The organism is Agrobacterium fabrum str. C58, assembly GCF_000092025.1.
In the GTDB taxonomy this organism is placed as follows: Bacteria; Pseudomonadota; Alphaproteobacteria; order Rhizobiales; family Rhizobiaceae; genus Agrobacterium; species Agrobacterium fabrum.
The window spans coordinates 1364881-1595566 of record NC_003063.2 but is presented as its reverse complement, the minus strand read 5'-3'; the positions used below and the strand labels follow the sequence as shown (position 1 = coordinate 1595566).

The 230686-nt window shown below is 60.1% G+C and carries 209 protein-coding genes and 3 pseudogenes (2 of these 212 running past the window's edge); 76 read left to right on the top strand and 136 right to left on the bottom strand.

Going from position 1 to position 230686, the window contains the following annotated elements; genetic code table 11:
* The 22 genes from ATU_RS20870 to ATU_RS20765 all read right to left on the bottom strand — a co-directional run.
* Positions 1-26 carry the beginning of an ABC transporter ATP-binding protein gene (locus ATU_RS20870; protein WP_010973861.1) on the bottom strand. 973 nt of this gene lie to the left of the window's left edge, so 26 of the gene's 999 nt are visible here — the first part of the coding sequence; it begins with the start codon at positions 24-26; its stop codon lies beyond the left edge, outside the window.
* A 12-nt stretch (positions 27-38) separates the two neighbouring features.
* Entirely contained in the window at positions 39-863 is an 825-nt protein-coding gene (locus ATU_RS20865) for a carbohydrate ABC transporter permease (RefSeq protein ID WP_003510506.1), read from the bottom strand.
* Positions 864-875: 12 nt separating this feature from the next.
* A complete protein-coding gene (locus ATU_RS20860; protein WP_035257672.1) occupies positions 876-1748 on the bottom strand; it encodes a carbohydrate ABC transporter permease in 873 nt (290 codons plus the stop codon).
* Between the two features lie 172 nt (positions 1749-1920).
* A complete protein-coding gene (locus tag ATU_RS20855; protein WP_010973859.1) occupies positions 1921-3234 on the bottom strand; it encodes an ABC transporter substrate-binding protein in 1314 nt (437 codons plus the stop codon).
* Between the two features lie 143 nt (positions 3235-3377).
* On the bottom strand, positions 3378-4331 hold the full coding sequence (locus ATU_RS20850; RefSeq protein WP_010973858.1) for a sugar-binding transcriptional regulator: 954 nt from the start codon (positions 4329-4331) through the stop codon (positions 3378-3380).
* A gap of 293 nt (positions 4332-4624) precedes the next feature.
* Positions 4625-6475, bottom strand: a complete 1851-nt coding sequence (locus ATU_RS20845; protein WP_010973857.1) for an ABC transporter ATP-binding protein — start codon at positions 6473-6475, stop codon at positions 4625-4627.
* A gap of 48 nt (positions 6476-6523) precedes the next feature.
* The gene (locus ATU_RS20840; RefSeq protein WP_035257666.1) at positions 6524-7687 is read right to left on the bottom strand and encodes a M20 aminoacylase family protein; all 1164 of its coding nucleotides are present in this window, start codon (positions 7685-7687) and stop codon (positions 6524-6526) included.
* A gap of 174 nt (positions 7688-7861) precedes the next feature.
* On the bottom strand, positions 7862-8212 hold the full coding sequence (locus ATU_RS20835; protein WP_010973855.1) for a ribbon-helix-helix domain-containing protein: 351 nt from the start codon (positions 8210-8212) through the stop codon (positions 7862-7864).
* Between the two features lie 71 nt (positions 8213-8283).
* Positions 8284-8850, bottom strand: a complete 567-nt coding sequence (locus tag ATU_RS20830) for a DJ-1/PfpI family protein (protein WP_035257664.1) — start codon at positions 8848-8850, stop codon at positions 8284-8286.
* 96 nt (positions 8851-8946) lie between these two features.
* Positions 8947-10344 (bottom strand): amidase, encoded by a 1398-nt coding sequence (locus tag ATU_RS20825; RefSeq protein WP_010973853.1) that lies wholly within the window; start codon positions 10342-10344, stop codon positions 8947-8949.
* Positions 10345-10397: 53 nt separating this feature from the next.
* Entirely contained in the window at positions 10398-11219 is an 822-nt protein-coding gene (locus ATU_RS20820) for an ABC transporter permease (protein ID WP_035257661.1), read from the bottom strand.
* Complete coding sequence (locus tag ATU_RS20815; RefSeq protein ID WP_010973851.1) at positions 11216-12166, bottom strand: ABC transporter permease; 951 nt, start codon at positions 12164-12166, stop codon at positions 11216-11218. The genes ATU_RS20820 and ATU_RS20815 overlap by 4 nt, the downstream gene beginning before the upstream one ends.
* A 194-nt stretch (positions 12167-12360) precedes the next feature.
* On the bottom strand, positions 12361-13896 hold the full coding sequence (locus ATU_RS20810; protein ID WP_010973850.1) for an ABC transporter substrate-binding protein: 1536 nt from the start codon (positions 13894-13896) through the stop codon (positions 12361-12363).
* Between the two features lie 209 nt (positions 13897-14105).
* A complete protein-coding gene (locus ATU_RS20805; protein WP_010973849.1) occupies positions 14106-15008 on the bottom strand; it encodes a LysR family transcriptional regulator in 903 nt (300 codons plus the stop codon).
* A 350-nt stretch (positions 15009-15358) separates the two neighbouring features.
* Positions 15359-16411, bottom strand: coding sequence for an IS5-like element ISAtu2 family transposase (locus ATU_RS20800; RefSeq protein ID WP_076611327.1), 1053 nt, complete (start codon positions 16409-16411; stop codon positions 15359-15361).
* An 84-nt stretch (positions 16412-16495) separates the two neighbouring features.
* Positions 16496-17245, bottom strand: a complete 750-nt coding sequence (locus ATU_RS20795; RefSeq protein ID WP_010973847.1) for an ABC transporter ATP-binding protein — start codon at positions 17243-17245, stop codon at positions 16496-16498.
* Entirely contained in the window at positions 17242-18078 is an 837-nt protein-coding gene (locus tag ATU_RS20790) for an ABC transporter ATP-binding protein (protein ID WP_010973846.1), read from the bottom strand. Before ATU_RS20790 ends, ATU_RS20795 begins: the two co-directional genes overlap by 4 nt.
* Entirely contained in the window at positions 18075-19007 is a 933-nt protein-coding gene (locus ATU_RS20785) for an ABC transporter permease (RefSeq protein ID WP_010973845.1), read from the bottom strand. Before ATU_RS20785 ends, ATU_RS20790 begins: the two co-directional genes overlap by 4 nt.
* Positions 19004-20071: an ABC transporter permease gene (locus ATU_RS20780; protein ID WP_010973844.1), complete on the bottom strand. Its 1068-nt coding sequence runs from the start codon at positions 20069-20071 to the stop codon at positions 19004-19006. The genes ATU_RS20785 and ATU_RS20780 overlap by 4 nt, the downstream gene beginning before the upstream one ends.
* A 21-nt stretch (positions 20072-20092) precedes the next feature.
* The gene (locus ATU_RS20775; protein WP_010973843.1) at positions 20093-21730 is read right to left on the bottom strand and encodes an ABC transporter substrate-binding protein; all 1638 of its coding nucleotides are present in this window, start codon (positions 21728-21730) and stop codon (positions 20093-20095) included.
* Positions 21731-21780: 50 nt separating this feature from the next.
* Positions 21781-22836: a dipeptidase gene (locus tag ATU_RS20770; RefSeq protein WP_010973842.1), complete on the bottom strand. Its 1056-nt coding sequence runs from the start codon at positions 22834-22836 to the stop codon at positions 21781-21783.
* Positions 22837-23041: 205 nt separating this feature from the next.
* Positions 23042-23749 carry a phosphoribosyltransferase gene (locus tag ATU_RS20765; protein ID WP_010973841.1) on the bottom strand — a complete coding sequence of 236 codons (708 nt, stop codon included), beginning with the start codon at positions 23747-23749 and terminating at the stop codon, positions 23042-23044.
* 212 nt (positions 23750-23961) lie between these two features.
* Between ATU_RS20765 and ATU_RS20760 the strand changes: the two genes are divergently transcribed.
* Complete coding sequence (locus ATU_RS20760) at positions 23962-25134, top strand: M20 aminoacylase family protein (RefSeq protein WP_035257767.1); 1173 nt, start codon at positions 23962-23964, stop codon at positions 25132-25134.
* Positions 25135-25350: 216 nt separating this feature from the next.
* Complete coding sequence (locus ATU_RS20755; RefSeq protein WP_010973839.1) at positions 25351-26052, top strand: DNA helicase; 702 nt, start codon at positions 25351-25353, stop codon at positions 26050-26052.
* Between the two features lie 51 nt (positions 26053-26103).
* Here ATU_RS20755 and ATU_RS20750 read toward each other — a convergent pair whose 3' ends face one another.
* From ATU_RS20750 to ATU_RS20715, 8 genes are all read right to left on the bottom strand, one after another.
* A complete protein-coding gene (locus ATU_RS20750) occupies positions 26104-27897 on the bottom strand; it encodes an adenine deaminase (RefSeq protein ID WP_010973838.1) in 1794 nt (597 codons plus the stop codon).
* A complete protein-coding gene (locus ATU_RS20745; protein ID WP_010973837.1) occupies positions 27894-28814 on the bottom strand; it encodes a nucleoside hydrolase in 921 nt (306 codons plus the stop codon). Before ATU_RS20745 ends, ATU_RS20750 begins: the two co-directional genes overlap by 4 nt.
* A gap of 2 nt (positions 28815-28816) precedes the next feature.
* Positions 28817-29842, bottom strand: a complete 1026-nt coding sequence (locus tag ATU_RS20740; protein WP_010973836.1) for an ABC transporter ATP-binding protein — start codon at positions 29840-29842, stop codon at positions 28817-28819.
* Positions 29835-30614, bottom strand: a complete 780-nt coding sequence (locus tag ATU_RS20735; protein ID WP_006315562.1) for an ABC transporter permease — start codon at positions 30612-30614, stop codon at positions 29835-29837. The genes ATU_RS20740 and ATU_RS20735 overlap by 8 nt, the downstream gene beginning before the upstream one ends.
* Positions 30611-31438 carry an ABC transporter permease gene (locus ATU_RS20730; protein WP_010973835.1) on the bottom strand — a complete coding sequence of 276 codons (828 nt, stop codon included), beginning with the start codon at positions 31436-31438 and terminating at the stop codon, positions 30611-30613. Before ATU_RS20730 ends, ATU_RS20735 begins: the two co-directional genes overlap by 4 nt.
* Before the next feature lie 166 nt (positions 31439-31604).
* Positions 31605-32627 (bottom strand): ABC transporter substrate-binding protein, encoded by a 1023-nt coding sequence (locus tag ATU_RS20725; RefSeq protein ID WP_010973834.1) that lies wholly within the window; start codon positions 32625-32627, stop codon positions 31605-31607.
* Entirely contained in the window at positions 32624-33685 is a 1062-nt protein-coding gene (locus ATU_RS20720) for a LacI family DNA-binding transcriptional regulator (protein WP_010973833.1), read from the bottom strand. The genes ATU_RS20725 and ATU_RS20720 overlap by 4 nt, the downstream gene beginning before the upstream one ends.
* Before the next feature lie 134 nt (positions 33686-33819).
* Positions 33820-34740 (bottom strand): LysR family transcriptional regulator, encoded by a 921-nt coding sequence (locus ATU_RS20715; RefSeq protein ID WP_010973832.1) that lies wholly within the window; start codon positions 34738-34740, stop codon positions 33820-33822.
* 96 nt (positions 34741-34836) lie between these two features.
* On the opposite strand from ATU_RS20715, the gene ATU_RS20710 reads away from it, so the two are divergent.
* From ATU_RS20710 to ATU_RS20700, 3 genes are all read left to right on the top strand, one after another.
* A complete protein-coding gene (locus ATU_RS20710) occupies positions 34837-36024 on the top strand; it encodes an acyl-CoA dehydrogenase (RefSeq protein WP_010973831.1) in 1188 nt (395 codons plus the stop codon).
* 211 nt (positions 36025-36235) lie between these two features.
* Positions 36236-36952 (top strand): 4'-phosphopantetheinyl transferase family protein, encoded by a 717-nt coding sequence (locus ATU_RS20705; protein WP_010973830.1) that lies wholly within the window; start codon positions 36236-36238, stop codon positions 36950-36952.
* A 129-nt stretch (positions 36953-37081) separates the two neighbouring features.
* Positions 37082-38995 (top strand): PhoX family protein, encoded by a 1914-nt coding sequence (locus tag ATU_RS20700; protein WP_010973829.1) that lies wholly within the window; start codon positions 37082-37084, stop codon positions 38993-38995.
* A 316-nt stretch (positions 38996-39311) separates the two neighbouring features.
* Here ATU_RS20700 and ATU_RS20695 read toward each other — a convergent pair whose 3' ends face one another.
* The 3 genes from ATU_RS20695 to ATU_RS26930 form a co-directional block, all read right to left on the bottom strand.
* Positions 39312-40616 carry an HlyD family type I secretion periplasmic adaptor subunit gene (locus ATU_RS20695; protein WP_010973828.1) on the bottom strand — a complete coding sequence of 435 codons (1305 nt, stop codon included), beginning with the start codon at positions 40614-40616 and terminating at the stop codon, positions 39312-39314.
* Between the two features lie 2 nt (positions 40617-40618).
* Positions 40619-42370, bottom strand: coding sequence for a type I secretion system permease/ATPase (locus ATU_RS20690; RefSeq protein WP_010973827.1), 1752 nt, complete (start codon positions 42368-42370; stop codon positions 40619-40621).
* Positions 42371-42480: 110 nt separating this feature from the next.
* Positions 42481-48411, bottom strand: a complete 5931-nt coding sequence (locus tag ATU_RS26930) for an Ig-like domain-containing protein (RefSeq protein ID WP_035257655.1) — start codon at positions 48409-48411, stop codon at positions 42481-42483.
* A gap of 253 nt (positions 48412-48664) precedes the next feature.
* Here ATU_RS26930 and ATU_RS20680 point away from each other — a divergent pair, with 253 nt between their 5' ends.
* On the top strand, positions 48665-49528 hold the full coding sequence (locus tag ATU_RS20680) for a LysR substrate-binding domain-containing protein (RefSeq protein WP_010973825.1): 864 nt from the start codon (positions 48665-48667) through the stop codon (positions 49526-49528).
* Between the two features lie 43 nt (positions 49529-49571).
* On the opposite strand, the gene ATU_RS20675 is transcribed toward ATU_RS20680, so the two are convergent.
* The 15 genes from ATU_RS20675 to ubiT all read right to left on the bottom strand — a co-directional run bounded on the left by ATU_RS20675 (position 49572) and on the right by ubiT (position 63196).
* Positions 49572-50267 carry a cytochrome c3 family protein gene (locus tag ATU_RS20675; RefSeq protein ID WP_269709029.1) on the bottom strand — a complete coding sequence of 232 codons (696 nt, stop codon included), beginning with the start codon at positions 50265-50267 and terminating at the stop codon, positions 49572-49574.
* 2 nt (positions 50268-50269) lie between these two features.
* A complete protein-coding gene (locus tag ATU_RS20670; protein ID WP_010973823.1) occupies positions 50270-50761 on the bottom strand; it encodes a nitrate reductase cytochrome c-type subunit in 492 nt (163 codons plus the stop codon).
* Positions 50731-53235, bottom strand: a complete 2505-nt coding sequence (napA, locus tag ATU_RS20665; RefSeq protein WP_010973822.1) for a periplasmic nitrate reductase subunit alpha — start codon at positions 53233-53235, stop codon at positions 50731-50733. The genes ATU_RS20670 and napA overlap by 31 nt, the downstream gene beginning before the upstream one ends.
* Complete coding sequence (locus tag ATU_RS20660; RefSeq protein ID WP_010973821.1) at positions 53210-53497, bottom strand: chaperone NapD; 288 nt, start codon at positions 53495-53497, stop codon at positions 53210-53212. The genes napA and ATU_RS20660 overlap by 26 nt, the downstream gene beginning before the upstream one ends.
* On the bottom strand, positions 53490-53990 hold the full coding sequence (napF, locus tag ATU_RS20655) for a ferredoxin-type protein NapF (RefSeq protein ID WP_010973820.1): 501 nt from the start codon (positions 53988-53990) through the stop codon (positions 53490-53492). Before napF ends, ATU_RS20660 begins: the two co-directional genes overlap by 8 nt.
* Positions 53991-53997: 7 nt before the next feature.
* Complete coding sequence (napE, locus tag ATU_RS20650; RefSeq protein WP_010973819.1) at positions 53998-54183, bottom strand: periplasmic nitrate reductase, NapE protein; 186 nt, start codon at positions 54181-54183, stop codon at positions 53998-54000.
* A gap of 210 nt (positions 54184-54393) precedes the next feature.
* Positions 54394-55581 (bottom strand): NnrS family protein, encoded by a 1188-nt coding sequence (locus ATU_RS20645; RefSeq protein WP_010973818.1) that lies wholly within the window; start codon positions 55579-55581, stop codon positions 54394-54396.
* Positions 55578-56330 carry an ATP-binding cassette domain-containing protein gene (locus ATU_RS20640; protein ID WP_010973817.1) on the bottom strand — a complete coding sequence of 251 codons (753 nt, stop codon included), beginning with the start codon at positions 56328-56330 and terminating at the stop codon, positions 55578-55580. Before ATU_RS20640 ends, ATU_RS20645 begins: the two co-directional genes overlap by 4 nt.
* A complete protein-coding gene (locus ATU_RS20635) occupies positions 56327-57136 on the bottom strand; it encodes an ABC transporter permease (RefSeq protein ID WP_010973816.1) in 810 nt (269 codons plus the stop codon). Before ATU_RS20635 ends, ATU_RS20640 begins: the two co-directional genes overlap by 4 nt.
* 5 nt (positions 57137-57141) lie before the next feature.
* Positions 57142-58125, bottom strand: a complete 984-nt coding sequence (locus tag ATU_RS20630) for an ABC transporter substrate-binding protein (protein ID WP_010973815.1) — start codon at positions 58123-58125, stop codon at positions 57142-57144.
* A gap of 18 nt (positions 58126-58143) precedes the next feature.
* Positions 58144-60297 carry a TonB-dependent receptor family protein gene (locus ATU_RS20625; protein WP_010973814.1) on the bottom strand — a complete coding sequence of 718 codons (2154 nt, stop codon included), beginning with the start codon at positions 60295-60297 and terminating at the stop codon, positions 58144-58146.
* A 97-nt stretch (positions 60298-60394) separates the two neighbouring features.
* Complete coding sequence (locus ATU_RS20620) at positions 60395-60772, bottom strand: hypothetical protein (protein WP_010973813.1); 378 nt, start codon at positions 60770-60772, stop codon at positions 60395-60397.
* Entirely contained in the window at positions 60769-61707 is a 939-nt protein-coding gene (gene ubiV, locus ATU_RS20615) for a ubiquinone anaerobic biosynthesis protein UbiV (RefSeq protein ID WP_010973812.1), read from the bottom strand. Before ubiV ends, ATU_RS20620 begins: the two co-directional genes overlap by 4 nt.
* 5 nt (positions 61708-61712) lie before the next feature.
* On the bottom strand, positions 61713-62690 hold the full coding sequence (gene ubiU / locus ATU_RS20610) for a ubiquinone anaerobic biosynthesis protein UbiU (RefSeq protein ID WP_010973811.1): 978 nt from the start codon (positions 62688-62690) through the stop codon (positions 61713-61715).
* Positions 62681-63196, bottom strand: a complete 516-nt coding sequence (gene ubiT, locus ATU_RS20605; protein WP_010973810.1) for a ubiquinone anaerobic biosynthesis accessory factor UbiT — start codon at positions 63194-63196, stop codon at positions 62681-62683. The genes ubiU and ubiT overlap by 10 nt, the downstream gene beginning before the upstream one ends.
* 149 nt (positions 63197-63345) lie before the next feature.
* On the opposite strand from ubiT, the gene ATU_RS20600 reads away from it, so the two are divergent.
* The 3 genes from ATU_RS20600 to ATU_RS20590 are packed head-to-tail and all read left to right on the top strand — an operon-like array spanning position 63346 to position 65866.
* Positions 63346-63696, top strand: coding sequence for a DUF488 domain-containing protein (locus ATU_RS20600; RefSeq protein WP_010973809.1), 351 nt, complete (start codon positions 63346-63348; stop codon positions 63694-63696).
* A gap of 56 nt (positions 63697-63752) precedes the next feature.
* Positions 63753-65279: a UbiD family decarboxylase gene (locus ATU_RS20595; RefSeq protein WP_035257760.1), complete on the top strand. Its 1527-nt coding sequence runs from the start codon at positions 63753-63755 to the stop codon at positions 65277-65279.
* Entirely contained in the window at positions 65276-65866 is a 591-nt protein-coding gene (locus tag ATU_RS20590) for a UbiX family flavin prenyltransferase (RefSeq protein WP_010973807.1), read from the top strand. The genes ATU_RS20595 and ATU_RS20590 overlap by 4 nt, the downstream gene beginning before the upstream one ends.
* 4 nt (positions 65867-65870) lie before the next feature.
* Here ATU_RS20590 and ATU_RS20585 read toward each other — a convergent pair whose 3' ends face one another.
* Both ATU_RS20585 and ATU_RS26590 read right to left on the bottom strand, forming a co-directional pair.
* Complete coding sequence (locus tag ATU_RS20585; RefSeq protein WP_010973806.1) at positions 65871-66548, bottom strand: NnrU family protein; 678 nt, start codon at positions 66546-66548, stop codon at positions 65871-65873.
* A gap of 12 nt (positions 66549-66560) precedes the next feature.
* Complete coding sequence (locus tag ATU_RS26590; protein ID WP_003520964.1) at positions 66561-66716, bottom strand: hypothetical protein; 156 nt, start codon at positions 66714-66716, stop codon at positions 66561-66563.
* A 137-nt stretch (positions 66717-66853) separates the two neighbouring features.
* Here ATU_RS26590 and ATU_RS20580 point away from each other — a divergent pair, with 137 nt between their 5' ends.
* From ATU_RS20580 to ATU_RS20545, 8 genes are all read left to right on the top strand, one after another.
* Entirely contained in the window at positions 66854-67387 is a 534-nt protein-coding gene (locus ATU_RS20580; RefSeq protein WP_010973804.1) for a cytochrome c oxidase subunit 3 family protein, read from the top strand.
* 5 nt (positions 67388-67392) lie between these two features.
* Positions 67393-67683 (top strand): hypothetical protein, encoded by a 291-nt coding sequence (locus ATU_RS20575; protein WP_035257650.1) that lies wholly within the window; start codon positions 67393-67395, stop codon positions 67681-67683.
* 166 nt (positions 67684-67849) lie between these two features.
* Positions 67850-68302, top strand: a complete 453-nt coding sequence (locus ATU_RS20570) for a c-type cytochrome (RefSeq protein ID WP_010973802.1) — start codon at positions 67850-67852, stop codon at positions 68300-68302.
* 24 nt (positions 68303-68326) lie between these two features.
* The gene (locus tag ATU_RS20565) at positions 68327-69673 is read left to right on the top strand and encodes a nitric-oxide reductase large subunit (protein WP_010973801.1); all 1347 of its coding nucleotides are present in this window, start codon (positions 68327-68329) and stop codon (positions 69671-69673) included.
* A 64-nt stretch (positions 69674-69737) separates the two neighbouring features.
* Positions 69738-70550 carry a CbbQ/NirQ/NorQ/GpvN family protein gene (locus ATU_RS20560; RefSeq protein WP_010973800.1) on the top strand — a complete coding sequence of 271 codons (813 nt, stop codon included), beginning with the start codon at positions 69738-69740 and terminating at the stop codon, positions 70548-70550.
* A gap of 71 nt (positions 70551-70621) precedes the next feature.
* Positions 70622-72520 carry a nitric oxide reductase activation protein NorD gene (locus ATU_RS20555; protein ID WP_010973799.1) on the top strand — a complete coding sequence of 633 codons (1899 nt, stop codon included), beginning with the start codon at positions 70622-70624 and terminating at the stop codon, positions 72518-72520.
* A 143-nt stretch (positions 72521-72663) separates the two neighbouring features.
* Entirely contained in the window at positions 72664-72969 is a 306-nt protein-coding gene (locus ATU_RS20550) for a DUF2249 domain-containing protein (RefSeq protein ID WP_035257647.1), read from the top strand.
* Between the two features lie 78 nt (positions 72970-73047).
* Complete coding sequence (locus tag ATU_RS20545) at positions 73048-73581, top strand: DUF2249 domain-containing protein (RefSeq protein ID WP_010973797.1); 534 nt, start codon at positions 73048-73050, stop codon at positions 73579-73581.
* An 83-nt stretch (positions 73582-73664) separates the two neighbouring features.
* Here ATU_RS20545 and ATU_RS20540 read toward each other — a convergent pair whose 3' ends face one another.
* Positions 73665-74897, bottom strand: a complete 1233-nt coding sequence (locus tag ATU_RS20540; RefSeq protein ID WP_010973796.1) for an NnrS family protein — start codon at positions 74895-74897, stop codon at positions 73665-73667.
* A gap of 236 nt (positions 74898-75133) precedes the next feature.
* On the opposite strand from ATU_RS20540, the gene nirK reads away from it, so the two are divergent.
* From nirK to ATU_RS20525, 3 genes are all read left to right on the top strand, one after another.
* Positions 75134-76276: a copper-containing nitrite reductase gene (gene nirK, locus ATU_RS20535; protein ID WP_010973795.1), complete on the top strand. Its 1143-nt coding sequence runs from the start codon at positions 75134-75136 to the stop codon at positions 76274-76276.
* Positions 76277-76384: 108 nt separating this feature from the next.
* Positions 76385-77302 (top strand): SUMF1/EgtB/PvdO family nonheme iron enzyme, encoded by a 918-nt coding sequence (locus ATU_RS20530; RefSeq protein WP_010973794.1) that lies wholly within the window; start codon positions 76385-76387, stop codon positions 77300-77302.
* 149 nt (positions 77303-77451) lie between these two features.
* Positions 77452-78153, top strand: coding sequence for a Crp/Fnr family transcriptional regulator (locus ATU_RS20525; RefSeq protein WP_010973793.1), 702 nt, complete (start codon positions 77452-77454; stop codon positions 78151-78153).
* Positions 78154-78223: 70 nt separating this feature from the next.
* On the opposite strand, the gene ATU_RS20520 is transcribed toward ATU_RS20525, so the two are convergent.
* The 11 genes from ATU_RS20520 to ATU_RS20470 all read right to left on the bottom strand — a co-directional run bounded on the left by ATU_RS20520 (position 78224) and on the right by ATU_RS20470 (position 89883).
* The gene (locus ATU_RS20520; RefSeq protein WP_010973792.1) at positions 78224-78619 is read right to left on the bottom strand and encodes a c-type cytochrome; all 396 of its coding nucleotides are present in this window, start codon (positions 78617-78619) and stop codon (positions 78224-78226) included.
* Positions 78620-78688: 69 nt separating this feature from the next.
* Complete coding sequence (locus ATU_RS20515; protein WP_010973791.1) at positions 78689-79249, bottom strand: gluconate 2-dehydrogenase subunit 3 family protein; 561 nt, start codon at positions 79247-79249, stop codon at positions 78689-78691.
* Positions 79249-80934 (bottom strand): GMC oxidoreductase, encoded by a 1686-nt coding sequence (locus ATU_RS20510; protein ID WP_010973790.1) that lies wholly within the window; start codon positions 80932-80934, stop codon positions 79249-79251. Before ATU_RS20510 ends, ATU_RS20515 begins: the two co-directional genes overlap by 1 nt.
* A 151-nt stretch (positions 80935-81085) precedes the next feature.
* On the bottom strand, positions 81086-81940 hold the full coding sequence (locus tag ATU_RS20505; RefSeq protein WP_035257644.1) for a sugar phosphate isomerase/epimerase family protein: 855 nt from the start codon (positions 81938-81940) through the stop codon (positions 81086-81088).
* Positions 81941-82062: 122 nt separating this feature from the next.
* Positions 82063-83232 (bottom strand): Gfo/Idh/MocA family protein, encoded by a 1170-nt coding sequence (locus ATU_RS20500; RefSeq protein WP_010973788.1) that lies wholly within the window; start codon positions 83230-83232, stop codon positions 82063-82065.
* A gap of 11 nt (positions 83233-83243) precedes the next feature.
* A complete protein-coding gene (locus ATU_RS20495; protein WP_010973787.1) occupies positions 83244-84293 on the bottom strand; it encodes a sugar phosphate isomerase/epimerase family protein in 1050 nt (349 codons plus the stop codon).
* Positions 84294-84326: 33 nt separating this feature from the next.
* Positions 84327-85349, bottom strand: coding sequence for a LacI family DNA-binding transcriptional regulator (locus tag ATU_RS20490; protein WP_010973786.1), 1023 nt, complete (start codon positions 85347-85349; stop codon positions 84327-84329).
* Between the two features lie 3 nt (positions 85350-85352).
* Positions 85353-86321 (bottom strand): ABC transporter permease, encoded by a 969-nt coding sequence (locus ATU_RS20485; RefSeq protein ID WP_006315533.1) that lies wholly within the window; start codon positions 86319-86321, stop codon positions 85353-85355.
* Between the two features lies 1 nt (position 86322).
* On the bottom strand, positions 86323-87267 hold the full coding sequence (locus ATU_RS20480; protein WP_006315532.1) for an ABC transporter permease: 945 nt from the start codon (positions 87265-87267) through the stop codon (positions 86323-86325).
* Complete coding sequence (locus ATU_RS20475; protein ID WP_010973785.1) at positions 87264-88757, bottom strand: sugar ABC transporter ATP-binding protein; 1494 nt, start codon at positions 88755-88757, stop codon at positions 87264-87266. Before ATU_RS20475 ends, ATU_RS20480 begins: the two co-directional genes overlap by 4 nt.
* 103 nt (positions 88758-88860) lie before the next feature.
* Positions 88861-89883: a substrate-binding domain-containing protein gene (locus ATU_RS20470; RefSeq protein WP_010973784.1), complete on the bottom strand. Its 1023-nt coding sequence runs from the start codon at positions 89881-89883 to the stop codon at positions 88861-88863.
* Positions 89884-90181: 298 nt separating this feature from the next.
* On the opposite strand from ATU_RS20470, the gene ATU_RS20465 reads away from it, so the two are divergent.
* Entirely contained in the window at positions 90182-90577 is a 396-nt protein-coding gene (locus ATU_RS20465; RefSeq protein WP_010973783.1) for a (R)-mandelonitrile lyase, read from the top strand.
* A gap of 70 nt (positions 90578-90647) precedes the next feature.
* Here the strand turns inward: ATU_RS20465 and ATU_RS20460 are convergent, their stop codons facing one another.
* Positions 90648-91547: a LysR family transcriptional regulator gene (locus ATU_RS20460; RefSeq protein WP_010973782.1), complete on the bottom strand. Its 900-nt coding sequence runs from the start codon at positions 91545-91547 to the stop codon at positions 90648-90650.
* A gap of 136 nt (positions 91548-91683) precedes the next feature.
* On the opposite strand from ATU_RS20460, the gene ATU_RS20455 reads away from it, so the two are divergent.
* Positions 91684-92457, top strand: coding sequence for an SDR family oxidoreductase (locus ATU_RS20455; protein ID WP_010973781.1), 774 nt, complete (start codon positions 91684-91686; stop codon positions 92455-92457).
* A 175-nt stretch (positions 92458-92632) separates the two neighbouring features.
* Entirely contained in the window at positions 92633-93508 is an 876-nt protein-coding gene (locus tag ATU_RS20450; RefSeq protein ID WP_010973780.1) for a hypothetical protein, read from the top strand.
* Here ATU_RS20450 and ATU_RS20445 read toward each other — a convergent pair.
* The gene (locus ATU_RS20445) at positions 93498-94562 is read right to left on the bottom strand and encodes a LacI family DNA-binding transcriptional regulator (protein WP_010973779.1); all 1065 of its coding nucleotides are present in this window, start codon (positions 94560-94562) and stop codon (positions 93498-93500) included. The genes ATU_RS20450 and ATU_RS20445 overlap by 11 nt on opposite strands.
* Before the next feature lie 138 nt (positions 94563-94700).
* On the opposite strand from ATU_RS20445, the gene ATU_RS20440 reads away from it, so the two are divergent.
* The 6 genes from ATU_RS20440 to ATU_RS20415 all read left to right on the top strand — a co-directional run bounded on the left by ATU_RS20440 (position 94701) and on the right by ATU_RS20415 (position 100868).
* Positions 94701-95735, top strand: a complete 1035-nt coding sequence (locus ATU_RS20440) for a Gfo/Idh/MocA family protein (protein ID WP_010973778.1) — start codon at positions 94701-94703, stop codon at positions 95733-95735.
* A gap of 12 nt (positions 95736-95747) precedes the next feature.
* Positions 95748-96650 carry a sugar phosphate isomerase/epimerase family protein gene (locus ATU_RS20435; protein WP_010973777.1) on the top strand — a complete coding sequence of 301 codons (903 nt, stop codon included), beginning with the start codon at positions 95748-95750 and terminating at the stop codon, positions 96648-96650.
* A gap of 63 nt (positions 96651-96713) precedes the next feature.
* A complete protein-coding gene (locus ATU_RS20430; protein ID WP_010973776.1) occupies positions 96714-97946 on the top strand; it encodes an ABC transporter substrate-binding protein in 1233 nt (410 codons plus the stop codon).
* Between the two features lie 113 nt (positions 97947-98059).
* Complete coding sequence (locus ATU_RS20425) at positions 98060-98962, top strand: carbohydrate ABC transporter permease (RefSeq protein ID WP_006315522.1); 903 nt, start codon at positions 98060-98062, stop codon at positions 98960-98962.
* A complete protein-coding gene (locus ATU_RS20420) occupies positions 98959-99786 on the top strand; it encodes a carbohydrate ABC transporter permease (RefSeq protein WP_010973775.1) in 828 nt (275 codons plus the stop codon). Before ATU_RS20425 ends, ATU_RS20420 begins: the two co-directional genes overlap by 4 nt.
* Positions 99783-100868 carry an ABC transporter ATP-binding protein gene (locus ATU_RS20415; RefSeq protein WP_010973774.1) on the top strand — a complete coding sequence of 362 codons (1086 nt, stop codon included), beginning with the start codon at positions 99783-99785 and terminating at the stop codon, positions 100866-100868. The genes ATU_RS20420 and ATU_RS20415 overlap by 4 nt, the downstream gene beginning before the upstream one ends.
* A gap of 74 nt (positions 100869-100942) precedes the next feature.
* On the opposite strand, the gene ATU_RS20410 is transcribed toward ATU_RS20415, so the two are convergent.
* Positions 100943-101608, bottom strand: coding sequence for a transglutaminase-like cysteine peptidase (locus ATU_RS20410; RefSeq protein WP_006315519.1), 666 nt, complete (start codon positions 101606-101608; stop codon positions 100943-100945).
* 232 nt (positions 101609-101840) lie between these two features.
* Between ATU_RS20410 and ATU_RS20405 the strand changes: the two genes are divergently transcribed.
* Positions 101841-102857, top strand: a complete 1017-nt coding sequence (locus ATU_RS20405; protein ID WP_010973773.1) for a DUF1402 family protein — start codon at positions 101841-101843, stop codon at positions 102855-102857.
* 376 nt (positions 102858-103233) lie between these two features.
* Positions 103234-104790 (top strand): TerC family protein, encoded by a 1557-nt coding sequence (locus tag ATU_RS20400; RefSeq protein WP_010973772.1) that lies wholly within the window; start codon positions 103234-103236, stop codon positions 104788-104790.
* 3 nt (positions 104791-104793) lie between these two features.
* On the opposite strand, the gene ATU_RS20395 is transcribed toward ATU_RS20400, so the two are convergent.
* A complete protein-coding gene (locus tag ATU_RS20395; RefSeq protein WP_010973771.1) occupies positions 104794-106464 on the bottom strand; it encodes a metallophosphoesterase family protein in 1671 nt (556 codons plus the stop codon).
* Between the two features lie 260 nt (positions 106465-106724).
* Here ATU_RS20395 and ATU_RS20390 point away from each other — a divergent pair, with 260 nt between their 5' ends.
* On the top strand, positions 106725-108671 hold the full coding sequence (locus ATU_RS20390) for a putative bifunctional diguanylate cyclase/phosphodiesterase (RefSeq protein WP_035257634.1): 1947 nt from the start codon (positions 106725-106727) through the stop codon (positions 108669-108671).
* 138 nt (positions 108672-108809) lie between these two features.
* Here the strand turns inward: ATU_RS20390 and ATU_RS20385 are convergent, their stop codons facing one another.
* From ATU_RS20385 to tssH, 9 genes are all read right to left on the bottom strand, one after another.
* Positions 108810-109115, bottom strand: a complete 306-nt coding sequence (locus tag ATU_RS20385) for a PAAR domain-containing protein (protein ID WP_010973769.1) — start codon at positions 109113-109115, stop codon at positions 108810-108812.
* Between the two features lie 12 nt (positions 109116-109127).
* Entirely contained in the window at positions 109128-109802 is a 675-nt protein-coding gene (locus tag ATU_RS20380; RefSeq protein ID WP_010973768.1) for a GAD-like domain-containing protein, read from the bottom strand.
* A 27-nt stretch (positions 109803-109829) separates the two neighbouring features.
* On the bottom strand, positions 109830-110666 hold the full coding sequence (locus ATU_RS20375) for a polymorphic toxin type 15 domain-containing protein (protein WP_010973767.1): 837 nt from the start codon (positions 110664-110666) through the stop codon (positions 109830-109832).
* Entirely contained in the window at positions 110663-111619 is a 957-nt protein-coding gene (locus ATU_RS20370; protein WP_010973766.1) for a DUF4123 domain-containing protein, read from the bottom strand. The genes ATU_RS20375 and ATU_RS20370 overlap by 4 nt, the downstream gene beginning before the upstream one ends.
* Before the next feature lie 2 nt (positions 111620-111621).
* Positions 111622-114072: a type VI secretion system Vgr family protein gene (locus ATU_RS20365; RefSeq protein ID WP_010973765.1), complete on the bottom strand. Its 2451-nt coding sequence runs from the start codon at positions 114070-114072 to the stop codon at positions 111622-111624.
* A gap of 14 nt (positions 114073-114086) precedes the next feature.
* Positions 114087-114587, bottom strand: coding sequence for a type VI secretion system amidase effector protein Tae4 (locus tag ATU_RS20360; protein WP_006315890.1), 501 nt, complete (start codon positions 114585-114587; stop codon positions 114087-114089).
* Between the two features lie 11 nt (positions 114588-114598).
* Entirely contained in the window at positions 114599-114988 is a 390-nt protein-coding gene (locus tag ATU_RS20355) for a Rap1a/Tai family immunity protein (protein WP_010973764.1), read from the bottom strand.
* 106 nt (positions 114989-115094) lie between these two features.
* A complete protein-coding gene (locus ATU_RS20350; RefSeq protein WP_003504561.1) occupies positions 115095-115571 on the bottom strand; it encodes an Hcp family type VI secretion system effector in 477 nt (158 codons plus the stop codon).
* 57 nt (positions 115572-115628) lie between these two features.
* Entirely contained in the window at positions 115629-118307 is a 2679-nt protein-coding gene (tssH, locus tag ATU_RS20345) for a type VI secretion system ATPase TssH (RefSeq protein WP_010973763.1), read from the bottom strand.
* Positions 118308-118527: 220 nt separating this feature from the next.
* Between tssH and tssA the strand changes: the two genes are divergently transcribed.
* The 14 genes from tssA (at position 118528) to ATU_RS20275 (ending at position 137201) form a co-directional block, all read left to right on the top strand.
* The gene (gene tssA / locus ATU_RS20340; protein ID WP_010973762.1) at positions 118528-119583 is read left to right on the top strand and encodes a type VI secretion system protein TssA; all 1056 of its coding nucleotides are present in this window, start codon (positions 118528-118530) and stop codon (positions 119581-119583) included.
* Positions 119584-119648: 65 nt separating this feature from the next.
* Positions 119649-120158 (top strand): type VI secretion system contractile sheath small subunit, encoded by a 510-nt coding sequence (tssB, locus tag ATU_RS20335; protein ID WP_010973761.1) that lies wholly within the window; start codon positions 119649-119651, stop codon positions 120156-120158.
* A 93-nt stretch (positions 120159-120251) separates the two neighbouring features.
* Positions 120252-121733 (top strand): type VI secretion system contractile sheath large subunit, encoded by a 1482-nt coding sequence (gene tssC / locus ATU_RS20330; RefSeq protein ID WP_006315895.1) that lies wholly within the window; start codon positions 120252-120254, stop codon positions 121731-121733.
* A gap of 54 nt (positions 121734-121787) precedes the next feature.
* A complete protein-coding gene (gene tssC / locus ATU_RS20325; RefSeq protein WP_006315896.1) occupies positions 121788-123182 on the top strand; it encodes a type VI secretion system contractile sheath large subunit in 1395 nt (464 codons plus the stop codon).
* Entirely contained in the window at positions 123179-124003 is an 825-nt protein-coding gene (locus ATU_RS20320; protein ID WP_006315897.1) for a type VI secretion system accessory protein TagJ, read from the top strand. The genes tssC (ATU_RS20325) and ATU_RS20320 overlap by 4 nt, the downstream gene beginning before the upstream one ends.
* Positions 123996-124505, top strand: coding sequence for a type VI secretion system baseplate subunit TssE (tssE, locus tag ATU_RS20315; protein ID WP_006315898.1), 510 nt, complete (start codon positions 123996-123998; stop codon positions 124503-124505). Before ATU_RS20320 ends, tssE begins: the two co-directional genes overlap by 8 nt.
* Positions 124498-126279, top strand: coding sequence for a type VI secretion system baseplate subunit TssF (gene tssF / locus ATU_RS20310; RefSeq protein WP_010973760.1), 1782 nt, complete (start codon positions 124498-124500; stop codon positions 126277-126279). Before tssE ends, tssF begins: the two co-directional genes overlap by 8 nt.
* Before the next feature lie 9 nt (positions 126280-126288).
* Positions 126289-127293 carry a type VI secretion system baseplate subunit TssG gene (tssG, locus tag ATU_RS20305; protein ID WP_010973759.1) on the top strand — a complete coding sequence of 335 codons (1005 nt, stop codon included), beginning with the start codon at positions 126289-126291 and terminating at the stop codon, positions 127291-127293.
* 10 nt (positions 127294-127303) lie between these two features.
* Positions 127304-128503, top strand: coding sequence for a type VI secretion system-associated FHA domain protein (locus ATU_RS20300; protein ID WP_010973758.1), 1200 nt, complete (start codon positions 127304-127306; stop codon positions 128501-128503).
* On the top strand, positions 128493-129833 hold the full coding sequence (gene tssK, locus ATU_RS20295; protein WP_010973757.1) for a type VI secretion system baseplate subunit TssK: 1341 nt from the start codon (positions 128493-128495) through the stop codon (positions 129831-129833). The genes ATU_RS20300 and tssK overlap by 11 nt, the downstream gene beginning before the upstream one ends.
* Positions 129830-131335: a type VI secretion system protein TssL, long form gene (gene tssL, locus ATU_RS20290; protein ID WP_010973756.1), complete on the top strand. Its 1506-nt coding sequence runs from the start codon at positions 129830-129832 to the stop codon at positions 131333-131335. Before tssK ends, tssL begins: the two co-directional genes overlap by 4 nt.
* Complete coding sequence (gene tssM, locus ATU_RS20285) at positions 131332-134811, top strand: type VI secretion system membrane subunit TssM (RefSeq protein WP_010973755.1); 3480 nt, start codon at positions 131332-131334, stop codon at positions 134809-134811. The genes tssL and tssM overlap by 4 nt, the downstream gene beginning before the upstream one ends.
* An 82-nt stretch (positions 134812-134893) precedes the next feature.
* The gene (gene tagF / locus ATU_RS20280) at positions 134894-136309 is read left to right on the top strand and encodes a type VI secretion system-associated protein TagF (protein ID WP_010973754.1); all 1416 of its coding nucleotides are present in this window, start codon (positions 134894-134896) and stop codon (positions 136307-136309) included.
* Entirely contained in the window at positions 136296-137201 is a 906-nt protein-coding gene (locus ATU_RS20275; RefSeq protein WP_035257928.1) for a protein kinase domain-containing protein, read from the top strand. The genes tagF and ATU_RS20275 overlap by 14 nt, the downstream gene beginning before the upstream one ends.
* 8 nt (positions 137202-137209) lie before the next feature.
* On the opposite strand, the gene ATU_RS20270 is transcribed toward ATU_RS20275, so the two are convergent.
* Positions 137210-138346: a polysaccharide biosynthesis/export family protein gene (locus tag ATU_RS20270; protein WP_035257912.1), complete on the bottom strand. Its 1137-nt coding sequence runs from the start codon at positions 138344-138346 to the stop codon at positions 137210-137212.
* 264 nt (positions 138347-138610) lie between these two features.
* Between ATU_RS20270 and ATU_RS20265 the strand changes: the two genes are divergently transcribed.
* Both ATU_RS20265 and proP read left to right on the top strand, forming a co-directional pair.
* A complete protein-coding gene (locus tag ATU_RS20265) occupies positions 138611-138907 on the top strand; it encodes a PRC-barrel domain-containing protein (RefSeq protein WP_006315910.1) in 297 nt (98 codons plus the stop codon).
* Positions 138908-139072: 165 nt separating this feature from the next.
* Positions 139073-140593, top strand: coding sequence for a glycine betaine/L-proline transporter ProP (gene proP / locus ATU_RS20260; protein ID WP_035257910.1), 1521 nt, complete (start codon positions 139073-139075; stop codon positions 140591-140593).
* A gap of 85 nt (positions 140594-140678) precedes the next feature.
* On the opposite strand, the gene ATU_RS20255 is transcribed toward proP, so the two are convergent.
* The 9 genes from ATU_RS20255 to ATU_RS20215 form a co-directional block, all read right to left on the bottom strand.
* Positions 140679-141404, bottom strand: coding sequence for an SDR family oxidoreductase (locus ATU_RS20255; RefSeq protein WP_006315912.1), 726 nt, complete (start codon positions 141402-141404; stop codon positions 140679-140681).
* 49 nt (positions 141405-141453) lie between these two features.
* Positions 141454-143064 carry an FGGY-family carbohydrate kinase gene (locus ATU_RS20250; protein ID WP_010973748.1) on the bottom strand — a complete coding sequence of 537 codons (1611 nt, stop codon included), beginning with the start codon at positions 143062-143064 and terminating at the stop codon, positions 141454-141456.
* Between the two features lie 89 nt (positions 143065-143153).
* Positions 143154-143885, bottom strand: a complete 732-nt coding sequence (locus ATU_RS20245; RefSeq protein WP_006315914.1) for an SDR family oxidoreductase — start codon at positions 143883-143885, stop codon at positions 143154-143156.
* A gap of 39 nt (positions 143886-143924) precedes the next feature.
* Positions 143925-144902 carry an ABC transporter permease gene (locus tag ATU_RS20240; protein ID WP_006315915.1) on the bottom strand — a complete coding sequence of 326 codons (978 nt, stop codon included), beginning with the start codon at positions 144900-144902 and terminating at the stop codon, positions 143925-143927.
* Positions 144892-146394, bottom strand: coding sequence for a sugar ABC transporter ATP-binding protein (locus ATU_RS20235; protein ID WP_010973747.1), 1503 nt, complete (start codon positions 146392-146394; stop codon positions 144892-144894). Before ATU_RS20235 ends, ATU_RS20240 begins: the two co-directional genes overlap by 11 nt.
* A gap of 71 nt (positions 146395-146465) precedes the next feature.
* Positions 146466-147377 (bottom strand): ABC transporter substrate-binding protein, encoded by a 912-nt coding sequence (locus ATU_RS20230; protein WP_006315917.1) that lies wholly within the window; start codon positions 147375-147377, stop codon positions 146466-146468.
* 97 nt (positions 147378-147474) lie between these two features.
* Entirely contained in the window at positions 147475-148359 is an 885-nt protein-coding gene (locus ATU_RS20225) for a helix-turn-helix domain-containing protein (RefSeq protein ID WP_010973746.1), read from the bottom strand.
* Between the two features lie 371 nt (positions 148360-148730).
* The gene (locus ATU_RS20220; RefSeq protein WP_010973745.1) at positions 148731-149783 is read right to left on the bottom strand and encodes an NAD(P)-dependent alcohol dehydrogenase; all 1053 of its coding nucleotides are present in this window, start codon (positions 149781-149783) and stop codon (positions 148731-148733) included.
* A 247-nt stretch (positions 149784-150030) separates the two neighbouring features.
* Positions 150031-150624 (bottom strand): TetR/AcrR family transcriptional regulator, encoded by a 594-nt coding sequence (locus tag ATU_RS20215; RefSeq protein ID WP_035257908.1) that lies wholly within the window; start codon positions 150622-150624, stop codon positions 150031-150033.
* 122 nt (positions 150625-150746) lie between these two features.
* Here ATU_RS20215 and ATU_RS20210 point away from each other — a divergent pair, with 122 nt between their 5' ends.
* Entirely contained in the window at positions 150747-151976 is a 1230-nt protein-coding gene (locus tag ATU_RS20210) for an MFS transporter (RefSeq protein WP_010973743.1), read from the top strand.
* Positions 151977-152050: 74 nt separating this feature from the next.
* Here the strand turns inward: ATU_RS20210 and purU are convergent, their stop codons facing one another.
* The 6 genes from purU to ATU_RS20180 form a co-directional block, all read right to left on the bottom strand.
* A complete protein-coding gene (purU, locus tag ATU_RS20205) occupies positions 152051-152935 on the bottom strand; it encodes a formyltetrahydrofolate deformylase (protein ID WP_010973742.1) in 885 nt (294 codons plus the stop codon).
* A 126-nt stretch (positions 152936-153061) separates the two neighbouring features.
* Complete coding sequence (gene glyA, locus ATU_RS20200) at positions 153062-154330, bottom strand: serine hydroxymethyltransferase (protein ID WP_010973741.1); 1269 nt, start codon at positions 154328-154330, stop codon at positions 153062-153064.
* 18 nt (positions 154331-154348) lie between these two features.
* Entirely contained in the window at positions 154349-154903 is a 555-nt protein-coding gene (locus ATU_RS20195; RefSeq protein WP_035257925.1) for a sarcosine oxidase subunit gamma, read from the bottom strand.
* Between the two features lie 12 nt (positions 154904-154915).
* Positions 154916-157906 (bottom strand): sarcosine oxidase subunit alpha, encoded by a 2991-nt coding sequence (locus ATU_RS20190; protein ID WP_010973739.1) that lies wholly within the window; start codon positions 157904-157906, stop codon positions 154916-154918.
* On the bottom strand, positions 157903-158223 hold the full coding sequence (locus tag ATU_RS20185; protein ID WP_010973738.1) for a sarcosine oxidase subunit delta: 321 nt from the start codon (positions 158221-158223) through the stop codon (positions 157903-157905). Before ATU_RS20185 ends, ATU_RS20190 begins: the two co-directional genes overlap by 4 nt.
* A gap of 66 nt (positions 158224-158289) precedes the next feature.
* The gene (locus tag ATU_RS20180) at positions 158290-159543 is read right to left on the bottom strand and encodes a sarcosine oxidase subunit beta family protein (RefSeq protein ID WP_010973737.1); all 1254 of its coding nucleotides are present in this window, start codon (positions 159541-159543) and stop codon (positions 158290-158292) included.
* An 84-nt stretch (positions 159544-159627) separates the two neighbouring features.
* Between ATU_RS20180 and ATU_RS20175 the strand changes: the two genes are divergently transcribed.
* Positions 159628-160674 (top strand): GlxA family transcriptional regulator, encoded by a 1047-nt coding sequence (locus ATU_RS20175; RefSeq protein WP_035257907.1) that lies wholly within the window; start codon positions 159628-159630, stop codon positions 160672-160674.
* A 10-nt stretch (positions 160675-160684) separates the two neighbouring features.
* Here ATU_RS20175 and ATU_RS26710 read toward each other — a convergent pair.
* The 12 genes and pseudogenes from ATU_RS26710 to ATU_RS20120 all read right to left on the bottom strand — a co-directional run.
* A pseudogene (locus ATU_RS26710) lies at positions 160685-160819 on the bottom strand (cytochrome C oxidase subunit IV family protein); the annotation flags it as partial.
* Between the two features lie 100 nt (positions 160820-160919).
* Positions 160920-161735, bottom strand: coding sequence for a DUF2189 domain-containing protein (locus ATU_RS20165; protein WP_010973735.1), 816 nt, complete (start codon positions 161733-161735; stop codon positions 160920-160922).
* Between the two features lie 287 nt (positions 161736-162022).
* Positions 162023-162991 carry an MBL fold metallo-hydrolase gene (locus ATU_RS20160; protein WP_010973734.1) on the bottom strand — a complete coding sequence of 323 codons (969 nt, stop codon included), beginning with the start codon at positions 162989-162991 and terminating at the stop codon, positions 162023-162025.
* 344 nt (positions 162992-163335) lie between these two features.
* Positions 163336-163695 carry a response regulator gene (locus ATU_RS20155; protein ID WP_010973733.1) on the bottom strand — a complete coding sequence of 120 codons (360 nt, stop codon included), beginning with the start codon at positions 163693-163695 and terminating at the stop codon, positions 163336-163338.
* Between the two features lie 21 nt (positions 163696-163716).
* Entirely contained in the window at positions 163717-165663 is a 1947-nt protein-coding gene (locus ATU_RS20150; RefSeq protein ID WP_425514147.1) for a PAS domain-containing protein, read from the bottom strand.
* Between the two features lie 282 nt (positions 165664-165945).
* Positions 165946-166332, bottom strand: a pseudogene (locus ATU_RS27030) (PAS domain-containing protein); the annotation flags it as partial.
* 269 nt (positions 166333-166601) lie between these two features.
* On the bottom strand, positions 166602-168092 hold the full coding sequence (locus tag ATU_RS20145; RefSeq protein WP_010973731.1) for a mechanosensitive ion channel family protein: 1491 nt from the start codon (positions 168090-168092) through the stop codon (positions 166602-166604).
* Positions 168093-168116: 24 nt separating this feature from the next.
* Positions 168117-168548 (bottom strand): CBS domain-containing protein, encoded by a 432-nt coding sequence (locus ATU_RS20140; protein ID WP_010973730.1) that lies wholly within the window; start codon positions 168546-168548, stop codon positions 168117-168119.
* Positions 168549-168684: 136 nt separating this feature from the next.
* Positions 168685-169098 carry a cupin domain-containing protein gene (locus ATU_RS20135; RefSeq protein WP_006315949.1) on the bottom strand — a complete coding sequence of 138 codons (414 nt, stop codon included), beginning with the start codon at positions 169096-169098 and terminating at the stop codon, positions 168685-168687.
* Between the two features lie 77 nt (positions 169099-169175).
* Positions 169176-169934: an SDR family oxidoreductase gene (locus ATU_RS20130; protein ID WP_010973729.1), complete on the bottom strand. Its 759-nt coding sequence runs from the start codon at positions 169932-169934 to the stop codon at positions 169176-169178.
* A 311-nt stretch (positions 169935-170245) separates the two neighbouring features.
* Entirely contained in the window at positions 170246-170881 is a 636-nt protein-coding gene (locus ATU_RS20125; protein WP_010973728.1) for a response regulator transcription factor, read from the bottom strand.
* Positions 170882-171082: 201 nt separating this feature from the next.
* On the bottom strand, positions 171083-171613 hold the full coding sequence (locus tag ATU_RS20120) for an RrF2 family transcriptional regulator (RefSeq protein WP_236762340.1): 531 nt from the start codon (positions 171611-171613) through the stop codon (positions 171083-171085).
* Between the two features lie 344 nt (positions 171614-171957).
* Here ATU_RS20120 and ATU_RS20115 point away from each other — a divergent pair, with 344 nt between their 5' ends.
* Complete coding sequence (locus ATU_RS20115; RefSeq protein ID WP_010973726.1) at positions 171958-173976, top strand: mechanosensitive ion channel family protein; 2019 nt, start codon at positions 171958-171960, stop codon at positions 173974-173976.
* Here ATU_RS20115 and ATU_RS20110 read toward each other — a convergent pair.
* Positions 173966-174859: a helix-turn-helix domain-containing protein gene (locus ATU_RS20110; RefSeq protein WP_010973725.1), complete on the bottom strand. Its 894-nt coding sequence runs from the start codon at positions 174857-174859 to the stop codon at positions 173966-173968. The two genes, ATU_RS20115 and ATU_RS20110, sit on opposite strands and share 11 nt — an antisense overlap.
* A gap of 139 nt (positions 174860-174998) precedes the next feature.
* On the opposite strand from ATU_RS20110, the gene ATU_RS20105 reads away from it, so the two are divergent.
* The gene (locus tag ATU_RS20105; protein WP_010973724.1) at positions 174999-176582 is read left to right on the top strand and encodes a GMC family oxidoreductase; all 1584 of its coding nucleotides are present in this window, start codon (positions 174999-175001) and stop codon (positions 176580-176582) included.
* A complete protein-coding gene (gene aroE, locus ATU_RS20100; RefSeq protein ID WP_010973723.1) occupies positions 176572-177420 on the top strand; it encodes a shikimate dehydrogenase in 849 nt (282 codons plus the stop codon). The genes ATU_RS20105 and aroE overlap by 11 nt, the downstream gene beginning before the upstream one ends.
* Positions 177421-177527: 107 nt before the next feature.
* Here aroE and ATU_RS20095 read toward each other — a convergent pair whose 3' ends face one another.
* The 3 genes from ATU_RS20095 to ATU_RS20085 form a co-directional block, all read right to left on the bottom strand.
* Positions 177528-178361, bottom strand: coding sequence for an aldo/keto reductase (locus ATU_RS20095; protein ID WP_010973722.1), 834 nt, complete (start codon positions 178359-178361; stop codon positions 177528-177530).
* Between the two features lie 14 nt (positions 178362-178375).
* Positions 178376-179401: an LLM class oxidoreductase gene (locus ATU_RS20090; protein WP_010973721.1), complete on the bottom strand. Its 1026-nt coding sequence runs from the start codon at positions 179399-179401 to the stop codon at positions 178376-178378.
* 64 nt (positions 179402-179465) lie between these two features.
* Positions 179466-180647, bottom strand: a complete 1182-nt coding sequence (locus ATU_RS20085; protein ID WP_010973720.1) for an MFS transporter — start codon at positions 180645-180647, stop codon at positions 179466-179468.
* A gap of 156 nt (positions 180648-180803) precedes the next feature.
* Here ATU_RS20085 and ATU_RS20080 point away from each other — a divergent pair, with 156 nt between their 5' ends.
* Positions 180804-181712 (top strand): LysR family transcriptional regulator, encoded by a 909-nt coding sequence (locus ATU_RS20080; protein ID WP_010973719.1) that lies wholly within the window; start codon positions 180804-180806, stop codon positions 181710-181712.
* Positions 181713-181790: 78 nt separating this feature from the next.
* Positions 181791-182915 (top strand): annotated as a pseudogene (locus tag ATU_RS20075) (zinc-dependent alcohol dehydrogenase family protein).
* Positions 182916-182940: 25 nt separating this feature from the next.
* Here the strand turns inward: ATU_RS20075 and ATU_RS20070 are convergent.
* Complete coding sequence (locus ATU_RS20070) at positions 182941-183840, bottom strand: LysR family transcriptional regulator (protein WP_010973716.1); 900 nt, start codon at positions 183838-183840, stop codon at positions 182941-182943.
* 188 nt (positions 183841-184028) lie between these two features.
* Here ATU_RS20070 and ATU_RS20065 point away from each other — a divergent pair, with 188 nt between their 5' ends.
* Both ATU_RS20065 and ATU_RS20060 read left to right on the top strand, forming a co-directional pair.
* A complete protein-coding gene (locus ATU_RS20065) occupies positions 184029-184721 on the top strand; it encodes a type 1 glutamine amidotransferase domain-containing protein (RefSeq protein ID WP_010973715.1) in 693 nt (230 codons plus the stop codon).
* Between the two features lie 83 nt (positions 184722-184804).
* Positions 184805-185644, top strand: a complete 840-nt coding sequence (locus tag ATU_RS20060) for a type 1 glutamine amidotransferase domain-containing protein (RefSeq protein WP_010973714.1) — start codon at positions 184805-184807, stop codon at positions 185642-185644.
* Between the two features lie 144 nt (positions 185645-185788).
* On the opposite strand, the gene ATU_RS20055 is transcribed toward ATU_RS20060, so the two are convergent.
* The 6 genes from ATU_RS20055 to ATU_RS20030 all read right to left on the bottom strand — a co-directional run bounded on the left by ATU_RS20055 (position 185789) and on the right by ATU_RS20030 (position 190423).
* A complete protein-coding gene (locus ATU_RS20055; RefSeq protein WP_010973713.1) occupies positions 185789-186463 on the bottom strand; it encodes a 4-carboxy-4-hydroxy-2-oxoadipate aldolase/oxaloacetate decarboxylase in 675 nt (224 codons plus the stop codon).
* Between the two features lie 93 nt (positions 186464-186556).
* Positions 186557-187393, bottom strand: a complete 837-nt coding sequence (locus ATU_RS20050) for an ABC transporter substrate-binding protein (RefSeq protein ID WP_010973712.1) — start codon at positions 187391-187393, stop codon at positions 186557-186559.
* Positions 187394-187423: 30 nt separating this feature from the next.
* Positions 187424-188188 (bottom strand): amino acid ABC transporter ATP-binding protein, encoded by a 765-nt coding sequence (locus ATU_RS20045; protein WP_006315969.1) that lies wholly within the window; start codon positions 188186-188188, stop codon positions 187424-187426.
* Positions 188185-188943 (bottom strand): amino acid ABC transporter permease, encoded by a 759-nt coding sequence (locus tag ATU_RS20040; RefSeq protein WP_010973711.1) that lies wholly within the window; start codon positions 188941-188943, stop codon positions 188185-188187. The genes ATU_RS20045 and ATU_RS20040 overlap by 4 nt, the downstream gene beginning before the upstream one ends.
* Positions 188940-189647 (bottom strand): amino acid ABC transporter permease, encoded by a 708-nt coding sequence (locus ATU_RS20035; RefSeq protein WP_010973710.1) that lies wholly within the window; start codon positions 189645-189647, stop codon positions 188940-188942. The genes ATU_RS20040 and ATU_RS20035 overlap by 4 nt, the downstream gene beginning before the upstream one ends.
* Complete coding sequence (locus ATU_RS20030) at positions 189644-190423, bottom strand: SDR family oxidoreductase (protein ID WP_010973709.1); 780 nt, start codon at positions 190421-190423, stop codon at positions 189644-189646. Before ATU_RS20030 ends, ATU_RS20035 begins: the two co-directional genes overlap by 4 nt.
* A gap of 240 nt (positions 190424-190663) precedes the next feature.
* Between ATU_RS20030 and nac the strand changes: the two genes are divergently transcribed.
* On the top strand, positions 190664-191569 hold the full coding sequence (nac, locus tag ATU_RS20025) for a nitrogen assimilation transcriptional regulator NAC (RefSeq protein ID WP_010973708.1): 906 nt from the start codon (positions 190664-190666) through the stop codon (positions 191567-191569).
* Positions 191570-191627: 58 nt separating this feature from the next.
* Here the strand turns inward: nac and ATU_RS20020 are convergent, their stop codons facing one another.
* The 8 genes from ATU_RS20020 to ATU_RS19985 form a co-directional block, all read right to left on the bottom strand.
* Complete coding sequence (locus ATU_RS20020; protein WP_010973707.1) at positions 191628-192833, bottom strand: pyridoxal phosphate-dependent aminotransferase; 1206 nt, start codon at positions 192831-192833, stop codon at positions 191628-191630.
* Positions 192834-192878: 45 nt separating this feature from the next.
* Positions 192879-193646 (bottom strand): 5-oxoprolinase subunit PxpA, encoded by a 768-nt coding sequence (locus ATU_RS20015; RefSeq protein WP_010973706.1) that lies wholly within the window; start codon positions 193644-193646, stop codon positions 192879-192881.
* A gap of 30 nt (positions 193647-193676) precedes the next feature.
* On the bottom strand, positions 193677-194672 hold the full coding sequence (locus ATU_RS20010) for a 5-oxoprolinase subunit C family protein (protein WP_010973705.1): 996 nt from the start codon (positions 194670-194672) through the stop codon (positions 193677-193679).
* On the bottom strand, positions 194669-195376 hold the full coding sequence (pxpB, locus tag ATU_RS20005) for a 5-oxoprolinase subunit PxpB (RefSeq protein WP_010973704.1): 708 nt from the start codon (positions 195374-195376) through the stop codon (positions 194669-194671). The genes ATU_RS20010 and pxpB overlap by 4 nt, the downstream gene beginning before the upstream one ends.
* Positions 195373-195801, bottom strand: a complete 429-nt coding sequence (locus tag ATU_RS20000) for a hypothetical protein (RefSeq protein WP_006315981.1) — start codon at positions 195799-195801, stop codon at positions 195373-195375. The genes pxpB and ATU_RS20000 overlap by 4 nt, the downstream gene beginning before the upstream one ends.
* Positions 195798-197189 carry an acetyl-CoA carboxylase biotin carboxylase subunit gene (accC, locus tag ATU_RS19995; protein ID WP_035257899.1) on the bottom strand — a complete coding sequence of 464 codons (1392 nt, stop codon included), beginning with the start codon at positions 197187-197189 and terminating at the stop codon, positions 195798-195800. The genes ATU_RS20000 and accC overlap by 4 nt, the downstream gene beginning before the upstream one ends.
* Positions 197189-197632 carry an acetyl-CoA carboxylase biotin carboxyl carrier protein gene (locus ATU_RS19990; RefSeq protein ID WP_010973702.1) on the bottom strand — a complete coding sequence of 148 codons (444 nt, stop codon included), beginning with the start codon at positions 197630-197632 and terminating at the stop codon, positions 197189-197191. The genes accC and ATU_RS19990 overlap by 1 nt, the downstream gene beginning before the upstream one ends.
* Positions 197633-197917: 285 nt before the next feature.
* Positions 197918-198271 carry an antibiotic biosynthesis monooxygenase gene (locus ATU_RS19985; RefSeq protein WP_035257896.1) on the bottom strand — a complete coding sequence of 118 codons (354 nt, stop codon included), beginning with the start codon at positions 198269-198271 and terminating at the stop codon, positions 197918-197920.
* A gap of 124 nt (positions 198272-198395) precedes the next feature.
* On the opposite strand from ATU_RS19985, the gene ATU_RS19980 reads away from it, so the two are divergent.
* Positions 198396-199283, top strand: coding sequence for a LysR family transcriptional regulator (locus ATU_RS19980; RefSeq protein WP_010973700.1), 888 nt, complete (start codon positions 198396-198398; stop codon positions 199281-199283).
* 115 nt (positions 199284-199398) lie between these two features.
* Here the strand turns inward: ATU_RS19980 and ATU_RS19975 are convergent, their stop codons facing one another.
* The 4 genes from ATU_RS19975 to ATU_RS19960 are packed head-to-tail and all read right to left on the bottom strand — an operon-like array spanning position 199399 to position 201989.
* Positions 199399-199995, bottom strand: coding sequence for an NUDIX domain-containing protein (locus ATU_RS19975; protein ID WP_010973699.1), 597 nt, complete (start codon positions 199993-199995; stop codon positions 199399-199401).
* Positions 199996-200021: 26 nt separating this feature from the next.
* Positions 200022-200867 (bottom strand): PhzF family phenazine biosynthesis protein, encoded by an 846-nt coding sequence (locus tag ATU_RS19970; RefSeq protein WP_010973698.1) that lies wholly within the window; start codon positions 200865-200867, stop codon positions 200022-200024.
* Positions 200868-200923: 56 nt separating this feature from the next.
* On the bottom strand, positions 200924-201553 hold the full coding sequence (locus ATU_RS19965; RefSeq protein ID WP_010973697.1) for a LysE family translocator: 630 nt from the start codon (positions 201551-201553) through the stop codon (positions 200924-200926).
* Between the two features lie 31 nt (positions 201554-201584).
* Positions 201585-201989, bottom strand: coding sequence for a VOC family protein (locus ATU_RS19960; protein WP_010973696.1), 405 nt, complete (start codon positions 201987-201989; stop codon positions 201585-201587).
* 135 nt (positions 201990-202124) lie between these two features.
* Between ATU_RS19960 and ATU_RS19955 the strand changes: the two genes are divergently transcribed.
* Positions 202125-203471 (top strand): aminotransferase-like domain-containing protein, encoded by a 1347-nt coding sequence (locus tag ATU_RS19955; RefSeq protein ID WP_010973695.1) that lies wholly within the window; start codon positions 202125-202127, stop codon positions 203469-203471.
* Positions 203472-203505: 34 nt separating this feature from the next.
* Positions 203506-204120: a nucleotidyltransferase domain-containing protein gene (locus ATU_RS19950; RefSeq protein ID WP_010973694.1), complete on the top strand. Its 615-nt coding sequence runs from the start codon at positions 203506-203508 to the stop codon at positions 204118-204120.
* Between the two features lie 91 nt (positions 204121-204211).
* On the opposite strand, the gene ATU_RS19945 is transcribed toward ATU_RS19950, so the two are convergent.
* The gene (locus ATU_RS19945; protein WP_006315994.1) at positions 204212-205108 is read right to left on the bottom strand and encodes a LysR family transcriptional regulator; all 897 of its coding nucleotides are present in this window, start codon (positions 205106-205108) and stop codon (positions 204212-204214) included.
* A gap of 108 nt (positions 205109-205216) precedes the next feature.
* Between ATU_RS19945 and ATU_RS19940 the strand changes: the two genes are divergently transcribed.
* The 8 genes from ATU_RS19940 (at position 205217) to ATU_RS19905 (ending at position 214531) form a co-directional block, all read left to right on the top strand.
* Complete coding sequence (locus tag ATU_RS19940; protein ID WP_035257893.1) at positions 205217-206299, top strand: 4-oxalomesaconate tautomerase; 1083 nt, start codon at positions 205217-205219, stop codon at positions 206297-206299.
* Between the two features lie 45 nt (positions 206300-206344).
* The gene (locus ATU_RS19935; RefSeq protein ID WP_006315996.1) at positions 206345-207346 is read left to right on the top strand and encodes an ABC transporter substrate-binding protein; all 1002 of its coding nucleotides are present in this window, start codon (positions 206345-206347) and stop codon (positions 207344-207346) included.
* A gap of 9 nt (positions 207347-207355) precedes the next feature.
* Complete coding sequence (locus ATU_RS19930) at positions 207356-208177, top strand: ABC transporter ATP-binding protein (protein WP_010973691.1); 822 nt, start codon at positions 207356-207358, stop codon at positions 208175-208177.
* Positions 208164-208940, top strand: a complete 777-nt coding sequence (locus ATU_RS19925; protein ID WP_006315998.1) for an ABC transporter permease — start codon at positions 208164-208166, stop codon at positions 208938-208940. The genes ATU_RS19930 and ATU_RS19925 overlap by 14 nt, the downstream gene beginning before the upstream one ends.
* A gap of 285 nt (positions 208941-209225) precedes the next feature.
* The gene (locus tag ATU_RS19920) at positions 209226-210821 is read left to right on the top strand and encodes a peptide ABC transporter substrate-binding protein (RefSeq protein ID WP_006315999.1); all 1596 of its coding nucleotides are present in this window, start codon (positions 209226-209228) and stop codon (positions 210819-210821) included.
* 54 nt (positions 210822-210875) lie between these two features.
* A complete protein-coding gene (oppB, locus tag ATU_RS19915) occupies positions 210876-211799 on the top strand; it encodes an oligopeptide ABC transporter permease OppB (protein ID WP_006316000.1) in 924 nt (307 codons plus the stop codon).
* Positions 211792-212922: an ABC transporter permease gene (locus tag ATU_RS19910; RefSeq protein WP_006316001.1), complete on the top strand. Its 1131-nt coding sequence runs from the start codon at positions 211792-211794 to the stop codon at positions 212920-212922. The genes oppB and ATU_RS19910 overlap by 8 nt, the downstream gene beginning before the upstream one ends.
* A gap of 1 nt (position 212923) precedes the next feature.
* Positions 212924-214531: an ABC transporter ATP-binding protein gene (locus tag ATU_RS19905; protein ID WP_035257891.1), complete on the top strand. Its 1608-nt coding sequence runs from the start codon at positions 212924-212926 to the stop codon at positions 214529-214531.
* A 159-nt stretch (positions 214532-214690) separates the two neighbouring features.
* On the opposite strand, the gene ATU_RS19900 is transcribed toward ATU_RS19905, so the two are convergent.
* Positions 214691-215215, bottom strand: a complete 525-nt coding sequence (locus ATU_RS19900; protein WP_010973688.1) for a GNAT family N-acetyltransferase — start codon at positions 215213-215215, stop codon at positions 214691-214693.
* A 234-nt stretch (positions 215216-215449) separates the two neighbouring features.
* On the opposite strand from ATU_RS19900, the gene ATU_RS19895 reads away from it, so the two are divergent.
* The 7 genes from ATU_RS19895 to ATU_RS19865 all read left to right on the top strand — a co-directional run bounded on the left by ATU_RS19895 (position 215450) and on the right by ATU_RS19865 (position 222812).
* Positions 215450-216508, top strand: coding sequence for a LacI family DNA-binding transcriptional regulator (locus tag ATU_RS19895; protein ID WP_010973687.1), 1059 nt, complete (start codon positions 215450-215452; stop codon positions 216506-216508).
* A 1-nt stretch (position 216509) separates the two neighbouring features.
* Positions 216510-218120: an FAD-dependent oxidoreductase gene (locus ATU_RS19890; protein WP_010973686.1), complete on the top strand. Its 1611-nt coding sequence runs from the start codon at positions 216510-216512 to the stop codon at positions 218118-218120.
* A gap of 29 nt (positions 218121-218149) precedes the next feature.
* Positions 218150-219409 (top strand): ABC transporter substrate-binding protein, encoded by a 1260-nt coding sequence (locus ATU_RS19885; RefSeq protein ID WP_010973685.1) that lies wholly within the window; start codon positions 218150-218152, stop codon positions 219407-219409.
* 55 nt (positions 219410-219464) lie between these two features.
* Positions 219465-220391, top strand: coding sequence for a carbohydrate ABC transporter permease (locus ATU_RS19880; protein ID WP_010973684.1), 927 nt, complete (start codon positions 219465-219467; stop codon positions 220389-220391).
* The gene (locus ATU_RS19875) at positions 220381-221223 is read left to right on the top strand and encodes a carbohydrate ABC transporter permease (protein ID WP_010973683.1); all 843 of its coding nucleotides are present in this window, start codon (positions 220381-220383) and stop codon (positions 221221-221223) included. Before ATU_RS19880 ends, ATU_RS19875 begins: the two co-directional genes overlap by 11 nt.
* Before the next feature lie 14 nt (positions 221224-221237).
* The gene (locus tag ATU_RS19870; RefSeq protein ID WP_010973682.1) at positions 221238-222281 is read left to right on the top strand and encodes an ABC transporter ATP-binding protein; all 1044 of its coding nucleotides are present in this window, start codon (positions 221238-221240) and stop codon (positions 222279-222281) included.
* A 249-nt stretch (positions 222282-222530) separates the two neighbouring features.
* Positions 222531-222812 (top strand): hypothetical protein, encoded by a 282-nt coding sequence (locus ATU_RS19865; RefSeq protein ID WP_010973681.1) that lies wholly within the window; start codon positions 222531-222533, stop codon positions 222810-222812.
* 7 nt (positions 222813-222819) lie between these two features.
* Here ATU_RS19865 and ATU_RS19860 read toward each other — a convergent pair whose 3' ends face one another.
* The 8 genes in view from ATU_RS19860 to ATU_RS19825 are tightly spaced (at most 59 nt apart) and all read right to left on the bottom strand, a layout consistent with a single transcriptional unit that may run on beyond the window.
* A complete protein-coding gene (locus ATU_RS19860; RefSeq protein WP_010973680.1) occupies positions 222820-224274 on the bottom strand; it encodes an NAD-dependent succinate-semialdehyde dehydrogenase in 1455 nt (484 codons plus the stop codon).
* Between the two features lie 12 nt (positions 224275-224286).
* Positions 224287-225369: an ABC transporter ATP-binding protein gene (locus tag ATU_RS19855; protein ID WP_010973679.1), complete on the bottom strand. Its 1083-nt coding sequence runs from the start codon at positions 225367-225369 to the stop codon at positions 224287-224289.
* A complete protein-coding gene (locus tag ATU_RS19850) occupies positions 225366-226166 on the bottom strand; it encodes an ABC transporter permease (RefSeq protein ID WP_010973678.1) in 801 nt (266 codons plus the stop codon). Before ATU_RS19850 ends, ATU_RS19855 begins: the two co-directional genes overlap by 4 nt.
* A gap of 1 nt (position 226167) precedes the next feature.
* Positions 226168-227043 (bottom strand): ABC transporter permease, encoded by an 876-nt coding sequence (locus ATU_RS19845; RefSeq protein ID WP_010973677.1) that lies wholly within the window; start codon positions 227041-227043, stop codon positions 226168-226170.
* A gap of 59 nt (positions 227044-227102) precedes the next feature.
* On the bottom strand, positions 227103-228113 hold the full coding sequence (locus ATU_RS19840) for an ABC transporter substrate-binding protein (RefSeq protein ID WP_010973676.1): 1011 nt from the start codon (positions 228111-228113) through the stop codon (positions 227103-227105).
* 56 nt (positions 228114-228169) lie between these two features.
* Positions 228170-228484, bottom strand: a complete 315-nt coding sequence (locus ATU_RS19835) for an NIPSNAP family protein (RefSeq protein ID WP_010973675.1) — start codon at positions 228482-228484, stop codon at positions 228170-228172.
* 4 nt (positions 228485-228488) lie between these two features.
* Positions 228489-229955 carry an aldehyde dehydrogenase gene (locus tag ATU_RS19830; RefSeq protein ID WP_010973674.1) on the bottom strand — a complete coding sequence of 489 codons (1467 nt, stop codon included), beginning with the start codon at positions 229953-229955 and terminating at the stop codon, positions 228489-228491.
* 4 nt (positions 229956-229959) lie between these two features.
* On the bottom strand, positions 229960-230686 hold the 3' portion of the coding sequence (locus ATU_RS19825) for an LLM class flavin-dependent oxidoreductase (protein ID WP_010973673.1). It continues 314 nt past the right edge of the window; only the last 727 of its 1041 coding nucleotides appear in the window; its start codon lies beyond the right edge, outside the window; its stop codon occupies positions 229960-229962.

The window sequence follows — 230686 nt, the reverse complement described above, 5'->3', positions numbered from 1 at the left end:
ACGTTCTGAAGGGAAATGCTGCCCATTATTGTCGTTCCTTATTTCACGGCGCCAAAGGTGAGGCCACGCACGAGTTGTTTCTGCGAGAACCAGCCGATGACGAGAATGGGGGCGATCGCCATCATCGAGGCGGCCGAGAGCTTGGCCCAGAACAGCCCCTGCGGTGAGGAGAAGGAGGCGATGAAGGCCGTCAGCGGTGCCGCATTGGTGGTCGTCAGCCGGATGGTCCAGAAGGATTCGTTCCAGGCAAGAATGACGTTCAGGAGCAGCGTCGAGGCAATGCCCGGAACCGCCATTGGGGTCAGTACATGCACGATCTCGTTCCAGAGCGAGGCACCATCCATGCGGGCTGCTTCCAGGATCTCGCCGGGGATTTCGCGGAAGTAGGTATAAAGCATCCACACCACGATCGGCAGGTTGATGAAGGTGAGCATGACGGTCAGCCCAATGCGGGTATCGAGCAGGCCGGCATTGCGGAAGATCAGGTAGATCGGCACCAGCACCGCCACCCCCGGCATCATCTTGGTGGAGAGCATCCACATCAAAATGTCCTTGGTGCGTTTGGTCGGCGAGAATGCCATGGCCCAGGCGGCGGGAATGGCGATCATGAGCGCGATGATCGTCGAGCCGAGCGACAGCACGACCGAGTTCATGAACGGCTTGAAGTAATCGCGCTGGGTCTGCACGGTGATGTAGTTTTCGAGCGTGCCCGAGGGAATGAGGCTGAAGCCTGCGATCGCCTCCGGCTCGGTCTTGATCGACGTGAGGAAGGCGTAAAGGATCGGGAAGAACAGCAAAAGCGCCACGGCCCATGCCGCGATGGTGAAGCCGATCTTTGCGCGTGTCGTTGTCTTGCGGGCCATGATCGCTTCTCCTTAACGGTCGAGGTTCTTGCCGACGGCGCGCATCAGGAAGATGGCGACGATATTGGCGAGCACGACGGCGATGATGCCACCGGCCGATGCGCCGCCGACGTCGTAGCCCAGAAGCGCCGTGCGATAGATGAGGAAGGCAAGGTTGGTGGAGGCATAACCCGGGCCGCCATTGGTGGTGACGAGGATTTCCGCGTAAACGCCGAGCAGGAAGATCGTCTGGATGAGGATGACGACGGTGATGGCGCGGGCAAGATGCGGCAGCGTCAGGTAGATGAAGCGGTTGATGAAGTTGGCGCCATCCATCTCGGCCGCTTCCTTCTGCTCGCCATCGAGCGACTGCAGGGCGGTGAGCAGGATCAGCGTTGCAAAGGGCAGCCATTGCCAGGCGACGATGATGATGATGGAGAGCAGCGGAAACTGCGCGAACCAGTCGACCGGCTGCAGGCCGAAGAAGCGCGACAGATCGGCAAGCACGCCGTAACCGGGATGCATGATCATGTTCTTCCACACCAGCGCCGCAACAGGCGGCATGACGAAGAAGGGCGAGATGATCATGATGCGCACGATGCCCTGACCGAAGATGTCATTGTCGAGCAAGAGCGCAATGGCGATGCCGCCGACGACGGTGATCACCAGCACGCCGCCGACGATCAGCAGCGTATTCCAGATCGACTGGAAGAAGGCCGGATCGGTATAGAAATACTGGTAATTGAACAGGCCCGCGAAGCTGACATTGGCAGGGTTGAGCAGATTGTAGTTCTGGAACGAGAACCACAGCGTCATCGCCAGGGGCACGATCATCCACACCAGCAAAAGCAGCACCGAAGGCGCAAGCATAACCCGCGCCAGACCGCTCGTGTTTCGTGTTGCCATTGCACTAACCTCCCCATGGGCTCGGGCATCACGATATGCGCCCGGCATATCCGGAAGAACCGGCTCATTCCAGTTTTGATTTGAAAGGCTTAAAGGCCGCCGCGCAGCTCGCAGCTTGCGCCCCCAAGGTTCGCTGCCCGGCATTGGCGCCGGACAGCGATCTTCAGGAGGATTACTTGATGTAACCGGCGCGGGTCATTTCACGCGTCGCTGTCGACTGGGCGCTGGCAAGCGCATCTTCGACACTGGACTGGCCGGCAACGACCGCCGAGAACAGCTGACCGACCGTGGTGCCGAGCGCCTGGAATTCAGGGATCGCCACGAACTGACCGCCGGTGTAAGGCACGGGCTTTACGGTCGGTTTGGTGATGTCGGCGGCATCCATCGCAGCAAGCGTCGGCTTGGCGAAGGCGGCTGCTTTTTCATAGTCAGCATTCTTGTAAAGCGAGGTGCGGGTACCCGGAGGCACGTTTGCCCAGCCTTCCTTGGCAGCGACGAGTTGGGTATATTCCTTGCTGGTTGCCCAGGAGATGAACTTCTCGGCGGCATCCGCCTTCTGCGAGCTCTTCGGGATAGCAAGGTTCCAGGACCACAACCAGTTGCCGTGGTTCTTCAGCTCGCCATGCGTCGGGAAGAGCGCATAACCGACCTTGTCGGCAACGGTCGAATCCTTCGGGTTTGACACGAAGGAAGCAGCCACCGTGGCATCGATCCACATGCCGCATTTGCCCTGCTGGAACAGCGTCAGGTTTTCGTTGAAGCCGTTGGAGGAAGCACCCGACGGACCGGCATCCTTCATCAGATCGACGTAGAACTGAAGCGCACTCTTCCATTCCGGCTGATCGAACTGCGGCTTCCAGTTCTCATCGAACCAGCGGCCGCCAAAGGAGTTGGTGAGCGCGCTGATGAACGCCATGTTCTCGCCCCAGCCGGCCTTGCCGCGCAGGCACATGCCGTTGATATCGGTCTTGCGATCAGTAATCTTGCGGGCAGCATCACCGATGAATTCCCAGGTCGGGTTGTCAGGCATCTTCAGGCCGGCTTTTTCAAACAGGTCCTTGCGATACATGATCATGGCGGATTCGCCGTAGAAGGGCGCCGCATAAAGCTTGCCTTCGGCGGAAAGGCCACCGCGGATCGCCGGCAGGATGTCATCCACGTCGTATTTTTCGCCAAGCTTTTCGAGCGGCAGCAGCCAGCCCTGCTTGGCCCAGATCGGCACTTCATAGTTGCCGATGGTCATGATGTCGTACTGGCCGCCATTGGTGGCGATATCGGTCGTCACGCGCTCGCGCAGGACGTTTTCTTCAAGCGTGACCCATTCCACCTTGATGTCGGGGTTCTTGGTGGTGAAGTCGGAGGTCAGACCCTGCATGCGGATCATGTCGCCGTTGTTGACGGTGGCGATGGTCAGCGTTTCGGCGGAAGCAAGGGTCGAAAAGGCGAGTGCCGAGCATGCGCCCAGCAAAATGGTCTTCAATGTCATATCTTCCTCCCAGAAGAAATTTATGAGCATTCGCTTTGCTCTGGGGCATTTACTCACCCGCAGCCAAAAAAAGTCAAGCAACATCCTGTGCTGCGGCGCACATGGAAAAATCAAACCATTGATTTTGATGAATTAATTTTTGCTCAATGCGTGAGCAAATATTCACTTGTCGCTTCGTCGGTGATGAGGCCATTCAGCAGACCACCTTTCAACGCCGCCAGAATCGAGGCGTTCTTGCGGGCGCCCTGCGCCATGCCGATGACGGTGCAGGTATCGCGTGACGGAATGGGAACGGAGGCGACCCGCTCGTTGACGGAGTGCTCAAGGATGTGGCCATTGGCATCATACATCCAGCCGCAAATCTCGCCGACCGCACCGCTCGCCATCAGGGCCTTCATCTCATCGACACCGAGGAACCCGTCAACGCAGAGCGGCGCATTTTCGCCGAGTTCACCGACGCCGACGAAGGTGACATTGGCGGCCGCACCCAGCGCCAGCGTTGAACGCACCATGGACTGGTCGTGCAGCAACTCACGCTCCTCAGCAGACGAGCAGAGGACCGGTAGCGGCATCGGAAAATGCCGTGCCTTGATGGCATCGGCCATGCTGAAGATGACGTTGTAATAGGCCGCCGAACCATCCGGCCCGATATTTCCGGTCAGCGACACGATGCGATGCTGCGGACACTCCATCGGCGGCAGTTGATCCACGGCGGCCTTGAGTGTTCGGCCAGTGCCGATGGCGAGAACGATGGGATCGGCATTTTTCAGCCAGCGCTCGATTTCCGCCGCGCCCGCCTCGGCGATCCCCACCGTGGAGGAAACCCCGGCCGGATCGCTCGGCACCACCTCGATATATTTAAGGTCGAATTTCTCTTTCAGCCGTTCGGCCTTTTCGAGACAGGCGGCGATGGGGTGATCGAGCCGGACCTTGATCAGCCGCTCGGCGACGGCCAGCGACACCAGCCGCTGCGCCGATTGCCGGGAAATGCTCATGGCGGCGGCGATCTCATCCTGCGTGCGGCCGGCGACATAATAAAGCCAGCCGGCGCGGGCTGCGTCATCCAGCCGTCCATGTGCGTCGTTCCGTCTGGCCATGCCGCCGCCCTCTCAGAAATATGCTTGTCGCATTTGCTGGCATTTTTTCAGGCCGGCTGTCAAACGGCCGAACGTGGAAGGGGGCTCTCAGCGGATTAAATCGTCTAGCTCGGCGGGGCGGCATATTTCTTCTCCCCGCCGGGGAGAAGGTGGCCCGAAGGGTCGGATGAGGGGCAACGTTGCCGGATTTCGGAGAGCTTGCCCCCTCATCCCGCTGCCGCGGACTTCTCCCCCTTGGGGAGAAGAAACAAGCGGCCCGCCGCCCGATTCCCTACCAGCGCTCAGCCCTTCAATCACGCCGCTTCCTGCACCAGATGCCCCGCGGAATCCTCGCGGTAATGACGCTGCGGCGGCACGTAATCCACAGGACGGATCGGGCTCTTGATCTCGTCCGTCGCCATGTTGCGGCGGATCTGGCGTCGGGCCGGATCCGGCACCGGAACGGCCGACATCAGTTTTTTCGTGTACGGATGCTGCGGATTGTCGAAGACGGCTGCGCGCGGGCCGATTTCGACGATCTCGCCGAGATACATCACCGCAACGCGATGGCTGACGCGTTCCACGACCGCCATGTCATGGGAAATGAACAGGAAGGCCAGATTGAGGCTCTGTTGCAGGTCGAGCAGCAGGTTGCAGACCTGCGCCTTGATCGAGACATCGAGCGCCGAAACCGCCTCGTCGGCGACGATGACCTTGGGATCGAGCATCAGCGAGCGGGCAATGGCGATGCGCTGGCGCTGGCCGCCGGAAAACTCATGCGGGAAACGCTTCATCATGTCGGGGCTCAAGCCGACTTTTTCCAGCAAATCCGCCGCCTTTTCGCGCGCCTGCGCTTTCTGTCCGAGGCGGTGCTCCATGAAGGGTTCCATGATCGCGGTGCCGACGCTCATGCGCGGATCAAGCGAAGCGAAGGGATCCTGAAAGACCATCTGCACGCTGCGGCGCATGGTCCGCAGCGTCGTTCGGTCGAGTTTCAGCACCTCGTAACCATCAAGCGTGACATTACCCGATGTCGGCTCGATCAGCCGGGTGATCGATCGGCCCGTGGTGGACTTGCCGCAACCGGATTCGCCGACCAGCGACAGGGTTTCACCTTCTGCGAGATCAAAGGAAACCTTCTCCACCGCATGCACGGCGCCGGATTTGCGGCCGAAAAGGCCGGAACGGATATCGAAACGCGTCGTCAGGTCCTTGACCGAGAGAATGGGCGTCTTGCCGCCTGACACCGTGTCCTTCGTCTCCACCACCGGCGGGCTCTCGCCGGTCTTGATGTCGATAATCGGGAAACGGGCGGGCAGCAACCGCGACCTCATCGAGCCCAACTTCGGCACCGCCGAAAGCAGGGCGCGCGTATAGGGATGCTGGCCGCGATGGAAGATGTCATCCGTCGTGCCGGTTTCTACCACATCGCCACGGAACATGACGATGGTACGGTCCGCCACTTCCGCCACCACACCCATATCATGGGTGATGAACAGGACCGACATGCCCTCCTCTTCCTGCAATTGCTTGATGAGGTCGAGAATCTGGCCCTGAATGGTGACGTCGAGCGCCGTCGTCGGCTCGTCGGCGATCAAAAGCTTCGGCTTGGAGGCAAGCGCCATGGCGATCATCACGCGCTGGCGCATGCCGCCCGAAAACTGGTGCGGATAATCACCGAAACGGCTCGCCGCATTGGGAATGCGGACTTTTTCCAGAAGACGGATGACCTCGGCCTTTGCGGCGGATGACGAGATATCCTGATGCACGGTGAGCGCTTCGGCGATCTGCTTGCCGATCGGGAAGATCGGGTTGAGGCTGGTCATTGGCTCCTGGAAGATCATCGAAATGTCCTTGCCGCGAACCTTGCGCATCTCCTCTTCCGGCAGCGCCAGCAAGTCGCGCCCGCCGAGCATGACCTTGCCCTCAATGCGGCTCGTTTTCCTATCGAGCAGCCGCATGATGGACAGCGACGTCACACTTTTGCCCGAGCCGCTTTCGCCGACGATCGCCACCGTTTCGCGTGGTGCGATGTCGAAACTCATATTGCGGACCACGGATTTCCAGCCGCCGTCAACGCGGAAGGAAGTCGTGAGATTTTGAACCGACAGAACCGGGCTTACCGAACCGCCGGTCTGTTCCATGGATGTTGCCGCCAAAAGCATGCCGATCTCCTGAAAAGCAGAAGGCGGCCATTACGGCCGCCGGATGTTTTACGCAGCAAGTGCCTTTTCGGCCATCGAGACCCAGTAGCTGATACCGTAAGGCAGCGCATCATCGTTGAAATCATAGGCCGCATTGTGCAGTCCGGCGGTATCGCCATTGCCGATGAAGATGAAGGCGCCGGGGCGCGCTTCCAGCATGTAGGAAAAATCCTCCGCCCCCATATGCGGGTTGGGATTGGTGTTGACGGCATTGGCGCCGGCGACGCCCATCGCCACGCCGGTTGCGAATTCGGTTTCATCTGCGTGGTTGAAGGTGACGGGATAACCGCGACGATATTTCACCTCGGCCGTTGCGCCATGCGCCATGGCTGTGGCCGTCGCCACTTCCTTCAGGCGCTTTTCGGCGAAATTGCGGGTTTCCGGCAGAAGGGTGCGCACAGTCCCGGTCAAGGTTACGGAACCCGGAATGACATTGACGGCCGTGCCGCCATGGGTGGTGGCGACGGTGACGACCAGCGATTTCAGCGGGTCCGTCTCCCGCGAGACGATGGATTGCAGGGCGATGATGATATAGGCCGAGGTCAGCACCGGATCGACGGAGAGATGCGGTGCCGCCGCATGGCTGCCCTTGCCGGTGATGACGATCTCGAAACTATCCGCCGCCGCCATGGTCGAGCCCTTGCGGATGGCGAATTGCCCGACCGGGATGCCCGGCTCGTTATGCATGCCATAGACCTGCGAAATGCCGAATTTCTCCATCATGCCGTCGTTCAGCATGGCAAGCGCCCCTGCCCCGCCCTCTTCGGCCGGCTGGAAAATGACCGCGATGGAACCCTTGAAATTGCGGGTCTCGGCCAGATATTGCGCCGCCCCCAGAAGCATGGCGGTGTGCCCGTCATGGCCGCAGGAATGGGCCTTGCCCGGAACCTTCGATGCCCATGGCTTGCCGCTGGTCTCGAGGATCGGCAGCGCGTCCATGTCGGAGCGAAAACCGATGGTCGGGCCATCCCCATGCCGCCCCTTGATGATGCCGACGACGCCGGTCTTGCCGATGCCGGTCTCCACCACATCGCAGCCAAAGGACGTTAGCTTTTCGGCCACGAATTTCGACGTTTCGAAGACATCATAAAGCAGTTCCGGGTGCTCATGCAGGTGACGCCTCCAGCCGGCCACGTCTTCCTGCATTTCAGCCACACGGTTCAATATTGGCATTCTCTTTTTCTTCCTTTTTTGTTCCCCGCCGGGTTTTCGGGAAACATATTGCGTTGGGAATTTCTCCTTTTGCAAGCATGAAATTTGCTGAATGAGCGGAAAATAGGCTCAAAATTAAATGGCTTAAATTTTGTTCATCAAGGTGTGCTTGTCACAGGAATGAGGTGAATGGCCCTAATGGTAGTTCACCTTCTCCGCATCGAGAATGCTGTCGGCATCCAGCGCCGCAATCGGAATATCTGCCCGCGCCGGAATATCGCCGGAAAGCTGAAGCGCAAGATAACGCCCGCAGCAGACCCGCAGGAACGAGGTGAAGTTACCGAGATCATGCCCGGCATCGATCGATTCATTGTAGAGCTTGGCGATGAGCTGCACGCTGTTCATGCTATCCCGGCGCGCGATCTCGTCCAGTGTCGTCCAGAAGAAATTTTCAAGCCGCACACTGGTCACCATGCCGTCGATCCTGAGCGACCGTGTATGGCTTTCCCAGAGTGCAGGGTCTGCCTTGATGAAAAGCTTGCACATGGTTTCCTCCCTCACCACGTTCCAAAACATAAGCGGAAAACGGGGCGGGCAAAAGCCCCGTTTCGCTGGTCTTATTTGCCGAGCACCGTCATGAATTGCGAGAGCCATGCCGGATGCGCCGGCCAGGCGGGCGCCGTTACCAGCTTGCCGTCGGTGACGGCGGCATCGATTGCGATGTCGGCATAGGTGCCGCCTGCCTGTTCCACCTCGGGGCGGCAGGCGGGATAGGCCGAGCAGGTACGGCCCTTGAGCACGCCGGCAGCCGCCAGCAATTGCGCACCGTGACAGACGGCGGCAACCGGCTTGTCGGCCTCGAAGAAATGTTTCACCGCCGCCAGCACATCCGCATTGAGGCGGAGATATTCCGGCGCGCGGCCGCCCGGAATGACCAGCGCATCGTAATCCGCCACCTTGATATCTGCGAAGGTGGCGTTGAGCGCGAAATTATGGCCGCGCTTTTCCGAATAGGTCTGGTCGCCCTCGAAATCATGGATGGCTGTGGCGATGGTCTGGCCCGCCTTCTTGCCGGGGCAAACCGCGTGGACGGTATAGCCGACCGCAGCCAAGGTCTGGAACGGCACCATGGTCTCGTAATCCTCGGCGAAATCGCCGGTGATCATCAAAATCTTCTTCGGCATGTCTGCTCCTCCCGTTTTTGAATGCCTTTCAGCACCCTAACAGGCCCGGCGGGGATGCGGGTATTATGGCAATACTACATGTCCGGAAAGGCGCGATCAGCGAAGATTTGGCGGCTCCGGCCAGCGTCGCACACCACCACCCCAGTTTTCGAAGGCCTTCGAAAGCCGGAGCACGAAAAGGTCCTCATAACGCGGGCCGATGATCTGCAACCCGATGGGCATGCCCGATTTTGAGAAACCGCAATTGATCGAGGATGCCGGCTGTTCCGACATATTCCACGGCACGGTAAAGGCGATATGTTCGAAGGGTCGCGCGGGGTCGTTGGTGGGCGAGGCCCAGTCTGCCGGATAGGAGGCGATGGGATTGACGGGCGAAATCACTGCATCAACCGACTGCATCAACCGCCCGCAGGCCTTGCGCATTTCCATGGTCTGGTTGAAACCGAAAACGGCACGTGCACCGGAGACATTTGCGCCCTTTTCCGCCCATTCGAGAATATAGGGAAGGATCGCGGCACGACGATCCGCGCTCAGCGCCACCATGTCGCCCCAGAATTTCGCCCGCCAGAAGTCATCTAGCCCATCCAGCATATCCCGTGTCAGCACCGGCTCGACGGGAATGATGAAGGCGCCCGCCTGTTCGAACAGCTTCGCTGCCGCCACCACCGCGTCACGCACCTCTTCATCGAGCGGCAGGCCACAACCCGCATCCAGCATCAGCCCGATTTTAAGGCCCGTCACGTCGATATCGAGATCCATCCAATCGATGGCGTTCGGGGGCAACGATGTGCCGTCGCGCCAGTCCGGGCGGGACAAGGTCGCCATGGCGTAAGCGGCATCGGTGACGGTGCGGGTCATCGGCCCGGCGCAGCGGCCGGTATAATAGGGATCGACGGGTATACGGCCCTGGCTGGGCTTGAAACCGAACAGCCCGGTCCAACCGGCTGGCAGCCGCACCGAACCGCCAATATCCGTGCCGATATGCAGGGTGCCATAACCCGCGGCACCCGCCGAGGCCGCACCGGCGCTGGAGCCGCCGGGATTCTGTGTCGGATCCCAAGGGTTGCGGCTAAGCTTGTGGAAGCTGGAAAGGCCGGAGGAGAGCATGCCGTAATCCGGGCAGGTCGTCTTGGCATAGAGGATCGCGCCATCCTCCCGGCAGCGGGCGGCCACCGGTGCGTCCTCCAGCGCCGGCACCAGTTCCACCGCCTTGGTGCCGAGCGGCACGGGATGGCCTTTCGTGGCAATCAATTCCTTCAGCGAGACCGGGAGCCCATCCAGCGGGCCGAGTGTTTCGCCCCTCTGCCAGCGCTGCGTCGAGGCTGCGGCCTGCCTGCGGGCATCCTCCGGGTCATAAGCATAAAGCGCATTCACGACAGGCTCGAAAGCCTCGATGCGCGTTTCCACCGCCTGCCAGTATTCCGAGGGCGACAGCTTCTTTTCCCGGTAAAGCGCCAGGATTTCGAGCGTGTTGAGGTCTATGAGATCGGTCATGGCATCGTCTCGTCATAAAAACAGGAAATAGCGGCGATATCAGCTGGAAGCGCTCAGCTGGTATCGCGCGGATCGAGCAGATCACGCAGGCCATCGCCGAGAAGATTGAGGCCGAAGACGGCAAGCGCAATGGCAAGGCCGGGCATGATGGCAAGCCAGGGGGCTGCGCCGAGATAGGTCTGGGCATCGGCGAGCATCCGCCCCCAGGTGGCGGCGGGTGGCGGCATGCCAAGACCGAGGAAAGAAAGGCCGGCTTCGGTCAATATCGCCAGACCGAGCTGGATCGTCACCTGCACGATGATCTGGTTGGAAATATTCGGCACGATATGGAAAAGCGTGATCTTGGCGCGATTCTGGCCGATGCTGGTGGCGGCGGTGATATATTCCCGCGCCCATATCTGCAGTGCGGCACCCAGCGTCAGCCGGGCAAAGACCGGCACCATGAAAGTGGCGATGGCGATGATGGCGGTGAAGCGTCCCGTGCCGATGAAGGCGCCGAGCATCATCGCCGAGAGGATCGGCGGCACGGCGAAGATGATGTCGCAGATGCGCATGACCACGGTTTCGGTAAAGCCGCGCAGAGCCGCGACCGTAACGCCGATCGCCGTGCCGATGAGGGCACCGATGGCGACGGCGGCGATGGCGGTGGAGAGAGAGTTCCACGCGCCGGCCATCAGCATGGAGAGCACATCACGGCCGAAATGATCCGTGCCGAGACCGCCATAAACCAAGGGCGATTTCAGCTTCTGGACGATCTGTATCTTGGTCGGCGAAAGCGGCGTCCAGACCAGCGACAAAAGGGCGACGGCGACAAGAAAGCTGGTGACGGCGATGCCGATGACGAAGGCCGGGCGGCGGCGAAGCAATCGCATCATCGCGCACCTGCCCGCAATCTCGGATCGATGAAAAGATAGGCGATATCGACCACGAAATTCATGATGATGACCAGCGCCGAGAAAAACAGCACGACCGACTGCATCACCACGATATCGCGCTGCGTCAGCGCCTGATAGGCAAGCCGCCCGAGACCCGGCAGGTTGAAGACATTTTCCACCAGCACCGCACCGGCGATGAGGAAGGTGAATTGCAGGCCGATCATGGTAACGACGGGGATCATCGCGTTCGGCACTGCATGCCGCCACAGCGCCACCCGCTCGCTCAACCCCTTGGCGCGGGCGGTGCGCACGAAATCCTCGTTCATCACTTCCAGCACGGCGGAGCGGCAGACGCGGGTGAGAACGCCGGCCTGCGACAGCGCGAGCGCGATTGCCGGCAGCACCAGCGCCACAAGCCCTGCCGAAAAGCTTGGGCTCCAGCCGGGAAACCCGCCTGATGGCATCCAGCCGAGCGTGGTGGAAAACACGATGATCAGCAGCAGGCCAACCCAGAAACCCGGCACGGCGATGCCCACATGGGAAAACAGCCCGGCCGCAAAATCCAGCGCCCCGTTGCGGTTCTGCGCCGCCGCAACACCAAGCGGAATGGCAATAGTGACGGACAGGAAGATGGCGAGCAGCGCAAGCGGCAGGGTCACGGCCAGCCGCTCGATGATCAGCCCCGCCACCGGCACGCCATAGGTATAGGATTGCCCGAGATCACCCCGGAAAACGCCAGCCAGCCAGTGGAGGTAACGCAGCGGTAAGGGCTGATCGAGGCCCATCTGCTTCTGCAGGGCGGCGAGCGTATCGGGGCTCGCCGAAGTTCCGAGCATGATGGCGGCGGGATCACCCGGCAGCAGGCCCATGACGACATAAATGATGAGGGAAACAGCAAATAGCGTGATGATGAGGCTTACGAGACGCCGGATGAGGACGGCTAACATCTGGCATCTGCTCCTTGCTTTGTTTTACCTGCGGTCCAGCGTCCAGTTATCCTTCTCCCGTCATTCCGGCCCTGAGCCGGAATCCAGCCGACGCGCGTCTGCGCGGCGGAGAGAACCCTGTCAGCCCAAGGACTTGGGCTGGCTGGATGCCGGATCAAGTCCAGCATGACGGAAGAAACGGGTATCGACAAACGTCACTCTTCCCAATGCACGTCCGTCAGCACATTCGAAGGAATAGGCTCGTTTTCCCACAACCCCTTCACCTTCCTGTCCCAGACACCAAGCTTCGGCATCACGAACAGGAACAGCGCCGGCACATCTTCGGCCAGGATTTTCTGGGCGTCGCCGTAAAGCGCTTCCTGCTCACCCGCATTCGCCGTCTTTTCGACATTGGCGATGACCTCGTTGAAGGCCGGGTTCTTGTAGTTGAAATAATAGGGGTCGCGGGCATAGATATCGATATCCATCGGCTCGGCATGGGCAACGATGGTCATGTCGTAATCCGCCCCCTTCAAAACATCCGCCACCCATTTGGCCGGAAATTCGGTGGTCTCGATGGTCATGGTCACACCGATTTCAGCCAGCATCGCCTGCAGGATTTGCGAGGTGCGCTGGGCATAGGCCATTTGTGGAGCCTTGATGGTGAAGCTGAAACCATCGGCATATCCGGCTTCCGCAAGCAGCGCCTTGGCCTTGTCGATATCGAAGGAGTGCACGCCTGTCGTGTCGACATAACCGCGATCATTCGGGGTATAGTGACTGCCGATGGCCGTGCCGTAACCGGACCAGGCGCCTTCAATGACAGTGCCACGATCCACCGCCATCATCAGCGCCTGGCGCACACGCTTGTCGTTGAATGGCTTGCGGGCATTGTTCATGCCGGCCACGACCTTCAGCTCGGTATTACCGACGAAGGTGCCGAGGCGCTTATCGCCATCAAAGGAGGTCATCAGTTCCGGCGCACCGAATTCCGGGAAAGCATCGATATCGCCTGACTTCAGCGCGGCGGCCTGTGCCTGCGGATCGGCGACAAAACGGAAGGTCGCCTTATCGAGCTTCACCGCCACTGCCTTGTCCCAATAAGCGGCATTTTTCTCAAGCTCCACCTTGTCGCCCTTGGCCCAGCTGACGAATTTGAATGGGCCGGTGCCGACGGGCGTCGTGCGGTTAGCCTCAGCACTCTTCGGCGCGACCATGACGGAGGCCGGCCAGCCGAGCCAGTAGATGAGGCTGCCGGCGGGCTGCTTCAGTTTCAGCACCAGCGTGTCCGCATCCGGCGTCTCGATGCTATCGATTGCCGCAAAGAAGCGCTTCTGCGGGTTGACGGAAGCTTCTCCGCGCGCCCGGTCCAGCGAAAACTTCGCGACGGCGGAATCGAACGCCTCGCCATCATGGAAGGTAACACCCTTGCGCAGCTTGAAGGTGTAGCTCTTACCGTCAGGCGAAATTTCCCAGCTTTCGGCAAGCTGCGGCTTCACCTTGCCTTTGCTGTCGATGGTAACGAGACCTTCGAAAATATTCTGCCAGGTGACCTGGCCGATCGCGACGGGCGCGGCAATGGTCGGATCGAGACCGGTCGGCTCCACCGTCATGCCAAGCGTCAGGGCGGTTTTCGGCGCGGCTTCGGCGTTAACAACCGAAAGCGGCAGCCAGAGCGCCGTGCCCAATGCAAGCGTCAGCGCGGTACGACGCGAAAGCTTTGCCGCCTGCGAAAGATAAGTGCGTGGCATCCTTAGTCCCCTGTCTGGCGGCCGGGGCATTTTTGCCCTTCCAAAGACCACCCGTTGCAAAAAGAGTGTCATGTTGCAGGCGCACACACAATCTCCGTTTTTGTGTGCTCCGTGTAGCTGAAATGGCTACACGAAATTGCCGGTCGAAATCAACCTTGGTGGGTAATTCTCCATGCTGGCCTATACCTCTCCCCGGCGGGAAGAAGAAACTAGCCCGCCGTTGCCTCGCGCATGAAACGCTCGATGAAATCGGCAAGTTTGGAGGCGGCGAAAGACAATTGCCGATCAGGCGCAACGCAGAGATCGATCTGCGTATGGATACCCTTCTTGCCGGCTAGCGGAACGGCGACCATCTGGCCGCTGCGGATTTCGCGCGCCACCGAAAGCGCCGGCAACAGCGTGGCGGCGGCGTTTCCCAGCACCAGTTCCTTCAGCATTTCCAGCGAGCTGGTGATGAAGACGGGATCAAGCTCGATGCCGGCATCGGCAAAGAGTGTATCGAAGGCCTGACGCGCGGCAAAACTCTTGTCCGGCAGGGCAAGCGGCATGCCGGCCAGTTCCTTCAGCGAGACTTCCGGCTGGGCGGCGAGCGCGTGGCCGGCGGGGAAGATGACATCGTAACTGATACGGGTACGCGAGCGCACCTTCACACCCGAAAGCTTCGGTGCAAACAGGCTGACGACGAGGTCCGCTTCCGCCGCACCCAGCGCCTCCATAGCCTGCCGGGCGCTGGTAATATGCACCTCGAAGCGCAGCTTCGGATATTTCAGACTGAACTGCGCCAGCACGGGGGCGAGAAGGTTCGCCACCGTCGCGCCATTGGCATAGACCGTGACCCGGCCGCGTTGCAGGCCTTTGAGATCGTCGATCAGCCGGTGCACATGGTCGAGCTCGCGCAATGTCTTGCCGGCGCGTGCGGCGAGCAGTTCACCCGCCGCTGTCAGCTTCACACCGCGGCTGGAGCGCTCCACCAGCGGCGAGCCGAAATAATATTCGAGGTTCTCGATCTGCCGGCTCACCGCCGTCGGCGCGACATTCAGGTTTTCCGCCGCGGCGCGCATGGAATTGGTGCGGACGAGTTCGTCGAAATACATCAAGGCGCGCAGTTGCATGGGGTGGAGACCTTGTTCGCGTGGGCCGGTGTTGGCGGCCAGCATACCACCGCGGCGGGGAGAGAGAATACATCGGCCGGGACGTTGACGGCGCATAAGAAGCGAGAGGTTGCAGGTCGTTTCTTCTCCCCGCCGGGGAGAAGGTGGCGCGTAGCGCCGGATGAGGGGGCGACGGCAGAGAGATGCGGAGAGCTGGCCCCCTCATCTGCCACTTCGGGGCATCTTCTCCCCGGCGGGGGCCGTTGCGTAATCCGTCGCCTGAGAGTCTCCTGATGTTTTCAGCCGCATTTTCCCGGCCCGCCTGTGTCTGTGGCGGGCTTTGGGTTGTTTGAGGATGCTCTGGGTGGTTTTCAGGCGCAGTGCGGCCTTGCAGGTGTCGTCAAAGTCACCCAGCGACGCATGTTGAAGGCCATCGCCGCCAGCAGCACCTGGGCCGTCGCCTTGGCAAGTCCACGGTAGCGGATCACATCAAGCCCCATCCGGTTCTTCAGCGTGGCGAACGTCGTTTCGACAGCTGAGCGACGCCTCGAGATCAGCAGGTTGAAGCGGGCAAGCCGCGGCGACAGCATACGATGATGCCGGTTCGGCCGGCGCATCAGCCGCGGCTTGATCCCGCGCGCCTTCAGCTCTTTCTCCCGTCCATGCGTGTGATACGCCCCATCCGCCAGAACATAGGCCTCGTCGCCCACGACCAGCATGTCGGCGACGACGGTGTCGTTGACATTGGCCGGCGTGGTGATGATCCTGCGGATCAGGCCTGAGCCCTCATCGACGCCGACATGCGCCTTGTAGCCATAGGCCGAGCCGGTTTTACCCGCGTGGCGGACGAAACGGGCATCCGCATCGTGTGCAGGGCCATGCTCTTCCTGCTCATGCGGATCCGCAAGGGCCGCCGCCTCATCGAGGTCGCGATTGCGCCCGCTGGGCGGTCGCGCCGCCGCCGTTTCGATGATCGTTGCGTCCAGCATCGTGCCGCGTCGCAGGATCAGGCCGGCGGCATCGAGTTGACGGTCGAGTTCGCCAAACAGCTTCTCCAGAAGGTCTTTTCCGATCAGCAGATTGCGAAAGCGGCAAAGCGTGGAATGATCGGGAACCGTTTCCTCCAGCGCAAGCCCGACAAAGCGTTTGAACGACAGCCGGTCGCCAAGCGCCTCCTCGAGTTCCATGTCGGAAAGCCCATAAAGCGACTGCAACAGCAGCGCCTTGAACATCACCAGCGGTTTGTATGCCGGACGACCGGCGCCCTGGTCGTCGCGCAGACGCGCAAGAAGCTTCTCGAACCGATACCACTTCACCACACCCGACAAACGCTCAAGCCGGCCGGCACCCTTCGCCTGCGGCATCAGCGCTTCGACAAAACTGAACTGCCTGCTGTCGCGAACCGACATCCCAACATCTCCCATCAACCTGACAGGAGTGAATCACAATCGTCGAATTTTGCAACGGCCCCCGGCGGGGAGAAGAAACGAGCGGCACTCTCTCGCCAATCAAGCGCGCTTGAAACCCTCGCTCGCCACCAGCAGCTGGCGGGTATAATCTGCGGTAAATTCGCGGCTTTCCAGCGCCCCGGCCTCCAGCATTTCCACCACTTTGCCGCTTTTCATCACCGCCAGCCGATCGCACATATGGCTGATGACGCCGAGATCGTGGCTGACCATGACAAAGGTAAGGTTGCGGTCCTTGCGGGCCTGTTCGAGCAGGTTGAGGATTTCCGCCTGAATGGAAGCGTCGAGCGCCGATGTCGGCTCATCCAGCAGCAGGATTTTCGGCTCGACGATCAGCGCGCGGGCAATGGCGATGCGCTGGCGCTGGCCGCCGGACAGCTGGTGCGAATAACGGAAGCGGAAACCGGAACCGAGGCCAACCTCGTCCAGCGCCCGGGCAATGCGCTGCTCGCGATTGTCGAGACCATGGATGACGAGCGGTTCCAGCAGCAGCGCATCCACCGTCTGGCGCGGGTGAAGCGAGCCATAGGGGTCCTGAAACACCATCTGCACGTCGCTGTAAAAGCTCTTGTCGCGGTGCTTGCTGGAATAGGAGCGCCCCGCCACCATCAGCGAGCCCTCATCGAAATGGTTGAGGCCCGCAATGGCGCGCAGCAGGGTCGATTTGCCGGAACCGGATTCGCCGACGATGCCGAAGGACTCACCCTCGGCGACATCGACGCTGACGCTGTCGAGCGCAATGTAACCGTCGAAATCCACCACCATGTCTCTGATGGAAAGAACTGTGCTCATGCGCGCCACTCCGGCTTGCGTTCCAGAACCGGCAGCGGATGGCGATGGCCGCCAATTTCCGGCAGGCAGTTCAACAGACCCTGCGTGTAGGGATGTTTCGCTTCCTTGAGGTTGGCGGAAGAAAGCTCCTCCACCACCTTGCCGGCATACATGACCAGAACCCGGTCGCAGAAGGAGGACACGAGCCGAAGATCATGGCTGACAAAGATCAGCCCCATGCCGCGGTCGCGCACCAGCTTGTCGAGAATATCGAGCACTTCCAGCTGCACCGTCACATCGAGCGCCGAAGTCGGTTCATCGGCGATCAGCAGTTCCGGGCCGCAGACCAGCATCATGGCGATCATGACACGCTGGCCCATACCGCCGGAAACCTCGTGCGGATAAAGATCGAAGACGCGCTCGGGGTCGCGGATCTGCACGGCTTCGAGCATGGCAAGCGTGCGCTGACGCGCCTCGCCGCTGCCGATCTTTTCATGGGTCCGCAGGGTTTCCATGATCTGGCGGCCGATGGTCATGACCGGGTTCAGCGAATATTTTGGGTCCTGCAGGATCATGGCCATGCGCTTGCCGCGCATGATCCGCCGTTCTTTTGCAGACGCCTTGAGCAGATCGATATCGCCGAAACGCAGGGTATCAGCCTCGATGCGCGCGCTTTTCGGCGTCAGCCCCATGATGGCGCGGCCGGTCTGCGACTTGCCGGAGCCGGATTCTCCGACGATACCAAGACGCTCGCGGCCGAGCGTGAAGGACACGCCGCGCACCGCCTCCACCAGCCCGGTGCGGGTGGGGAAGGAAACGCGCAGGTTCTCGACAGTCAGAAGCGGCGCGCTCATTGGTTCGCCTCCTTGGGATCAAGCGCATCACGCAGGCCATCGCCCAGAAGGTTGAAACCAAGGCTGACGATCAGGATCGCGATACCCGGCATGGCCGCCACCCACCATTGATCGAGAATGAAGCGGCGTCCCGAGGCGATCATCGCACCCCATTCCGGCAGCGGCGGCTGGGCACCAAGGCCGAGGAAGCCGAGACCGGCAGCGGTGAGGATGATGCCGGCCATATCCAGCGTCACACGCACGATGAGCGACGACAGGCAGAGCGGCATGACGTGTTTGAGGACAATACGGAAGGGCGATGCCCCCATGAGCTTCACGGCCGCGATGAAATCGGAATTGCGGAACGTCATGGTTTCAGCGCGGGCGATGCGCGCATAGGGTGGCCATGAGGTGACCGCAATGGCCAGTACCGCGTTTTCGATGCCCGGCCCAAGCGCCGCCACCAGCGCCAGCGCCAGAACCAGCTTTGGGAAGGCAAGAAAAATATCGGTGATGCGCATCAGAATGGCATCGACCCAGCCCCCGGCATAACCCGAGACGGTGCCGACGATCAGCCCGATGGGCGCGGCGATAATCGCCACCAGCAGAACCACGAACAAAGTGAGCCGCGAACCGTGGATGAGACGCGAGAGAATATCGCGCCCTTGATCATCGGTGCCGAGCAGATAACCCGCAGTGCCGGGCGGCAGAAGCCGGGCATTGCGCAGGTCACCCTGCACCGGATTGTGCGGCGCCAACACATCGGCAAACAGCGCCACGAACAGCAGCGCGATGATGATGACGAGCCCAAGCAGCGCCAGCCGGTTTTCCGAAAACCGCCGCCAGATGACATAGGCCCGGCCAAGGCGGGCCTGCTTGCGGGAAGTCGGCCGGTCGGAGAGCAGCCATTCGCGGCTATAGGGTTTGAGTGTATCTGTCAAAATCGTCATCGGCTGCGCGTCCTTGGGTCGAGCGTCCGGTAAAGCAGATCGGAGAAGAGATTGATGCCGACGAAAATGGCGCCGATCACGATCGTGCCGCCGAGAACGGCATTCATATCCGCATTCTGCAGGGAATTGGTGATGTAGAGGCCGAGCCCCGGCCAGGCGAAGATGGTTTCGGTCAACACCGACCCTTCCAGCAGGCCAGCGTAAGACAGCGCAATCACTGTCACCAACGGCACAGCGGCGTTACGCAGCGCGTGGAGCCAGATGATGCGGGTTTCCGAAAGCCCCTTGGCGCGGGCCGCGACAATATATTCCTGGCTAAGCTCGTTCAGCATGAAGGAGCGCGTCATGCGGCTGATATAGGCCAGCGAAAAATAGCCGAGCAGCGAGGCGGGCAGGATGATGTGGCGGAACAGATCCCACAACACGTCCCATTGCCGCTGCCAGATCGCGTCGATCAGGAAAAATCCCGTGACCGGCGTGAAGGTGAATTCGTAGACGATATCCATGCGGCCGGGATAAGCCACCCATTGCAGCCGGGCGTAAAACACCAGCAGCGCCAGGAGGCCAAGCCAGAAGATTGGCACGGAATAGCCGATAAGGCCGATGACGCGAACGACCTGGTCGGCAAAGCTGCCGCGTTTCACGGCAGCGAGCACACCGAGCGGAATGCCGAAGACGGCACCGATGATGGTGCCGATCGTGGCAAGCTCGATCGTCGCCGGAAACACCCGCTTGATATCTTCCATGACAGGATTGGTGGTGAGGACGGAGATGCCGAAATCACCCGAAAGCGCCTGTTTCAGATAAAGGAAGAACTGCTGCCAGAGCGGCAGGTTGAGGCCGAGCTGCTCGCGCACCCGCTCGACCACATGCGCAGGCGCACGGTCGCCGACGATCGCCAGTGCGGGATCGATCGGCACGACACGGCCAATAAAAAATGTAACCGCCATCAACCCCAGAAAGGTGGTGATGACGGTAAGGGCGAAGCCGATAATGGCCTTAGCACGGGCGTTGGCACGGCGTTTGCCCTGCCTCGCCCTGCTGTTTGCTTCAACGATGCTCAAGAGACCGACCCTTCCGGATCATTACTTGGAGATCGTATAGACGTAGTTGGTGTCAAAGCTCGGACCGAGCTTCAGGCCCTTGAGCTTGGCGGAATAACCGGCAACTTCCGTCTGCTGGAAGATGATGACGAAGGGACCCTTCGCCAGAACTTCCTTCTGCAGGTTCTGATAGATGGCGGCACGCTTGGCAGTGTCCTTTTCCAGCAGCGCCGACTGGGTTTCCTTGGTCAGATCAGGAACATCCCAGGCATTACGCCAGGCGAGCGTCTTGTTCTTGCCTTCATCGGAATTGTCGTAGTTGATGGTGAAGGTTTCCGCATTCGAGTTCGGGTCGAAGTAGTCCGAGCCCCACTGGCCGATATAGATATCATGCGTGCGGGCGCGATATTTTGTCAGGGTCTGCTTGCCGTCGCCGGGAATGATTTCCAGCTTGATGCCGGCCTGCGCCAGCGTCTGCTGCACGCTTTCGGCAATACCGGTCACCGGCTGCGTGTTGCGCACATCCATGGTCACGGTGAAACCGTCCTTCAGGCCGGCCTTGGCGAGAAGTTCCTTGGCCTTGGCAACGTCGAGCTTGTAGGGGTTCTCGTCGAGCGCGCCGAGCTGGCCCTTCGGCAGGAAGGTCTGGTGAACTTCACCGATGCCCTTGATGATCGTCGCGCCGATCGCGTCATAATCGACCAGATATTTCAGAGCTTCGACGACTTCCGGCTTCTTCAGGTTCTCGTTCTTCTGGTTGAGGCTGAAGTAATAAACGGTGCCCTTGGGCGCAGACGTGACGGCAAGGCCTTCCTTCTTGGAAACGGCTTCCATGTCGCCGGGCTCGAGGTTACGGGCAACGTCGATATCGCCGTTCTCAAGCGCCAGGCGCTGGCCGGAGCTTTCCTTCATGTGGCGATAAACGACACGCTTCAGCTTCGGCTTCTCGCCGTAATAATTCGGGTTGGCCTCGAGGATCACCGCTTCGTTGGCCTTCCAGCCAAGGATCTTGTAGGGGCCGGAACCGGCATAACCGGTCTTCAGGAATTCATTGCCGAAATCCGTGTCGTATTTGTAATCGGCGCTCGGCGTAACCGACTTCGCCTTTTCGGTGATGAGCTTCTTGTCCACCACGGCGGCGACCGTTGCCGTCAGCACGTTCAGCACGAAGCTCGGCGCGTAAGGCTTGTCGACCGTCAGCACAAAGGTGTTTGCATCCGCAGCCTTGGCTTTTTCATTGACGTTGTCGCCCTTGAGGCCGAACTGCGTCAGCAGGAATGCCGGCGACTTGTCGAGCTTGACGGCGCGTTCGAAAGAGAAGGCCACATCGTCAGCGGTGATCGGGTTACCGGAGGCGAATTTCAGGCCGGATTTCAGCTTGAAGGTATATGTCAGGCCATCCTCGGATGTCGTCCAGCTCTCGGCCAGATCGCCGATAACCTTGGACGTGTCGTTGAGATCGATGGAGACCAGCTTGCTGTAGGTGTTACCGGTGACTTCGGCGGCGGACAGTTCGAATGCCTCACCCGGATCGAGCGTGATGATGTCATCGATGGCGAAACCTTCGACCAGAGTGTCGGCCGGCGTGGCGGCGAAAGCGTGCGGCGCCGACAGCATCATCAGCGACAGGGCAGCGCTGGTGCTAAGCACCCGCATGGATTTGTTGAGCGATTTGATCATAGGATCTCCCCTTTTGTTATAAGATTGATTTGGTTCGCTTAAAACTGTTCTCAGGCCGCTTCGTGCCAGGCCTGAGACAAAACACGCAGCCAGTTTTCCCGGCAGATTTTAGCAAGCTCTCCATCACCGTAGCCTGCCGATTTCAGTGCCGCAACCAGATTGTGGTTGCCGCTGGCATCGGCCACGCCGACAGGTACCGTCGCGCCGTCGAAATCCGATCCGAGCGCCACGCAGTCGATGCCCATGCGTTCCACCATGTAGTCGATATGGCGCACCATGTCGGAGAGCGGCGTATCGGCAATGTCACGCCCATCGGGCCTGAGCATGGTGACGGCATAGTTGAGGCCCACCAGCCCACCGCTCTCCCTGATGGCATCCATCTGCCGGTCGGTGAGATTGCGGGCAACGGGGGTGAGCGCATGTGCGTTCGAATGGCTGGCGATCAAAGGCTGGTTGGTGGTCTTTGCCACATCCCAGAAGCCTTTTTCGGTAATATGGGCGAGATCGATGAGAATGCCGAGCCGGTTGCATTCCTTCACCAGCGCGAAACCGGCATCGGTAAGACCGGGCGCGGTATCGGGTGACATGGGATAAGAGAAGGGAACGCCATGGCCGAAAATATTGTGCCGGCTCCAGACCGGACCGAGCGAGCGCAGGCCGGCGGCATAAAACACCTCCAGCGCGTCAAGATCGGCACCGATCGCCTCGCAGCCTTCCATGTGCAGCACGGCGGCGAAAATATCCTCGGCAAAGGCCTTGCGAATATCGGCCGTGGAGCGGCAGAGCCGCCAGGCACCGGCGCGATCGAGCCTCAGCGCAATCGCCGCTTTCTCCATGGCGATATCGAGGGAAGGCTGGCGCTCCAGCGGCGCGGCGAGCGGCGTGTCGTAATGGCCCTGTTCGTCCGGTTCCTGCAGGACCAGATCGCCTGATGGGATATAGATAGCGCAGATGCCGCCACCGAGACCGCCTGCCCTGGCGCGCGGACCATCGATATGGCCTTCGCGCGTGCCTTTCTTGAATTCAGCCACCGGATCGGCACCGGCCTTGCTGTTGCGCCACAACCGAAGCAGCACATCATTATGACCGTCGAACACTGCATGCATGTCAAGAAATTCCAGTAAGCGGCAAAACCAAAGGGGGCGGGCAGACGCCGGAATGACACCGCGCGAAAGCAAACCGGCGCATTTTTTGCCGACCGCTATAATCTGTCGGAAACGATCTTAGGACGATCTCTCGCGGCTCCGCAAGACGCAAATTAGGCAGCGGTGAAATTATCACCACTTGCCTTTTGCCGGGAATTGCGCAACGTCAAGCCTGCCAGCCGCCTTCGGCTTTTGTCAGCAGCGGCGTGGCAAAAACGCCCCTCACCCGCTCCGGCCATTCCGACCCGAAAGCGGCGATTTTTTCCCGCCAGCGATCCGATTGCAGCATGGCAGCGCCGATTGCCACCGGCTTGATGCCGGATGAGGCGAGAAGCGAAAGACCTGATATAATCGAACTGCCGCTGGAGATGACATCATCCACCAGCGCCACCCGTTTGCCCTCGAGGAGCGGCAACATGCGCGGATCGATGTAAAGCCGCTTTTCCTGCTTGGTGGTGATGGAAGACATCGGCACCGACAGTTCCTCCAAATACCAGAATTTCCGCGAGGTGCCGAGCGGCACGTAACGGGAATGGCCGAGATGGCGGGCAACGGCGGCGGCAAGCGTCAGCCCCAGCGTCGGCAGGCCAATCACGACGTCAGGGCTGAACGGCGCGAGCTTGGCGGCAAGATCGGCCGCCAGCGCCTCCAGCACCTCGAATGAGGCCTGATTGACGATGAGTGAGGCAAGCGCATGTTCGCCATCCGCAAGCGGCCGGATGGGCAGGCATATCTGCCTGTTGTCATCCAGTTCCGCCGGAAAGAAGCTGGAATGCGGACCTGCCGTCGCAAAGGTGCCGGGCGGAAGAATGTTCTGCCAGAACTCGTGCGGCGCAGCGGGAGACTGGGCGGCGGGCGATGCGGATGACGGCATCGGTTTTCCTTTCAGGAGCGGAATGGCGCAAGACGGATGCGGTTTTTTTCAGCCTCGCCAACCCCGTTCGACATATTAGGCATTTCAGCAACCGCACACATGCGGCGGGTTCATTTCATTGGCTTTTTCCGCTAGAAGAGAAAAAAGCAACAGGCATTCGGACAAACCCACCTATGACGCGGGTTTTCCCCATATTCAAGGACAAGCTTCCCATGAGACTGCTGGACCGGATCGGTGAGGACCTGCCATTCCTGACGGAGCTTCGTCATGATCTGCACGCGCATCCGGAACTGGGTTTCGAAGAGGAAAGAACCAGCGCCATCGTCGCCGATCTGCTCGAGCGCGCCGGGCTGAAGGTGCATCGCGGTCTCGGCGGTACCGGCGTTGTGGGCACGTTGCAGGTGGGTAACGGCACCCGCAGCATCGGCCTGCGGGCCGACATGGATGCGCTGGCCATGCCTGAGATGCCCGAGCGGCCCTATAAATCGAAATTTCCCGGCAAGATGCATGCCTGCGGTCATGACGGCCACACCGCGATGCTGCTGGGTGCCGCGCGTTACCTCGCCAAGACCCGCGACTTTTCCGGCACCGTGCATTTCATCTTCCAGCCGGCCGAAGAAGGCCGGGGTGGCGCGAAAAAAATGGTGGAAGACGGGCTGTTCGATCTGTTTCCCTGCGATGCGGTCTATGGCCTTCACAATATGCCGGGGCTTGGGCTTGACGAAATGGCCGTGGTGGAAGGCCCCCAGCTTGCCTCTTCCGATAGCTGGCGCGTCACCTTCAAGGGCATCGGCACCCATGGCGCCAAGCCGCATCTCGGCCGTGACCCCATAACGGCGACGGGCACCTTCCTCGCCTCGCTGCAGACGATCGTCGGCCGAGTCATCGACCCGCTGCAACCCGCGGTGGTCAGCGCCTGTTCGGTGCAGGCAGGTGATCCTAAGGCGCTCAACGTCATTCCCGATCTCGTCGAAATCGGCGGCACGGCGCGTGCTTATGCGGCAGATGTGCGCGACCAGCTGGAGGCGGAAATCGGCCGGCTGGCGAAGGGCACGGCGGCGATGTTCGGCATCGAGGCGCAGTACGACTTCATCCGCCGCATTCCGCCCGTCATCAATGAGGCGGACGCGACGAAGAGGGCGCTGCGCGCCGCAAAAACAGTGTTCGGCACCAAGGCCCGCACCGCCTTCCCGCCCTCGACCGCCGGTGACGACTTCGCTTTCTTCGCCGGCGAAGCCCCCGGCTGCTATGTCTGGCTCGGCAACGGCCCGGCGGTGGATGGCGCGCTGCACCACAACACCTCCTACGACTTCAACGATGCGGCCATCGTGCCGGGCGTGGCGTTCTGGGCGACATTGGTGGAGCAGGAACTGGCGGCGGAGTAGACCCATCTTACTGCCTGCCGTTTTTTGACCGTCGATATTTCGGACGCTTGTGGCGAATCATCGGGCGCGGTAATTTCTGCGCACAGGCGCAACCCACGCCTCCCCCCTCCCTTCGGGGAAGCATTCGACATGCGGGGTAATATCATCATCGAACCGTCTGTTCGGGCATTCGCATAAGGAGGGATTGCGTTTCAGACCCGAAATAGAGGTCTTTTGATGAAACTTTCTACTCCGATTTTTCAATTAAAACGGCGGGCCAAGCTCATGGTCCGAAACAATGCCATTCCCCTGCACGAAGCACTGGACCAGATCGCGCGCGAGGAAGGATTCGCACGGTGGAGCCTGCTGTCCGCTCACGTTGCGGCGGGCTCCTTATCCGAAAACCTGTTCTCCCGCATCGTGCATGGCGACATGCTTCTGCTTGCCGGCCGCCCAGGCCAAGGCAAGACAGCGCTTGGGTTTGAACTTTTGCGCGCGGCAGCCGAAGACGGGCGTCAGTCCGTCTTGCTCACGCTCGAAATGACGGAGCAACAGGCAAGAAAGCGTATCGAAAAACATGCGGCCGGAAAAAGAGAAACCGAGATCGTGACATCGGACGAGATATGCGCGGATTACATCATCCGCCATTTGTCACCAGCCAGACCCGGCACCTTCGCCGTGATCGATTATCTGCAGATACTCGATCAGCAGCGGCACAAGCCGGACCTGTCGCAACAGGTGACAGCCCTTGGGGAATTCGCACAAAAGACCGGCGTCATTTTCGCATTCATCTCGCAGGTTGACCGCTCGTTTGATCCTGAAAACAAGCGGCTTCCCGATATGCGCGATATCCGCCTGCCCAACCTGCTGGATTTGGGTCTCTTCACCAAAGCCTGCTTTCTCCACAATGGCGAAGCGCAGCTTCACAATGTGAACTGACAGGCCCCGGCTGCCACGACGACGACATCGCGGCAGCCGGTCCTGACGTTATTATCCCAAAACCTCGATGACCGGGCTTTCCATCACCTTCCCCGTCAACACATCGGCAATGCCCATATCCGTCTGATGCGGGCCGATATTGCAGGCGAGCGTGGCGCCGAAGCAGGCCTTGAAGACGAGATAGGGCGGCTGCCATTCCACCACCTTGCCGACGGCTTCGCGCAAGTCCTCGAAAGCCCGCGCCACCTCTTCGAGCGGCGCATCGGATACGAGGCCGGAGAGCGGCAGCGGGAGGATCGCGGTGACCTTGCCTTCGGAGGCAACGGCCATGCCGCCGCCGGTGCCGATCACCGCATTGGCGGCGAGCGCCATGTCCCCTGCGTTGCCACCGAAGACGGTGAGGTTATGGCTGTCATGCGAGACGGTGGTGGCGAAGGCGCCGTTCCAGCGTCCCCAGCCGGTGAGGAAGCCGGTTTTTGTGGTGGGCTCGGCCATACCGTGGCGGTGGGTGACGGAGATCATCGTCGCACCCTCCGGCGGAACCACGAAACCGTCTTTCACGTCCGCTTCCGTCTCACCCCATTGCGTGAACCGCGGGCGGTCAATGGTGGCGAGGCGTACCTTCGCACCCTGAGATTTCACCAGGAAATCATTGGCCATGCGTAGCGGAAGCTTCATCGAGCCTTTGAGTACGGTCGTATCGCAGGTGGGAATGTCGACAAGCATGCGGCCGCCTTCTGCAACGGCCCGGCCGCTTGCGAGCACATGACGGGCCGAAAAGCCGTTCAGATCCTCGAAAACGACGATATCAGCGCGGCGGCCTGCGGCTATGAGGCCGAGATCGGAACGGCCAAGCCTTTGCGCGGCATTCAGCGTAGCGGCGCGTAGCGCCCATTCGGGCTTGAGGCCATAACGCACAAGACGGCGCACCACATCATCCAGCCCGCCGCCCTGCAACAGGTCGTCAGGGAAGACATCATCGGTGCAGAGCGTCACCGTCTGCGGCAGGTGGCCGAGCGTATTCAGCGCCGCCACGAATTCCGGCAGCAGATGATCATGCGAACCGCGCAGCTCGATCGTCAGCCCTGCCCTGAGCTTCGCCATGAGGTCTTCGCCCGAGACCAGTTCGTGATCGGAAGAAACGCCCGCCGCCATGAAGGCGTTGAGATCGGCATTCTTCAGGCCCCGCGCATGGCCGCAGACCAGCTTTTCCGCGGCGAGCCCGGCCTGAACGATGCCGCTCATGCGCGGATCGCGCTCGATGACACCGCGCATGTTCATGATTTCCGCAATGCCGCCAATTTCCGGCCAGGAGAGGAGATCGGCGAGAATGGCGGCATCGAAATCCGCACCGCCGCGCTCTAGCCCCGGTGCTGACGGCACGCAGGAGGGGGCGAGCAGAATGGCGCGCAATGGCAGGTTTTCGATCGCCTTCGCCGCCCAGCGCACGCCATCGACACCATGCACGTTGCCGAATTCATGCGGGTCCCAGACGATGGTGGTGACGCCGCGGGCAACCACCGCTGCCGCATAGGCGGCCGGCGTGATCATCGAGCTTTCGATGTGCATATGCGTGTCGATCAGCCCCGGCGAGACATAGGCCCCGCCCGCGTCTATCACCTGCGCGGCGTCCCTGCGGCTTGCCGGTTCGTGAACGCTGGCGATCAGCGCTCCGACAATGCCGATATCGGCAGGGCGAAGCTCGCCCGTCACCACATCCACCAATGTTCCGCCGGTGATGAGAACATCAAAACGCTGATCACCACGCGCGGCGGCAACCGCACGGGCGCGCAGGGTGTCGTCGTTGAGATCGGCAGGCTCCGCCAGGCGGATTTGCGCGGTCATCGGGCAGCCTCCCGGCGCAATGCTTCCAATATGGCGGCCTTTGCGGCTCCAGCATCAACGGTCACGGCAAACTGGGCGTTAAAGTCTGTCACCTTCTCCGCGCGTGTCTCGACCACGGTTCTTCCCCGCGTCAGCGAGGCATGGAGTTCGACATCGATGCGCGCCTGCTGCCAGCCGAGATGATCGGAGGTAAAGCCGACTGCGGCGACGGGATCGTAAAGCGCCATGGCAGCCCTACCGCGACTGGTGGCGATGCCGATGAAACCATCAAACAGATCGGCAATAAGGCCCGCATTCCTGCCGTCGGCGGTGCGGATCGGCAGGACATCGGCGGGCGAGGCCATGACCTTGCGGCAAGCATCGAGATCGACCATGCGCAGCGGCAGGCCATGGGCGAGCACGATGGCCAGTGCCTCGGGATCGGCGAAGGCGTTGAATTCGGCCGATGCCGTGTGGTTGCCACTGGTAAGCCCGCCCCCCATCCAGGTGAGGTCGGAAATTCTGGCGGCAAGATCGGGCCGAGCGAGACAAAGTGCGGCGATATTGGTGAGCGGGCCGAGCGCGAGGATGCGCTTTTCGCCTTCACCCTCCAGCCAGTTGCAGAGAGCGGTAAAGGCATCGCTTTTTGGCAGAGCCGGCGCATCCGGCAGGCTTTGGCCGGCGGTCGGAATGCCGCTTTCACCGAGGATGGACTGCGCGGTTTCGAGCGCGCCGAGGACGGGCATGGCGCGGCCCTGATGGATCGGCATCGACCAGCCGAAGCTTGCTACGGCGCCTGCGGCATTGCGGCAGACCGCATCCAGCGTGGCATTGCCGAACACCAAAGAGATGCCGTCGATGGCAAGGCCTGCCGATTGCACCACCATGATGGCGGCGATATCGTCAAAGCCCATATCGGTATCGATCCACACGCCCATCGTCAGTTGAACACCTTGAGGCTTGCCGCTTTTTCGACCGGCAGATCGAAGGCGAGCGTATCACCGATGGCGTGCGCAGCAAGGGCGGCGTCGGTTTCTGCCTTGATGGCGCCAAGCGGCGTGTCCAGCAGATATTCGCGGCTGTTGCCTGCAAAGGATGTGCCGCGCACGGTTCCCTGGAAAGGACCTGAACCAAGGGTTACCATGCGCGGCCGCCAGGCCAGTCCAGATGCTGAAGGGACTGGTCCGGTAAGTGATGTCTTGCCGTTTGCGGTTTTCAACGCGCCGTCTTCCAGCGCGAAGATGTTTTCGAAGCCGACGAAGTCAGCCACGAAGGACGAAACCGGCGCGTTATAAATTTCCTCAGGCGTGCCGATCTGCTCAATCTTGCCCCCCTTCATGACGACAATACGGTCGGCCAGCGCCAAAGCCTCGATCTGGTCATGGGTGACGAAGATCATCGTCACGCCGGTTTCCTTCTGCACGCGCTGCAATTCGGTGCGCATTTCAAGGCGCAGGCGGGCATCGAGGTTGGAGAGCGGCTCGTCGAGCAGCAGCACCTTTGGCTCCATGACCATGGAGCGCGCCAGCGCCACGCGCTGCTGCTGGCCGCCGGAAAGTTCCGCCGGCTTGCGGGAGGCGAAATTGGACAAGCCCACCGATTTCAGGCCGGAGGCGACCTTGTCGTCAAGCGTCTTGCCGCTCATGCCCTTGAGTTTCAGGCCGAAGGCGACGTTTTCGTAAACAGTCAGATGGGGGAATAGCGCATAGGACTGGAACACCAGCCCGACGGCACGCTTGTTGGCCGCGACGCGCGTAATATCGGCGCCATCGAGATCAATACGCCCACTTGCCACCGGCATCAGCCCGGCAATGGCGCGCATCGTCGTTGTCTTGCCGCAGCCGGAAGGCCCAAGCAGCGCGAGAAGCTCGCCCTTGCGGATATCGAGATCGAGATCCTTGACGGCGATGCTGTTGCCATAAGCGAGCGAGACTTTGTTGAGCGAAAGATAATTTGCGTCAGACATAACGGGAGAACCCCAGGAAACGTTCGGCCATAAAGACGATGCCGATGGAAAGGAAGGCGAGCAGCGAGGAAAGAGCTGCAACGGAAGGATCAAAGACGATTTCCATGTAACCCAGCATATCGATGGGCAATGTGCGCACGCCGGGACCGGAGAGGAACAGCGATACCGGCACCTGGTTGAAACTCGTCACGAAACCGAGAATGAAAGCCGACAGGATGCCACCGCGTATATTCGGTAGCACTACCCGGAAAAAGGCACCAAGCCGCGACGAGCCAAGCAGCACCGCCGCCTCCTCTATATCGGAGCGCAGGTTGTTGAGGCTGGCCGATACCACCCGCACCGCATAAGGCAGGATGAGCGCAGTGTGAGCTAGAAACAGGGCAAGCGTGATGCCGATGCCGAAGGGCACGACGAAATAGCGCAGCAGCGCAAGGCCGACGATGATGCCGGGCACGATGATCGGCGCGGAAACGATGGTGCGCACGGTTTCGGCAAAAGGCAGCTTGTAGCGCGACATGGCGTAGGAAGCGGGAATGCCGAGGATGAGCGCCGTGAACGTGCCGCCGATGGCAAGGAACATCGACATCGCAAAACTCTCACGGAAGCTTTCGACGGTGAAGACCTTGGCGATCCACTTCAGCGAAAAGCCCTGCGGCGGAAAGGCGAGTGTATCGCCGGCCGAAAATGAGGCCGCAACGATGATGAGGAACGGCCCGATGAGGAACCCGACGACAAGAAGGAGCGTGAGCGGAATGAAGAGCTGCCGGGTCATTTCTTGTTCCTTGCGGTGGCAATGCGCTTCAAGAGGATATTGGCGGCAAAGCTCATGACGATCAGAATGAAGGCGATGACACTGGCGGCGACGAAATTATTGGAGACCGTGACCTGCTGGTAAAGCAGGGTTTCCAGCATCAGCACCTTCGAACCACCGAGAATGGCTGGCGTGATATAGGCCGTCAGCGAACCGGTGAAGACCAGCGTGCCGCCGACGACCAGCCCTTCCTTGGTGAGCGGCAGGATGACCTTCCAGAACACCTGAAACCAGTTTGCGCCGAGCACGCGGGCAGCGGCGATCGTGTCCTTCGGCATGTTTTCCAGCGCGCTGATGAGCGAGATGATCATCAGCGGCAGGAACAGTTGCAGAAGGCCGATGAAAACGGCCGTTTCGGAAAACAGGATGCGGATCGGCGCGTCGCTCAGGCCCACCGCCTGCAGCGCCTGATTGACGATGCCGGTTCTGCCGAGAATGACGATCCATGCATAGGTACGGGCAACCGGCGAGATCATCAGCGGCAGCACGACGAGATTGACCACATGGCCTTTCTTGCCCGGCGATAAGTTGATGATGGCAAACGCCGCCGCATAACCCACCACGGCCGAGACGACGGTAACAAGCGCGCCGAGTTTGAGCGTACGCAGGAAAACCGTCTGGTTCAGCGGATCGGAAAAGAAGGCGGCATAGGCCGACAATGTCCAGCCGTCAGTGGTGCGGAAGCCCTCCGACAGAAGCATGAAGACCGGCACAAGAAAGACCGCCGCCGCGAAAATTGCGGCGGGCAATGCAAGCGCCAGCGCTTCGGCCCGGTTCTGAAACATCGGTTTATTCCCTGAACGGCCCCAAGGCCGGTTGTTATGGCAGCCGGAAGGACCGGCCTGCGAAAAAGAGGGTGGAAAAGCGGTCAGGGGACGACCGAACCGCTTTTCCCGGAATGGAGCCGCCCTCGCGGACGTTTCGATGCCCCATTCCAAACGGTGAAAGGACTTACTGGCCGACCTTGGAATTCCACTCCGACAGCCACTTGTCGCGGTTATCGAGCGTCACGTCGGACGGAATGAGCTGCAGGCTACGGGCGGTCTCGTCACCATAGGTGATGTTGTTCGCCACCTCGTCGGACACCTTGACCTCCTTATTGGTCGGGCTGTCCACCAGCTTTTCAGCCAGTGCCTTCTGAACGTCGGTCGAAAGCCAGAAATCCATGAATTGCAGCGCAAGCTCCTCGTTCTTTCCGCCCTTCGGCACGACGAGCACGTTCATGCCGCCGGTCTGGCCTTCCTTGGGCGTTGCCCAGGCGAGCGGCAGATCGAGCTTGGTGAAAGGCGCCCAGGAGAAGCGGCCGATGGGCGCGGCCCAGATTTCTTCCTGCTGCATCAGTTGCACCAGCTGCGATGACTTGACGTAGAAGGTGACGATATCGTCCTTCTTCTCACCCACGGCCGCGATGGCGCCGGCAAGATCAGGCGTATCCTTGCCAATCGCCTTGCCGAGCATGTAAAGCGCCGGCGGGCCCTGATTTGTGGTGACATTCGGGAAGGCGACGTGATCGACAATGCCGTCCTTCAGGAGATCGGCCCAGCTGTCGATCTTCATCTTGTCGGTGCGGTAGACGATGGACGTTGCGTAGAAATTGACGCCGACGCTCATGCCGTCACCATTCGGGTCCTTGGCGATGTCGTAGAGGTTTTCGATGTTCGGGACCTTGGACGCATCGATCTTCTGGATCAGGTCCTTGCGGGTGGCGGAAAGCGCATCGGCCATGGAAACGATGGCGAGATCGACCACCGGATTGGCCTTGTTGGCTTCCATCTTGGCAAGACGCTCGACGCTGTTGCCAGTTTCGACCACGAGCTTGCAGCCGCATTTGGCTTCAAACGGCGTATAGACCAGTTCCTTGAATTCATCCTGCGCAAAGGCGTAGACGGAAATCGTCAGCGTCTTGTCCTCAGCCTGCGCCGCTCCCATCGTCAGCATCAGGGCGGTGCCCGATGCAAGAATGATTTTTTTCATGGTGTGAGTTCTCCTGCTGTCGTTTTTTTGGCTTCAATCGCATCATGCTTTGTCTTGCCGGTGGAACCGCGCATGATCAGCGCCATCGGTACTTTCGAGATTTCCGCCGTCACATCGATGGCGACGCCATTGTCACCGGCGCTGTCGATGGCGCGCAGCAGCGCCCCGACGGCCAGATCGGCGATGCGGCCCATATCCATGCGCATGGTCGTGAGCGGCGGGGTGACCACGGCGGAAAAGATGAGATCGTCAAAACCGGTGACGCTTGCCTCTTCCGGCACCTCGATGCCCTCGCGCTGCAATTCGGTGAGCGCCCGCAGCGCATGCAGGTCGGAAATGGCGGCAAAGGCGGTGAAACCATCCGCCACCAGATCGGCAAGCCCCAGCCGGCAACCGGCACCATCAGCCTCTTCGATGCTGTCGATCCAGAGCGTCCGGGTCACACAGGCCTTGCCGAGACCATCGCGAATGCCGCCGAGACGGTCGTTCTGCACGTTGGAATCCCTGTTCTTGCCCACCAGCACCACCTTGCGGTGGCCAAGGCTTGCGAGATAGTCGCCCACCTGCCGGCCGCCATCCCAATGGTCGGCGGCGACGGTATTTCCGGGCGTGGAAGGGCTGTCGATGATCGCGACAGGGCAATCGACGCCGGAGATGCGCGTGCCGCGGCGGGGAACGATGATCATGCCGTCCACTCCGCGCTCGATCAGCCGGTTGATGGCATCCGTCTGCATGGCGATCTCGCCGCGCGCATCGGCAATCAGCACGCCATAACCGGCAGAGACGGCGGCTTTTTCAATGGCCTGTGCGATCTGTGGGAAAAGAGGGTTGGCGATATCAGGCAGGACGAGCCCCAGAACCCCTGATCTGCCGGTGCGCAACGCCCTGCCCGCCGAACTCGGCACATAACCCAGTTCACTCGCCGTCTTGCGAATGCGCTCCACCAGATCGGGCGAAACACGGCCCTTGCCGGAGAGCGCATTGGACACCGTTGCCACCGACACGCCGAGTGCCGCTGCTATCGCGCTCAGATTGGTGGCAGGCCGTGACGACGCCATGGATGGTCCGGAAAGGCTGATTAAACGTTTAATCAGGATAAGCGAGGCGCGCGCCGCTGTCGAGTCCTTCGCCGGCGAAATGCGGCGAAAAGCTGGGCACAAGGGTTAAATGCCCGAAAAAAGAGCGATTATTTTTACAAGCCCTGGGTGCCGGCCGCGCGATAAGCCTCCACCTGCCGCACCAGCCAATCCCGAAACAGCACGACCGGGGCGTGATTGGCACGCGAAAGCGGCGCCACCGCATAATAGGAACTGGGGCTTCTCGCCTGATGATCGAAGGCTTTCACCAGTTGCTTCGATTTCAGCTCGTTGTCGATCAGGAACAGCGGCATCAGCGCCACGCCAAGCCCGGCGATGCAGGCCTGCGCCACGCTGGAGAATTGCTCGAAGCGCATGCCCTGCGGCAAAGCGAGCGACAGGCCAAGGCTTTCGAACCAGTGGCCCCAGGCTCCCGGCCGCGAGGCCATATGCAGCAATGGCAGGGCAGCGATATCCTCGCCCTTTTCGACCGGGTGGGCGCTGAGGAATTGCGGGCTGCAAACCGGCGCGACCATTTCATGCATGAGAAAGGTGCTTTCCGCCCCCGGCCAGTCGGCCTGGCCGATATGGATCGCCATATCCAGCTGCTCACGCTCAAAATCGAATTGGCCGATACGGGTGGCGAAATTGATGGTGATTTCCGGATGGTTTGCCACGAAATCCGGGATGCGCGGCAGAAGCCAGCGGGTGCCGAAAGTGGGCAGCATGGCAAGATTCAGCGTATTGCCATGCGTTTTGGTCATGATCTGCAGCGAGGCGGAGCGTATCTCGCCAAGCGCCGCCGCGATCGATTTTGCATAAGCACTACCCTCGGTCGTCAGCGACACCCCGCGCGCGCCGCGCTCGAACAGGCGCACGCCAAGCTGTTCTTCCAGTGACATAACCTGACGGCTGATCGCCCCTTGCGTCAAGGCAAGCTCATCGGCGGCCGCCGAAAAACTGCCAAGCCGGGCAACGGAATCAAAGGCGGCAAGCGCACTGGTGGAGGGCAGGAGTTTACGGCTGAGAGACGTCATGACCTATTACTATAGGTAATGCAAAAATGAGTAAACATGGCTTGTGCGCGACGGCTGGGATAAGAATAATCCGGCCAGCAAATCCGGAGGCATACAGTGAGCGAACGCGCAGCATTTCATTGGCAGGACCCTTTTCTGCTCGAAGACCAACTGACCGACGACGAGCGAATGATCCGCGACAGCGCCGAGGCCTTCGGCAAATCCGAACTGCTGCCGCGCATCTCGGAAGCCTATCTTTCCGAAACCACCGAACCGGAACTCTTCCGTCTGATGGGACGCACCGGCCTGCTCGGCGTCACCCTGCCGGAAGAATACGGCGCAGCCAATGCCAGCTATGTGGCTTACGGCCTCGTCGCCCGCGAGGTGGAGCGGATCGACAGTGGTTACCGCTCGATGATGAGCGTGCAGTCCTCGCTCGTCATTCACCCGATCTTCGCTTACGGCTCGGACGAACAGAAGAAGAAATACCTGCCGGGCCTCGTTTCCGGTGAACTGATCGGCTGTTTCGGCCTCACCGAGCCGGATGCCGGCTCCGATCCCGGCGGCATGAAGACCCGCGCCGAAAAGATCGAGGGCGGTTATCGCCTGCGCGGTTCGAAAATGTGGATTTCCAACGCGCCGATCGCCGATGTTTTCGTCGTCTGGGCGAAATCGGAAGCGCATGACAATGAGATCCGTGGTTTCGTGCTGGAAAAGGGCATGAAAGGTCTTTCCGCCCCCAAGATCGGCGGCAAGCTTTCGCTGCGCGCCTCCATTACAGGCGAAATCGTCATGGATGGCGTGGAAGTGGGCGAAGATGCATTGCTTCCGAATGTTTCCGGACTGAAAGGCCCGTTCGGCTGCCTTAACCGCGCCCGTTACGGCATTTCCTGGGGCGTGATGGGGGCTGCGGAAGATTGCTGGTTCCGTTCCCGCCAATATGGCCTCGATCGCAAACAGTTCGGCAAGCCGCTCGCCGGCACGCAGCTTTACCAGAAGAAGCTCGCCGACATGCAGACCGAAATCGCGCTCGGCCTTCAGGCATCGCTGCGCGTCGGCCGGCTGATGGACGAACATAAGATGGCGCCGGAAATGATCTCCATCGTCAAACGCAACAATTGCGGCAAGGCGCTGGATATCGCCCGCCAGGCCCGCGACATGCATGGCGGCAATGGCATTCAGATCGAATATCACGTCATGCGCCATGCCCAGAATCTTGAAACGGTGAATACCTATGAGGGCACGCATGACGTGCACGCGCTGATCCTCGGCCGGGCGCAGACGGGCATTCAGGCGTTTTTCTGAGGTTTCATCCGCATCCCCTACACCAGGAAAAGGCCTTCGAAGTTCGCTTCGAAGGCCTTTGTTTTCGAACTCGGATGCTGACGTTCCAAGCGCTTGGCGAGGGGATTGCAAGACCGGATGATATGGCCGATAGGATGCCGTTTCTCTCCGGTCCTGATTGACGAGGCGATATCTGCGGCCCGACCCGACCGGAAAAACAAGGGGAAGATTTATGGCGATCGTGCCGGCATCTCATCACGACACCTTTCCCGACGCGGCACCGGCGGCCGTCTGGCCCTGGCCGGACAACAGCGGCGAATGCCATTGCTTCACCCTTCGTTACAGCCCGGACGACCAACCCACCGCCAATATGGCCGCTTCCCTGCCGCCGCAGCTTCTGCGGGCAGTGCCCAAACGCAAGGCGGAGTTTCTGGCGGGACGCCGATGCGCGGCGGAAGCCATACGTCGCCTCACCGGGCAGGCAGTATCTCCCGGGATGGGGGAAGACCGTGCGCCGATCTGGCCTGAAGGCGTGGTCGGCGCGATTTCCCACAGTGGTGACCGGGCGATCGCTCTTGCCGGCGCCGGCAGCAGGTTTTGCGGCATCGGTATCGATATCGAGAAGTTTTTGAGCGAAGAGGAAGCCGCCGATATCGCAACGCAGGCCCTGACAAATCACGAGCTTCACAGCCTCGGCAACGTCATCGATCCATTCATGACCGGACTGATTTTTTCGGCCAAGGAGAGCCTGTTCAAGGCGCTTTATCCAACTGTCAAACGGCTTTTCTTTTTCGAGGCGGCAGTATTATCCGCCTACGATGAGGAGGGTTCAGGAGCCCTGCGGTTGACCGCCGATCTGGACGGCGGATGGCGCAAAGGAACGGAGGTTCCCTTCCGCTTTGGCCGTTTCGAAGGCCTTCTTCTCACCCGCGTCCTTCTCCCGCGTTGAGAGAAAATTGTGCGATTCTGGTCTCCAAAGTTCATATTTTAAGTCGTTCTTCCCGTCATCCGAGTGAAACACTCAGACGATACACAGCCTGTTGGAATGATTCCAAACATTGAACGGTGGAGACACGACATGACCGACATCGATACGAGCAAGCTGTCCTGGGACGAGTGGGACGAACTGCAAAACCCGCCGCCGGCCGAAACCGATTTCGACCGTGTGGTTGAAAGCGCGATTTCCCGGCGCGGCTTTCTCGGTGGCGTACTTGCCTTCGGTTCGGCCGCGGCCGCCATGGGCACGCTCGGTAACCTGATGAGCAGCACCTCGGCCGAAGCGGCGCAAGCAGCGACCTCGCGCTTCCAGTTCAAGCCGGTGGCGGCAGCAACCGACCACACCATTCACGTCCCGGAAGGCTATAGCTGGAAGCCGGTTGCCAAATGGGGCCAGCCGCTGTTCTCCAACGTTCCCGATCTCGATCCCGCCAAGGGCGTCAGCGTCGAAAACTCCGACAAGGTCTTCGGCGAGAACACCGACGGCATGGAACTGTTCATGGTCGGCGCCCACCAGCTGATCGCCGTCAACCACGAATATGTGAACCCCGAAATCAACCTGCCGCATGCCGAAAAAGGCAATCCGAAGACGGCCGACGACGTGAAGATCCTGCAGAACATGCAGGGCGTCACCGTCATGGAAGTTGCCGAAGGCAAGGACGGCTGGCAGATCGTTCTCGACAGCCCGTTCAACCGCCGTATTCACCACAACACACCGATGAAGCTTTCCGGCCCGGCCGCCGGTTCCGATCTTGTCAAGACCGCCGCCGATCCAAAGGGTGTCGACTGTCTTGGCACCTTCAACAATTGCGGTGCCGGCCGCACGCCCTGGGGCACCTACCTCACCTGCGAAGAGAACTTCAACGGCTATTTCGGCACCACCGACGCCGCCTTCAAGCTACCTGACGATTACAAGCGTTATGGCATCGTTGCCGAGACGCGTTATGCCTATGAGAAGTTCGACGCGCGTTTCGACGTCGCCAAGAACCCGAACGAGCCGCGCCGCGCCGGTTACGTGGTCGAGATCGATCCTTCGGACGCCAAGTCCACCCCGATCAAGCGCACAGCGCTTGGACGCATCAAGCACGAAAACGCCGCCGTGGTCATTGCCCGCGACGGCCGCGTCGTCGTTTATATGGGTGACGACGAGCGTGGCGAGTTCCTCTATAAATTCGTCTCCAACGGCATCTATGTGCCGGGCGGCGATACCTCCAGGCTCCTTGACGAAGGCACGCTCCATGTCGCCAAGTTCGCCGATGACGGCGCTGGCGAGTGGGTCGCCCTCACGCCGGAAACGACAGGCATGAAGATCGACGAAATCTGCGTCTTCACCCGCCAGGCCGCTTCCAAGGTGGGTGCGACGACCATGGACCGCCCCGAATGGGTCGCGATCAACCCGGTTGCCATTGAGGCCTATTGCGCGCTGACCAACAACAGCCGCCGCGGCGAAATGAAGGACGGCAAGCTGCGCGCCAATGCCGGCGGCGACGCCATGGTCATCAATGCCGCCAACCCGCGCGAGAAGAACGAATACGGCCAGATCGTGCGCTGGTATCCGGAAAATGACGACCATGCGGACGCCAAGTTCAAGTGGGACCTGTTCTGCATGGCCGGCAATCCCACCGTTCACAAGGACGCCTATGCCGGCTCGGCAAACATCAACGAAGGCAACATGTTCAACTCGCCTGATGGCATGATGTTCGATAGCACCGGTCTGCTCTGGATCCAGACCGACGGCGAAGACAGCAATGAAGGCAACTTCGCCGGCCAGGGCAACAACCAGATGCTGGCGGGCGACCCGGCGACGGGCCGTATCGAGCGCTTCCTGACCGCACCGAAGGGTTCCGAAGTCACCGGCCAGACCTGGTCCGGCGACAAGCGCACCCACTTCGTCGGCATCCAGCACCCCGACGCTCCCTTCCCGGACGGCGAAGGCAAACTGCCGCGCTCGGCGGTCATCGCCATCAAGCGCGATGACAACGCGAAGATCGGCTGAGGCAAACGCAAAAAAAACGGCCGGATTGATTTGAAAGCAGCGATCCGGCCCCATTGACCACGCCTCATCGACTGAAAATGCCGTGAATCCGAAAGGATGCACGGCGTTTTTCTTGCCGGCAGTTCCGGCATTTCTTTCGTCAGCTCATTCGTCAGCACTACTAACTCGCTGCTGATTTTCCTTGACCGCAATATATCGCGCAATGGTTCCCGTGCTGATGCATCGACCCGGAGATCGGCGCAACGATACGCATTTATCTCCGGCCCTGCCGATGACGCGCAGCCGGCAACCGGGAATTCCCCACGAGGGACGCTCCTCAAGCCTGCCGGAACGTGCGGTTTGCCTGATCGAGCAGCGGTTTGAGGAAATACGACAATACGCTTCTTTCACCTGTCGTGATGAAGGCTTCCACCGGCATTCCGGGCATCAGGCTGAATTCTCCCAGCCGCTTTATCTGCTCCTGCGAGGTGGCGACGCGCACAAGATAATAGCTGGCGCCCGTTCGCTGATCCACCGTCACGTCAGCGGAAATACGCTCCACCGTTCCGGTGATTTCCGGCGTGGTTTTCTGATTGAAGGCGGAAAAGCGCAGGTTCGTCACCTGACCGAAATAAATCTGGTCGATATCCTGCGGCGCGACCTTGGCTTCCACTACCAGCTTGTCGACTTCAGGCACGATCATCATGATCTGTTCGCCCGGCGCAATGACGCCGCCGACCGTATGCACGGCGAGCTGGTGTACGACGCCATCCTGCGGCGCGAGAATATCGACACGTTTCAGCTGGTCCTCGGCCGCCACCCGCCGTTCGACATATTCACCGATACGGGCGTCCATTTCACGAAGATCGGACCCGACCTCTTCCGACCATTGCTCGTCGATCTGAAGGATTTGCAATGCGGTCTCACTGATCTTTGCCTCAATACCGGCAATGCCGGCCCTCAACCTGCCTATATCGCCATCGATATCCGTCGCCTGGCGTTCCAGCGTGCTGAGCCGGCTTTTGTCCAACAATCCCCTTTCTTGCAGGGAACGAAAGCGGATGAGTTCCTCATCGACCATGCCCTGCTCGCGGACATTCGCCGCACGCTCGGCTTCCAGGCCGCTGATCTCATCGCGAAGCTGCCGCACGCGCTGTTCCAGCTGGCGCTTTTTGCTTTCGCGGACGGCCCTGCGGTCTTCATAAAGCCTCTGTTCGGCATTCATCATCGCCAGAACTTCTGCATCGCCGGCCCGGTCGCGCAACGATTGCGGAAACACCACGCTGGCCGCCCGGTCGCGCTCGCCCTCCAGCCGCGCCTTGCGGGCGGTGAATTGATCGAGGCTTTTAACGACGATGGCCAGATTGGCCCGCGTCATCGTTGCATCGATGCGCATGACGACGTCGCCGGCCTTCACCCGGTCGCCGTCGCGCACCATCAGTTCGCTGACGACGCCGCCCACCGGATGCTGGACTTTTTTCAGGCTGGTTTCCACCACCAGCGAGCCCTGCGCGATCACCGCGCCGACGATCTCGGTGCCAACCGCCCAACCGCCGAACACGCCCGTCAGGGTGAGAAAGCCGAGCCCGCCAACCAGAAGGTGGCTGCGGATCGAACGTCTGAGTGCCTGCCATTCATCCATTTTCATACCTTTCCTGGTTCCGTGGTCTGCACGACCTTGAGGGCACCGGCGGAACCGCCGACCGGGCGCAGCACCTTGGCGAGCACTTCCTCCTTGGCGCCGAATGCCTGCTGACGGCCATCGGCGAGCATCAGCACCTTGTCCATGGCCAGAAGCGCGCTCGGGCGGTGGGCGATGACAATGGCCACGCCGCCACGCTCGCGAATGCCGAGAATGGCGGCCGTCAGCGCATCCTCACCTTCGGAATCGAGATTGGAATTCGGTTCATCAAGCACAACGAGGAAGGGATCGCCATAGAGCGCCCGTGCAAGGGCTATGCGCTGCTTCTGCCCCGCCGATAATTGCCGCCCGGTTTCACCCACGTCGGTGGAATAACCGTCCGGCAGGCTGACCACTAGATCGTGGATACGGGCCGCCCGCGCCGCCGCGATGATTTTTTCCGGACTCGCCTGCCGGTCGAAGGAGGCGATGTTTTCGGCAATGGTGCCATCCAGAAGCTCGATCATCTGCGGCATGTAACCGATATGGCGTGCCAGTGCTTCCGGCGGCCATTGATCCAGCGTCGCACCATCCAGCCGGATCGCACCCTTGACCGGCCGCCACAAACCGACGAGCAGACGCGCAAGGGAACTCTTGCCCGATCCGCTCGCCCCGATCACACCGAGGCCACTGCCGGCCGCAAGCGTAAAGGCGATATCCTGCAAAACCGGTTCGGTCGCTTCCGGCGGAATGGCGTTGACGCGCTCGACGGATAGAAGGGCCTGCGGTGCAGGCAGGTCGAGCCGCATGGCGGCATCCGGCAGCAGCGCCAGTGTTTTTTCAAGCCGATAACGGCTTTGCCGGGCCGCGATAAAACCCTTCCAGTTGGCAATGGCGAGATCGACCGGCGCCAGCGCCCGCGCCGACAGGATGGAGCCGGCGATGATGATACCGGGTGTCGCCTGCTCGTTGATGACGAGCCAGGCACCGACGGCCAGAATGCCGGATTGCAGCAGCATACGCAGCACCTTGCTCGCGACACCGAAACCCGAGGCGATATCGCTTGCGGAACGCTGCTCGCGCACATAAGCGCGATTATCCGTCTGCCAGCGATCCCGCAACGGTGAGGCCATGCCCATGACGGCGATGATATCGGCATTGCGGCGGGTGGCTTCGATCAGCCGGTTGCGCCTGGAGGCATGTTGCGCGGCCTCCTCCACGGGACGCCTGGAGACAAGCTCCGTCATCAGCGTGAACACCGTGAGAATGGCCGCGCCCGCAAGAGCCGTAACGCCGAGCCAGAAATGGAAGGCAAAGCAGATGGCGATATAAAAAGGCAGCCAGGGCAGATCGAAAAGCGCGGTCGGCCCGCTTCCCGACAGGAAAGAGCGGATCGTATCGAGATCACGAAGCGGCTGGGCCTGACGGCCGCTGACGGGCAGGCGCAATTGCAGGCCGATCACCGCATCATACACCTTCGTTGACAACACCTGATCGAGACGATCGGAGATACGCACCAGCAAACGCCCGCGTATGGCGTCGAACAGCCCCTGAAACGCATATAACACCGCCGCGATGGCGAAGAGGGCCACCAGCGTCGGCAGGCTTCGGCTCGGCAGCACACGGTCATAGACTTCCATCATGAACAGCGAGCCGGTGAGATAGAGAATATTGACCAGAGCACTCATCAGGCCGATGCCGATGAAGGCTGTCACGCAACCTGAAAAAACACCCTTGAACCGGCGAACATTATTATTGGCAGAATGAAAACGCATTTTACTATCCGTTGAGATCGCGGCGTCCGTAACAGCTGGCGACAACATGCCGGTGACAACCGTCCGCAAACGAGAAAAAGGCGCATCCCGAAGGATACGCCTTTCAAGGGTCAGGCGAAGCGGAAGTCGTCGATGACGAACTGCTCGGTCTTCACGCCGTCAAAGGTGATGGTCGATCCATCCTTGAAGGCGATCTGCGCACCATCCTCACCGTCCGTGAAGGAGCCGGAGGCGATGAGCGCCCGGTAATCAGCGAAGACCTCCTTCGAGAGTTCGACGACATCCTTGCCGTCAGCGCCGGCCTGGAAGTCCGTCACCACATCCCGGCCGCTGCCGGTAGCGAAGACGAAGGTATCCGCACCGCTGCCGCCGGTCAGGACGTCGTTGCCTGCCCCGCCGCTCAGCGTGTCGTTACCCGAACCGCCGCTGATCTCGTCGTTGCCGTCGCCGCCATAAAGCACGTCATTGCCGGCACCGCCCATCAGCACGTCATTGCCGGGGCCGCCGTCAACCACGTCATCGCCCTCACCGGCGATCACACGGTCGTTGCCGGAGCCGGCATCCACCATGTCGTTGCCGGAGCCAGCCGACAGCCTGTCGTCACCAGCGCCGCCTTCGATCATGTCCTTGCGGCTTGTCCCGATCAGCACATCGGCGCCATCGCTGCCTTCGACGATGTTGTATTCGGTATAACCATCGACCGTGACGGTGGTCGTGCCCGTCGATTCACCACCATTGGCATCGCGCACGGTATAGGTGAGCGTGACAGTCGCCTGCTGGTCGTCTTCCAGCTTTGCGAAGGCGGAGGAAGGATCGGCCACCAGCTTGCCGTCGACTAGCGAGAAGGCTGCCGCCGCCTGCTCGTTCGTCAGGGAGAGACCGGCAACGGCCGTCACCGCAACACCGACCAGCGCCAGACGGTCACCCTCAATATCCTTGTCATTGGCCACGAGATCAAAGACGCCCTTGTCCTTTTCTCCGATGGCAATCAAGTCGGCAACCGCGACCGGAGCGTCGTTGACCGCCTTGATGGTGACGGTAACAGTACTCTCGGTCGCGGCGCCCTTACCGTCGGAGACGACGACGGTGAAACTGCCGGTTCCGTTGACATTTTCATTGGGCGTGTAGGTCCACGCGCCGGTTTCCGCGTTGATCCGGGCGATGCCGTTCACGGCGTCGGCCTTCAGCGCGAAGGAGAGCGTGTCACCGTCGGCATCGGTCGCAACGATCCTGCCGCTGACGGCCGTGTCTTCCTCCGTTTCGACATTGGCCGACGAAGAGAAGACCGGCGCGTCATTAACCGGCTTGACGTTGAAGGAGGCCGTCGCTTCGCTCACCCCGCCGCGACCATCGGCAATACTGTAACGGAAAGCCGCGTCGCCATTAAAATCGGCAGAGAGCGTGAAGCGGATGCCGGTTTCCTCCAGCACCGCCGTGCCGCCGACCGGGGCCGAGACGCCGGTGACCGTCAGGCCATCGAGATCAGCGTCGCGGTCATTGCCAAGCAGCGTGGCGAAGGAGATGACGAAGGACGGCGCGTCTTCGTTTACCGCCGCAAGCCCGTCATCCGCCGCAACCGGGCCACGATTGACGAGACCCTTGACGATATCGCCCCGGTTCAGGACCACACCATCGGCAAAGGACAGCCTCTCGATGCCGCCATCGGCAAGCTGGTTGCTCAGCGTCAGCGTCTCACCATCGGCCAGTTCGATGACCACGGACTGGCCGTATTTGCGCAGAACCGCTTCGCTGCGGTCGATGTCATAGAGAGACAGGCGGTCAACCGAACCGGATGCCGAGGCCGTCTCGACGATGACGTCGGACCCGTCTCCGCGTCCATAACGATAACGGTCCGACCCATCACCGCCAATTAGCAGGTCATTGCCACGGCCGCCTTCGATGAAATCGTCGCCGAGACCGCCGGCGATCATGTCGTCGCCGTCATCGCCCCACAACTCGTCATTGCCGGCGCCGCCGGAAAGGGCGTCATTGCCCGTACCGCCCGCCAGCGCATCATCGCCCGCGCCGCCATCCAGCCGGTCATCGCCGCCGAAACCCTGCAGTTCGTCATTGCCTTCAAGGCCGAACATCGTTTCTGCAGCCGCTGTTCCCACGAGCACGTCAGCGCCATTGGTCCCGACGATACGGTTCACTTCAAGTCCGGATTTGAGATCGACCACGGTCAAATTGTCGAAGGTCAGGCCGGCATTACCCCAGGAATAGAGGCCGAAAGTACCGGCAGCGAGCCCACGATCACCGATCGGATAGGCAAACAGCGCCTCTTCATTGAGGAAGGCTGTGATCTTGTCGCCGATCACCTCGACGCGCAGTTTCATCTCCTGCCCCGGTTCATATTTGCCCGGCACCTGCGCCAGGATCTCTTCGATCCCGTTTTTCATGCGCACAAGATTAAATATACTGCCGGCACCGTTGCCGGGATTACGATCAAGAATACCGTCAGCGTCGAGTTCGAGCTTGTAGTAGTTCTTGCTGTCCTTGTAACGGAACAGGAAGCCGAGACCATCCTTGTCAGGCGTCTGGAAATTCGCCTCGATGGCATAATCCGTCCACGCCTGCGCCGCCGGATCGTTGAACAGGGCATAGGTTCCGAGACGCAGCACATTGACGCCGTCGCCCATCGGGCTCCATCCGCGCTTGTACTTGTCGGAATTGGTTGCACCGTTCCACGTCAATTCGCGGCTCATGAGCCCCGTCGTCTGGAGAAGCTTGCCATCGGAAATCAGCCATTCCGACGACTTGCCGTCCGCACCGATGCCGCCGAATTCGCCTTCATCAACGATCTTGAACCGCGCCATCGCTTCAGCGGTTGAGAAGTTCTCGGCCACGAGGATTTTCGTCTTGTCCACCACGGTTACGTCGATCCGGTCCGTCGAAACGGAGCCTTGAGCGTCGCTGACCATGAGAAGCAGCTTGTTGACGCCGACATTGAGATCGGCATCCACTTTTTTGCCTATCGCAACGACGTTGCCGTCGAGGTCAGTCCAGACGAAATCGCGCAGTTGCCCTGCTGAAAACGAACTTGAAGCGTCCAGCCTGACGGAAACCTTGCCATCACCGTCGAAATCATAGACACGCTGATCGATGCCCGCTTTCGCAGTGGTGGCGGCCTTCGTTACGACAATATCATCGAAAACCGATGCGCGTTGGCCGCTTGAATACAGACCGACCGTACCGCCGGAAAGTGGAGACGTCACATCCACCACAGGCCCGCCGAAAACGTTCTTGTCTCCCAGGAAAACATTGATCGCGCCATCAACGATGGCAACGGTCAACGGAATATCCATATTGTAAGGCGAACCTTCATTAACGGAGGCAAGAAGCGTCTCGACACCATTCGAAACCTTGACCAGTTGACGACGGTTGGCCTCGCCATCCATCGTAAAGCGGTAATAATTCTTCGCATCGCTATAGTAGAAATAGACACCGATCGCGTCGTTATCGAGTTGGGTCAGCGTCGCCTCGAAAACGTAATTGCTCCAGCCGGATGATTGAGCACCGATGTATACCAGCTTGTTGCCCGTTGCATCGCTCTGGTCGAAAAGGGCAGCTTCAGGCGCATCGAGACCGTCGCCCGTCGTCGAGCGCGAAAACACCGTGCCCTTCAGCAGGAAGTTTCCGGTATTGCCGTCGGTTGCGCCAAAGTCGGTCGCCCAGCCATCCGCCTTGCCGTCATTGAAATTATCAACGAGCAGCGTGCGGTCACCGCGCACCAGGACATCGAGTGTATCGCTGGTTTTGACACCGTTGACGTCCGTTGTGGTCAGGGTCAGCTTGTGTTTGCCAAGCGAAAGATCGGCGATCGCTTCCTTGCCTTCGGCGACGACATCACCATTGCTGTCTGTCCAGACGAAACTCCGGATGTCCTGCGAACGCAGCGATTTCGCCGCGGAAAGAGCGACATTGGCGACTGACGCACCGCTTGCGGCGCTGGCGACGATATCGTCACCGGCATCGGCCATGGCGCGGGCCTTCCCCTGCCCGACATAGATGTTCTCGAACACTTCCTGATGGCCGCGATAATAACCGGTCAGGCCGTCGCGATCGAGTTCAGGCTTCGTTCGATAACCATCGAGGTAATCGTCAAAAGCCGTGAAATAGGTTTCCGTCGTTATGCGATTATTGTCCGGATCGATGGTGATAAGGCGGATTGCACCATTGCCGCCGTTATTGCCGCGCGACTCTATGCCGTTGCCGGTGATTTCACGCGAGACACCGTTCTGATAGTTGACCAGAAACTGGAAGACCGGTTCGCCGTACTGGTTATAGGTGATGTCCGTTTCCGCCCCGTCGCCGAAAATGTGGCCGGAGAAGGTCATGACGATGTTCGGATAACGTGCAAGAAGGGCACGGGCAACATATTCGCCGTCATTTGCACCGCGCTGGTCTGTGCGCATGCCGTAATCGTAGCCCGCACCCTCGTCATAAAGCGGCAGGGCCAGATTGTCCTGACGTGTTGCGTAGCTTGTCAGCGAATGGGTGGCAAGCATGACACGATGATCGGGGAACTTCTCGATGACGTCACCCGCCCAGCGGATCACGTCGTCGCGCGGGCCGAATTCGAGCGAGATCGACAGCCATTTCGTGCCATCAGGCGCGGTAAAGGTACTATAGGTGTTGCGGGCAGCTGTCTTTTCCTGATCGTAAGCGCCACCGAAAACGCCGGCATTGGTTGCCGCCTGCTTTTCCGCCGAAAAGCGGCTGTCCAGTTGATCGGAGGAATGATTTGCGGCGTTGCCGTATGTCCCCTGGTCGTGATTGCCGGGAAGCAATGCGTAGGGAAGCTTGCCATCCAGCTTGCGCAGCGCAGCTTCGGCGATATCCCATTCGGAAGACTTGTTGTTCTGGGTTATGTCGCCGACGTGGCTCATGAAGACGATCGAATGGTTTTGACGATTGTCGACCAGCCACTGCGTCATGTCACCGAAAAGATGCTTGATACCGTCGTTCGAGGTGTAGTCCTGCGTGTCGGGAAAAACGGCGATGGTATAGGCGTTGGGGCCGGCCACCCGCACGCGAAAATCGTCGGTCACGCTTTTGCCGGCGTCGTCGGTCGCAGTCACACGGACATCAGAATGCCCTAGCTCCGCAAAATCGAGCGTCAGTTTGCCGCCGGCATCAAGTGTCGCGGCAACCACCTTGTTTTCGCTGTTCTGGACGGTGAAGGTGAGCTTTTCACCGGAAAAGTATTTGGCGAGATCAATCGTCGCATTGGCGGCGTCGGGCGTGACCATCATGTCCTTGATCGGGGCGATTTTTGCCACCGTTGAGGGAGCAACGGCCGCAGTTTCGCCAATACCGAGGATGCCCGCACCCTCCGGCGTCGTAAACTGCAAGGAGGTTCCCTTCGCGGTGATGGTCCCGGTTCCCATCACGGGAGCGGCGGAACCATTCGAAAAACGGGTCTCGATGGCACCGATCTGCTCGGCCGCCTGCTTCATCGAATCCGGCACGATGCCTGACGCCTTGGGTCCGCCGAGCAAGGACATCTCGTCCTTCGACAACGATTTCTGCAGGAAGAGAAAATTGCTGAGATAACCGGGAGACGTTTCGCCATCCTCATCGGAAAAGATTAGGAAACCCTTCTGCAGATCGATCGCGAAACGGCTGGCACTGGACGACGCGATTTGCTGGGTCGCAACAAATTCGCCATTGACGTATTTGTTCATCGACAGCGTACCGTCGGTGTTTTTATCGATCGTCAGACCGATCCGGTTCCAGGCATCCAGTTTCGCCGTGCCGCGATAATTGCTGCTGATACCGAGGCCGTAGCTGTCACCGCTCGCCTTGCCAAAAATATCACCGTCGCTGACGTTCGTAACATCCGTCTGCAGGAACGGCATCCAGCCGGTGGAGCCGTTCGACGGGAAATAGACATCGTAAACAAGGCTGTAGGACGTCGCCATGCCACTGCCATTGGGCGACACGAGGATGCTCTGCTGTTGGGACAGGCGCGGAACGGTCAACAGCCAGTCGGACGAGGTTTCGATGGGATTGGCGATGGAGTTTTGAGAAGTTGTCATCTCTTTGGCCTTTTTCGTGAAACGGGGTGGCCCTGAGGCCATGGCGTCACGATTAGAGATGCGGACTAACGCCCGGATGACGATTTCTTAACAAACTGTAAATCCGCCATAGCGTTTTCCCATGCCCGCCATCGGTTTCCGCCGGTAAGGTTAATGGCGGCTTCCGGCGAGCGTCATGCCTTTGTCAGCGTTTTGACGGATGATCATGGCGCGCCGGCAAGTGTCGTGTCGGCCGGCGGCAGAACAGGAACCCATGTCGATCACCCAGCTGAAGGCCTTTCACATCGTGGCGCAATCGGGCGGTTTTTCGCAGGCCGCGCGGGACATGGCGATCAGCCAGTCCACATTGTCGGCCCATGTGCGGGATCTGGAAGCGATCGGCGGTGTCAACCTTCTGGAGCGCAAACCACGCGGCGTCAGCCTCAGCCCGCAGGGACAGCGCCTGTTCGAAATCACCGCACGCCTGTTTCAGGCCGAGAACGAGGCAACGGCCTTTCTGCGCGGCGAGGCCGGCGCGGCAGGCGGTCATCTGCGCGTCGCGGCGGATGGCCCCATCCTGCCGCTGCCGATCCTCTCACGGCTGAAAGCGGAACGTCCGCAGCTGACCTTTTCCCTTTCGGTCGACAATTCCGCACGGGTGGTGGAGCAGATCATCGACTACCGCGCCGACGTGGCCATCACGGCCCGCGCGCCGGATGACGATCCGCGTCTTTATGGCGTCAAGTTTCTCAGCATGCGCCTTGGCCTCTGTGTGCCGATCTCCCACCCGCTCGCTCAGCGCGACAGCGCTTTCGTTGCCGAACTGGAGGACATGTCCTTCGTCATGCGCGAACGGGGATCGCGCACCCGTGAAATCTTCGAAAAGAACCTCGCCGATCACGGTATTTCCATCCAGCCGGTAATCGAGATTTCCTCACGCGAGGGCGTGCGGGAAGCCATTGCCAATGGGGTTGGATGCGGCGTGGTCGCCGACCTGGAATTCGGCCACGATGCGCGCCTTGCCTTTGTGCCGCTGTGCGACGCCAACGAGCTCATCGACGAATATGCGATCTGCCTCGCCGAACGGCGGCATCTGCCGCTGTTGCGTCGGTTCATCGAAGAGGCCGGCCGGGCCTGATTGCGGCCCGGTCACAACGCCAGAGACCGATTATTGCGGCCGATCAGAACACGTTCCGGTGCACATCGCTCATCGCCCGGCGCAGATCATCGACCGCGGACGCCGTCTGTCCCGGTTCATCGTTGAGCGCCGGCGGCATTTTCCAGCCGGGGTCGATGCCTTCCATGTTCGGCAGCTCATGCGCGATGCCCTTGTGGCAATCGATGCAGGTGGCCTTGCCCGTCAGCAGATATTTCGAATGAATATCGGCGGCGCGCTGCGTCTGTTTGGTAAAGTCCATGGCGACAGAGGAGTGGCAATTGCGACATTCCAGGCTGTCATTGGCCTTCAGGCGCGACCATTCGTGCTGGGCAAGCTCCAGCCGTTTGTCGAGGAATTTCTTGCGGGTGTCGATGGTGCCGAAAATCTTGCCCCAGACTTCCTTGGAAGCCTGCATCTTGCGGGCAATCTTGTCGGTCCATTCGTGCGGCACATGGCAATCCGGACAGGAAGCACGCACGCCGGAGCGGTTGGAGAAATGCACCGTCCGGGTCAGTTCTTCATAAACATTGGCGCGCATCTCGTGGCAGGAAATGCAGAAGGCTTCCTTGTTGGTCATTTCCAGCGCCGTGTTGAAGGCGCCCCAGAACATCACCCCGCCGACGAAACCGCCAAGCGTCAGGAAGGCGAGGCTGAGCGTACCCGCCGGCGTGGTCAGAACCGCCCAGAGCCAGATGAAGAGTTTTTTGATACGGGCAATCATCATTCGCTACCCGCCGGTTTCACGCCCATCGTGCTCATGTCCTCGAACGTGTTGGGCACGAGCGGCCGCGTATCGGCCTGCGGCACATGGCAGGCGGTGCAGAAATAACGCCTTGGCGAAACATCCGCCAGCATCTGGCCTTCCCGCGTCATGTAATGGGTGACGCTGATCATCGGCGCACCGGAATCCTGCGTGAATTCGCGTTTGTGACAGGACAGACAGCGATTGGCATTGACCGACAGCTGGTAGCCGTCAATCGAATGCGGGATGACCGGCGGCTGTTCCGGATAGGCACGCATGCGCCGGAAGTCGTCAATCACCCATTTCGGCAGCGGTTTGGCCGGCTCGGTCTTCATGGCATCGCCGCGCGGGCCGGACAGTTCCGGCACCATCTGCGCAACGGCCCCCGTCGCAAGAGCCACAACCAGAAGCGTGGCGGCGATCCATCCGTGTTTCCTGATCATGCGACTGGCTCTATCTTGACTGCGCATTTCTTGAAATCCGTCTGCTTGGAGATGGGATCGGTTGCGTCAAGCGTCACCTTGTTGATCAGCTGGCTGGCATCGAACCAGGGAACGAAGATGACGCCGGGCGGCATGCGGTTGCGGCCACGCGTTTCCACCCGCGAGCGGATTTCCCCGCGCCGCGAGACGATGCGGATTTCCGCGCCCTGATTGAGCCCGCGCTTGCGCGCATCATCGGCATTCATGAAACAGCGGGCGCCGGGAAACGCCTTGTAGAGTTCCGGTACGCGCATGGTCATGGAACCGGAATGCCAGTGCTCCAGCACCCGGCCCGTCACCAGCCACGTATCGAATTCCTGGTCGGGAGATTCCGCCGGCGGCTCGTAAGGCACGGCGATGATGACCGCCCTGCCGTCCTTGTTGCCGTAGAACTTCACACCCTCGCCGGGTTTGACATAGGGGTCGTAACCCTCGCGGTAACGCCACAGCGTTTCCTTGCCATCGACGACAGGCCAGCGCATGCCGCGCACCTCGTGATAGGCATCGTAAGGCGCCAGATCGTGGCCGTGGCCGCGCCCGAAAGCAGCATATTCCTCAAACAGGCCCTTCTGCAGATAGAAGCCGAAATCACTGGATTCCTGGTTCTTGTAGTCGGCGTTGATTTCGCTCAGCGGGAACTTGCCGACATCGCTGTCCTTGTAGAGCACCTCGTAAAGCGTCTTGCCGCGATAGGCGGGATTGGCGTCGAGTATTTCGGCCGGCCATACCTCGTCGGTGGTGAAACGCTTGGAAAACTCCACCAGCTGCCAGAGGTCGGAACGCGCCTCGCCCGAGGCCTCCACCAGCTGGTGCCAGACATGGGTGCGCCGCTCGGCATTGCCATAGGCCCCCTCCTTCTCCACCCACATGGCGGCGGGCAGGATGAGATCGGCGCTCATGGCGGTGATGGTCGGATAGGCATCCGAAACCACGATGAAGTTTTCCGGGTTGCGATAACCCAGATAGGTCTCGTTCTTGGTGTTGGGGCCGGCCTGGACGTTGTTGTTGACCTGCACCCAGTAGAAATTCAGCTTGCCGTCATGCAGCATGCGGTCCTGCTGCACGGCGTGGTAACCCGGCTTTTCCGGGATGATGCCATGCGGAATGCGCCAGATTTCCTCGGCATGTTTGCGGTGTTCCGGGTTGGTCACCGTCATGTCGGCCGGCAGGCGGTGGGCGAAGGTTCCCACTTCACGCGCCGTGCCGCAGGCTGAGGGCTGGCCGGTGAGCGAGAACGGACTGTTGCCGGGCTCGGAAATCTTTCCGGTCAAAAGATGGATGTTGTAGACCATCTGGTTGGCCCAGACGCCGCGGACATGCTGGTTGAAACCCATGGTCCAGAGCGACATGACCTTGCGTTTCGGGTCGGCATAAAGCTCGGCCAGTTCCTCCAGGAAGCCGGCTTCCACCCCGGTCATGGCGGCGGTTTTTTCCAGCGTGTATTCGGAGACAAATTCCTTGAAGGTCTCGAAATCGATCGCTTCCGTCTTGGTCGGATCGGCAGAATTGGCGGCATTCACCTCAACCGGATCGTCTGGCCGCAGGCCATAACCGATATCGGTGACGCCGCGCACGAATTTCGTGTGGTTCCTCACGAAGTCTTCGTTGACGCGGCCGGTCTTGATGATGTGGTTGGCGATGTAATTGAGGATGACGAGATCCGTGCCCGGCTTGAAGACCATGGGGATATCGGCAAGATCCATGCTGCGATGGGTGAAGGTCGAAAGCACCGCCACCCTCACATGGTCGAAACCCAGACGCCGGTCGGCGATGCGGGTCCACAAAATGGGGTGCATCTCCGCCATGTTCGAGCCCCAGAGCACGAAGGCATCGGCATGTTCGAAATCGTCGTAGCAGCCCATTGGCTCATCCATGCCGAAGGTGCGCATGAAGGCATAAGCGGCCGACGCCATGCAGTGGCGGGCATTGGGGTCGAGATTGTTGGAGCGGAAGCCGGCGCGCATCAGCTTGGTCGCGGCATAACCTTCGAAGATCGTCCATTGGCCGGAACCGAACATGCCGACGGCCGTCGGTCCCTTTTCCTTCAGCACGCGCTTGCATTGCTGCGCCATCACGTCGAAGGCCTCGTCCCAGCTGACAGGCTCGAACTCGCCATCCTTGGCGTAGACGCCGTTTTTCTTGCGCAGAAGCGGGGTCTCGAGGCGGTCCTTGCCATACATGATCTTGGAGAGGAAATAGCCCTTGATGCAGTTGAGGCCACGATTGACCTCCGCCTGCATGTCGCCATGGGTGGCAACGACCTTGCCTTCCTTGACGCCGACCATGACGCCGCAACCCGTGCCGCAGAAACGACAGGGCGCCTTGGACCATTTGATCTGCAATGCGGAAACACCGCCCGGCACCGGCTGGGCGGCGGCCGGCAGCGCAATGCCCGCCGTTGCCGCCGCAATGCCGGCAGCATGCGCCTTCAATAGATTACGCCGCGTCAGTTCGCTGCTCATCGCCGCCTGTCTCCTCTGTATCGACGTGTTCGAAAACCATGTTGGCGGCAATCACACCGTCGAGTGTCGAAATATAAGTGAGCGTGTCGCCCAGCATGCCGGTGCTCTTGCCGTCTATGACGATCACGATTTTGCCGTTGCCCTCGCCGTGAACCTCGACATTGTCGAGCGTCAGAAGCGTTGCAAACACGGCGTCCCGCATCTGGGGCATCACCGCAACCACAGCGCTTGAGACATGATATCGGCCTGTATTCTCAGGCATATTGCGTCTCCCTGGCTGTTTCCTTGATCTTGATCACACCGACTGGGCAGACGGACACGCAGGCCCCGCAGCCGGTGCAGGCATCCTCGACAAGCGCGGGCACGAAGGGGCCGCCGCGGCGGGGACGAAACCGGATAGCCTCGGTCGGGCAGGCATCGCGGCAGGCCTGGCAATCGACATTGCCAAAAGCGAGACACCCCTCGCCGATCGCCATGACGTGATCGAAGCTATGTGCGTCAGGCGTCGCAAAAACCGGCTCGGGACAGGCTTGCGCGCACTTGCCGCAAAATGTGCACTCCCCGGCAGAGAAATTCACCGAAGGCAAACCGCCTACCATGGTGATGATGCCGGTGGGACAGGCTTCAACGCATTTTGCGCAACCGCTGCAGGCGGCGAGGTCGCTCAACGCGACCCCGGGGGGACAGATACGCATTTCCCGTTTCTGTCCGCCGCGCAGAAAATCGCGCCGGCTGAGTGAGACGTCCATCGTCATTTCGCCCTCAATGGCCGGGGGGGCCCGGCGGCCCGTAAATGATCTGGAACATCCAGACGATGAAGCCAAAGGCTCCGACAAATCCGACCGCCAGCACAGGCCAGATTCCAAAGGCCAGAACGGCGAAGGTAATAAGCTCCTTCGTCCGGCTCGGCTTTCCATCCGCGTGTAGAGGCGCGACTATTTTAGGCATATTCGCGTTTCCCTGTTCGGTTCACACCATCATCGGCCAAAAGGATTGAATATTCAACCATTTGATTTTATTGATTATTTATCAAAACTAACATTCATCAAGACCGCCCGTCTAAGTCACTGATTTCATGTTGTGCTTTTGCCGAAAAAATAAACAAAGAGCGCAAGGAGGGCAAAAATGGATGCCGGAGACGCCGGGCAATCTGCGTTCTCAACCACACGCGCCGGCCTCGTCGGTGCCAGGCGCGCGCATGAAGGGCAGGAAGCCCTGAAGCCAGATGCCGAAACTCGCAGCCCACAGGATAGCACTGAGGCCGTGATGATAGGGTGACAGGACTGCTGCGACATCGAATTCGGGCAGGATACGGGTGAGCCCTGCCATCACCATCAGGGCAGCCGCTGCATGCGCCTGCCAGGGCAGATGTTTCAGATCGCGTCCGGTGTGCCGTAGCCCGGCAATGATGAAGACGGCCATAATGGCGCAGCCAAGCGCGCCGACCGACAGCAGGTGCAGCCCTGCGGCAGACGTAACGGAAAAGCCGAGCCGCGTCGCCCCGAGCGCCAGAAATCCCGCCCCGGCAAAGGCATTGCCGAGCGCCAGCAACAGGACCTCGGTCCTGAAGACGGCGCGGCCGATGAACCATTCGGCCAGCCGGTCGAAAAACGCGGCACCGGCCGCAAGCGCCAGCCAGGCGCAGACGTCGCTTTCCGGAAACAGAAGTTTTGCTGCCATGTACAGCGTCACCATGGCACCCGCCATATGCTGGCGTCCGGGATGTGGCCGGTAAGGCGTGGTCTCGCCGCTTGGATCGAGCGCCAGATTGATGACGACGACGTTGATGCGCGCGGCCGAGAGCGAGAAAAGCACGATGAAGATGCACAGCGCCGCCTCCAGACAGCGGACCGCGAATTCCAGATCACCCATCCACCAGGCGTAGCGCACGCCCGTCTCCGCCGCCGCAAACAGAATGAGCCAGACGAGGAACGCCAGATGTTTCGTCGTTCGCCGCACCAGCATCGCCTTGCCGATAAGGACGGAGAGCGCGAGCAGAAACGCCAGATCAAAAAAGCCCGCCAGCAGGCTCCACGTATCCGCCCCCACGAAACCGATCAGGCGGCCCGGCAGCCAGAGGCCGGCGAGACAAAGCAGCGTGCGGCCCGCCGCCGCTTTCGTATCGGTCCATTCAGGCACTGCCGAACCGAGAAAACCAGCGAGCGCCATGCCATAGGTGCCGAAAATCATTTCATGGGCATGCCATTGCGAGGGCGGAACGGCATTGGCGAAAGGTAAGGCGTAGCCGCCGATGACAATCCACAAAAACGGCCAGACCGCGCCATGCAGGGCGGCCAGAGGGAAAAACAACCGCAAAGCTTCCGAAAGAATTGGTGGTTGCCTCATCGCATCCGCTCCTTTGCCGAAAACAATTCAGCGAAAGCCGGGCTTTCGGACAGGAATTCCACCTCGTCGAACACCGCGCGCGCCATGCGTCGCCCCGGCGAACCGTCCGGAGTATGCGCGGCAACAACGCGGCCATCGACGCCCGAGAGCACGATCAGCCTGTCGGCCACCAACAGCGCTTCATGAAGATCATGGGTGACGAGAAGCGTGGAAAAACCACGCCTGCGAGCGGCATCCACCAGAAGTTCCTGCAAATGCCGGCGCAGGCCGACATCGACGGCACTGAAGGGTTCGTCCAGAAACAGCATATCCGGCTCCACGGCGAGCGCCCGCGCCACCCCGGCACGCTGGCGCATGCCGCCGGAAAGCTCGACCGGATATTTGTGAAAATCCGTCTCTTCCAGACCAACTTCCAGGGCAAACTGCGCCACGATCTCCCGCCGCAGCCGTTTCGGTATGCCGACTGCCGCAAGCCCGTAGGCGATATTGTCGATCAATGTCATCCATGGCAGCAGCCGCGGTTCCTGAAACACCAGCCCCTGCCGGCGGTAATTGCGCTGTACCCGGCCGCGAACGGGATCGATGATACCGGCCGCGATCTGCAAAATCGTCGTCTTGCCGCTGCCGGAAGGGCCGAGCAGCGCAACGGTTTCCCCCGGCGCGATGCTCAGATCGAAATTCTCAAACAGGCTGCGGCCGAGAAAGGCGTGGCCGACCTGTTCGAAACTGAGGGCAAAATGGTCGCTCATCGTTTGACACCCCATGGCAGCCCGGCGGCGCGCCAGCGTTCCAGCGCTTCGCGCAGCAGATGCAGCAGGCCGTAATCGGTCAGCAAGGCAAGGCCGACCGTGATGGTGAGCCAGGCGCTGACCTGGGCGATATCGAACAGCGCCCTCGCGGTTGCCAGTTCGCCGCCAATGCCGCCGGAATTCGACAGAAGCTCGGCCATGACGGTCACTTTCCAGGCGCTGCCGGCCGTCGTCGTCCAGGCCGGGAAGAGATAGGAGAGAACATGCGGCATGGTGACCGTGCGCAGGCGGTAGAACCATGGGGCGCCGAAAGCCTGCGCCATCACCTCCAGCTGCCGGTCCCGCTTGGCGACACCTTCCAGCGCGCCAGCGAAAGAAACCGGGGCGGAGGCGATGACCACGGTCATGATGGCCGTGCCACCCGACGAGCCGAACCAGATGAGCGCCAGCACAATCCAGCCGATGGGCGGCACGCCGAGGAGGACGGTGACGACAGGCTTCATCAGCCGCATGGCCGCGAAGGAGTAACCGGCCAGCACACCCGCCACCGTGCCGATGCCGGCGGCGATGGCAAAACCCGTCAGCGCCCTGACGGCGCTCTGCGACAGGATCGCGAAAAAATCCGGCCGCGCCGCCAGAAGCCCGATCGCCGCGAAAGTCTCACCCGGCGAAGGCAGGATGAAGGAGCCATAAATCTCATGGCCGGCCTGCCAGGCGGCGAGAAAACAGAAAATGCCTGATAGCCCGGCCCAGCCCGCCCAGAGATAGCGACCCGTCCAGCCAAGGCTTTCAAGAATGCGGTTCATGCCTGCTACACCAGATAAAAGCCGTCATCCGGCCGCCGACCGCCGATGATGGCCGGGTGCGCCTTGGCGAGTTCATCGTAAAATGCCTCGAGATCGGCGCGTGCGGCGCTCGCCTTCAACGCCGACAAATGGCTCGTCGGAAAGGAGGCAGCGATGATCTCCGCCGGGAAACCGAGGGCATCGGCGGCGGCCGCCGCCGCCCTTTGCGGATCCGCTAGAGCGCTGGCAAGCGCCGCTTCCACGCCCGCCTGCAAGGCCCCAATGCCAGCCTTGCCGAGCTTTTCCTGAACCTGCGAGGTCAGGGCGAGCCCCGCCTGCGGGATTTCGGGCTTGCCCGCCACCTTCGCCCAATCCTGCTGGATGTCGATGGTGCGATGAGCGGTCATGAAAAACGACTTTGCCTTGATCAGCACCGCAGTTGCGGCCGGTTCGCTCAGCAGCGCAGCATCCACCCTGCCCGTCAGCAGCAATTGCACGGCCTCCGGTGGCGAGGCGGCATATTCCAGCTTGATATCGCCGGGCTTCAAGCCTTTTTCAGCGACCAGCCGGCGCAAGACGAAATCGGGCATATCGTTCTTGAACGGCAGAGCGAGCGTCTTGCCGGAAAGGCTTTCCAGCGACGTCAGCGTTTCGTCCTTCGACACCACATAGAGCAGACCGGTGGTCAGCACGTTCAGAAGCCCAAGGCCGAGGCCGCGATTATGCAGATTGGCAGCGCCGTAGCTCGGCATCACCACCGCCCCCATCGAGCCGGAGGCAACGGCGGCGCGCATCTCGTCCGGGGTTTTCCAGGCCTTGAAGACGGCCTCAGGCGCAACATCCTTCAGGAACCCGCCTTTTACCGCATGGGCCAGCACGGCCGAGGGTGCTGCGGGTGGACCGTAAAAGACAAATGGAGCTTCGGCCCTCAGGATCGATGGCGCGGCAAGGCTCGCAACGGTCAACCCGGAAAGCAGCGACAGCGCCCGGCGTCGTGTGTAACTGGTCATGGTCAGTCCTTTCCGCGTTCAGAAACGCGCCTTGATACCGGCATAAAATCCGCGTCCGTCGCCCGGCAGATAGACCGCCTGACCGGCGCTTGCCTCATCGAGAATGAGTGTGGAGGAGGCGTAGGTCTTGTCGAAGACGTTGGTGACGGCGCCATAGACCGAGAACCTGTCATTGACACGATATTCGGTCCGCAGATCGACCACCGCATAGGGATCGGCATACAGGGTGTTCATGTTATCGACCGGTGTCTTGGACGGGACCCATTGCAGCACCGCGCCGATATCCCACTGTTCGAAAAGGGCATATTGTACGGCGAGATTGACGACCTGGCGCGGCGCACCGGCCAGCCGGTTATCACCGCGCACCGGATCGTCCCGGAAGAGGAAATCCTGCAGCACATAAGCGAGACGGGCGGTCAGGCCATCCAGCACCTCACCAGAAACGCCAAATTCCAGACCGGCATGAACGGTTTCATCCGCGTTGAAGGCGGAGAGCAGCGAACCGCTGCTGTCGCGCAGGCTGAGCAATTCGTTCTCCACCCAGGAATAATAGGCGGTGGCGTCGATATTCCAGGAGCCGCGCTCGCCGCGCCAGCCGATTTCAACCGTGGTGGCGGTCTGTGCCTTAAGATCGGGCGTCGAAAAGCCGGTGGGCGAGGCGTTCGGCGTGCCGCCGGTGGTGCCGAGAAGATCGTCATGGGTCGGCGGCTCGAAACTGCGGCTGACGGCGGCAAACAACATGTCGCTGTCACCCGGCCGCCAGCTGATGCCGAGCGCCGGCGACCATCCGCTATAGCTGCGCTCATAGCTCGTATCCACGGCGGCCACCGAAGAGGCGACTGCGCCACCCGGTCCGAAGCTCAGCCGCGGCCGACCCGCGGCCCGCCAGAGGTCCTCATTGTCACGGGTGGCGTGGGTATAGGAAAGCGATGGCGACAACGTGAGCGTTTCCGAAAGCGGGACGTTCAGGCCCACATTCAAGGATAGCGTCGACGCATCGAGATCGTTGCTGGAAAAGGCCGGACCATCGCCCCCTGCCCGGTTGATATGATAGGTGCGTTCCGCCGATCCGACCGTATAAAGCGCAGACGCCTCGAACAGCGGCAGCAGCGCATCGGCATCGGGCTGGTAGGCATAACGCAGAAGCCCCGTCACATCACCGCCATCTGTACGCCGCACGCCGCTCGAGACAGGGAAACGGAACATGTCCCTGGTATAGGTGTAACCCAGCCCGATATCGAACAGATGATCGCCGAGTTCGATCGAGCTGCGCGAACCGATGACGAACTGACTCGCTTCCCGGCGCGGTTTGTCACGCGTCACATTCGGGCCGAGGCTGATTGGCGGACCGGGCGAAACCTGCCGTGGGTCGGCATCCATGGCACTTTTCGTCAGGGGGCCTGCCACGTCGAAACCAAGATCGGTATAGCTGGCAAAGACACGGGTTTTGACCGTGTCGGACACATCCGCCTCGATCACCCCTCCAACGCTTAACCGGCGTGATTCATTATAGACGCGATAACCGTCGCGGCGGCTGGCATCGGCATAAAAGCCGGCTGCAAAGCGATCCGCATCGAAGCCGGTGCGCAGGGAAGCGTCCGCCTGCCCGAAGCTGCCGCCGCCGGCGGATATGCTGGTTCCTTTCTCCACCGGCGAAGCGAAATTGATCGCTCCGCCAAGCACGCTGGCGCCCAGCCGGTTGGCGGTGTAACCGCGATAGATTTCTATGAGACTGGCCTGACCTGGATTGGCCAGCCCAACGATGTAAGAACCATCGGCGCGGTTGATCGGCAGCCCGTCCTTCAGCACCAGAACGCCACGTTCGACCGGGTTCTGCTGCAGCCCGGAGCCCCTGATCTGAATGCGCGGCTGATCGTTGCCGCCGAAAAAGCGCTGGACGACAACGCCGGGCGCAGATGCAAGTGCATCCGCAAGCGTCGGCACGGCAGTCAAGGTTCGGTCCTGAGGCTGAAGCGCGGAAACACCACCCGGAATGGCGTTCAGCCGCTTTCGCGCCTGCTCCACGCCATCCGCCCATCTGCTCCCCTCAACCGTGATCCTCTCCAGAACCGTGGTCGAACCCGGCGTGGCCGATTGCGCCAGCGCAACACCGGAAACCCCGGCCATCAGACCTGTCGTTATCGTGAAAAACCCAGCCTTCAGCCCCCGCATATGCCACCCCTTCAGTCATGTTCTGCGTGCACCGGGAATGACATTTTGCAAGAACGGCCTCTTTGCGCTCGATCAAACAACGCCAAAAACATGAGTTTTATTTGCATGTTTTAAGAGACAGGGCGTCACGCAGAATTCGCGAGCCTTCCTGGGCGGCGGCGGCGATATCCAGAAACATCAGGCTCGCGGTTTCGACGATACCTTGATCGACCGTATCGTCCTCGGCGAAATCAGCGAGCATCTCGGTCAGAAGTCCGATCTTGCGCCGCTCCTCACGGGCGGCAGCCAGAAGCTTGACGATGTTGCGCTGGCGCTCGAAATCCTCGAGCTCGCGCAGGGCCTCGTGCACCTTGTCGCGGCAGCCGCAATCGAGCGCGCTCTGTAAGACAACGTCGCGCACCAGATGGATCGCCGCCGCGATATCCGCGCCGCCCGGTGCTGGGAGTGCCTGCTGTTCCTGTCCGCTCATCGTCATAGGTTGGCTCCATGCGCCGTGTTGCGGGCGCGGGCAACCCAGGCTGCCCCTTCCTGCCCGTGGTGAAAACCGTTGGAAAAGGGCACGTCCGGATAGGCTTGTTGCAGAAGGACGAGACCTTCCTCCGCATCACGCCTTTCGGCCAGAACATCATCATGGATCCGTGCCACCGCCACCATGTCGCAATCCTGTGGCGACAGGCGAAAACGCGCTATGCCGGCAGCGGCCAGATCCTGCAGCTCGCCAAGCAGCGACTGGCAGGTGTGCGACACCGTCTGCACGCCGTTCAACGCCAGAAAAGACTGCCGGTCGAGCGTGCGCACCGGCAGCCCATCCGGATCGTCGCCGCAGACGAACTGGCAATTATCCTTGATATTGCCCTTGGCGCGGGCATGGGCGCAGCGCGCCGAAATGGCGAGCGGCAGGCGGCCAAAGGCAAAGATTTCGAAGTCCACGTCAGGCGTTTCCGCCACGATGCGCTCCACCGAGGTGACCGGCAGTTCCGGCGGCAGGCAGATGGCGCTTGCCCCACGCGAGGCGAGCAGCCGCGCGGTTGCGGCATTATAGACATTCACCATCGGCCCGACGACATGCGGCGTGCCGTGCAGCATGCCGAGTGCTGAAAGGTCGTTCGCCTCGACGGGATAGGGGCTGTCAGCGATCAGGCCGCGCAGCTGGCGGCTTTCCCGCTCCAGCGTCACCAGGGAAAGCGTCGAGAGGACCACCTGTTTTCCGGCACCCTCCAGCCGCTCGATCACCTCTGCCAGATGGGGCTCGGTGAAATGGAAGCGTTTTGAACAGACGGTCTCGCCGAGATAGACGTGGCTGACCGGCGCTTCATTGGCGATGCGAAAATAGAAATCGCGCCATTTCTCGCCCTGCCAGAGATAAAGGACGGGGCCGAGCGCCAATGTGGCCTTTGCGGTTTTTGCCATCGCCATCATCTCCAGCGTTTCTCGTAAGCACCGACAGTGGTGCGCTGGCCTTCGCTTAACAGCCGCAGGCGTGAAAGCAGCCGTCCCCGCTCTTCGGCGCTGGCGGCCAGCGCCCGGTGCAGGGTGGAAACCACTTCCGCCACATAGGCCTTGCCGCGCTGGCGGCCCTCGATCTTCAGCGCGCTGACGCCCGCGTCGCGCAAGGCATCGATCTGGTCCATCACATCAAGCGATACCGGGTCCTCGAAGGCATAGGACTTGTCGTCGGCAATCTCGAAACGGCCCTTGCACAGCGTGGGGTAACCTGCCGCCTCTCCTTCCGGAAAGCGGTTGATGGTGTAATCGCCGAGTTCCGACACCAGCTCCCGCCCATCCTGCCGGTAACGCACATGGCTTGCCGGCGAGCAGACGCCGTTCATATTGGGTGACTTGCCTGTGGCGTAAGACGAAAGCGAGCAGCGCCCCTCCGCCATGACACAGAGGCCGCCGAATACGAAGATCTCGATCTCGCAGCGGATTTGCCGCGCCAGCCGGGCGATGTCGGGAATCGTCAGAGTGCGCGGCAGCACAACGCGTTTCGCGCCGAAGGCATCAACGAGGAAATTCACCGCGTCCGCATTGGAGGCGGAAGCCTGCACGGAGACGTGAATGCGCTGTTGCGGATGTTTTTCCGCCACATGCGCCATCAGGCCGAAATCGGCAAGGATCAGCGCGTCCGCACCCGCCTTCACGGCATCGGCCGCGCCGCGATACCAGATATCCTCATTGCCGGCGCGCATGAAGGTGTTGAGCGCCACGAAGGTCTGCACGCTGCGTTTCTTCGCGTAGGCGATGGCCTCGGCAAGTTCTTCGCGCGAAAAATTGAGGCCGGGGAAATTGCGGGCATTGGTTTCATCGCGGAACCCGCAATAGACGGCATCCGCCCCGGCATCCACGGCCTCGCGGAAGGCGGCGGGTGTGCCCGCCGGACAGATCAGTTCCATGCCTCACCTCCCCGCGTTTCGGATAGAACATGGCCACGCAACCGGTTCGCAAGGCCCGTTATCACCGGCGCGAAAGGCCCGGCAAAGGCACCGAGATCGCGCGGCAGGTCGATGCCGCTATCGTCAAGCGCATTACGCAGCGCCAGCATCGCCTCCATGTCGCCGGTCACACCAAGATCGCGCGAGAAGAACAGCGCATCGGCATCCTGCCGCCCCTCCATCAGCGCCAGCAGCATGAAAAGCGGCCCTTCGACCGCCGCATCCACCTTCGGCAGGCGGCCCTTTCGGCTGACGGTGATGCCGGGACGTGCCGGTTCGACCATGAAGGCGAAAGGCAGATCGACAGGCTGAAAGCCATAACGCTTGCGGCTATGTTCACCGAGCCTGCCGAACATATCCGGGTGCCGTTTCATGATCTGTGCCAGCATCGCCGCCGTCGCTCGCTGCACCACGGCAAGGGGCAGAAAATTCATCGGGGTGGCGATGGCGGCGGGAAAAGGTCTCATGAAGGGTCCTGTCAGGTCAGTTGCGGGCAGGAACCTAACCGCAGCGCGTCGGCGCCGGTTTGAGCGAACGCAAAGACAGGGAGATTTTCGGATGCGTCTTCACAAAAGCCGCTATAAATCATTCACTTGCCGAGCGAAGGAGGCCGCCCATGTCCGATATAAGGATCAAACGGATCTACGAACCCGCCAGCGACGATGACGGCACGCGCGTTCTTGTGGATCGGCTGTGGCCGCGCGGCATGCGCAAGGAAGACGCAAAGCTCTCGCTCTGGATGAAGGAAATCGCGCCCAGCAACGAACTGCGCAAGCAATTCTCCCATATGCCGTCACGTTTTGCCGACTTCACCGGGCACTACCATCAGGAGCTTTCCGCCAATCCCGATGCCGTGGCGCGCATGAAGGAGTTGATGGCGAAGGGCCGGGTCACGCTGCTTTACGCCGCCCATGATACTGAACACAACCACGCGCTCGTTCTCGCCGACTATCTTCACTCGCACTGAAGCCGCATTTGCGGCAGCGCAAGGACATGCCGCATAACCGCCTGCAAACAGGCGGCATGACAGACGAACCGACAGATATAAAGGCAGAAGCAAAACCCGCCCGCACAAGCGATCTGCGCGGTTTCATCCGGCTGCTGGAAGAACGCGGGCAGCTGCGGCGAATCCGCCAGCCGGTCTCGCTGGTGCACGAGATCACCGAAATCCACCGCCGCGTGCTCGCCGATGGCGGGCCGGCGCTGTTATTCGAGCAACCCGTCGATCACGAGGGCAAGGTGCGGAAGATGCCGCTGCTCGCCAATCTGTTCGGCACGCGGCAGCGCATCGAATGGGGGTTGGGGCTGGAGACGGGCGGCCTGCCAGCACTTGGACAAAAGCTTACCGAATTGCGCGAGCCGCGGCCGCCGAAATCCATGGCCGAGGCCTGGAGCAAGCTGCCTTTGCTCAGAGCCGCACTTTCCATGCGGCAACGCAATGTCTCCCGCGCGCCGGTGCAGGAAAAGGTACTGACGCGTGACGCAGTCGATCTTGCCCGCCTGCCGGTGCAATGGTGCTGGCCGGGAGAGCCGGCTCCGCTCATTACCTGGCCGCTGGTCATCACGCGCTCGCCTGATGATCCCGACGATATCAATGTCGGCATCTACCGCATGCAGGTGCTGGGGCCGGACAGGGTGATCATGCGCTGGCTGGCGCATCGCGGCGGCGCGCATCACCACCGGCTGTGGCAGGCGCGCGGGCTGGATATGCCCGTTACCGTCGCCATCGGGGCAGACCCCGCCACTATTCTCGCCGCCGTGATGCCGCTTCCCGACCATATCAGCGAGCTTGGCTTTTCCGGCCTGCTGCGCGGCGCGAAAAGCCGCATCGCGAAAGCTTTGACGGTGCCGATGCCGGTGCCAGCCAATGCTGAAATCGTGCTGGAAGGTACTGTTTCGGCAACGGAAACGGCAATGGAAGGCCCCTATGGCGACCACACCGGCTATTATAATTCGGTCGAAGCCTTCCCGGTCATGACGCTGTCGGCGATCACCATGCGCCGCGATCCGATCTATCTTTCCACCTATACCGGCCGCCCGCCGGACGAACCCTCGGTTCTCGGCGAAGCCATGCTCGAGATTTTCCTGCCGCTCGTGAAACGGCAGTTTGCGGAAATCGTCGATCTGTGGATGCCGCCGGAGGCCTGTTCCTATCGCGTCATGGTCGCTTCCATCGACAAGCGTTATCCGGGACAGGCAAAGCGGGTGATGATGGGCCTTTGGTCGATGCTGCCGCAGTTCAGCTATGTGAAGCTCATCATTCTGGTCGATCCCGATATTGATGTCCGCAGCTGGACGGATGTCGTCTGGGCGCTCTCCACCCGTTTCGACGCCTCGCGCGATACGACGATCATCAACGATACGCCGATCGATTATCTGGATTTCGCCTCGCCGAAAGCCGGCCTCGGCGGCAAGATGGGGCTGGACGCCACCCGCAAGCTGCCACCGGAGACGGAGCGCGAATGGGGCCGCGTGCTATCCATGACGCCGGACGTCGTCGCGAAAGTGGATCTGGTGTGGCGTGACCTCGGCCTTGGAGAACGGCCATGACCCCATGCCGCGTCGTGGTCGGTGTTACCGGCGCATCCGGTGCCGGCATCGCGCTGCGCATCATCGAACGCCTCGCCGCGATGAAAAGCGTCGAAATACATCTCGTCCTGTCGCCATCCGCCCGACGCACCGTGCTGCATGAGGAAGGTGCCGAGGGCATGGGGCGGATGCTCTCGCTCGCCAGCGTCAATCACGCCGTCGATGATATTGGCGCGGCAATTGCCAGCGGCTCCTTCCCGACAACAGGCATGATCGTCGCCCCCTGCTCCATGCGTACACTTGCCGCCATCGCAACCGGACTTTCGGACAATCTCATCACCCGCGCCGCCGATGTGCACCTGAAGGAACGGCGGAAACTGGTTTTGATGACCCGCGAGACGCCGCTGCATCTCATCCATCTGCGCAACATGTGCGCTGTGACGGAGGCAGGTGCCATCGTCATGCCGCCGGTGCCGGCCTTTTATAACAGGCCGCAAAGCGTCTTCGATATTGTCGACCAGCTTGCTGCCCGCGCGATCGATCAGCTCGGTATCAGCTCCGCACCGCAAGCGCCGATATGGCAGCCGCATGTGGTGAAGACGTCGTAACTCTTCAGAAATAGGCCATGGGGTCCGCGCCGAAGAGCATGGCGTGGCCGCCGGCCAGCAGCCACCACACCGTCAAGCCCGTCAGCGCTGCAGCGAGCAGCATCGGCCCATCCACGGCGATACGGGTTTTGCCGGAAAGGATTGCCGCGAAGGGAACCGTGGCGCTGCCGGCGGCCGTCGCGTTCCAGGCATTGCCCAGTCTTTTGCGGGCGCGTTTTTCCGTCATCGCCATTCCGCCGAGCGAAAATAGCGCAAAACCGCCGAACAGGATGACGGAGCGCAGGTCACCATTCGGCACGACATGGCCAAGCGACCAGAACAGGAAACCGACAAGCACGGGATGGCGGGTGATGCGCACGATGGCGCCGGGCTGCTGCCCCTGCCGCACGGATATGGAGAGCGGATTGACGCTGAGAAGGCCGGCCAGCACGAAAAACAGGCCGATCGGCGCTGCCAGAAACGTGACATGCGCCTGCCAGGGCGCGACATCCCAGAGCGGTATGTAGTCAACCGACAGCGCGGCATGAAACACCCAGCTCAGCGTCAGAAGCGAGACCACGGAATAAGCCCCGAGATAGGCGGGCCGGCCGACGGCCGCGATCAGCCGTCCGCGCACGGCAGGCACGGCGGGAACGGAATGCAGCGCCACGAAGAGCGAAAGAGCGGCGACGAGTTCAAGCATCCGACTGTCTTCTCACTGGTTCAGGAACAGCACCGAAGCAATGGCCACGGAGGCAAGCACGGCGGAAACCGCGCCCATGCGCTGCAGCACTCCCATACGGTACAACAGCACCGCAAAGCCAATGATAATAGGGGTTGCGACAATCAGCCCGACCTGCGCGTCGTTCATGGGAAGCTCCATTTTCCAGAGTTGCGCTTTGTCATGACAATAGGACTTTGCGCGCTCCCTTCTTTGACCGACCGCAAAGAAGCAGGGTTTGAGGACGCCTAAGCGTGGCTTGCTGTTTTACAATTACGGACAAGGCCATGGCGATAAATACGGAAGAGGAAAGCGGAAACCTGCTCCTTTGGATTCTGGTCTGGAGCGAGCTTGCCGCCTTCGGCGCGCTGACCGGCGCCTTCATCATCGCCTTCGCGCTCAATCCCGAGGCATTTGCCGCCGCGCGCCAGCATCTGCAGCCGCAGCTCGCCGGTCTCAACACGCTGATTTTGCTGGCAAGCGGCTGGCAGGCGGCCGTGGCGGCCAGCCGCCACACCACGCTGAAGGGCAAAAGGCGGGCGCTTGCTCTTGCCGGACTGCTTGGTTTCGCTTTCGTCGGTGTGAAGCTCCATGAATATTCCACCGAAATCGCCTTCGCCTCCGATCCCGCCTATGGCGCGTTCTTCGAGCTTTATTTCCTGCTCACCGGCTTCCACCTGCTGCATGTCGTCTTCGTGGCCGTGCTGCTGTTTCTCGTCGCAGTCTTCCCGAAAAACGAGAACGTCACGCTGGTGACGACGTTGTGGCACGTCATCGATCTGGTCTGGATCGTCATTTTTCCCATCATCTATCTGGTTTGACAGTCATGATCCACCGCACCTCCCACCAGCTTGCAAGAAGTTTCGCAGTGCTCGCCATTCTCGTTCTCGCCGGCACCGCCGTCGTCACATCGTGGAAGGCGGCGCTGCTGCCGCCGGTTGCCGCCGCCTGCCTGATGCTGCTTTTCGCCCTCATGAAATCCAGGCGTGTCATCGACGATTTTCTCGGCTTTCGCGAAGAGCGCGGCCTGCTGCGCACGGCACTTCTGGCATGGCCCGCCATCTTCGCCGCGGCCGCGCTTTTGCGGGCGTTCCTGCAGGGCATTTTGTCGCTTTGAAAAGGCCGGCGGCGGCACCTCTGCCGTTGTTTGCCAAATGGCAAAGAACGCCGGCGGCCAGCGGCTAGAAAGGGGCGAGACCCAAAGCCTGCCGGCAAATCCCGGCGCGAGGGTTCAATCAAGCCAGTCCGCATAAGCGGTCTTCCGGATGGAAAGGACCATTGGCATGGCAGAACGCCTGACCAAAACAGGAGCGCGAAACGTCTTTTACGGCGGCTCCATCTTCTTCTTCGCCATATTCGTCGGGCTGACCGCCCATAGCCATTATTACATGCGCACCACCTCGACAGATGAAAGCACGCTGACCGAAAGCGTCGCGCGCGGTAAACACGTGTGGGAGAAAAACTCCTGCATCAACTGTCACACGCTGCTCGGCGAAGGCGCCTATTTCGCACCCGAACTCGGCAATGTCTGGAAGCGCTATGGCGGCGTGGAAGACAAGGAGACGGCCCGCGATTCCATCAAGGCATGGATGGCCGCCCAGCCCACCGGCATCGAAGGCCGCCGCCAGATGCCGCAGTTCAATCTCACCGAACAGGAACTCGATGATCTCGTCGATTTCCTCGAATGGACGAGCCGGATCAAGACGCAGAACTGGCCGCCGAACGAGGCGGGTTGAGGTGTACGGCAAGGAGATGACGAGATGAAATACCAGACGCAAAAAGTCGCCATGCTGTATTTTTACGGCGCAATCGGGCTGTTCGTGGCGCAGATCCTGTTCGGCGTCGTCGCCGCCACGATCTACGTGCTGCCCAACACGCTTTCCGAGCTACTGCCCTTCAACATCGTGCGCATGATCCACACCAATGCCCTTGTGGTATGGCTGTTGATGGGTTTCATGGGCTCGACCTTCTATCTTCTGCCGGAAGAAACGGAAACGGAGCTTTACAGCCCCAAGCTCGCCATCGCGCAGTTCTGGATCTTCCTGGTGGCCGCCGCTGTCGCCGTGGTCGGATATATGTTCCGCATCCATGAGGGCCGCGAATTCCTCGAACAGCCCTTCGCCATCAAGGTCGGCATCGTGCTTGTCGTTTTGATGTTCCTATTCAACATCACCATGACGGCGCTGAAGGGCCGCAAGACGACGGTCATCAACATCCTGCTCTTCGGCCTCTGGGGTCTGGCGATCTTCTTCCTCTTCGCCTTCTACAACCCCATCAATCTGGCGCTCGACAAGATGTACTGGTGGTACGTCATCCATCTGTGGGTGGAAGGCGTGTGGGAACTGATCATGGCGTCGATCCTCGCCTTCCTGATGATCAAGCTCAACGGCATCGACCGCGAAGTGGTGGAAAAATGGCTCTATGTCATCGTCGGTCTCGCCCTCTTTTCGGGCATTCTCGGCACCGGCCACCACTATTACTGGATCGGCGCACCGGGTTACTGGCAATGGATTGGCTCGCTGTTCTCGACGCTGGAAGTGGCCCCCTTCTTCACCATGGTCATCTTCACCTTCGTCATGACCTGGAAGGCCGGCCGCAAGCATGAGAACCGCGCAGCGCTGCTCTGGTCGATCGGCTGCTCGGTCATGGCCTTCTTCGGCGCCGGCGTCTGGGGTTTCCTGCACACGCTGTCTTCGGTGAACTACTACACCCACGGCACGCAGCTGACCGCCGCCCACGGACATCTCGCCTTCTTCGGCGCCTATGTGATGCTGAACCTTGCGATGATGGCCTATGCCATACCGGAAATGAAGAAACGTGCGCCCTACAATCAGTGGCTTTCGATGACGAGCTTCTGGGTCATGTGCACGGCCATGTCGGTCATGACCTTCGCGTTGACCTTCGCTGGCGTGGTGCAGATCCAGCTTCAGCGTGTCATGGGCGAAAGCTTCATGGATGTGCAGGACCAGCTGGCCATCTTCTACTGGATCCGCCTCGGCTCCGGTTTCGCAGTTCTCATTTCGGCAATCATGTTCATCTGGGCAGTCCTGGTGCCGGGCAAGCAGAAACAGGGTGACGTCGCCCGCCTCGTGCAGCCCGCCGAATGAGAAACGGACCGGCTCTCCTTTTCCCCCGGAGAGCCGGTCCTTACCATCAACCATGGAGATGACCATGAATACGATTTTCCGCCCCGCACCGCACCCTTTGCCGGACGCGCCGTTCTACACCCCGCTTGGCAATGAATGCGTGCTGTTCGAAAGCGCCTGGGTGCGGCAATTGCCGCTGCTGCTGAAAGGCCCGACCGGTTGCGGCAAGACCCGTTTCGTCAGCCATATGGCGGCGAAACTCGGCCTGCCGCTTTCCACCATTTCATGCCACGACGATCTGGCTGCTGCCGACCTGACCGGCCGCTACCTGCTGAAAGGCGGCGAAACCGTGTGGATGGACGGTCCTCTGACACGATCGGTGCGCCAGGGCGGCATATGTTACCTCGACGAGATCGTCGAGGCGCGCAAGGATGTGGCCGTCGTGCTACATCCGCTCACCGACGACCGCCGCATCCTGCCGCTGGAGCGCACCGGCGAGGTTCTGGAAGCGCCCTCCGGCTTCATGCTCGTCGTGTCCTATAACCCCGGATACCAGAACCTTCTGAAAAGCCTGAAACCCAGCACCCGCCAGCGCTTCGTCGCCATCGAATTCGACTTTCTGCCGAAGGAGCAGGAAATCGCCGTCGTTTCGCATGAAAGCGGGCTGGATGCGCGCGATGTCGAGCCGCTCGTCGATCTCGCCCACCGGCTGCGCGGCCTGAAAGGCCACGATCTGGAAGAAGGCGTTTCCACCCGCCTGCTCGTTTATTGCGCCAGCCTCATCGATACCGGGCTTCCCGCCCGCCAGGCCGTGCGCGCAACCATGATCGAACCGCTGACCGACGAGCCTGATGTGAAGGCCGCGTTGCATGAAGTCGCGGATGCGATCATCCGATAGCGCGCTTTGATATCCACACCGGGTTGCGCGGTTGCCCCGCGCATTCCGGTCCGATGCCATGAGGATACACCATGCTGGACTTTCTGGAACTGGAAGAAACCGTCGGCCGCGCCTGGCACAGGCTGATCGGCGAAACCGGCACATGGCTGCGCTTCCCGGATCATGCCGTGAAGCTGGAGGATATGCAGGCGGTGCTGACCATCTGTTTCCGCGGTTTTGGCGGTGAACATGCGGTGCAGATAGCCCCGGCCCGTGCCCGCACTTCCACACACCGGCTGAGGCTTCGCCAGCGCATGGGCCTTGGCGAAGAAAAGCTCGCCCAGCCGGGCCGGGATCATGCCACGCTGATGTTGCCGCCGGTGCTCGATCTGTTTCCCGACCGCCGCCTCAACCGCGATCTTTATCTCTGGCTCGCCGCCGCCATGGCGCTGATGCCGCTTGAACCGGTCGCGGCGGCTGACCCGCTGCGCAACGATCTCGCCCGGCTCCACCGCGCCGCAGAACTTGCAGAGATCGTGACCCGTGCTTTTCCCGGCATGAAAACCCGTTATCGCCGGCTGTGCGCCGCCATGCTCGCGGTGCGGCAGACGCGGCCTTTACCCCAGGCAGAACAGCGGGTGGAACAACGGGTGTTATTCATGTTGGCCGCGGCGGCAGGGATCGAGGGCTATGCGCCGCCTGCGAGCCCTCCGGAAAAAGCACCGCCGCGCTACCTGCCGATGCTGCCTGTTCCACTCTGGCCGGACACGTTGCTGCGGGAGACATCCGAGGCCCGGCAGGGCGAGGACCAGCCGGCAGCGGCGGCAGCGCCGCAGGAGGCGGAAGCCGCCCGTCATATCGCCGTGCGTGAAAAGGCGGAGAACCGGCAGACGGAACGCAGCCCCTTTATCCTCAACCGCTTCGAAAAAATCCTCGCCATGGCCGAGATGGTGAATGTCGACCGGCCGGGTGACGACAGCGACGATGCCGACGGCAGTGCGGCGGACGAGCTTGACGATTTGACGCTGGGTGAAAGAAAGGGGCGGCCTTCCGCCCGCTTCCGCTTCGATCTCGACCTGCCGCCTGAAGCACTGAACCATACCGCGCTGACGGCGGAGCTGACCTATCCCGAATGGGATTATCGCAGCCGCACTTATCTCGCCGACCATTGCCGGGTCATTTCAGGACCGGCGAAGGACGCCGAGACGGCACCGGAACCCGACCCGGACACCAAAAACCTCATCCGCCGCGTCAGGCGGCAATTCGAGGTGCTGAGGCCGCGCCACGAACTGCTGCGCGCCCAGCTCGACGGTAACGATCTCGATCTTGACGCCGTGGTTCGCGCCAGAAGCGATATTGCCGCCGGCGGACAGGGCAGCGACCGCATTCATGTGGCAAGCCGCCCGCAGGCGCATGATCTTGCCGTAACGATCCTCGTCGACGTGTCGCTATCGACCGATGCCTGGTTCGACAATCGTCGGGTTCTGGACGTGGAAAAGGAAGCCCTGCTGGTGCTTGCCCACGGGCTTTCCGCCTGCGGTGACATTCACTCAATCCTGACCTTCACCTCCCGCCGCCGTTCCTGGGTGCGGGTGGAGACGGTGAAGGATTTCGATGAACCGATGGGCCACACCATCGAGCGTCGCATCGCGGCACTGAAGCCCGGCTTCTACACCCGCATCGGCCCCGCCATCCGCCACGCCAGCGCCAAGCTGCATGAAAGACCGGAGCGCCGCAAGCTGCTGCTGCTGCTGACGGATGGCAAGCCGAACGATGTCGATCACTACGAGGGCCGCTTCGCCATAGAGGATAGCCGCCGTGCGGTTTCCGAGGCGCGGCGCTCAGGCGTCAGTGTCTTCGGCGTAACGGTCGACAGCAAGGCGCAATCCTATATTCCGGCCATGTTCGGCCAGAACGGTTATGCCATCGTCAGCAGGATAGCGAAGCTGCCATCGGCGCTACCGGCAATCTATCGCAGCCTTGCCGGCTGATGCTTGTCACAACGAACCTGACGAATCTCAGGTTTGTTTGCGCGGCGACAATGTCTCCCAACGGCACGGCGGATAGGTTTTTCCAGTCCGCCGGCCGGCCGCACCGCCGGACATCATTCCATCCGCGGCCGTGGAGCCAGCCAATGTCCGAAGCCCAGACCGCAACCAATATAGATGTGCGCATCATTCCGCATCGTGAACGCCATCCGCGCATTTTCGGTGCGCTTGGCGCGTTGACCGAGGGTCAATCGCTGCAGATCACCAGCGATCACGATCCCCGCCCCCTGCTCTACCAGCTCGCCACCAATTTCCCTGGCCAGTTCGGCTGGGAATATCTCGAACAGGGCCCGGAAGTCTGGCGTCTCGATATCGGCCGGCTGGAAGAACAGGCCGAAGGTTCCGAGGACGATATGTCCGGCTGCGAATGCTGCTGCGGTTCCGAACATTGACCCCAGCGCCTGCGGCATGGTGAAAAGACCTCTGGCGGACGGCTCTTGCCGCCGCCAGCCGACAGATGAGGCGATGCAATGACGGAAATGATCAGGGAACTTGATGTCCGGCCGCTTTTGCAGAGCGGCGGCGAGCCCTTTCCGGCCATCATGGAAGCCGTGGCCGGGCTCGCCCCCGGTGAGGCGCTGCGATTATACGCCACCTTCCGGCCGGTTCCGCTGTTCAAGGTGATGGCCGAGCGCGGTTTCGACCATCAGGTCAGGGAAATCGGCGGCGGCGACTGGGAAGTACTGTTCACGCCGCAATCCATTGAAACCGAGCAGATATCTGTTTCGCCAGCGCTTGCGGGCAATGCCGAAGAGCCGCAGATATGGCCTGATCCGGCCATCTATCTCGATCTCAGCGAAGAGACGGCCGAAGGCCAGACGAGCCGCACGCTTAAATCGCTGGATCGTCTTCTGCCGGGCGCCGTGATCTTCGTGCTGATGCCGCAGGAGCCGACCTTTCTTTACCCGGAGCTTCTGGCCCGGGGTCATCAATGGGCCGGCAATTTCGACGAGGCGCGCACGGCGTTTCGCATCTTCATCCGCGCCGGGGCCGGCGCACATTAAAACCGTCGGTTACGGTTGATAACGAAACGCCCCGGAAATCACTTCCGGGGCGTTTTGTTTTGACGGTATCGCAAGAGAGCGTTTCAGGCTTTCAGCGGTTTGCGTTCGCGCATCAGGATCGGCCCGTATTCGACGCAGAAGAGACCAAAACCCACGATCCAGAGAAGCGCCGAGCAGCCATAAAGATGCATCATAACGCCGGGAAGGAACTCGGCTGCCGGTCTCAGCAGCGCGCAGGCGATCAGAGATACGTAAGCTGCAATGGTCAGCCTGCTAGCCGCGAGCTTGCGTCCGGTATGGCCAAGGCTCGCTCTCGTCATCACCGCAAGCATCATGCAGCCGATAACGCCGACGGTGAAGATGTGCAGGACGGAGCGCGTGTCCATGACATCAAGAGCCGCCAGAGCGATGGCAATGAACCCAACGGGAATGAAGGCATAGGCCACATGCAACACCACCAGCACCTGCTCCGGCCGGGTCGTCCAGCCGCGCCAGCGGATGAGACGCACAGCGTGCATGAACGCGGCCAGAAGCGCCGTGGACACGGCCAGCATGCTCTCAGGCTCTATTGTCCACACGGCAAGCGCCACGATGCCGGTGAGGATGGCGGCGGTGTCGAAGCCGTTATAGGGCACGGGAAAATCCGTGCGGCCAAAACGGTTCAGCCAGTTGCGGGTGAAACTCGGCACGATGCGGCCACCGACGATGATGACGAGCACGGTATAAGCCGAGACGGCAAGGCGGGTCGCCATCTGGCTGTGATCGCCGCCAATCGCCGCCACATGGAAAACAATATTGGCGACGGAAAGCGCCAGCAGCCCGCCCAGCACCTTCAGGTCCTTCCATTTGCGTCCGGCAATAACCTCGCGCGCGCAGATCGCCAGCAGCGCCGGCAGGAACAGCCCGTCGACGGCTGCGGCGGTGACCACGCCCACCTGATCCGGCACGAGCAGCAAAAGCCGGCCGGCGCACCAGAGCGCAAACAGCCAGACCAGCGGTTTGCCCGACACCGGCAGCCGCCCCGTCCAGTTCGGCACAGCCGTCAGGAGAAAGCCGGCCAGCACCGCTGAAGCGAAACCGAACAGCATCTCATGGGCATGCCAGTTCGGCGCGCCATAGTCTCCGCCAATATCGATGAAGCCGGAAAGGGCTGCGATCCACAACACCATCGCCACGATGGCCCAGAGGGCGCCGCCGAGGAAAAACGGCCGGAAGCCGTAAGAAAAGATAACCGGGCCGGTGCGCGCCAGCCCTCTTGGAATGCCGCCCTTTGGCCGGCTGCGCCCTAGGGGGAGAACGGTTTCGCTGCCACTCATTATAGTGCTCCTTGCTTGGTCTTGACATATGTCTAGACGCAAGCCCGTCCGGCTTCTTTGCGAACAGGCAAAGAGGAGGTGCGACGCTTCCTCCCCAGCCTTCAGCCGCCTGCCAAAATGTCGCAGGGCGCCGAAAGCGAAGTTTGTTCCATCTCAAATTGTATTTCCGCTCCTCCGCTACAAATGCTGTGACAGAGCGAAACATGCTCTGCCCTAAGAGGGACAGGAGAAACATGATGACGGAAACCTTCCACATCACACGGCGCAATATTCTCGCAGGCGCAGCATTTGCAGGGGCTATAGCCCCCATGATCATCCCCTCGGCGGCGGGCGCGGCAGAGGAAAAGAAGGCCGCAGCAAAGCCATTGACGAGCGCGGAGATTGCAGCGCTGCCTCGCGCAAAGGTTGATCTCGTCAAGCCGCCCTTCGTGCACGCCCACACCCAGAAAGCCGAAGGCGGACCGAAGATCGTCGAGTTCACGCTCACGATCAAGGAACAGAAGATGATCCTCGACGACAAGGGCACCGAGGTTCACGCCATGACCTTCAACGGCTCGGTTCCCGGCCCCTTGATGGTGGTGCATCAGGACGACTACGTCGAGCTGACCCTCATCAACCCCGATACCAACGAGCTGCAGCACAACATCGATTTCCACTCGGCCACCGGCGCGCTCGGCGGCGGCGGGCTCACCATCGTCAACCCCGGTGAAAAGGCGATCCTGCGTTTCAAGGCCACCAAGGCCGGCGTCTTCGTTTATCACTGCGCACCTCCCGGCATGGTGCCGTGGCATGTCACCTCGGGCATGAATGGCGCGATCATGGTGCTGCCGCGTGAGGGCCTGACGGACGGCCACGGCAAGGAGCTTGTTTATGACAAGGTCTATTATGTCGGCGAGCAGGACTTCTACATCCCGCGTGACGAGAACGGCAATTTCAAGAAATATGAAAGCGCCGGTGACGCCATGGCCGACACGCTGGAAGTGATGCGCAAGCTGACGCCAAGCCACATCGTGTTCAATGGCGCAGTCGGTGCCCTGACAGGGGAACATGCCCTTCAGGCCGCTGTGGGTGAAAAGGTGCTGATCGTTCATTCGCAGGCGAACCGCGACACCCGCCCGCACCTCATCGGCGGCCACGGCGACTACGTCTGGGCGACGGGCAAATTCCGCAACCCGCCGGATCTCGACCAGGAAACCTGGTTCATCCCCGGCGGCACGGCGGGCGCGGCCTTCTACACCTTCGAGCAGCCCGGCATCTACGCCTACGTCAACCACAACCTCATCGAAGCCTTCGAACTGGGCGCTGCAGCCCACTTCAAGGTCACGGGTGAGTGGAACAACACCCTGATGCAGGCGGTGCTCGCCCCATCGAGCATCTGACGCAAACGGGAGCGCGCCGCCGACAGCCGCGGCGCGCTCCCCCTTCGGCTCTCTGCGGCCTGAAAGCAGGCCCGAACTTTGGCGTCTCCACGACGCAGGCAGGTTCTCATGGGCATTCCCGGCAATAGCCATTTCCCAAATGCCGTCTCGCTTCTTTTGCCGCTCTCGCTTGCAACAGTGCTGGCAACGGCGATCGGTTTCCAGTCCGGGATCATCCGCAGCGGCGCTGATACCCGCGCGGCCATGACGGCTCCACAGGTCGTTACGGTGCCCGCGGGACGTTTCACCTACCGGGCGGAGGGTGAATATTTCCGCGATGGGTATGCCGTCGATGGCCCAATGGTTGACCTGACGATGCGGCAAAATCTGACGATCATGAAATATCAGGTGTCGAGCGCGAATTATGCACGCTGCGTGGCGGAAGGCGGCTGCCAGCAGCCTGAACCCGGCTTCGCCGCCCCCGTCGGCGGCGAGATACCGGCAACCGGCATCAGCCAGGATGACGCCCACGCCTATGCGAAGTGGCTGAGCGAGCGGACCGGCGCTGTCTGGCGCCTGCCGAGCGACGCTGAACTTGCCTTTGCCGCCGGATCACTTTTTCCGGATGAGACACTTGGCGTTGCTGCGGATAGCGAAAATCCCGCTTTGCGCTGGCTGGCGGATTACGAGCGGCAGACCAGCCGCAAGGCGGCGGGCAATCCCGTTCCGCAATCCTATGGCAGCTTCGGCGAAAACGAATATGGCCTTGCCGATTTCGGCGGCAATATCTGGGAATGGACCGCGAGTTGCAGCCACCGTGTGACGCTCGGCAAGGATGGCGAAGTGGTCGACACCGCCGCCGCCTGCGGCATTCCCGTCGCATCGGGAAAACACCGGGCGGCGATGAGCGCCTTCGTCAAAAACCCGAAAAGCGGCGGCTGCGCCGTTGGCGTGCCGCCTGACAATCTCGGTTTCCGGCTGGTGAAGGATACGCGGTGGTATGCGCCGCTTGTCGAAAAGCTTCGTGCAGCCCGTCTGATTTCTTGATAATCGTCAATTAAAACAATTAGTTGATTCATATCATTTGTTCTTCTTCAGCCAGTGATAGTGCTGTATTGTGAGGATACAGAAAAGGCCGACACCCGGTTGCCCATGGCGGGAACCAAGGCGGCGGCCAATCACCGGAGAGGGTGCAAGTGAAGATTGACCGAAGCGTCATCCGGTCGCTGGCCTTGTTTGCCAAGATGGCCGACGATGAGCTGGACGGACTGCTGACCCACGCCACATCCCGGCTGGTGCCGCCGGGCGAGGCCATTTTCGAGCAGGGCCAGTCCGCCGCGCATTTCTTCCTGCTCATACACGGCCGCCTGAAGGTGACGCAGGTGACCCATGACGGCCAGCAGATCATCGTGCGTATGGTGCATCCCGGCGATCTCTTCGGCTTCGCCCGGGCGCTGCAACGGTCGGATTATCCCGGCACCGCCACGACGGCGGCCGAAAGCGTGATTCTATCCTGGCAGACGGACCTCTGGCCGCAATTCGTCGAACAGAACCCGCATCTTGCCGTCTCCGCCATGCAGACGATAGGCCAGCGTCTTGAAGAAGCCCATACGCGCATCCGCGAAATGTCGACGCAGGAAGTGGAGCGCCGGGTGGCCCATGCCGTGCTGCGCCTTTCGCAACAGGCGGGACGCAAGGAACTGGACGGCATCCGTATCGACTTCCCGATTTCGCGTCAGGATATAGCCGAAATGACCGGCACGACGCTGCACACCGTTTCGCGCATTCTTTCCAGCTGGGAAAGCAAGGGTCTGGTGCAGGGCGGGCGGCAGAAACTTCTGGTCTGCAACCTGCCGGGCCTTGCCCAGCTGGCGGAGGGCGAAACCAGCCAGGTTTAGGGTGGCGACGCCTGACCATTTGCTTGGCCTTCGCCAAGGGCCGTGCCTCGACCGGGCAGCCCCGCAGCTCTCACTCAGCCGGCTTGGAAGCCGTGCTCTCGATATAGGCGATGAGATTGTCCAGATCTTCCGGTTTACTGATGCCGGCGAGCGCCATCTTGTTTCCGGGTATTTTCTTCTTTGGCGCGCTCAGGAAATCCCGCAATTCTTCCGGCGTCCAGACGAGCCCGTCCTCACCCGCTTTTTTCATCGCGCTCGAATAAGTATAATCAGGCACGCCGCCCGCTGCGCGGCCGATGATGCCGTTAAGCTGCGGGCCGACCCGGTTTTTGGCGCCCTCGCCGATGGCGTGACAGGCGGAACAGCGCTTGAAGACCGCCTCCCCCTTGGCAACATCGCCCTCCGAAAGAGCGGGAACGGTGCTGGCCGCTAGCATCGCTGCCGCGATGATTGATATATTGCGCATCGTGTCATCCTTGTCTTGCCGCATGAATGCGGCCCGCCCGCAAAGGCGGACGGGCCGATGGTTCTCGGTTCAGGTCGTGCCCCAGGCAGGCGTGCCCTTCTTGTAGGGAACGCGGTCTTCGAAACCACCGGGAATCTCGTCATAGACGAGAACTTCCGTAGCGCCGATCTTCGAGGTGAAGAAACCGAGCAGCGTCAACTGCTTGACCAGCGTAAAGGCATGCGGCTTTGCCGGCGTCTGTTCCGCCCTGGCCTGCTTGTCCAGCGCAGAAAGCAACGCCTGCTTCTGTTCTGCCGTCAGATCCAGAAAGCCCTTTTTATGGTCTGCCTGACTACGTTTCTCTATTTCGGGGATTGCCGAAAGGAAGAGCGCCCGCTGCTCGTCGGTATAACAATCGGCGGCATAGACGGCCATGAATGCACCCACTTCAGCATCCTTCGCACCCGGCGTGGAGGTGCGGGGAATGATGGTCTCCGCCACCTCGTCCAGAAACCGGATTTCCTCCGGGCTGAACACATGGCCGCCGCCGGCTGGTTTGGCGGCATTTTCCGCCGCCGTGAGGACATCCGCGCCGATCAGCGGAAGGCCCGTGGCAATGGCTATCAGTTTCAACAGTTCGCGTCTGTTCATCACAGGTTCCCCTTCTTACGTTCGGAAACGGCAAACTCGGCAGCACGCGCCGTCAGCGCCATGTAGGTCAAGGACGGGTTAACGCAGGAGGCAGAGGTCATGCAGGCACCGTCGGTGACGAAGACATTGGGTGCATCCCAGACCTGGTTGTTGCCGTTGAGGACGGAGGTTTTCGGGTCGCGTCCCATGCGGGCCGTTCCCATTTCGTGAATGCCCATGCCGGGGGCGTAGGTACCCCGCGAGGGCTTGACGTTCTTGATGCCGACCGCCTCGAACATCTCGACGGCGTCATTGACCATATCTTCACGCATGTCGAGTTCGTTCTGCTTCATCTCGACATTCATGGAAAGGACCGGCAGGCCCCATTTGTCCTTCTTGTCATGATCGAGCTTCACGCGGTTATCGTGATAGGGCAGCATTTCGCCGAAGGCGGTCATGCCAATGGTCCAGCCGCCCGGCTCGGTCAGGGTATCCTTATAGTCGGCACCGATGTTTAGCTCGGCGATTTCCCGCTCCCAGCGTGAACGGCTGGCCGATCCCTGATAACCGAAACCGCGCAGATATTTGCGCTTGTCATCGCCGGTATTGCGGAAACGCGGAATGTAGAAGCCCGCCGGACGGCGGCCCTTGAAATAGAAGTCCTCGAAACCGTCCACCTGGCCGGTCGCGCCCATGCGGAAATGGTGGTCCATCACATTATGGCCGAGTTCACCGGAGCTGCTGCCAAGCCCGCCTTCCCAGACATCGGTCGCCGAATTCATCAGCACCCATGTCGAGTTCAGCGTCGAGGCGTTCAGGAAGATGATGTCGGCGGTATATTCATAGGTCAGGTTCGTCTCGGCATCGATGATCTCGACACCGCGCGCCTTCTTCTTATCCTTGTCGTAGAGGATTTCCTTGACGATGGAGAAGGGCCGCAGCGTCAGATTACCGGTGGCGACGGCCGCAGGCAGGGTCGAGGCCTGCGTGCTGAAATAGCCGCCGAAGGGACAGCCCAGCCGACACTTGTTGCGGAACTGACAGGGGGTGCGCTCCTGATCGGGAAGCTCCTGGGTAATGTTGGCGCAGCGCGAATTGATGAGGTGGCGCGTACCCTTGAAAGCCTTCTTCAGCCGGCTGGCGACATCCTGCTCGACGAAATTGAGCGGAATGGGCGGCAGGAATTCGCCATCGGGAAGAATATCCAACCCCTCGCGGCTGCCGGAGATGCCGGCAAAACGCTCGACATAGTCATACCAGGGGGAGACGTCTTCATAACGGATCGGCCAGTCGACGGCGATGCCGTCTTTCGCATTGGCCTCAAAATCGGTCTGCGACCAGCGATAGGTCTGGCGCCCCCAGAGCAATGAGCGGCCGCCGACATGATAACCGCGGAACCAGTCGAAGCGCTTTTCCTCGACATAGGGCGTTTCCTGCTCATCGGCCCACATGCCGAGTGTTGCTTCTTCCAGCAGGTAATCGCGGCTGAGGACGGGATATTTCGCCTTCATCTCCTGCGTGGCGCGGTTGCGATGGGGATAATCCCAGGCTTCCTTGTCGGCATTCTGGTAGTCGGTGACGTGCTCGATATTGCGGCCACGCTCCAGCATCAGGACTTTCAGGCCCTTTTGCGTGAGTTCCTTCGCGGCCCAGCCTCCACTGATGCCTGAGCCGACAACAATCGCATCATAATGATTGTCTGCCATGATAACTCCTCCGAGTGGTCTTTGGGAAAAACTCGACGAGACGAAGCGCTCCCCGTCGCAATGCGGCGGAAACTGGCTATGCGTCTGTCGAACCTCATGCGCCCCGGCGAAACCCGCCGCCGGGGAGCGGTTCTGGTTTTACTGGCAGTGTTTACTGAAGGGTCGGAAGGCGTTCGTTCAGGAACGCGTTACCCTTGGTCACGACCGCTTCGGCATCGAGCGGAAGGTCGTGTTCAAGAATGAACAGCTTGACACCGGCCTGCTTGGCCGCCGGCAGAATTGCCTTCCAGTCGAGAACGCCGGTTCCAAGCGTTGCAAAGCCGCGCTCGTTTTCCGCCGTGCCCGCAGGCGCATTGTCCTTGGCGTGGATGGCAAATACCCGGCCCTTTAAGGTGCCGAGGAATTCCGCCGGATCAGTGCCGCTACGCGCCACCCAGGCGACATCGAGTTCGCTCTGCAGTTTCGGACCGGCGGCATCGAGCAGCAGCTCGAGCGCCGTCTTGCCGTCGAACTTGGCCATTTCAAAATCGTGGTTGTGATAGGCCATGGAGAGGCCTGCGGCCGACAGCTTGTCGGCATAGCCGCCGAGCTCCTTGCCGAAGGCGGTCCAGCCTGCGGCATCCTTCGGGCGGTCTTCCGGCTTCAGGAACGGCACGGTCACCACAGGATTGCCGACGGCCTTCTGCTCGGTGATGACCTCATCGAGGTTGCCGCGCAGCTTGTCGATCGGCACATGCGAGGAAATGACCTTGATCTTGTGCTTTTCCAGAAGCGCGTTCAGCTCACTGGCGCTAACCTTCTGCATATCCACCGTTTCAACGGCGGAAACGCCGGCGCGGTTGAGGATGGCAAGCTGCTCCTCAAGCGTTCCGGCGTTGCGCAATGTGTACATCTGCGCCGCAATCGGCAGCGTCTTGCTGTCATCGGCAAAAACCGGGTTTGCGATACCGGCCGCCAATGCGACGACAGCTGCCATGCTTGCGAATTTTGACTTGAACGTTTTCAAACGCGTAACTCCCTTTCCGTTTGATCAATATGACGACACGCCCGCCATTGCCGGTCTCATGAACCGGGTCATGCCGGGCACAGCCTCAACTGCCCGCGCCGTCTCCTCCGATTGGCTGCGACCTAGATGTCGATCCCGACCCAGGTCGAGGTCTGGCTGGAGCGAACGGCCGCATCGATGAATGCGAGACCCGCAAGGCCGTCCTCCATGCCGGGGTAAATCACCTCCCCGGCGGCTGTTTCTCCCTCCCTCTTTGCGATGATTGCGTCTGCGGCTTCGCGGTAAATCGTCGCAAAACCCTCGAGATATCCCTCCGGGTGCCCGGATGGCACACGACTGACACGGTTTGCAGCGGCACCCGCGCCCGCACCGTTGCGGGTAATCAGCCGCTTCGGCTCGCCATAGGGCGTGAACCACAGCTCGTCCGGCACCCGGTGGTGCCATTCAAGCCCGCCCTTGTCGCCATAGACCCGGAGTGACAGCGCATTTTCATTGCCGACCGCGATCTGGCTTGCCCAGAGCATGCCCTTGGCGCCACTGTCGTAACGCAAAAGAATATTGGCGCTGTCATCCAGCTGCCGGCCCGGCACAAACGACGTGAGATCCGCATAAAGACTGCTGGGGATTTCACCCGTCACAAAGGCAGCAGCGTTGAAGGCGTGAGTGCCGATATCGCCGATGGCGCCGCCCGCACCGGAGCGGCTGGGGTCGGTGCGCCATTCCGCACCTTTTGCGCCGGTTTTTTCGACCGCTTCGGTCAGCCAGTCCTGCGCATATTCGGCCTGGACATGGCGCAGCTTGCCAATGGCGCCTTCAGCGATCATCTCGCGCATCTGCCGCAGCATGGCGTAACCGGTGTAGTTATGCGTCAGCACGAAAAGGCTATCCGAGGCTCTGACGATCCCGGCCAGTGCCTTCGCTTCTTCCAGCGTCGCGGTCACCGGCTTGTCGCAGATGACGTGGATGCCGGCTTCGAGAAAGGCCTTGGACGGGGCAAAATGCAGATGGTTGGGGGTGACGATGGCGACTGCCTCGATGCCATCCTCCCGGCCGGCCTCAGTCGCCGCCATGTCCTCGAACGAGGCATAGGAGCGCTCCGGCGCAATGCCGAGCAGTGTTGCCGAGGCGGCGGCACGCGCGGGATCGGAGGAAAGCGCTCCGGCCACCAGCTCGTAACGGTCATCCAGCCGGGCCGCGATGCGATGCACCGCGCCAATGAAGGCGCCCTGACCGCCGCCGACCATACCGAGACGAATGCGGCGACTATCGAATTTCTTTGTAGCGGAGGACATGACTATCCCTTTCAAAGTCCGAGAAGGCGGCGGTTTGCGGCGTCATCGACGCCGCTTTTGGCGAAATCGTCGAAAGCCCGCTCGGTCACACGGATGATGTGGTTTTCAATGAAGCCCGCGCCCTCACGCGCGCCGTCTTCCGAGTGTTTCAGCGCGCATTCCCATTCCAGCACCGCCCAGCCGTCGAAGTCATATTGGGTGAGCTTGGAAAACACCGCGCCGAAATCAACGTGCCCGTCGCCGAGCGAACGGAAACGGCCCGGCCGGTCAACCCAGCTCTGATAGCCGCCATAAACGCCGGAACGACCGGTCGGATTGAATTCGGCATCCTTGACGTGAAAGGCACGGATACGCTCGTGGTAAATGTCGATGAAGCCGAGATAATCCATCGCCTGCAGCACGAAATGCGAGGGATCATAGAGGAGGTTGGCACGCGGGTGATTGCCGGTGACCTCGAGAAAACGCTCGAAGGTGACGCCGTCATGCAGGTCCTCACCCGGATGCAGCTCGTAGCAGAGATCGACACCATTCTCCTCGAAGGCATCCAGAATGGGTGTCCAGCGCTTGCCGAGCTCGGCAAAGGCCATTTCGACAAGGCCTGCCGGGCGCTGCGGCCACGGATAAACGAAGGGCCACGCAAGCGCGCCGGAGAAAGTCGCATGGCTCTTGAGGCCAAGATGCTGCGAGGCTTTCGCCGCGCACTTCAGCTGATTGACCGCCCATTCCTGCCGCGCCTGCGGTTTGCCGCGCAGTTCAGCCGGTGCGAAACCGTCGAACATTTCGTCATAGACGGGGTGAACCGCGACGAGCTGGCCCTGAATGTGGGTTGAAAGCTCGGTGATTTCGACGCCAATCTCGGCGAGACGGCCTTTGATATCGTCGCAATAGGTCTTGGAGGCGGCGGCTTTTTCCAGATCGAAGAGTTTGGGGTCGGTCGGCACCTGAATGCCCTTGTAACCGAGCGAAGCCGCCCATTGGCCGAGATTGTCGAGCGTGTCGAAAGGGGCCTCGTTTCCGGCAAATTGCGCGAGGAAAATCGCCGGGCCTTTGATCGTCTTCATGTCCTTACACTCCTTGCATTCACAGTCTGGCCGCTACCGATGCGGCGGGCGGCAGGGCGCGACCGAGCCGCGCACCACAAGTTCCGTATCCAGCACGATGGTTTCTGCCGTGCGTTTGCCGTTCAGCCGGTCCACCATCAGCGCCATGGCCCTGCGGCCCATTTCCTGCCGGGGCTGACGTACCGTCGTCAGCGGCGGTTCGAAGGCATTGGCGAAGATGATGTCGTCGAAGCCGATGACGGAGACGTCAGCCGGAACCGAGAGACCCCTGCCCCGCAGCTCGCTGATCGCGCCAATCGCCATCTGGTCGCTCGATGCGAAGATCGCGGTGAAGGCGATGCCACCTTCGAGAAGACCGGCAATCGCCTGGCGGCCGGCCTCAATGCTGTAATCGCCCGTCACGACAAGTTCGTCGGCATAAGCGATACCGGCCTCGGCAAGTGCCGCGCGGTAACCATCGAAACGTTCCTGCGCCAGGCTTTCCGGAACGGGGCCAGCAAGATGCACGATCCTTTGATGCCCCGCAGCGATGAGGTGGCGCATGGCATTCATGGAGGCGGCACGGTTGTCCACCTTGACGGTCGGCAGCGCGAGGCCCGGCACCGTCTCCGACGCGATGACAATCGGCGGCAGCGCATCGGCTTGATCGAGAAGCTCGGACGGAAACTGTCCGGTCATCAATATCAGGCCGTCGGCATGTTTCTGCCTGACCATGTCGATATGGGTCGCCACGCGGTGTTCGTCATTGCGGGCGTCACCCATCAGGACCTTGAAACCTGCTTCGCCGGCTGCTTCTTCCACACCCTTGTAGATTTCGAGATAAAACGGGTTGCCGATATCTCGGACGAGAAGGATGACGGTGTTGTTGGATTGACGCCGGAAGCTTGCGGCCTGGGCGTTGGGAACGAAGTTCGCCTGCCGGACGGCGTCGAAAACCTTCTTTCGGGTTTCCGGGCGAACCTTGTCGGGTTGTTGCAGCGCCCGCGATACGGTCGCGATGGAAACGCCCGCGAGAGCTGCAACTTCCCTGATATTCGAACCTTGGTCTTTGCTCATCTGTCACACACGCAACTGCTTTTGGCGGCCATAAAGCAGCATCAGCGCTAGCAACGTGACACCGAATATGATCTGCCGTGCCCATACATCGAGGTTGAGCGTTATCAGTACGCTTTGCAGAATGGTGAGCGCAACTGCTCCGGCCATGGTTCCGACATATCCGCCCGCACCGCCGGCAAGCGAGGTGCCGCCGATGACAACAGCAATGATCGACGGAAGCACATACTGGTCGCCGACGGAGATGAAGGAGGTGCCGGTGTAACCGATGACGCAGACCCCGGTCAGCCCGGCGAACAGGCCGGACAGGCCGTAAAGCAACGTGCGGATCAGCGGGACAGGCAGTCCTACCAGCGTCGCCGCCCGCTCGTTAGAGCCGATGGCATAGATGGCGAAACCGAAGGCCGTGCGGCGCAGTACGAACAGCATGATCGCAGCAATACCAAGCCAGACGAAGAGCACGCCGGGAATGCCGAAAATGAGCGGCCGGTTGATGAAGCCCGCCAGCAGGGGTGCAGCCGCACCCGAAGGAACGCCCTGCGAATAGACCACCAGCCCGCCCTGAATGACCGCCGTCATGCCAAGCGTCATCACCAGCGGCGGAATGCGCACGAAGGTGATGCCGAGGCCATTGATGAGGCCAATCAGGAAGGGAATGCCGCCGGCAACCAGAATGGCAAGCGGAATGCCGGCATTCTGGCCATTCATCATATTGCCGGCAAGGACTGCGCCAAGCGAGATCATCGCGCCAACGGAAAGATCGATGCCTTCGCGCCCACCGAGGATGACGAGGTTCTGGCCCGCCGCGACAATGCCGAGAATGGCGGCAATCGTCAGCAGCCGCACGATCTGCGAGCCCTGCGCGAAGCCGGGCGACAATAGCTCGCCGACCAGCAGCAGGAAGGCTGATGCGCCAATGGCGATGGTCAGGGGATCGGTGATGATGGTTTTGAGTTGCAAGCCGGGATTGGTCATATCAACGCCTCGTCACCAGAACGCCGCCGGCCAGCGCCGTCAGCACGATCAAACCCTGCACCAATGTCTGGTACTCGAAGGGCAGACCCGCAAAGAAAATTACATTACCGATCATGCCGAGCACCAGCGCGCCGGCAATCGACCCGGTCGAGCTGCCGAAGCCGCCCGAAAGCGCGGTGCCGCCCAGAACCACGGCCGAGATGGAAGAGAGCGCCAGACTCGCACCGAGCAAAGGATCGCCCGAGGCTGTCTCGCCAGTCAGGCACAGCGCAGCCAGTGCCGAAAACAGGCCGGAAATCATGTAGGCGCCGATACGGATGCCGGAGAGGCGCAAGCCCGTCTGGAAGGCGCCGGTGCGATTGCCACCCACTGCCAGCAGATGTGTATGGAAAGGAATGCGCGACACGATGAGCGTGAAAGCGATGCCCCCAATCAGCACCCACAGCACGAAGGGCAGGCCGACGAAGCTGCCGGAATAGGTCTGCCAATAGGCTTCGGGAACCGGAAGACCTGCCTGCGGCAGAACCCAGATCGCCAGACCGGCGAAGATGATGCCGGTTGCGAAGGTGGTGACAATCGGCTGGAAGCGCAGGCCGGATATGAAGAGGCCATTGACCAGTCCACACAGCAGCCCGACGGCCGCACCCGCCGCCATGCCGGCGAAGACGGCACCGGTCGTGCCGCCGAGTGCGGCCACGACACTGACGGTAACGACATTGGCGAGCGCCACGATGCTGCCGACGGACAGATCGATATCTCCCGCCAGTATGACATAGGTCTGGCCGATGGCGACCAGGATCAACGGCAGAAATGTCGTCAGGTTCGATTGCAGCACGGAAGGCTGAACGAAGGACGGCTGCAGAAACGTGTTCACGGCGACGAGCACGGCCAGAACGACGAGGGTGATGATCCAGGGTTGCCTGCGCAGAACGCCTTGCGAATTCATGCGGCGTCTCCATAGGCGGCGCGGGTCATGTTGACGGATGTCATGTCGGCTCCGGTCAGTTCCGCAGAGATGCGTCCGCCGTTGAAGACAAGAATGCGGTCGGCATATTCGAGGATTTCCGCATCTTCCGAGGAATAGAGAAGAATGGTCGCACCGGCATCGGCCTGCTGCCGCATCAGCGCGAAGAGATCGGCCTTGGCGCCGAGATCGATACCCTTGGTCGGATCATCGAGCAGCAGCAGCTTGGGCGAAGTGGCGAGCCAGCGGGAAATGAAGATCTTCTGCTGGTTGCCACCCGAAAGCGTGCCGATCGGCATGTCCATGCCGGCAAATTTCGTCTTCATGTCATCCGCGACCTTCTGCACCCGCGGCTTCAGCGTTGCCGGCCGAACCAGCCGCATCTTTTCGCGCACCATCAGCGCGGCGACGAGATTTTCGAAGATCGACCGGCCCTGAAGCGAGGCGTCGCGCCCACGGTCACCCGAGACATAAGCAAAACCGTTGTGAACCGCCTGCGAAGGCTTGCCGACGATGATTTCGCGGCCCTCGAACCGGACTTGCCCGGTTGCAAACGGACTGGCGCCGAAGAGGCCTCTCAGCAAGGCCGATTGTCCCTGCCCCTGCAGGCCGGCCAGACCGACGATTTCGCCCGGATAAGCTTCTAGAGAGACGCCGCGCACGCCGTCGCCCGCAACGTCAGTTACCTTGAGGCTGGGAACTGCGGCGGCCCGCCCCTGCTCGCGGGCGGGTGCGGCGCGGACATCACCGACCATATCGTGCACCACGGCTTCACGGGTGGTGGCAGCGGTGTCGAGTTCGGAAATGGTCGCACCGTTGCGCATCACGGTAATGCGGTCGCAGACGGCAAAGACCTCGTCGAGACGATGGGAAATCATAATGGTGGAGACACCATCGGCCTTCTTGGCCCGGAGTATCTCGAAAAAGCGCTGGGACTGGCGGCCATCGAGCGCCGCCGTCGCCTCATCCATGATCATCAGGCTGGCATTCTGGGCGAAGACCTTGAGAATTTCGACGAGCTGGCGCTGATCGGGCGGCAGATTGCCAACGATCGCATCCGGCTCCAGTCCCTCGCCTGCCACACCATCAAACAGCGCGATCAGTCTTGCTGCTTCCGCCTTAAGCGCCTTGCCATCAACAAAGATGCCGCGCTTCGGCTCGCGGCCGAGAAAGATATTGTCAGCGACGGAGAGCTGCGGAATGAGGCTCAGCTCCTGATAAAACAGGGCGATACCGGCATTTTCGGCATCCCGCGGGCTCTTGAAGCGCACGTCTTCGCCATTGAACCTGATGGTGCCGCTGGTCGGAGCCACCGCGCCCGCAACGATCTTGCAAAGCGTGCTCTTGCCGCAGCCATTGGCGCCTAGCAGCGCGTGAATTTCACCGCGACCAACGGTCAGCCTGCCGGCGGAAAGCGCACGCACGGCGCCAAAATTCTTCGTTATGCCGGCCGCTTCCAGAGCGTTCGCCATCGCATGTCCCCGAATAATGCTTGTCACAGGCGGACGGCCAAGGCCTGCTCCGCACTCGAAATTCCGGTTCGGGCCGACGTCTGTCGCCGGCCCGGGAGAAATCTTACTTGAAGAACTCGCCAGCCTGCTCCGGCGTCACGGTTGCCGTGACGGACCAGTAGCCGGGCTTACCATCGGCAGCCTTGATATTGTCGGCAAGGTTATCGCTGCTGACGAAGGGGATCGGAATATAGACGGCGTTACCATAGGTGCCGCCGAAGATACCGTCCTTGAATTCCTTGCCCTGCAGCTTCAAGACCGCAACGTTGAGCGCGCTGGCCATGACGCCCGGAGGATTGACCGAAGCGCCGGAATTGAACTTTTCCTTTTCCCAGCGGGTCATGAAGTCCTTACGGATTTCACCCGTTGCGGCAATGTCCTTGGTCTTGCCGGCTGCCTCGATGGCGCGCCATGCACCATCTGCCATGCCGTCCTGCACCCACACACCACTGATGTCGGGATAGGTGGCAAGCAGGTTCTGCATGGCCTGCTGGCCCTGCGCCTGATCCCAGCTTGCATTGGCTTCGTTCAGCACCTTGATGTCAGGATATTTCTTGAACACTTCGCGATAACCGGCGACGCGGGCTTCATTTGCCGGGTTGCCGGCGATGCCGTTGATGGCGACCACGCTTCCCTTGCCCTTCAGCGCATCCGCAAGCCATTGTGCGGATTGGGCCGCCCATGCCTTCTGATCGATGCCGACGTAAAGTGCATCCTTCGACGACACTTCGGCGTCGGTGGCGATGACGAGGATGTTGCGTGCCTTGGCCTGTGCGAAGATCGGATCGAAAGCGGTCGGGCTGCCGGGATTGATGAGGATCGCATCAACGCCCTGGTTCATGAAATTGCGGATATGACCGATCTGCCCCTGCACATCGACATTGCCGCTCTGGACGACGACTTCAACCTTGACGCCCTTTTCGCCCCACGCTTTCGCGGCGGCCTGGGCTTCTTCGATCATCTGCGTGCGCCATTCGCTGCCGACGAAGGAATTGGAAAGACCGATCTTGAAGCTCTGCTCCTGCGCGTGCACGGACGTGCCGGCCGCCAGCACCATCGCGGCGGCAGCCATCAAATTTCTAAACATGAAAGTTTGCTCCTCCAAGCACGGTTCTCAACGATGAAACCGTTTACATCGACAAATGTAACCGGTTTCATATTCGAGTCAATCCCGAGAATGATTTTTATCGGGATACGTATGAGGGAATGAAATGCCGAGCGGCAGCTGTGGAAAATGCCAATGAAACAGCAAACATAATCCCTTCGAAAACGGGATATAACGACGCACACGCACCTGCCGCTTGATCGGCTTTTCACTCTCCCCTGTGGACAAGAGGGAAATTCCCGCATCAAATCACCGCTTGAGACTCGTCAGGAGAATGACCATGGAAATATTGCGCGCGGGAACACGGGCATCGGCCAAAGGCCCGGACGGCTGGTTCACCGGTACGGTCCGGATCGATCCGCTCTTCAACCCCTTCGATGCCGAGCGGGTGCAGGGTGCCCAGGTCACCTTTGAACCCGGCGCCCGCACCGCCTGGCACACCCATCCCCTCGGCCAGACCCTGATCGTGGTATCCGGCCTTGGCCGCGCACAGCGTGAGGGCGGCCCGGTGGAGGAGATTCGCCCCGGCGATATCGTCTGGTTCGCACCGGGCGAAAGACACTGGCACGGCGCCGCACCCAACATCGCCATGACCCATATTGCGCTTCAGGAGGTGAAAGACGGCAAGGTGGTGGACTGGATGGAACATGTGACGGATGACCAGTATGGCAGCTGACGCAGCAGCGGGCGAATAACAGGCAGCAACGGGACAGTGGCAGGGTTGTCGAACAATCCACGCGTCCACTTTACAGAAGCTGCCGCCGCAGCAAGGCCTCCAGCCATTCCGCGAAGACTTGCAATCGCCGCGACAGATGCTGGCGATGGGAATAAAGCAAGGTCATCGGCATCGGCTCGGCCCGATGGCCCGGCATGACCTCGATGAGTTCGCCGCTCTCAAGATGCAGCCTGACATCGTAAGCGGGTATCTGGATCAAGCCGAGACCGGCAAGACAACAGGCGATATAGGCCTCGGCATTGTTGACGGTGACGCGGCTGCGCATGGGAACCGAATGCAGGGCGTCGTTTTCGATCCATTCCCAGTTTTCCACGCGCCCGCTGGAAGGCGACGCGTAGTTGACCGCCCAGTGGCGGGAGAGATCGTGGGGCGTTTTCGGCGCTCCATACTGCGCGAGATAGGCAGGACTTGCGACATTGATCAGCCGCAGCTTGCCAATCGGCCGCGCAATGAGGCCGGAATCGCTAAGCGGACCGACGCGCAGCACACAATCGATATTGTCCTCCACCAGATCGACAGCGCGGTCGGTAACGCCAAGGCTGATGTCGATCTGCGGATAAAGGTCGAGAAATTGCGGCAGCGCCGGTGCAATGACCAGCCGGCCGATCCGGCCCGGCACATCGATGCGCAGCCGGCCGGAAGGCTGCGCCGCCGTCTGCCGGAACAGGTTTTCCGTGTCTTCGACATCGGCGATCAGCCGTTGGCAGCGCTCGTAAAATGCCGAACCATCCTCGGTCGGCGAGACCTTACGTGTGGTGCGGTTGAGCAGGCGCGCACCAACGCGCCCTTCCAGTTCCTGCACCGCCGCAGAAACCGAAGAGCGTGGAATGCCAAGCGTATCGGCGGCCCGGGTGAAGCTCGCACAGTCAACCACGCGCGTGAAGATACGGAACAGGTCGATACGGTCCAACCGAAAACACCCTATTGTGCGGATTTTCTGACAAGTCCTGTCAGAATGATCGCCTTTATCACGAAATGCTAGACGATATCCTGCTGGAATGAAAGCGGTCACCGCGTGGCCGATAACCGGCAAAGGAGGCCGACCCATGACAGATCATTCCCTCAAGGGCAAAACCGTCATCATCGCCGGCGGAGCAAAAAATCTCGGCGGGTTGATTGCCCGCGATTTTGCTGCCCAGGGTGCGGGCGCCATCGCGATCCATTACAACAGCGCGGCAAGCAGGGCCGATGCCGATGCAACCGTTGCCGCCGTAAAGGCCGCAGGCGCTGAGGCAATCGCCCTTCAGGCCGATCTCACCACGGCAGGCGCCGTCGAAAAGCTATTTGCCGATGCCGTCGCCGCCATTGGCCGCCCGGATATCGCTATCAATACCGTCGGCAAGGTGTTGAAAAAGCCGATCCTCGAAACATCGGAAGCCGAATATGACGAAATGACCGCCGTCAACGCCAAGTCGGCCTTCTTTTTCCTGCAACAGGCCGGCCGCCACGTCAGTGACAATGGCAAGATCTGCACGCTCGTGACGTCTCTCCTGGGCGCTTTCACACCGTTTTACGCCAGCTATGCCGGCACCAAGGCCCCGGTGGAGCATTTTACCCGCGCTGCGGCCAAGGAATTCGGCGAACGCGGCATCTCCGTGACGGCGATTGGTCCCGGACCGATGGATACGCCGTTCTTCTACGGTCAGGAAACGCCGGAGGCGCAGGGCTATCACAAGACCGCGGCTGCACTTTCCGCCTTCTCGAAAACCGGTCTTACCGATATCGAGGACATTGTTCCCTATATTCGCTTTCTCGTAACGGACGGCTGGTGGATGACCGGCCAGACCATTCTCGTCAATGGCGGTTACACCACGAAATAGTCCCCTCCGGGTGACGGGCCGAGGCGGGCGGGTAACTCGGTGCCATTTCCCCCTGCCCGGCCTGAGGCAAATTTTGAAACCGTCATGCCAAAAAGTGCGAGGGCCATATGGCCTGAACTGCCGCTACCGGTATAAAACCCTGCCATCCTGTTATTGGAAACCCGGGAGATATCGGATGAATTCAGGGCGTCGTGGCGTTCTCGCACTTCTGGGCGGTCTTGTGCTGGCAAGGCCGTCTCTCAGCGCAGCGTCGAGCAAGCCGGCAGCCGTTGCCGCCTCCCGCTCCAGTTACAAGCCGCGACATATCCTCTGTTTTCTCGGCCCTGAAAATGGGCTTGAGGCTCTCCGGAAGAGCGCCCGCGCCGCGATCGATGATTTTGCGCCCGATTTCAGCCTCGACGACGATTATTCGCAGGATGAGCCGGACGACCGGATGAACCGTTCCTTCAATGTCTGCTGGGACCGTGTCGACCCCGAGGCCCACCAGTTGGCCGATGAGGAGGCTGTCGCCGGGCACGGCTCGGTTCTTTACGTACTTGGCCCGTCCATGGACGCCGAAACAGCCGTGAAGACATCCGAAAATGCGCTTAGATTCGTGCAGCATATGCTCGATAACGGCGCCATCGCCGTGAAGGGAGAAAGTGCCGGCATTGCCCATGGGGCAAGGCGCTGGAAGCAGCTGTTCGAGCAATCGCGCAGCGAAGCTGCTGCCGATGACGGAATGGCGCTTGCCAGAACCTGCCGTCTGGCTTTCGCACGCCGCCCCATAGGCGGTGATGCCGACGGGATGATGAGTGTCGGGTTTCACCTGATTGGATTGCCAGATGTGCAGGTGCACTTTACCAAAAACGGCGATCAGCCGTCCACGAACACAGAACAGCTAAAGATCGCGGCGCTGATAGACGATATCGCCGATCAAATGGCGCGTGACGGCGTCGAAGCGGCCGTGAAGGATCGTCGCGCCGCCCTTGCCGATGATACGCGCTATGAGGAAGACGAATATAAATTCAACCCTTTCGGCGTCGTCAGCATTAACGACGTCAAGCTTTGACGCCCCCGGGCGCAGCTGCCTGTGCAGCAGGCGCGGGGTCACTCTCGCCTGGCACCAGAAGCATGGGCCAGACACGATGACGAGCCTGATCGGGATAAAAGGGCGCATAGGCCGGCATGGTGGACAATAAGGTCTGGGCCACCGTCACGCCGAGATCATGCAGGGACGTGCGGAAACTGGTGAGGCGCGGCTCGAGAAACTGGCCGCGTGGACCATCGCGGAAGCCGATAACGGCGAGATCTTGCCCCGGTTTCAGGCCAGCTTCCGCAAGACGGCGATAAAGACCGACCGCCATCAGCTCATAGATCAGCACAATCGCCGTTGGCCGGGGCCGCATCTGCAGCCATTCGCTGGCGGCGTGATAACCGCCCTGCTCGCTCGATTTCGCGCGGACGACCAGGGAAGAATCGTAAGGGATGCCATTATCCTCCAGCGCGCGCCTGTATCCCTCCAGAAAAACATAACCGAGATTGATATCGCTGTCGGGCGCAGCCACAGCGATCGAACGATGACCGGCAGCAACAAGGCGGTCGACGGCATTTTTCGCCACCCCCTCGAAATCGAGGTCGATCCAGGCGTGATCATCGCTGGAGGCTGTCCGGCCGAGCGCCACGAAAGGCAAACGGTTCTGCTTGAGGAAATCCACGCGTTTGTCGGTGCGCCGGGTGGCGGAAATGATCATTGCATCCACCATGCGCCGCGCCACCATACGCTTTAAATATTCATCCGGATCTTCTTCCCCCGGGCAGGGCAGAACGATGAGGTCGAGATTATGTCCGGAAAACACGCTTTGCAGGCCATCCGTCACGCCTAAGAAGAAGTTGTCGGAGTTTTCAACGGTCTGCGCGTCGCTGCCGGTCATAAGGCCGATGACATTGGTGGTTCCCTGCCGGAGACTGCGGCCGGACTGGTTAGCGACGTAACCGAGCTTTTCCGCCGCTTCGAGAACACGGCGACGCGTCTCTTCGTTCACATCGGGCTTGCCGTTCAGGGCACGGGAAACGGTGCCAATAGATATCTGAAGATAATCGGCAAGCTGCCGGATTCCTTTCATGCATTCCCCTCCCAGGCCTGACGCGCAATCAACGCGTCCCTTAACGGTCTTGACATATCTAACACCATCGTCATAGTCTCGTAAACGTTTACGACGCTCTGCGCAAAGAGGAGTTTGCCAGGAGCCCGGGGAGATGAGATGACATTTAATGCCGTTTTATGCGGATGCGGAGCCATGGCCAAAGGCTGGTTGCGCGCCATTCAATCCACGCCGGAGATTTCCGGCGCGATCAGGATCGCCGGTCTGGTGGATCTGAACGAGAACACGGCCCGCGCGCTTGCCGAAGAATTCGCCCTCACCGACGCGGTCATCGGCACAGATCTTCGCGCGGTTCTTGCTGAAACGAAAGCCGACATCCTTTTTGACATCGTCATCCCGCAGGCACGCTTCGCCGTGGTTGAAGCCGGTCTCGATGCCGGGTGCCACGTGCTGAGCGAAAAGCCGCTGGCCGCCTCGATGGAAGAAGCCGCCACGCTGGTGGAGCTGGCAAAAAAAGCCGGCAAAATTCATGCCGTGGTGCAAAACCGGCGGTTTATTGCCGGTATCCGGCGGCTGCGCCGCGCACTGGAAGACGGCGTCATTGGCGACCTGACGGCCATCCACTGCGATTTCTTCCTCGGCCCGCATTTCGGCGGCTTTCGTGAGGAGATGAAGAACGTCCTGCTTCTCGACATGGCGATCCACACCTTCGATGCCGCCCGTTTCGTTGCCAATGAAAAGCCCCTTTCCGTTTTTTGCGTTGAGAAGAACCCGGCCGGCTCCTGGTATGCCCACGGGGCGAGCGCCAACGCCATTTTCGAGTTCTCCAATGATGTCGTCTTCACCTATCGCGGTTCATGGTGCGCCGAGGGCGAGCGGACCAGCTGGGAAGCGCGCTGGCGGCTGATCGGCTCGAAGGGAATGATCCTGTGGGACGGCGAAGACAATTTCTCCGCCTCCGTGGCCGGTGACGACAAGGGACTTTTACGCGGATTTAAGACCGTAAACGTTTCCGATGTCGTTTCCGAAAAGGACACGCGCGGCCATGCCAGCGTCATTCTATCGTTCCTCGACTCCATCCGCACGGGTGAGATGCCGGAAACGGCCTCCTTCGACAACATCAACAGCCTTGCCATGGTGATCGGCGCGATCGAAAGCGCCCGCCTCGGCCAGCGTGTTTCAATTGCAGCATAAGGACTGAAAGACGTGAGCAATCCGGCAACATCCATCCGCATCGGCACCATGGTCAGCGCCAGCAAGGGCCAGGCGGCCGAACGCATCGGGCAGATCGCCGATCTCGGCTTCGAAAGCTTCGAGCCGTTCTTCTGGCAGACGACCAACGGTCAGGACCTTGCCGATCTGGGCAAGCGCTGCCTTGAGGCTATCGGCGACCGCGACATCACCATCGGCACACTCGGCATGTTCGGCAATCCGCTTGAGGAAACCGAAATCGACCTTGAGACATTGCAGGGCTGGAAAGACTGCATCGACAATGCCCATCATTTCGGCGCGACCTGCGTTGCGGGGTTCACCGGCCGGCTGCGCGGCAAACCGCTGCCAGAAAGCCTGCCCAGATACAAGGAAATCTGGAGCGAGCTTGCCAAACGCGCCGCCGACAAGGGCGTGAAGATCGCCTTTGAAAACTGCGCCATGGACGGCAACTGGCAGACCGGCGACTGGAACATCGCGCACAATCCCGACGCCTGGGAACTGATGTTCAACGAAACGCCGGATGACAATATCGGCATCGAATGGGAACCCTGCCACCAGATGGTCTATCTCATCGATCCGCTGCCGCAGATCCGCAAATGGGCGGACAAGATTTTCCATGTGCACGGCAAGGATGCGACCATTCGCTGGGATGTCATTCGCGAGCACGGCATTTTCGGCAAGGAGAAATTCGTCTTCATGCGCACGCCGGGCTTCGGCGACAGCAACTGGACGGACATTATTTCCGAACTGCGCCTCGCCGGCTGGTCCGGCTCGATCGACATCGAAGGCTGGCATGACCCCGTCTACCGCGACGCGCTGGAAATGACGGGCCAGGTGCATGGTCTGAACTATCTGAAAAAATGCCGCGGTGGCGATTTCGTCGTCGACCCGACATAACGGAAGCCTTTCGGGAGAAGGTTTCCAGACAATGCAGCGACGATAACCAAAGAGGAGGAGATTATGGGTATCGCGAAATTTATGATGACCGGTGCGCTTGTTCTGGCGAGCGTATCCGCCGGTGCGATGGCAGCGCATGCGGAAGATGTGACGTTGACCCTCTGGTCGCTGGATCGTGATATCCAGCCGGCGCCGAACCTTATTAAAGAGTTCAACGCACTCAATAACGGCATCAAGATCGAATATCGGCAATTGCAATTCGATGATGTGGTGAGCGAATCCATGCGCGCCTATTCGACTGGCAATGCGCCTGACATCATCGCCATCGACAACCCCAACCACGCGATGTTCGCCTCACGCGGCGCCTTTCTCGACGTGACGGACATGATTGCGAAGTCGGATGTCATCAAGACGGAAAACTACTTTCCGGGTCCGCTGAAATCGGTGACGTGGGACGGCAAATATTTCGGCGTTCCGAAAGCGACGAACACGATTGCGCTTTATTACAACAAGGACCTGTTCAAGGCGGCCGGTCTCGATGCGGCAAAACCGCCGCAGACCTGGGACGAGCTGGTGGATGCGGCCCGCAAGCTCACCAACCCCGCCAAGAATGTCTACGGCATCAGCTTCAGCGCCAAGGCCAACGAGGAAGGCACCTTCCAGTTCCTGCCCTGGGCGCAGATGGCGGGCGCCACCTACAAGAACATCAATACCGATGGCGCGGTGAAGGCGCTTGAGACATGGAAGACCCTGCTTGACGAGAAGTTGGCTTCCCCGGACACGCTGACGCGCAGCCAGTGGGACTCCACCGCCACCTTCAACGCCGGCAACGCGGCCATGGCGATCTCCGGCCCCTGGGAAATCGACCGCATGCTCAAAGACGCCAAGTTCGATTGGGGTGTGACGCTGCTGCCGGTCCCGACACCGGACGCGCCGCGGTCTTCGGCCATGGGCGACTATAACTGGGCGATCTTCTCCAAGACCAAACATCCAGCCGAAGCCTTCAAGGCGATCGAGTTCTTCGCCTCAAAGGACAAGGACATGTTCAAGAACTTCGGCCAATTGCCGGCGCGTTCCGATATTCCGGTTCCGCCCACCGGAAATGCGTTGAAGGACGAAGCGCTGAAGACCTTCGTCGAGCAGTTGAAATACGCCCAGCCGCGCGGCCCCTCACCCGAATGGCCGAAGATTTCCAAGGCCATCCAGGACGCAATCCAGGGCGCTCTGTCGGGTCAGATGACGCCGAAGGCGGCACTTGATCAGGCCGCGGAAAAGATAAAGCTGGTCGACGGCTGATCCATTTGGGTAGGCGGCCGGGTTCATCCGGCCCCATCCACGGGTTCCTCCCGGTGGGGCTGCCTGTCGTGATAAGCGACGGCGGCCCCGATCGGAGCTTGTGAGGATGTTTCATGAAAAAACTGTTTTCCAGCGTCAACGACGGTCGCGGGTTCGACATCGTCCTTGTCGCCTTGCCTTTGGGCTTCCTGTTCGTGATGGCGGGGCTGCCGCTCATCTACAACATCGTCATGAGTTTTCAGGAAGTCGACATGTTCAGCCTGGGCACCTTCGTGCGCCCATTCGTCGGCTTCAAGAATTATGTCGATCTGTTCCGGCAGCCTGAAACCCTGCCGATCCTGATGAACACCGTCACCTTCGTCGTCGCCTCCATTGCCGGGCAATTCGCCATCGGCTTCGGCCTGGCGCTGTTCTTCTGGGTGAATTTTCCCGGGGCCACCTGGCTGCGCGGCCTGTTCCTCGTATCCTGGGTCATGCCCGGCCTCGTTGTCGGCGCCATCTGGAACTGGATCCTGTCGGGCGATTTCGGCGTCCTGAATTTCTTCCTGCGGGAAAGCGGCCTGATCTCAGGCAATATCTTCTGGCGTTCGGATGCGAATTTTTCGCTCTGGGCCGTCGTCATTGCCAATATCTGGCTCGGCACTTCCTTCAACATGATCCTGCTTTCGGTGGGCCTCGCTTCCATTCCCGGCGATCTCTACGAGGCGGCAGAACTGGACGGCGCCAGCGCCTGGCAGCGTTTCTACACCATCACTCTGCCGATGATGCGGTCCACCATCGGTGCGATCGTGTCGCTGGGCCTTATCTTCACGCTCCAACAGTTCGACCTTTTCGCCGCCATTACCGATGGCGGGCCGAACAACAGCTCCAACGTGGCGCAATATTGGGCCTGGGATCTTTCCTTCCGGCAATATGATTTCGCCAAGGGCGCGACGATATCGGTCATCATGATCGTTTTCGTCATGCTGGCTTCCATCGTCTATGTGCGCTCGACACGGCATGAGGTGCGCGGATGAGCATCACCAACCGCAACCAGCTGATGCTGGCCATCGCCATCATTCTCGCGATCATCTATCTCTTTCCGCTGTACTGGATGTACCTGACCTCGCTTAAAAGCGGTTCGGAAATGTTCGCCAGTCCGCCCGCCTTCTGGCCCGGCGACCCGCAATGGCAGACCTATGCCTACGTCTGGGAAAGCCGCAACATGGGGCGTTACCTGTGGAATTCGGTGCTGATCGCCTCCAGCGCGGTGCTGCTGATCACCATTCTCGGTGTTGGCTGCGCCTATGTTTTGGCCCGCTATCGCAATGTCTGGGTGGATATCGGCCTGTTCCTCATCCTCATGCTGCAGGTCCTGCCGGCATCGCTGATGATCACGCCGATCTTCGTCGGTTTCTCGCAATTCGGGCTTCTGGATTATCCGCGCCTGTCGGTCATCCTCGCCATCGCGGCCAAAAGCATGCCTTTCTTTGTGGTGCTGGTGCGCGCCACCTTCATGGCCGTGCCGCAGGAACTGGAAGAGGCGGCGCTGGTGGACGGCAATTCGCGGGTGGGCGCCTTCTTCCACATCGTGCTGCCGCTTGCCAGAAACGGCATTCTCGTCAGCGCCATTCTCATCTTCATGCAAGCCTTCGGTGAATTCGTTTATTCGAAATCGATGATCCAGGCGGCGGAACTGCAGCCCGCCAGCGTCGGCCTCAACTCCTTCATGGGCCCCAATACCAGCGAATGGAACAATATCATGGCCTATGCGACCATGTATGTGACGCCCATTCTTGCCCTCTTCATTCTCTTGCAGCGCCGCATCGTTTCCGGCCTGACATCAGGAGCGCTCAAATGACATTTCAGATCGAACTTTCCGGCGTCAACAAATATTACGGCGCCTTCCATGCTCTGAAAAATATCGACCTTTCCATCAAGAAGGGCACCTTCGTCGCACTTGTCGGTCCTTCCGGCTGCGGTAAGTCCACCCTTCTGCGCTCGCTGGCCGGGCTGGAGAGCATATCCGCCGGCGACATGCGCATTGCCGGCACGCTGATGAACGGTGTGCCGCCGCGCAAGCGCGATGTGGCCATGGTGTTCCAGTCCTATGCGCTCTACCCGCATATGACGGTGGAGGAAAACCTTACCTACTCGCTGCGCATGCGTGGCGTCGCCAAGGCGGAGGCCCGTAAGGCAGCGGAAGAAGTTGCCGCGACGACCGGACTTTCCAAGCTGATGAAACGTTATCCGCGCGAACTCTCCGGCGGCCAGCGGCAGCGTGTGGCCATGAGCCGGGCGATCATCCGCAATCCGCAGGCCTTTCTGTTCGATGAACCGCTTTCCAACCTCGATGCGGCGCTGCGTGTTCATATGCGCAAGGAAATCCGCGCACTGCATGATCGCCTGCATGCAACCTCGGTCTACGTCACCCATGACCAGATCGAGGCAATGACCATGGCCGATCATGTCGTCGTCATGCGCGATGGCGTCATCGAACAACAGGGCACGCCGCTCGAACTCTACGACCGCCCGGTCAATCGCTTCGTTGCAGGTTTCATCGGCTCGCCGGCCATGAATTTCATTCCGGCCATGGTCAGCTCGGATGGCGCTTCGCTTCTGTTGCAATTCGGCGAAGGTGAGCCGCAGCAATCGATCAGGGCTCCGGCTCCCTTGCCGCCCGGCAAGCGCATCATCGTTGGTATCAGGCCGGAACATATCCGGCCCGCAACAGCAACAGGTGCGGCGCTGACGTTACCTGTGTCGACCGTGGAAACCACTGGTTCGGCCACTTTCCTCACCCTCGGCACAACGACCGAAGTGGTCATCGCGATACAGGGGCGCAGCGAGGTCAGGAGCGGCGAAGTCGTCGGCCTCGACATCAACCCGACCGACCTGCATTTGTTCGACGAAGAAACCGGAGCCGGTCTCGGAGGCCGGTAAAACGAAACATGGGGCATATTGGAAACGGACAGCCCGTTTGGGGCTCTCCGCGTCCTTCATGAGAGGCGAAAGCTTCAGCGCCCCATGATGATGTCGACGATATTCCGGCGCGCGGTGGCGGAGGTGGCGGTGGCGCGGCCAACCTCGCGGGCGGCGATGGCGGGCGAACCGGTGCCTTCAATATCCACCCACCGACCGGCATGCTCGGTGGATTGACGCTTGAGATAGGTATAGGGCGTTTCGTCCCAGCGAAAAATCTTCGGCTTCATATTGTCGAGAATGAAATCTCCGCGGTCGGTTCTGACCGTGAGGATGGCGTGGCCATCACCTTTTTCGTCGCGGACGACGGTGATCAGCAGGTCGGAAACCGGCAGACCGGCGTCCATCAGCCGCTTCCGTTTCTCCAGCGCGAGGTCCTCGCAGTCTCCCGCGCCGTTATAGGGATATTCCCAATAATCCTCGTAACCCCACACTTCCATGTCGGTCCGCTGGTCGATCTCGGTATTGACGGCATTGTTGACCGAGACGAGGGTAGCCCAGACATCAGGGGTAAGACTGACCGGCGGCATGGACTTCACCGGCTGGCACTCAGCCGAATGCCGCTGGCAGAAGTCGTAATGTCCGACGGGCTGTGAGGTGATCCTGCCCGTCTGCATCGAAGGAGACGCCTGCGCCGGCGCGGCCAAACCCACGACAGCCAGAATGAAACATGCTTGCAGCGATTTGATGAGATGGGTCATGTTCGTCTCCTGACGACATGAGCTACCCGTGGCGACTTGAGGTCACATGAAACAAAATGCTCGACTTTTAACGACCCCGAAAATTCCCGGCCGGATGCTTGCACAATGAGGTGTGACAGCATTCCGGGCGGCAACAACGGTAAAGTGAGCGGGGGCAACTTGCCACGCGCAGGCGGCCTGCCCTAAGAAGGAGCCCTCACCGCAACACGATCCCCATCATAGAGACCGCCGTATGAGCCTGTTTGCGAAGTCCACCCGCGCGGCCGCCGTCCTTCTGGCGCTGGCCTTCCTGCCTTCTTATGCCGCAGCCCAGCAGATGGTCGTTGTGCCTCCGGGCAACCGCTCGGCCGAACAGCCCGAAATACCGCAGGCCTCGGCCATCAGGACCAAGGCGTTCTCCACGACCTACGAGGAAAAATTCCGCAAGACGGTCGATCTCCTGAACAGCGAACCCGGACTGCTCGGCAAGATCAGGAAGGCAGGCGCGGCCTATGGCATCGACCCGATCCACATCGTTGGCGCCATCGTCGGGGAACATACCTTCAACGTCTCGGCCGTGGATCGCATGCAGACCTATTATATCAAGGCCATCTCCTACGCCGAACTCGATATCAAGTTCAGCTATAAGGGCGTGGCCCTGAAGACATTTCTCCAGCGGCCGGAATTCCGCTCCTGCGAGGCCCTTGCCACCACGTCTGAACAGTGGAGCTGCCGCGATACCGTCTGGGACCAGAGCTTCCGTGGCAAGGTGGTGGATGGCACGAGCTATGAGGCGATCTCCTTCCAGCGGGCCTTCTTCCAGCCCTTTTACGCGGGGCAGACGTTCGGGCTCGGCCAGATCAGCCCGCTGACGGCGCTGCAGGTCACCGATCTCGTGAACAAAACGAGCGGCCTGCCGAAACTCTCGGCGGACAGGCCGAAGGATATCTACCGCGACGTCATGGATCCCGACCGCAGCATCCTCTATATCGCCGCCATCATCAGGGATTCCATCGACGCCTACCGGGAAAAGGGCTTCGACATTTCTGGAAATCCCGGCATCACCGCCACGCTCTACAATGTCGGCCAGCCAAGACGCCGCGCCGAGCGCCTGCGGACCGCCGTGGATGCCGGCGCAAAAAAACTGCTGCCGGTGGAAAACTACTATGGATGGTTGATCAACGACCGCCTCGATATCCTGAAAAACATTCTCGATGGCAAGGCCATCGACCGACGCACCACCTCCGATATTGGCGAGCAGAAGCGATAGGGGCTTTTTGCCGGGGAACGGGTGGCAATCGCTGAGATTGCACAGCGTCCAATTCTTCGAGCGATTATGGCATATTTTACGCGCCAAGATTGCCAAACCGCACCGTTTTGGCAGCAAAAAATCGAAAGCCGCTTTTCCAACCGTCGGAAATTTGCTAGTTGGACCGGCACAAGAATTGACTGATAGTGGGATAAATCCGCCCTATGCCTGACGAAGGCGACAGTACCGACAGTAGTCGACACCGAACGAGGCTGGCTCGCATAACGCGACGCCAGCCTCGAATTTTCTTGTTTTTTTCAAAGCAGCGGCTTTCAGCCTCGGATGGTCGGTCCGGGGCTTTGCGCGTTTGCACCCATTCCCATAAAGGCTCCTGAACATGGAATTCCTCGCAGATCCGAATATATGGGTCGGCCTCGTCACCCTTATCGTTCTCGAAGTCGTGCTCGGCATCGACAATCTCGTCTTCATCGCGATCCTTGCCGACAAGCTGCCGCCGCACCAGCGCCAGAAAGCGCGAATGATCGGCCTGTCGCTCGCGCTCGTCATGCGCCTGCTGCTGCTGTTTTCGATCTCGTGGATCGTCACGCTGACGCGGCCGCTTTTCACCATTTCGGATTTCTCCTTTTCCGGTCGCGATCTCATCCTCATCCTCGGCGGTGCCTTCCTGCTTGCCAAAGGCACGATGGAACTGCACGAACGGCTGGAGGGTGACCAGAAGCCGAAACAGGGCAAGGTGGTCCATGCAGTCTTCTGGCAGGTCATCGTGCAGATCGTCGTGCTCGACGCCGTCTTCTCGCTCGACAGCGTCATCACCGCCGTTGGCATGGTCAATAATCTCTGGGTGATGATTACCGCCGTCTGCGTGGCCATGGCCGTGATGATGGCGGCATCGCGGCCGCTGATGGCCTTCGTGTCGAAACACCCGACCGTGGTCATTCTCTGCCTTGGTTTTCTTCTGATGATCGGCTTCAGCCTGATCGTCGAGGGTTTCGGTTTCCATCTGCCGAAGGGTTATCTTTATGCGGCCATCGGCTTTTCCGTTCTCATCGAGGCGGCAAACCAGATCGGACGGCGCAACCGCGAAAGGCGCATCACCGCCGGCGATATGCGCGAACGCACCTCCGATGCCATTCTGCGGCTTCTGGGTGGCCGGGTCGGCGAACAGCAGTCGCTCGGCGAGACCGCTGACGTTATCGCCGCGCAGGCTGCGCAAGGCGACCTTTTCAAATCCGAGGAAAAGGACATGATACGCGGGGTGCTGACGCTTGCCGAGCGCCCGGTCGTATCGATCATGACACCGCGCACCGAAATCGACTGGCTCGATATTGATGCCGATCACGACACGTTACGAAGCCGGCTGCTGGAACTCGACCATTCCCGCCTGATGCTGGCGCAGGGCAAGCTGGACTCCTTCCTGGGCGTCGCCGCCACCAGGGACCTGCTGCGCGATCTGCTGCATGACGGAAAACTGAACCTCGAGCGTTCGCTGCGCGAGCCTCTCGTCGTGCACGAAAGCGCCACGGCCTTGCAGGTGATGGAACAGCTGCGCACATCGCCGCTGCAGATGGCCGTCATCATCGACGAATATGGCACGCTTCAGGGTATCGCTACGCCGACGGACATACTAGAGGCGATCGCGGGTGAGTTCCCCGACGAGGGTGAGGAAGCCCAGATTTCCGGACTTGAGCAAGACGGCTCCTGGCTGATCGACGGCACCGTCGATATCAGACGCGTCTCCTATCTCCTGGATATCGATCTGGTGGATGATGCCGACCGTTACTCCACGATCGCCGGCTACATCCTCTGGCGCCTCAGCCGCCTTCCCGAAATCGGCGAGCGGATTTCCGGCGACGGGTTCGAATTCGAGATCGTTTCCTGCTCGGACAGAAACATCGAAAAAATCCGGGCGTGGAATACCAGCCTTGCCACCTGACAGCTACACGGAAACGGGCTCCTGTTTCCGTGTAGGCCGAAGCTCTACGCGCCGAGGGCTCGCCTCGGCGCGATCGAGAAACAGGCCGAGTGCAGCAAAAAAGATTTCGAGAAAACCTTCAATGGATCCATCATGACGATCAGCCTTGCGGCCGAGGCGATCCGCCAGGATCCGGTAAAGGGAAAGCCGCTGCGGCGTGATCTGCGGCAGGGCCAGACCCACGCCCTGGCGCAGGCAATACCAGTCGGTGATGAGCTCGATCATTGGCATATCCGCCTGTTCGGAGGCAATGCTCTTCTCTCCGAGCAGGCCGACGACATCCCGCACCGTCTTACCAGCCATCGCCGCAACGATTTCCGCCGTCCATTCCCGGGGGAAATAACGATACTTGATCAGCGCCCGCTGATGGTCCCGCAGAAAGCTGCCGTAATCACCCGCCACAAAGGCCGCGTCCTGCGCTTCGCCGGCAAACGCCATTTCCTGCGCATACCCCCGGCAGATGCGGCCATTCACCGGCAGATGGGCCATCTCCACCGTTTCCACGGCGATTTCCTGACGCGACGGGTGGACAACCTTGAAGGCCGGCGGGAAAGCAACCAGCGACGGGACGGCGATATTGGTCAGTGACCTCTCCCCTTCCCCACGCCGCGTCACCCCTTCCACATGCAGATGGCCGCTAAAATGCACGGCGAGCCCGGTTTTTATCAGCGCATCCCCCACCGCCTTGAGCGGCATGCGCCGCACGGCGGTCGTTTTGCCGAACAGGGCGCTTTCCACGCTGCTTGCACCATCGAAGGGATCGAGTGCCGGATAGTGGGAAAAGCCGAGCAACGTCTTGCCAAGCGCCTCTGCCCTGGCGCGCACATCGGCAATCCAGTCGAGAAGGAAAGGCTTGCAGCGCAGAAGCGCATTCCAGCCGGCGGCGGTGCTGTCGATGAAGGCGGCCTCCTCGCCTCGTTCAAAGCTGCCGTCGCGCGGTTCGAAAATATTGGCGTCGATCATCATCAGCCAGAGACCCGGCTCCGGCTCGACCAGATAGGAGGCGTCCATCAGCATGTAGACATTGCTGCCATCGGGTGAGCCCACCTCGTAGAGCCGATCCTGCGGCGCATCGGAGAGGCCGAAGGGTGTTTCCCAATGCAGGTAATCCGGCTGGCGGAAATAGCCAAAGGCCGCCATGGGGCCAAGACCTTCCGGATAACCGTCGCAATACATGCGCTCGCTGATAACGACCCGTTCCCCTGCCCGCTTCGCATCGCTAGAGACGGAGAGGCGTTCCCCGTTCTCCACCAGGAACTCCTTGGTTTGATGCCGGCCGCACGGCCCGAAAATATCGTGGTTTCCGGGCAGCGCATAAAAGGCCGTGCCATGCGCATCGCGATGACGCTCAAGAATGCCCTTCAGCGTTTGTGTCGTCTCCCGCTGCCCGTCATCGGTATAATCGCCGAGCAGCACCACATGGCGAATGCCGCGCCGCCGCACCTCTTCCAGCGCCGCATGCAGTGCATCGGCGCTCTCATTAAAAACCCGGGTAGAGTCGCGCGTTTCCGACCAGCTGCGCATGGTGATGCGCTGGCCATCGATCTCGATACCGGGAAATCCGAAATCCGCGGCTGTGTCATGAAAATGTGCGTCAGCAATGACGGCAACGGAAGGAAGCACAGGTGTCAGCATCATAAAACGGTCTTTCTGCCTGGGCAGTTCAAGATAATTGTCGGAACGGCGCGTTTATGTTTTCAAATTTGCCTAACCTAACCACATTGTCATCCAGTTTCTGCCAGAACAGCATCTAACGGCGAAAATGGCGGCATGTTGCGAAGATACGCAGCTGCATCTTGCGGTTGATACAGTTGTCTCCCGGTTAACCCTGTGTATTTCCAATGATGTAACTGGGCTTATGCTACCGATGTCGTCCTGTATTTGATGAGTCATAAATGAAAATACTGATCGCCATACAAAAACTGCTCGACTTCATGTCCGTCCGGTCTGACAATCCCGACCTTCTGAAAGCGCAGTACAGAGCCTTCACCCGGCAGATGCCGATGATGTATTTCATTTTGCTCTCAAGCACATGGGCGCTTGCCAGTACGCATATGCAATTGGCACCATTTTGGCTCACCGTTGGGGTTCCCGCCGTTTTTACCATCGGCTGCACACTTCGGGTCGCATTCTGGTGGAGGACGCGCGGCATCGATCCCCGGCCGGAGGTGGCACTCGCCGCCCTTCGCCGCACGAACCGCCTGGCCGCCGGCATCGCCCTGGCCTTCACGCTCTGGTCTTTTTTACTGGTGCCGCATGGAGATGCCTATACACGATCCCATGTCGCCTTCTACATGGCGATCACCGTCATTTCCTGCATCTTCTGCCTGATGTATGTACGGTCCGCCGCCTTCATGGTGACGGTCATCGTCAATGGCGCGTTCATCGCCTTTTTTGTGGCGTCACGGCAGCCGACATTCATTGCCATCGCCATCAATGTTCTGCTGGTTTGTGCCGGCATGATGTCCATCCTCCTGACCAATTACCGCAATTTTGAGCGCATGGTCATTTCGCAGCAGCGCACGGAGGCGCTCAGCAATGAAAACCTGCTGCTTGCCAATATAGACAGCCTGACGGGACTGCCGAACCGCCGCGCCTTTTTCGCACATCTTGAGGTCGAGCTCGCGAATGCCAGAGAAAAGGGAACCCGGCTGGCGCTGGGGGTCATCGATCTCGACGGTTTCAAGCCGGTCAACGATCTCTACGGGCATTCGGTGGGAGACCGGCTGCTGATCAATGTCAGCAAGCGCCTCACCGCCAATCTGAAAGCCAGCAAGGCTTTTCGACTGGGCGGCGACGAATTCGCCATCGTCGCCCCGATCATACCTGATGATGCGCAACTCGTCGCAAACGCCAATGCGATTTCCGAAGAGTTGAGGGCGCCTTACCATATGCCGGAAGGAACGGTGCATGTTTCCGCATCCATGGGAATAGCAGTCTTTCCCCACCTTGCCTCCACGCTGGAGCAGCTTTTCGACAGGGCAGACTATGCCCTCTACCACGCCAAGAAAACCCGGCGTGGCGATGCCGTTCTGTTCGATGCGGAACACGAAAAGCAGATCAATATCGAAGCCCGCATTGAGCATCTGCTCAAGCAGAGCGATCTGAAAAACGAACTTTCGGTGATGTTTCAGCCGATCGTGGATATACGCGACGGAAAAACGGCCGGGTTTGAAGCGCTGGCGCGCTGGCACAGCCCGGTTCTCGGGCATGTGCCGCCCGCACAATTCTTCGCCATCGCGGAACGGGCCGGCATCGTCGGTTCGCTGACGCGGCCGCTTCTGAAGATGGCACTGGCCTCGGCATCGACATGGGACCCTTCCCTGCGTCTCTCGTTCAATCTTTCGGCCCAGGACCTCAACTGTCATGAAGGCGTGCTGTCCCTGATCGGCATCATCGAAAACAGCTGTTTCGACACCCGCCGTCTCGATCTTGAAATCACCGAGACAGCCTTTGCCCATGATTTCGAGCAGGTGAGACAATCCGTCGACATGCTGCGCCGTCTCGGTTGCGGCATTTCACTTGACGATTTCGGCACCGGTTACTCCAGCCTCACCCGACTGCACGCCTTGCCGCTGACCAAGATCAAGATCGACCGCAGCTTCGTCACCGATCTGCACGAAAAACCAGCCAGCTACAAAATCGTGAAATCGCTTCTTGCCCTCAGCCGGGACATGGAGCTGGAATGCGTGGTCGAGGGGGTGGAAACATCAGCAGAACTCACCACACTCGAAGGTCTTGGCGCCACGCTGGTGCAGGGCTATATTTATGCGCCGCCGCTGAGGGAGTGGGATGTGGCGGCGTTTCTTTCGGGGCCGCGAGCGGTCGTTGGGACTGGCTGAGATTGCTCCAACCTTAGGCCCCGACGCGTCGAATTGCAGGAATACTTGGCTTCGTCGTATCGTAAAGCGTGAACGGACCGGCTGGTAATGTCGTAACTCAAGCTCAACCGAGTGTCGCGCCGCTGCTGGATATCGTCGTCACTCGAACGTTAGCCAGGAAACGCCGTCGACCAGCCTCCCACCATGCGCGCAGGCATCCCCCATGCGGGCAATTTTTTTCCCCTGTATGGTAGCGACCGATGAGCCACTGGTAATCTTGTCCGACGTTGTCGGAACGCCTGTGCAAAGCAGGCTGTCTCCAACCGTAGCGATCGGCACACCGTCAACGGTGACAAAAGTCTGTTGCGTCGAGACCACAGGTCCACCGATGTGTGGCTTCGGCCCGGGATCGACCATGGGGCAGATGTGCATATGACCTTTCAGCGTGACCGAGCGCCCGACCATTTAAATATCCCTCTAGCTGCCAATAGTACGAACTGCTGGCGTAGATGGCTTTGTAGTATCGTATAGGGTAAACGGCCCAGCTTGAGCCGCAATAGTCATGGCAGAAAGCGCATCAACTGGACGCATATTCTCAACAGTAAGCTGACCACCCAGCGATGGATGTAACTTCGGTGAATAGATTTGGCCGAGCTGAAGCTTCCCCAAATTTTTTAGAAGTCGATTGAACATAAGCTTACCTTTCTCGTCCGGAGCATCAAAGGATTCTGCATCAATCCCCTCAACGGCTATACCCAAGTTGATGTCAGATCGCTCAGCAGGAATCTCTTTGAACAGCCCGCGGCATGTCACTCTATGAAGAAGGATGTTAATTTCAGTGGTTTTATAGTCTTCATTCCATGCCAAGATTTTTCCGAACGCAGAAAACCCCAACGCGTGTGTCCGAACCGGATTCAGCTGTTTGTCGCCACCCAAAGCTAAAGCTACTATCGACTTATACTTTTCCGGATTACAAAACTGAAAATAGCCTTGCTTCCAAATTCCCAGGCCTGCATGCCGAATAAAATCTAAATAGGTTTCAGGAATCCTGTTTTTATACCGAGCAATATCTGCCTCGCCCATAATTTCAGGATTTTCGGGCAAGCCAAAGCGCTTCAAGGCGTTTTCATATGTTATAAAAAGCTCTGGCATTTTTACTCCTCAAGAATATTAAACTGCTCAAGACACCGGGACGTCAGGATTGCCGTCCCCCTTACCTGTACCATTGTCGGGAGTTTCAGCATCGGGAGAATTATCATTGCCGCCTTCGGGTTTACATTCTTCGAGTTTAGCGTTCATTTTTTTCTTTTGCTCAGCCGCTTTTTTTGCATGAGAGCGCAATTGCTCCGATCTTCTTCCCTTCCATTGAGACCCTAAAGAACTATTGATACTCTTGTCGCCCAAGCCAGAAATTGATCCGTCGCCCCCCGCAACCAAATCCAAGGTATGGGTTGCGGCCAACTTCTTCATCTCTTCTGCCACATCATTCGCAGCCTGTTCCTTATAGTCATTGCGCCCTTTCGATAAATACTTTTCTTCCAGTTCCCGTGTGCGGTCGGTGCGATAATCTTCTCTACTCTGCCGACGGTTTGCTGCATCATCAGTCGGCCTCCCCTGCTGTCTATATTTGTCGATATTTCTGACCAGATCATCAGGCTCCATGCGGTTTATTTCGTCTTGTTGCTCCTTCAACTGACGCCTAAACTCTTCAACTTGCTTAGGCGTAGCTCCCTCAGGCGGACTAAAGCAATCGATTTCCCCACAATCAACGCAAGGTTTGGCCTGTTCGCTCTCCTTGGTCTTGGCGTCAGCGTCTACATTCGCATCTTCCATATAAGAGGCGATTGCGGAGGCAGCCGCTCTACCCGCCATAGCGCCGACTTGCCCACCTATCCATGCTCCAACCGCTGTACCTCCAGGCCCAGCGAGGCTGCCAGCTAAGCCTCCAATAACACGACCGAGCCAACCTCCTGCGATAGCACCGCCCGCTCCGGCGACAGTTGTCGTCGCACTCATGCGGGCGCTCCGGATGCTGACGGATTGGAACGCAAGGCATCGACGGTGTGGTCGATCAGGGATTTAACCCTGTTATCTGGCGTGTCGCCGCCATCGCCAACATAGTTTCGCACCTCCGGTGCATCTGCCGCCTTTCCATCGGACATTATCATGACATAGGCCCAGCGAGCGCGACCGCGTTCCGTCTTGATACCAAGCTCATCGGCAGATTTTTCGCTGGCCAAGGTGGCGCCCCAAATGAAGTTATCATCGACGCCAGAAAAATACGGTGGAGTATTCGCTTTCAGGAACCGGGCTATTCTCAGCCGAGAAGAATGCAACATCGCAGCTTTCAGTTTTTCCATTTGATCCCGTTCGATGCGTAACGGGCCAGGCGGAGCAGCAGGTAGGTCGGCGGGAGCCTTCACCCGCTTCACACCACCATAGTCGGGCGCGTTTAAAACGACGCAATCCGCAGGTCCTAAAAACCGGGCGAGCTGTGGCCTTGTCAGGATTGGAAGAAGAGCGCCGAGGACATTAGGGTCCCAGTGTCGAAACAATACGCGTTCATACTGGGGTGAACTCGTAGCTGGCAGATCGCCACTGGTCTGCTCCAGCGGGATCATAACCTCGTTAATAGTCCTCAGGTGACGGTAAAGATCATCGGTTCCAGACGGACAGGACCAATAGACAGCGCAAGCATTTTTTGCGTCTAGCCAGCCGATATAGGAGCGCACGGGGATAGCCGAGAGATCGACTAACCATGGTCCCGACAAACGAAAATCGGCGGAAGCACCTTCAAGAAACAATGACCGGGCGCTTATACCTTCTTCCTGAAGGATGCGCGGAAGATTATCAAATGCACCCCCATCTAAAACGACGGACACCTGTCCCGTCATTGCCTCTACGGCTTGTCTTGTAAGCTCGGCGGTTTCGTTCGGATTTGGCAGATCAATTATGGGTGTGTCGTTCATAATCAAATCCTGACAAACGGTGTGGAATTCTTCGACATCGACTTCAAGCAGGAGCCACTTTCACCTGGGCCACCTTTCTTGAAGTTGATCTGGTTGCCTTCGATATCGATCTTCAGGGCAAAGAGCTTGATGCCGCTTTTAGTCAGGGAGATGTATCCGCCGGGAGTCGAAAGACGAATTTCGTCGTCGGCGAATATCTCCCAGACCTTCGCCTCGCCATGATATTTCTCTTCGGAGACGAGATTGTAGAGCTTGCCGACATTGATGGTGATCTTCTCACCGACACGCGTATATTGGCCGGTACCGATCTCGACGAATTGCTCTTTGCCGATGGTCAGGTTCTGCTGTTTTCCAACCTGTCGGACTTCCGTCTGCCCGATATTCGTGACCTTGCTGACCCCGACCTGCTCGGCTTTTGCCACTCCAACGGATGTGGACTGAAACGCCCCGATGATCGTGTTCATGATGCCCGGCAGCGGAAAGAGGCCCGAGGCATCGGAACCGACGCCCGAGCCGGAGCCGGCAAGTGCCGTACCCGCATCCGCCCGCGGGCTTGGACCGGAGACAACGCCCTCGCGCGAGGAAAGTCCGCCTGCACCAAGAAATCCGAGTGCGGATGAGGCAAGCGTGGTGGCAAAGGCTGCGACACCAGGACCACCACCGCCGGCAATCTGGGCGGCCTGTGAAAGCAGGCCAGCCGTCTGTCCTGAAAGCGCCTGCACGCCTGCCATCGCCATCATCGCCATCGGTCCCGTTCCGCCGACGACAGTATTCACCGAACCACCGATCTCGTGTTTCTGGTTGCCGGAAACCTCGACGGCGCGGTTGCCGCCGACCGAGGCGACCTCGTGCCGGTCGATGCGTTTGGTCCGGTCGTTCAAGACCCGCGTCGTCTGGTCCTTCTGGGCGTGGAAGAACTGGTTCTCCTTGCCGGCTTCATCTTCGAAAGTGATTTCGTTGAAACCGTCACCCTTGTGACTGTTGGAGCGCAGCACCATACGCGTCTTGTTGGCCGGCAGGTCGTAAGGCACGGAATTGGCGGGATTGTTGACCACGCCGATAACCAGCGGCTTATCAGGATCGCCATCGACAAAAGCAACCATCACCTCCATGCCGATGCGCGGAATGACCTGCGCACCCCAAGTGCCGCCACCCCATGCCTGGCTGACCCGCACCCAGCACGTATCCGTGCCATCCTTCTTCGCCTTGCGGTCCCACGGGAACCACAGCTTGATGCGGCCATATTGATCCGGATGGATTTCCTCGCCTTCGGGGCCGGCGACGATCGCCACCTGCGTGCCTTCGATGCGCGGCCGTTTGGTTGACCGGTGCGGCGTCAGCGGCACGCGGGCGGGAATTGCCTCGAAGTGATTGCGGTACTCCGGTTCGTTGCTGTTTGTCTCATAGGAGAGATCAACAATACTGTGGCTTGCCCTCACGATCACATGCTCCTCGTAGGCATGCTCGGGATGCGCAACCTCGAAAGGCGTGAAGCGACGGCCCGCTTCCAGAATACGCGTGGTCGATGAGCCGAACACCCGGTCATGATCGGCCTCAATTGCCTGGGTCCGCAGTTTCTGCGCCCGTTCCGCTTCTTCCACTGTCTTGATGCGGGCTGGATATTCGTAAAGCTCGCGCTTCGTCGCATCCGGCATCTGCACCAGCGATGGCGTCATCGTGCCCGGCACCATGCCCGGTGTCTCGAAATTCCAGTCCGCACCCGCGCGCTGGCCCGAGACATAGGAGAACCGTCGCGCCCAGTCGTTGATGTGGTTACGGTCCGACGAGCCCTGCGCCAGGCGCACCATTCCCTCGCCCTGTGCGGCCGGTGATGGTCCGAGCCAGCCGCTGGCGCTATCGGCCACATGCAGCTTGTGGGACCCGTCCTCGTGGCTGAACCAGTAAAACAGGCCGTCCTCTTCGAAACGGCGAGTGAGATAATCGAGATCCGTCTCGTTAAACTGAACGCTGTAGTGCTGGGCAGGCGGCGGTGAAATGATGCCCGATGTATCGGGGGCGGGAATGCCATGTTCGGAAAACAGCGTCTCGACGATCTCGACCGCCGTCTTGTCCATCCAGATGCGGCAATCGGAGCGGCGCGACAGCAGCCACATCTGCGGCCGGATGGTCAGCGCATAGGAGCGCATGCCACGGGTAATCGGCGGCCCTTCATGCAATTCCGTCACCAGGCCGTTGAAGGGGCGGCGAACGCCGCCGCCATCACCATCGCCCTGGCTTATCTCGATCGAGACATCGACCAGCCGTCCGATCAGTTCCTCGGGCTTCACCGCTTCCTTCTTGGCTCGCACGGTCAGGCGGATCTCGAAGAGCTGCGACACGCCCTCCTCGACGGACAGGCGTTCCGGCAGAAGCTGGTCCTCGCCCAAGGGCGAAGACACTTTCAGAACACGGCTCGCCTGAACGAAATCAGAAACCGAAGGCTGGTCGTTCATGGGACACTCCTAAATCAGGACCCGCGGCTGGCCTGCAGCGGCCAGAACCAGATCGTTTCCGAATTGTAGTAGCAGGCCGACGCGCATTGGGTGGCTTCCGACCCGCCGCGCACGAGATCGATATGACCGCCACCGGTGTAGCCGGGAATATTGTTGAAGGCCACGACACCGTTGCGCGCGCCGATGCCGTTGCGGGCGGTGGCGGGCGTGTAAGGATCGGGCTCGCCGAGATAGCTCGTCCGCTTCATCAGGGTGGCAAGGCGGCGCATGTTCACCTCGATGCCCTTTCCGGCATAGGGGCCCTTCTGGATGCGGTGCGAAGAGGGCACGATGTTGATGCCCGACTTCACGAAAGCGATGCTGACGCGGATGGCGCAGGTATTATGATAGTTCGGATTGCCGATGAAGCTCTCCCAGCCGATTTCCGTGAACAGATCACGCTGGCTGAGATAATTCGGATGCGACGGATCGCTGCTCGGATAATTGCTATAGAGGGTGTCAAAGTTAACGCGCATGGCTCGTCCCACTAGTTACTTTTCTGCTCACAGGGAAAGGAGACCTTGAGCGCCTCCCGCACGAGGGTTGCTGCCTGTTCATCCAGTTTTTCCGCAGGCATATCGCCGAGATAGGTGTAGATCCGGTCGGTGAGTTCATGGGGCGCAACGGCACCCGCACCACACCAGTCCGATCCGCTTGTCAGATCGGCCACACCGGCGATGTAGGCGCTCGATTTTGCGACGGAAACCAGCCGCCGCATTTCCGGATCAGACACATCAGGAGCGAGCTTCCCCTCAATGGCCTGCTTGAGTTCGGCACCGGAGAATATCCATGTCCGTTCCGCCGCACCGGCCGGTGAGAGACCGGACAGGGCCAGAACAAATGGCACGGAGACAAAAACCGCATATAGGGAGCGCATGAAAAACCCGCCTCGTCCAACGTGGATGAGAAACATCACGACGTGAGCTGCAAACTGCAATGAAAACGTTCCGGTGCCGGCATGCCGGCACCGGGTCGCATGGCTATCAAGCAGCCTTGGTCGTCGCCAGATCGTAGGAAGCGATCATCGGAGACTGCGGCGAGTTGTTGTCGTCGAACGGCGTGTACTTCACTTCCATTTTCGTGAAGTTGAGCTTGATGGTCTCCACCGGACGATCCCCGCTGGAATCCACCGAGTAGCTGGCGATAAGGGTGTTCGTCAGCAGGTATTCGATATAGGTGTTGCCCGGATTGCCGGTCGTCACCAGATGAATCGTTGCAAGCTTGCCAGTGCGGCCAGCACAGGCCTCCTGGAAAAGCTTTGTGGAAGACGAGTCGCTAACCTTTGTCAGAATGACTTCCGAAATGGTCGGTTCGGACGCTTCGCGGTTTGCAGCAGAACCAGCCGACGTGTTCATGTTGCGGGCCACGTTCCAGTGAATGGCTTCAATATCCATCCACTTGCGATGTTCTTCATGGGTGGCGTCGCCCTGGATACCGTCAATCTGCAGATAAATTGGCATGCTCTAAGCTCCTGTAGCTGAAATGACCTCTTGCTCCGAGGCCGAGTTACCCTTCGTTTAATGCCGCATGCGTCGGGTAGCCCCATCCGACGCGGCAACTTTATCCACCCCAACCTCTTCGGTTACGGCGAATTCATCTGCTTCCCCAGCCGCTTCCGCACGAATGCCGAACCCGTTTTCACCAAAATCGACAACGATCTTCCCGACGCGTTCTCCCGCGATGACCTTCTCGAGGAAAAAGCTGGAAAGAGGCGGCAGGAGATCCTTGCCGATCATGATTTCGATGGCGCGTGCGCCGATTTCACTTGCACCGGCGCGCGCCACCAAGGCATCGCGCGCCGCATCGGACAATCTCAGGTCGGTGCCATATGTTGCGAGCACACGGTCCCTGATCTTGCCAATCTGCATGTCCACGACACTTGCAAGCTCCTCCGCGCCAAGCGGCATGAAGGGCAGGATGATCGTGCGCCCGAGGAATGCGGGCTTGAACTGTTTGGTAAGCTCCGGCATCAGAAGCGCTTCCAGCGCCTCACCTTCCGGCATAGTGTCGGGATCGGCGGAAAGCGCCGACAGCAATTCCGAACCGGTATTGGCCGTCATGAAGATCGTGGTGTTCTTGAAATCGACGTCGCGGCCTTCGCCATCGCGAAGCACGCCCTTGTCGAACACCTGATAAAAAATATCCTGGACGCCGGGGTGAGCCTTGTCGATTTCATCGAGAAGCAGAACGCCGAACGGCCGGCGGCGCACCGCTTCCGTCAGCACCCCACCTTCGCCGAAACCGACATAGCCAGGCGGTGAGCCGAGAAGCAGGGAAACCTTGTGCTCCTCCTTGAACTCCGACATGTTGATCGTCGTCAGATGGCTGTTGCCGCCATAGAGAAGATCGGCCAGCGACAGCGCCGTTTCGGTCTTGCCCGTTCCGGACATGCCGACAAGGAAAAACACCGCCGGCGGACGGCGCGGATCGGACAATCCGGCACGGGCGGTGCGCATGGCATCGGCAATCCGGGTAATTGCGGCATCCTGCCCAACCACGCGCTGCCGCATGCGCACATCCAGAGTGCGGGCGCTTTCGATCTGGTCCGCCAGAAGTTTGCCGAGCGGAATCCCGGTCCATCGCGAGACGACGGCGGCGATCGCTTCACGATCAACCACTGTCGGAACAAGTCTTTCGGCATTTGCGGGCCGCATCTCCGTGGCAGGCCGCAGGTGCGAAACATTCGACGCGCCGGTTTCGGCCGGCTGCTCTTCACTGAGCGCCGCCAGTTCAGCCATTTCCGCGTCATAACGGCCGCGCAGATCATCGATCCCGGCCTCAAGCCGTTCAAGCTCGTCGCGTATCGACTGGATGCGGTTTTGCATGTCCTCATCCTGCGGTTCACGCAGAAGCCAGTTCAGTTCGTCAGACAGAAGGTGTCGCTCGCTTTCCATGGCACGTAACCGCTCTGGCAACGTCTGCCGCGCCAGCGAAACGGCCGCGGCGGCGGTATCGAGCAGGCTGACCGCCTTGTCCGGCAATTGCCGAGCGGGCATGTAGCGCGCGGATAATTGCACGGCAGCCACGATCGCCTCATCACGAACGGTAACGTTGTGATGGCTGACGAAAGTATCCGCCACACCGCGCAACATCCGTATCGCAGTCGCCTCGTCCGGCTCGCGCACATGCACTGGCTGGAAACGACGCGTCAGCGCCGCATCCTTCTCGAAATATTTCTTGTATTCACTCCACGTCGTTGCCGCGACGGTCCGCACCTCGCCTCGTGCGAGTGCGGGCTTAAGAATATTCGCCGCATCACCCTGGCCCGCCGCACCACCCGCGCCAACAAGGCCATGGGCCTCATCGATGAACAGGATGACCGGTTCGGCCGAACGCTTGACCGCATCGATCACGCCGTGCAGGCGCCGCTCGAACTCACCTTTCACGCCGGCACCGGCCTGCAGCAGCGAAATATCGAGGTTCAGCAGGCAGACATTGCGCAGTTTCTCCGGAACGTTGCCGGAGGCGATTTCCAACGCCAGCGCTTCGGCGACCGCGGTCTTGCCCACGCCGGCCTCGCCCACCAGAATAGGATTGTTCTGTCGGCGGCGGGTCAGAATATCAACGAGCTGGCGCAACTCATCATCGCGGCCGATAACAGGATCGACCTTGCCGTTGCGGGCATCGGTGGTCATGTCGTGGGTGTAAAGGCGCAAGAAATCATTCTGGCCGGCGGCCTGTGCCGAGCCTGCCTCTCCTGAACTTGTCAGCGCGGAAGGAACATCCACGCCTGCGCCGTTCTCGGCCGAGCTGCGAAGACGCTCAAGCGCACCGCGATCCATCGCCTTGAGAGACGGAAATGCCGAGCGGACAAAGGAGCGAAGTGAGGTTTCCTCATCCATCGCCAACAGGAGATCGCAAAGCGTCACGCGGTCACGGCCAGCCTCCAGCGACGCAAGAATCCATGCCTCCCGGGCTGCCGTGAGGATGTTCTGGGAGAGCGACAAGGCCTCCCCGTCGCCGATAATGGCCTCTTCCAGACTGCGGCCGATTTCAGCCTTCAATACCGGAAGTGGAATTTTTAATTCGTCGAATGTTTCCGCATAGATACCGGCATCTACAACCGCCAGCAGCCAATGCGGTATATCCACGTACCTGTGCCCCATACGCACCGCAACGGAAGCCGCAGCTTCGAGGGTAACGCGCAGGTCTGGCTCAAGCGCTCCAACGAGGCGATTGAGATCGATATGCGACATGCAATGAGCCTCCTGCCCGGGTTCATTCCACAACGTGACGTGGAATAACTATGATGATGAAACCGGGTTGTCCACCCCGAAGTTTATTTTTTATCAGATTAGATTAGGGAGTAGACGCCACAATTTAGACACATTTTGAATAAGTCTGTCTGATTAATAGCCTCACGTAAGGGAAGTAACTACAAAAAATCCATTACTATTTTCTGGGGATAGACTACTCTTGGATACACAGCATGTTAAAAGAGATATAGAGTTTTTGGGGAATTGCGGAGATAATATCCGCAACGATTCAAGAACGCGTGAAATATACTATAGAATTAAGGACGAAAGAAACCAGGCACGCGCAGAAGAGCGGGCCGCCTCCCCTCAGGATAACCTGAAGATCTCCAGTAGCTGGGACAGTGTCAGCAATCTTGGATTGCAGATTATATATTCCGAAAGCAAGGATGTTGAAATATTGGCATGGCTTGCGGAAGCAAGCCTGCGACTTCGCGGCTTCCATGGACTGCGCGAAATCTACGAGCTTTGTGGTGATCTTTTTTACAACCACTGGGACTCATTGCGCTCGATCAGCGACGATAATGACGAAGAAAAATTTGCACCTTTTGCGGGATTGAATGGCATTGGCAGCGAGGGAACACTTGTTCAGCCACTCAGGCTGGCATCGCTGATCCCCGGAGGCAAATTCGGAGAACACAGTCTCTGGGATTTCCAGCTGGCGCAGCGGCCGAACGAGAGCAAACGCCGCGAAGAACTGTACCGGATAGCCTCCGAGGCCGGTGTTGCCGCCATGTCTTCCCATCTGGCAGCGGTGAATACCTGTCTCTCCTCGTTTGACGCCATTACCGCCGTTCTTTCCGAACGTTGCGGCCAGGCCGCCCCCCCGAGCTCCAATATCCGCAACACGCTTATCGAAGCGGCCGCGGCAATTCGCACGCTGGGTGGGCGCGACCAGGAACCGGCACCGGTCGAACAGACGCCGGCCATTGCTGCGGGCACCGATGAAAGCGGGCAGTCGGCCGCGCGGACATCCCCGGCATCCCCGGAAGGCATATCTTCGCGCGATGAGGCGTTTGAAACTCTTCTTTCGGTTGCGCGTTACTTTCGCCGAACCGAACCGCATTCACCGATCTCGCTCTCCATCGAAACGCTGGTTCGCAGGGGGCGCATGGATTTCTCGGAACTGCTGGCCGAGCTTCTGCCGGAAACGCAGGCCCGAAACGCCGTTCTGACGGCCGCCGGCATCAAACCCGGCGGAGACAATAACGGGAAATAAGCAACTCGGGACGAGACGCCGTCCCGCAACAGTCATCTATGCCAAGGGGCATCAAGGAGGTTGAAATGGCAAGTGTACATGAAAAGCTGGAGCGGGTTCGCAAACCACGCGTTCACATTAAATACGAAGTCGAAACCGAAGGCGCGATGGTGGTCAAGGAACTGCCTTTCGTAGTCGGCGTGCTCGGTGATTTCTCCGGCAATCCCACCCAGCCGCTCAAGCCGTTCGGTGAACGCAAATTCGTTCAGATCGACCGCGACAATTTCGACGAAGTCATGCGCCGCATGACGCCGGGCCTCAACATTTCCGTTGCCAACACGCTGCAGAAAGACGGCACGGACATGCAGGTCAACCTGAAGTTCGAAAGCATGGACGATTTCGAACCCGGCGCCGTTGTGCAGCAGGTTCCGGCGCTCAAGGCGCTTCTGGATGCCCGCAACGAGCTGCGCGATCTGCTTTCAAAGGCCGACCGTTCGGAAGATCTGGAACGGATGCTGGAAGATATTCTGCAGAACAAGACCGACCTCGCAACGCTGGTTTCCGAACTGAAGGAAAAGAACGGCGCGAGCGAATAATCGCCTGTGCGGAGGAAAACCTCCCCGAACGGCCCTGCGGGGCTTCAACTGTTCAAGCGGCATTTTCAAAGCCGCATGTGGAAGGACTGAAACATGAGCGCTGAAAGCCTGCTGAAAAGCGAAGCACAGGCAACGACCGCCGAAAATCAGGGACTGCTGTCCAAGGTGGTTTCCGCAACCCGCCAGACCGAACCGGATCGCGCGCAGAACCTCTTGCGCACGCTGACCGATCAGGCCCTGAAGGGAACGGTCAAATATGACCGCAACCTCACGGTCACCCTCAATCACGCGATCGCCGAGCTGGACCGGACGATTTCCGAGCAGCTCGCTGCCATCATGCAGGCGCCGGAATTCGCCAAGCTGGAAGGCACCTGGCGCGGGCTCAACTATCTCGTCAAAAATTCCGAGACGAGCGTGAACCTCAAGATCCGTGTCATGAACGCCGGCAAGCGTGAACTGGCGCGCGATCTGGAAAAAGCCGTCGAATTCGATCAGTCCCGCCTCTTCAAGGCGATCTACGAAGACGAATTCGGCACGCCTGGCGGCGAACCGCTCGGCGCCATCATCGGTGATTACGAATTCGGCAATTCCTTCGATGACGTACAGCTGCTGCAGGGCGTCTCATCGATCGCGGCGGCGGCTTTCGCGCCGTTCATCTCGGCCGCCAGCCCGCACATGTTCGGTTTCGAGGACTATCGCGACCTCGCCCGTCCGCGTGATCTGGAGAAAATTTTCGATACGGTGGAATATGCCAAGTGGCGCAGCTTCCGCGAAAGCGACGATTCCCGTTTCGTTACGCTCGCCTTGCCGCGTGTGCTGGCCCGCATGCCCTATGGTCCAAAGACCAACCCCGTCGATGATTTCGCCTATGACGAAACCAGGGGCGCGGTGAATGGCGATCTGCAGCATGACGAATATTGCTGGATGAACGCCGCCTACGTCATGGGCACCAAGCTAACCGAGGCTTTTGCAAAGAGCGGCTGGTGCACGGCGATCCGCGGTGCGGAAAATGGCGGCCGGGTGGAAAACCTGCCCATGCACGTCTTCTCCAGCGATGACGGCGATCTGGACCTGAAATGCCCGACCGAAGTGGGCATCACCGACCGCCGCGATGCGGAACTCGGCAAGCTCGGCTTCCTGCCGCTCTGCCACTACAAGAACACGGATTATGCGGTGTTCTTCGGTGCCCAGACCGCACACAAACCGAAGCTTTACGACAAGCCGGAAGCTACGGCCAACGCCGCCGTTTCCGCCCGCCTGCCCTATATCATGGCGACCTCGCGCTTCGCGCATTATCTCAAGGTGATGGGCCGCGACAAGATCGGCTCCTTCATGGAAGCGTCCGACTGCGAAGTCTGGCTCAACCGCTGGATCGCCAACTACGTCAACGCCAATGACGAAGCGGGCGAAGAAAGCCGGGCGAAGTATCCACTGCGCGATGCCAAGGTGACCGTGCAGGAAGTGCCCGGCAAACCCGGCGCCTACAACGCGGTCGCATGGATGCGGCCCTGGTTGCAGATGGAAGAACTGACGACCTCGCTGCGCATGGTCGCCCGTATTCCGTCCAAGAACTGAGCACGGACCGGGGTGATCAGCCACCCCGGCCCCGTTCATCACCGGAGCCCGCTCATGGCGCATCAGTCCTTTCCGGACGCCCGCATTTTCGCCGACCAGCTCATCGCCCTCATCGATGAGGCGCTGACCGGCCAGGTGAACGCCATTCTCCACCATCCCGATTTTCAGGCGATGGAGGGGAGATGGCGCGGGCTCGCCATGGTCGTGCGCGAAGCGGGCCGCAGCACCGACGTGAAGGTGAAACTGCTGAACGCCAGCTGGCGCGACCTTGCCCGGAACACGGAACGCGCCACCGACTTCGACCAGAGCCATCTTTTCGAAGTCGTCTATAACCGCGAATTCGGCATGCCCGGCGGCGAACCGGTGGGCTTGATGATCGGTGACTACGCCTTTTCTCCCGATGATCTTCAGGGTGCAGATTCCATCACCACGCTGTCGCAGATCGGCATGGTGGCCGCTGCGGCCTTCTGCCCCTTCGTGGCGGCAGCCGCACCTTCCGCCGTCGGCCTGCAGGATTTTTCCGAACTCAGCCGGGTTCATGACTTTTCCTCGCTGAAGCAGGAGAAATCTCGGCTTCGCTGGAATGCGCTTCGCGCCCGCGATGATTCTCGCTTCGTCGGCCTTGTCGCGCCGCGTGTTTTGCTGCGCTCTCCCTACAGGCCCTATGCGCGTGGACGCGATGACGGGTTTCCATTCCGCGAACATGTGGCGGAAAGCGGCGAGACACTGCTCTGGGGTAATGCCGCCTTCGCCTTTGCGACCGTGGTCGTGCGCAACTTCGTCGATTCCGGCTGGTTTGCGGATCTGCGCGGTGTGACGCAGGATGCGGTGGATGGCGGCATGCTCTCGCCCCGGCAATTGCCGCCGTTCGATCTCGGCATCGAGAGCAACGGTCTTTCCGCCCAGCCGCCCGTCGAGGTGCAACTGACGACGGGACAGGAACAGCAGTTTTCCGATCTCGGCATCGTGCCCGTCTCCACCACCTATCTTTCCGGCATGGCAATCTTCAACGCCAACCAGTCCCTGCATGCACCCGGCCATTATTCCACCGAAGCGGCGAGGCAGAACGCCCGCCTTGCCGCGATGCTGCAATATGTGCTGTGCGCCTCCCGGTTCTCGCATTATCTCAAGGTCATCATGCGTGATGACATCGGCCAGCTGAGCGATGCCACGACGATCGAGCGCAAGCTGGAAAGCTGGCTCTCTTCCTACACGCTCGGCAATGACGATGCGGAAGCGTCGTTGCGCACGCGCTATCCGCTGCGCTCTGCCGGGATCAATGTCTTCGAGGTTCCCGGCAAGCCGGGGACATTCTCCTGCACCGTGCGCCTCCAGCCGCATTTCCAGCTCGATGACGTCTCCACGAGCTTCCACCTCATTGCCGAAACCATGATGCCGCCCGCCGCCGCATCCCGGTCTTCGGCCGAGCCGCAAAGGATATCCGCATGACGCTGCGCGACGATATTTCCCGCCTCCTGGACGATAACCAGCTGCAAGACGCAATCGGGCTCGCGCGGGACCATGTTAAAGCAAAGCCGACCGACAAGGGTGGCCGCCATTTCTACATCGACCTGCTGGTCCTTGCCGGTGACTATGAAAAGGCCGATGCGCAATGCAATCTGGCCGCAACATTTTCGCCGCAGGACAGCGTTGGCTTTTCCCTCTTTCGCCACCAGCTGCGCGCCATGGCTGCACGCAATGCGTGGTTCGAAACCGGCGCGGTGCCGGATTTTCCCGGCGGTCCCTCCGAGCTCGATCAGCTGGCCATCCGGGCGAATATTGCCGCACGCAGCGGCGACGCGGGTACTGCCAGAACCGCACTGGCTGAACTCGACGAAAAACGCGGCAATGTGCCGATCGGCCACGATGGCAGGAGCGCCGGCGACATCCGCGATCTGGACGACCGGGTTCCGCATGCGCTGGAGGTCCTGACCAATGGCGGCCGCTACCTCTGGATCGATTACGGGCGCATCGAGAGTCTCAGCATCGACCCCATGAGCCGCCCGCGTGATCTGGCCTTTCGAGGCGCCGAACTGACTTTGCGTGACGGCGCGATCGCATCCGTGCTGCTTCCGGCGATCTATCATGGCGCGGGAGATGATGTCTGTCTCCTTCTCGGCCGGGAAACCCGCTGGAGTGAAGACGACCAGCCGCTGGCGACGGGCTTTGGACAGCGCTGCCTCCTGATTGGCGACGATGTGGTGCCGTTTCACGAGATTGGCGCGCTTTCCGCCCTGTCCGACGAAGAAAGGCAGATCGCCCGTGGTTGATCCGCTGGAGCAATATCGCGCACGGCAAAGGACGCTGTCGCGCTCCATTCTGGACCGGCTGCTCGATGACGCGCCGGACGCGGAAACGGATATGCTCGTCAGTCTGAAGGATCAGGCCAGCGAGATGCGCGAGGTGATCCGCCGCGATCTCGAGGCATTGCTCAATACCCGCCGCAACCCCGCCGGACCGCCAGCCGTTTTGAAGGAATTGGCAGATGCGCTGGTGAGCTATGGCGTGGACGGCATTCTTTCGGCCAATCTGGTGACGGATGCCTCCAAGGCGCAGCTCGCACGCAGCATCGAGCGGCGGATTTCCCTGTTCGAAACCCGCCTTGCCGATGTGCATGTGACGATCCTGAAAAACCGCACGGATGGCGACCGGGCGCTTCGCATGCGCATACAGGCAAGCTTCCGTCTTCAGGAAGGCATGCCGCCGATCAGCTTTGAATCCCGCATCGATCCGTCCACGCAACGTTTCTTGGTGGAGGCGACGAATGGCTGACGGCTTCCTCGAAAAATACAATGACGAGCTTTTTGCGCTGCGAAAACGCGCTTCGCGCTTTGCGGCGGCGTTTCCGAAGATCGCTGGCAGGCTGCGCATGACTGGTGATGTCGCCGACGATCCGCATGTCGAGCGGCTGATCCAGAGCTTTGCCTATTCCGCCGCCCGCGTGCGCCAAAAGCTGGACGACGAATTTCCCGAATTGTCAGACAGCCTGCTGGAAACGCTCTATCCGCATTATCTTGCGCCGATCCCTTCGATGAGCGTCGTGCAATTCGCTCCGAGTCCGGCGCTGGCAACCGTACAGACGCTTGCCCGTCACAGCGAAATCCTCGCCGAACCCGTGGGCGGCGAAAGCTGCCGTTTCCGCACCACGCAGGAGGTGCAGATCGCGCCGCTGCAGATCGCGGCAGCGACGCTTGCCGGCCAGCCGATCGACGCGCCTTTTTCGGCATCCTTTGCCGGCACTGCCAGTTGCCTGCGGCTTTCGCTGCGCAGCACGGCGCCGCGCGGCGGCACATTCCCGGAAATGGGACTGACGAAACTCCAGGTCTTCCTGTCCGCTGCATGGCAGCAGGCAACGGCGCTTTACGAGCTTTTGACCAACCATTGCGTCGGCATGGCGCTTGCCCGTCATTCCGAGGACAAGGAAGCCATCTTCCTGCCGGCCGGCAATCTCAGACCTTCCGGGTTCACTCGCGATCAGGCCATGTTGCCCTATCCGGCCAACAGCTTTGACGGATACAGGCTTCTCACCGAATTCTTCGCGCTGCCGCAGAAGTTTCTCTTTCTCGATATTGACGGGCTGCACAGATGGAGCGGCGGTGATTGCGAGCTTTATATCTACCTGGATGCCGCCGATGCGCAGCTTGAGCGCATGGTGTCGGTCAAGGATTTCGTGCTGAACGCGTCTCCGGTCATCAACCTCTTCAAGCAAAGCTGCGAACCGCTCAGCCTAGATGGAACCCGGACCGAATACCGCCTGCTGCCGGATGCACGCCGCCAGCGGACCCGCGAGATATACGCGGTCGAAGACGTCCAGCTGACCAGCCGTTCCGGGCAGAGCGAGAAAACCTCTCCCTTCTTCGGCCGCACCCAACGCAACAATGGTGCGAATGTGTTCTGGCAGATCCAGCGCCGGTTCGACGATGATGGCTCCTCCGATACCGACATCGCCTTCGTGGATGAAAAGCGCGGACCGCTGGGGCCGCTCGACGTGGTAGCGAGCATCGACACGCTCTGCATCAACCGCGAGCTGCCGAGCCAGCTTCCGTTTGGTGGTGGGCACCCCTTCCTGCAACTTTCGACCGGCAATGAAGCGGTGAAATCGGTCCATGCGCTGATGCCGCCGACGGCGGCGATCCGCGTCAACGAACGCTCGGCGCGCGAGTGGCGGCTGATATCGCATCTTCTCCTCAACCATCTTTCCCTCACCGATAGCGGCGGCGCTCCGCTGAAAGATATTCTGTCGCTTTATTCCTTCAGAGACAGCCCGGAAACCCGGCAGCTCGTGGAGGCGATCAGCAAGGTCGAAGCCCAGAATTCCCACGCCCGCATCGGCGCGACGATGGTACCCGGCACCGACATAACGGTGGAGTTCGATCCTGCGCTGATCGCACGGCCTGCGGCCTTTGTATTCGCCGGCGTCCTCAACCATTTCTTCGGGCTTTACACCTCGATCAACAGCTTTACGCGGCTGACGGCGACGATGCGTGGCCATTCCAAACCAATTGCCCGCTGGCCGGCCCGCGCCGCTGACCGGCCGTTGCTTTAGGAGACCGGGATGGACCAGCAAATGCCAACCATAAAAGACCGGCAGGCCGCGCTTCTCAGCGACGATCCCGGCCGTTTCGAACCCACCACCGCGTTTCGTGTTGCCCAATTCGTCGCAGCGGATGACGGGGTCGTCATCGGTGCTCATGGCGGCACACAGCCGACACCGCTCGCGGTCAGCGGTTTTAATCAAAAGCGCGGCCATGCCGAACTGAAATCCGCCTTCGCCCCGATCGTCGGTCCGCTTGGGTCGCTGCCGCCGGCCTATGGCGAATTGCTGCAACGGGAAGAACGTAATCGTTCCGCGGCGCTCGCGAGCTTCTTCAATCTGTTCGCGGCAAGGTTCAGCGAGCTTTTCGTCGCCGCAACGGAGAAATATCGCCTCGCAAGGGGCCTGCGCTGGTCGGCCAGGGAACAGGACAACGGTTTCCGCAAAACCCTGCTGGCGCTGACGGGGTTCAGGACGACGGGACTGGCACAGAAGGCCGGCGTTGCCGAAGACACACTTCTGCGTTTCAGCGGGCTGTTGGCCAGCCGCAACCGAAATGTCAGCGCGCTCACCTCCATGCTGTGCGAGTTCACCGCGCTTCCGGTCACGGTCGAACAGTTTCGGCGGCGCTGGGTGGCTTTGCCGCTTCACGAACAAAGCCAGCTCGGACAGGCCTCCGGACTGAGGCTGGGGCAGAACACGACGGCAGGAAGCGCTGTCGAAGATATGAGCGGCGGCTTCCGGGTGGTGATCGGCCCCGTCGGCTATGCCGACTATCTGGCCCTGACGCCCGGATCGAAGCGGCTTGCGGAAATATTCGCGCTGACGCGCCTGTTCGTTGGAAGCGCGCTGCATTTCGATGTGCAGGTGATCCTGAAAAAGGAGGACATTCCCTTTTGCCGCCTCGGCCAGTCCGATGCGCCCGCCCGTCTCGGCTGGAACAGCTGGGCCCGCGTGGCACCCGCAGAAAAAGACAGCGCCGATGCTGTTGTGACCGAGCGCGAAGGCTCGGCTATTTCCGTGTGAGGGCCAGGACATGAAGCTTGCACTCAAGAACACACGGAACATCGGGACGGGAAAAGCCGGCCAGTGGAGCTTCGAGCGAGGCCGCCGCGCAATTGGCCGGTCTCGTGATTGCGACTGGCAGATCGATGACAATGAGCGGCGCGTTTCCAAGCTGCATTGCACGCTGAGCCGCGACGGCGAAGGTTTCATCATCCTCGACCAGAGCGCAAACGGCACGCTCGTCGATGGCCGTCTGTTGCTTGAGGGCGAAAGCGCGCGTCTTCGGGACGGTTCGCAGATCAATATCGGCGGGCAGATTTTCGAGGTCGCCATCAGCGGCAATGCGGAGCTCGATTTTTCCGATCCCGACGCCTCGCTGAAGATGAGTGACGAGACGCTGACCATTTCGGCGATCCTTGCCGATATCGCCCCGAACGGCCGTTCTGCCGGCGGCCTGCTGGGCAACACCGCCGCCGCCGATGACTGGCCGGAAACACGGCGCGAAAGCGCGGGCCGGAAGGCGAAGTCCATTTCGCGCAACGTCGAGATCGGCTGGAGCGAACCGCCCTCTGCGCAGGGAATTGGCACTGTTCTGCCTGATGACTGGGATACGGAGCCGGCTGCAAGCAGCGACCACGAACATACCGATGCGCTGAACACGCCGGTCATGATCTCACGTCCGGTCTCGGCTTCGCATGACCGGGATTTTGACAGCGTTTTCCCGGATACAGACGAAGACCCGATCCGCCAGGGCAGATTGCCCGCGGACACGGCGACCGCACAGGAGATCGGCGATCTTCTGACGGCACTGGAAAGGGAAAGTGCCGATTGCCTGGCCATCCTCGACATTGAGAGCGATCATGCCGGCCAAGGCCCGGCACCATCCCTCAGCGAGCGAATGGAAACGCTCATTGGCCAGCAGCGCCGTCTTGCCGCCTCGCTCGAAACCCTCATGCATGGCTGCACGCAGAAACTCGAGCCCCGGCTTCTTGAGGCCGCTGTCGATGCCGGCAACGATTTTCGCGCGAAGATCGGGCGCAGAGACTGGCAGGGGCTGGTCATGAAGACCGACTACTGGTCGGCTTACAAAAAACAATTCGAAGAAAACGGCCGTCCATTGCCGGTCAGGCAGTTCCTGCAGCGGGCAGCGCGTGGTGAAGCCGCGTCCGCACGGGAGACTGACGCGACCGCGGCCGATGCCAAGGGGGTAAACAACCACGATGAGACATGAGAACCGTGTTGCCTGGAGCGAGGGCATGTTTCTTCGCGTTCAGCATTTTCAGCAATCCGACCGCTGGACCGAACGTCTGGTGCGCAACACCACGCGCAACCTTTCGCCCTACCCCTGGGGCATCGCCGAGATCGGTGTGGACCGCAGCGCATTATCGATAGGGCAATTCGCGCTGTCGAACCTGCGCGGCGTGCTTCCCGACGGCACACCCTTCGAGGCACCTGAGGATTCCGACCTGCCGCCGCCGCTCGATCTCGATGAAAGCGTCAAGAACGCCATCATCTATCTTGCCCTGCCGGCCCGGCAGCCGGGCAAGGCGGATATGTCCACCAGCGGCCGCAATGACACGAACAATGTGCGCTTCACCGCCTCGAGCTATGAAGTCACCGACACCAATATCGAAACGGATTTCGTGGCCCCGATCGACGTCGGCCGCCTCAGCCTGAAATTCCTCAAAACCGGTGACGATCTTTCCGGTTACGATCTCATCGGGCTGGCGCGGGTGATCGAAGTCCGCTCCGACCGTGCGGTCATCCTCGATCCGGATTTCATTCCTCCAAGCCTCAGCTGTGCAGCAGCGCCCCGCCTCAACGAATTGCTGACGGAGCTTCTGGGGATCGTGCGCCACCGGGCCCAGGCGATTGCCGAACGCATCGGCGACCCGACGATCCGGGGAACGGCGGAAGTGGGCGATTATTTCCTTCTGCAGATCCTCAACCGGGCCGATCCGCTGCTCGCGCATCGCGGTGCCAACGCCACACGTTTTCACCCCATCCGCTTTTACGAAGACTGCATCCAGCTTGCCGGAGAGCTTGCCACCTTCACCACGGACAGGAAGCGGGCGACGGATTTCCCGCCCTACCGGCACGAAGATCTGAAAGCCACCTTCGGTGCTGTCTTTGATGATCTGCGCACCTCGCTGTCGGCAGTTCTGGAGCAGGCAGCCGTGGCAATCGAACTGGTGGAACGCCGCCATGGCGTCCGCGTCGGCACCATCCACGACCGCACGCTTCTGCGCGATGCTGGTTTCGTGCTGGCCGTGCGCGCGGATATGGCCGCCGAGGATATTCGCCGCCGCCTGCCGGCACAGATCAAGGTCGGACCGGTGGAACGGATTTCCGAACTGGTCAATGTGGCGCTGCCGGGCATCCCCGTGCGGTCCCTGCCGGTCCTGCCGCGGCAACTGCCCTATCGATCCGGCACCGTCTATTTCGAGATCGACACGCAGTCGCCGCTCTGGAAACAGCTTGATACCTCAGGTGCCATTGCCCTGCATCTGGCGGGCGAGTTCCCCGGGCTTGAAATGGAAATGTGGGCGTTACGCGAATGAGCACGGACAACCCCTCTTCCTGGCAGGATTTGCCGACGGTGGTCGAGATCACCGAGGAAAGCCGCCGGCGCAACCAGAACGCCCGCAACATGGCGGCGATCCTCGAAGACATCGTCGAGACCGACGAGCAGGCTCGCCCCGCCAGGGGGAAAGTGGCCACCCTACCGGTCGACAAGCTGCTGACCGGTTTCCACTTCGGCGGAGAGGAGGTGCCGACACTTGTGCAATCGGCGGCTCCCCTTCTCAACCTCGCACATCTGCTGCGCTTCAGCGATGCCGAGCCGGACCCCGACCAGCTTCGCCGCGCCTGCGTGGAGGCGATCACCCGTTATGAGCGCGATCTCGCTTCCGCCCGCATCAGCCCCGAGCGGGCAAGAGCGGCGCATTACGTCGTCTGCGCAACCGTGGATGATGTCGTTCTCAGCAAGCCCTGGGGTGTGCGGGCCGGCTGGGCGCGCTCCGGCCTCGTTTCCACCTTCCACAATGACGTGACCGGTGGCGACCGGGTTTTCGACATTCTCGACCATTTCCACCAGTCGCCCGGCGCCAACAAGGATCTGCTGCTGCTGATCTATCTGTGCCTGTCGCTGGCTTTCGAAGGACGCACCCGCGTTTCATCGAAAGGGGCACTGGAGCTTTCACGCATCCGCGACAGTCTCTACAAGACGCTGATCGGCCAATATGGCACCTTCGAGCGGGAGCTTTCTCCACATTGGAAAGGCGTCGATGCCCGCCATACGCCACTGCGGACGATGACCGCGCTGTGGACCCTGCTGTCGCTGATGGCACTCGCCTTCGCGCTTGGTTATCTCTTCTTCACGCTATCGCTCAACAACGCATCCGATGTCACCTTCGAAAGGCTTGCCCATCTGCCGCCGACCGAGACGCCGAGCGTGCTGATCTCGAACCCGCCGCCCCACCCACCGGCGCAAGTCGAAATTCCCAGGGTTGTCGAGCCGCCGAAGACGGTGGCGCCGAGACAACCCTCCCGGCTTGAAAAGCTGATGGCCTTCCTGCAGCCGGAAGTCGACAAGAAGCTTGTGACCCTTGCGGATGTGAACGGGCGGCTGCGGGTTCGCATCAACAATTCGGGCCTGTTCACGACAGGCAGCGCCGATGTCAGCCCGCAGTTCCGCGATCTCATCCAGCGTATCGGCGGTGCGCTTGCGGCTGAAAAATTCCGCGCCGTCGTCATCGGTTATACCGACACCGTGCCGATCAAGACGGTGGAGTTTCCATCGAACTGGCACCTTTCCGAGGCGCGCGCCAAGGCGGTCGGAGACATTCTTTCACAATTCACCGGCCCCGACGCAATCCTGACCGAAGGCCGAGCCGACAGCGACCCGATCGCCGACAACAAAACGGAAGAAGGCCGCCAGATAAACCGCAGAACAGAAATCATGGTCCTGACCAATCCCGATGAAAAACTGAGCGACGCCGGCATTCTCTCGCCGCCCATAGAGAACAGTTCGGGACAGCAGCCGGGAGAGGCCCAGCCATGAATCCATTGAGCTATTTTTATACGATCCGTTCCTATGTCGAGAGCTATGCGGCCCTCGTCGGCCGGCGTTTCCTCTCGCTTTTATGGGTGATCGCGCTCTGCGTCGTCGTCTGGTTCTACGGCTATCTGATCGCGCTCGGCGATTTCAAACCGCTTGGAACGGTGCAGGCGCGGCTCATCGCCATCGGCATCATCGTCGCCGTCTGGCTGGTCTACATCATCGTCACGATCTACCGCGGCCGCAAACAGGACAAGGAACTCGTCGACAGTATCGAGCGCGAGGCGCTGGCCAATCGGCAGGCGGAAATCGGCGAAATCCAGACCCGCCTGAAAGAAGCGCTCGCGCTCTTGCGGCGCGTCACGAAAAAGCGCTTCGGTTACATTTACGACTTGCCCTGGTACGTGATCTTCGGCGCACCCGGCTCCGGCAAGACGACGGCGCTGACCAATTCCGGCCTGCAATTTCCGCTTGGCGATGCGCTCGGTGAAAATGCGGTGAAGGGTATCGGTGGCACGCGCAACTGTAACTGGTGGTTCGCGGACGAGGCGATCCTTATCGACACTGCCGGTCGCTATACCACCCAGGATGACCTCGACGGTTCCTCGAAGGCCGGCTGGGAAGGCTTTCTTGGCCTTTTGAGGCGATATCGTCGTTCGCAGCCGATCAATGGCGCATTGGTCACGCTGTCCATTCCCGATCTGCTCAACCGCGATCCCGAAGAACAGCGGCAGGAGCTGCGCTCCATCCGCCAGCGTCTTTCGGAACTTGACGAATATCTGCATGCCCGCGTTCCGGTCTATATCGTCCTGACGAAAGCCGACCTGCTGCATGGTTTCGTGGAATTTTTCGATGGATTCAACAAGACCGACCGCCAGCAGGTGTGGGGCACCACCTTCAAGCTGGATGAGAGCTACTCCGCCGAAAACCTGCCGCAGCGTCTGACGGAAGAATTCGAACTGCTACAGCAGCGGGTCGATGCCATGCTGATCGAACGCCTGCAGCAGGAGCAGAATGCGGAAATACGCGGCCGTATCTTCCGTTTTCCAGCCGAACTCGCGCGGCTGAAAGATCGCCTGCACGAGGCCCTTGCCGAACTTTGCGCAAGTTCGCCTCTCATCGAGGCGCCGCTTCTGCGCGGCGTTTATTTCGCGTCGGGAACGCAGCCGGAAACGGAAAAATCTCCCGCGGCATCCAGAACCCGCCGCAGCTATTTCCTGTCGCGGTTGTTCAAGGACGTCATCTTCCCTGAAGCCGCCCTGGTGACGCGTGACAAGCGCCTTTCCCGGCGGCAATTGCTGGTGCGGCGCATTGCTTATGCCGTATCCGCCACGGCGGTCGCCATCGTCTTCACCGGCTGGATTTTCACCTATTTCGCCAATACGCAGGCGCTGGCCGAAGCGGATCGCAAACTTGGCGCTTATGAGCAGCTCGTTCAGGGAATTCCCGTGCGCGAGGTCGCGGACGCCGATTTCCTGCGGATCCTCCCCGCGCTCGACAATCTGCGCGATGTCAATTCCGGCTTTGCCCGCGAACGCGTGTGGAATGTCAGCTTCGGTCTTGATCAGGAAGACAAGATTGCCGGCCGGCAGCGTGACGCCTATCAGCGCGCACTCAACGCCCTTCTGCTGCCGCGCATGATCGTGCAGCTGCAAAAGCAGCTGAAGGACGAAAAGGATGTCACCCGCACGTTCAATTCGCTGAAACTCTACGGAATGCTGGGCGGGATGGGTGGTCTGGACCGCGATTTCCTGACCACGCAGACGCATCAGATGTTCGCATCCCTTTATCCCGGTGACGGAAGGGCGGCGGCGAGAGAAGCGCTTGACCAGCATGCAAAGGCGCTCGCTGACGGCGTGCTCGCCCCGATCGAGCTCGATGCGCGGCTCATCGCCACCGCCCGCGAAACCATCCGCGATCAGGCGATTGGCACACGCGCCTATGATATTCTCGCCGGCCTTCCGCAAGTGCGGGAATTGATGGAATGGACACCCGCTACGGCTTTCGGCCCGCTGGGGGAGCGTGCTTTCGAGCGTCGCAGCAAAGCGCCGATGGCCGAGGGGATAGAGGGCCTTTTCACCGCCGATGGATATCGCCGCGTTGTCATCCCGCAGGTCGCGCATGCGGCCCGCGTCGCGCTTTCCGAAGGATGGGTGCGCGGTTCTGACGATGCCATCAAGGGTGCGACTGTCGAGCAAGTGGCGCAGGCCGCGCTGCAAATCTATTTCGACAGGTTCGAGAAAATATGGGCCGACACGCTGTCCGATCTGCGCGTCAAACCATCCCAGAGCCTCGGCGACGCGGTGGAGACAACACGGGCTCTTGCCAATGAGCGCAATATCGTGGTGGAGGCTGCCAGATCGATCGCAGAGGCGACCGATCTCCGCCCCGGAGCAAACCCCGCCGCCCTCGCCTCCGCTGCGGAAGGAGACGCAACCGCAGCCGTTCTGGCCGCTACGGTGAATGCGGCCGATCCCTATGCGAGACTGCGCGACATGCTGGCGACGAAAGGCGCAGCTACAACGGGCGAGCAGCCCAATGGCGACAAGACCGGTGGTTCGCCATCGGAACAGTTACTCGCGCATTTCAAGCTGCTGAACGAACAGCTTGCCCGTTCGGCAACCACCTCCGATGAGGTCGCCAAGGTGTTCGACGTGGACAGCCAGCTCACCAAGGCCAATCAGGATCTGTTGCAGCAGGCACGCGAATTGCCGGCACCGCTCGACGTCTGGGTGGCAGGCGTGGCGGCGGATGTCGGCTCGCTCGCGGTCAAGTCCGCACGCAGCCGCATCGCCGAACTCTGGACGGCCGATTCAGCCTCCCTGTGCTCCTCGATCGTGACCGGTCGTTATCCCTTCGACCGAGCCTCCTCCCGCGATGTCGCGATTGCGGATTTTACCCGTCTCTTCGCGCCGACGGGGGTTTTCCAGAGCTTCTTCAAACAGCGCATGGAACCGTTTGTCGACAAGACGACGACCCCATGGAGCTGGAAAGGCACCTTCGGCGCCGCCGGCATTCCCAGCAGCGCCGTCGCCCAGTTCGAAAATGCCGACAAGATTTCGCGCGCCTTTTTCCCGAATGGCAGCGAGACGCCGACGGTTTCGATCAATGTCAAACCCGTCTCGCTCACCAATGCCTCCAGCGCGGTGATGCTGGAAATCGAAGGCGAGCGGGTCGTTTATTATCATGGACCGATCCAGGCGAAATCGATTACCTGGCCCTCGCGCGAAAACACGGCGAGCCTGTCGCGCATCGCCTTCCAGCCGGGCGGCTGGCAGCAGGCGAAGACCGAAAACGGCGACTGGTCGCCCTTCCGGCTGTTTGACGGTGCCAATATCGAAAATCAGTCGGGTGAGCTGTTGCGGGTGCGGTTTGAGAATGGCGTCCAGGCTGCCGAGTTCGATATTCAGTTCGGCTCGGTTCTCAATCCATTCAAGCTGGATGCGATTGCCAGCTTCGCCTGCCCTGCGCAGTTCTAGTGACGGAACGAGGCGGTGGTGTTTCAAAAGAGGGGATTATGATGAAGGCAAGCACGAAAAACACCGTGGGCAATCGCAACTGATGGCCGATCAGGCATCAAGGTCCACGCAAACAGCGGCGGAAAGCGATCGCATCGGTTTCTTCGGCAAGGTCCCCAGCCATGGCGATTTCATTTCCGATGGGCTCGAGCGGGAATTGATCGCTACCTTCGACGACTGGATGCGATCCGGCATGCACGCCTGCGCGGATATGTTCGCAGGCCGATGGACAGAGATATTCTCGTCGTCGCCGCCCATACGCTTCATCGTCGAAAGCGGCATATGGGGAAACTGCGCCTATGCCGGCGTGCTGGTGCCGAGCGCCGACCGGGTGGGCCGTAAATATCCGCTTGCCATCATTGCCCAGCTCAACGGCTTCCGCAGACATCCGCGAACACTCTATCTCGACGACACCTGGTTCATGGCCGTAGAGGCATTGGCCGAGACATCGATGACCGGCGATTTCGACGTGTCCCGGTTTAATGCCTCGATCAAGAAATTGCGCCTACCGAAGCCGCGGGACGAGGATGACGCGCCGGAAATGGTCCGCGGCCGCGCGCCGACAAGCCTCTGGTGGCACATCGATCCCGTCAGCCGCCGTGCACGCGGCCTCAAATTCGACGGCAAGCCGAGAGCATCCGATTTTCTGCGCCTCTTCAGCGACATGACAGGCAAAGGCGACGAGGACGGTTCAAGAGCAGCGCCGGCGCCGGCAACGGTGCAGGAGAAGACAAAACAGCAAATACCGCCCGTGACACCCGCGCCAGCCCACCCAGCGGAACAGCCGTCATCTGTCATCTACAGCTATGCCACACATCCGGGAACGCGGCTTTCCCTGAATGCGGATGCACTGTTCGTTTCCCAGACGCCTTCCCTCTTCGCCATAGCGGATGGACAAGGCGATACGCATAGCGCCGCAGAGGCCGCGCGCCTCGCCACGAATATTCTTGCTGAAACGCCAGATGCCGAAAACCCGGAGATGATGGCACAGCAGATCAGGGGAAAGCTCGGCACCGTCAACAGCCTGCTCCTCTCCCGTCAGGCGACTGGTGCCGATGGCAGGCCGATGGCCAGCGTCGTCATAGCCTCGATCATCGCCCACAGGCTGAGCGTCCTGTGGTCCGGTGATGCGCGCGCCTATCTCCTGAAAAACGGCACCATGCACCAGCTTTCGCGCGATCACGTCGTTGTCGGCATGAAAAAACAGCTCTCGCAATGTGTCGGGCTTTCCCAGCAATTCCGGCCGGATATCGTCTTCGATGAGTGGGGTTTGCAGGACAGGCTACTGCTGTGCAGCTACCCGCTCGTACAAATCCTCCGAGAACGCGCCATTGCCGAGATCGTCTTCAACACCCCGATCAAGGATTGCGCCAATGCCCTGGTCCAGGAAGCGCTGATCGAAAACGCCCGTGAGAATGTCAGCGCCATCGTGATTGGAAACCGGCGTGAGCAAGGCTAGACATCCACTTGATGAGCCTGCCTATCCGGAGGTAGCCGGACGTTTTTCCGACCTATGGCGAAGCATTCGCCATGATGGCATGCGGGAAAGAAGCGATCAGGAGCAAAAAGACCTGATCGACCAGATCCGAAATGCGTTGGATCGAAAAACATCTGGCGTTTCCGGCGAAAAACCGGACTGGATCGCGAACAGCTTTGCCGTGAATTGCACAGCCTACCAGAGCGAGACGACGCTTCTGCTACAATTGCGCCACCGCGATCTCGGCTCGCTGCACGCGCTGAAAACCGTGCCACCGGGCAGTCGCGACGACGCTGTTCTGCTGCAACGCTTGCGGGACGAGGCCAAGATCGGGCTCGCGCTGCGCCATCCCTGCCTTGCGGAAACATCAGCGCTTCTGAGATTGCCCGATGGCCGGCCTGGCCTTTTGCAGCCATGGTTCGCGCACTCGCTGGCATCGATCGTATCTACACAACCGATCGCCGCCTCGCAGGTGATCTCGATCCTTCGCCGCGTGCTGGAAGGGCTGAGTGCCATGCATGCACTTGGATATGTGCATTGCGACGTCACGCCAGCCAATATTCTGCTGGCGGATGGTAATTTCGAAACGGCGAAACTGGGTGATTTCGGCATCGCCCTGCGGATTGGCCGGAAACACGCGGAACAGGGCATGCGCTTTGCCGGCTCGCCTGAATTCGCGGCACCGGAACAAAGGCAAGGCGCACCCGCAAAGCCGGATCAGGACATATACGCCGTGGGACGGCTCGCCCGGCGGCTGATCGCGACGGATGAGGCGCAGTCACCGCAACGCCTCGCAGATTTTGCGCAGGCCTGTTGCCACGACGATCCTGCCCTACGTCCGCAAACGGCGGCGGAAGCGCTACAGCTTCTGTAGCGCCGGCGTCAGTTGCCGCTGCCGGGCAGCGGGGCTGCCGCCGTCGGCACACTCTTCTGGAACACGGTCAGCAGCTTGGCCGAATCCACCAGCGGTGCATTGCTGGCATACAGCACATCGCCCTTCTGCATCTGGAAGAGCTGCATGAGCGCAATGCTCGAAGCGTCGCGCATGTTGACGTGATAGATCACCGGTCGCATGCTGGTGGCCATCGCTACCGGGCCTTTCGCGCCCGATGCCCTTGCAACGGGAACCTGAACGATCTCGTTGCGGAACACATAGACATTGCGCGCATCGGCACGGTCATCCAGCAAGCCACCGGCGCGGCCGACAGCCTGCGCCAGGGTCAGCTTTCCGGCTTCAAACTGGAATTCACCGGCGCTCTTGAAGGCGCCAAGCGCCGTATAACTTGCCGCGTCGCCATCGATCATGATCTGATCATCCGGTGAAAGGCGGATGTTCTGACGGTCTTCCCGCATGATACGGTCAAGCGGCGCGCTGGCTCTCTGCGAGCCGCGAACGACCGTAACGTTGGCCGCACCCGGAGCGACGGTCGGACCGCCAGCCTGGTTGAGGGAGTCAAGTACACGCTCCTGACGGGCGGTGAGCACGATCTTTCCGGGGGTCTTCACCGCACCGCTGAGCATGACGGCGCTCGTCGGCTTGTCGACGACGGTAACCACGGCCTGCGGGTTCACGGCAGAGCCCTTGAGGCCGGCGACGACCTGCGATTGCAGCCCTTCAGGCGTAGAATCGATAACCCTCTGCTTGCCGACGAAAGGAATATTGACCGAACCGCTCTGATCCACGGTAAAGCGGCCGAGATTGAGCGTCTTGCTCTGTGTTGGAGAGAAAAGACCGTCTTCACCCGTGTCCAGCACGGTGATGTCGATCACGTCGCCACGCCGCAATCTCTGGGCGTTGTAACCGGTGTTGCGAAGCGCGGTGAGGCCGGGACCGGAAGCGCTTTGAATGCCGCCTGCAGAGACCGTGGCCGCCGGTGCATTGGCCAGCTCGATAACAGGGATTTTTTCGTTGGTTCGAGGGAAGGTCGCAGACCGGATATTGCCCGCGGTCGGCCCGTCAGATGGCTTTGCACAGGCGCTCAAAAGAGCCATCAGCAAAACCGTACCCAACTTTTTCATCCCTCATCCCCTCGATGATTCAACCTGACGCAGAGATAACATCCCAACACGTCATCGCAACAACTTTAGCGGTTGCAATTTAGCGAAAACTTGTCTTCCAAAGAAAAGGTGTGACCATTCCGCAACCTTTTCCGAAGGGTTATCTTACGAACCCCAACAATGCACCGATGAGAAATAACCCACCTCCACCGACTGCAATATTGGATGGAACGGTTTTGCAGTGCGGGAGTTTGTCTTGTGCAACCCAAGACAGGAGGAAGAACAATGGACCATACCAATCACGTACGCCTCGTTGAAACGGAACTCACCCCCTCGGTGCTCGAAGGGGCAACCGTTTATGGCGCAGACGACCATAAGGTCGGCAAGGTTGACCATGTCCATGGTGTCGGAGCCGCCACCACCGCCATCATCGATGTCGGCGGTTTTCTCGGCATCGGCGCGAAGCCGGTCGCAGTCCCGCTCAGCGACCTTGACTTCATGCGCGATGAAGACGGCGACGTCCACGCGGTGACCTCTTGGACGAAGGATCAGCTGAAAGAGATGCCCGAGCATCGTCACTGAACCCATCTCACCAGACTTCATTAACGCCCGGCCATGTGCCGGGCGTTCGTTTATATGGGGCACTCCCCGCCCCCACTCCGCTTCCGCCGCCAAATGGAACGCTTGCGCCTGTCAGGCATTTTCATCGCGCAATAATTGGTTGTGCGGCATTCAAGGGGACAACAATTGAACAGTCAGATTCAGGCCAGCCCGCTGAGCATCGATGACGTGACGGTTATCGACGACGACAAGGTCAAAAAAGCCGTAACAGCGGCCGCTCTAGGCAACGCCATGGAGTGGTTTGACTTCGGCGTTTACGGTTTTGTCGCTTATGCCGTCGGCAAGGTTTTTTTCCCGGATGCAGCCCCCGCCGTTCAGACGGTGGCGGCACTTGCGACATTTTCGGTGCCGTTTCTTATCCGTCCGCTGGGCGGCATTTTTTTCGGTGCGATGGGCGACAAGTTCGGGCGCCAGAAAGTCCTCTCGCTCACCATCATCATCATGGCGGCCAGCACCTTCTGCATCGGTCTCATTCCGGGTTATGCGACCATCGGCATATGGGCGCCCATCCTGCTGCTGCTCTGCAAGCTCGTTCAGGGCTTTTCCGTCGGCGGCGAATATACCGGCGCGGCCATCTTCGTGGCGGAATATGCGCCGGACCGAAAACGCGGTTATCTCGGAAGCTGGCTCGATTTCGGTTCGATCGCCGGCTTTGTGCTCGGCGCGGGGCTTGTCGTTCTGCTCAGTAGCGCCATGGGGGAAGCGAAATTCCTCGACTGGGGCTGGCGCATCCCGTTCTTCCTGGCCGCGCCGCTCGGGCTCATCGGCCTTTATCTCCGCCACGCCGCGGAAGAAACTCCGGCCTTCACCGAACGCCTGCAGCGCGCCGAGGAGGAGGACCGGCAATCGCTGAAAGAGCGGCCGATGGTGCCGATAGCGGAAATCGCCAGAGAGCATTTCCGCTCACTGGCAATCTGCATCGGCATGGTTCTGGTCACCAACGTGACCTATTACATGCTGCTGACCTACATGCCGACATATCTGTCGAAGACGCTGAATTACAGCGAGGATCACGGCGTTCTCATCATCATCGCCGTGATGGTTGGCATGTTGTTCGTCCAGCCGGCTATCGGGCTTCTGAGCGACCGGATCGGCCGCAAGCCGTTTCTCGCCGCTGGCAGCACGGCGATCCTTTTTCTGTCGCTACCGGCTTTTCATCTCATCGCCAGCGGACAGGTCGTCCAGATATTCTTCGGCCTGCTTATTCTCGCAGTCGCGCTCAATTGCCTGATCGGCATCATGGCCTCGACTTTGCCGGCCCTCTTCCCGGCCCGCATTCGCTACAGCGCGCTGGCAATCGCCTTTAATATCTCGATCATCGTTGCCGGGCTGACACCAACGGTAACCGCCTGGCTGGTGGAAGTGACCGAGAACATCTACATGCCGGCCTATTACCTGATGGTCGCAGCCGTTTTTGGCATCGTCACGACCTTCTTCCTGAAGGAAACGGCCAACCGGCCGCTTTATGGCGATACGCCAAATGCCTCCAGCCGCAAGGAAGCGAAATCGCTTCTGGCGGAGCAATATCAGCATATCGAAAAAAGCGTCGAAGAGATCGACGAAGAACTCGCTAAACTGGAGGAGCAGAAGAAGATTCTACAAACCAAACGCGAAGGACTCGTCGGGCGTCATCCGGACCTGACCTGACAACGCTGCATCCTAAAATGAAATGCGCGGCGGTGCGTGTTGCACCCCGCGCATTCGTTTTAGTGGATTTTAGCAATCAGCGTTCTCAAACGGCGAGGAAACCGCCATCAACAGGCAATACGGCGCCGGAAATCATCTTGCTGTCGTCAGATAGCAGCAGCGCGATGCTCTGCGCCACCTCTTCCGCTTCCGCAAAGCGGTTGAGCGGATGGCGAACCATCATCGGCTGGCTCTTTTCGGGATCGTTCCAGGCTTCGGCGGCGAGTTCCGTCAGCGTGATGGTGGGCGCGACGGCGTTGACGCGGATACCATGGGGCCCAAGCTCCTTGGCAAGAACGCGGGTTGCACCTTCGAGCCCGGCCTTCGATGCCGCATAGCACAAATGATCCTGAAAACCGCGATGGCCGGCAATCGAGGTGATGTTGACGATGGCACCGCCGCCGCCATTTGCGACGCGGCCGCGGGCAAATTCCTGGCAGGTGACGAGCGCAGCACGCAGGTTGATGCCGAGCACCGCCTCATATCCGGCGTCGCTCATGTCTAGCACGCTTTCCAGCACGTTGATGCCGGCGCTGTTGATGAGAAAATCGCACGGGCCAGCTTCCGCCATGGCGGCACGGGTGGCGGCGATGTCTGCGAGGTCGACACGGATCGAACGTCCACCGATTTCGCTTTTCAGGCTGTCGAGATCGGACTGGGTGCGGCTGATCGCCACCACTTCCGCACCGCGCGCGGCCATCAGTTGCGCGCAGGCGCGGCCGATGCCTTTGCCCGCGCCGGTGATGATGACGGATTTTCCGGAAAACTGCATGGAATCCTCGTTATTTTGCGGCCATAGATAGCGGCCAAGCGATTGTCGATCAGGAATGGCTGGCGGAGCGAATGGCACGCGCCGCATTCTGCAGCGCCAGAAACGCGTCGTAACGCGCCTGGTGAATCTTCTGAAAATCGGGATCGGGCATTGCACTGCTGTCGATACGCGACATCGCCGGCATGGCAGCCATCAGGTCCGGATAGGTTCCAGCGGCAACGGCGCCGAGCATGGCAGATCCAAGCAGCACCGGCTCCTCGCATTCGGTCAGTTCAACCGGGAGGCCGGTCGCATCTGCCAGCAACTGCCTGGCAAGCGGATGAGCGCCTGCTCCGCCACTGACGCTGATGGTTTCCACCGGCGCGCCGTTGCGGGCCTGTGTTTCGATGATCTGGCGAAGCCCGTAACCGAGGCCGAGAAGCCCCGCCACATAGAGCGCGACGAGGGAATCCACGCCCGTCTCCATGCCATAACCGGCAATGATGGCGCGAGCATGGGGATCGGCGAAGGGCGCGCGATTGCCAAGGAATTCCGGCACCATATGAAAATCTTCGGCAAGCTTCACTGCGGCGGAAGCGGATGCGGCGAGGCTGAGCGCGCGGTCGGCAAGCCAGACTGGCAATGCTTTGCCGTCCTTGTCGGCAAGCGCTTTTGCCTCGGCAAAGGCCGGGTGCAACTGCACAAGGTAATCGATGGCCGCACCGGCGGCGGACTGGCCGCCTTCATTGAGCCATGCGCCAGGAACCATTGCGGAATAATAGGGACCCCAGACACCCGGCACAAAGGCGGGCTCAGTGGTGGTCGTCATGGTGCAGGACGAGGTGCCGAAAACATAACCGAGGCATCGTGATGCATCACCACCCGCAGCCACCGTACCGACACCGCCGGCATGGGCGTCGATCAGGCCAGCGGCGACGGCGGTTCCTGCGACCAGACCCATGGCCTTGGCGGCCTCTTCGGTCAGGCCATTACCCAGTGCCGTGCCGGGATGGACCACGCTTTCACCGATGCGGCGAAAGCCCTGCTCCGCCAGATCGCCAAGGCCGATCTTGGTGAAATATTCCGCATCCCAGCGGTTTTCGTGGGCGAGATAGGTCCATTTGCAGGTGACCGTGCAGGCGGAGCGATCAAGCGCCCCGGAGGCCTTCCAGGTCAGAAAATCCGTCAGGTCGAAGAAGTGTTCGGCACGGGCATAGATATCCGGCCTGTTTTCGCTGAGCCACAACAGCTTGGGCGTCTGCATTTCCGGTGAAATGCGGCCGCCAACATATTTCAGGACGGCATGCTTGCCGGCGTTGATGCGTTCAGCCTGCTCGACAGCACGGTGGTCCATCCAGACGATGATATCACGTTCGGGATGATCGGCAGCACCTACCGGCAGGGTCACGTCACCGGGTCCGCGAACCACAAGAGAACAGGTCGCGTCGAAGCCAATGCCGGTAACCTCCGCCGGATCGATACCGGCGCGTGAAACGCTGTCGCGAACGCTATCACAAACCGCCTGCCACACCTCTGCGCTCGATTGCTCGGCAATGCCGCCATCCTCCCGGTGCATGCTGATCGGGCGCTTGGCGGTGGCGAGAAGCTTGCCCGCGACATCAAAGACACCGGCCCGCGCCGAGCCGGTCCCGACATCGACGCCAACAAGATAGGAAGCCATTTGCGATACTCCTCGGAGCGGATCATCCGGTGCTTGAACAGGTTGAAGCGGCGGAACCGTTTCCGGTTCTTCCGCCGCTCCAGAGATTATTAAACGCGGTCGAAGTTGGTCGGCAAGACCAGCATGTCGCGGATGGTGACGGTGCGCTTGCGCGTCAGCATATAAACGACGGCATCAGCCACTTCGCTCGCATCGATGAGGCTGCCCGATTCCTTGGCCTTGCGGAGATTTTCCTCCGGCCAGTCGGCCAGAAGTGCCGAGACGACCGGGCCGGGAGAGACCTGCGCGACGCGCACGCCGTGCGGGATCATCTGGCGGCGCATGCCCTGCACGAAGCTGGTGATCGCCCATTTCGAGCCCGAATAGACCGGCTCCCAATAGGTCGGAAAGTGGCCGGCGATCGAGCAGGTGACGATGATGTCACCGGTCTTGCGCTCCGACATGTGCGGCACGACGGCCTGCACGTTCTTCATCACGGCGTTGACGTTGAGGTTCAGCATCTTGTCGATGGCTTCAGGCGTCGTTTCGGTGAGATCACCACCGATATAGGTGCCGGCATTACAATAGAGAATGTCGATATGATCGACCTTCCCCAGGATTTCCGGGATCATCGCGTTGCAGCTGTCGGCATCGAGCAGGTTGGTCACCTGCGGAATGGCGCGCTCGCCGAGCTTGGCGGCCAGATCATTCAAGGCTTTCTCGTTCCAGTCGACCATGACCACGGTTGCGCCCTGTTCCAAGAGCGCTTCTGTGGTTGCAAGCCCGATGCCGGATGCGGCGCCGGTGATGACCGCGATCTTGCCTTGCAGCGATTCAGACATTTAGTTCTCCTGCGTTTATGAAGGTGTTTCCGGGCCGGCTCAGCGCCATTCGCGCCCGATATAGATGGCCAACAGAATGATGCCGCCCTTGATGACATCCTGAAGATAGGGGTTGATGCCCATCAGGTTGAGGCCGTTATTGAGGATGCCAAGCAGCACCGCGCCGATGAGCGTGCCGAGGATGAGGCCCCTGCCGCCGGCAATCGCCGTGCCGCCCAGAACGACCGCCGCAATGGCGTCCAGTTCGAAGCCGACGCCGGCATTGGGCTGGCCGCTCATCAGGCGACCGGTCAGTATGAGGGCGGCGAAAGCTGCCGTGACACCCGAGATGCCATAGACGGCAAGCTTGACGCGCCGGGTCTTCACACCCGAAAGACGGGCCGCCAGTTCGTTACCGCCAAGCGCATAGACGTGGCGGCCGAAGGCTGTGCGCTGCAACAGCACCCAGGCCACCGCATAGATCACCACCATGATGATGACGGGCACCGGAACGATGCCGACGCGGCCAACGCCGAACCAGGAAATCCAGCTCGGAATGCCGCTGACCGGGTAGCCGCCGGAATAGATGAGGCCGAGGCCACGGGCCATGCCCATGGTGGCGAGCGTGACGATGATGGCCGGCATCCTGCCCCAAGCGACCAGCGCCCCGTTGAAGATGCCAATGCCGAGCCCGATGAAGAGGCCGGCCGGCAGGGCAATCGCGGGAGACAGGCCCGTATTCACCATCAGGCCGGCCGACAGCGTGCCGACCAGCGCCATGACCGCACCGACCGAAAGATCGATGCCGCCGGTCAGGATGACGAAGGTCATGCCAACAGCGAGAATGCCAACGACGGAAACCTGCCGCAGCACGTTCATGATGTTGTTGACGCTGAAGAAATTGTCGCTCGCAAGACCCATGAGGATGGATACGACGATGAGACCCGCCAGCGGCAGGGCGAGCGGCGAGCGCAGCATGGCACTGAAACTGAAACCGCCCGTTTTCGCGGCAACGCCGGTGTTTGCATCAAGCGACATGTTCAACTCTCCCGGTGGTGGCGTTTGTCATTATTGTTTCTGAATTGATGTCTTCGCCCTCGACCGTGGCGACAATGCCGCCGGAGCGGAAGACGCAGACCCTGTCGGACATGCCGATCACTTCCGGCAACTCCGAGGAGATCATGATGATCGAATGACCCCTGGCGGCAAATTCGCGCATCAGCGAATAGATTTCTGCCTTGGCGCCAACGTCGATGCCGCGTGTCGGCTCGTCGAAGATCAGCACGCGCATGTCATGGTTCAGCCAGCGGGCGATAACGATCTTCTGCTGGTTGCCGCCGGACAGCGTGTCGACACGGGCATAGGGGCCCTGCGCCTTGACCTGCACCTGCGCCATGGCCTTCGTCGTGTGCTCCAGTTCCTTCTTGAGGTCGAGGAACCAGTGGGCCTTGCGGTACTTACGATAATTGTTCAGCGAAATATTCTGCAGGATCGAGAAGCTGGTGATCAGCCCCTCCTCCTTGCGGCTTTCCGGCAGCAGGCCGATGCCGCGCATCAGCGCATCATCGGGGCCGGACAAACGCGTATCCACACCATCAAGCTTGATCTTGCGGCGCGAAGCGGAATGCGCACCGAGCATGGCCAGCACCGTTTCCGTGCGGCCCGAGCCGACGAGCCCGGCAAAGCCGAGGATTTCACCCTTGCGCAGCGAAAAGCGCGAGACAGGGCCGCCCTTCTTCAATTGCAGCTCTTCGACTTCGATCACCTTTGCGGCGGAAGGATCGATCTGCGGCTTCGGCGGGAAGCTGGCTTCGATGCGCCGGCCGACCATCATCTCCACCAGACGGTCATTATCGACCTCCGACGTCAGGCAGGAGCCAATCAACTCGCCATCGCGAAGAACGGTGATGCGGTCGCAGATCTCGAATATTTCATCGAGGTGATGCGAAATGAAGATGATCGCCACGCCCTGACGGCGCAGCTCGCGCATGACATTGAACAGGTGCTCTGTCTCGGAGGGCGTGAGCGTCGCGGTCGGCTCGTCGAGCACGAGAATGCGGGCATCCAGCGACAATGCCTTGGCGATTTCGACAAATTGCTGCTGGGCAACCGACAGGCGGTGCACCGGCACGTCGAGCGGCACATCCACGGCCAGCCGGCCCATGATTTCGGCCGCGCGCTTGCGCATCGCGCCCTTGTTCAAAAGGCGCAGCGGCCCGCGAATTTCGCGGGCGAGGAACATGTTTTCAACGGCATTGAGATAGGGGATCAGGCTGAATTCCTGAAACACGATGCCGACGCCAGCGGCAATCGCTTCGTCATAATTGGCGAAGCGGCGATCCTTGCCGTCAATGCGGATCGTTCCCTCCGATGGCTGCAAAATGCCGCATAGGATCTTCATCAAAGTCGACTTGCCGGCACCGTTTTCGCCCAGAAGCGCATGCACCTCACCGGCGCGCGCCTCAAGGTCGACGCCGTGCAGGACTTCGATCTTGCCAAAGCTTTTTCTTATTGCATTCAGTTCCAGCATTTCACCCTCCTCAATGGTCGGGATTTAACCCCGCCCCCATACTAGATGGGGACGGGGCCTGGGAGGAGTTCTTACCAGCTGAACTCGCCGGCGTTTTTGCTGTCGACGACCATAACGTCGATCGGGACTTCCTTCGGCACAACGCGTGCGCCCCACTTCTGGGCAAGCGCCATGGCAAGGCCGACACGCACCTGGTCACGCGGGAACTGCGCGGTGGTTTCGATGAAGGGGCCACCGTCGGCAATTGCCTTCACAGCTTCAGGAGCACCATCCACCGAGGTGAGCTTGATGTCCTTGCCGGAACCCTGAATAGCAGCGAGTGCACCCATCGCGCCGCCATCATTCACCGAGAAGATGCCGGCGAGGTTCGGACGCGACTGGATCATGTTTTCAACGACGCCGAGAGCAACGGAGCGGTCCTGACGGCCGTTCTGCGTGTCGACCAGCTTGATGTCGGCGAATTCGGCGAGAGCCGCCTTGCAGCCTTCAACGCGCTGAAGGATCGGCACGACCGGGATACCGTCGAGGATTGCGACTTCACCCTTGCCGCCGAGCGCGTCACCGAGATGTTTGCACGACTTGTAGCCGGCATCGCGGTTCTTCGAGCCGACGAAGGTGTCGACCGGGCCGTTAGCGTTGGCATCAACAGCAACGACAATCACGCCGGCAGCCTTGGCGGCGTGCACAGCAGCTTCGATGCCGGCGCTGTCCGTCGGGTTCAGAAGCAGGATGTCGATCTTCTGCTGAAGCATGTCTTCAACGTCAGAAATCTGCTTTGCGACATCGTGGCCGGCATCGGTGACGACGACGTCAGCACCGATGCTTGCGGCGGCTTCCTTCAGCGCTTCCTGCATCGACACGAAATAAGGGTTGTTGAGTTCCTGGAAGGTCATGCCGATCTTCAGCTTTTCCTGCGCCAGCGCCGGAGCGGCCATCATTGCAATTGCGGCTGTCGCCATCAGAAACTTGGATTTCATTTTCATCTCACTTTTCCTCCCGTTTGGAAAGTTGGGGCAACAGGTGCCCGTTTCCGGACAGACCTCTGCCCGAATTGGTAAAAATCGGCGCTGTGTCGCTGGTTTACTCCGCCATAACCGCTGCCTTCTGGGCTGCGAAAATGGTCCGGAACCTCGACGGTGACATTCCCTTCAGTTTCAGGAAATGCCGGTTGAAATTCGAAAGGTTGGAAAAGCCCACATCATAGCAGACCTCCGCCACCTTCACGTCCTGATCCGCCAAAAGCATCTGGCAGGCCAGATCGATGCGTAACTGATTGCGATATCGCACCAGCGTCGTGCCCGTGTGGCGCTTGAAGGCGCGGGAAAAGGCGCTCGGGCTCTGGCCCACCATGTCCGCGAGATCGATCTCCTCGACCTGCTCGGTCAGGTGCTGGCGCAGATGTGACAAAGCGCGGTTGATGCCGCTGTCGCCAATGCCGGTCAGATCAAGCTCGTAGCTCAGGCTCGCCAGCACTTCCGAAGACGGCGCATTGACCAGCAGATCGAGAATTTCCCAGAAAAGCGCCAGACGCGTCAGCCCCTGCGCTTCGATCAGCCGAAGCACCAGCGGGCGAACCCGGTCGCTCGTCTCGTCGTCGAACAGAATACCGCGGCGGCTGCGATCCAGCAGCGCCCGCACCACATCCATCTCGGCCATGGAGGTGCAGGCATCTTCGATAAAGCTCTCCGGAAACTGGATCACGAGAGAGCGTGTCGGCACGATTTCGTCCGGCTCGATCTCGCTGATCCAGTTCTGGGGGAGATTGGGACCGGTCATGATGAGCTGACCGGGGCTGAAGCGACCGACGAAATCACCGATATAGAACGTGCCCGACGTGGCGACGACCAGATGGATTTCATATTCGGGATGGTAATGCCAGCGCACGGTGCGAAACGGATAGCCATGCCGCCAGGCAGCGAAGGATTCGCCCTTGCGGATGTGCACCAGTTCCAGATCGGGCTGCATCATGGTTCCTCCCATCAGTCGCGTCCGCCGCATTTGCGGAGAGAGCCATTTCCTCTAATGGCTCGTCCAAGGCGTTGATGAGGAGCATATGGCGTGCGGCATCCCTGCATCCACATCACGCCGAAGAAATTGCCGATACTTTTTTGACTTTTTTTTGTCAGGAATTGAAGAGTCGTCCGATAGGACTGACTATAAACGCGGCGACAGTGCCGATTTTTCCGCTCAATTTGGCGTGATGCGCTGAAACAATGCGCAACCGGAGTCGATATCTGGTAAAATCTTGACGTGTAGCCTGCCGGATGGCGGCAGGCTACACTCATACTTTTCCGCACCATATCTGCCGCTCAATCATCAGCGGCCGACTTCGTCTTTTATTGCGGCATGACGATCTGCAACTTCACATCCGTTTCCCGCGCTTCCACCGCACGGTCGAAACCGGCGATACTGTCTTCGAAGGGAATGGTGGCCGAAATCAATGGCTTGAGATCAACCTTGCCGGAGGCGATGAGGGCCACCGCGCGGTCATAGACGTTGGCGTAACGGAATACCGTTTCCACCCGCAGCTCTTTGGCCTGAAGGCCGACGATATCGACCGGAACCGGGTCAACCGGCATGCCAACGAGCACGATGGCACCGCCCGGTCGCGCCAGTTTCGCCATGCCGAGTATGGCGGGTGCCGCACCTGAGCATTCGAAGACGATATCGCAACCCCAGCCATCCGTGGCGGCCGAAACCGCTTCGGCAAGGTTGCGCTCGCGGATATTGATGGTCTCGATGCCGTCATAAGCGGCGATGATATCAAGCTTCGGCTGAGCGAGATCGGCAACGATGACCTTGGCGCAACCGCCCGCCAATGCGGCAAGCGCCACCATCATGCCGATAGGACCGGCACCGGTGACGACGGCGATATCGCCGGGCTGGATGCGCGCCCGCAGTGCCGCCTGCATGCCGATGGCGAAGGGTTCGACCATCGCCCCTTCGGCAAAGGAGACGTTATCCGGCAGCTTGTAGGTGAAGGCCGCGGGGTGGATGACCTCAGGCGTCAGGCAGCCATGGATCGGCGGTGTTGCCCAGAAGCGGACAGCGGGATCGACATTATAGATGCCGAGTTTCGAGGCCCGCGATGTGGGATCGGGGATACCAGGCTCCATGCAGACGCGGTCACCGATCTTCAGATGGGTGACGTCGGAACCGGTTTCGATCACCGTACCGGAGGCTTCATGGCCGAGCACCATGGGTGCGTTGACGACGAAGTGGCCGATCTTGCCATGGGTATAATAATGAACGTCCGAGCCGCAGATGCCGACCGTATGGGTGCGAATGCGCACATCCTTCGGTCCGAGTTCACCGGACCCGGCGCCTCCGGGAATGTCAAAATCCCTGAGCGAGAGTTTGCCTTTTTCTTCCAGCACCAGTGCCTTCATCTCATCCTCCGTGGTTTGCGATACGCCTGGCAGCGAATTCAGTAAGCGTGATGGCGTGCAACTTCGGCAAAAGTAAATAGAAATCCGCCGGATCGGCAGGTTTTTCTTCGCGACGGAAAAACTGTATCGAGACGCCTGCGATTTCTCATCATTCGCAGACGAATAAGGTCAGCGCGCAAATCGGCGAGCCTTCGATTCGGGGGGATGATGGACGCGTAGGGTGACTGAAAGCTGTAGCCGGGGCCTGTCAGCCCTTCCTGATCCGCAGCCCCTCCAGAAAAGTCCGGAAACTTGTGACCGCGCGTTTCGAGGTCGTTTCGGGGTCGTCGGAATTTGCGATCCATTGGGCAGCAGTGCTGCTTGCCGCATTGATGAAGCGGGCGCAGGCCTCCGGATCGATGTCGCCGATGGTGCCCTCTTCCTTCAGCGCACTGAGGCTGCGCGCAACGGCTGAGATACAGCCGTTGGCATTGGGCCAGCGGGATGGATCGCCAAGCACAGCCGGCCCGTCGCGAAACATGATCCGCTGGATTTCCGGTTCGAGCGCCATGCGCACATAACCGACATTTTCCTCGACAAAACCCTCCCACCGGGTCTCGGCGCTTGAGGAGATATCACAGAGCCTTTTTGTCATCTCCGCGTCGATCTCGGCCACAACGGCCATCAGCAGACCCTTTTTATCGCCAAAATGGTGATAGAGCGCGCCGCGGGTGAGACCTGCCCCGGCGGTGAAGTCATCCATAGAGGCTTCCGCATAACCGATGCTGCCAAAGGCCTTGCGGCCGGCAGCCAGAAGCTTCGCCCGCGTCTCGGCAATCATTTCACTGCGAGGTTTGCGCACTCTTTTCTCCAATCTTCACATACGAAGCGTATATTAGTTGACATACGTCTCGTATGCAATTATCTCATTTACATACGCCACGTATGTATGTGGTGGACACCCGTTGAACAAGGTGCATCCCGATGTCTAATCCATACAGAGAAATTTTCCGCGCTCCAGGTGCAAAAGGCTTTTCCGCTGCCGGTTTCTTCGCCCGTCTTCCCATCGCCATGGCCCCGATCGGTATCGTCGCCATGCTGTCGCAGACCCATGGCGAATATTGGCTGGCCGGTGCCGTTTCGGCCACCTTCGCCCTGACCAATGCGGCTGCGGCACCCCAAATCTCCCGGCTGGTGGATCGCATGGGGCAGAGCCGCGTCCTCATCCCCGCCACCATCATCTCGGTCATCGCCTTTGCCGCATTGATCACCGCGACAAATCAGAGATGGCCGACCTGGACATTGTTCCTGTCCGCCTTCCTCGCCGCCGCCATGCCGAGCATTCCTGCCATGATGCGCGCCCGCTGGACGGAAATCTTCCGCGACCGGCCGGAACTCAATACGGCTTTCGCCTTTGAATCTGCCGCCGACGAGCTTGTTTATATCGCCGGTGCATCGCTTTCCGTCGGCCTTGCGGTTTCCCTGTTTCCGGAAGCCGGCATGATGATCAGCACCACATTTCTGGCGCTCGGCACCTTTGCCTTCCTGCTGCAACGCTCCACCGAACCGAAGGTGCGGCCGGTGGAAAGCGGATACAGGCAGCGTTCGGCCATCTTCCTGCGCCCGGTCCAGATCATCACGCTCTCCCTGATTTTCGTCGGCTCGACTTTCGCCACGGCCGAGGTGAGCGCCGTCGCGATCACCAAGGAGCTTGGCCAACCCGGAGCCGCCAGCCTAGTCATCGGCGTTTATGCCATCGGCTCCTTCGTGGTCGGCCTCACTCTCGGCGCGATCAATCCGAAAATGCCGTTGCAGCGACAATTGCTGATCGCCGTCAGCGTGCTGGCGCTCACCGCGCTGCCACTCCTCGTCGCCAATAGCAGCGTTGCCCTGCTCGCCTTTGCCGTCTTCTTAAGCGGCGTGGCAATCTCGCCTGTTTTCATCACCTCATTCGGCCTGATCGAGCGCCGCGTGCCGGAATCGATGCTGACGGAGGGTGTCACCTGGGTCATGACCGGCATTGGCATAGGCATGGCGTTCGGTGCCTTCATCTCCGGCTGGGTGATCGACAATTTCGGCCCGGACAACGGTTTCTGGGTATCGGTTGCCGCAAGCCTGACCACAGTCGCCATCATCGGCCTTGGTCAGCGCAGCCTGTCGGGAGAAACACGGGATTCGTGCTCGGCATCTGCGGTGCAGCAGCCCGCCGAATAAAAAGAGACGACAGACGTCTTCCGCTGCGAAACCTCGCTAGACAAACCGCAACTGTATGGGCTGAGACTACGGGATCAGCCCATACGCTCGGAGACATGTTCGCCGGGTGATGCAGGGAAAACCACCGTCTTGTTGCCGTTCAGGAAGACCCGCTGATGAATATGGGCGTGGATGGCACGCGCCAGAACCTGGCTTTCCACATCCCGTCCAAGGCTCACATAATCCATCCCGCTCTGGGCATGGGTCACGCGGATCGTATCCTGCTCGATGATCGGGCCTTCATCGAGATCGGCGGTGACATAATGGGCGGTCGCGCCGATCAGTCTCACCCCGCGTTCATAGGCCTGCTTGTAAGGGTTGGCGCCCTTGAAGGACGGCAGGAAGGAGTGATGGATATTGATGATGCGGCCGGACATTTCCTGACACAGCTGGTCCGACAGAACCTGCATGTAGCGCGCCAGCACCACGAGTTCGGCGCCGGTATCGCGCACCACCTGCAGGATCGCCCCTTCCGCCTCGGGCTTGGTTTCCGGCGTGACGCGGATGTGATGGAAAGGAATATCCTCGTTCACCACCTGTTTCTGGTAATCGAGGTGATTGGAGATCACCGCGACGATTTCTACCGGCAACGCGCCGATGCGGGAGCGATAAAGCAGATCGTTCAGGCAATGGCCAAAGCGTGAGACCATGATCACGATCTTCTTTTTTTGCGAAAGATCGTGAATGTCATAGTCCATATCGAAATCGGCCGCGACGGAACCGAACCCGTCAAGCAGCGCTTCCCGTCCCGATCCCTGCTCGGAAATGAAGCTCAGCCGCATAAAAAACCGTGCGGTCTCCTGATCGGTGAATTGCGAACTGTCGTTGATATTGCAGCCGGACCTGGCGAGATAACCGGAGACAGCGGCGACGATGCCGCTGCGGGCCGGGCATGAGACTTTCATGATATAGGTGTTCAAATCCTGCTCCCTGACTGATGCACGCACGGACAGATCGCCCGCGCCGCGGCGCAGATCGTCCATAAACGACCCTCCGGCCATAAACTGGATGCCGGTCCCGACTATATTCAGGACCGGCGAAGTGATTTACGAGACGTAGATCGGGAACGCCTCACAGAGTGCGGCAACCTCTTCCCGCACCTCGGCCTCGACCGCGCTGTCACCCTCGGCATTCGTGGCCAGCGCATCGATGACACGCAGGATCAGCGCACCGATCTTTTCGAACTCGAGCACGCCGAAACCGCGGGTGGTGCCGGCCGAGCTGCCAAGACGGATGCCCGAAGTGACGAACGGCTTTTCCGGGTCATTGGGAATGGAGTTCTTGTTGCAGGTAAGTCCCGCCCGTTCGAGCGCGATTTCGGCAATCTTGCCGGTGACGCCCTTCGGGCGCAAATCGACCAGCACCATATGACTGTCGGTTCCGCCCGAGACGATGCCGAGACCACCCTGTATCAGCACCTTGGCCAGCGCCTGTGCATTGGCGATCACCTGACCGGCATAGTCGGAAAATTCTGGCCGCAGGGCCTCGCCGAAAGCCACGGCCTTGGCGGCGATGACATGCATCAGCGGGCCGCCCTGATTGCCGGGGAAGACCGCCGAGTTCAGCTTCTTGGCGAGATCGGCATCATTGGTCAGGATTACGCCGCCGCGCGGGCCGCGCAGGGTCTTGTGGGTGGTCGAGGTGGTGACGTGCGCATGGGGCACGGCGTTGGGATAGTGACCGCCGGCGATCAGCCCGGCATAATGGGCCATGTCGACCATTAGATATGCGCCCACTTCATCGGCGATCTCACGGAAGCCGGCAAAATCGATCTGGCGCGGATAGGCCGAGGCCCCGGCGACGATCAGCTTCGGCTTCGTTTCCAACGCTTTCTCGCGCACCTTCTCCATGTCGATCAGGTGGGTTTCGGGGTCAACCTCGTAGGAGACGACATCGAACCACTTGCCGGACATCGTCACCGGCGAACCGTGGGTCAGGTGGCCGCCATGGGCGAGCGAAAGCCCCATGATGCGGTCGCCCGGCTGCAGCAGCGCCAGGAACACGGCTTGGTTGGCCTGCGCGCCGGAATGCGGCTGCACATTGGCAAATTCCGCGCCGAAGAGTTGCTTCAACCGGTCGATGGCGACCTGTTCGACCTTGTCGACGAATTCGCAACCGCCGTAATAACGCTTGCCGGGATAACCCTCGGCATATTTGTTGGTCAGCACCGAGCCCTGTGCCGCCAGAACATCGGCGGACACAATGTTTTCCGAGGCGATCAGCTCGATCTGCGTCTTCTGGCGGTCGAGTTCCTCGGCGATGGCATCAGCGATCACCGTGTCGGAAACGGTATTGTGTGACAGGCGGTTGAGCATGGTTTTCTCCTCCCAGAATCAGGCGATATCAGCTGCAAGTTCCTTGCAGCCGGTTTCAAGCAAATGGCCAAGATGCGACACGAAGCTGTTCCAGACATCCATGCGGAAACGGTTCTCCGCATCGCGCCACAACACCACGGTCACGCCGTCGAAAATCGTCCGACGTCCCTCGCCGATAGCAATGGTCTCGATGTCACGGGCGCAGCCCAGCGTCAGCAGTTCGGCGGCCTGCGGCCCCTCGATCAGCAGTGTCACTTCCCGTCCGGAAATATCGACAAGGCTGTGCGGATGGCTGGCATAAACGCCCGCGCAGGCAGCGACCAGCCGGTCGGTTTCGGTAATCGGCGCAAGAATAGTCCATTCGTCAGGACCAAGCCGCAGGGCCTCGATTTCGCCAGAAGCGGCGCGGGCGCCGATCCGGGCGGGCAAGCTCATGCCAAGGGCGGCGTCGAGCGGCGCCAGATCGCCCCGCGCCCGCAGAGAAAACCGCGCCTGCGCGGCCAGCATGCTGACCCGGGCCGCTTTGCTCTCGGCCAGCACGCCGGGAACGGGGGAGGAAACGCGCATGTTCATTGTCATCTCCGGTCAGATTTTCAGGCGGGTGTTTTCGGGATCGACAAAGACCATCCCGGTGATTTTTGCGGCAATGGTGCGGTCCAGCATCGGAATATAGACGGTCTCGCCCATCCGCTCGTGCCCACCTTCCACCAGCGCCAGCGCAATCGGCTGGCCGGCCGCATCCGAATGATAGGAGGACGTCACATGCCCCACCATCTTCATCGGGATCGGCTGCTTCGCATCAAAGACGATCTGCGCGCCTTCTTCCAGCTTCGATCGGTCTTCGGTGAGAAGACCAACGAGATGGCGACGGCCCTTTGCGACGAGATCGGGGCGGGCAAGGCCGCGCTTGCCGACGAAATCGGGCTTGTTCTTGCCGACAGCCCAGTCCATCGCTGCATCATAAGGCGTCACCGTGCCGTCTGTATCCTGGCCGACGATGATGTAGCCCTTTTCGGCGCGCAGCACATGCATTGTCTCTGTGCCATAAGGCGTGATGCAATATTGCTGGCCGGCCTCCCACAGGATTTCCCACAGCTTGCGGCCGAGAGGTGCCGGCACATTGACCTCGAAGCCGATCTCGCCAGTGAAGCTGACGCGGAACAACCGCGCCGGCATGCCGGCCACGGTGCATTCCAGGCAGGACATATGCGGGAAGGCCTCTTCGGTCAGCTCGACGCCTTCCACCAGCGGCGCAAGCAGCTTTGCCGCATTCGGACCGTTGAGGGCGATGGTCGACCATTGTTCGGTTGTCGAGGTCAGCCAGACATTGAGATCGGGCCATTCGGTCTGGAGGTAATCCTCCATCATGTTCAGCACGCGGGCGGCACCGCCTGTCGTGGTGGTGACATGGAAACGGTCTTCGGTCATGCGGCCGATGACGCCGTCGTCACGGATGAAGCCGTCATCGCCGAGCAGCAGGCCATAACGGCAGCGGCCGGGCGCAAGCTTCGTCCAGGGGTTGGTGTACATGCGGTTCATGAACTCGACCGCGTCAGGACCGACGACTTCGATCTTGCCGAGCGTGGAGGCGTCAAAAATGCCGACGCTCTGGCGCACCGCCCGGCATTCACGGCCGACGGCCGCGTCCATGTCTTCACCCGGCTTTGGGAAATACCACGCGCGACGCCATTGCCCGACCGGCTCATAGACCGCGCCATGCTCCTTCGCCCAGCTGTCGATCTGCGTCTTGCGCGTCACCTCGAAATGCTCGCCGCGATGATAGCCGGCAAAGGCTCCGAAGGTTGTTGGCGTATAGGGCGGGCGGAAGGTGGTCAGTCCCACCTGCGGCTGGGGTTTGCCAAGGGCTTCCGCCGCAATGTTCAGGCCGTTGATGTTGGACATCTTGCCCTGATCGGTGGCCATGCCGTTGGTCGTATAACGCTTGACGTGTTCGATGGAGCGCATGCCCTCGCGCACGGCGAGCCGCAGGTCCTTGGCGGTCACGTCATTCTGGTAATCGACGAAAGCCTTGGCTTTGCTGGCGTCGCGGTCGCTCAGTAGTTCGGTGTGGGAGACGCCGCTGCCGGTGCGATCATATTCCACCGCATGGCTGGAAACATTAGCGGTCTTGCCAAGTGCTGCAACGACTTCGCGGCCCCGTTCAGCGCCATCCTTCAGCGCCGCCTCGATGCCCCAGAGCCCGCGCCCGGCGCCTGCAATCAAGCAATCCTCATTGGTGAGGGCCGGCAGGAAGGTCGCCCGCTCATCGTCCCAGGCAAGCTTGCCCTGCGTATGGGAGAAGAGATGCAGCGAGGGCGTCCAGCCGCCCGACATCAGCACCGCGTCGCAGGCCATCTCCTGTCCCGCAGCGACTGTCGAACCATTCACCGAATTGACGCGAACCGACTTGACGCGCAATCGTCCCGACGTCGCCGTGACCGTATGCGACAGCTTGACCGGAATGCCGAGCGCACGCGCCTCGTTTACCAGTTCCTCGCGTACCTTTGCGCGGGTGTCGATGATGGCCTGAACGCGCGCGCCGGCACCGTGAAGATCAAAAGCGGCATACCAGGCACTGTCATGGCTCGTCACCACCACCGGGCGGTTGCCGACCTTGACGCCATACCGGTTGAGATAGGTCTGGGCAGCGCCTGCGAGCATCACGCCCGGCCGGTCATTGCCGTGGAAGACCAGCGGCTTTTCCAGTGCGCCCTGCGCCAGCACCACCTGACGCGCCCGAACGCGCCACAGGCGTTCGCGCGGCGTATCCTTCGGCACGGTTTCGAGATGGTCGGTCAGCTTTTCGCAAAGACCGATCATGTTCTGGTGGTAATAGGCAATCGCTGTCGTGCGCGTCATCACCTTGACGCCCTGTTCCCTCAGCGTCTTCAATTCATCCGCCAGCCAGGTCCATGCGGGCTTGCCGTCGATCTTCGCCTGGGGTTCGGACAGCAGCGTGCCGCCGGCTTCGGCATTTTCATCGACCAGCACGACCTTCAGACCATCGACCGCCGCCGCACGCGCGGCTGCAAGACCCGCGGGACCGCCACCGACGATCAACACATCGCAATGCAGGTTGCGCGAGGCGTAGGTATCGGGGTCTTCTTCCGTCGGAGACACGCCAAGACCTGCGGCCGCGCGAATGAAAGGCTCATAGACCTTGTTCCAGAAGCTCTTCGGCCACATGAAGGTCTTGTAGTAGAAACCAGCCGAAAACAGCATATAGGCCATGTCATTGACAGCGCCGATATCGAAATTCAGGCTCGGAAATTTGTTCTGCGAGGTGGTTTCCAGCCCGTTCCAGATTTCCTGCACCGTAGCGCGGGTATTCGGCTCGAACTGACCGGCGCCACGGCGGGTGCCGATCAGCGCATTCGGCTCCTCGGAACCCGCCGCCACCGGGCCGCGCGGGCGGTGGTATTTGAACGAGCGGCCCATCAGATGCACGCCATTGGCGAGAAGCGCGGAAGCGACCGTGTCGCCCTTGACGCCGCGGTAGCTCTTGCCGTCGAAGGTGAAGCTCACGGAACGGGCAGCATCCACCCGGCCGCGGCCGGAAACGCGATAGGAGTTCATTTCGACACCTCGGAGCTTGCGGTCAAGCGTGTCAGGGAAGACAGTTCAGGGCGCGGCTCACCCGCGCGATAGGTCGTGAGGAACCGGTCGCTCACCGTGTCGCGCACGGCGTTGAAGAAGCGGCCGCAACCATGCAGGTGCCGCCAGCGCTCGAAATGCGGACCTTTGACGTTGTCGCGGATGAACAGGAATTCCTCCCATTGTTCATCGCTCTGCGACGACGGGTCGGCGGCGCGGACGATATGGGCCTGTCCGGCATAGGTGAATTCGGCTTCGGGCAGCGTTTCGTTGCAATAGGGGCAGCGGATCAGCAGCATGGTTGTTATCCTCGGAGCATTTCCAGTAACAGTTCGGTGCGGTTTTACGTCCGGAAAATGCGTGAATTAATGCGCCACGGCGGCGGCGGCGGCCTCGTCGATCAGTCGGCCAGAGCGGAAGCGTTCCAGCGTGAACGGCGCGTTGATCGGATGCGGTTCGTTTTTGGCAATGGTCCAGGCGAAGGTATGGGCAGCGCCCGGCGTGGCCTTGAAACCGCCCGTGCCCCAGCCGCAATTGACGTAGAGCCCCTCGACCGGCGTCTTGCCGAGAATGGCCGAACGATCCGGCGTGACATCAACGATGCCGCCCCATTTGCGCAGCATGCGCATGCGGTTGAAGATCGGGAAGATCTCGACGATGGCCGCGATCGTATGTTCGATCAGTGGCAGGCCGCCGCGTTGCGAATAGGAGGTGTACTGATCCGTGCCCGAACCGATCACCAGTTCGCCCTTGTCGGACTGGCTGATATAGGCGTGGACCGCATTCGACATGACCACGCAGGGGAAGATCGGTTTGATCGGTTCCGACACCAGCGCCTGCAGCGGATAGCTTTCGAGCGGCAGACGCACGCCTGCCGTATCCATGACAACAGATGTGTGGCCAGCGGCCGAGACCGCGACCTTCTTCGCCTTGATGAAGCCTCTTGCCGTTTCCACACCGGCAACGGAGCCATCGGCATTACGACGAATGGCGGTGACCGGGCAGTTCTGAATGATATCGACACCACGGGCGGCGGCACCGCGCGCATAACCCCAGGCGACCGCATCGTGGCGCGCCGTGCCCGCCCGTTCCTGCAATGCGCCGCCCATGACAGGGTAACGGGCATTCGGCGCAAGGCTCAAGGGCGGGCAATATTCCTTGCATTCCTCCGCGCTGAGCCAGCGATTATCGACGCCGTTCAGGCGGTTGGAATGGATATGGCGCTTGAAGCTCTGCACGTCGTGAACGTTATGCGCCAGCATCAGCACGCCGCGCCGGGAATACATGACGTTGTAATTGAGTTCCTGGCTGAGATTTTCCCACAGATCGACGGCATGGTCATAAAGACGGGCGCTCTCATCATAGAGATAGTTGGAGCGGATGATCGTCGTGTTGCGGCCGGTATTGCCGCCGCCGAGCCAGCCCTTGTCGATGACGGCCACGTTGGTGATGCCGTGCTGGCTGGCCAGATAATAGGCCGCGCCCAGACCATGGCCGCCGGCGCCGACGATGACCACGTCATATTCGGCTTTCGGCTGGCTGTCAGGCCACTGCTCGTCCCAGTTCTTGTTGCCGGTCAGGGCATTCCGCAAAAGATTGAAGGCATTAAAACGCGTCATAGCGGGACCCGGTGGTTGGAAAGCTCATGTCATAAAATCTAGGAGCATTTGCCCAACCCCGGCTGGACAATCGCGTCTGTTTGCATGAATATTTGCGCCATGACCTCTCCTCGCGCCAAGAAACGCCTCAGCGTCGCCTTCCTGCTTGCCGATCGCTTCACGCTGTCGGCCTTCGCGAATTTTGTCGATGTGCTGCGCCTTGCCGCAGACGAGGCCGACCGCTCCCGGCCGATCCTGTGTGAATGGTCGGTGCTCTCGGCAACGCTCGCCAACGTGCAGTCGAGCTGCGGCGTGAAGGTGCAACCGGATACGCGGCTGATCGATGCCGGACACTACGATTATATCGTCGTTGTCGGCGGGCTGATCAGCGACCACAGCGCCCTGCCACCGGAAGCGCTACGCTTCCTGAAAGATCGGGCGGCGGCGGGCATTCCGATTGTCGGACTCTGCACCGGCGTCTTCATCCTGCACGAAGCGGGCCTTCTCGATGGCTATCGCTGCTGCGTGAGCTGGTTTCACCGCCAGGATTTTCTGGATCGTTTCGACACGGTGCAAATGGTCTCCGACCAGATCTTCGTCATCGATCGTGACCGGCTGACCTGTTCCGGCGGCCATGGCGCCGCGCATCTGGCGGCCTTTCTCGTCGAGCGCCATGTCGGCCAGTCCGCCGCGATCAAAAGCCTCAACATCATGATGATCGACAGCGCGCTGAGCGGCGAAAAACCCCAACCCGGCCAGCAGAGCGCGCGCAAGGCCAATGACCCCCTGGTCAAGAAGGCGATCCTGCGGATGCAGCAGAATATCGAGGTTCCGAGAACGGTGCTGGAACTGGCCCACGACCTCGGCCTTGGCCGCCGTAGCCTCGAACGGCGTTTCCTCAATGACCTGAAGGCAACACCGTCAAAGGTCTATCTCGAGCTCCGGCTGGATCGCGCCCTGTCACTTCTGCGCACGACGCATGACCCGATCACCCAGATAGCACTTGCCACCGGCTTCTGCGACGCGCCGCATCTTTCCCGCACGCTCAGGACCGAGCGCGGCTTCACCCCCAGCGAATATCGCAAGACCCAGGCGGGCCACACGGCAACCGACGAGGAATTCGCCGTCGGCGTGCTGCTTCCCCAATCCTGATGGCCGGTGTCTACGAACCGGTGCCCATGAAGGTCAGCCGGGTGACGGCGGTATAGCTGGATTTCGAGGCCATCAGGGCTGCGAAGACGAGCACCAGAACCGGGGGAAGCAGGATGGCATAGATCAGGACCAGCCTTTCCCAGGCATCCTCGCAATCTCCATGACCGTCCCGAACATCAGGGCTCCCTTTGAGCGGGACCGCAACGGCAAGGAGGATGATCTACGGATAGATTTCCTTTATGAATTCAAGGCTTATGGCCTGGATAACCCGGGACGATCAATTTTCGATAGAGGTGCCAGGTCGAATGTCCGAGGATGGGCATGACGACCGCAAGGCCGATAAAGGCCGGGATCGTGCCCACGAAAAGCAATGCCGCGACGATCAAGCCCCAAAGCATAACCGGAACCGGATTGGCAAGGGTGGCGCGTATGCTCGCCTCCACCGCCGCGACTGCACCGACATCCCGGTCAAGCAGCAGCGGGAACGTCACCACGGTTGTCGCCAGCACGATGACCGCGAAAACGAAACCGGCCAGATTGCCCCAGATGATAAGGGAAAGGCCCTGTGAAGTGGTCATCACATCCGACACGAATGTCGAGAGCGAGACGGGACCGGCCGCGTCGAAAGTCGCAGTATAGATGCTTTGCGCAACAATCAGCCAGACCGCGAAAAGCGCAAGCAGCATGACGGCGACCGCGATGATCGACGGCATGGCCGGAGAGTGGCGAACCTCCAGCGCGTGGCGCCATGAGCTATCCAGCCCCTGCTCACGCCGCCTGCTGATCTCATAAAGACTGATGGCGGCGATCGGCCCGATCAGCGCAAAACCCGACATCAGCGGATAAATAAGCGGCGGCAGATTTGCACCGGAACTCCACATCACCAGAAAAACACCGGCGATCGGATACATAAGACAGAGAAAGACGTAGTGGGACGGCTTCTCCTTGAAGTCATCAAGTCCCAACCGCAACGCATCGACAATATCTGCAACGCCAATCTTGCGGACTTCCGGGCGAGTATATTCTCCGCTCGCACCGGCCATGACATGGAATGCCGTCATAGCACTTCTCCTCCTGCGCCATGATCCGGCTGGCGGCACAGGAACGCCCGGTGACTTTTATCCGTGCGTCAAACCGCAACCGGCTGACTTGCATTTTATCAAATTCTGCCGCCTTTGTCGCCTATTGTTCAAGTTGCAGAAAACAGTGGCCTGCGCGGGCACAGGCGACAGGATCCTGCCGGCTCCGCGCATAGGGCCAAAGCACCGGCGACCCGAAAAACCGCATGCGATCTGCTGGCTGCCCGATCGCATGTGGTCACTTGGTAGACCTGTAGATCAACAGGCCGTCAGTAGTCCCAGAAAACCGGCACCCAGCGGAAGGCATCGCCGTCAACAGCGACATGGCCGACCGAAGGGAACGGCATATGGGTGGCGACCAGCAGCTCCCCTGTCGCCGCCAGCTCCCGCAAGAGCCGGACGCGGACGCGGGCGGCCTCTTCCGGGTCGTGCTCAAAGCCATTGAACCAGTCGGGATGTTCGAAACCGACCGCGAACACGGCATCGCCCGCAAACATCAGACGGTCCTTGCCGGAGGCAACGCGGACCACGCTATGCCCGGGCGTATGGCCGCCCGTGCGCGAGACGACGACACCCGGTGCCACCTGGTATTCGTCATCGAACAGCCGGAGCTGGTCCTGATATTCCTTGGCGAAACGTTTGGCAGTTGCGCGAAGTGCATCCGGGAAGCCTGCCGGCATGTTCACATGCGTGAAATCAGGCGCTTCCCAGAATTTGACTTCCGCGGCGGCGACGTGGATGCGAAGATCCGGTCGCAGCCGTTCCTTCACGCCGTCAACCAGCAGTCCGCCAACGTGGTCCATGTGCATGTGGGTCAGCACGACGTCGGTCACCGACCCGAGATCGATGCCGGCGCTCTCCAGTCGCTTGACCAGTTGCCCGGCCCGAGGCAGGTTCAATTCCGGATCCAATCCGAGACCGGCATCGATGAGGATGACCTGTGCGCCGCTGCGCACCACCACCGCGTTCAGCGCCCAGTCGAAAGCTTCCTGCGGCAGGAACATGTTGTCCAGCCAGACGGCGCGCTCTGCGGCATCGACATTGTGTCCCAGCATCTTGGTCGGAAGCGGCAGCACGCCGTCGCTGATGACAAGCACTTCGATCTCGCCGATCTTGACCGCATAGCGCGATGGAACCAGTTCCTCGGGTGCCGGCCTGCCGGTATGTGGGGTGTTGTCCAAGCTCATATCTGTCTCCTGCTGACCCGCCCTGCGGGAATTTGCTTCTGTCTGCGTCATGATGCGCTCCTGTTCTGCGCGGGTTGGAACGTGGGACACGAACCATGCGGCGAAGTGTATGGAGATGCGTTTTGACGGTCGATTGAGCTGAGGAAGGGGGAGGACTACCCCCAGGCACAGGGTTGACTGTTCCGTTCGTTTACGAGACCGAGCGTTGAGCCATGGACGCCCTGGCGTTTCGAAAATGGCCTTGAGACACGTCGAGGTCATCTGTCACCAAGGCAGAGGCCTCGTTCGGCGCGATTGTCTTCAAGGTCAAGCGGCCAGCTCTCCCATCAACTGCGCCGGCGGCAACAACCATGATGTTGGTGCAAGACGAAGCTGCGGCAAATATCGGGTTGGGCTCAGTCCTGCCCGATATCCAGGACGTCGCGAACGGCAGCAAGCAGGGCGTGTCCGTCGAACGGTTTGCGAAGGAAGCCGCCAATGCCCCGGTCTTGGTCGGCGATTTCGTGCCGTCCGCTCATCAGGAAGACTGGTAGTTCCGGGCTCGCCTGCCGGACAATATCGCGAAGCTCGAACCCGTCGGCACCGGGCATGCCAATATCGGTGATCAGCACATCCACACCCTGAAGCCCGAAGGCCAGCAATGCCTCCCCCGATGGAAAGCTCTGAGTTCCGTATCCCGCCGATTCGAGCAGTTCCACCAATGAAGCAAGCACCCTCGGGTCGTCGTCAACGATCGCCACCACAGGCCTGTTCATATCGTCTTTCCTCCGGAGCGGCTACCGATCATGGATCTTTGCTATGTCGAGCGGCAGGGTAAAAACGAATTTCGAGCCGATCGGTTCGTTCTTTTCCGCCCATAATTGCCCCTCATGTGCCTCGATGATCGAACGGCAGATCGCAAGGCCCATGCCCATTCCCTGATCCTTGGTGGTGAAAAAGGGCTCGAAAATCCTGTCGGGAAACTGGACACCCCTCCCCCGGTCCGCGACTTCTATCCGCACCATGTCGCCCGCCCGGAAAGCACGGACCTGAAGGACACGCTCGTTCGCAACGGAAGCCATGGCATCCATGCCATTGCGCAGGAGATTGACCAATACCTGCTGGATCTGAACCCTGTCGAACGGCACGAGCAGGAGACCGCTTTCCCCTTCGACAGTCATCCTGATGCGCCGCCGGCCCGCCTCCTCCGCAAGCAGGTCGCGGGCCTGCCGGACAACGGCGCCAAGCTCGGTACTATCCCGCTTATCCGTCGATTGCCGGAAGAGGGCTCGAATACGGCTCACCACATCGGCTGCGGAATTGGCGCTCTGGACAATGCGTTCGAGCGTTTTCTGTGCGCGTTCGATATTTGGCGGTTCGGCGGTGAGCCAGCGCTGGCAGGCGCTGGAATAATTCATCACCGCCGAAAGCGGCTGGTTCACCTCATGCGCGATGGAGGCCGACAATTCCGCAAGGCTGGCCGCCTGGCTGGAGCGCGCGAGGTTTTCGTGAGCGCGGCTCAGCTCCTCCTGCGCCTGCACCTGATCCTCGATATCGAGGCAGATACCGTTCCACTGCGCGATCTCACCGTCGCCATTGCGCATGGCCGAGGCTCGGGTCTCCACCCAGCGATACACGCCATCGAAGCGACGCAGCCGATGTCGCTGCAAATAGGGCTCGCCGGTCGCCAGCGAATGGGCATAATGTTCCTTGACCACCGCGAGATCATCGGGATGGATGACCGCATCCAGCGTACCATCCAGCCGGGATTTTCCGAAACCGTCCGTGTCTTCAAGATTGAAGCCGAGATACTGGCGCAGCCGCTGGCTGCGATAGATGGGTTTCCCATCCGGCAGGGCGCAATAAATTAACGCAGGCAGCGTTTCGACGAGCTGCTGAAGGTGCCGTTCGCTTTCGCGCAAAGCTTCCTGCGTGGTTATGAGATCATGAATGTCGGAACTGACGCCGTACCAGTAAATGATCGTGCCAGTGTCATCGCGCAACGGTTCCGCGCGCGTTTCGGTCCAGCGATAGCTGCCGCCGGCCCGGAGCTGGCGGTATCGCTGAAGATAGGGAATGCCAGCCTCGACAGAACGCAGAAACGCCTCGCGTGCCGCAGCCCTGTCCTCCGGATGAACGACACCAAGCGACGGTGACCCATTGGGCGCCGTCATATCTTCAAGCGTGGCGCCAGTCACTTCCGTGAACTGCCTGTTGACATAGGCCGGCGCTCCGTCCGCCATCGTGCTCCAGATCAGCGCCGGTACGGTGTCGATAAGCTGCTGCAGCTGCCGTTCGCGTTCGCGAAGGGCGGCTTCCGTCCTCTTATACACGTCGATGTCCAGCGCGGTTCCATACCATCCCGTGATGCGGCCCTGCTCGTCACGCGTCGGGCGCGCCGCAGCCCGATGCCAGACATAGCTGCCATCGGCGCGCGCGGCCCTGTATTCGCAATTCCAGTGTTCTCCCGTTCTGAGGCAGCGGCGCAGTGTTTCCGCTGCCCTGTCGCTGTCGTCGGGGTGGATGCCACGCTGCCAGCCCTGCCTGCCGCCACCGAGAAACGGCTTGTCGTCCAGCAGAGCGTTGAGATCATCGAGCGCCCTCGCGACCGAATTCTGCGAGGCTGGCGTTGCATAGGTAAACTGCCCGATCGCATCGATCGCCCAAGCGTCGCCATAAAGTTTTTCGATGGCAAGAGCGGCCTGGACCGCATTGCGCGTCTCACCGAAAGAACTGGCCCTCATCCATGGCTCGTCCTGCCGCGTCATTGCCGGATCGACCTCCGCACTGACGCCATTTTCCGGCTCGAGCCGGAGTTCGACCTGCCGATAGCTGCCATCCGCCTGAAGCTCGCGGTAGCGGGTGATCTGCGGGATGCCATGAAAGAAGGCTCGTGCCGCCGCCTGCTCGATCGCCGCGCGGTCGTGCGGATGGACGGTGTCCATCGACCGGAGAATATCCTGTGGAGTTCGACCGGCGGAGGGATCGTCGCGATTGTCCTCCCGCGACGCCAGAGCGATGTCGATCACCGTACCGTACCACCCCAGGATCACGCCATTTCCGTCGCGTATAGGCTGACCGGTGCTGCGCGCCCAGCCATAAACACCCGTCGCCCGCAACATGCGGTGCTCGACATTGTAGTGCTCGCCTGTCCGTAGGCACCGGCGCCAGGCAGCGGCGGCAGACTCGTAGTCTTCCGGGTGAATGACCCGCTTCCAGCCGAACGCGCTTTCGCCCGATTGGGAATTGAGACTTTCAAGGCTTATGCCGAAAAAGGCGAGTGCGGCCGGCGTCACATAAATGAAATTGCCGTTGGCATCGGCCGCCCAGGCATTGCCGATAATGCGCTCGACGACCTTCGCTGCCTCAACGGCATCTATATCGGGTGGCCTTGCCGATCCCGCTCCATCCATCCCTGACGTTTCCGCGGACCTCGACATGCCTCAACCCGATCCCATCATGTTTGAGATCGCCGTGATGCACGTTGAACCGAAACCGCAGCACAGCCATCTGGCGAGAACGGTATACCGGAGCTTGCGACAAGGACACCTGTTCCGAAGGATAGGGCGAGGATTTAGAGGGTCATCACCGCGCACCAACCCTGCGGCCCGTGGTCGGTACGGGCAGGACCTGCGCGCAGGCGCTTGTTCCCGGAGCATTCCCGACAGCACTATCCTGCTATTCAGGTACTGAAGATCGTCCGGATCGACTTCAGGAAAGCGGAGGCATTGCGTTCATGTTTTGCCTGCGTGAGTGGCAGCTGGCTGACGTTACCGGAACTTGCCAACAGCATCGTCGTAACCTCCTCGGCTATCGCCGGGCGGTCGGCGATCAGCCGCGCGAAACTTTTCTGGTCGATTTCATAAGCGGTGACCCGCGTCAGCGCCAGCAGGGTATAGGCTTCGCCCATGCCCGCAAGGAGCCCTGTTTCGCCAAAAAAATCTCCAGGAGAAAGGCGTCTTTTTTCCTGTTCGCCGTGCTGCATCGAGACGACGCCGGTGCGGATGATCATCATCGAAGGCAAAGCCTGTCCTTCGACGACGATGACCTCACCTTGACGGTACTCACGTTCGCTGCCCGACTGCGCCAGTTTTTCTCTTTCAGCCCTAGTCAATCTGGAGAGGATCGGATTTTCGTCGATGACTTCCTGCAAGGTGGCTTCAGCCCGCCGGGAAATCTCCGTAGACGCAACACCGTTCATGATGGCGATCGCTGAAGGAGGCATCGCGAGCTGCAATCCAATCGACCGGCAGTGGCGATAGAACCGGTCGATCACCTCATTCTGGGCCTTTATCCGCAGCATCGGATTGCTCACCCGGAAAAACAAATGGATTTCCAGCGCTGTGGCATCCAGACCGCTCATCGAAACCAACGGCGGAGGTTCCCTCATGATCGAGTTGCAACCGGCCAGAACCGTCGTCATGGCCTCCTCGATCATGGATGGAGCGTGTGTCGGCACCAGCCGGACCGTCATCTTGAGAAGATGCGTTTCATCGGGCCGGCTGACATTGGTCAGCTTCAGCTTGGCAAGAACACTATTGGGCAGAACGACGATATTATTCGCACCCGTCAGGATCTGCGTCGAACGCCATGTGCTCGCAATCACCCGGCCTTCCGTACCATCCTCAAGAAGAATCCAGTCACCCAGCGCATAGGTGTGGCCAAGGTTGAGAGCAACGCCGGAAAAGACATCACCCAGCGTGTTCTGCAGGGCAAGGCCGAGGGCAATGGCGATAACGCCTGATGTTGCAACCAGCGTTCCGACCGGAACACCGAACACGAAAGCAAGGGCCGACAGCGTGACGCACACATAAACGACGCCAACGACGATATCCTGCAACAGACGAGCCTCGCGCGGCCTACCCTCCAGCACCAGATAGATTCGCACGAAACCGATAACCGCCCAGGAAAGATGAAGCCACCACAACAATTGGGCGAAGACAATAAAAACGGCATGCTCATCGCCGGTCCACAAATCTTTCGGTGGGCCGAGCGGAATTTTTCCGAGAACGAGAACAGAGGTCATCGCCCCGAAAAAGGCGATCTGCACCACAAGACGAAGATTGGAGCGCTGCGAACCGATGCGCTTCCACACCGCCATTCCGGCAAGACCGAGAATGATCAGCCATGCCAGCGGCGCAGCGGCGATTTCACCCATATATGCCTGCAGCATCGTGATCCTCGCGATCTCCGGTGGTCAATAACCGATGCCGGCGATGTAGTTCGCCAGCATGTGTTCCTGCAGCTGCTCCTGTTCGAAGAGCACTTTCAGCGCATCGCGGATATCGAGGACGCCGAGGGGCCTTGCATCCGCGTCGAGCACCGGCATGTTCTGGACGCGATTGTCCACCATCACCTGCCATGCCGTCTGCAATTCGTCTGCCGGGCTGCAGGAAACAATGTTTCGGCTCATCAGAGATTCAACGCTCGCCTCCTGCTCGCCATCCGTCATATGCCGGATGAGGTCGGACTTGCTGAGCACGCCCGCAGCCTTGCCGCCTTGTCCGCGAACGACGGCAAGCCCAATCCCTGGATTGGAAAGCGTCAGGGCCGCCACCTGGAGTGTAGCGGCGACATCGATCATCATCAGGCGCGCCGACGTCATGGGATAGAGTTTTTCGATACGCATGAAAATTCCTCCTGACGGCGCGCATTGGCGCAGCCGGGACCATCAATTTGACTATGGCAGGAGCGTAGGGTGGCGCTGCTTAACGGCGCCACCCCACTGTGAAAGTGCGGCGAGGATCGCACTTTTCGCAGTCAGCTTATTTTTCGTAGACCGTCAGATTGGTTTCGTTGGTATCGACCACGAACACGGCAAGCAAGCGCGCGCGTTCCGTCTTGCTTGCATTTTCGCTGACGGCATGATGGTCCCCCGGATACTCGGAGAAATTCTCGCCGGCGTGATAGACGGTCACCGGCCCATTATTGACCTGGCTGGTGATCGCACCCTCAAGAACAGTCGCGTAGATGAATGCGGAATTGGGATGCGTATGAGCCGGCGACGTGCCGCCTGGGGCATATTCGACGAGCACGCCCTTCAAGCTTTTGCCCGGCACATTCGGCAGTGGCTGGTCGTAAACGACCTTTACGTTTTCACCGCTATTGGTGTCATGCGCCGTCGCCGCAGCCACGGAGGCAAGGACGAGAGCCGTTGCGCAGAGAAGTGTTCTGATCATTTTTCAACTCCTGAAATTGGAGACCCGCGGTCCCGAAAGACCGGCGAGGCCGATAGGGTTTCGTGAGCGCAAACCGCTTATTTTTTCTGGGCGGCGGAGAGCGCCAGCCAGTCTTCGAAGCGGATAGCTCCAAGGCGGGCGCCGTCATCCGGAACCAGCGTCCGGTCGTCGACGGAGACCTCGAAATAACGGGCACGTGGGTCGGCGACGATGCTGCGCGGATCGTTGGTGGCTTTGAGGTAACGCGCGATGAATTCGTTCATCGGGGCACGCTCCGGGCCGGCGATCTCGATCACACCGTTCACCGGCGCGGCAAGAGCGGCATCAGCCATGGCATCGGCGACATTGTCTGCCGCAATCGGCTGGAATGCACCGGTCGGCACGCGAACAGTCGTGCCTTCGGTTGCGGATTGGGCGATGGCGCCGACGAACTCGAAGAACTGGGTCGCATGCAGTATAGTGTAGGGAACACCCGACTTGCGGATATGCTCTTCCTGGCGCAGCTTGGCGCGAAAATATCCCATTTCTTGCATACGGTCAGTACCGACAACCGACAAAGCGACGTGGTGGCGAACCCCCGCGGTCTTTTCCGCCGCAAAAAGATTGCGACCGGCCGCTTCAAAGAAATCCATGGCGGCCTTTTCTTCGAAGGAAGGCGAATTCGCCAGATCGATCACAACCTCCGCACCCACCAACGCTCCGGCGAGGCCTTCTCCCGTCACCGTGTTCACACCCGAATTCGGAGAAGCGGCGAGCACCTCGTGCCCCTTCTTGCGAAGCCGTTCGACGGTCTTCGAACCAATGAGGCCGGTCCCTCCGATAACAACGATTTTCATGTCCAATCTCCTGGTTTCAAGTTTGATTTGAATTTCCGGAACTGCCTGCGTGCCTTTGCCGAGACCGCTTCCTCGATTAGCGACGCTGTTTCCTTCGGGGACAATGCGTCACGGCGGGTCGTTCGCCTATCGAACGGAGGCATCGACCATCTAGTCCCGGAGTACAGGTAGGATAGATCGGGTGATTAGATGCGCCGATCGACCCCGATGCGACGACGGCCCGCGACGAGAGGCGGCCTCGCGCCTCATTGAGGGTCATGGCATAGCGACTGAAAATAAGGTAACGGCGTTCAGGCTCAGGCTTGCGGCTTTTAACGCAGGCTGGAGGGCAGTGAATCCCAGGCGCGGATCAATTCGCCGACGGACGTGGTGCGCATCTTGCGCATCACATTGCTGCGGTGGAGCTTCACCGTGATCTCGCTTATTCCGAGTTCGAAAGCGATCTGCTTGTTGAGGCGGCCGCGCACCACTTCGCCAAGGACCTGGCGTTCACGGGGTGTGAGGGTGTCAAACCGGGTGACGTGCTGGTGGATATTTTCCGCCTGGGCCCGCTGTTCCACGTCTCGTTGAATTCCGGCAATCACGGCGTCCAGCAATGTCTGGTCCCGCACCGGTTTTGTCAGGAAATCGACGGCACCTGCCTTCATGGCCTGCACGGTCATCGGAATATCGCCATATCCCGTGAGAAAGACGATGGGTTTCGTGACGCCACGCGTCGAGAGCTGCTGTTGCAGGTCAAGGCCGCTTGCGCCCGGCATGCGAACATCCAGCACCAGGCAGCCAGGCCGGTCGGGAAGGCCGACGTTCAAAAGTTCCCGGGACGAAGAAAAACAGGCGACGGCGAGGCCTACCGATTCCATGAGCTCCTGAAGGGAGTGGCGAACGTCTTCGTCATCATCGACGACGAGAACCAGCGGATCATCCGCAGCGACAGTGGCGGCGGCCATTCATCATCTCCCGAAACGGCGGGTTGCGGGGGTAACGATGCACGGCTCACCAGCCTCATCGCACCGCGGTCGATTGCGCATCACCGGGTGAAAAACGGCGTTATCGGCCAAAATGACTGTATCCTTCATCGCTTCACCCTATCCTCATCTGCCTCAGCAACCGCGTCGACCGGCAATCTGGTCTCCTGTTCAATTCTCAGGTCAAGGCAACGACCCATCTTCCGTGACTGTCCGGCGGGTCCGTCTCTTCACCTTGAGATCAAGCCATTGGCGGACGTCCTCGGAGAATTCCGGCGGGGCCTTGCGCCCGAAATCGCCGGCTATATCGGCCAGCGTCTGGCTTGCAAGCGAATCCCGCATCGCTTTTTCCGCGCGCAACATCACCGCATGGATCGCGCAGACACCTTTGGTCGCCCATGAGGGCGGACGCTGCCGAAAAACGGCACAGCGACCTCGAATTTCCTGACAGTCAAACAGCGGCTTCCTGCCTTCGATGGTGTCGACGACTTCAAGGACGGTGATATCTCCAGGCGGCCTTGCCAGCAGATATCCGCCTTTGATCCCCTCGGATGCGGACACGATCCCTGCCTTCTCCAGCTTCGGAAATATCTTCGCCAGAAAGCTCGGAGAAATTCCCTGCAGTTCAGCCAGATCGCGACTGCTGAGCGGAGCGCCAGGAGAACTCGCCAACCACAGGAGACAATGCAACCCGTATTCCACACCTACCGTCATCTGAGCCATAACACGGACTATAATTGTCCGAGTTATGGCTGGCAAGCGTCAATTTGAACCGCCTGCTGGAGCGCTGCTGTTATCCCATGCAAACAGCGCCGCCGCGCAAGGCCAGCGGCCTAACCCGATCAATTATACGAACAAGCCGAAAGGTTAGCTGGACGCGCCGAGTTGTCAGCAGGAGCGACCCCTTCGTATGGCTGGGCGGAGACGCTGCCCGCATGGCATCGTTTCGTCCATCAAGGACCGGCGCCTGAGATGGATTGTGAGAACGGGAGGCGGTGCGAGGGGCAAAAGCCTCATGAACCGCAAGGCGTATTGCAGCAAAGATAGCGAAAGCACTCATGAAATGGCTCGCGGCATTATTTGTGTTTCTCGGCACGACTCCTACCCTGGCGCAGGTTCCGCTCCCGGATGTCGCGCAGCAAGACAGCTCGCCCGAGACATCGGCCTCGCAGAAGATCGACGACCTGATGCGACTGTTCAAAGATCCCGAAATCCGCCGCTGGATAGAGGTCCAGGCCGGGCAGAAGACCGGCACTGTCGCATCCGCCGAAACCAGCTCTCCTGAAACAACCTCGATGGGTGATGTGATCAGGGAAATGGCGACGTGGGAGGGACACGCGCGCGATCGTTTCCAAACGGTGATCTCGGCAGTGCCGGATATTTCCAGCGAAATCGAGCGGGTTTTCCTTCGCCTGCGGGCGGATGCAACGGGCAACGGCCACACCACGGCCTCCATCTTTCTCTCTCTGCTCGTCGCGCTGGGAATAATGGCGGAATGGTTTTTTCGCCGGAGGTGGCAACAGCACGGCAAGGGGATCGAACATTACCTGCCAACCGTTGTTTTTGCGGCTTTCATGGCGGCCTCATTATTTGCAATCCAATCGCCGCCCCTCGTTCGGCTTGTGGCCACCTTTTGTCTTCTGGCCTTCGTTGCCTATCGCCTTGTGGCGACGGCCATCGGGCATGCCGCGCATCCGGAAGTTCATGGGCGGTTAAAGATAATCGTCGGCCTCGGGCTCGCCATGACGGTCTCGACGGCGACAGGTACGATTCTCGACGTTGATGCCAACGCTCTTCAAGCGGCTGCCTTTCTCATATCCTGCATCATGTTGGGGCTTTCAGTCGAACTCGTCTGGCACAGTGTCAACCGGAGTGTCGCGACAAGGAGCCTGCTTTGCCTTCATCTTGCTGCTGTCTGGCTGCTCTGGCGCCTTGATCTCAGAACAGCCTTCTGGATCGGCCTCTATATTCTCCTGCTTCCACCCATGATGCGCGCCATCGGCCACGCCATACGCGACTATGTTGCGGTTCATTTCGTGATGCCGGCGTCGGACAGCCGGAGCGTCCTTCTTGTTCGCGGCGCCAGAGCGGCGATCACCGGGCTTGCCATTGCCTGGATAGCCACCGTCTGGGACATGGACGGCCACATGATCGGCCATGGCGACCCGCAGACAGCGACCCTGTTCTACGGATTTCTGAAAAGCATCGTCATATTGCTGCTTGCCGATCTGGTGTGGCATCTCACCAAGGCCGCCATCGATCGCAACATCATGACGGCCCCGGCCGGTTCGGAGGCCGAAAATCCCACGGAGGAAACCCACGCCACCCGCCTTCACACGCTGCTTCCGATTCTGCGCAACGTGCTGGCGGTTTCGCTTTTCATCGTCGCAGGTCTCGTCATCCTCGGCCAGCTCGGTGTCGATATCGGTCCGCTGATAGCCGGCGCAGGCATTTTCGGCGTGGCGATCGGTTTCGGCTCTCAGGCGCTGGTGCGCGATGTCATCAGCGGCATCTTCTACCTTTTTGACGATGCCTTCCGGGTCGGCGAATATATTCAGGCAAAGAACTACAAGGGAACCGTGGAAGGTTTTAGCCTTCGTTCGGTCAAGCTGCGACATCATCGTGGGCCGCTCTTCACCGTTCCCTTCGGCGAACTCGGCGCGGTCGAGAATATGAGCCGGGACTGGTCCAAGATAAAGTTTTCCGTCACCGTGCCCTATGACACTGACATCGAGAAGGCCCGCAAGATCGGCAAGGCGATCGGCCAAGAGCTGCTGGGCGATCCGGAACTCGGGCGCCTCTTCATCCAGCCCCTGAAAATGAAGGGTGTCGAGGAATTTGGCGAATACGGGATCGCCATCAGCTTCGCCATGGTCACCGTGCCGACCAGCCAGCAAAGTTTCATCCGACGCTCCGCCTACGCGATGCTGCGCGAGGCCTTCCAGAAAAATGGCATCGCCTTCGCTCAGCCGAGCATTCGGGTCGGCGGCGGCAAGACGCCGGAGGCGACAGCTGCAGCCTATCAGTCGCAGCTTCTCGCCAGGGCAGGCGAGCAGGAAGACAGCACTAGTCTTTAGTGCAGGCTGGCGATTGCCAGCGCTGGGTCTGGTCGAACTGCCGCCGGTAATCACCCGGCGTCATGCCTCTGGCCGCGCGGAACTGGCGCGAAAAATGCGCGGCATCGGAAAAGCCGGTCTCCTCGGCTATCCGGGCGAGAGACAGATCCGTCTGCGCGAGCAGACGGCATGCACCACCAACACGTAACTGGCCGATATACTGACTGATCGTCATGCGGGTCGAGCGCTTGAAAAGCCGCTGCAACTGGCTGTCGCTGAGATGCGCTATCTCGCTCAGGGGCTTGATGCTGATGGTCCCGATATAATGGGCGTGAATATGATTGAGAACCCGCTGCATGCGCGCCCGATCCCGCGGCGCGGTGCTGGCGGTCACCTCTCCGGCCGAAAGCGGCCTGCGGTCAGATACGCGCGCGAGATCGACGAGAACGCCAAGCAGCGTCAATATCTGCTGTTCCGGCGCGATTTTATGCAATGTCGCCAGACGCTCACCCACTTTCGCCAGCGCGTCCTCGCCGAAACAGATGCCGTGGCCGCTTTCAACGAGCAGCGGCGTGATGGCGCTCAGTTCCGGCGTCAGCGCGATCAAGCCCTCGATCCAGTCACGGGTAAACCAGCAGACCACCGCGCGATGAACACCCGGCGCGTTTATCAAGCCATGCGACTGCCAGGCATGCGGCAGGTTCGGGCCGAGAAGAACAAGATCGCCATCGCCATAGTTTTCCACCGAATCCCCGACAAAGCGCATGCCGGCGCTGTTGAGTGTCAGGGTCAGCTCAAATTCGGGATGGTAATGCCAGTTGAAGGGAAATTCCGGCAGACGACGATCGAACAGCAGCCACGAACGGTCGGCCGGAACACTGACGGCCTCGAACCATGGCTCCATCTCTTTCGACCTTTCTCGCAAATCACGGCAGCAGGATGCGGCAATCATACAAGAAAACGCCGCAAGCGGGAATGGTCGATGCAGCCGCGATGATTATCCTCCGTTAAAAAGCAGGCCGTGAGGAGGACGAGGAGGAAACATGTCTTTCAGCTCAAAGGGAGACCCCGGCAGCAAACCGGATATCGTCATCATCGGCTCCGGCGTCGGCGGAAGCGCGGTCGCGCTGAAGCTTGCCGCGACGGGTGCGAAGATATTGATCATCGAGCGGGGAGAAAAGCTGCCGAACGAACCCGAAAATGCCGACGCGGAAGCCGTTTTCGTTCAAAACCGTTATCGCACCACCGATCTCTACCGCGACGAAACCGGACGTACCTATCGCCCCGGGCAATATTATTACGTCGGCGGCCATACCAAGTTCTACGGAACCGCCATGTTCCGTTTTCGCGACCGCGACTTTCGCGAAGTCGAGCATGAGGATGGGGTTTCGCCCGCATGGCCTGTTTCCTATGCGGAACTGGAGCCATTCTACGCCGAGGCCGAACGGCTTTTCGGCGTCAGGGGCCGGGCCGGAGACGATCCGACCGAGCCACCGCGCTCAGCACCCTACATGCATGCGCCGATCCCCCACGAGCCCGTCATCGGCCGTGTGGCGAAGGGCTTCGAGCGGCTCGGCCTGCGCCCCTTCCACATGCCTTCGGCAATCGACTATGGCCCTGGCGGCCTCTGTCGACGCTGCGGCACCTGCGATGCCTTCGTGTGCCGTTTCGATGCCAAGGGCGATGCCGAGACCCGGCTTCTGCGCCCGGCATTAAGACACCCCAATGTCTCGCTGCTGACCGGCGCGCGGGTGCGTCGGCTGATTGCCGATGGGGATGGCAAACATATCGTGGCGGTGGAAATCGAACGGGCGGGCGAAATCACGACAATCGAGGCGCCGCTTTTCGTTCTCTCGGCGGGTGCCATCAACTCCGCCCTCATCCTGCTTCGCTCGGCAGACGAGAAGAAGCCCAACGGCCTTGCCAATTCCTCCGGTGTCGTCGGCCGTTACCTGATGAACCACCATCTGAGCGGGCTGATGGGCTTGTTGCCCTTCACCATCAACGACACCCGTTTCCCGAAAACAATGTCGCTCAACGACTTTTTTGACGGCACGCCGGGCGATGAGGCCGCCCGCGGCAATGTCCAGATGCTGGGCAACATTCAAGGCCCGATGATCCGCGCCGCCTATCCCTGGATGCCAAGACCTCTTGCCAATCTCCTTGCCCGCCACAGTGTCGATTTTCTCGTCATGTCGGAGGACACGCCGAAATATGACAGCCGGGTAAAGCCGTGGGGGAAAAATGGGGCGGAGTTGATCTACCGTCCCGGCGACCGGGAAGCCCATCAGCGATTTGTGCGGCATATGCGTTCATTGTTGAGAAAAAATGGTTTCCCCGTCGTTCTCGGCCATTCCTTCGGCATCGAGGCGCCGTCGCATCAATGTGGCACCGTGCGCATGGGTGACGACCCGAAAGAGGCGGCGCTAAACGCCCTGTGCCAGACCTACGATCACCCTAATCTCTATGTCGTCGACGCCGGGTTCTTTCCGTCCTCGGCGGCACTCAATCCCGCCCTTACCGTTGCGGCTCAGGCGCTGCGCGTCGGCGATCATATTCGTCAAAGCCGGTTTTCAAGCCTTCGCGCCCATGACATTTTATCTTCGGAGAACAACCATGCCCCATGACTTTCTCGCCGAGATAACCGGCTCCTTCGCCATGCCGGCCGGAGAGAACCCGACGGTCGCCATGATCGAGGCTGCCTATCAGCATCACGGCCTGAACTGGCGTTATATCAATCTGGAGGTCAGCCCCGAAAACCTGAAGGATGCCGTGGCGGGTGCACGTGCGATGGGCTGGGCCGGGTTCAACTGCTCCATTCCCCACAAGGTCGCGGTCATCCAGCATCTCGACGGCCTGGGGGAATCCGCCGAGATCATCGGCGCCGTCAACACCATCGTCCGGCGGGGCGACAGGCTGATCGGCGAAAACACCGATGGCAAGGGTTTCGTCAAGGCGCTTCGCGACGTCATCGACCCGAAGGACAAGAAGGTCGTGCTGTTCGGCGCCGGCGGCGCGGCGCGCGCGGTGTGTGTCGAGGTGGCACTCGCCGGTGCCGCGCATATCACCGTGGTCAACCGCAACCGGGAACGTGGTGAAACCGTGGCGCGGCTGATTGACGAAAAGACGCCGGCCACCGCCACCTTCGCCGCATGGGAAGACGCCTTCGCCATTCCCGAAGAGACGGATATCGTCATTCACGCCACCTCGGTAGGCCTTTATCCTGATATAGACGGCTTGCCCGACATCGATCTGAAGACGCTGCGTCCCTCCATGGTCGTTGCCGACGGCATCCATAATCCGCCGCGCACGCGGCTGATCCGTGCCGCAGAGGCCGCGGGCAGCAAGACGGCCGATGGTCTCGGCATGCTGGTCAATCAGGGCGTCATAGGCATCAAATATTGGACCGGGGTCGATGTTGACGCCTATGTAATGCGGCAGGCCCTCGTCGATCTCAATCTCTAAGGGTATCGATAGACGAAGCGGCCGCTCCTCCTGTCGAAGAGACGTTTCATCTACGATGGGCATTTGAACAGATGAGGGAGGAGCAGTATGCCCCTCCCCTCCGGATATCAGGCAGCCTTGTCCCAGACCGGCGCAAGACCATCCGGCGACACGATGCGGCCGCCGGGAACAGCCAGAGCATGGATGGCGGCCATTTCATCGGCCGAGAGTGCGAAGTCGAAAATCGCGAAGTTTTCGAGAACGCGAGCCTCGCCGACCGTCTTGGACAGCGCGATGACGCCTTCCTGCTGAACGAGCCAGCGCAGCACCACCTGCGCGACCGACTTGCCATGCCGGGCACCGATATCCCTAAGGACCGGGTCGTTAAAGACCTTGCCATCGGCCATGCCGAAATAGCCGGTGACCGACATGCCGGCCTTTCTTGCCGCGGCGATGACCACGTCCTGACTGAGATAAGGATGGTATTCGATCTGGTTGGTGACGATCGGAGCCCTGGAGAGCTTGACCGATTCAGCCATCAACTCGGTGTTGAAGTTGGAAACGCCGATGTGGCGAACCTTGCCGGCTTCCTTCACCTCGTTCAGCGCGCCGATCTGCTCGGCAAGCGAAACCGCTTCATTCGGCCAATGCAGCAGAAGCAGATCGACATAATCGGTCTTAAGCTTCTTCAGGCTCTCGTCGACGGATTTGATGAAGGCATCATGCCCGTAGTTCTCGACCCAGACCTTGGTGGTCAGGAAGATATCGCCGCGGGCGACGCCGGAGTTGGCGATGGCTTCACCGACTTCCGCTTCATTGCCATAGATCTGCGCGGTGTCCACATGGCGGAAGCCAACCTTCAGCGCATGCGGAACGATCCTGAGAACATCGGAACCGGGTATACGGAAAGTGCCGAAGCCGAGGGCCGGAATGGTGGCTCCGTTGGCGGTTACGTTGTGCATGGGTTTCTCCTTGGTTACTCCGCAGCGGTCTTCGCCGGGGAGGATTGGCGGTTGAGGACAGGCAGGACATCGCGCGACAATTCGTCGATCACCTCATCCAGCGGCCGCCGTGAAGGCCGCAGCAGAAGTGCGAGATGATCGACGCCGGCGTCTTCCAGCGCATTGAGATGATCGATGAAGGCATTGCGCCCGAGCCGCGCGCCAAAGCGGCGGGGTGCCGGCCGCTCGTCCGGATCGTCGGCGAGGTCGAGATGGAAAGCGCTGACGAAGGCGCCACGCGGCAGGCCGAGGCTTTTGCGGGCGGCAGTCCAGTCGCGCGCCTGGGCGGCGAGCCGCTCCAGCCCGTTGGGATAGACGAACCGCCCTTCCATATTGGCAGCGATCCATTCCGGCGACTGTTGGCCCTGCCCGGCAATGATCATCGGGATCTGCGGCTGCTGCGGCTTCGGCAGCAGGTCGAGGCTCGCTTCGATGCGGCCGTCACCGAGCGGCAAGCCTCCGGCCTTCCCGGCAGCGCGCAGATAGGAAACGGCACCACGAAACGCTTCGCCGCGGCCCTCGAAATCGAGACCGAGCAGCGGATATTCCACCGGCCGGTCGCCAGAGGCGACACCGAGGATCAGCCGTCCGCCGGACAGCCGGTCGACAGAGGCTGCTGCCTTGGCGACCATCATCGGGTGACGCAGCGGCAGGACGATGGCTGCCGTGCCGAGCGCGACATTCTTGGTGAGTCCAGCGAGGTAACCGAGATTGACGAAGGGATCATAGACCGAACCGGCGTCGCCGAAATTGTTTGGGTCGAAGACCGGCACGTCGCGCATCCACACGGCGGCGAAGCCGGAACGGTCGACCTGGCGGATGAGATCGGGATAGCGGGTGAGATCGGGAACACCGAAGGGACGGCCTTCCCTGACGCGCTGTTCTTCCCGTTCCGGCGACCAGTCATTGTCGAGCGGCAGTTCGATACCGAGCGTCAGGCCGCCAGCGGGTTTGCGAATGAGGTCAAGCGCGGAAGAATGGCCTGTGTTTGAAAGGGACATCAGAATTCTCCGGAATAAAATCGGGTGGGTGCGGCCCGGCACCTATGTGCCGGGCCTTCAGGCATCACGCGGCTTTCAGCACGGGGGCTGCACGGCGGTCGAGTGCGCCGCTCCAGATGGTCAGCAACAAGGCGACGGCGACCAGGATCGCACCAACCCAGGGGGTCGCGCCAAGACCCATCGGCGATTCCACCACAACGCCTCCGAGCCATGCACCAAGTGCGATGCCGAGATTGAAGGCCGCGATGTTAAGCGCCGAGGCAACATCGACGGCACCGGGGCGGTGCTCCTTGGCAAGCTGCACGACATAAAGTTGCAGGCCGGGAACGTTGGCGAACGACAGGAAGCCGAGGGCCACAAGCGTGATCAGGGTCAAGACCGGTGAAACCGCGGTGAAGGAAAAGATCACCAGAACGATTGCCTGCAGGGCGAAGAGGCCGATCAACGCCTTGACCGGGTTGTGGTTGGCGATCTTGCCGCCGCCGATATTGCCGGCGGCGATGGCGATGCCGTAGAGCACGAGGATCAGGCTGACACTGGATTCCGAAAAGCCGGTGACATCCTGCAAGATCGGCGCCAGAAAGGTGAAGGCGACGAAGGTGCCGCCGTAACCAAGTGCGGTCATGGCGAAGACGATCAGCAGACGGCCGGAGCCAAGCACGCGGACCTGATCGAAAATGCTTGCCGGAGGAGCCTTTTTCAGCGTGTTCGGCAACAGGACCGCAATCGCAACGAAGGCAACGATACCAAGCGCACCAACGGCCCAGAATGTCGCACGCCAGCCGAATATCTGACCGATATAGGTGCCGATCGGCACGCCGGTGACAATGGCAACGGTCAGACCCATGAACATCATGGCGATCGCCGAGGCGCGGCGATTTTCCGGCACGAGATCGGCGGCAATGGTCGCGCCGACAGAGAAGAAGACACCATGCGCAAAGGCGGCGATCACGCGGGCGACGAGTAACATCTCATAGCTGGGCGAAAGGGCCGCTGCCGTGTTGCCGACGATGAAGAGGGCCATCAGGCCAAGCAGAAGCGGCTTTCTTTCAATCCTGCCGGTGAGCGCGGTCAGAATCGGCGCGCCGAAGGTGACGCCAAGCGCATAAACACTGACGATGAGGCCGGCAAGCGGCAGGGTGATGTGGAGATCGTTCGCCACCGTCGGCAGAAGGCCGACAATGACGAACTCCGTTGTTCCGATCGCATAGGCCGCGATCGTCAAGGCGAAGATGGCTAGGGGCATGACAGGTTCCTCTCCGCTCACCGCCCGGGTGAGGGTTGCAGGGACAGCGTTGCTGTCGGGTTGGAATTGCTGTGATGCAATATGGTCGAAGAGGGCTTGTGTGATAATCGACACTATTGGATAAATAGCTTTGAATTGAATTCATAGGACGGACACATGGACAATCGCACTGGCGAAATGGAAGTGTTTGTAAGCGCTGCGGAATTGCAGAGTTTTTCGGCAGCGGGACGACGCTTGAAGCTTTCGCCATCGGCCGTCAGCAAGCTCGTCACCCGCATCGAGGACCGCCTCGGCACCCGCCTGCTTGTCCGCTCCACCCGAATGATGACGCTGACGCCGGAGGGGGAAATCTACCTGGCACGGGCCCGGCGAATTCTGGCCGATATCGCCGACACGGAGCAGATCGTGGCGGCGGGTGGAAAACTGGTGCCGAGGGGATTGTTGCGGGTGAATGCTTCCGTTGGCTTCGGCGAAAGGTTTCTCCTTCCGCTCATACCGGCCTTTCTCGAACTCTATCCCGAAGTCCAGCTCGATATCTCGCTGACCGATGGCATCATCGGCCTGATCGAGGAGCGGACGGATATCGCCATCCGCTCCGGGGCCATGGATGACTCATCCCTGAAGGCGAGAAAACTGCTCGAGAGCCGGCGGGTCATTATCGCTTCACCCTCCTACATAAAACGGCATGGCATGCCGCAGACACCGGCCGATCTCGCCGCCCATAATTGCTTCAGTTTCAATTTCCGGCGCAGCCTCAATGAGTGGCCGTTTCGCGATCCGGGATCGACGGAAATCTACCGCCTGCCGGTATCCGGCAACAGTTCCGTCAACAGCGGCATGATCATGCGCCGGCTCTGCCTTGCTGGCAGTGGTCTCGGCCGGGTGGGCCAGTTCCATGTCCAGCCCGATATCGATGCCGGGACGCTCGTGCCCGTGCTGGAGGACTATAATCCCGACGATATCGAAGAAATCCATGCCGTCTTCGCCGGACATGAGCACCTTGCGACCCGCATCCGCGCGTTCATAGACTTCCTGGCAGAACACGTCGGCAAAGACCGGGCATAGCAGTTGATGGAATTACGCGTGTTATCAATGCCGTGGAAAGATGGCATTGATGAACGACTTTACGTGGAAGGAGAAAGAATGCAGGTCAAAGCCGCTATATTGCGAGAGATGAATATGTCTCGCCCTTACGCCACCAGCAGGCCGCTTGCGATCGAATAGATTGAGCTTGCCCCGCCCGGCCCCGGCGAAGTCCTCGTCCGCATCCGCGCCGCAGGCCTTTGCCATTCCGATCTTTCCGTCAACAACGGCGACCGGCCCCGCCCGATGCCGATGGCGCTCGGGCACGAAGCGGCGGGCGTCGTCGAGGCATTGGGCGAAGGCGTGCGCGATCTTGAGCCCGGCGATCATGTGGTCATGGTCTTCATGCCCAGTTGCGGACATTGCCTGCCCTGTGCGGAAGGCAGGCCCGCTCTGTGCGAGCCGGGCGCCGCCGCCAATGCAGCAGGCAGGCTGTTGGGTGGCGCCACCCGCCTGAACTATCATGGCGAGGTCGTCCATCATCACCTTGGTGTGTCGGCCTTTGCCGAATATGCCGTGGTGTCGCGCAATTCGCTGGTCAAGATCGACCGCGATCTTCCATTTGTCGAGGCGGCACTCTTCGGCTGCGCGGTTCTCACCGGCGTCGGCGCCGTCGTGAATACGGCAAGGGTCAGGACCGGCTCGACTGCGGTCGTCATCGGACTTGGCGGTGTGGGCCTTGCCGCGGTTCTCGGAGCCCGGGCGGCCGGTGCCAGCAAGATCGTCGCCGTCGACCTTTCGCAGGAAAAGCTTGCACTCGCCAGCGAACTGGGCGCGACCGCCATCGTGAACGGACGCGATGAGGATGCCGTCGAGCAGGTCCGCGAGCTCACTTCCGGCGGTGCCGATTATGCCTTCGAGATGGCAGGGTCTATTCGCGCCCTCGAAAACGCCTTCAGGATGACCAAACGTGGCGGCACCACCGTTACCGCCGGTCTGCCACCGCCGGGTGCGGCCCTGCCGCTCAACGTCGTGCAGCTCGTCGGCGAGGAGCGGACACTCAAGGGCAGCTATATCGGCACCTGTGTGCCTCTCCGGGATATTCCGCGCTTCATCGCCCTTTATCGCGACGGCCGGTTGCCGGTGAACCGCCTTCTGAGCGGAAGGCTGAAGCTAGAAGACATCAATGAAGGGTTCGACCGCCTGCACGACGGAAGCGCCGTTCGGCAAGTCATCGAATTCTGAAACCGGCTACACAGCCCACTCGCGATTATTTCTCCACGAGAAAGTCGATGAGCGTGCGTGTCGCGGCCGACAGGCGGCGGTGCGGGGCAAAGATCAGCGAAAAAGGCCGGAAGCGTCCCTGCGCATGGTCCAGCACCTCGACAAGCCGCCCCTCTTTGACGCGGTCACGAATGATGAAGTCATAGATCTGGCAGATGCCAAGACCGCTTTCGGCCAGGGACACCACACCCAGCACATCGTCAAACACCTGGATACGCCCTGGTGGCGTCCAGTCCAGATCTCGGCCGTCGACATGAAACAGCCATGGCGCACAACGCCCCGTGCTCGGCATCACGAAAGGCAGACACTGGTGTTCCGCCAGGTCCTCGACATCCTGCGGCATGCCCGCCCGTTCGAGATAATGCGGGGCTGCCACTAGACGCAACGAAGCGTCTTCCAGTTTGCGCGCCACCAGCCCGCTATCGGGCAAGGGGCCGAGGCGGATCGCCAGATCATAACCTTCCGCCACCAGATCGACATTGCGATTGGTGATGCTCAATTCGATCTGGACTTCGGGATAGGCCTGCATGAAACGTTCCAGCATGGCAGGCAGCCGGTGGTGGCCATAGGTCGTCGGCACGCTGATGCGGACATGGCCGGTCAACGAGGCTCCCGTGGGTCCCTGAATTGCCCGCTCCGCATCGTCGATCATCGAAAACGCCGCGCGTGCCTGTTCGAGATAAGCGCGGCCTTCATCCGTCAGATTGAGGCGCCGTGTGGTTCGCCGCATCAGTTGCGCGCCAAGCCGGGTTTCCAGGCGGGTAATCGCCCTGCTGAGAACCGATGCCGTCGTCGCAAGCGCAACGGCTGCTTCGGTCATCGAGCCTTTTTCGGCAACGATGATGAATGCTTCCACGTCGCCGAGATGATCAAACCGCCGCCCCATTTTGGCCCCTTGCGAATAAGTCAGTTGTCTGCGGCCAGCCTTATCCCCGATCATCGCGCCAATAAAGTTATTTCGTCTCCTCAAGAACAAATGAATTCCCCGAAGGCGCATTTATCAGCTCCATCGGCATCAATATGTTTGCTTCGTCAAAGGCTATCCAGCCTCACCTCTGATGTCGGGAGCAATTCATGACAAACGCAACTCAGCCTATCAAACCGGTTCTTTTCGTCCTGACCAGCCATGGCACCAAGGGCGAAACGGGCGAGCCCACCGGCTTTTACCTCGGTGAGGTTACCCACCCTCTTGCCGTCCTCGACGCCGCCGGCATCGCGGTCGAATTCGCTTCTATCGATGGCGGCAAGCCGCCGGTCGATGGCCTCGACCTCAACGACCCCACCAATGCGCGCTACTGGAACAGCGAGGGTTTCCGCGGCGCCATCCGCAACACCTCACGCCTTGCCGATCTTGACCCGAAAAACTACGCGGCGATCTTTTTCGCCGGCGGACACGGCGCAATGTGGGACTTTCCGACAAGCCCGGCGGTCAACGACTTCACCCGCAGCATTTACGAGGCGGGTGGCGTTGTCGCTGCGGTTTGCCACGGCCCTGCCGCCCTGGTGAATGTCACGTTGAGCGACGGTGCCCATCTCGTTGCCGGTAAGAATGTCGCCGCCTTCACCGATGACGAGGAACGCGCCGTCAAGCTGGACAGGATCGTTCCTTTCCTGCTCGCCAGCACGCTCACCATGCGCGGCGCGCATCATTATCCGGCCGCCGATTGGACAGCCAAGGTCGTCGTCGACGGAAGGCTGGTCACGGGCCAGAACCCACAATCGGCGACCGGCGTCGGCGAAGCCTTGCGCGACCTCCTGACCGCCTGAACGGCGTCACCACGCCACCAACAACAAAACACCAGCGCTCCCCGTCCATGCGGGGCAGGGAGTGCCCATGTCTGGAGAAAAACATGAAACCCATCCGCACTTTCGCCCTCGCCCTTGCTCTTGGAACAAGCGCATTCAGCGCACAGGCGGCCAATGTCCTGGTCGTCCTCTCGGATTCCGATCGCCTACACCTAAAAGACGGCAAGGTTTTCGAGACCGGCTTTTATCTCAACGAGTTGATGCAGCCGGTAAAGGTACTACTGGACGCCGGTCACGACGTCACCTTCGCCACGCCGAAGGGTAGCGCCCCTACACTCGATAAATCCTCGGTGGACAAGATGCATTTCGGCGGCGACGTTGCTGCCATGGAAGAAAGCAGCGCGCTGCTCGAAAAGCTCAACCTGACTTCGCGGGAAAAGTCGCCGGTCGTCAGCCTCGCACGTGTCGAGCAGATCGGTTACGATCATTTCGATGCCGTTTATGTACCCGGAGGTCATGCACCGATGCAGGACCTCCTCGTCAGTCCGGAACTGGGCAAGCTCCTGACCGACTTTCACACCAAGGGCAAGACCACGGCACTTGCCTGCCATGGACCGATCGCCCTGCTGTCCACCCTGCCCGATGCGACGGCCTTCACCGCGACACTGGAGACAGGCGGTTCCACCAAGGCCGAAGGCTGGATTTATGCCGGCTACAAGATGACCGTCATCAGCAATGAGGAAGAGGGAATCGCCGAAGGTCTGCTCAATGGCGGCGAAATGAAATTCTACCCGCAGACGACGCTGGAAGCGGCAGGGGGTGACTTCATCAGCAACCAGACGCCGTTCACGTCCCATATCGTGACCGACCGCGAACTGATCACTGGCCAGAACCCCGCCTCCGCCCCGGCCGTGGCTGAAGAGCTGCTGAAGCGCCTGAAATAAGCCGGGCAAAGAAGACGTACCGGTAACGGCCATCCTTCAGTCAGCCATTGGAATCTTGCCATTGGCTGACAGCCTGCATTCCGCAATTTACCTTTGGCGATTTTCGCCAAAGGAATTACTGAACGGCGGTTGCCAGTTCCAAGATCAGATATCGACAACCAGCCCCTTCGCCTTCAGCACAGGCTCCAGATTGCTGACCTCGATCACCGATTTACCCTGTTTGTAAGCTTCTATGAAACCCGCCTCGGCGTCCTCACGGGCTTGCGACAGCCGTGCGGCTTCCTGTGCCTCGGCGCGACGCACCACAACCAGACCATCGGCATCGCCAACGACAATATCGCCCGGATTGATGGTCTCGCCGCCAACGATAATGCTGTCGTTCACTGCTGCAATGGTTTCCTTGACGGTCCCTTTGATGCAGACACTGAGGGAAAACACAGGGAAACCGAGGTCTCGCAGTTGCAGCGTGTCGCGCACGCCTGTGTCCGTCACCAAACCACCAATACCTTTTGCAAGGCAGGCATTGGCCAGAACGTCACCGAACGAGCCCGCTTCCTCGTATTCGCCGGCCGAAACGACAATGATATCGCCGGGCTTGGCGTAATTGATCGCAAGCTGCAGCATGATGTTGTCACGGGGTGCGCATCTGACGGTGAAAGCCGGGCCGCACAGCTTCATCCGGTAATCGACCGGCTTGAGGCGGGAGGACAATGCGCCTCTTCGGCCCTGCGCCTCATGGATGGTGGCGGGCGAAAACTTCGCAAGCGCTTCGATGTCCGCCCTGCTTGGCCGTTCTGCTATATCTTTGATGTGGATCATAAAACCTCCCACGGTAAGGCTGGCGGCGGGAACGTCCCGCCGCTCGCATTTGAGTTCAAGTGGATGTTGAAATCGATGCTGCGGGTCAGCAGATCAGGGGATGGGGTCGAACTTCAGCTCGGAAAGCGGGACGACCTTGTCGGTGCGGGTCATTTTGTATTCCGTGTCAGGGCCGAGCCACTTGTTCCAGATCGTGTTGATCTCGCCATCGGCATCAAGCTTGCGGAGAATTTCGTTGATCTTCGCGGTCAGGGCCGGATTGTCCTTCGCCATGCCGATGCCGATCGGCTGATAGAGCATTGGCTCTTCGATCATCCGCATCGGCTTGCCCTTGGTCTTGGATTCCTTGACGAATTTCGTGGTCGTCATGGTGTTGGCCACCATGCCGCGCGCCTTGCCCTGCTGAACGGCAAGATAGGCGGACGCCGTATCCTGGAAGGTCAAGGGCTCCGACTTGTTGAGCTTGATCGACATTTCCGAGGTCGAGCCCTTGGTCGAAGCGACACGCTGGCCTTCATAGTCGGACTTCTTCTTGCCGGCATCCTCGACCGGAACGATCAGCATTTCCTTGGCGAGATAATAGGGGTCGCTGAACTGGATCTGCTCGGCGCGGCTTTGTGTGTAGGCAAGATTGGCAACCGTGATATCGACGCGGCCGAGCTTCACTTCGGGAACGCGGGCCTCGACCGATACGGGCTTGATCTCCGCCTTGACCCCGAGTTCCTTCGCGATGGCCTTGCAGAGATCGACATCAAAACCGGCCATCTCGCGGGTTTTCGGATCCGGCGCGGCAAAGGGAACAACATCGGCGAAGGTCGCGCAGCGCAGCACCTTGTTCGCCGTGATCGTATCGAGTTGGTCCGCCATAGCGGGCGACGCGGCTGCGACGCCCAGAACTGCGGCGGTAAGTGTAAGGCATTTCCAGTTCATTGCTGTTCTCCTTTTATATTTTGGCTGTTATCAGTGACGCAGATCGGCGAGGAACCGCTGCGCGCGGGGATGGCGGGGTGTCTTGAAGAATTCTTCCGGCGTTGCTCTTTCGAGTATTTCTCCGGCGTCGATGAACCAGATGCGGTCCGCGACTTCACGCGCGAACCCCATTTCATGGGTGACGCACAGCATGGTCATGCCTTCCGCCGCCAGGCCTTTCATCACGGCCAGCACTTCGCCCACCATTTCCGGATCGAGCGCGCTGGTGGGCTCATCGAACAACATGACGGGCGGCTCCATGGCGAGCGCACGCGCAATCGCCACGCGTTGCTGTTGCCCGCCGGACAATTGACCGGGATAAGCGCCTGCCTTTTCTGCCAGACCGACACGCTCAAGCAGTGCGAGTGCCTTTTGCTGCGCGATATCAGGCGAAACACCCTTTACGCGGATTGGCGAAATCGTGACGTTTTCGACAACGGAAAGATGCGGAAACAGATTGAAACTCTGGAACACGAAACCGATGCGGCTGCGCAGAAGGTTCAATTCCCTGGTGCGCGTGGCGGCGTGAATGTCCCGCCCATCGAGCGTGATCGAACCGCTATTGATTTCCTCCAGGCGATTGACGGTGCGGATCAGTGTCGATTTGCCCGAGCCGGAGGGGCCGCAGATGACAACCACCTCACCGCGCGCAACTTCGGCGTCGATGTTCTTGAGAACCTGATAGTCACCATAACTCTTGCAGACATTCGAGATGCGGATCGTCTGCTGGGGCGTCACTGATGCGGTCGTGGTCATGGCTGCTCCGTTAAGATTTTGGCCTGCGTCAAGGATGCCTGATGCGGGCGGCTCACCAAGCCGGCGCGGCGGCGGGCGATGCGGCGTTCGACGGCATTTGCGAGATAGGTCAGGCTCCAGCAGAGGGCGTAATAGACCACCGCAAGAATGAGAAATACCTGGAAGGGCTGCGTCAGAAGCTGGTTGTTTACCTGGCTCGCTGCAAAGGTCAGATCAGGCACATTGATGACATAACCGAGCGTCGTGTCCTTGATCGTCGCCACGAAGGTCGAGATCATGCTCGGGATCATGTTGTAGAGCGCCTGCGGCAGGATGATGAAGCGCATCGCACTGCCGTAGCTATGACCAAGCGCTTTTGCCGCATCCATCTGCCCGACGCCGAGAGCAACGATGCCGGCCCTTACCACTTCACTCAGGAATGCGCCCTGATAGACGACAAGCGTTGCCAGCATGATGGCGAAACTTGGCACATCGGCACCGGTCCAGAGCGGAATGAGAAAATAGGTCCACAGGATGAGCATCAGCAACGGCACGCCGCGCGTGACATAGACCAACGCCGTCACAGGCAACCGCAGGACGCGCCATGTCGACAAACGCGCCAGCGCCATGAGGATACTCACCGGAAAAGCGAGAGCGATGGCGAGCGCCGAGAGAATGAGCGTGTTCGCGAGCCCGCCGAGAGGCCCGTTCGGATATTGGCCGATCAGCAGTAGCAGCCAGTAATCGTGCAGGATGGCGACGATATCCCCGATCATGCGCGCGCCCTCCAGGCCGGATCAAGGCGCATGGACAGATAGGCGCCGGCCCCCATGATCAACAGCGAAAAGAAGAGATAGAGAACCGTGCCGACGAGGTAGATTTCGAAGGTCTGGAAACTCAGATTTTCGATTTCCTTGACCGCATGGGTCAATTCAGACGCGCCGATGACAAGCGCCAGACTACTGTTCTTGAACAGGGAGACGCTGTGATTGATGAGCGGAGGCAGCGCGTTGCGCACGCCCTGCGGCATGATGATGAAACGCATCGCCGAGAGATAGCTGTGTCCCAGCGCCTTTGCCGCTTCCATCTGCCCCGGACTGACCGAGCGCAGACCGGAACGCAGATCCTCACTGAAATACGCCGCCTGACACAGGCCGAGGCCAACCACCGCGAAGATTGCTTCTGCGTTATGTTCCGTCAGCCAGCCTGTCAGGCCGGAAGGCAACAGAGTGAAGATGCCGAAGTACCATAGCATCAACTGCACCAGCGTCGGCACGTTGCGATGATAGGAAACATAGGCTGCGACCAGCCGATCTCCGAAGCGGGAAGGCGAAAAGCGGATGCAGAGCAGGATGAGCGCGAGCGACATGGCAAGCGACCACGAACCGATGAAGATAATGAAGGTCATCTCGATGCCGTGCAGCAGCATCGCGATATATTCCTGATTGCTCAGGATAGCCGAAAGATCAAAGCCGCTCACGGCTTCTGCTCCTTCTTTGTGCCTTCCTGGGCTGCTGTCTGGGGCTTGGCAGTTTGAAGGCCGCCCATGACCTGCAATGTCGGGGTGATTTCCATATGGCCAATATTGACGGCAACCGGCGCGGCAATGGCAAAACCGATCGCATCGGCAATGTCTTCCGCCTTCGGCAATTCGAAACCGTCGATGAAACGCTCGCGCACGCTCGGATCATTGCCGTGAACGTGGCTGAAAATATCCGTCGCCACGCGGCCGGGACAGATTTCCGTCACGCGCACGCGCTTGCCGAATGCATCGATCCGAAGCTGGTTCGAGAGCATGGCGACGCCAGCCTTCACGGCGTGATAGGTGGAATTGCCGCCGAAATTATAATTTCCGGCGATGGATGAGATATTGATGACGTGGCCGCGATCGCGCTCCACCATGCCTGGAACGATCAGCCGGCAGATGTGGAGGACGGCACGCAGATTGACGTCGACCAGAAGATCGATATCGGCTTCATCCGCCTCGAGAAATTTCTTCGGGCGATCCACGCCGGCATTGTTGACCAGAATATCAAACTGCACCCGGCTTGCGAGGTCGGCAATCGCAGCACGATCGGTTACGTCGATGACATGCGCGACACACCCAGTCCGATCGGCCAGCTCCTTCAATGCATCGGCACTGCGGGCGATGGCGTGGACTTCAATGTTTTCGCGGCGCAGCCGCTCGACGACTGCAGCGCCGATACCGGACGAAGCGCCAGTGACCAATGCGGTCTTGTAATCGGAAAATGGCATTCTGATCCCCTTGTCGTTGCCATAGAGATTAGCGAAGCTTTATTTGCTTGCCTAAGACCGATTACTTTTGGAGTAATAAGCAACTTTTATGGAGCCCGAAGCGCCATGGTTTCCGGGCAAAAAGCCTGATGGAATCCGCTTCACACAGGTTTGCGGATGATTCCGGTTCCCGGTTCGCATTGCAAAACGGGGGCGACCTTGTAGATTTGCCGCAGCACAACCGAAATCATCATCATCGCAATGGATATCAGACGTCTCAAATCCTTCATCGTCATCGTGGACAGCGGCAGCATCACGCGTGCGGCCGATATTCTGCACCTTGCCCAGCCGGCGCTGAGCCAGCAGCTGGCCGCGCTCGAAGAGCATTTCGGCCAGAAACTGCTAATTCGCAGCCAGCAGGGCGTGACGATGACGGATGCTGGACATGCGGTTTACCGCCATGCGCAAATCATTCTGCGGCAGATGGAACAGGCGCAGGTCGATGCGGCAGCGGCGGGCAATTCGCTTGCGGGACGTGTTTCGGTCGGCCTGGTGCCTTTCAGCAGCGCCGCCACATTATCCGTCGATCTGCTGGCGGAGACGCGAAAACGGCATCCGGGCATTTTGATCCACCTGACGGAAAGTGTCGGACAGACCTACAGCCAGATGATCATGAACGGCCGTCTGGAAATGGCGTTGATTCACGGCGTCGGCCCGATGAAGGGCGTACGCTTTGAGCCTGTCCTAAGTGAAGAATTCTATCTTGTCGCCCATCGCAATTTCGCGATCGAAGCGGATCTGAAACCGGTGCCCATCGGCGCACTGGACGGGTTGCCGATGCTGTTGCCGCCGAGTTACAATTTCGTGCGCCGCGCGGTGGACACCGCATTTACGCGCAGCCGGATCAATCTCAAGGTTGTTGCAGAAGTCGAGATCGTCAGAACGCTGGCTCGTGCCGTCGCAAGCGGCCTTGGCGCCACCATCATGCCAAAGGCGATAGCCGACCGTATCGTCTCGGAAACGGGCGAACCGCTCGTCTGCCGGCTCCTGTCTCCGCGCATCGAAGAAACATTGTCCCTCTGCACATCCGATCAGAACTCCCTGTCTGAACCAGCTTTTGCGGTGAAGGACATTCTGGTGGAACTGACAGAGAAGCTGAAACTTTAGGGAATGACATCACATCTCCCGGTCTGGCCACAGCGGACCGGGAAATGTGTTGCATCAGTCAGCGTATGTCCCGGCAAAACTGAGCGATCCGCGCGCATCCTTCGCCCAGCATCTCCATGCTGGTGGCATAGGAAAGGCGAAAATAGGGGCTCATCCCATAAGCGGCACCCTGCACCGTGGCGACGTGATGCTCATCCACCAGCGCCATGACGAAATCGACGTCGCTTTCTATCTTGCGTCCGCCCTTGGTGGTTTTGCCAATGAGGCCGGAAATATTCGGATAGATGTAGAAGGCGCCCTCCGGCTTGTGGCAACGCAGGCCGTCGATCTCGGCCAGCTGGCCAAGAACGAAGTCACGCCGTTCGCGATAGATGGCGGCTCTTTCCTTCAGCAGGTCCTGGGGGCCATCCAGTGCGGCAATGGCTGCAGCCTGTGTGACGGTGGTGATGCCGCCGCCATTCTGGCCGTTGACATTGCTGATGGCCGTAATGAGTTCCTTCGAGCCACTGGCGCAATAACCAAGCCGCCAGCCCGTCATGGCATAGGCTTTGGACACGCCGTTCATGGTCAGCACGCGGTCGTAAAGCCGCGGTTCGACATCAGCGATCGTGCCGAATTCGAACCCGTCATAAACGAGATGTTCATAGATATCGTCGGTCAATATCCACACATGGGGATGACGCAGCATAACCTCGGCAATCGCCGCCATCTCTTTTCGCGAGCAGGCTGCACCGGTCGGATTGCTGGGGAAGTTCAGGAAAAGCCATTTGGTGCGCGGCGTGATCGCCGCTTCGAGATCTTCCGCACGCAACTTGAAACCAGCCTGTTCGAAGCAGGGCACCGGCACTGGAACGCCACCGGCAAATTTGACGATATCGGCATAACTGACCCATGAGGGCGCAGGGATGACCACCTCATCACCCGGATTGCAGGTGGCCAGCATGGCATTGAAGATCACCTGCTTGCCGCCGGCGGAGACGACGATCTGGCTGGCATCATATGTCAGGTTGTTGTCGCGCTTGAATTTCCGGCTGATCGCGGCCTTCATCGCCACCGTTCCATCCATCGGCGGATATTTCGTTTCACCATTAAGTGCCGCGGCATGCGCGGCTTCGATGGCATGGGCGGGGGTTGGAAAATCCGGCTCACCGGAGGAAAGGCTCACGACCTTGATCCCCTTCGCGGCCAGTTCCCTGGCACGCTGGGTCATGGCGGCGGAAGCGGAGATGGAAACATTTTTCAGGCGATCAGCGGTGGAAGGCATCTGGGTAATCTTTCGATGAGATGGAAACAACAAACAGCGACCGGCTCAGGCCGCGTGTTCGGCCGCAGGCGCCAGAGTGGCGCCGGAAGCCTCGATTTCACTGCGGATGATGCGTGCAAGTTCCAGAGAACCGGGCGTATCGCTGTGGACGAGGATAGAGTGAGCGGGCATGGCGATGATCGTGCCATCGATGGCCTCGACCTGACCATGTGTCAGGAACCGTCGAACCCGCGCGCGCACCGACGTCTCGTCCTTGACCAATGCGCCGGGCAGTCCCCGCGCCACGAGCCTGCCTTCGGCGTCATAGGCACGGTCTGCCAGAAACAGCGCCAGTGTCTTGAGGCCCGCGCGTTTCGCCGCCCTTTCTATTTCACTTTCTGGCGTCACGAACACCACGAGCCGCGGATCGACGGTGGCAATGGCATTCATCATCAGATCCGCCAGTACGGGATCACGATTGACCATATTGCCCATCGCCGCGTGAAAGCTGAAATGGCCGACCTTCATCCCCTCGGCTCCGGCAATCGCCATCAGCGCACCGAGCTGGTAAAGCATCTGCTGACGCAGCTCGTCGGGTTGGAACGGTATTTCCCGTCGTCCGAAACCGGCGCGGTCCGGCAGCCCCGGATGGGCGCCGATGCCGACACCATTCGCTTTCGCCAGACGCACCATCCGGGCCATCGTGTCGGGGTCGCCGCCGTGAAAACCACAGGCAATGTTGGCAGACGATACGATCTTCATCATCGCCTCGTCATCGCACAGCCGATAAGGACCGAAACCTTCGCCCATATCGGAATTCAGATCGATCTTCATCGCATTCTCCTTCGATCCGTTCACCTGCCGTCAGGCCATTGCCTTCAGCGCCCGCTTGACCATGTGTGAAGTCTGCCTGATATCCTCGAGATAGCTGGCAACCGCCTGTTCCACGACCCGCGCTTCAGCATGGGTCGAGCGCACGAATTGCAACCGGCTGCCGATCCGCGCCTGCCCAAGGCGCCACAGATCGCATTCGATCACGCCGGCAACCTTGGGATATCCCCCCGCCGTGTTGGCGTCACTCATCTGGATGATCGGCTCTCCCCCCGGCGGCACCTGAACCACACCCGGAACGACCCCATGGGAGCGCATTTCGATTGTCTCCGTCGGCTTGATCGGTTCGCCGGACAGACGATAGCCGGTGCGGTCGCTGCGGGATGAGATGCGCCATGTCTGGCTCCAGAAAGCCTCGCCATCGGACGCGAACAGCCCATGTTCGCCGGCCGGTATGGCGCGGATCTGCAAGATGCCTTCAATTGGCGGCGCGAACACGTCACGCAAAGCAGTGGCAGGTTCGATAACGGCAATACCGCTTGCCGGCAGCGGTAGTGCATCCGCGACCGTGCCGATCTTCAGCCTGTCGCCCCTGGCAAGGGGCCGCCCGGCATTGCCGCCGAACCCGCCGCGCAGCGCCGTGCTCCGCGACCCCATCAGCACCGGTACATCCACACCGCCTGTAAGAGAAATATAGGCACGGGCAAATTGTGGTGGCTGCTTCAGTTCCAGAACCTGGCCTTCGGCGGCTACATGGGTACACCATGGAAGCAGCTCCCTGCCATCCAGCAACATTTGACCATCTGCCCCCGTGACCGCAAAGGCCGCACGGGCTTCAAATCGCATTTTGAACGGAAAGGTCTGGACCTCAATGACGGCCGCATCGTCGAAATTGCCGAGAAGGATATTGCCGATTTTGACGGCCAGCGGGTCCATGGCCCCGCCCGCGGAAACACCGACGTCGCGATAACCCGGGCGTCCGAGGTCCTGCACCGTGTTAAAAGGACCTGTTTCGATGATCTCGATCATAGCTCGATCCTCGCCGGCACGAACCGCACGATATCGCCGGGCGCCATCAGGGCAGGCACCGACGATTCCGGATCGAACATCTGCAGATCGGCATAACCGATGGAGTTCCAGCCATTCGGACCCGTCAGCATGGCCACACCGGTCTGCATGCCGCCAATGGTCACGCAGCCCTTTTCCATCCTGATGGACGGCACGGTTTTTCTGGGCATGTAAATACGGGGATCAAGACCGTGCAGATAACCGAAACCGGGCGCACTGCCCAATGCGAAGACACGATAGGTCGCCTCATGATGGAGACGCACCACCTCGCGGTCACTTAACCCGGAAAAATCGCAGATGGCAGCAAGATCGGTTGCGTATTCGCCACCATAATGCACGGGGATTTCGATGGTTTTTCCAGTCAGATCAAGGCTCTGGGCACTGTTCCATGCGTCCCGCAGCCGCCCGACGACACTGTCGGGGTCATCGGGTGTTTCCTTGAAGATAGTCAGAAGATTGGTCATGCCGGGGATGATTTCCGCAACATCCGGCCAGTTACTGACCGATTGCGACAAGGCCCAGATCCAGCGCTGCGCGGGCAGATCGAATTCGCCGGGCGCTTCGAGCAGGAAGGAACGGGAGCCGATGAAGGAAATCCGTGCCTCGCCCTTGGTAAGAGGCAGGATGTCATGCAGCGGCGCAAGAATATTCGGCGTAGCAATCATGATTGAGGCTCGATTTCGAACAGGGGATCGCCGAACCCGACCAACGCATCCGGCTCTGCAAGCCGTCTCTTCACGACGCCCAGGCAACCGGCGGATACGGGAAGCAGAACCAAGCCGACGCGGATGAAGCCGAGAACATCGGCACTGCCGGTCGAGCGCGGGAGGCTGTCAGTCTCGACCGGTGCGGAGGGGTGAGAAGAACAGAAACGGCCAGCCATCGGGGCTTTGACAATCACTGGTACCGCAGCGGTTTCAACTGGTGAGGTTTTCACCACCGAAACGGCCTGTGCACTGTTGCCGGTGGCAACGAGGAGGCGCAAATGACCCTTGGGCGTTGAGATTTCAATTCCGTCCACACCCGCCGCCGTCAGGGCTTCGGTCAGGGCCGCGATGGTGGCGGTGTCGGTGAGGTCGAGCGTACTCATGCCACTCTCCGTTGCTTGAGCCATTTCTCCAGATAATGAATGTCCGTTTCACCACACACGAAAGCGTCGTCCTCAAACAGCGCGCGCAGGAACGGCAGATTGGTCGAAATGCCTTCAATCGATGTCCCGGCAAGTGCCTCGCGCATCTTCGCCATCGCCTCGCTGCGGGTTGGCGCATGGACGATGAGCTTGGCGACAAGGGAATCGTAATAGGGAGAAACCCTGTAACCCCCATGAATATGGGTATCGACACGAATACCTTGCCCCTGCGGCCAGGCAAGACCCGTCACGACCCCGGCGGAAGGCAGAAACGTCTGCGGATCTTCCGCGTTGATGCGGCACTCGAAGGCGTGGCCTTCGCATTTTACATCCTGCTGGCGTAGAACCAGTTCCTCCCCCTGTGCCGCCCTGATCTGCGCCTGGACGATATCGATCCCGCTGGTCATTTCGGTGACGGGATGCTCGACCTGCAGACGCGTGTTCATCTCGATGAAATAGAAGGCCCCGTTCTCGTAGAGGAATTCAAACGTTCCGACTCCACGATAACCGATCTGCTGGCAGGCCTCGACGCAGGCTTGTCCGACGGACCGGATCACGTCAGGCGAAATGCCGGGCGCGGGCGCTTCTTCCACCACCTTCTGGTGGCGACGCTGCATGGAGCAGTCGCGATGTCCCAGCCAAACGGCATGTCCGTGGGTGTCGCACAGCACCTGTATTTCAATGTGCCGGGGATGCTGAAGGAATTTCTCCATGTAGAGCGCCGGCGAGCCGAAAGCCTGACGGGCTTCCTCGCGTGTCGTGGGAATCGCCTCATGCAGAGATCCGGCATCCGGCACAACCCGCATACCCCGCCCGCCGCCGCCACCGGCAGCCTTGACGATGACAGGATAACCGATTTCCTGCGCAATGCTTTCGACGGCAGCCGGATCATCCGGCAATGCCGTATCAGGGCCGGGAACACACGGCACAGCAGCAGCAATCATCGCCCGTTTAGCAGCGATCTTGTCGCCCATCGTCGCAATCGACGATGCGCCCGGTCCGATGAAAACAAGGCCGGCTTTTTCGACGGCGTCCGAAAAGGCGGTATTTTCTGATAGAAACCCGTAACCGGGATGGATCGCTCCTGAAGATGTCAACCGCGCCGCGAGCAGGATGGCATCCTTGTTGAGATAACTTTTGCCCGCAGCGGAAGGGCCGATACAAAGAAAACTATCGGCAGTCTGGACATAGGATGCGCCCCTGTCCGCCTCGGAGCATATTGCAACGGTTTTTAGCCCGAGTTCATGGCAGGCCCGCTGGATTCTCGCTGCTATTTCACCCCTGTTGGCAATGAGAACCGTATCGAAGCGCCTTTCGGCAGGTGTCGTATCTTTGAAGACCTCCACCATCACGCGATCTCCGCCAGCACATCGCCCGTCTCGACCTCGCCGCCATCGACCTCAGTAAGATATGCAATTCGGCCCGCATGCGGCGCGGCAATGGTGTTGAAGACCTTCATCGCCTCGATGATGAAGAGGGTCTGCCCCTCTTCGACACGATCGCCGACATTCACGAACGGTTTCTGACCGGGCGTCGGGGAACGATGCAAGACACCAAAAACCGGCGCCTTAACGGTGAAGGTCGAACCCGCGCTCACGACGGAAGTTGAAACATCTGCGGAAGAAGCCGGCCCGGCAACCTCACCTTCGGTCGAATTCGTCTCGGCAATAGTCGCCGACTGCCCAACGGTTCGGAAAATCCGGACCGTCACTTTTTTTTCCGTAACCGTCAGCTCCGTGACGTTCGTCCGTCCAACGAAATCGATCAGCGTCTTTATCTTCGGCAGGTCCATGGCACACTCGGTATTTCAGAGAGCCCTCCGCAATCGCCATTCAAACGATGCGTGGCTGCCTACCTGGGTACACGATAGCCAATATGATGGGGTCAAACGAAGTTTTAATGGACCACGGTTTTCGGCGTTGTGACGGTGGCTGGATGACCACTGCCGCTGCTCAATTGATTCATATCTCCTCAGCGGAGAAAAGGATGAACCGTTTTGGCCACCGACAGGGGGAAATTTCCCCCTGCATAGCTTGCGACCTGACACGTTCCTTAAAAACCGATGTCGTAAGGCCGGTCACGCGGTCTTGAGCTTGGGAAGAACCAGATCATCGACTCGGTAGGTATGGAATTCGCTTTTCGAAACCGTGTCCAGCTTGCGGAATTTTTCAACGAATGCCGGATCGCTAAAGAATTCATCGACGCTGCCGGCGCCCTGGATAGCCTCGACATTAACGACCGTCTGCCCGTCCGTGCTTTTTGCAAGGCTGCTCCAGAGGAATCCTTCTTTCCGTTCGGCGACGTAGTGTACGACGTCCTGAATGATGGCGAAGGCTTCTTCCTGCTTTCCGGGATGAACATGTATGACGTTGACGATGAAAGTCGTGGGGGCAGGAGAGCCGGTGAAGGCTGCAAGAAGTGTCGTTTCCATAGATGTCTCCATTTTGAAGCCCGGCCAATTCAGCCGCGGCCACATCTGGATATCGAAAGGAAAATAGCGGATAAAGAAGCTGCTATTCTCAACATACCGGAAGAAAATTCCTTAATTAGAGATCATGGACAAACTCGGAACACTGGGCATATTCATTCAGGTCGCGGAAGCAGGAAGCTTCGTGGCGGCCGGACATCGTCTTGGCATCTCTGGATCAGCCGTCGGCAAGGCTATCGCACGTCTGGAGGACGAACTGGGTGTGCGATTGTTCAATCGCTCGACACGCAGCATGACCCTGACGGAGGATGGCGGTTTTTTCCTCGATACATGCCGGCGCATCCAGTCGGAATATGAGACCGTCCAGGCGCAATTATCGAGATCGCAGGCCATTCCACGCGGGCAGCTGCGCGTCAGCCTTCCGCTGGCGGGCATGCTGCTGATGCCGACAATATCGGCGTTCATGGATGCCTATCCTGACATCAATCTCGACCTGGATTTTACCGATCGACTGGTCGACGTCATCGAAGAAGGGTTCGACGCCGTCATCCGGACAGGCGATATCAGGGACACGAGGCTGATGAGCCGCAAGCTCGGCACCTTCAAACACAGGATCGTGGCGGCACGCGGCTATCTTGAAGCGCATGGCTGGCCGACGGTTCCCGAAGATCTTGCCCGGCACCGCTGTCTCCACCACCGTTTCGCGAATTCCGGAAAGTTTGAACCGTGGCCGCTGGTTCGCGATGGGCGTGAGATCAGGATCGATCTGCCGGTTGCGACCGTTGCAAGCACGCTGGAACCCTTGATCTATCTCGCGGAACGATCATTCGGGGTCACCTGTCTTCCTTCATTCGCCGTGGCATCTGAAATCGCCGAGGGGAAACTGGTTTCGCTGCTGGACGATTACGTGGCCGATACGGGCACCTTCTGTGTACTCTGGCCGACCAATCGATATCTTTCTCCAAAGGTCAGAGCGTTTGTCGACTACATGGCCACCAATCTTTTCGCCAGATGATCGCCGGCGTTGGATCGGTCCGGCGCTGTTTCGCCGGGCCGGATAACGTTCTTTCTGGTCGATCATGAGTGTGCGATCGCGCCTGTCCCGAACCACCAATGTTCGTGGACCACGATCAGAGCGACCCGTGCTTTTCCTGTAAAAGCCGGATGGTAAGATGCTGGAGCAGAATGATCGTCTTGGCATCACGAATATCTCCACGGTCGATCATTCGCATCGCCTCCGGCAGGGGAATTTCGAGCACATCGATATCTTCCCCCTCGTCAGCGGAGCCGCCGCCCTCGCCCACTTTGTGGGTGTCGGCATATTCGCCGTGGAAAAAGGCGAGATATTCGGTGACCGAGCCGGGGCTCATATAGATATCAAACAGGTGCTTGAGTTCGGAAACCTCGTAACCGGTCTCCTCCATCAGTTCCGCACGCATTCGCGTCGCCGGTTCCGCGCCTTCGAGCAGTCCTGCCGGTGTCTCGATCAGCGATGCCAGACCGCCATTCAAGAGAACCGGTAATCGGAACTGGCGGGTTAAAAGGACATGGCCGTTTGCCGGATTGTACAACAGGCAAGTCGCCCCGTTGCCGCGATCATATGCCTCCCGGGTCTGCTTCTGCCAGCTTCCGTCCCGCAGCCGGAGTTCATATTCATACTTGGTCAGCCGTCCCCAATCATCCGCCAACACGCGTTCGGAAATTGGGCGGTAAACACTGTCATTCATCAAGTCACCTCGTTTTCATCTGTCTTTCAAAGGCCGAGCAATCGGCCTTCGACATGTGTGCGTGTTTCCCCACCCACCCATATTGCACCGGTCTCATCGCGGCTCAGGTAAACGCGGCCATGACGGCCGAGACGTGTCCCCTGCGCGGCGACATAATCTGCCGCGACCATGCCCGTGGCAAACAGCCATTGCGCCAGCGAGGCGTTAAGGCTTCCGGTAACGGGATCTTCGGCGATGGCGCCCAGATGATCGCTGAAGAAGGCACGAACCTCAAAGGCAGCCTCGCCGCCTTCCGCATGAGGGCCAACCACACCGACATCAATGCGCCCGGGCCAGCTGCGAACCGGATCGATGGAAAGCACCTTTTCGGCCGATGCGAGCCTGACCCCCAGCCATCCGGGACCATTGTCGATCCAGGCGGCATCAACGACGTCATGGGCCTCGATCCCCAATAGCTGCAGAGCCTCTTCCAGCTCGGCGGGCGTCGGTGCACCGGAACGGATAAGCGGCGGGGCGGCAAAGGAAAGCCGCCCCTGCGCGCGCCGGACCGGGACCAGCCCGGCACCGCATTCCTGAATGATGGCCGTTTCGTTTTTGGGCGAACCGTCGGCGGAGAGCCACGCATGGCAACTGCCCAGCGTAGGGTGTCCGGCAAAGGGCATTTCCCGGTCGAGTGAAAATATACGGACCCGATAGTCAGCCCTGGGATCGGTGGGCGGCAAAAGAAATGTGGTTTCGGACAGGTTGAACCACCGCGTTAACCGCTGCATTTCATCGGTCGTCAGCTTGTCGGCGCCCGTGACGACGGCCAGCGGATTGCCGGAAAGCGGCCCGGAGCCGAATACATCGATCATGTGAATAGCAAGGGTCATGACATCGTTTCTTTCAGTTCGGATCAACCGGCGGACGTGGGCGGAGGGTGTGGCCTTCAGTTCTGCCAGACAAGCAGTTTGAGACCCGCAACCGCAAAGACCGCCGAGAGCACGGATTCGATCCATCGCCGTAGTCTGGTATAGAGTGCAATCATCGAGGCGGTCGAGAAAAGCAAGGCATAACCACCGAACACGGTGACGCCGAGAATGGCGCAGCCGCCGATGATTGCCGGCACCATGCCGGCGGGCGCGTCCGCGCGAAACCCGAGCGACATGATGGCTATCCATGACAGAATGGCCTTCGGGTTGCCGATATGCATGAAAAGCCCCTGCCGATAGAGCGAACGATAGCGCGGCACCGCGCGCTCCACAGTCATCCCTGCAAGATCGGAAACCGGTTTGAGGGCCGATCTGCCGGCACGGAAGGCCAGATAGGGCAAATAGGCGCCACCAGCGATCTTGATGACGAAAAGCGCCTGGGCATAGGCAGTGAGCACGGCGGACAGGCCGGTCGCCGTCAGGATTGCCCAGAACAGCGAACCGGTGATGACGCCCGCCGCCAGAGCAAGAGCCGGCAGGCGGCCATCGCGCATCGCCGTTGCCATGATTGCCATGTTGCTTGGCCCCGGGCTGGCGGTGGCAATGAGATACGTGCCGTAAACGATGGCAAGCTGGCTGGCGAACATATCGGCTTCTCCGGAAATCAATGGCTCCCCACTAGTGCGGGAGATCACCGCGATGGACGATATGGACCTTGTTCCCATCGGGATCACGCAGATAGGCGCCGAAATAACCATCGCCATAATGCGGGCGTGGGCCTGGACCACCTTCGTCGGTTCCACCATGAGCCAAACCGCCAGCATAGGCGTTGTTCACCGCCCCTTTCGATGGCGCGAGAAAGGCGACCATGCCACCATTGCCAGCCGTCGCCGCCTCGCCATTGAAGGGGCTATAGACGTAAAAACGCGGCAATGGGGCGTGCGTTGCCACCCAGCAAAGTGCCGCAGGTCCGCCATCGGGTGTGATGGTCCGGCGTATCAGGCCAAGCGGCGCGAGCACGGCATCATAGAAACGTCCCGCCCGCTGAAGATCATCCGTTCCGACGGTTACGTGGCTGAACATTTAAACCTCGATGCGCCCGCCATATGGCTGTCGCCTGTTGCAAAGTGTGGATTTCATTCAGCGCCCTCATAGCCTATGTTACACTTCTTGGTTATCTAAATAGTGTAACGTGACACTTTTAACGAGGTTGAGATCGTGTTGCTGCAATCCCCCTGGGTACCTCGCCTTGCAGATATCGAGGCGAATGCCGCCGAACGGCTGGTGCTGGCACTTGCCGACGATATCATCGAGGGAAGGTTGACGGGCGGTGCCCGCCTGCCGGCCCATCGTGACCTCGCGTGGAAACTGGGCGTGGGTCTCGGCACGGTGACGAAGGCCTATGCCGTTCTGGAACGGCGCGGCCTGACGCGCAGCGTCAAGGGTCGGGGAACATTCGTCGCGCTTCAGGAAGCACATAACGACCGGCAGATCGACCTCTCGTCCAACGCGCCGCCGGCCACGCTCAACGCCCGTATTCTGGCAAAAACACTGACCGGCATCGCGCGCAAGATCGATGCGGATCATTTCAATCTCTATGCTCCGCCCGTCGGGCATGTGGAACACCGGCGTGTTCTGGCCCGTTGGCTCGCGACGCAGGCCCTGTCCGTCGATCCATCGCATCTGGTGCTGACGAGCGGTGCCCGCCAGGCACTGTCATTGGCCTTCGATCTTACCTGCGGCAAGGATGGTCTGCTGCTGACCGAGCGGATCACCTATCCCGGCGCGCTCGCGCTGCTTCGGCGTAAAGGGTGCAGGGTGCGGGGTGTGGAGATCGATGCCGAAGGGATGGTGCCGGAGGCACTTGCGGAAGCGCTTGCTGGCATGAAACCGGGTGGTGTCAGGGCGATCTATCTGACGCCGACGTTGCATAATCCGACTACCGCCACCATGGGTATGGCGCGGCGACATGCCATCGTGGATATTTGTCGCCGGGCCGGTGCCTGGATCATCGAGGACGGCGTTTATGCCGCATCCGACCCGGGTTTCAGCCCATTGGCGGCATTGGCGCCTGACATTTCGTTTCATGTGAATGGCTTGTCCAAATCGCTCGGCCCCGGTTTGCAGATCGGGGTACTGGCGCTGCCAGCGGGACAGAAGGATGCCGCAGAAAACTTCTTGCAGGATGCGCCGATGGCCCCCTCCGCCCTTTCCTGTGCGGTGGTTGAGGACTGGCTGACCACCGACGTCATCTCATCGATCCAGCGTGATCTGCGCCACGAGGCGCGGCGACGCTCCAGCCTTGCGGTTTCCCTGCTGGGTGCGAGCGAGCTTGTTTCGCATCCCGATGCATACAATGTCTGGTTGCCGATGCAGCGTGCTGCCTCCAAGGACTTCGTATCCGCCGCCGCGGCAAGCGGCATAAGGCTGACCGCGCCTGATTCCATGATGGCGGATACGGAAGATCAGGCAAGCGGCATCCGGTTTTGCCTCGGCGGCCCGTCATTCGATGACCTGACCGGGGCACTGACTGTCCTGGCGGGACTGCTGAGGCGGCGGGCCTGACGCCACCGGACCGAAATCAGGCAAGAGAGACCCTATGATCATGAACAATCACCGGATGTTGCCGGACCAGGATGCGTGGGAACCCTGGAGCCCTGCCGAGCTTTCCCGGCGGTTGAGCGGCATATCGAGACCCTGGTGCATCGTTGGCGGCTGGGCTCTCGACCTGTGGCACGGAAGCACGATGCGCGAACATGACGACCTTGAATTCACGGTGCTGCGTGAAGATCTGGAAATCTTCCGGCGTGAACTGAGTGAGATGGAATTCTACACCGTCAATGACGGCGTTCTCGAACGGCTCCCGCCGGATCGGCAACCGGCCTCGGAGATTTTCCAGATCTGGTGTTTCGATCGCACTGCCAAGTGCTGGCGCGTCGATATGATGATCGAGCCCGGAACGGATGATACCTGGGCCTACAAGAGGAATCCGGAAATTACACGACCCCGCACCGACATGGTTGCGCTGACAGCCGACGGCATTCCTTACCTCAACCCATCCGCAGTGCTTCTCTTCAAGGCGAAGCACCGGCGTCCCAAGGACGAGCAGGATTTCGTAAATGCACACCCGAAACTGCTCCTGTCGGAACGCCGGTGGCTGCGGAATTGCCTTGAGCTCCTGCATCCCGGCCATGAATGGGCGCAGGCGCTGTGAAAGCCAGCTTCCCAGCCCACCAGTTTCTGTCCAGCACTGCTGATGGACGAGGAAGAAGTTGACCACAGGCTGATGGAGCGCAACGCACCATTCAGGGTGTTTTCCAGGTCTTCAACAGCATTTGCACGAATTTTTCCGCAGCCGGAGACAGCGCGCTGCTGCGCCTTTGCACAATACCGATCGTTCGCGACACGACGGGATTGACGATCGGTCGCGTGACGAGGAAAGGGTGCTCATCCTGCGGGGTGGCCAATCGCGGCAGCACGGAAATCCCCAGCCCGGCTTCGACGAGTCCGAGCGACGTGTTGAGGTGAGTCACCTCGTAAAACCAGTTCAGCTTTAGATTGTGCCGCGCAAGCGCACCGTCGAGAAGCGTCCTGTTGCCGCTGGAACGATCGACAACCACCAGAGGGTGTGGCTCCAATTGATCCCACTGGATTGTTTCGAAAGCCGCCAGAGGATGGTCTTTCCTCATCGCCAGCACAAATGGGTCATCGATCAACGGCTCGAATGCCAGATCGGGATCGGAATTTCCCATCAGGTTAATCCCGAATTCCACTTCGCCGCGGGCAACCGCCTGCAAGCCCTCGTTTGCGGTCAGGTCTCTGATACGCAGCCTAATATGCGGATATTGCTTACTAAAGGTTTTGATGACGGTGGGTAAAAAGTAGAATGCCGCAGTCGGAACACATGCCATGGTAATAAGGCCACGCCGCTGCGCACCGTCCTTCATTGCAAAAAGCGATCCGTCAAATTCCTCCAGCATGCGCCGGACAAGCGGCATCACCTCCTGGCCCATCGCCGTTGGAGCGACATGGCGTGTGGTTCTTTCAAGAAGCGGCGCACCGATGGCCTGCTCCAGTTTCTGGATACGCCGGGTGAGCGCCGGTTGCGAAATATGCAGCGCATCAGCCGCTCGGTGAAAGCTCTCCAATTCAACCACTGCTTGAAAAGCCCGTAAATCAAGAATTTCGCAATTGATGCTCATATCGCAATAAAACCTCCGAACATTGCATTTAACAGATTATACTTCTTTCCTCATATTGCAACAACGCGGCGCATTGATCCGCCAAATGCAAGATTGAGGCTTCTTTCCATGAACGATCTACTCAAGATACCCTGTGTGCTGATGCGCGGCGGAACATCGCGTGGACCGTTCTTTCTCGCATCCGATCTCCCCCGCGATCAAGCCGAACGGGATGCGGCCCTCCTCTCCATCATGGGGTCCGGCCATCCGTTGCAGATCGATGGCATTGGTGGCGGCAATCCGGTCACGTCGAAAGTGGCGATCATCGGCCCTTCCACGGTCAAGGGTGCCGATATCGACTATCTTTTCGCGCAGGTCCGCACCGACAGGCAATATGTCGACTATTCGCCCAATTGCGGAAATATGCTGGCCGCCGTCGGCCCCTTCGCGATCGAGGCCGGGCTTGTCGAGGCCCATGGCAACGACACGATTGTGCGCATTCACAACGTTAATACCAGCAAGCTGATCGAGGCAAAGGTTCCGACCCGCGGCCGCGAGGTTATCTATCTCGGCGACGCTTCGATCGATGGTGTGCCGGGCCTCGCAGCGCCGATCGCCTTGACGTTCATGGATGCCGCAGGTGCAAAAACCGGAAGGTTGCTGCCGACAGGCAAAGCCGTAGACATGATCGACGGCTTGGAGGTGACGGCCATAGATTGCGCCATTCCGATGGTGCTGATGCGCGCGGCCGATCTCGGCCTGACCGGTTATGAGGACCCGCAGGCGCTCACCGCCAACAGCGATCTCATCGAGCGCATGACCCGCATCCGCATTCAGGCCGGCAAGCTGATGGGCATGGGTGATGTCACCGACATGGTCATTCCAAAGCCGGTACTCGTCGCGCCAGCCCGCAGGGGCGGCACTCTTTCGGTGCGATATTTCATGCCGAATGAATGTCATCCCGCACTGGCGACAACCGGCGCCGTCGGCATCGCGACCGCAGCCGTGACCGAAGGCTCGGTTGCCTACGATTTGGCAGGCCGCCTTTCCGTACCGACCCAGATCAGCATCGAACACCCTGCCGGCCGCCTCGACGTGCAGCTGGAAATGCGGGAGGGAGCAATAACCGCCGGGCTTGTGAGAACGGCACGCAGACTTTTCGAAGGCTTTGCCTTCGCCAAACCGACCGCTGCAATTGAAGACGCAGCTTAAATACAGCCATATTGACACAAAACATGAAACAGGGAGGAGACCCTCATGCGTAAATACCTGCTTGCAACAGCAGCGCTCTGTGCGTTGGCAGCATCCGCGAATGCCGAATCCGTCAGGATGAGCGTAGGCTCGTACAACCTCAACAATCTGCCTTTCCCCGTGGCAGCGAGCCTCGGTTTCTACAAGGACGAGGGGCTTGATGTAACCACCGAGAACTTTGCCCAGGGCGGATCGAAGGTGCTCCAGGCACTCGTTGCCGGTTCCACCGACGTCGCCGTCGGTTTCTACGATCACACGATCCAGATGCAGTCGCAGAACAAGCACGTCGTAGGCTTCGTTCAGCTCGCCCGCAACTCGGGTCTGGTGCTGGCCGGCACGAACGATACAGACTTCGATCCGGCCAAGCCCGAAACGATCAAGGGAAAGAAGGTCGGCATCACCTCGCCCGGTTCTTCTTCGGACTTCTTCATTCGCTACTATATGAAGCAGCACAATCTGAGCGACAACGACATCTCCATCATCGGCGTCGGTTCGGGTGCTGCGGCCGTGGCCGCCCTGCAGCAGGGCAAGATCGATCTGCTCGTCAACTACGATCCCGCCGCGACAATCGTCGTCGAGCGCGGGCTGGGCAAGATCCTCATCGACGCCCGCAGCGATCAGGGCGCCAAGGATGTCTACGGCGGCATCTATCCGACATCGGTCCTTTATGCGACGCAGGACTACATCAACGCCAATCCCGAAGTAATCCAGAAAGTGACCAACGCCACGGTTCGGGCGCTGCACTGGATGAAGCAGCATTCGGCGGAAGAAATCGTCGCAAAACTTCCCGATGATTTCGTGTCTGGCGACAAGCAGACCTACATCAAGGCCGTCGAAGCCGCCAAGGCGATCTTCTCCGAAGACGGCAAGTTCGAGCCTGCCGATCTCGAAACGCCGCTGGCCGTTCTGAAGAGCTTCAACGATGCGGTCGCAAAGGCAACCATCGATCTCAACACCACCTATACCAACAAGTTCGTCGAGGCCGCGGCTTCGAAGGGCGGAAACTGAGGATATGCCATGTCTTCGCCAGTGAGAAAGCTAGAGCCCGTGACGGAACTCAAACCCCAGCCGATGGTGGCAATCGATGACGTGACCATGGCGTTTGGTTCGTTCGTTGCCGTTCAAAACGTCAACCTTAGGGTTGGCGATGGAGAGTTTCTCTCCATCGTCGGCCCCACCGGTTGCGGAAAATCCACCATCCTCAACGCCATCGCAGGGCTGCTGAAGCCTGCGCAAGGCAAGGTGTCAATCGACGGTACGGCCGTCCAGGGCGTACAGAACACCATCGGATATCTGTTCCAGCAGGATGCGCTTCTTCCCTGGAAGACGGCGTTTCAGAATGTGGAACTCGGCCTGATGTTCCGCGGCGTCGCCGAGGATGAACGGCGCGCCAAGGTTACGGCCTGGCTCGAAAAGGTCGGCCTCAAGGGCTTCGGAGACCGTTTTCCGCACCAGCTCTCGGGTGGGCAGCGCAAACGCGTGCAGATGGCGCAGGCGCTCATCACCGAGCCGAAGGTCATCCTGATGGACGAACCCTTCTCCGCACTGGATATCCACACCCGCCACCTGATGCAGAATGAATTGCTGCGCCTGTGGCAGGAGGACCGCCGCGCGGTGGTCATGATCACCCATGATCTTGAAGAGGCAATCGCGCTCGGAGACCGCGTCGTCGTTCTCGCGGCCGGCCCGAAAAGCCGCGTTATCGAAAGCTTCCCCGTTGATCTCGAACGGCCCCGCAACGTCGCCGAAATCAAACTCGATCCAAAATTCATGACGCTCTATCGCGATATATGGGCGTCCCTGCGTGGCGAAGTGGAGAAAAGCTATGCAAGCCGTTAATGTTCGTATCATCCAGGTCGCTCTTCTGGTCGTGCTCCTGGGCGGCTGGCAACTTGGCGTAAGCTCCGGTGCCATCGATCGCTTCTTCTTTCCTGCACCCTATGACATCGTCAAACAGGTGATCGACTGGGTTGCCGATGCCGGGTTTTATAAACATGTCGGCATCACGCTCAGCGAAACGGTGCTGGGCTATATCATCGGCACCGGTCTTGGCGTCGGCGCCGGCGTGTGGCTTGGCCTCAGCCCCTTCGTCGCCCGCGTGCTCGATCCGTTCATCAAGGCGGTGAACGCCATTCCGCGTGTCGTTCTGGCACCGATCTTCGTTCTCTGGCTTGGACTTGGCCTCTGGTCCAAGGTCGCTCTTGCGGTCACGCTCGTTTTCTTCGTCACCTTCTTCAACGCCATGCAGGGTGTGCGTGAAGTGAACCCGGTCGTGCTGTCCAATACCCGCATTCTCGGCGCTAAGCGCTCTGACCTGCTGCGTCACGTCTACTTCCCGGCTGCGGCAAGCTGGATCCTGTCGTCGCTGCGCACCTCTGTCGGTTTCGCCGTGGTTGGCGCGATCATCGGCGAATATCTGGGAGCTTCCGCGGGTCTCGGTTACCTGATTGCCCGCTCTGAAGGCAACTTCGATGCGGTCGGCGTCTTCGCAGGCATCATCATCCTTGCGGTTTTCGTCCTCATCATCGACCTCATTCTCGATGTTGCGGAGAAAAAGCTGATCACCTGGCGGCCGAATAACGGTGAAGAACGACCTGCATAGGATTTTCACCTGGTTTCAAATCGAGCGGGGCGGCCAGTCGGCCGGCCCGCTTTTTTCGTCGGCGCAGGCCAAAGCCCCGCCACAATCCATACAAGTTTCGCAAAGGTCGCAGCGTTCAATCTCCCTTCGATCAGAATTGCGGCTATTTCGAAAACGGCATCATGGACGTACCTTAGGGGCTACTGAAGTTGTGGGTTCCGCATCAACTCACAATTTATTGTGGTTGCACTTCGGAGAAATTTGGCCTTGTTTGTGGGCTCAAAATACTCACGGGGAAAGAAAACAATGTCCATAACAACTACAGTGCGCACTACTCTGCTGCTCGGATCGCTTCTGCTCGGTGCCAGTTCCGCACTTGCGGAAACAGTGCTGCATCGCGGCAATTCTGGGGAACCGCAGACGCTCGATCAGGCCCAAACCTCGATCAACATCGAAGCCTTTATCCTGAAGGACCTTTTTGAAGGTCTCACCATTTACGATGCGGCAGGCAAGATCGTTCCCGGTACGGCAGAAAGCTGGACGCTGTCTGACGATGGCACCGTCTACACGTTCAAATTGCGGGCGGATGCAAAATGGTCGGATGGCACGCCGGTAACGGCTGGCGACTTTGTATTCTCCTACCAGCGCGTCGAAGACCCGAAGACCGCAGCAAAATATGCGAATATTCTTTACCCGATCAAGAACGCCGAAAAGATCAACAAGGGCGAAACGCCGGTTGACCAGCTTGGTGTGAAGGCGGTGGATGACAAGACCCTTGAAATCACACTCGAGCGCTCAACACCTTTCTTCCTTGAGCTTCTTGCTCACCAGACGGCGCTGCCGATTTCCAAGGCGAGCTACGAAAAGAACGGCACGAACTTCGTAAAGCCGGGCGTCATGGTCTCGAACGGTGCTTACAAGCTCGAAGCGCATGTTCCCAATGACAGCTTGACGGTCGTCAAGAACACCGACTTCTGGGATGCGTCGAACACTAAAATCGACAAGGTCATCTTCTACCCGATTGACGACCAGGCCGCCTCCGTTCGTCGTTTCGAAGCGAAGGAAATGGACCTCGCATACAACTTTTCTGCGGACCAGATCGACCGTCTGCGCAAGTCCTACGGCGAGCAGGTCCACGTTTCGCCGACGCTTGCGACCTACTATTACACCTTCGACACCCGCGAAGCCCCGTATGACGACGTGCGCGTGCGCCAGGCCCTTTCCATGGCGGTGGACCGCGATTTCCTCGCCAAGGAAATCTACAGCGGTTCCCAGGTTCCGGCCTACTCCATGGTTCCCCCGGGCATGGACTCCTACGGCGAGCCGGCAAAGGCCGATTTTGCCACGCTTTCCCAGCTCGACCGGGAAGACGAGGCACTCAAGCTCATGAAGGACGCCGGTTACGGTGAAGGCGGCAAGCCGCTTTCCATCGAAATCCGCTACAACACCAACCCCAACCATGAACGCGTCGCGACAGCTATCGCGGATATGTGGAAGAATACTTTCGGCGCGAAAGTGTCGCTGGTGAACCTCGACGTTGCCTCGCACTACGGCTACCTTCAGGAGGGCGGCAAGTTTAACGTGGCGCGCGCCGGCTGGGTTGCCGACTATGCGGATGCGGAAAACTTCCTCGCTCTTTCGGTATCCTCCAATAAGACCTTCAACTATTCGAAGTTCAACAACGCCGAATACGACTCGCTGATGCAGAAGTCCTACAACGAGAAGGACCCTGCTGCTCGCTCCAAGCTGCTGCATGAGGCAGAAACCATCCTCATGAAGGAACAGCCGGTCGCTCCGCTTCTGACGCAGGCCGATCTCTGGCTGGTGTCCAACCGGGTCAAGGGTTGGGTCGACAATGCTGCCAACGAACACCTCAGCCGCTTCCTGAGCGTTTCCGAATAAGCAGCGCTGGCACGGTGGCCAACACCACCGTGCCATGCCGGAGCCCGAAAAATCATGATCTCGTTTATCCTGCGCCGTTTGGCGAGCGCCGTGCCGACTTTGTTTATCGTCGTCACGATTTCGTTTTTCCTGATGCGTTTCGCGCCGGGTGGTCCGTTCAATCTTGAACGTCCCCTGCCGCCGCAAACGATGGAAAACCTGATGAGAACCTATCATCTGGATGAGCCATTGTGGCGCCAGTATCTCATCTACCTCCGCAATGCCGTCACCGGCGATTTCGGTCCGAGCTATATCTACAAGGACAATACTGTCGCGCAGTTGATCGGCAAGGGTCTGCCCTATTCGCTGGAACTCGGTAGTTATGCGCTGTTGCTGGCGCTGGTGGGCGGCGTTCTTGCCGGCACTCTGGCCGCGCTCCGGCAGAACAGTGCCTTCGATTTCTCGCTCATGTCGATTTCAACTGTTGGCATTACCGTGCCGAACTTCGTTGTCGCACCTGTTCTCACGCTCGTCTTTGCCGTGATACTCGGGCTTCTGCCGGCAGGCAGCTGGGGTGATGGATCGCTGAGATATCTCATTCTTCCGATGATCGCGCTCGCCTTGCCGCAGCTTGCGGTTATCGCGCGCCTGACACGCGGGGCCATGATCGAGGCCCTGCGGATGGACCATATCCGCACCGCCAAGGCTTATGGTCTTCCGGCCCGCAGCGTGGTCGTGCTGCACGCCATGCGCGCTGCGATGCTGCCCGTCGTTTCTTATCTCGCGCCCTGTGCCGCCGCTCTCCTCACGGGTTCGGCGGTCATCGAAACGATCTTCACGATCCCCGGTGTCGGCCGCTACTTCGTTCTTGGCGCCATCAATCGCGACTATACGCTGGTGATGGGAACCGTGGTTCTCGTCGCCATTTTCGTCATCGTTTTCAATCTCCTGGTCGATATTCTCTACGGCCTGCTTGATCCGAGGGTCAGACATGACTGATATCCCCGGCACTGTTGCCCATCAACCGGTGGTGAAAAGCCGAAGCCTGTTCCAGCTCGCAGCCCTGCGTTTCAGACGAAACAAGGCGGCCATGGCGGGTTCCATCATGCTCCTGCTGATCACGCTTTTCTCCTTCATCGGTCCGAATTTCCTCACCCATACCTATGATCAGGTGTTCTCGTCCTACGTCTCCGTGGCGCCCAGTCTTGAGCCGCGTCCTGACGTGAACAACCTTCAGGGCGTGATGGAAGGCGTCGCCGGCCGTGCACGCGTGGAGCTGAAGGAATTTTCCGTTGAAGGGCAGACCTTCACGGCAACCATCACCTCCAGCAGCGCAATCGACCCGCGCGCGACCCGCTATTTCGACCGCGCCAACGAATTTGAAAACACTAAGGTCGTGGCCACCGAAGACGAGGGCCGGACGCTGAAGCTGGAAGGCGACGTCAACCGCGAATACTTCTTCTTCGGCACGGATTCAAATGGTCGCGACATGCTGGCCCGGGTGATGCTGGGTGGGCAGATCTCGATCGCCGTCGGCATTCTGGCCAGCCTCGTTTCGCTCGGGATAGGCGTCCTTTACGGCGCAACGGCTGGATATATCGGCGGACGTGTCGACAATGTGATGATGCGTTTCGTCGAAATCCTCTATTCGCTGCCCTTCGTCTTTCTGGTGGTCGTTCTCGTGGTTTTCTTCGGCCGCAGCTTCATCCTGATCTTCCTGGTCATCGGTGCGGTGGAATGGCTTGATATGGCGCGTATCGTCCGTGGCCAGACGCTTGCGCTGAAACGGCGGGAATTTGTGGGGGCCGCACAGGCCTTGGGTTTGAGCGACTGGCAGATCATCCGCCGTCACATCATTCCCAATACGATCGGACCGGTCGTCGTGTTCGTCACCGTCGTCGTGCCCAAAGTCATTCTTCTGGAAAGCTTCCTCTCCTTCCTCGGCCTTGGCGTGCAGGCGCCGCTGACGAGTTGGGGGGCGCTGATTTCCGAAGGTGCCAACAATATCCAGTCAGCCCCGTGGCTCCTGATATTCCCGGCGATCTTCTTCGTGCTGACCCTGTTTTCGCTTAATTTTGTGGGCGACGGGTTGCGTGATGCACTCGATCCCAAGGATCGTTGATATGAAAACGACACCTGAAACCATCCTCACCGTCCGTGACCTCAAGGTTGAATTCACCACGCCCGATGGCACCGTGAATGCCGTCAAGGGCATCGATATTGACGTCAAACAGGGCGAAACGCTTGCCGTCGTCGGCGAATCCGGTTCCGGCAAGAGCCAGACCATGATGGGCATCATGGGGCTGCTGGCATCAAACGGCATTATTGAAGGTTCGGCAAAATATCGTGGACACGAGCTGATCGGTCTTCCGGTCAACGAACTGAACGATATCCGGGGTGCGAAAATCACCATGATTTTTCAGGAGCCGATGACCTCGCTCGATCCTCTTTACCGGATCGGCGCGCAAATCGCCGAACCGATCATCTACCACAGGGGTGGCAGCAAAAGGCAAGCGCGCGCACGCGTTCTCGAACTCCTGAAGCTCGTTGGAATTCCTGAGCCGGAACGGCGTATAGACAGCTACCCGCATGAGCTTTCCGGCGGTCAGCGCCAGCGCGTGATGATCGCCATGGCGCTCGCGAACGAGCCGGACATTCTGATTGCCGATGAACCGACCACTGCGCTCGACGTGACGATCCAGGCGCAGATCCTCGACCTTCTGAAGTCGTTGCAGCAACGCTTCGGCATGGCCGTCGTCCTGATCACACACGATCTTGGCGTGGTCCGCCATTTCGCCAATCGCGTCGCCGTGATGCGCCGCGGCGAGATCGTCGAGACCGGCACGACGGAAGATATCTTCGAGCGCCCGCAGGCGGACTACACCAAGATGCTTCTCGATGCGGAACCCAGCGGGCACAAACCCGCGGTCGGCAGCGAGGCACCGGTCGTTCTCTCGGGCAAGAATGTGACGATAGACTATAAAATTCCGGGTGGCTTCCTGTCGAAGTCCAGCAAGTTCCGGGCCGTCGACAGCGTCAATGTCGACCTTCACCAGGGACAGACCATCGGCATTGTCGGTGAATCCGGATCGGGCAAGTCCACGCTTGGTCGTGCGCTTCTGCGTCTCATCGTTTCGGAAGGCCGCATTTTCTTCGGCAAGACGGAGATCACCGGCCTTGACCGAAAGGCCATGCGGCCGTTGCGGCGGCATTTGCAGCTTGTGTTTCAGGATCCCTATGGCTCGCTTTCGCCAAGACAGACGGTGGGGGAGATCATCACCGAAGGCCTGTTCGTGCATGAGCAACAGCTCAGCCGGGCGGAGCGGGACAAGCGGGCAATCGAAGCACTGAAAGAAGTCGGTCTCGATCCCGCGGCCCGCAACCGCTACCCTCACGAATTTTCAGGCGGACAACGTCAGCGTATCGCAATCGCCCGCGCAATCATCCTCAAGCCTGAGGTCGTCATCCTCGACGAACCGACGTCTGCGCTGGACCGATCCGTCCAAGGACAGGTCATCGACCTGCTGCGTGATCTGCAGAAGGCCCATGGCCTTTCCTACATCTTCATCAGCCACGATCTTTCGGTCATCAAGGCGATTTCGGATTACGTCATCGTCATGAGAAACGGGAAGATCGTAGAGGAGGGAGAGACGGACGCCATATTCAGCAGGCCGACGGCTGAATATACCAAAACACTCATCAAATCCGCGTTTTCGGCGGAGGTGGCGTAATAGTCCAGCGAGTGCACAGCATTTGCGTGAGCTACCCAACGCATCGCTGAGTGCGCTGGAAACCGACTAGACAGATGTCAGCAACCGTTATCCGCGACGCGCGCGGGGCGGTTGCGACAAGCTGCGATGATGGTGGATAGTACGCCCTTCGAGAAACCGTCACTGATTTTCGCTGATATACAGGTGACGACTGACGACGTTTCCGCTTTCTCCGCCGCGCTTTTGATAGATTTCCCGCCTGTCATGCACCCGTTCTGCGACCTTTTGTGACGGTATGTTTTCGGGGCTGGTGATGCTTACCACTCTACGCAAACCGAGAGCGTGAAATGCATAGTCACGGCAGGCAATAGCCGCTTCGGTCGCCAAGCCCATTCCCCAATATTCGCGCCATAGGTGATAGCCGATTTCGGGCTCAAGGCCGGCCGGGGTCTCTTGCAGAGTGATCCCGCAATCACCGATGACCTCCCCCGAAACCGTCTCCACGACTGCCCAGAGACCAAATCCATGCTGTGCGTAGCTGTCAAACGCAAGCTTCTGAAACCATTCATTGATTTCTGATGGAGACTTGGTAGCCGGATAGAACCGCATGCACTCTCGATCAGCGTAAATTCTGCCCAGTGAAACGAGGTCATCACCTTCGACTTCGCGCAGATGCAATCGTTCAGTCTTCATGACGATTGACATAGTCACCTCACGAATTGCGGCTTCGCGGCCTAGAATTGATCGTCAGCTAAATTTAGAGCACCGCAAGCGCAAAGCAAAGCTTCGCACCGCAGGCTAAAGTTTGACGGCTATCTAAGCGCAACGAAAATCCCTTCGTCCCACCCTGCGGCCACCTCTTGACACGTTCTTGGCAATATCGTTTATACGTATAAGCAGCTAATACGAATTAGCAGCGAGGCAGGAAATGAGGTTCCGATGGTTAGGCGGTTGACGCAACGGGATATTGCGATCTTCGCGGGGGTCAGTCAGGCAACCGTTTCACTCGTGCTCAACGAGGCAAAATCCGCTGAAGGCCGCATTCCGCCTGAAACGCGGGAGCGTGTGCTGAAGGCCATTCGGGACACTGGTTATGTGGCGGACCCCATCGCGCGCAGCATGGTCAAGGGCGCCAACCGGATCCTGGGTGTTTTCACCTATCAGCCGGCTTTTCCGATCGCGCAGGCCGATTTCTACACGCCTTTTCTGATGGGGATCGAAGAGGAAGCGGAGAGGTTGGGCTACGACCTTCTGCTGATGACGGCAGCCGAGCGCGACGATAATGGGCGAAAGCGCATCTTCGGGGAAACAGGTCGGCTTCGACTTGCTGACGGATGCCTCATTCTGGGCAGCCAGTTCGATCGCGATGAGCTGGCCCAACTGGTTGCCGGCGACTATCCTTACGTCGCAGTCGGTCGCCGTGACGATGCCGGCGGGCCGGTGCGTTATGTCGGCGCGGATTACGTCACCGCCACGCATGCTCTTGTGCGGGAGGCACTTGTCGCCGGCCATCGCCGTTTCGCCTTTATCGGCGCGACGGGTCCGGCGGAATCCATCAGCGACCGCTGGCGTGGGTTTCTGACTGCGATCGAAGGTGCGGCGGAGCTGGTCTATTCCCATGAGAGCGAAAATGGCGATCCGGCCGAGCAACTGGCCGCCGTTCGCGCCAGCGGAGCAAGCGTCGTTTTTTTTGCCGAAGTGGCCGAAGCGGTGGTCTTCGACAATCATGCCCGCGCGCAGGGGGTCAGCGTCCCCGGCGATCTTTCCATCGTGGTGCTGGGCAGCGGCACACGCACGCATACGCTACGCTTGCAACGCGACTTCACCTCCTATGCCATCCCCCGCGAAGAGATGGGCAGGCAGGCAACTTCCATGCTGGTCGAAACCCTTACCAGTCCCCCCGGCCCCGTAAGGCAGATACTGCTGGGCTGCGACATCGTGGCGGGCGAAACGCTTGCTTCCCCAACTCAAGGCCCAATTCAAGGAAAGAGAACCTGACGTGAGAGAATACAATGCAGATATTCTTGTGGTTGGCGGCGGACTTGGCGGCGTGGCCGCGGCGCTTGGAGCCCTGCGCAACGGCCGCAGCGTTATCCTGACCGAAGCATTCGAGTGGATTGGCGGCCAGCTGACCAGCCAGGCCGTGCCGCCCGACGAACACAGCTGGGTGGAACAGTTCGGAATCACCGCCAGCTATCGCGCCCTGCGCACCGGCGTGCGGCAATATTACCGCGACCACTATCCGCTGACAGACGCCGCCCGGGCCGATCTGACGCTCAATCCCGGTGATGGCAATGTATCTCGCCTGTGCCATGAACCGCGTGTTTCACTGGCGGTGATGGAGGCGATGCTTGCCCCTTTCGCGGCGGGCGGCAAGCTGACCATCCTCAAGCCCTATGAGCCGATCGCGGCCGACGTCGAGGGCGACACCGTGCGGGCCGTGACACTACGCCATTGCAATACGAGCGACCTCGTTTCCTGTTCGGCCCGGTACATCATCGACGCCACCGAACTGGGCGATCTGCTGCCGCTGACCGCAACCGACTATGTCACAGGTTTTGAAGCGCAATCCGAAACTGGAGAGCCGAGTGCGCCGGCGGAGGCGCAACCGCACAATCAGCAGGCCGTCTCGATCTGCTTCGCGGTCGATCAGGTTGACGGCAATCACGTCATCGACAAGCCCGCCCGGTACGACCACTGGCGTCAGGTTGCCCCCGAATTCTGGGGCGGCCCGCTGTTGAGCTGGGACTCGCCCAATCCGCGGACACTGGAACGTAGCCGCCGGTTCTTCGATCCCAACCCGGTTGACAACGCAACACGCGACGTTGCCGACCAGCGACACAGCGCGGGCGATATGAGCCTGTGGATATTCCGCCGCATTGCCGCCCGCCACACGTTTCGGCCCGGCGCCTATGCCAGCGATATCTGCCTCGTGAACTGGCCGATGATCGATTATTTCGAGGCGCCGATCATCGACGTTACCCCCGAACAATATGCCGAGCGGCTGGCCGATGCGGCTAGTCTGTCCTATTCCATGTTCTACTGGATGCAGACCGAGGCGCCTCGGCCAGATGGTGGTCAGGGCTTTCCGGGACTGCGCCTGCGCGGCGACATTACCGGCACGGAACATGGCCTGGCCATGGCGCCCTACATCCGTGAAAGCCGTCGCATTCGTGCGCTGACCACGGTGGTTGAGCAGGATCTGTCGCTTGCGGTGCGCGGCGATCGCGGCGCGGTGCATTACCCTGATAGCATCGGTATCGGCATGTATCGCATCGACCTGCACCCCTCGACGGGCGGTGATAATTATATCGATGTGGGGGCCTGCCCTTTCGAAATTCCGCTGGGTGCCCTTATCTCCCGCCACAAAACGAACCTGCTGGCGGCATCCAAGAATATCGGCACCACGCATATCACCAATGGTTGTTACAGGCTGCACCCGGTCGAATGGAACATCGGCGAAGTGGCCGGCATGCTGGCCGCCTATTGCCTCGACAAGGGTGAGACCCCGCATGGCGTGCATGCCGATGAAAAGCGTCTGGCGGAGTTCCACACACACATCGAACGCCAAGGGGTGGAGCGCCATTGGCCTGATATTCGCGGCTACTAGCCAAAACGTATAATCTGGGAGGATTATTCATGCGCAGGACTATAGTCAAAATTGCAATGACCGGTTTTCTGGTCACGTCAGGGCTGGTTTCGCCGGCTTTGTCGCAGGAATTGCGGATGGCCATCTGGAGCGCCAACGAAGCCCATCTGGCCCTTTTCAACGAGATTGCCGATGAATTCGAGGCCAGTCATCCCGGCGTCAAGATTACCTACGATTCCCTTGCCTATGAAGGTTATGCCACCACCTTGACCACCCAGATCGCCGGCGGCAACCCGCCCGATCTGGCCTGGCTGTTCGACACGACAGCCCCTGATTTCATGGCAGCCGGGGCGCTTTATCCTCTCACCGAAACCTTTGCCAATACGCAAGGCTACGACATGGGCGACTTTCCCCCGGCAACCCTTGCCGCTTGGTCATATGAAGGAACACAATATCTCTATCCATTCTCGACATCACCCTTCGGCGTCTTCGTCAACAACGACATGATCCGGGCGGCAGGTGCCAAGACGCCCGCCGAGATGATCGCTGCCGGCGACTGGAACTGGGACAATGCCATCGCGACCGCCGCGAAAGTCGCGGCAACCGGCAAGCAGGGATTGATCATTCGTGATTTTGAATACAAGGCGTGGGAAAACCTCGCCGAAGTCTATACCGGCTGGAATGCCTATCCTTGGTCGAAGGATACCAAGTCCTGCGCTTTTGCCAGCCCGGAGATGGTTGATGCCATGCGCTTCATCCACGATGCAATCTTCGTGAAAAAAGCCATGCCAGGCCCTGGTGTTTCGGCCGATTTCTTTGCCGGGGATGCCGCGATGACGACCACCCAGATCAGCCGCGCAGCGTTGCTACCCAAAGGTGACAAGGCCTTCGACTGGGATCTCGTGCCGTTGCCTACAGGACCTGCAGGTGACTATGCCGTTACAGGTCGAGCAGGCATTGGCGTCCTGGCCAGCGGCAAAAACCCGAAGCTCGCGGCGGAATTCCTGGCGTTTTTCTCCTCCAAGCCTAATGTAGCCAAGCTCGCGCGGTTTTTCCCGCCGGCACGGCAAAGTCTGCTCACCGCCGATGTGCTCGCGGCCGCCAACCCGTTGCTGTCGCGTAAACAGATAGAGGCCGTGGTCATTCGTGGCGTCGCCACCGGTCAATCAACGCAGCAGGTCCGCAACTTTGCCCGGCTGCAACAGACCGTTCGCGCTGGCCTTGACGGTCTCTGGCGACCAGATGCCGATGTCGCGGCTGTCCTGCAAGCGCTTTGCGGCCGTCTTGATCCGTTGCTGGCGGCCAATTGACGCTTGGTAGTCATCCGATTTTCCGTGGATGCGAAAGGTAGAAGGAAGAAAAGCCATGACGCTTGCCCTCCAGACGGCGCAAACACAGGCCCGGCGCGGCTTCTGGACCATGGCGCGCCGTGACGCCGCCACCGGTTATCTGTTCATAGCGCCGCAACTCATCGGCATCGTTGTCTTCGTGCTCGTTCCGCTGGTGCTGGTCTTCTGGTATTCGCTACATGAGTGGAACGTGCTGGCGGGATCCTTCCGGTTCACCGGCATCGCCAACTACCAGAAGCTGCTCAGCGATCCGGCCATAGGCGAGGTGCTGGCCGTGACCGCCGTGTTCTCGGCCGGGCTTGCCCTGCTCAACATGAGCCTGGCGCTGGGGCTTGCGTTGCTCCTGAACCAGCAGCTGGCCTTCATGACCATGTTTCGCACGCTGTTCTTTTCGCCTGTCGTGGTGTCGCTGGTCGCCTGGACAATCGTCTGGAGTTTTTTGCTGCAGAACAATGGCGGCATCAACGGCCTCCTGCAAATGATCGGCGTCGAGGGTCCCAACTGGCTGCGTCACCCCACGACAGCGATGATCTCGGTCATCGTCGTGCAGGCGCTCAAGAATGTCGGTCTCAACATGATCCTGTTTCTTGCAGCACTTCAGGGCGTGCCGCGTGAACTGTTCGAGGCCGCGCGCGTCGACGGCGTGCCGCGCTTCAAGCAGTTCTACCGCATCACCCTGCCGATGATCAGCCCCACGATCCTGCTCGCTTCCATCGTCACCATCGTCGGCGCGCTGCAGGTCTTTGCGCAGATCATGATCTTGACCCAGGGCGGGCCGGGTTTTTCCACGACGGTTCTCGTTTATTACCTCTATCAGCAGGCCTTTCAGTTCTACCTCTTCGGTTATGGCTCGACACTCTCCATCATCCTGCTGGTCATTGTCGGCGCTTTGACCTTCATCCAGTGGCACTTGCGCAGAAAGTTCGTATTCTATGAAAACTGAACTCAGCCCACGCGCGCAGACGCTGATCTATTTCATACTCTGCGTGCTGCTTGTCCCCTTCGTCTTTCCGACCTGGTGGATGGTGACGTCGTCGGTCAAACCCGTCAGCCAGATATTTGCCTTTCCGCCGGATATCTGGCCGCGCACCTTTGATTTTTCCTCCTATTCCGACGTTTTCAGAATACAGCCCTTTGCGCTGCAATATTGGAACTCGGCCTATATCGCCGCAATCGTCACCATCGGCACCATGGCTGTGGCTTCGATGGCCGGATATGCCTTTGCGCGTATCAGGTTCCCCTTCGCCAACGCCATCTTCATGGTGGTGCTGGTAGGATTGCTGATCCCGTCCGAAGTGACGCTGGTTCCGCTGTTCCGGATGTTTCTCAAATGGGGCATGATCAACACGCACTGGCCGCTGATCCTGGTGCCGATCTTCGGCGCGCCGGCGGTCTTCGCCACCTTCATCATGCGCCAGTTCTTCATTTCCCTGCCGGTGGAACTGGAGGAAGCCGCGTGGGTCGATGGTCTCAGCCGGTTCAAGATATTCTGGACCATCGCCCTGCCCCTTGCCCGTCCGGCACTGGCCGCCGTCGCGATCTTCACATTTCTCGGCAGCTGGAACCTTTATCTTGAACCCATCGTCTTTCTCTCCAGCCCCGACAAATTCACCCTGCCCCAGGCATTGACCCAATTTACCGACGCCTATGGCGGGCCGATGTGGAACATCCAGCTTGCCGCCGCGACGATGACCGCCATTCCCGTCCTCATCGTCTTCATCGTTGCGCAGAAACAATTCGTCGAAGGCCTCGCCCATACCGGCCTTAAAGGCTAATCGAAAGGCTGACCATGGCACCCGTTACCCTTAAATCCGTCAAGAAAAGCTATGGCGCACTCGCCACTATTCATGGTGTCGATATCGATATTGCCGATGGCGAATTCGTCGTGCTGGTTGGCCCTTCGGGCTGCGGCAAATCCACTCTGCTGCGGATGATCGCAGGCCTTGAAACCATTACCGGCGGCGATATCTCGATCAGCAACCGCGTCGTCAACGAGATCGAACCGAAAGACCGCGACATCGCGATGGTCTTCCAGAACTACGCTCTTTATCCGCATATGACCGTCGCCAGAAACATGGCCTTCTCGCTTGAGCATCGCGGTGGCAGCAAGGCCGAGGTCGCCGAGCGAGTGAACTGGGCAGCGGAGATATTGGGGCTGACGCCATTGCTCGAACGGTTCCCCCGCCAGCTTTCCGGTGGGCAACGGCAGCGTGTCGCCATGGGCCGCGCGATCGTCCGCAATCCGCAGGTTTTTCTGTTCGACGAACCGCTCAGCAACCTCGATGCCAAGCTGCGCGTCGTGATGCGCGGTGAAATCAAGGGGCTGCACCAGCGCCTGGGCGTTACGACCGTCTATGTGACGCATGACCAGGTGGAAGCCATGACCATGGCCGACAAGATCGTGGTGATGAATGCCGGGCGGGTCGAGCAGTGCGGGGCGCCGCTCGAGCTTTATGACCGACCGTCCAATCCCTTCGTCGCCGGCTTCATCGGTTCGCCGGCGATGAACTTCATCAAGGGACGACTGACTGCCGATGGCTTCGAGGCCGACGGCGTCACCTTGCCCCTCCCGCCCGGCCACGTCTCGGGTGATGCGATATACGGCATCCGCCCGGAACATTTCGAACTGGCCGACCATGGCCTACCCGCAACCGTTTTATTGGTGGAGCCAATGGGGTCGGAAACGCAGGTCACGATGATGCTCGGCCATCATCAGGTCATCGGTGTCTTCCGCGAGCGTGTGCAGGCACAGCCGGGTGCGACCATTCAGGTTCAGCCCGATCTGGCATCGATCCACTTGTTCGATGCCGCGACCAGTCAACGCCTCAATTAGACGGGATCGCAACGCAGGACATTATTCAGTGATTAAAATCATTACCCACAGAAGCCGTATGGCGTCGAACTTGGCATAGACACCGCGAAATCGGCATGTCACGTTTTGGAAAAGCCGTAACCGGAGAGCACGCGAATTCGCACGAGCGCAACGCGCCGCACTATCGGTCTGGTCCCTCGCCTTTTTCTCGCTGCCGGGCTGATATTCCAGGCAACGATAGCGGGCGGCCCCGCGCAGGCGGCGGAGAGCGTGACCGTTCCGCCTTATGCGCCGGCCGTCGGGACTGAGCTTCATTATCGCGTTCAAAAGACCACCGAGACCGACATGTCGCTTTGGTACGACAAGCCGGGAGCATCGTCCGTTGTCATGCGGGGTGACTTCCGTCAATCGGCAACCGTGCTATCGCGGGACAACGAAGGCATGCAGGTGCGATGGAGGCGTTCCGCCCATATCTCACCGGATGCGGCGAACGCAGCGGGTTCCTATCCGATGAACGCCATGTTTCGCAACAACACGGCCAGACCAACCTGACCGTTATCTAGAGAATGTTGCCGATGCAGACATATTTGAGTTCGGTATATTCCTCGATGCCATGGCGGGAACCTTCGCGCCCGAGACCTGACATCTTGACGCCGCCAAAGGGCGCCTCGGCGGTGGAGATAGCCCCCGTATTGACGCCGACCATGCCATATTCAAGCGCCTCGGCGACCCTGAACACACGGGAAAGATCACGCGCATAAAAATAGGAAGCGAGACCGAAATCGGTATTGTTGGCCTGCGCGATCACATCCTCTTCGTCTTCGAAACGGAAAAGCGGAGCGAGCGGCCCAAATGTCTCCTCGCGCGCGACCTGCATGTCGGCAGTCACGTTGCGCAGGATCGTCGGCTCGAAAAAATTGCCGCCGAGTGCATACCTGCTACCGCCCGCGGCAATTTGCGCGCCTTTTGAGAGTGCATCGGCGATATGCGCTTCCACCTTGGCAACGGCGTTACCATCGATGAGCGGACCCAGAATGCTTCCCTCTTCCAACCCGTTACCGACCTTCAGCCCCGATACCGCCCGCGCGAATTTTTCAGCAAAGGCATCATAAACACCGCTCTGCACATAAAGCCGGTTGGCGCAGACGCAGGTCTGGCCGTTGTTGCGGAACTTGGCAATCAGCGCCCCTTCGACAGCCGCGTCGAGATCAGCGTCATTAAATACGATGAAGGGCGCGTTGCCGCCGAGTTCCAGCCCGAGTTTCTTGATCGTCGGCGCGCATTGGCGGTAAAGATGTTCTCCCGTGCGTGTCGAGCCGGTGAAGGTGAGGAGACGAATATCCGGGCTTGCGGTCAGCACGCCGCCGATTTCTGCGGCAGGACCCGTCACGATGCTGAAAAGTTCGAGCGGCAGGCCCGCGCGCTCGGCGAGAATGGCGAGGGCGATGGCCGAAAACGGCGTCTGCGGTGCGGGTTTCAGCACCACCGCGCAGCCGGCAGCGAGCGCCGGGCCGACCTTGCGGGTAATCATGGCATTGGGGAAATTCCACGGCGTGATGGCCGCGACGACGCCGACCGGCTGGCGCAGAACGAGGATGCGCTTGTCGGCCTGATGACCGGGAACCGTCTCACCATTGATCCGGCGCGCCTCTTCGGCAAACCACTCGATGAAGCTTGCCCCATAGGCGATTTCACCTTTGGCTTCCGCGAGCGGTTTTCCCTGTTCCAGCGTCAGGATCATGCCGAGATCGTCCCGGTTTTCCATGACGAGCCGGTGCCACGCCTTCAGGATCGCCGCACGCTCGCCGGCTGTGCGGCGCGCCCATGCTTTCTGGGCAATCACGGCAGCGGTGATAGCCGCTTGCGTTTCCGTTGCGCCAAGTTCGGGAACTTGCCCGACGATTTTCCCCGTCGCGGGATTGCGGATCGTCGCCGTCTCGCGGTCATCGCAGCCGATCCAGCGGCCGGCCACGGGCACTTTTTCACAGAAAAGCGTGGGGTCATTCAGATGCATGGAGCCGATCCTTCAACAGAAAACCTGGGCTGACGCCGGGTCGAAGGCCAAGTGCACGAGGTCGCCCCGGTTGAGACCGGAAATCGCCTCGTGGCCAAAGGGCAGCCGCACGGCAAGCGGTTCGCCCGAACCGGTATGAGCAACCACATGGACATTGTTGCCAAGGAAGGTGATGTCGCTGACCGTGGCCTGAAAACCGGCGGAAGCAACCGGTCTGTTGCGGCTGAGCTGCAGGCGTTCCGGACGCAGCATCAGTGCCGCTTTCTTGCCCGGCGCGGCCTCGCCATGCATGGGAATATGATCGAAGATGATATCCCGGCCAAGCGACACCGTCGCCTTGCCGCCCGATGCCGCGATCAGATCGCAGGCGATGAAATCGCTGTCACCAATGAATTCAGCCACGAAACGGGTAGTAGGATGAGCATAAAGCTCGGGCCCCGTGCCGATCTGATCGATCACCCCCTTGGAAAACACGGCGATCCGGTCAGAAAGACGCAAGGCTTCTTCCTGATCATGGGTGACGTAAAGGATCGTCACTTCCGTCTGCTGGTGGATGCGACGGATTTCGAATTGGATTTCCTCGCGCAGCTTCTTGTCGAGCGCCGACAGCGGCTCATCCATCAAAAGTACCGGCGGATCATAAGCAAGCGCACGCGCCAGCGCCACGCGCTGCTGCTGACCGCCGGACATCTGCGCGGGCTTCCTGTCCTCGAAACCTTCGAGGCGGACGAGCCGCAGCATCTCCTTCACCTTGGCATCGATGTCCGCCTTGCTCCTGCGGCGAACTTTCAGCGGAAAGGCGATGTTTTCGCCGACCGACAGATGCGGAAACAGGGTGTAACGCTGGAAGACCATGCCGATATTGCGCTTGTGCGATGGAGTCGACAGCAGGCTCTCGCCGTTCAGCAGGATATCCCCCGAGGTCGGCTGTTCGAAACCGGCAAGGATATAAAGAGTGGTGCTCTTGCCGGAACCGGAAGGACCGAGGAAGGTCATGAACTCGCCCGGCTGAACGTCGAGATTGACATCCTGAACGGCGACCAACGGTCCGTATTGCTTGCGGATTCCGCGAATTTGCAGGAGCGGTTTGGTCATGTTTTCAGTCCTTTTCGCACAGCCGCAACAAGCAGCATGAGAATGATGGTCACCGCGATGAGAAGCGTGGAGGCAGCGGCGATGACGGGCGTCAGATCCTGACGCAGCGTCGCCCAGATTTTCACCGGCAGCGTCTGCAATGTCGGGCTTGCCATGAAGATCGCCAGCACCACCTCATCCCAGGAGGTGAGGAAGGAAAAGATCGCCGCCGAAAACAGGCCGTGGCTGATGGCGGGAAGCGTGATGCGGATTTTCGCCTGCAACGGGCTCGCACCGCATAGCACCGCCGCATCCTCAATCGACTTGTCGAAACCCTCGAGCGCGCCGGTCAGCGCCAGAATGGAGAAAGGCAGCGCGACAACGAGATGGGCGATGACGAAGCCGGTCGTGGTGCCGGCAAGGCCGAGTTTCAGGAAAAAGGCGTAAAGCGCCACCGCAAGGACCACGACGGGGAGGATCATCGGCGTCATGAACAGGGCGCGCAGCGTGCCGCGCCCGAGGAAACGTCCGCGCACCAGCCCGAAGGAAGCCACGAGACCGATCAGCACGGAGAGTACCGTGACCATCAACGCAATGCGCAGGCTGGTCCAGGCGGCCTCCAGCCATCTGGGATCCGCGAAGAAATCCGCATACCATTTCAGCGTCCAGCCGGGCGGCGGAAAGATCAGCCATTGCGACGAACCGAAGGACAAAGCGGCGATAAAAACGATCGGGAGGATCAGAAATGCCGACGTCAGCACGGTGATAAGGAGGAGCAGCCATTTCCACAGGCCGAGACTGTTGTAATTCAAAAGCATCTCAGCGCCCCCCTGCCCCGGCTGTGCCGAAGAATTTCAGCTGCACCGCGTAAAGAGCGAGCGTGACCACCAGAAGGACGAAGGCGGCGGCCCCGCCCATGCCCCAGTTGACCAGTGACTGCACGAATTGGGCGATGAGTTCGGCCAGCATCATGTTCGCCGTGCCGCCGAGCAGCGCCGGGGTGACGAAATAACCGAGCGACATGACGAAGACCATCAGCGCACCGGCCATCATGCCGGGCGCGGCAAGCGGAATGAGAACGCGCGTCAGTGCCTGCCAACGGCTGGCGCCGCACAGAGACGCTGCCTGCAGAATGGCCGGGTCGATCTTGCGGATGACGCCATAGAGCGGAATGATGATGAAAGGCAGCATGATATAGGTCATGCCGATCGTCACGCCGGTGAGGTTGTTTACCAGTGCCAGCGGCTTATCAATGATGCCAAGTCCCATCAGCGTCTTGTTGACCACGCCTGTTCGCTGCAACAGCACCATCCAGGCATAGGTGCGGGCCAGAAGATTGGTCCACATCGACAGAAGCAGGATGGCAAAAACGATGGAGGCAAGCCGCGAGGGCATGATGGCGAGCGCCCAGGCGACCGGAAAACCGATTGCCAGCGACACGACCGTCACCAGTGCCGACACCGCGAAAGTATTGAAGAAAATCTTCAGATAGGTGGAGCTGCCCAAGAGTTCGGCATAGTTGCCAAGGCCGAAGACGGGTTCGGTCACGCTGCGCGACAGCAGGATGAGGACAGGAACGACAAAAAACAGGATGAGGAGAGCGAATGCCGGCAGGGTGGCGGCAAAATTGCCGGCCCGGAAGGGCATGCGCGCCTTCGGCCTGGGTCTGACTGTTTCATCGGTAAGCGAGACCATGTCCAAACCTCCCGGACGTGAAAATTGCGCGGGCGCCCGTGGCAGCCCGCGCCGTTATCTTATTTTGCCTGCCAGGCGTACCAGCGCTCGCCAATTTCATCGCGATGCTGCGCCCAGTAGTTCATGTCGGCATTGACCTGGCTTTCCGTCTGCTGGTCCGGCAGGGATTTGGCAATTTTCGGATCCATCAGCTTGGCGGATTCGATATTGACCGGGGCGTAACCCGTCGCTGTCGCCATATCTGCCTGCGCCTGCGCGGACGTCGCCAAGGCGATGAACTTCATCGCCGCATCCTTGTTCTTCGTTCCCTTCGGGACAACGAGCGAATCCGCCGCAGTGATATTCTGCGCCCAGGATGTCTCCACCTTGACGCCGCTCTGCTCGAGAGCGGTCATGCGGCCATTCCAGACGCTGCCGAAGGGTGCTTCGGCGGATGCGATCAACTGCTGCGACTGCGCGCCGCCTGACCACCAGATGATATCGGATTTGATCGTGTCGAGCTTCTTGAAAGCACGGTCGAGATCAAGCGGATAAAGCTTGTCGGCCGTAACGCCGTCGGCCAGAAGTGCTGCCTCGATCACACCCGGTGCCGACCACTTGTAGAAGGTGCGCTTGCCCGGAAATTTAGCAGTATCGAAGAGATCGGCCCAGCTCTTGGGGCAGGCAGAAACTGAATCGACATTGCAGCCGATGACGAAGGAATAATAGAAGCTGCCGACAGAATAATCCGTCACGAAACGAGGGTCGAGTTTCGTTTTGTCGATGACGCTGAAATCCAGCTTTTCAAGCAGACCCTTGGGGCCGGCCTGCGCGGCATAGTCGCCTTCGACATCGACCACATCCCATGTCACGCCGTTTGCCTCGACCATGGCTTTCAGCTTGCCATAGTCGGTCGGGCCATCCTGCAGCACGTTGATGCCGGTTTCCACCATGAATTTCTCAGCCCAGGCCGCCTTCTGGGCGTCCTGCGTGGTTCCCCCCCAGCTGGAAAAAACCAGATCATTCGCCTGAGCGGCTGCGCCGAGGGCGAAAAGTGCTGCGCATGTCGACAATACCAGTTTCGATCTCATGTTCCCTTACTCCATTTAGAGTTTGTTGTTGGCATGCACGTCTTTGCCGGTACTTTTCACATCAACGGTGAAAACCGCGCCGGCTTCATGATCTTGTTTTCCGCGACTTCGATGAGATCACGGATTTTCGGCAGGAACGATAACCAGCGCGGATCGGCCATCAGCCGCGCGCGCCGTTCAGCGCGGTCGTCAAGGCTGGAAAAGGCCCAGATATGGACGATCTCGTTGATGGGGCCGATCTCGGAAAAGAAGTAACCCACTAACTCACCGAGATGGCTCTTCTGGATTTCGATACCCTCGTCTTCGACGACCTTGAGATAGGCCGGGATGGCGCCGTTCTTCAGCCGGTAGGTGCGGATCTCGTAAAACATCGGCTCACCGCATCACGAAAGGATCGGGGATCGGATCGTCGGAAGTTCTGAGCCATATGGTCTTGGTGCGTGTGTAATCGAGCGCCGCCGCAAGCCCGCCCTCACGGCCGTCGCCCGAAAGGCCGAAGCCGCCAAAGGGCGCAATCGGCGAAACAGCGCGATAGGTATTCACCCAGACGATGCCCGCGCGGATCGCCTTCATCAGCCGGTGAGCCCGTGTCAGGTTCTGCGTGAAAACGCCCGACGCAAGGCCATAGACCGTGTCATTGGCAAGCGAAATGGCTTCCGCTTCGGTTTCGAAGGAAACGACCGAAAGAACAGGGCCGAAAAACTCCTTTTCCAAGGAAGGCGAGCGAATGCCGTCACAATCGAGAATGGTCGGCCGGTAAAAATAGCCTTCACCCTCCACAGGCTCACCGCCCGTCACCACCTTCGCGCCGGCATCTACCGAGGCGGAAACCAGCGAAACGATGTGCTTCCTCTGACGCTCCGTTGCAAGCGGCCCCACTTCCGTCGCCATATCCAAAGGCGAACCGATGCGGATCGCCTCGGCCTTTGCCGCCAGAATCTGGAGGAACCGGTCCTTGACGCTTTTTTCGATGATCAGCCGCGAACCAGCCACGCAACTCTGGCCGGTCGCTGCAAAAATGCCTGCCACCTGGGCGTTGGCGGCACTTTCGAGATCGGCATCGGCAAAAACGAGGATCGGCGATTTGCCGCCGAGTTCCAGCGATGTGGAGGCAAGGTTTTCGGCCGAGTTGCGGACGATATGTCGGGCCGTTTCCGGGCCGCCGGTGAAGGCGATATGGGCGACCTTCGGATGCGTGGTGAGGGCGTTGCCGCATGACGCGCCGAAACCGGTAACAACGTTGACGACACCGGCAGGAAAACCGGCCTCATGCACCAGCCGGGCAAATTCCAGAAGCGGTGCCGGCCCATCTTCCGATGCCTTGACGACGATAGTGCAGCCGGCGGCCAGCGCCGGACCGATCTTCACGGCGGCAAGAAACAGCTGACTGTTCCACGGCACGATCGCCGCGACAACGCCGACCGGTTCGCGCCGGAGCCAGACATCCATATCCGGCTTGTCGATGGGCAGGTAGGCGCCTTCGATCTTGTCCGCGAGGCCCGCATAATAGCGATAATAGTCAGCGACATAAGCGATCTGCGCCGACGTTTCGCGGATGATCTTGCCGGTATCGCGGGTTTCGAGTTCAGCGAGCGTCTTCGCATTTTCCGCGACGAGATCGGCCAGCCTGTAGAGGAGCTTGCCGCGCTGCGTCGCCGTCAGTTTCGACCAGACAGTATCCTCGTAAAGCGCCCGATGCGCGGCCTCGACCACACGGCCGATATCCGCCTCGCGACTTTCCGGCATTTCGGCCCAGGGCTGGCCGGTTGCGGGATCGAGGCTGGAAAAGCTGGCCTCACCATCCTCGAAACGTCCGTCGATATAGCACTGAAAACGGCGCATCACCTTACTCCGCAAAAGCCGGCATGACGTCGGACAGGAAACGCTCCAGCGACGCTTTCTTGCGCTCGAAGCTCATGCCCGTATCGATCCAGAAGGAATATTCGTCATAACCCATGGCCTCGTAGGCCTTGAGGCGGGCAATGACGTCATCGGCATCGCCGACGACGTTGTTCTTGCGCATGACATCGCCGGAAAGCATGGCGTTTCCGGCAATATCCTCCGGTGCAATGCGCTCGATGAGGCCCTGATGAACCGGCGTCTCGTTTTTGAACCACGCGAAGAAATAGTTGTAATAGACGCTCATCTCATGGGCGGCCTGCGCAATATCGGCTTCATCGGAACCGACATAGGTATGGCGCAGCAGCATGATTTTCGGGCGCTGTTTTTCCGGGTTCTTGGCGCAGGCATGGTTGAAGCGGCCCATCAGGGTTTCCACCTCGTCGTCACCCTGCCACAGCGGCGTCACCTGCACGTTGCAATCATTGGCGACGGCGAATTCGTGGGAATTCGGATCGCGCGCCGCCACCCAGATGGGCGGAAAGGGCTGTTGCAGCGGTTTGGGAGCGGACGTGGTGGCGGGAAATTTGAAGAACTCGCCGTCATGGGCGTAATCGCCCGCCCACACGCCTTTGACGGCGGGGATCAATTCGCGCATGCGCTGGCCGGCGCCCCAGGCATCGAGGCCGGGAAGCAGCCGCTCATATTCAAAGGAATAGGCACCACGGGCAATG

What these genes read in the sequence shown, in the direction of transcription:
- ATU_RS20865 (WP_003510506.1), bottom strand. Translation starts at nt 863, where the DNA reads ATGGCCCGCAAGACAACGACACGCGCAAAGATCGGCTTCACCATCGCG.
- ATU_RS20860 (WP_035257672.1), bottom strand. Translation starts at nt 1,748, where the DNA reads ATGGCAACACGAAACACGAGCGGTCTGGCGCGGGTTATGCTTGCGCCT.
- ATU_RS20855 (WP_010973859.1), bottom strand. Translation starts at nt 3,234, where the DNA reads ATGACATTGAAGACCATTTTGCTGGGCGCATGCTCGGCACTCGCCTTT.
- ATU_RS20850 (WP_010973858.1), bottom strand. Translation starts at nt 4,331, where the DNA reads ATGGCCAGACGGAACGACGCACATGGACGGCTGGATGACGCAGCCCGC.
- ATU_RS20845 (WP_010973857.1), bottom strand. Translation starts at nt 6,475, where the DNA reads ATGCTTTTGGCGGCAACATCCATGGAACAGACCGGCGGTTCGGTAAGC.
- ATU_RS20840 (WP_035257666.1), bottom strand. Translation starts at nt 7,687, where the DNA reads ATGCCAATATTGAACCGTGTGGCTGAAATGCAGGAAGACGTGGCCGGC.
- ATU_RS20835 (WP_010973855.1), bottom strand. Translation starts at nt 8,212, where the DNA reads ATGTGCAAGCTTTTCATCAAGGCAGACCCTGCACTCTGGGAAAGCCAT.
- ATU_RS20830 (WP_035257664.1), bottom strand. Translation starts at nt 8,850, where the DNA reads ATGCCGAAGAAGATTTTGATGATCACCGGCGATTTCGCCGAGGATTAC.
- ATU_RS20825 (WP_010973853.1), bottom strand. Translation starts at nt 10,344, where the DNA reads ATGACCGATCTCATAGACCTCAACACGCTCGAAATCCTGGCGCTTTAC.
- ATU_RS20820 (WP_035257661.1), bottom strand. Translation starts at nt 11,219, where the DNA reads ATGATGCGATTGCTTCGCCGCCGCCCGGCCTTCGTCATCGGCATCGCC.
- ATU_RS20815 (WP_010973851.1), bottom strand. Translation starts at nt 12,166, where the DNA reads ATGTTAGCCGTCCTCATCCGGCGTCTCGTAAGCCTCATCATCACGCTA.
- ATU_RS20810 (WP_010973850.1), bottom strand. Translation starts at nt 13,896, where the DNA reads ATGCCACGCACTTATCTTTCGCAGGCGGCAAAGCTTTCGCGTCGTACC.
- ATU_RS20805 (WP_010973849.1), bottom strand. Translation starts at nt 15,008, where the DNA reads ATGCAACTGCGCGCCTTGATGTATTTCGACGAACTCGTCCGCACCAAT.
- ATU_RS20800 (WP_076611327.1), bottom strand. Translation starts at nt 16,411, where the DNA reads ATGGGAGATGTTGGGATGTCGGTTCGCGACAGCAGGCAGTTCAGTTTT.
- ATU_RS20795 (WP_010973847.1), bottom strand. Translation starts at nt 17,245, where the DNA reads ATGAGCACAGTTCTTTCCATCAGAGACATGGTGGTGGATTTCGACGGT.
- ATU_RS20790 (WP_010973846.1), bottom strand. Translation starts at nt 18,078, where the DNA reads ATGAGCGCGCCGCTTCTGACTGTCGAGAACCTGCGCGTTTCCTTCCCC.
- ATU_RS20785 (WP_010973845.1), bottom strand. Translation starts at nt 19,007, where the DNA reads ATGACGATTTTGACAGATACACTCAAACCCTATAGCCGCGAATGGCTG.
- ATU_RS20775 (WP_010973843.1), bottom strand. Translation starts at nt 21,730, where the DNA reads ATGATCAAATCGCTCAACAAATCCATGCGGGTGCTTAGCACCAGCGCT.
- ATU_RS20770 (WP_010973842.1), bottom strand. Translation starts at nt 22,836, where the DNA reads ATGCATGCAGTGTTCGACGGTCATAATGATGTGCTGCTTCGGTTGTGG.
- ATU_RS20765 (WP_010973841.1), bottom strand. Translation starts at nt 23,749, where the DNA reads ATGCCGTCATCCGCATCGCCCGCCGCCCAGTCTCCCGCTGCGCCGCAC.
- ATU_RS20760 (WP_035257767.1), top strand. Translation starts at nt 23,962, where the DNA reads ATGAGACTGCTGGACCGGATCGGTGAGGACCTGCCATTCCTGACGGAG.
- ATU_RS20755 (WP_010973839.1), top strand. Translation starts at nt 25,351, where the DNA reads ATGAAACTTTCTACTCCGATTTTTCAATTAAAACGGCGGGCCAAGCTC.
- ATU_RS20750 (WP_010973838.1), bottom strand. Translation starts at nt 27,897, where the DNA reads ATGACCGCGCAAATCCGCCTGGCGGAGCCTGCCGATCTCAACGACGAC.
- ATU_RS20745 (WP_010973837.1), bottom strand. Translation starts at nt 28,814, where the DNA reads ATGGGCGTGTGGATCGATACCGATATGGGCTTTGACGATATCGCCGCC.
- ATU_RS20740 (WP_010973836.1), bottom strand. Translation starts at nt 29,842, where the DNA reads ATGTCTGACGCAAATTATCTTTCGCTCAACAAAGTCTCGCTCGCTTAT.
- ATU_RS20735 (WP_006315562.1), bottom strand. Translation starts at nt 30,614, where the DNA reads ATGACCCGGCAGCTCTTCATTCCGCTCACGCTCCTTCTTGTCGTCGGG.
- ATU_RS20730 (WP_010973835.1), bottom strand. Translation starts at nt 31,438, where the DNA reads ATGTTTCAGAACCGGGCCGAAGCGCTGGCGCTTGCATTGCCCGCCGCA.
- ATU_RS20725 (WP_010973834.1), bottom strand. Translation starts at nt 32,627, where the DNA reads ATGAAAAAAATCATTCTTGCATCGGGCACCGCCCTGATGCTGACGATG.
- ATU_RS20720 (WP_010973833.1), bottom strand. Translation starts at nt 33,685, where the DNA reads ATGGCGTCGTCACGGCCTGCCACCAATCTGAGCGCGATAGCAGCGGCA.
- ATU_RS20715 (WP_010973832.1), bottom strand. Translation starts at nt 34,740, where the DNA reads ATGACGTCTCTCAGCCGTAAACTCCTGCCCTCCACCAGTGCGCTTGCC.
- ATU_RS20705 (WP_010973830.1), top strand. Translation starts at nt 36,236, where the DNA reads ATGGCGATCGTGCCGGCATCTCATCACGACACCTTTCCCGACGCGGCA.
- ATU_RS20700 (WP_010973829.1), top strand. Translation starts at nt 37,082, where the DNA reads ATGACCGACATCGATACGAGCAAGCTGTCCTGGGACGAGTGGGACGAA.
- ATU_RS20695 (WP_010973828.1), bottom strand. Translation starts at nt 40,616, where the DNA reads ATGGATGAATGGCAGGCACTCAGACGTTCGATCCGCAGCCACCTTCTG.
- ATU_RS20690 (WP_010973827.1), bottom strand. Translation starts at nt 42,370, where the DNA reads ATGCGTTTTCATTCTGCCAATAATAATGTTCGCCGGTTCAAGGGTGTT.
- ATU_RS26930 (WP_035257655.1), bottom strand. Translation starts at nt 48,411, where the DNA reads ATGACAACTTCTCAAAACTCCATCGCCAATCCCATCGAAACCTCGTCC.
- ATU_RS20680 (WP_010973825.1), top strand. Translation starts at nt 48,665, where the DNA reads ATGTCGATCACCCAGCTGAAGGCCTTTCACATCGTGGCGCAATCGGGC.
- ATU_RS20670 (WP_010973823.1), bottom strand. Translation starts at nt 50,761, where the DNA reads ATGCGCAGTCAAGATAGAGCCAGTCGCATGATCAGGAAACACGGATGG.
- napA (WP_010973822.1), bottom strand. Translation starts at nt 53,235, where the DNA reads ATGAGCAGCGAACTGACGCGGCGTAATCTATTGAAGGCGCATGCTGCC.
- ATU_RS20660 (WP_010973821.1), bottom strand. Translation starts at nt 53,497, where the DNA reads ATGCCTGAGAATACAGGCCGATATCATGTCTCAAGCGCTGTGGTTGCG.
- napF (WP_010973820.1), bottom strand. Translation starts at nt 53,990, where the DNA reads ATGACGATGGACGTCTCACTCAGCCGGCGCGATTTTCTGCGCGGCGGA.
- napE (WP_010973819.1), bottom strand. Translation starts at nt 54,183, where the DNA reads ATGCCTAAAATAGTCGCGCCTCTACACGCGGATGGAAAGCCGAGCCGG.
- ATU_RS20645 (WP_010973818.1), bottom strand. Translation starts at nt 55,581, where the DNA reads ATGAGGCAACCACCAATTCTTTCGGAAGCTTTGCGGTTGTTTTTCCCT.
- ATU_RS20640 (WP_010973817.1), bottom strand. Translation starts at nt 56,330, where the DNA reads ATGAGCGACCATTTTGCCCTCAGTTTCGAACAGGTCGGCCACGCCTTT.
- ATU_RS20635 (WP_010973816.1), bottom strand. Translation starts at nt 57,136, where the DNA reads ATGAACCGCATTCTTGAAAGCCTTGGCTGGACGGGTCGCTATCTCTGG.
- ATU_RS20630 (WP_010973815.1), bottom strand. Translation starts at nt 58,125, where the DNA reads ATGACCAGTTACACACGACGCCGGGCGCTGTCGCTGCTTTCCGGGTTG.
- ATU_RS20625 (WP_010973814.1), bottom strand. Translation starts at nt 60,297, where the DNA reads ATGCGGGGGCTGAAGGCTGGGTTTTTCACGATAACGACAGGTCTGATG.
- ATU_RS20620 (WP_010973813.1), bottom strand. Translation starts at nt 60,772, where the DNA reads ATGACGATGAGCGGACAGGAACAGCAGGCACTCCCAGCACCGGGCGGC.
- ubiV (WP_010973812.1), bottom strand. Translation starts at nt 61,707, where the DNA reads ATGGCAAAAACCGCAAAGGCCACATTGGCGCTCGGCCCCGTCCTTTAT.
- ubiU (WP_010973811.1), bottom strand. Translation starts at nt 62,690, where the DNA reads ATGGAACTGATCTGTCCGGCGGGCACACCCGCCGCCTTCCGCGAGGCC.
- ubiT (WP_010973810.1), bottom strand. Translation starts at nt 63,196, where the DNA reads ATGAGACCTTTTCCCGCCGCCATCGCCACCCCGATGAATTTTCTGCCC.
- ATU_RS20600 (WP_010973809.1), top strand. Translation starts at nt 63,346, where the DNA reads ATGTCCGATATAAGGATCAAACGGATCTACGAACCCGCCAGCGACGAT.
- ATU_RS20595 (WP_035257760.1), top strand. Translation starts at nt 63,753, where the DNA reads ATGACAGACGAACCGACAGATATAAAGGCAGAAGCAAAACCCGCCCGC.
- ATU_RS20590 (WP_010973807.1), top strand. Translation starts at nt 65,276, where the DNA reads ATGACCCCATGCCGCGTCGTGGTCGGTGTTACCGGCGCATCCGGTGCC.
- ATU_RS20585 (WP_010973806.1), bottom strand. Translation starts at nt 66,548, where the DNA reads ATGCTTGAACTCGTCGCCGCTCTTTCGCTCTTCGTGGCGCTGCATTCC.
- ATU_RS26590 (WP_003520964.1), bottom strand. Translation starts at nt 66,716, where the DNA reads ATGAACGACGCGCAGGTCGGGCTGATTGTCGCAACCCCTATTATCATT.
- ATU_RS20580 (WP_010973804.1), top strand. Translation starts at nt 66,854, where the DNA reads ATGGCGATAAATACGGAAGAGGAAAGCGGAAACCTGCTCCTTTGGATT.
- ATU_RS20575 (WP_035257650.1), top strand. Translation starts at nt 67,393, where the DNA reads ATGATCCACCGCACCTCCCACCAGCTTGCAAGAAGTTTCGCAGTGCTC.
- ATU_RS20570 (WP_010973802.1), top strand. Translation starts at nt 67,850, where the DNA reads ATGGCAGAACGCCTGACCAAAACAGGAGCGCGAAACGTCTTTTACGGC.
- ATU_RS20565 (WP_010973801.1), top strand. Translation starts at nt 68,327, where the DNA reads ATGAAATACCAGACGCAAAAAGTCGCCATGCTGTATTTTTACGGCGCA.
- ATU_RS20560 (WP_010973800.1), top strand. Translation starts at nt 69,738, where the DNA reads ATGAATACGATTTTCCGCCCCGCACCGCACCCTTTGCCGGACGCGCCG.
- ATU_RS20555 (WP_010973799.1), top strand. Translation starts at nt 70,622, where the DNA reads ATGCTGGACTTTCTGGAACTGGAAGAAACCGTCGGCCGCGCCTGGCAC.
- ATU_RS20550 (WP_035257647.1), top strand. Translation starts at nt 72,664, where the DNA reads ATGTCCGAAGCCCAGACCGCAACCAATATAGATGTGCGCATCATTCCG.
- ATU_RS20545 (WP_010973797.1), top strand. Translation starts at nt 73,048, where the DNA reads ATGACGGAAATGATCAGGGAACTTGATGTCCGGCCGCTTTTGCAGAGC.
- ATU_RS20540 (WP_010973796.1), bottom strand. Translation starts at nt 74,897, where the DNA reads ATGAGTGGCAGCGAAACCGTTCTCCCCCTAGGGCGCAGCCGGCCAAAG.
- nirK (WP_010973795.1), top strand. Translation starts at nt 75,134, where the DNA reads ATGACGGAAACCTTCCACATCACACGGCGCAATATTCTCGCAGGCGCA.
- ATU_RS20530 (WP_010973794.1), top strand. Translation starts at nt 76,385, where the DNA reads ATGGGCATTCCCGGCAATAGCCATTTCCCAAATGCCGTCTCGCTTCTT.
- ATU_RS20520 (WP_010973792.1), bottom strand. Translation starts at nt 78,619, where the DNA reads ATGCGCAATATATCAATCATCGCGGCAGCGATGCTAGCGGCCAGCACC.
- ATU_RS20515 (WP_010973791.1), bottom strand. Translation starts at nt 79,249, where the DNA reads ATGAACAGACGCGAACTGTTGAAACTGATAGCCATTGCCACGGGCCTT.
- ATU_RS20510 (WP_010973790.1), bottom strand. Translation starts at nt 80,934, where the DNA reads ATGGCAGACAATCATTATGATGCGATTGTTGTCGGCTCAGGCATCAGT.
- ATU_RS20500 (WP_010973788.1), bottom strand. Translation starts at nt 83,232, where the DNA reads ATGTCCTCCGCTACAAAGAAATTCGATAGTCGCCGCATTCGTCTCGGT.
- ATU_RS20495 (WP_010973787.1), bottom strand. Translation starts at nt 84,293, where the DNA reads ATGAAGACGATCAAAGGCCCGGCGATTTTCCTCGCGCAATTTGCCGGA.
- ATU_RS20490 (WP_010973786.1), bottom strand. Translation starts at nt 85,349, where the DNA reads ATGAGCAAAGACCAAGGTTCGAATATCAGGGAAGTTGCAGCTCTCGCG.
- ATU_RS20485 (WP_006315533.1), bottom strand. Translation starts at nt 86,321, where the DNA reads ATGACCAATCCCGGCTTGCAACTCAAAACCATCATCACCGATCCCCTG.
- ATU_RS20480 (WP_006315532.1), bottom strand. Translation starts at nt 87,267, where the DNA reads ATGAATTCGCAAGGCGTTCTGCGCAGGCAACCCTGGATCATCACCCTC.
- ATU_RS20475 (WP_010973785.1), bottom strand. Translation starts at nt 88,757, where the DNA reads ATGGCGAACGCTCTGGAAGCGGCCGGCATAACGAAGAATTTTGGCGCC.
- ATU_RS20470 (WP_010973784.1), bottom strand. Translation starts at nt 89,883, where the DNA reads ATGTTTAGAAATTTGATGGCTGCCGCCGCGATGGTGCTGGCGGCCGGC.
- ATU_RS20465 (WP_010973783.1), top strand. Translation starts at nt 90,182, where the DNA reads ATGGAAATATTGCGCGCGGGAACACGGGCATCGGCCAAAGGCCCGGAC.
- ATU_RS20455 (WP_010973781.1), top strand. Translation starts at nt 91,684, where the DNA reads ATGACAGATCATTCCCTCAAGGGCAAAACCGTCATCATCGCCGGCGGA.
- ATU_RS20450 (WP_010973780.1), top strand. Translation starts at nt 92,633, where the DNA reads ATGAATTCAGGGCGTCGTGGCGTTCTCGCACTTCTGGGCGGTCTTGTG.
- ATU_RS20445 (WP_010973779.1), bottom strand. Translation starts at nt 94,562, where the DNA reads ATGAAAGGAATCCGGCAGCTTGCCGATTATCTTCAGATATCTATTGGC.
- ATU_RS20440 (WP_010973778.1), top strand. Translation starts at nt 94,701, where the DNA reads ATGACATTTAATGCCGTTTTATGCGGATGCGGAGCCATGGCCAAAGGC.
- ATU_RS20430 (WP_010973776.1), top strand. Translation starts at nt 96,714, where the DNA reads ATGGGTATCGCGAAATTTATGATGACCGGTGCGCTTGTTCTGGCGAGC.
- ATU_RS20425 (WP_006315522.1), top strand. Translation starts at nt 98,060, where the DNA reads ATGAAAAAACTGTTTTCCAGCGTCAACGACGGTCGCGGGTTCGACATC.
- ATU_RS20420 (WP_010973775.1), top strand. Translation starts at nt 98,959, where the DNA reads ATGAGCATCACCAACCGCAACCAGCTGATGCTGGCCATCGCCATCATT.
- ATU_RS20415 (WP_010973774.1), top strand. Translation starts at nt 99,783, where the DNA reads ATGACATTTCAGATCGAACTTTCCGGCGTCAACAAATATTACGGCGCC.
- ATU_RS20410 (WP_006315519.1), bottom strand. Translation starts at nt 101,608, where the DNA reads ATGACCCATCTCATCAAATCGCTGCAAGCATGTTTCATTCTGGCTGTC.
- ATU_RS20405 (WP_010973773.1), top strand. Translation starts at nt 101,841, where the DNA reads ATGAGCCTGTTTGCGAAGTCCACCCGCGCGGCCGCCGTCCTTCTGGCG.
- ATU_RS20400 (WP_010973772.1), top strand. Translation starts at nt 103,234, where the DNA reads ATGGAATTCCTCGCAGATCCGAATATATGGGTCGGCCTCGTCACCCTT.
- ATU_RS20395 (WP_010973771.1), bottom strand. Translation starts at nt 106,464, where the DNA reads ATGCTGACACCTGTGCTTCCTTCCGTTGCCGTCATTGCTGACGCACAT.
- ATU_RS20390 (WP_035257634.1), top strand. Translation starts at nt 106,725, where the DNA reads ATGAAAATACTGATCGCCATACAAAAACTGCTCGACTTCATGTCCGTC.
- ATU_RS20385 (WP_010973769.1), bottom strand. Translation starts at nt 109,115, where the DNA reads ATGGTCGGGCGCTCGGTCACGCTGAAAGGTCATATGCACATCTGCCCC.
- ATU_RS20380 (WP_010973768.1), bottom strand. Translation starts at nt 109,802, where the DNA reads ATGCCAGAGCTTTTTATAACATATGAAAACGCCTTGAAGCGCTTTGGC.
- ATU_RS20375 (WP_010973767.1), bottom strand. Translation starts at nt 110,666, where the DNA reads ATGAGTGCGACGACAACTGTCGCCGGAGCGGGCGGTGCTATCGCAGGA.
- ATU_RS20370 (WP_010973766.1), bottom strand. Translation starts at nt 111,619, where the DNA reads ATGAACGACACACCCATAATTGATCTGCCAAATCCGAACGAAACCGCC.
- ATU_RS20365 (WP_010973765.1), bottom strand. Translation starts at nt 114,072, where the DNA reads ATGAACGACCAGCCTTCGGTTTCTGATTTCGTTCAGGCGAGCCGTGTT.
- ATU_RS20360 (WP_006315890.1), bottom strand. Translation starts at nt 114,587, where the DNA reads ATGCGCGTTAACTTTGACACCCTCTATAGCAATTATCCGAGCAGCGAT.
- ATU_RS20355 (WP_010973764.1), bottom strand. Translation starts at nt 114,988, where the DNA reads ATGCGCTCCCTATATGCGGTTTTTGTCTCCGTGCCATTTGTTCTGGCC.
- ATU_RS20350 (WP_003504561.1), bottom strand. Translation starts at nt 115,571, where the DNA reads ATGCCAATTTATCTGCAGATTGACGGTATCCAGGGCGACGCCACCCAT.
- tssH (WP_010973763.1), bottom strand. Translation starts at nt 118,307, where the DNA reads ATGTCGCATATCGATCTCAATCGCCTCGTTGGAGCGCTTGAGCCAGAC.
- tssB (WP_010973761.1), top strand. Translation starts at nt 119,649, where the DNA reads ATGGCAAGTGTACATGAAAAGCTGGAGCGGGTTCGCAAACCACGCGTT.
- tssC (WP_006315895.1), top strand. Translation starts at nt 120,252, where the DNA reads ATGAGCGCTGAAAGCCTGCTGAAAAGCGAAGCACAGGCAACGACCGCC.
- tssC (WP_006315896.1), top strand. Translation starts at nt 121,788, where the DNA reads ATGGCGCATCAGTCCTTTCCGGACGCCCGCATTTTCGCCGACCAGCTC.
- ATU_RS20320 (WP_006315897.1), top strand. Translation starts at nt 123,179, where the DNA reads ATGACGCTGCGCGACGATATTTCCCGCCTCCTGGACGATAACCAGCTG.
- tssF (WP_010973760.1), top strand. Translation starts at nt 124,498, where the DNA reads ATGGCTGACGGCTTCCTCGAAAAATACAATGACGAGCTTTTTGCGCTG.
- tssG (WP_010973759.1), top strand. Translation starts at nt 126,289, where the DNA reads ATGGACCAGCAAATGCCAACCATAAAAGACCGGCAGGCCGCGCTTCTC.
- ATU_RS20300 (WP_010973758.1), top strand. Translation starts at nt 127,304, where the DNA reads ATGAAGCTTGCACTCAAGAACACACGGAACATCGGGACGGGAAAAGCC.
- tssK (WP_010973757.1), top strand. Translation starts at nt 128,493, where the DNA reads ATGAGACATGAGAACCGTGTTGCCTGGAGCGAGGGCATGTTTCTTCGC.
- tssL (WP_010973756.1), top strand. Translation starts at nt 129,830, where the DNA reads ATGAGCACGGACAACCCCTCTTCCTGGCAGGATTTGCCGACGGTGGTC.
- tssM (WP_010973755.1), top strand. Translation starts at nt 131,332, where the DNA reads ATGAATCCATTGAGCTATTTTTATACGATCCGTTCCTATGTCGAGAGC.
- tagF (WP_010973754.1), top strand. Translation starts at nt 134,894, where the DNA reads ATGGCCGATCAGGCATCAAGGTCCACGCAAACAGCGGCGGAAAGCGAT.
- ATU_RS20270 (WP_035257912.1), bottom strand. Translation starts at nt 138,346, where the DNA reads ATGAAAAAGTTGGGTACGGTTTTGCTGATGGCTCTTTTGAGCGCCTGT.
- ATU_RS20265 (WP_006315910.1), top strand. Translation starts at nt 138,611, where the DNA reads ATGGACCATACCAATCACGTACGCCTCGTTGAAACGGAACTCACCCCC.
- ATU_RS20255 (WP_006315912.1), bottom strand. Translation starts at nt 141,404, where the DNA reads ATGCAGTTTTCCGGAAAATCCGTCATCATCACCGGCGCGGGCAAAGGC.
- ATU_RS20250 (WP_010973748.1), bottom strand. Translation starts at nt 143,064, where the DNA reads ATGGCTTCCTATCTTGTTGGCGTCGATGTCGGGACCGGCTCGGCGCGG.
- ATU_RS20245 (WP_006315914.1), bottom strand. Translation starts at nt 143,885, where the DNA reads ATGTCTGAATCGCTGCAAGGCAAGATCGCGGTCATCACCGGCGCCGCA.
- ATU_RS20240 (WP_006315915.1), bottom strand. Translation starts at nt 144,902, where the DNA reads ATGTCGCTTGATGCAAACACCGGCGTTGCCGCGAAAACGGGCGGTTTC.
- ATU_RS20235 (WP_010973747.1), bottom strand. Translation starts at nt 146,394, where the DNA reads ATGCTGGAACTGAATGCAATAAGAAAAAGCTTTGGCAAGATCGAAGTC.
- ATU_RS20230 (WP_006315917.1), bottom strand. Translation starts at nt 147,377, where the DNA reads ATGAAAATGAAATCCAAGTTTCTGATGGCGACAGCCGCAATTGCAATG.
- ATU_RS20225 (WP_010973746.1), bottom strand. Translation starts at nt 148,359, where the DNA reads ATGCAGCCCGATCTGGAACTGGTGCACATCCGCAAGGGCGAATCCTTC.
- ATU_RS20220 (WP_010973745.1), bottom strand. Translation starts at nt 149,783, where the DNA reads ATGAAGGCACTGGTGCTGGAAGAAAAAGGCAAACTCTCGCTCAGGGAT.
- ATU_RS20210 (WP_010973743.1), top strand. Translation starts at nt 150,747, where the DNA reads ATGTCTAATCCATACAGAGAAATTTTCCGCGCTCCAGGTGCAAAAGGC.
- glyA (WP_010973741.1), bottom strand. Translation starts at nt 154,330, where the DNA reads ATGCTCAACCGCCTGTCACACAATACCGTTTCCGACACGGTGATCGCT.
- ATU_RS20195 (WP_035257925.1), bottom strand. Translation starts at nt 154,903, where the DNA reads ATGAACATGCGCGTTTCCTCCCCCGTTCCCGGCGTGCTGGCCGAGAGC.
- ATU_RS20190 (WP_010973739.1), bottom strand. Translation starts at nt 157,906, where the DNA reads ATGAACTCCTATCGCGTTTCCGGCCGCGGCCGGGTGGATGCTGCCCGT.
- ATU_RS20185 (WP_010973738.1), bottom strand. Translation starts at nt 158,223, where the DNA reads ATGCTGCTGATCCGCTGCCCCTATTGCAACGAAACGCTGCCCGAAGCC.
- ATU_RS20180 (WP_010973737.1), bottom strand. Translation starts at nt 159,543, where the DNA reads ATGACGCGTTTTAATGCCTTCAATCTTTTGCGGAATGCCCTGACCGGC.
- ATU_RS20175 (WP_035257907.1), top strand. Translation starts at nt 159,628, where the DNA reads ATGAATATTTGCGCCATGACCTCTCCTCGCGCCAAGAAACGCCTCAGC.
- ATU_RS20165 (WP_010973735.1), bottom strand. Translation starts at nt 161,735, where the DNA reads ATGACGGCATTCCATGTCATGGCCGGTGCGAGCGGAGAATATACTCGC.
- ATU_RS20160 (WP_010973734.1), bottom strand. Translation starts at nt 162,991, where the DNA reads ATGACGCAGACAGAAGCAAATTCCCGCAGGGCGGGTCAGCAGGAGACA.
- ATU_RS20155 (WP_010973733.1), bottom strand. Translation starts at nt 163,695, where the DNA reads ATGAACAGGCCTGTGGTGGCGATCGTTGACGACGACCCGAGGGTGCTT.
- ATU_RS20150 (WP_425514147.1), bottom strand. Translation starts at nt 165,663, where the DNA reads ATGAGGGCCAGTTCTTTCGGTGAGACGCGCAATGCGGTCCAGGCCGCT.
- ATU_RS20145 (WP_010973731.1), bottom strand. Translation starts at nt 168,092, where the DNA reads ATGCTGCAGGCATATATGGGTGAAATCGCCGCTGCGCCGCTGGCATGG.
- ATU_RS20140 (WP_010973730.1), bottom strand. Translation starts at nt 168,548, where the DNA reads ATGCGTATCGAAAAACTCTATCCCATGACGTCGGCGCGCCTGATGATG.
- ATU_RS20135 (WP_006315949.1), bottom strand. Translation starts at nt 169,098, where the DNA reads ATGATCAGAACACTTCTCTGCGCAACGGCTCTCGTCCTTGCCTCCGTG.
- ATU_RS20130 (WP_010973729.1), bottom strand. Translation starts at nt 169,934, where the DNA reads ATGAAAATCGTTGTTATCGGAGGGACCGGCCTCATTGGTTCGAAGACC.
- ATU_RS20125 (WP_010973728.1), bottom strand. Translation starts at nt 170,881, where the DNA reads ATGGCCGCCGCCACTGTCGCTGCGGATGATCCGCTGGTTCTCGTCGTC.
- ATU_RS20120 (WP_236762340.1), bottom strand. Translation starts at nt 171,613, where the DNA reads ATGACGGTAGGTGTGGAATACGGGTTGCATTGTCTCCTGTGGTTGGCG.
- ATU_RS20115 (WP_010973726.1), top strand. Translation starts at nt 171,958, where the DNA reads ATGAAATGGCTCGCGGCATTATTTGTGTTTCTCGGCACGACTCCTACC.
- ATU_RS20110 (WP_010973725.1), bottom strand. Translation starts at nt 174,859, where the DNA reads ATGGAGCCATGGTTCGAGGCCGTCAGTGTTCCGGCCGACCGTTCGTGG.
- ATU_RS20105 (WP_010973724.1), top strand. Translation starts at nt 174,999, where the DNA reads ATGTCTTTCAGCTCAAAGGGAGACCCCGGCAGCAAACCGGATATCGTC.
- aroE (WP_010973723.1), top strand. Translation starts at nt 176,572, where the DNA reads ATGCCCCATGACTTTCTCGCCGAGATAACCGGCTCCTTCGCCATGCCG.
- ATU_RS20095 (WP_010973722.1), bottom strand. Translation starts at nt 178,361, where the DNA reads ATGCACAACGTAACCGCCAACGGAGCCACCATTCCGGCCCTCGGCTTC.
- ATU_RS20090 (WP_010973721.1), bottom strand. Translation starts at nt 179,401, where the DNA reads ATGTCCCTTTCAAACACAGGCCATTCTTCCGCGCTTGACCTCATTCGC.
- ATU_RS20085 (WP_010973720.1), bottom strand. Translation starts at nt 180,647, where the DNA reads ATGCCCCTAGCCATCTTCGCCTTGACGATCGCGGCCTATGCGATCGGA.
- ATU_RS20080 (WP_010973719.1), top strand. Translation starts at nt 180,804, where the DNA reads ATGGACAATCGCACTGGCGAAATGGAAGTGTTTGTAAGCGCTGCGGAA.
- ATU_RS20070 (WP_010973716.1), bottom strand. Translation starts at nt 183,840, where the DNA reads ATGGGGCGGCGGTTTGATCATCTCGGCGACGTGGAAGCATTCATCATC.
- ATU_RS20065 (WP_010973715.1), top strand. Translation starts at nt 184,029, where the DNA reads ATGACAAACGCAACTCAGCCTATCAAACCGGTTCTTTTCGTCCTGACC.
- ATU_RS20060 (WP_010973714.1), top strand. Translation starts at nt 184,805, where the DNA reads ATGAAACCCATCCGCACTTTCGCCCTCGCCCTTGCTCTTGGAACAAGC.
- ATU_RS20055 (WP_010973713.1), bottom strand. Translation starts at nt 186,463, where the DNA reads ATGATCCACATCAAAGATATAGCAGAACGGCCAAGCAGGGCGGACATC.
- ATU_RS20050 (WP_010973712.1), bottom strand. Translation starts at nt 187,393, where the DNA reads ATGAACTGGAAATGCCTTACACTTACCGCCGCAGTTCTGGGCGTCGCA.
- ATU_RS20045 (WP_006315969.1), bottom strand. Translation starts at nt 188,188, where the DNA reads ATGACCACGACCGCATCAGTGACGCCCCAGCAGACGATCCGCATCTCG.
- ATU_RS20040 (WP_010973711.1), bottom strand. Translation starts at nt 188,943, where the DNA reads ATGATCGGGGATATCGTCGCCATCCTGCACGATTACTGGCTGCTACTG.
- ATU_RS20030 (WP_010973709.1), bottom strand. Translation starts at nt 190,423, where the DNA reads ATGCCATTTTCCGATTACAAGACCGCATTGGTCACTGGCGCTTCGTCC.
- nac (WP_010973708.1), top strand. Translation starts at nt 190,664, where the DNA reads ATGGATATCAGACGTCTCAAATCCTTCATCGTCATCGTGGACAGCGGC.
- ATU_RS20020 (WP_010973707.1), bottom strand. Translation starts at nt 192,833, where the DNA reads ATGCCTTCCACCGCTGATCGCCTGAAAAATGTTTCCATCTCCGCTTCC.
- ATU_RS20015 (WP_010973706.1), bottom strand. Translation starts at nt 193,646, where the DNA reads ATGAAGATCGATCTGAATTCCGATATGGGCGAAGGTTTCGGTCCTTAT.
- ATU_RS20010 (WP_010973705.1), bottom strand. Translation starts at nt 194,672, where the DNA reads ATGATCGAGATCATCGAAACAGGTCCTTTTAACACGGTGCAGGACCTC.
- pxpB (WP_010973704.1), bottom strand. Translation starts at nt 195,376, where the DNA reads ATGATTGCTACGCCGAATATTCTTGCGCCGCTGCATGACATCCTGCCT.
- ATU_RS20000 (WP_006315981.1), bottom strand. Translation starts at nt 195,801, where the DNA reads ATGAGTACGCTCGACCTCACCGACACCGCCACCATCGCGGCCCTGACC.
- accC (WP_035257899.1), bottom strand. Translation starts at nt 197,189, where the DNA reads ATGGTGGAGGTCTTCAAAGATACGACACCTGCCGAAAGGCGCTTCGAT.
- ATU_RS19990 (WP_010973702.1), bottom strand. Translation starts at nt 197,632, where the DNA reads ATGGACCTGCCGAAGATAAAGACGCTGATCGATTTCGTTGGACGGACG.
- ATU_RS19985 (WP_035257896.1), bottom strand. Translation starts at nt 198,271, where the DNA reads ATGGAAACGACACTTCTTGCAGCCTTCACCGGCTCTCCTGCCCCCACG.
- ATU_RS19980 (WP_010973700.1), top strand. Translation starts at nt 198,396, where the DNA reads ATGGACAAACTCGGAACACTGGGCATATTCATTCAGGTCGCGGAAGCA.
- ATU_RS19975 (WP_010973699.1), bottom strand. Translation starts at nt 199,995, where the DNA reads ATGAATGACAGTGTTTACCGCCCAATTTCCGAACGCGTGTTGGCGGAT.
- ATU_RS19970 (WP_010973698.1), bottom strand. Translation starts at nt 200,867, where the DNA reads ATGACCCTTGCTATTCACATGATCGATGTATTCGGCTCCGGGCCGCTT.
- ATU_RS19965 (WP_010973697.1), bottom strand. Translation starts at nt 201,553, where the DNA reads ATGTTCGCCAGCCAGCTTGCCATCGTTTACGGCACGTATCTCATTGCC.
- ATU_RS19960 (WP_010973696.1), bottom strand. Translation starts at nt 201,989, where the DNA reads ATGTTCAGCCACGTAACCGTCGGAACGGATGATCTTCAGCGGGCGGGA.
- ATU_RS19950 (WP_010973694.1), top strand. Translation starts at nt 203,506, where the DNA reads ATGATCATGAACAATCACCGGATGTTGCCGGACCAGGATGCGTGGGAA.
- ATU_RS19945 (WP_006315994.1), bottom strand. Translation starts at nt 205,108, where the DNA reads ATGAGCATCAATTGCGAAATTCTTGATTTACGGGCTTTTCAAGCAGTG.
- ATU_RS19940 (WP_035257893.1), top strand. Translation starts at nt 205,217, where the DNA reads ATGAACGATCTACTCAAGATACCCTGTGTGCTGATGCGCGGCGGAACA.
- ATU_RS19935 (WP_006315996.1), top strand. Translation starts at nt 206,345, where the DNA reads ATGCGTAAATACCTGCTTGCAACAGCAGCGCTCTGTGCGTTGGCAGCA.
- ATU_RS19930 (WP_010973691.1), top strand. Translation starts at nt 207,356, where the DNA reads ATGTCTTCGCCAGTGAGAAAGCTAGAGCCCGTGACGGAACTCAAACCC.
- ATU_RS19925 (WP_006315998.1), top strand. Translation starts at nt 208,164, where the DNA reads ATGCAAGCCGTTAATGTTCGTATCATCCAGGTCGCTCTTCTGGTCGTG.
- ATU_RS19920 (WP_006315999.1), top strand. Translation starts at nt 209,226, where the DNA reads ATGTCCATAACAACTACAGTGCGCACTACTCTGCTGCTCGGATCGCTT.
- oppB (WP_006316000.1), top strand. Translation starts at nt 210,876, where the DNA reads ATGATCTCGTTTATCCTGCGCCGTTTGGCGAGCGCCGTGCCGACTTTG.
- ATU_RS19910 (WP_006316001.1), top strand. Translation starts at nt 211,792, where the DNA reads ATGACTGATATCCCCGGCACTGTTGCCCATCAACCGGTGGTGAAAAGC.
- ATU_RS19905 (WP_035257891.1), top strand. Translation starts at nt 212,924, where the DNA reads ATGAAAACGACACCTGAAACCATCCTCACCGTCCGTGACCTCAAGGTT.
- ATU_RS19900 (WP_010973688.1), bottom strand. Translation starts at nt 215,215, where the DNA reads ATGTCAATCGTCATGAAGACTGAACGATTGCATCTGCGCGAAGTCGAA.
- ATU_RS19895 (WP_010973687.1), top strand. Translation starts at nt 215,450, where the DNA reads ATGGTTAGGCGGTTGACGCAACGGGATATTGCGATCTTCGCGGGGGTC.
- ATU_RS19885 (WP_010973685.1), top strand. Translation starts at nt 218,150, where the DNA reads ATGCGCAGGACTATAGTCAAAATTGCAATGACCGGTTTTCTGGTCACG.
- ATU_RS19880 (WP_010973684.1), top strand. Translation starts at nt 219,465, where the DNA reads ATGACGCTTGCCCTCCAGACGGCGCAAACACAGGCCCGGCGCGGCTTC.
- ATU_RS19875 (WP_010973683.1), top strand. Translation starts at nt 220,381, where the DNA reads ATGAAAACTGAACTCAGCCCACGCGCGCAGACGCTGATCTATTTCATA.
- ATU_RS19870 (WP_010973682.1), top strand. Translation starts at nt 221,238, where the DNA reads ATGGCACCCGTTACCCTTAAATCCGTCAAGAAAAGCTATGGCGCACTC.
- ATU_RS19860 (WP_010973680.1), bottom strand. Translation starts at nt 224,274, where the DNA reads ATGCATCTGAATGACCCCACGCTTTTCTGTGAAAAAGTGCCCGTGGCC.
- ATU_RS19855 (WP_010973679.1), bottom strand. Translation starts at nt 225,369, where the DNA reads ATGACCAAACCGCTCCTGCAAATTCGCGGAATCCGCAAGCAATACGGA.
- ATU_RS19850 (WP_010973678.1), bottom strand. Translation starts at nt 226,166, where the DNA reads ATGCTTTTGAATTACAACAGTCTCGGCCTGTGGAAATGGCTGCTCCTC.
- ATU_RS19845 (WP_010973677.1), bottom strand. Translation starts at nt 227,043, where the DNA reads ATGGTCTCGCTTACCGATGAAACAGTCAGACCCAGGCCGAAGGCGCGC.
- ATU_RS19840 (WP_010973676.1), bottom strand. Translation starts at nt 228,113, where the DNA reads ATGAGATCGAAACTGGTATTGTCGACATGCGCAGCACTTTTCGCCCTC.
- ATU_RS19835 (WP_010973675.1), bottom strand. Translation starts at nt 228,484, where the DNA reads ATGTTTTACGAGATCCGCACCTACCGGCTGAAGAACGGCGCCATCCCG.
- ATU_RS19830 (WP_010973674.1), bottom strand. Translation starts at nt 229,955, where the DNA reads ATGCGCCGTTTTCAGTGCTATATCGACGGACGTTTCGAGGATGGTGAG.